Annotated in this window: 222 protein-coding genes, 4 tRNA genes, 1 other RNA gene and 2 pseudogenes (1 of these 229 running past the window's edge); 113 read left to right on the forward strand and 116 right to left on the reverse strand. The window is 63.2% G+C overall.

Annotated elements, in window-relative coordinates; all coding sequences use genetic code 11:
* Window positions 1–160 precede the first annotated feature (160 nt).
* Together ILT44_RS00005 and ILT44_RS00010 are read right to left on the reverse strand one after the other, a co-directional pair.
* Window positions 161–781 (reverse strand): flavodoxin family protein, encoded by a 621-nt coding sequence (locus ILT44_RS00005; RefSeq protein WP_204237498.1) that lies wholly within the window; start codon window positions 779–781, stop codon window positions 161–163.
* Window positions 782–840: 59 nt separating this feature from the next.
* Entirely contained in the window at window positions 841–1680 is an 840-nt protein-coding gene (locus tag ILT44_RS00010) for an SDR family oxidoreductase (protein ID WP_204237499.1), read from the reverse strand.
* A 94-nt stretch (window positions 1681–1774) separates the two neighbouring features.
* Between ILT44_RS00010 and ILT44_RS00015 the strand changes: the two genes are divergently transcribed.
* The 5 genes and pseudogenes from ILT44_RS00015 (at window position 1775) to ILT44_RS00035 (ending at window position 5045) form a co-directional block, all read left to right on the forward strand.
* Complete coding sequence (locus ILT44_RS00015) at window positions 1775–2668, forward strand: LysR family transcriptional regulator (protein WP_204237500.1); 894 nt, start codon at window positions 1775–1777, stop codon at window positions 2666–2668.
* A gap of 177 nt (window positions 2669–2845) precedes the next feature.
* The gene (locus tag ILT44_RS00020) at window positions 2846–3898 is read left to right on the forward strand and encodes an alpha/beta hydrolase (RefSeq protein ID WP_204237501.1); all 1053 of its coding nucleotides are present in this window, start codon (window positions 2846–2848) and stop codon (window positions 3896–3898) included.
* A 50-nt stretch (window positions 3899–3948) separates the two neighbouring features.
* Window positions 3949–4173, forward strand: coding sequence for a hypothetical protein (locus ILT44_RS00025; protein WP_204237502.1), 225 nt, complete (start codon window positions 3949–3951; stop codon window positions 4171–4173).
* A 171-nt stretch (window positions 4174–4344) separates the two neighbouring features.
* Window positions 4345–4488, forward strand: a pseudogene (locus ILT44_RS30650) (cytochrome P460 family protein); the annotation flags it as partial.
* A 5-nt stretch (window positions 4489–4493) separates the two neighbouring features.
* Window positions 4494–5045 (forward strand): DUF4405 domain-containing protein, encoded by a 552-nt coding sequence (locus ILT44_RS00035; protein ID WP_204237503.1) that lies wholly within the window; start codon window positions 4494–4496, stop codon window positions 5043–5045.
* A gap of 405 nt (window positions 5046–5450) precedes the next feature.
* Here ILT44_RS00035 and ILT44_RS00040 read toward each other — a convergent pair.
* A tRNA-Ser gene (locus tag ILT44_RS00040) sits at window positions 5451–5540 on the reverse strand.
* Between the two features lie 209 nt (window positions 5541–5749).
* On the opposite strand from ILT44_RS00040, the gene ILT44_RS00045 reads away from it, so the two are divergent.
* Window positions 5750–6070 carry a hypothetical protein gene (locus tag ILT44_RS00045; protein ID WP_204237504.1) on the forward strand — a complete coding sequence of 107 codons (321 nt, stop codon included), beginning with the start codon at window positions 5750–5752 and terminating at the stop codon, window positions 6068–6070.
* A gap of 82 nt (window positions 6071–6152) precedes the next feature.
* Complete coding sequence (gene msrA, locus ILT44_RS00050) at window positions 6153–6812, forward strand: peptide-methionine (S)-S-oxide reductase MsrA (RefSeq protein ID WP_204237505.1); 660 nt, start codon at window positions 6153–6155, stop codon at window positions 6810–6812.
* An 81-nt stretch (window positions 6813–6893) separates the two neighbouring features.
* On the opposite strand, the gene mepA is transcribed toward msrA, so the two are convergent.
* Window positions 6894–7805 carry a penicillin-insensitive murein endopeptidase gene (gene mepA, locus ILT44_RS00055; protein WP_204237506.1) on the reverse strand — a complete coding sequence of 304 codons (912 nt, stop codon included), beginning with the start codon at window positions 7803–7805 and terminating at the stop codon, window positions 6894–6896.
* A 108-nt stretch (window positions 7806–7913) separates the two neighbouring features.
* Window positions 7914–9074 carry an SDR family oxidoreductase gene (locus ILT44_RS00060; RefSeq protein ID WP_204237507.1) on the reverse strand — a complete coding sequence of 387 codons (1161 nt, stop codon included), beginning with the start codon at window positions 9072–9074 and terminating at the stop codon, window positions 7914–7916.
* A gap of 202 nt (window positions 9075–9276) precedes the next feature.
* Here ILT44_RS00060 and ILT44_RS00065 point away from each other — a divergent pair, with 202 nt between their 5' ends.
* The 5 genes from ILT44_RS00065 (at window position 9277) to ILT44_RS00085 (ending at window position 13467) form a co-directional block, all read left to right on the forward strand.
* Entirely contained in the window at window positions 9277–9687 is a 411-nt protein-coding gene (locus ILT44_RS00065; RefSeq protein ID WP_204237508.1) for a PRC-barrel domain-containing protein, read from the forward strand.
* A gap of 246 nt (window positions 9688–9933) precedes the next feature.
* On the forward strand, window positions 9934–10782 hold the full coding sequence (locus tag ILT44_RS00070) for a hypothetical protein (RefSeq protein ID WP_204237509.1): 849 nt from the start codon (window positions 9934–9936) through the stop codon (window positions 10780–10782).
* A 364-nt stretch (window positions 10783–11146) separates the two neighbouring features.
* Window positions 11147–12112: a DMT family transporter gene (locus ILT44_RS00075; protein WP_204237510.1), complete on the forward strand. Its 966-nt coding sequence runs from the start codon at window positions 11147–11149 to the stop codon at window positions 12110–12112.
* Window positions 12109–13200: an ATP-dependent DNA helicase gene (locus tag ILT44_RS00080; protein ID WP_204237511.1), complete on the forward strand. Its 1092-nt coding sequence runs from the start codon at window positions 12109–12111 to the stop codon at window positions 13198–13200. Before ILT44_RS00075 ends, ILT44_RS00080 begins: the two co-directional genes overlap by 4 nt.
* Before the next feature lie 93 nt (window positions 13201–13293).
* Complete coding sequence (locus tag ILT44_RS00085; RefSeq protein ID WP_201861801.1) at window positions 13294–13467, forward strand: DUF1328 domain-containing protein; 174 nt, start codon at window positions 13294–13296, stop codon at window positions 13465–13467.
* A 57-nt stretch (window positions 13468–13524) separates the two neighbouring features.
* Here the strand turns inward: ILT44_RS00085 and ILT44_RS00090 are convergent, their stop codons facing one another.
* The gene (locus ILT44_RS00090; RefSeq protein ID WP_204237512.1) at window positions 13525–14358 is read right to left on the reverse strand and encodes a lytic murein transglycosylase; all 834 of its coding nucleotides are present in this window, start codon (window positions 14356–14358) and stop codon (window positions 13525–13527) included.
* A gap of 140 nt (window positions 14359–14498) precedes the next feature.
* Between ILT44_RS00090 and ILT44_RS00095 the strand changes: the two genes are divergently transcribed.
* From ILT44_RS00095 to ILT44_RS00105, 3 genes are all read left to right on the forward strand, one after another.
* Entirely contained in the window at window positions 14499–15119 is a 621-nt protein-coding gene (locus ILT44_RS00095) for a hypothetical protein (RefSeq protein ID WP_204237513.1), read from the forward strand.
* 98 nt (window positions 15120–15217) lie between these two features.
* Window positions 15218–15643, forward strand: a complete 426-nt coding sequence (gene arsC, locus ILT44_RS00100) for an arsenate reductase (glutaredoxin) (RefSeq protein WP_204237514.1) — start codon at window positions 15218–15220, stop codon at window positions 15641–15643.
* 68 nt (window positions 15644–15711) lie between these two features.
* Complete coding sequence (locus tag ILT44_RS00105) at window positions 15712–16491, forward strand: SDR family oxidoreductase (RefSeq protein ID WP_204237515.1); 780 nt, start codon at window positions 15712–15714, stop codon at window positions 16489–16491.
* A gap of 105 nt (window positions 16492–16596) precedes the next feature.
* On the opposite strand, the gene ILT44_RS00110 is transcribed toward ILT44_RS00105, so the two are convergent.
* The 5 genes from ILT44_RS00110 to ILT44_RS00130 form a co-directional block, all read right to left on the reverse strand.
* Window positions 16597–17832 (reverse strand): MFS transporter, encoded by a 1236-nt coding sequence (locus ILT44_RS00110; protein WP_204237516.1) that lies wholly within the window; start codon window positions 17830–17832, stop codon window positions 16597–16599.
* A 217-nt stretch (window positions 17833–18049) separates the two neighbouring features.
* Window positions 18050–18955 (reverse strand): LysR family transcriptional regulator, encoded by a 906-nt coding sequence (locus ILT44_RS00115; protein WP_204237517.1) that lies wholly within the window; start codon window positions 18953–18955, stop codon window positions 18050–18052.
* A 429-nt stretch (window positions 18956–19384) separates the two neighbouring features.
* A complete protein-coding gene (gene lepA, locus ILT44_RS00120; protein WP_204237518.1) occupies window positions 19385–21190 on the reverse strand; it encodes a translation elongation factor 4 in 1806 nt (601 codons plus the stop codon).
* A gap of 48 nt (window positions 21191–21238) precedes the next feature.
* Window positions 21239–21526 carry a hypothetical protein gene (locus tag ILT44_RS00125; RefSeq protein WP_204237519.1) on the reverse strand — a complete coding sequence of 96 codons (288 nt, stop codon included), beginning with the start codon at window positions 21524–21526 and terminating at the stop codon, window positions 21239–21241.
* Between the two features lie 3 nt (window positions 21527–21529).
* The gene (locus ILT44_RS00130; protein ID WP_204237520.1) at window positions 21530–21931 is read right to left on the reverse strand and encodes a hypothetical protein; all 402 of its coding nucleotides are present in this window, start codon (window positions 21929–21931) and stop codon (window positions 21530–21532) included.
* 336 nt (window positions 21932–22267) lie between these two features.
* On the opposite strand from ILT44_RS00130, the gene ILT44_RS00135 reads away from it, so the two are divergent.
* Complete coding sequence (locus tag ILT44_RS00135) at window positions 22268–23386, forward strand: hypothetical protein (protein ID WP_204237521.1); 1119 nt, start codon at window positions 22268–22270, stop codon at window positions 23384–23386.
* 2 nt (window positions 23387–23388) lie between these two features.
* The gene (locus ILT44_RS00140; RefSeq protein ID WP_204237522.1) at window positions 23389–23931 is read left to right on the forward strand and encodes a c-type cytochrome; all 543 of its coding nucleotides are present in this window, start codon (window positions 23389–23391) and stop codon (window positions 23929–23931) included.
* Between the two features lie 78 nt (window positions 23932–24009).
* On the opposite strand, the gene hrcA is transcribed toward ILT44_RS00140, so the two are convergent.
* Complete coding sequence (gene hrcA / locus ILT44_RS00145; protein ID WP_204237523.1) at window positions 24010–25101, reverse strand: heat-inducible transcriptional repressor HrcA; 1092 nt, start codon at window positions 25099–25101, stop codon at window positions 24010–24012.
* 151 nt (window positions 25102–25252) lie between these two features.
* Between hrcA and rph the strand changes: the two genes are divergently transcribed.
* On the forward strand, window positions 25253–25966 hold the full coding sequence (rph, locus tag ILT44_RS00150) for a ribonuclease PH (protein ID WP_204237524.1): 714 nt from the start codon (window positions 25253–25255) through the stop codon (window positions 25964–25966).
* Entirely contained in the window at window positions 25963–26604 is a 642-nt protein-coding gene (gene rdgB, locus ILT44_RS00155; RefSeq protein WP_204237525.1) for an RdgB/HAM1 family non-canonical purine NTP pyrophosphatase, read from the forward strand. Before rph ends, rdgB begins: the two co-directional genes overlap by 4 nt.
* Before the next feature lie 152 nt (window positions 26605–26756).
* Here rdgB and ILT44_RS00160 read toward each other — a convergent pair whose 3' ends face one another.
* Complete coding sequence (locus ILT44_RS00160) at window positions 26757–27224, reverse strand: DUF2852 domain-containing protein (protein WP_204237526.1); 468 nt, start codon at window positions 27222–27224, stop codon at window positions 26757–26759.
* Between the two features lie 92 nt (window positions 27225–27316).
* On the reverse strand, window positions 27317–27970 hold the full coding sequence (locus ILT44_RS00165) for a TetR/AcrR family transcriptional regulator (RefSeq protein ID WP_204237527.1): 654 nt from the start codon (window positions 27968–27970) through the stop codon (window positions 27317–27319).
* Between the two features lie 171 nt (window positions 27971–28141).
* On the opposite strand from ILT44_RS00165, the gene hemW reads away from it, so the two are divergent.
* Complete coding sequence (gene hemW, locus ILT44_RS00170; RefSeq protein ID WP_204237528.1) at window positions 28142–29302, forward strand: radical SAM family heme chaperone HemW; 1161 nt, start codon at window positions 28142–28144, stop codon at window positions 29300–29302.
* A gap of 235 nt (window positions 29303–29537) precedes the next feature.
* Here the strand turns inward: hemW and gshB are convergent, their stop codons facing one another.
* Entirely contained in the window at window positions 29538–30482 is a 945-nt protein-coding gene (gshB, locus tag ILT44_RS00175; protein WP_204237529.1) for a glutathione synthase, read from the reverse strand.
* A gap of 162 nt (window positions 30483–30644) precedes the next feature.
* Between gshB and ILT44_RS00180 the strand changes: the two genes are divergently transcribed.
* The gene (locus ILT44_RS00180) at window positions 30645–31526 is read left to right on the forward strand and encodes a lipid kinase (RefSeq protein WP_204237530.1); all 882 of its coding nucleotides are present in this window, start codon (window positions 30645–30647) and stop codon (window positions 31524–31526) included.
* Here the strand turns inward: ILT44_RS00180 and ILT44_RS00185 are convergent.
* On the reverse strand, window positions 31523–31732 hold the full coding sequence (locus ILT44_RS00185) for a YjiS-like domain-containing protein (protein WP_204237531.1): 210 nt from the start codon (window positions 31730–31732) through the stop codon (window positions 31523–31525). The genes ILT44_RS00180 and ILT44_RS00185 overlap by 4 nt on opposite strands.
* 104 nt (window positions 31733–31836) lie before the next feature.
* Between ILT44_RS00185 and ILT44_RS00190 the strand changes: the two genes are divergently transcribed.
* The gene (locus tag ILT44_RS00190) at window positions 31837–32709 is read left to right on the forward strand and encodes a LysR substrate-binding domain-containing protein (protein ID WP_204237532.1); all 873 of its coding nucleotides are present in this window, start codon (window positions 31837–31839) and stop codon (window positions 32707–32709) included.
* 120 nt (window positions 32710–32829) lie between these two features.
* Here the strand turns inward: ILT44_RS00190 and ILT44_RS00195 are convergent, their stop codons facing one another.
* Window positions 32830–33216, reverse strand: coding sequence for a YraN family protein (locus tag ILT44_RS00195; RefSeq protein WP_239467813.1), 387 nt, complete (start codon window positions 33214–33216; stop codon window positions 32830–32832).
* A 53-nt stretch (window positions 33217–33269) separates the two neighbouring features.
* Window positions 33270–34208, reverse strand: coding sequence for a 16S rRNA (cytidine(1402)-2'-O)-methyltransferase (rsmI, locus tag ILT44_RS00200; protein WP_239467802.1), 939 nt, complete (start codon window positions 34206–34208; stop codon window positions 33270–33272).
* A 147-nt stretch (window positions 34209–34355) separates the two neighbouring features.
* On the opposite strand from rsmI, the gene ILT44_RS00205 reads away from it, so the two are divergent.
* Window positions 34356–35627 carry a penicillin-binding protein activator gene (locus ILT44_RS00205; protein ID WP_204237534.1) on the forward strand — a complete coding sequence of 424 codons (1272 nt, stop codon included), beginning with the start codon at window positions 34356–34358 and terminating at the stop codon, window positions 35625–35627.
* 284 nt (window positions 35628–35911) lie between these two features.
* On the opposite strand, the gene ILT44_RS00210 is transcribed toward ILT44_RS00205, so the two are convergent.
* The 4 genes from ILT44_RS00210 to ILT44_RS00225 form a co-directional block, all read right to left on the reverse strand.
* The gene (locus ILT44_RS00210) at window positions 35912–36421 is read right to left on the reverse strand and encodes an OsmC family protein (RefSeq protein WP_204237535.1); all 510 of its coding nucleotides are present in this window, start codon (window positions 36419–36421) and stop codon (window positions 35912–35914) included.
* A gap of 20 nt (window positions 36422–36441) precedes the next feature.
* Entirely contained in the window at window positions 36442–37230 is a 789-nt protein-coding gene (locus tag ILT44_RS00215; RefSeq protein ID WP_204237536.1) for an ABC transporter ATP-binding protein, read from the reverse strand.
* Window positions 37231–37429: 199 nt separating this feature from the next.
* The gene (locus ILT44_RS00220) at window positions 37430–38284 is read right to left on the reverse strand and encodes an ABC transporter permease (protein ID WP_204237537.1); all 855 of its coding nucleotides are present in this window, start codon (window positions 38282–38284) and stop codon (window positions 37430–37432) included.
* Window positions 38285–38307: 23 nt separating this feature from the next.
* Complete coding sequence (locus tag ILT44_RS00225; protein ID WP_204237538.1) at window positions 38308–39276, reverse strand: aliphatic sulfonate ABC transporter substrate-binding protein; 969 nt, start codon at window positions 39274–39276, stop codon at window positions 38308–38310.
* 252 nt (window positions 39277–39528) lie between these two features.
* Between ILT44_RS00225 and ILT44_RS00230 the strand changes: the two genes are divergently transcribed.
* Together ILT44_RS00230 and grpE are read left to right on the forward strand one after the other, a co-directional pair.
* A complete protein-coding gene (locus tag ILT44_RS00230; protein WP_204237539.1) occupies window positions 39529–42279 on the forward strand; it encodes a [protein-PII] uridylyltransferase in 2751 nt (916 codons plus the stop codon).
* A gap of 67 nt (window positions 42280–42346) precedes the next feature.
* Complete coding sequence (grpE, locus tag ILT44_RS00235; RefSeq protein ID WP_204237540.1) at window positions 42347–42985, forward strand: nucleotide exchange factor GrpE; 639 nt, start codon at window positions 42347–42349, stop codon at window positions 42983–42985.
* 173 nt (window positions 42986–43158) lie between these two features.
* Here the strand turns inward: grpE and ILT44_RS00240 are convergent, their stop codons facing one another.
* From ILT44_RS00240 to ILT44_RS00310, 15 genes are all read right to left on the reverse strand, one after another.
* Window positions 43159–44097 (reverse strand): hypothetical protein, encoded by a 939-nt coding sequence (locus ILT44_RS00240; RefSeq protein WP_204237541.1) that lies wholly within the window; start codon window positions 44095–44097, stop codon window positions 43159–43161.
* 47 nt (window positions 44098–44144) lie between these two features.
* Window positions 44145–44765: an alpha-ketoglutarate-dependent dioxygenase AlkB family protein gene (locus ILT44_RS00245; protein WP_204237542.1), complete on the reverse strand. Its 621-nt coding sequence runs from the start codon at window positions 44763–44765 to the stop codon at window positions 44145–44147.
* 240 nt (window positions 44766–45005) lie between these two features.
* Entirely contained in the window at window positions 45006–45626 is a 621-nt protein-coding gene (locus ILT44_RS00250) for a 2,3-bisphosphoglycerate-dependent phosphoglycerate mutase (protein ID WP_204237543.1), read from the reverse strand.
* 39 nt (window positions 45627–45665) lie between these two features.
* Window positions 45666–46472, reverse strand: a complete 807-nt coding sequence (gene dapB / locus ILT44_RS00255; RefSeq protein WP_239467816.1) for a 4-hydroxy-tetrahydrodipicolinate reductase — start codon at window positions 46470–46472, stop codon at window positions 45666–45668.
* Between the two features lie 227 nt (window positions 46473–46699).
* Window positions 46700–47002, reverse strand: coding sequence for a DUF1330 domain-containing protein (locus tag ILT44_RS00260; protein ID WP_204237545.1), 303 nt, complete (start codon window positions 47000–47002; stop codon window positions 46700–46702).
* 3 nt (window positions 47003–47005) lie between these two features.
* Window positions 47006–47293: a DUF1330 domain-containing protein gene (locus tag ILT44_RS00265; RefSeq protein ID WP_204237546.1), complete on the reverse strand. Its 288-nt coding sequence runs from the start codon at window positions 47291–47293 to the stop codon at window positions 47006–47008.
* 69 nt (window positions 47294–47362) lie between these two features.
* On the reverse strand, window positions 47363–48091 hold the full coding sequence (gene pyrF / locus ILT44_RS00270) for an orotidine-5'-phosphate decarboxylase (RefSeq protein ID WP_204237547.1): 729 nt from the start codon (window positions 48089–48091) through the stop codon (window positions 47363–47365).
* Window positions 48092–48099: 8 nt separating this feature from the next.
* The gene (locus ILT44_RS00275; RefSeq protein ID WP_204237548.1) at window positions 48100–48723 is read right to left on the reverse strand and encodes a class I SAM-dependent methyltransferase; all 624 of its coding nucleotides are present in this window, start codon (window positions 48721–48723) and stop codon (window positions 48100–48102) included.
* 67 nt (window positions 48724–48790) lie between these two features.
* A complete protein-coding gene (dnaJ, locus tag ILT44_RS00280) occupies window positions 48791–49939 on the reverse strand; it encodes a molecular chaperone DnaJ (protein ID WP_204237549.1) in 1149 nt (382 codons plus the stop codon).
* Between the two features lie 208 nt (window positions 49940–50147).
* A complete protein-coding gene (dnaK, locus tag ILT44_RS00285) occupies window positions 50148–52067 on the reverse strand; it encodes a molecular chaperone DnaK (RefSeq protein WP_204237550.1) in 1920 nt (639 codons plus the stop codon).
* A 240-nt stretch (window positions 52068–52307) separates the two neighbouring features.
* Window positions 52308–52559 carry a DUF6894 family protein gene (locus ILT44_RS00290; RefSeq protein WP_204237551.1) on the reverse strand — a complete coding sequence of 84 codons (252 nt, stop codon included), beginning with the start codon at window positions 52557–52559 and terminating at the stop codon, window positions 52308–52310.
* A 217-nt stretch (window positions 52560–52776) separates the two neighbouring features.
* Window positions 52777–53034: a hypothetical protein gene (locus ILT44_RS00295; protein ID WP_204237552.1), complete on the reverse strand. Its 258-nt coding sequence runs from the start codon at window positions 53032–53034 to the stop codon at window positions 52777–52779.
* 109 nt (window positions 53035–53143) lie between these two features.
* The gene (locus ILT44_RS00300; RefSeq protein WP_204237553.1) at window positions 53144–54052 is read right to left on the reverse strand and encodes a bifunctional helix-turn-helix domain-containing protein/methylated-DNA--[protein]-cysteine S-methyltransferase; all 909 of its coding nucleotides are present in this window, start codon (window positions 54050–54052) and stop codon (window positions 53144–53146) included.
* Between the two features lie 111 nt (window positions 54053–54163).
* A complete protein-coding gene (locus ILT44_RS00305; protein WP_204237554.1) occupies window positions 54164–54448 on the reverse strand; it encodes a hypothetical protein in 285 nt (94 codons plus the stop codon).
* 1121 nt (window positions 54449–55569) lie between these two features.
* Window positions 55570–56049, reverse strand: coding sequence for a DUF2244 domain-containing protein (locus tag ILT44_RS00310; protein ID WP_204237555.1), 480 nt, complete (start codon window positions 56047–56049; stop codon window positions 55570–55572).
* Window positions 56050–56099: 50 nt separating this feature from the next.
* On the opposite strand from ILT44_RS00310, the gene nth reads away from it, so the two are divergent.
* Entirely contained in the window at window positions 56100–56843 is a 744-nt protein-coding gene (gene nth, locus ILT44_RS00315) for an endonuclease III (protein WP_239467804.1), read from the forward strand.
* Here nth and ILT44_RS00320 read toward each other — a convergent pair.
* Both ILT44_RS00320 and ILT44_RS00325 read right to left on the reverse strand, forming a co-directional pair.
* Window positions 56840–57103: a hypothetical protein gene (locus ILT44_RS00320; protein WP_204237556.1), complete on the reverse strand. Its 264-nt coding sequence runs from the start codon at window positions 57101–57103 to the stop codon at window positions 56840–56842. The genes nth and ILT44_RS00320 overlap by 4 nt on opposite strands.
* 3 nt (window positions 57104–57106) lie before the next feature.
* Window positions 57107–57904: an undecaprenyl-diphosphate phosphatase gene (locus tag ILT44_RS00325; protein WP_204237557.1), complete on the reverse strand. Its 798-nt coding sequence runs from the start codon at window positions 57902–57904 to the stop codon at window positions 57107–57109.
* 178 nt (window positions 57905–58082) lie between these two features.
* Between ILT44_RS00325 and ILT44_RS00330 the strand changes: the two genes are divergently transcribed.
* Both ILT44_RS00330 and queG read left to right on the forward strand, forming a co-directional pair.
* Window positions 58083–58775, forward strand: coding sequence for a glutathione S-transferase family protein (locus ILT44_RS00330; protein ID WP_204237558.1), 693 nt, complete (start codon window positions 58083–58085; stop codon window positions 58773–58775).
* Entirely contained in the window at window positions 58673–59914 is a 1242-nt protein-coding gene (gene queG / locus ILT44_RS00335) for a tRNA epoxyqueuosine(34) reductase QueG (protein ID WP_204237559.1), read from the forward strand. Before ILT44_RS00330 ends, queG begins: the two co-directional genes overlap by 103 nt.
* A 5-nt stretch (window positions 59915–59919) precedes the next feature.
* Here queG and olsB read toward each other — a convergent pair whose 3' ends face one another.
* Together olsB and ILT44_RS00345 are read right to left on the reverse strand one after the other, a co-directional pair.
* Window positions 59920–60852, reverse strand: coding sequence for a l-ornithine N(alpha)-acyltransferase (gene olsB, locus ILT44_RS00340; RefSeq protein WP_204237560.1), 933 nt, complete (start codon window positions 60850–60852; stop codon window positions 59920–59922).
* A gap of 179 nt (window positions 60853–61031) precedes the next feature.
* Window positions 61032–62570 (reverse strand): YifB family Mg chelatase-like AAA ATPase, encoded by a 1539-nt coding sequence (locus ILT44_RS00345; RefSeq protein WP_204237561.1) that lies wholly within the window; start codon window positions 62568–62570, stop codon window positions 61032–61034.
* A gap of 368 nt (window positions 62571–62938) precedes the next feature.
* Here ILT44_RS00345 and ILT44_RS00350 point away from each other — a divergent pair, with 368 nt between their 5' ends.
* Window positions 62939–63391, forward strand: coding sequence for a response regulator (locus ILT44_RS00350; RefSeq protein WP_204237562.1), 453 nt, complete (start codon window positions 62939–62941; stop codon window positions 63389–63391).
* A gap of 8 nt (window positions 63392–63399) precedes the next feature.
* Here the strand turns inward: ILT44_RS00350 and mutS are convergent, their stop codons facing one another.
* On the reverse strand, window positions 63400–66126 hold the full coding sequence (gene mutS / locus ILT44_RS00355; protein WP_204237563.1) for a DNA mismatch repair protein MutS: 2727 nt from the start codon (window positions 66124–66126) through the stop codon (window positions 63400–63402).
* A gap of 149 nt (window positions 66127–66275) precedes the next feature.
* Between mutS and ILT44_RS00360 the strand changes: the two genes are divergently transcribed.
* The 3 genes from ILT44_RS00360 (at window position 66276) to hrpB (ending at window position 72109) form a co-directional block, all read left to right on the forward strand.
* Complete coding sequence (locus ILT44_RS00360) at window positions 66276–68567, forward strand: NADP-dependent malic enzyme (protein ID WP_204237564.1); 2292 nt, start codon at window positions 66276–66278, stop codon at window positions 68565–68567.
* Window positions 68568–68757: 190 nt separating this feature from the next.
* Window positions 68758–69369: an HAD family hydrolase gene (locus ILT44_RS00365; RefSeq protein WP_204237565.1), complete on the forward strand. Its 612-nt coding sequence runs from the start codon at window positions 68758–68760 to the stop codon at window positions 69367–69369.
* Between the two features lie 274 nt (window positions 69370–69643).
* Window positions 69644–72109 carry an ATP-dependent helicase HrpB gene (gene hrpB, locus ILT44_RS00370; protein ID WP_204237566.1) on the forward strand — a complete coding sequence of 822 codons (2466 nt, stop codon included), beginning with the start codon at window positions 69644–69646 and terminating at the stop codon, window positions 72107–72109.
* Here the strand turns inward: hrpB and ILT44_RS00375 are convergent.
* The 5 genes from ILT44_RS00375 to aroA form a co-directional block, all read right to left on the reverse strand.
* Entirely contained in the window at window positions 72106–72483 is a 378-nt protein-coding gene (locus tag ILT44_RS00375) for a methylglyoxal synthase (RefSeq protein WP_239467805.1), read from the reverse strand. The two genes, hrpB and ILT44_RS00375, sit on opposite strands and share 4 nt — an antisense overlap.
* Window positions 72484–72495: 12 nt before the next feature.
* The gene (locus tag ILT44_RS00380) at window positions 72496–73299 is read right to left on the reverse strand and encodes a DUF1194 domain-containing protein (protein WP_204237567.1); all 804 of its coding nucleotides are present in this window, start codon (window positions 73297–73299) and stop codon (window positions 72496–72498) included.
* A gap of 223 nt (window positions 73300–73522) precedes the next feature.
* Complete coding sequence (locus ILT44_RS00385) at window positions 73523–74347, reverse strand: SDR family oxidoreductase (RefSeq protein ID WP_204237568.1); 825 nt, start codon at window positions 74345–74347, stop codon at window positions 73523–73525.
* A 341-nt stretch (window positions 74348–74688) separates the two neighbouring features.
* Window positions 74689–75330, reverse strand: a complete 642-nt coding sequence (gene cmk / locus ILT44_RS00390) for a (d)CMP kinase (RefSeq protein WP_204237569.1) — start codon at window positions 75328–75330, stop codon at window positions 74689–74691.
* A gap of 7 nt (window positions 75331–75337) precedes the next feature.
* Complete coding sequence (aroA, locus tag ILT44_RS00395; protein WP_204237570.1) at window positions 75338–76687, reverse strand: 3-phosphoshikimate 1-carboxyvinyltransferase; 1350 nt, start codon at window positions 76685–76687, stop codon at window positions 75338–75340.
* A 177-nt stretch (window positions 76688–76864) separates the two neighbouring features.
* Between aroA and ILT44_RS00400 the strand changes: the two genes are divergently transcribed.
* From ILT44_RS00400 to ILT44_RS00410, 3 genes are all read left to right on the forward strand, one after another.
* Window positions 76865–77251, forward strand: coding sequence for a TIGR02300 family protein (locus ILT44_RS00400; RefSeq protein ID WP_204237571.1), 387 nt, complete (start codon window positions 76865–76867; stop codon window positions 77249–77251).
* Between the two features lie 80 nt (window positions 77252–77331).
* Window positions 77332–77407: transfer RNA gene (locus ILT44_RS00405), tRNA-Ala, on the forward strand.
* A 299-nt stretch (window positions 77408–77706) separates the two neighbouring features.
* On the forward strand, window positions 77707–79908 hold the full coding sequence (locus tag ILT44_RS00410) for a malate synthase G (RefSeq protein WP_204237572.1): 2202 nt from the start codon (window positions 77707–77709) through the stop codon (window positions 79906–79908).
* Between the two features lie 179 nt (window positions 79909–80087).
* Here ILT44_RS00410 and ILT44_RS00415 read toward each other — a convergent pair whose 3' ends face one another.
* On the reverse strand, window positions 80088–81113 hold the full coding sequence (locus ILT44_RS00415; protein ID WP_204237573.1) for a 5-oxoprolinase subunit C family protein: 1026 nt from the start codon (window positions 81111–81113) through the stop codon (window positions 80088–80090).
* Window positions 81110–81829: a 5-oxoprolinase subunit PxpB gene (gene pxpB, locus ILT44_RS00420; protein WP_307826264.1), complete on the reverse strand. Its 720-nt coding sequence runs from the start codon at window positions 81827–81829 to the stop codon at window positions 81110–81112. The genes ILT44_RS00415 and pxpB overlap by 4 nt, the downstream gene beginning before the upstream one ends.
* Window positions 81830–82052: 223 nt before the next feature.
* Between pxpB and ILT44_RS00425 the strand changes: the two genes are divergently transcribed.
* On the forward strand, window positions 82053–82838 hold the full coding sequence (locus ILT44_RS00425) for a 3-hydroxybutyrate dehydrogenase (RefSeq protein ID WP_204237575.1): 786 nt from the start codon (window positions 82053–82055) through the stop codon (window positions 82836–82838).
* Between the two features lie 163 nt (window positions 82839–83001).
* Here the strand turns inward: ILT44_RS00425 and pip are convergent, their stop codons facing one another.
* Window positions 83002–83946, reverse strand: coding sequence for a prolyl aminopeptidase (gene pip, locus ILT44_RS00430; RefSeq protein WP_204237576.1), 945 nt, complete (start codon window positions 83944–83946; stop codon window positions 83002–83004).
* 170 nt (window positions 83947–84116) lie between these two features.
* Between pip and ILT44_RS00435 the strand changes: the two genes are divergently transcribed.
* The 4 genes from ILT44_RS00435 to ILT44_RS00450 all read left to right on the forward strand — a co-directional run bounded on the left by ILT44_RS00435 (window position 84117) and on the right by ILT44_RS00450 (window position 88056).
* Window positions 84117–85190 carry an extracellular solute-binding protein gene (locus ILT44_RS00435; RefSeq protein ID WP_204237577.1) on the forward strand — a complete coding sequence of 358 codons (1074 nt, stop codon included), beginning with the start codon at window positions 84117–84119 and terminating at the stop codon, window positions 85188–85190.
* 73 nt (window positions 85191–85263) lie between these two features.
* A complete protein-coding gene (locus ILT44_RS00440; protein ID WP_204237578.1) occupies window positions 85264–86346 on the forward strand; it encodes an ABC transporter ATP-binding protein in 1083 nt (360 codons plus the stop codon).
* Complete coding sequence (locus tag ILT44_RS00445) at window positions 86343–87212, forward strand: ABC transporter permease (protein ID WP_204237579.1); 870 nt, start codon at window positions 86343–86345, stop codon at window positions 87210–87212. The genes ILT44_RS00440 and ILT44_RS00445 overlap by 4 nt, the downstream gene beginning before the upstream one ends.
* 4 nt (window positions 87213–87216) lie before the next feature.
* Window positions 87217–88056 (forward strand): ABC transporter permease, encoded by an 840-nt coding sequence (locus ILT44_RS00450; RefSeq protein ID WP_204237580.1) that lies wholly within the window; start codon window positions 87217–87219, stop codon window positions 88054–88056.
* A gap of 171 nt (window positions 88057–88227) precedes the next feature.
* Here the strand turns inward: ILT44_RS00450 and ILT44_RS00455 are convergent, their stop codons facing one another.
* The 6 genes from ILT44_RS00455 to ILT44_RS00480 are packed head-to-tail and all read right to left on the reverse strand — an operon-like array spanning window position 88228 to window position 94554.
* The gene (locus tag ILT44_RS00455) at window positions 88228–89295 is read right to left on the reverse strand and encodes a dipeptidase (protein ID WP_204237581.1); all 1068 of its coding nucleotides are present in this window, start codon (window positions 89293–89295) and stop codon (window positions 88228–88230) included.
* Between the two features lie 36 nt (window positions 89296–89331).
* Window positions 89332–90111 (reverse strand): ABC transporter ATP-binding protein, encoded by a 780-nt coding sequence (locus ILT44_RS00460; RefSeq protein WP_204237582.1) that lies wholly within the window; start codon window positions 90109–90111, stop codon window positions 89332–89334.
* A gap of 16 nt (window positions 90112–90127) precedes the next feature.
* Entirely contained in the window at window positions 90128–90964 is an 837-nt protein-coding gene (locus ILT44_RS00465; RefSeq protein ID WP_204237583.1) for an ABC transporter ATP-binding protein, read from the reverse strand.
* A complete protein-coding gene (locus ILT44_RS00470) occupies window positions 90961–91893 on the reverse strand; it encodes an ABC transporter permease (protein WP_204237584.1) in 933 nt (310 codons plus the stop codon). The genes ILT44_RS00465 and ILT44_RS00470 overlap by 4 nt, the downstream gene beginning before the upstream one ends.
* Window positions 91893–92951: an ABC transporter permease gene (locus ILT44_RS00475; RefSeq protein WP_204237585.1), complete on the reverse strand. Its 1059-nt coding sequence runs from the start codon at window positions 92949–92951 to the stop codon at window positions 91893–91895. Before ILT44_RS00475 ends, ILT44_RS00470 begins: the two co-directional genes overlap by 1 nt.
* A gap of 7 nt (window positions 92952–92958) precedes the next feature.
* A complete protein-coding gene (locus ILT44_RS00480) occupies window positions 92959–94554 on the reverse strand; it encodes an ABC transporter substrate-binding protein (RefSeq protein ID WP_372441092.1) in 1596 nt (531 codons plus the stop codon).
* A gap of 214 nt (window positions 94555–94768) precedes the next feature.
* Here ILT44_RS00480 and argH point away from each other — a divergent pair, with 214 nt between their 5' ends.
* The 3 genes from argH (at window position 94769) to ILT44_RS00495 (ending at window position 97073) form a co-directional block, all read left to right on the forward strand.
* Entirely contained in the window at window positions 94769–96169 is a 1401-nt protein-coding gene (gene argH, locus ILT44_RS00485) for an argininosuccinate lyase (protein ID WP_372441093.1), read from the forward strand.
* Between the two features lie 176 nt (window positions 96170–96345).
* Entirely contained in the window at window positions 96346–96780 is a 435-nt protein-coding gene (locus tag ILT44_RS00490) for an Hsp20 family protein (protein WP_204237587.1), read from the forward strand.
* A gap of 26 nt (window positions 96781–96806) precedes the next feature.
* Entirely contained in the window at window positions 96807–97073 is a 267-nt protein-coding gene (locus ILT44_RS00495; RefSeq protein WP_204237588.1) for a BQ00720 family protein, read from the forward strand.
* 22 nt (window positions 97074–97095) lie between these two features.
* Here the strand turns inward: ILT44_RS00495 and ILT44_RS00500 are convergent, their stop codons facing one another.
* Window positions 97096–97851, reverse strand: coding sequence for an alpha/beta hydrolase (locus ILT44_RS00500; RefSeq protein WP_204237589.1), 756 nt, complete (start codon window positions 97849–97851; stop codon window positions 97096–97098).
* A gap of 113 nt (window positions 97852–97964) precedes the next feature.
* Between ILT44_RS00500 and ILT44_RS00505 the strand changes: the two genes are divergently transcribed.
* The 6 genes from ILT44_RS00505 (at window position 97965) to pheT (ending at window position 104362) form a co-directional block, all read left to right on the forward strand.
* Window positions 97965–99179 carry a glycosyltransferase family 4 protein gene (locus ILT44_RS00505; protein WP_204237590.1) on the forward strand — a complete coding sequence of 405 codons (1215 nt, stop codon included), beginning with the start codon at window positions 97965–97967 and terminating at the stop codon, window positions 99177–99179.
* 136 nt (window positions 99180–99315) lie between these two features.
* On the forward strand, window positions 99316–99837 hold the full coding sequence (gene infC / locus ILT44_RS00510; RefSeq protein ID WP_239467806.1) for a translation initiation factor IF-3: 522 nt from the start codon (window positions 99316–99318) through the stop codon (window positions 99835–99837).
* Window positions 99838–100037: 200 nt separating this feature from the next.
* Window positions 100038–100238, forward strand: a complete 201-nt coding sequence (rpmI, locus tag ILT44_RS00515; RefSeq protein ID WP_204237592.1) for a 50S ribosomal protein L35 — start codon at window positions 100038–100040, stop codon at window positions 100236–100238.
* A gap of 42 nt (window positions 100239–100280) precedes the next feature.
* A complete protein-coding gene (gene rplT / locus ILT44_RS00520; RefSeq protein ID WP_204237593.1) occupies window positions 100281–100649 on the forward strand; it encodes a 50S ribosomal protein L20 in 369 nt (122 codons plus the stop codon).
* A gap of 194 nt (window positions 100650–100843) precedes the next feature.
* Window positions 100844–101926 carry a phenylalanine--tRNA ligase subunit alpha gene (gene pheS / locus ILT44_RS00525; protein ID WP_204237594.1) on the forward strand — a complete coding sequence of 361 codons (1083 nt, stop codon included), beginning with the start codon at window positions 100844–100846 and terminating at the stop codon, window positions 101924–101926.
* A gap of 12 nt (window positions 101927–101938) precedes the next feature.
* Window positions 101939–104362: a phenylalanine--tRNA ligase subunit beta gene (gene pheT / locus ILT44_RS00530; protein WP_204237595.1), complete on the forward strand. Its 2424-nt coding sequence runs from the start codon at window positions 101939–101941 to the stop codon at window positions 104360–104362.
* A gap of 139 nt (window positions 104363–104501) precedes the next feature.
* Here the strand turns inward: pheT and ILT44_RS00535 are convergent, their stop codons facing one another.
* Complete coding sequence (locus ILT44_RS00535; protein WP_204237596.1) at window positions 104502–105278, reverse strand: HesA/MoeB/ThiF family protein; 777 nt, start codon at window positions 105276–105278, stop codon at window positions 104502–104504.
* A 354-nt stretch (window positions 105279–105632) separates the two neighbouring features.
* On the opposite strand from ILT44_RS00535, the gene ILT44_RS00540 reads away from it, so the two are divergent.
* The 11 genes from ILT44_RS00540 (at window position 105633) to ILT44_RS00590 (ending at window position 115480) form a co-directional block, all read left to right on the forward strand.
* Window positions 105633–106637 (forward strand): BMP family lipoprotein, encoded by a 1005-nt coding sequence (locus ILT44_RS00540; RefSeq protein ID WP_204237597.1) that lies wholly within the window; start codon window positions 105633–105635, stop codon window positions 106635–106637.
* Window positions 106638–106765: 128 nt separating this feature from the next.
* Window positions 106766–108289: an ABC transporter ATP-binding protein gene (locus ILT44_RS00545; protein WP_204237598.1), complete on the forward strand. Its 1524-nt coding sequence runs from the start codon at window positions 106766–106768 to the stop codon at window positions 108287–108289.
* Complete coding sequence (locus tag ILT44_RS00550; protein WP_204237599.1) at window positions 108289–108723, forward strand: VOC family protein; 435 nt, start codon at window positions 108289–108291, stop codon at window positions 108721–108723. The genes ILT44_RS00545 and ILT44_RS00550 overlap by 1 nt, the downstream gene beginning before the upstream one ends.
* Window positions 108720–109823, forward strand: coding sequence for an ABC transporter permease (locus ILT44_RS00555; protein WP_204237600.1), 1104 nt, complete (start codon window positions 108720–108722; stop codon window positions 109821–109823). Before ILT44_RS00550 ends, ILT44_RS00555 begins: the two co-directional genes overlap by 4 nt.
* A 4-nt stretch (window positions 109824–109827) precedes the next feature.
* The gene (locus tag ILT44_RS00560; RefSeq protein ID WP_204237601.1) at window positions 109828–110733 is read left to right on the forward strand and encodes an ABC transporter permease; all 906 of its coding nucleotides are present in this window, start codon (window positions 109828–109830) and stop codon (window positions 110731–110733) included.
* 2 nt (window positions 110734–110735) lie between these two features.
* On the forward strand, window positions 110736–111140 hold the full coding sequence (gene cdd / locus ILT44_RS00565; protein ID WP_204237602.1) for a cytidine deaminase: 405 nt from the start codon (window positions 110736–110738) through the stop codon (window positions 111138–111140).
* A 58-nt stretch (window positions 111141–111198) separates the two neighbouring features.
* Window positions 111199–112020: a purine-nucleoside phosphorylase gene (locus ILT44_RS00570; protein ID WP_239467807.1), complete on the forward strand. Its 822-nt coding sequence runs from the start codon at window positions 111199–111201 to the stop codon at window positions 112018–112020.
* Window positions 112013–112774 (forward strand): deoxyribose-phosphate aldolase, encoded by a 762-nt coding sequence (gene deoC, locus ILT44_RS00575; protein WP_204237604.1) that lies wholly within the window; start codon window positions 112013–112015, stop codon window positions 112772–112774. The genes ILT44_RS00570 and deoC overlap by 8 nt, the downstream gene beginning before the upstream one ends.
* Window position 112775: 1 nt before the next feature.
* Window positions 112776–114098, forward strand: a complete 1323-nt coding sequence (gene deoA / locus ILT44_RS00580; protein ID WP_204237605.1) for a thymidine phosphorylase — start codon at window positions 112776–112778, stop codon at window positions 114096–114098.
* The gene (locus ILT44_RS00585; RefSeq protein ID WP_204237606.1) at window positions 114095–115036 is read left to right on the forward strand and encodes a 2-hydroxyacid dehydrogenase; all 942 of its coding nucleotides are present in this window, start codon (window positions 114095–114097) and stop codon (window positions 115034–115036) included. The genes deoA and ILT44_RS00585 overlap by 4 nt, the downstream gene beginning before the upstream one ends.
* Window positions 115037–115063: 27 nt before the next feature.
* On the forward strand, window positions 115064–115480 hold the full coding sequence (locus ILT44_RS00590; RefSeq protein ID WP_204237607.1) for a GFA family protein: 417 nt from the start codon (window positions 115064–115066) through the stop codon (window positions 115478–115480).
* Window positions 115481–115495: 15 nt separating this feature from the next.
* Here ILT44_RS00590 and ILT44_RS00595 read toward each other — a convergent pair whose 3' ends face one another.
* The 17 genes from ILT44_RS00595 to ILT44_RS00675 all read right to left on the reverse strand — a co-directional run bounded on the left by ILT44_RS00595 (window position 115496) and on the right by ILT44_RS00675 (window position 134908).
* The gene (locus ILT44_RS00595) at window positions 115496–116344 is read right to left on the reverse strand and encodes a C40 family peptidase (RefSeq protein WP_204237608.1); all 849 of its coding nucleotides are present in this window, start codon (window positions 116342–116344) and stop codon (window positions 115496–115498) included.
* Between the two features lie 62 nt (window positions 116345–116406).
* Window positions 116407–117789 carry a leucyl aminopeptidase family protein gene (locus ILT44_RS00600; RefSeq protein ID WP_204237609.1) on the reverse strand — a complete coding sequence of 461 codons (1383 nt, stop codon included), beginning with the start codon at window positions 117787–117789 and terminating at the stop codon, window positions 116407–116409.
* Window positions 117790–118201: 412 nt separating this feature from the next.
* Complete coding sequence (locus ILT44_RS00605; RefSeq protein ID WP_204237610.1) at window positions 118202–119104, reverse strand: 2-dehydro-3-deoxygalactonokinase; 903 nt, start codon at window positions 119102–119104, stop codon at window positions 118202–118204.
* A gap of 47 nt (window positions 119105–119151) precedes the next feature.
* The gene (upp, locus tag ILT44_RS00610) at window positions 119152–119781 is read right to left on the reverse strand and encodes a uracil phosphoribosyltransferase (protein WP_199049671.1); all 630 of its coding nucleotides are present in this window, start codon (window positions 119779–119781) and stop codon (window positions 119152–119154) included.
* Window positions 119782–119817: 36 nt separating this feature from the next.
* Window positions 119818–121071: a URC4/urg3 family protein gene (locus ILT44_RS00615; RefSeq protein WP_204237611.1), complete on the reverse strand. Its 1254-nt coding sequence runs from the start codon at window positions 121069–121071 to the stop codon at window positions 119818–119820.
* A 145-nt stretch (window positions 121072–121216) separates the two neighbouring features.
* Window positions 121217–122479, reverse strand: a complete 1263-nt coding sequence (locus ILT44_RS00620; RefSeq protein WP_204237612.1) for a GTP cyclohydrolase II — start codon at window positions 122477–122479, stop codon at window positions 121217–121219.
* A gap of 342 nt (window positions 122480–122821) precedes the next feature.
* Complete coding sequence (locus ILT44_RS00625; RefSeq protein ID WP_204237613.1) at window positions 122822–124042, reverse strand: phosphopentomutase; 1221 nt, start codon at window positions 124040–124042, stop codon at window positions 122822–122824.
* Window positions 124043–124110: 68 nt separating this feature from the next.
* Window positions 124111–125091 (reverse strand): cation diffusion facilitator family transporter, encoded by a 981-nt coding sequence (locus ILT44_RS00630; protein ID WP_204237614.1) that lies wholly within the window; start codon window positions 125089–125091, stop codon window positions 124111–124113.
* An 18-nt stretch (window positions 125092–125109) separates the two neighbouring features.
* Complete coding sequence (locus ILT44_RS00635) at window positions 125110–126738, reverse strand: ABC transporter ATP-binding protein (RefSeq protein ID WP_204237615.1); 1629 nt, start codon at window positions 126736–126738, stop codon at window positions 125110–125112.
* 2 nt (window positions 126739–126740) lie between these two features.
* Window positions 126741–127169 carry a type II toxin-antitoxin system VapC family toxin gene (locus ILT44_RS00640; RefSeq protein WP_204237616.1) on the reverse strand — a complete coding sequence of 143 codons (429 nt, stop codon included), beginning with the start codon at window positions 127167–127169 and terminating at the stop codon, window positions 126741–126743.
* Between the two features lie 5 nt (window positions 127170–127174).
* Window positions 127175–127405 carry a hypothetical protein gene (locus tag ILT44_RS00645; RefSeq protein ID WP_204237617.1) on the reverse strand — a complete coding sequence of 77 codons (231 nt, stop codon included), beginning with the start codon at window positions 127403–127405 and terminating at the stop codon, window positions 127175–127177.
* Window positions 127406–127435: 30 nt separating this feature from the next.
* Complete coding sequence (locus ILT44_RS00650) at window positions 127436–128599, reverse strand: ABC transporter permease (protein ID WP_239467809.1); 1164 nt, start codon at window positions 128597–128599, stop codon at window positions 127436–127438.
* Window positions 128600–128869: 270 nt separating this feature from the next.
* A complete protein-coding gene (locus ILT44_RS00655; protein ID WP_204237618.1) occupies window positions 128870–129985 on the reverse strand; it encodes a microcin C ABC transporter permease YejB in 1116 nt (371 codons plus the stop codon).
* Window positions 129985–130353, reverse strand: coding sequence for a DUF4260 family protein (locus ILT44_RS00660; RefSeq protein WP_204237619.1), 369 nt, complete (start codon window positions 130351–130353; stop codon window positions 129985–129987). Before ILT44_RS00660 ends, ILT44_RS00655 begins: the two co-directional genes overlap by 1 nt.
* 39 nt (window positions 130354–130392) lie before the next feature.
* A complete protein-coding gene (locus ILT44_RS00665; protein WP_204237620.1) occupies window positions 130393–132276 on the reverse strand; it encodes an extracellular solute-binding protein in 1884 nt (627 codons plus the stop codon).
* Entirely contained in the window at window positions 132273–134141 is a 1869-nt protein-coding gene (locus ILT44_RS00670) for an extracellular solute-binding protein (RefSeq protein ID WP_204237621.1), read from the reverse strand. The genes ILT44_RS00665 and ILT44_RS00670 overlap by 4 nt, the downstream gene beginning before the upstream one ends.
* A gap of 152 nt (window positions 134142–134293) precedes the next feature.
* On the reverse strand, window positions 134294–134908 hold the full coding sequence (locus ILT44_RS00675) for a c-type cytochrome (protein ID WP_204237622.1): 615 nt from the start codon (window positions 134906–134908) through the stop codon (window positions 134294–134296).
* A gap of 286 nt (window positions 134909–135194) precedes the next feature.
* On the opposite strand from ILT44_RS00675, the gene ILT44_RS00680 reads away from it, so the two are divergent.
* The 3 genes from ILT44_RS00680 to ILT44_RS00690 are packed head-to-tail and all read left to right on the forward strand — an operon-like array spanning window position 135195 to window position 137407.
* The gene (locus tag ILT44_RS00680; RefSeq protein ID WP_204237623.1) at window positions 135195–135983 is read left to right on the forward strand and encodes a 3-deoxy-manno-octulosonate cytidylyltransferase; all 789 of its coding nucleotides are present in this window, start codon (window positions 135195–135197) and stop codon (window positions 135981–135983) included.
* A gap of 39 nt (window positions 135984–136022) precedes the next feature.
* Window positions 136023–136877: a prephenate dehydratase gene (locus tag ILT44_RS00685; RefSeq protein ID WP_204237624.1), complete on the forward strand. Its 855-nt coding sequence runs from the start codon at window positions 136023–136025 to the stop codon at window positions 136875–136877.
* Entirely contained in the window at window positions 136874–137407 is a 534-nt protein-coding gene (locus tag ILT44_RS00690; RefSeq protein WP_204237625.1) for a GNAT family N-acetyltransferase, read from the forward strand. Before ILT44_RS00685 ends, ILT44_RS00690 begins: the two co-directional genes overlap by 4 nt.
* A 797-nt stretch (window positions 137408–138204) precedes the next feature.
* Here ILT44_RS00690 and nudC read toward each other — a convergent pair.
* Both nudC and ILT44_RS00700 read right to left on the reverse strand, forming a co-directional pair.
* On the reverse strand, window positions 138205–139107 hold the full coding sequence (gene nudC, locus ILT44_RS00695) for an NAD(+) diphosphatase (protein ID WP_204237626.1): 903 nt from the start codon (window positions 139105–139107) through the stop codon (window positions 138205–138207).
* Window positions 139108–139111: 4 nt separating this feature from the next.
* The gene (locus ILT44_RS00700) at window positions 139112–139522 is read right to left on the reverse strand and encodes an HIT domain-containing protein (protein WP_204237627.1); all 411 of its coding nucleotides are present in this window, start codon (window positions 139520–139522) and stop codon (window positions 139112–139114) included.
* Window positions 139523–139731: 209 nt separating this feature from the next.
* On the opposite strand from ILT44_RS00700, the gene ffs reads away from it, so the two are divergent.
* The 4 genes from ffs (at window position 139732) to recR (ending at window position 142696) form a co-directional block, all read left to right on the forward strand.
* An RNA gene (gene ffs, locus ILT44_RS00705) (signal recognition particle sRNA small type) lies at window positions 139732–139828 on the forward strand.
* 28 nt (window positions 139829–139856) lie between these two features.
* Window positions 139857–141671: a DNA polymerase III subunit gamma/tau gene (locus tag ILT44_RS00710; protein ID WP_204237628.1), complete on the forward strand. Its 1815-nt coding sequence runs from the start codon at window positions 139857–139859 to the stop codon at window positions 141669–141671.
* A 15-nt stretch (window positions 141672–141686) separates the two neighbouring features.
* Window positions 141687–142007, forward strand: coding sequence for a YbaB/EbfC family nucleoid-associated protein (locus ILT44_RS00715; RefSeq protein ID WP_204237629.1), 321 nt, complete (start codon window positions 141687–141689; stop codon window positions 142005–142007).
* 83 nt (window positions 142008–142090) lie between these two features.
* Window positions 142091–142696 carry a recombination mediator RecR gene (recR, locus tag ILT44_RS00720; protein ID WP_204237630.1) on the forward strand — a complete coding sequence of 202 codons (606 nt, stop codon included), beginning with the start codon at window positions 142091–142093 and terminating at the stop codon, window positions 142694–142696.
* Window positions 142697–142754: 58 nt separating this feature from the next.
* Here recR and ILT44_RS00725 read toward each other — a convergent pair whose 3' ends face one another.
* Both ILT44_RS00725 and ILT44_RS00730 read right to left on the reverse strand, forming a co-directional pair.
* On the reverse strand, window positions 142755–143258 hold the full coding sequence (locus tag ILT44_RS00725) for a YciE/YciF ferroxidase family protein (protein WP_204237631.1): 504 nt from the start codon (window positions 143256–143258) through the stop codon (window positions 142755–142757).
* Window positions 143259–143362: 104 nt separating this feature from the next.
* Complete coding sequence (locus ILT44_RS00730; RefSeq protein WP_204237632.1) at window positions 143363–144550, reverse strand: DNA recombination protein RmuC; 1188 nt, start codon at window positions 144548–144550, stop codon at window positions 143363–143365.
* Between the two features lie 198 nt (window positions 144551–144748).
* Here ILT44_RS00730 and def point away from each other — a divergent pair, with 198 nt between their 5' ends.
* Genes def through truA form a run of 4 tightly spaced genes read left to right on the forward strand, consistent with a single transcriptional unit; the run spans window position 144749 to window position 147452 of the window.
* Window positions 144749–145267, forward strand: coding sequence for a peptide deformylase (gene def / locus ILT44_RS00735; protein WP_204237633.1), 519 nt, complete (start codon window positions 144749–144751; stop codon window positions 145265–145267).
* Window positions 145264–146196, forward strand: coding sequence for a methionyl-tRNA formyltransferase (gene fmt, locus ILT44_RS00740; RefSeq protein ID WP_204237634.1), 933 nt, complete (start codon window positions 145264–145266; stop codon window positions 146194–146196). Before def ends, fmt begins: the two co-directional genes overlap by 4 nt.
* A gap of 9 nt (window positions 146197–146205) precedes the next feature.
* Window positions 146206–146700 (forward strand): GNAT family N-acetyltransferase, encoded by a 495-nt coding sequence (locus ILT44_RS00745; RefSeq protein ID WP_204237635.1) that lies wholly within the window; start codon window positions 146206–146208, stop codon window positions 146698–146700.
* Window positions 146701–146702: 2 nt separating this feature from the next.
* On the forward strand, window positions 146703–147452 hold the full coding sequence (gene truA, locus ILT44_RS00750) for a tRNA pseudouridine(38-40) synthase TruA (RefSeq protein ID WP_204237636.1): 750 nt from the start codon (window positions 146703–146705) through the stop codon (window positions 147450–147452).
* On the opposite strand, the gene ILT44_RS00755 is transcribed toward truA, so the two are convergent.
* The 12 genes from ILT44_RS00755 to rpmH all read right to left on the reverse strand — a co-directional run bounded on the left by ILT44_RS00755 (window position 147444) and on the right by rpmH (window position 158575).
* Window positions 147444–148034, reverse strand: a complete 591-nt coding sequence (locus ILT44_RS00755; RefSeq protein WP_204237637.1) for a hypothetical protein — start codon at window positions 148032–148034, stop codon at window positions 147444–147446. The two genes, truA and ILT44_RS00755, sit on opposite strands and share 9 nt — an antisense overlap.
* 104 nt (window positions 148035–148138) lie before the next feature.
* Entirely contained in the window at window positions 148139–149302 is a 1164-nt protein-coding gene (dapE, locus tag ILT44_RS00760) for a succinyl-diaminopimelate desuccinylase (protein ID WP_204237638.1), read from the reverse strand.
* 4 nt (window positions 149303–149306) lie between these two features.
* Window positions 149307–150152, reverse strand: coding sequence for a 2,3,4,5-tetrahydropyridine-2,6-dicarboxylate N-succinyltransferase (gene dapD, locus ILT44_RS00765; RefSeq protein WP_204237639.1), 846 nt, complete (start codon window positions 150150–150152; stop codon window positions 149307–149309).
* A gap of 82 nt (window positions 150153–150234) precedes the next feature.
* Window positions 150235–150969 carry a pyrimidine 5'-nucleotidase gene (locus ILT44_RS00770; RefSeq protein ID WP_204237640.1) on the reverse strand — a complete coding sequence of 245 codons (735 nt, stop codon included), beginning with the start codon at window positions 150967–150969 and terminating at the stop codon, window positions 150235–150237.
* An 83-nt stretch (window positions 150970–151052) separates the two neighbouring features.
* The gene (gene argB, locus ILT44_RS00775; RefSeq protein ID WP_204237641.1) at window positions 151053–151958 is read right to left on the reverse strand and encodes an acetylglutamate kinase; all 906 of its coding nucleotides are present in this window, start codon (window positions 151956–151958) and stop codon (window positions 151053–151055) included.
* A 166-nt stretch (window positions 151959–152124) separates the two neighbouring features.
* Window positions 152125–153216 (reverse strand): calcium-binding protein, encoded by a 1092-nt coding sequence (locus ILT44_RS00780; protein ID WP_204237642.1) that lies wholly within the window; start codon window positions 153214–153216, stop codon window positions 152125–152127.
* A gap of 146 nt (window positions 153217–153362) precedes the next feature.
* Window positions 153363–153728: a DUF423 domain-containing protein gene (locus tag ILT44_RS00785; RefSeq protein ID WP_204237643.1), complete on the reverse strand. Its 366-nt coding sequence runs from the start codon at window positions 153726–153728 to the stop codon at window positions 153363–153365.
* Window positions 153725–154390 carry a ribosome biogenesis GTP-binding protein YihA/YsxC gene (yihA, locus tag ILT44_RS00790; protein WP_204237644.1) on the reverse strand — a complete coding sequence of 222 codons (666 nt, stop codon included), beginning with the start codon at window positions 154388–154390 and terminating at the stop codon, window positions 153725–153727. Before yihA ends, ILT44_RS00785 begins: the two co-directional genes overlap by 4 nt.
* Window positions 154391–154464: 74 nt before the next feature.
* Window positions 154465–156006, reverse strand: coding sequence for a CYTH and CHAD domain-containing protein (locus ILT44_RS00795; protein WP_204237645.1), 1542 nt, complete (start codon window positions 156004–156006; stop codon window positions 154465–154467).
* Window positions 156007–156140: 134 nt separating this feature from the next.
* Window positions 156141–158000: a membrane protein insertase YidC gene (gene yidC / locus ILT44_RS00800; protein WP_204237646.1), complete on the reverse strand. Its 1860-nt coding sequence runs from the start codon at window positions 157998–158000 to the stop codon at window positions 156141–156143.
* Window positions 157993–158421, reverse strand: coding sequence for a ribonuclease P protein component (gene rnpA, locus ILT44_RS00805; protein WP_204237647.1), 429 nt, complete (start codon window positions 158419–158421; stop codon window positions 157993–157995). The genes yidC and rnpA overlap by 8 nt, the downstream gene beginning before the upstream one ends.
* A 19-nt stretch (window positions 158422–158440) precedes the next feature.
* Window positions 158441–158575, reverse strand: coding sequence for a 50S ribosomal protein L34 (rpmH, locus tag ILT44_RS00810; protein ID WP_027314822.1), 135 nt, complete (start codon window positions 158573–158575; stop codon window positions 158441–158443).
* Between the two features lie 266 nt (window positions 158576–158841).
* On the opposite strand from rpmH, the gene ILT44_RS00815 reads away from it, so the two are divergent.
* The 4 genes from ILT44_RS00815 (at window position 158842) to ILT44_RS00830 (ending at window position 162716) form a co-directional block, all read left to right on the forward strand.
* Window positions 158842–159636 (forward strand): TVP38/TMEM64 family protein, encoded by a 795-nt coding sequence (locus tag ILT44_RS00815; protein WP_204237648.1) that lies wholly within the window; start codon window positions 158842–158844, stop codon window positions 159634–159636.
* Window positions 159636–161093 carry a dihydrolipoyl dehydrogenase family protein gene (locus ILT44_RS00820; RefSeq protein ID WP_204237649.1) on the forward strand — a complete coding sequence of 486 codons (1458 nt, stop codon included), beginning with the start codon at window positions 159636–159638 and terminating at the stop codon, window positions 161091–161093. The genes ILT44_RS00815 and ILT44_RS00820 overlap by 1 nt, the downstream gene beginning before the upstream one ends.
* A gap of 5 nt (window positions 161094–161098) precedes the next feature.
* Complete coding sequence (locus ILT44_RS00825; protein WP_204237650.1) at window positions 161099–162535, forward strand: sensor histidine kinase; 1437 nt, start codon at window positions 161099–161101, stop codon at window positions 162533–162535.
* A gap of 104 nt (window positions 162536–162639) precedes the next feature.
* Window positions 162640–162716 (forward strand) — tRNA-Arg (locus tag ILT44_RS00830).
* A gap of 85 nt (window positions 162717–162801) precedes the next feature.
* Here the strand turns inward: ILT44_RS00830 and ILT44_RS00835 are convergent.
* Window positions 162802–162969, reverse strand: coding sequence for a hypothetical protein (locus ILT44_RS00835; RefSeq protein ID WP_204237651.1), 168 nt, complete (start codon window positions 162967–162969; stop codon window positions 162802–162804).
* Between the two features lie 147 nt (window positions 162970–163116).
* Between ILT44_RS00835 and ILT44_RS00840 the strand changes: the two genes are divergently transcribed.
* The gene (locus ILT44_RS00840; RefSeq protein WP_204237652.1) at window positions 163117–163383 is read left to right on the forward strand and encodes a GlsB/YeaQ/YmgE family stress response membrane protein; all 267 of its coding nucleotides are present in this window, start codon (window positions 163117–163119) and stop codon (window positions 163381–163383) included.
* A gap of 57 nt (window positions 163384–163440) precedes the next feature.
* Here ILT44_RS00840 and ILT44_RS00845 read toward each other — a convergent pair whose 3' ends face one another.
* Window positions 163441–163692 carry a YgaP-like transmembrane domain gene (locus ILT44_RS00845; RefSeq protein WP_239467828.1) on the reverse strand — a complete coding sequence of 84 codons (252 nt, stop codon included), beginning with the start codon at window positions 163690–163692 and terminating at the stop codon, window positions 163441–163443.
* A gap of 149 nt (window positions 163693–163841) precedes the next feature.
* Between ILT44_RS00845 and ILT44_RS00850 the strand changes: the two genes are divergently transcribed.
* The gene (locus tag ILT44_RS00850; protein ID WP_204237654.1) at window positions 163842–164336 is read left to right on the forward strand and encodes a YciE/YciF ferroxidase family protein; all 495 of its coding nucleotides are present in this window, start codon (window positions 163842–163844) and stop codon (window positions 164334–164336) included.
* 80 nt (window positions 164337–164416) lie between these two features.
* On the opposite strand, the gene ILT44_RS00855 is transcribed toward ILT44_RS00850, so the two are convergent.
* The 3 genes from ILT44_RS00855 to ILT44_RS00865 all read right to left on the reverse strand — a co-directional run bounded on the left by ILT44_RS00855 (window position 164417) and on the right by ILT44_RS00865 (window position 166117).
* A complete protein-coding gene (locus ILT44_RS00855) occupies window positions 164417–164665 on the reverse strand; it encodes a hypothetical protein (RefSeq protein ID WP_204237655.1) in 249 nt (82 codons plus the stop codon).
* Complete coding sequence (locus ILT44_RS00860) at window positions 164652–165293, reverse strand: acyl-homoserine-lactone synthase (protein WP_204237656.1); 642 nt, start codon at window positions 165291–165293, stop codon at window positions 164652–164654. Before ILT44_RS00860 ends, ILT44_RS00855 begins: the two co-directional genes overlap by 14 nt.
* An 86-nt stretch (window positions 165294–165379) precedes the next feature.
* Window positions 165380–166117 carry a LuxR family transcriptional regulator gene (locus ILT44_RS00865; RefSeq protein ID WP_204237657.1) on the reverse strand — a complete coding sequence of 246 codons (738 nt, stop codon included), beginning with the start codon at window positions 166115–166117 and terminating at the stop codon, window positions 165380–165382.
* Window positions 166118–166252: 135 nt separating this feature from the next.
* Between ILT44_RS00865 and ILT44_RS00870 the strand changes: the two genes are divergently transcribed.
* The 9 genes from ILT44_RS00870 (at window position 166253) to ILT44_RS00910 (ending at window position 171749) form a co-directional block, all read left to right on the forward strand.
* Window positions 166253–166636 carry a helix-turn-helix domain-containing protein gene (locus ILT44_RS00870; protein WP_239467810.1) on the forward strand — a complete coding sequence of 128 codons (384 nt, stop codon included), beginning with the start codon at window positions 166253–166255 and terminating at the stop codon, window positions 166634–166636.
* A gap of 101 nt (window positions 166637–166737) precedes the next feature.
* A complete protein-coding gene (locus ILT44_RS00875) occupies window positions 166738–167277 on the forward strand; it encodes a hypothetical protein (protein ID WP_204237659.1) in 540 nt (179 codons plus the stop codon).
* Window positions 167274–167681 carry a phage holin family protein gene (locus ILT44_RS00880; protein WP_204237660.1) on the forward strand — a complete coding sequence of 136 codons (408 nt, stop codon included), beginning with the start codon at window positions 167274–167276 and terminating at the stop codon, window positions 167679–167681. The genes ILT44_RS00875 and ILT44_RS00880 overlap by 4 nt, the downstream gene beginning before the upstream one ends.
* A complete protein-coding gene (locus ILT44_RS00885) occupies window positions 167678–168100 on the forward strand; it encodes a DUF3618 domain-containing protein (protein ID WP_204237661.1) in 423 nt (140 codons plus the stop codon). Before ILT44_RS00880 ends, ILT44_RS00885 begins: the two co-directional genes overlap by 4 nt.
* 21 nt (window positions 168101–168121) lie before the next feature.
* Window positions 168122–168865, forward strand: coding sequence for a hypothetical protein (locus ILT44_RS00890; protein ID WP_204237662.1), 744 nt, complete (start codon window positions 168122–168124; stop codon window positions 168863–168865).
* A 396-nt stretch (window positions 168866–169261) separates the two neighbouring features.
* Window positions 169262–169615, forward strand: a complete 354-nt coding sequence (locus tag ILT44_RS00895; protein ID WP_204237663.1) for a response regulator — start codon at window positions 169262–169264, stop codon at window positions 169613–169615.
* A 51-nt stretch (window positions 169616–169666) separates the two neighbouring features.
* Window positions 169667–170707, forward strand: a complete 1041-nt coding sequence (locus ILT44_RS00900; RefSeq protein ID WP_204237664.1) for an apurinic/apyrimidinic endonuclease family protein — start codon at window positions 169667–169669, stop codon at window positions 170705–170707.
* Between the two features lie 82 nt (window positions 170708–170789).
* Complete coding sequence (locus ILT44_RS00905) at window positions 170790–171242, forward strand: response regulator (protein ID WP_204237665.1); 453 nt, start codon at window positions 170790–170792, stop codon at window positions 171240–171242.
* Between the two features lie 183 nt (window positions 171243–171425).
* Entirely contained in the window at window positions 171426–171749 is a 324-nt protein-coding gene (locus ILT44_RS00910; RefSeq protein ID WP_204237666.1) for an SWIB/MDM2 domain-containing protein, read from the forward strand.
* Window positions 171750–171770: 21 nt separating this feature from the next.
* Here the strand turns inward: ILT44_RS00910 and ILT44_RS00915 are convergent, their stop codons facing one another.
* Window positions 171771–172322, reverse strand: a complete 552-nt coding sequence (locus tag ILT44_RS00915; RefSeq protein WP_204237667.1) for a hypothetical protein — start codon at window positions 172320–172322, stop codon at window positions 171771–171773.
* Between the two features lie 175 nt (window positions 172323–172497).
* Here ILT44_RS00915 and ILT44_RS00920 point away from each other — a divergent pair, with 175 nt between their 5' ends.
* Window positions 172498–173361, forward strand: coding sequence for a D-amino-acid transaminase (locus tag ILT44_RS00920; protein WP_204237668.1), 864 nt, complete (start codon window positions 172498–172500; stop codon window positions 173359–173361).
* Between the two features lie 53 nt (window positions 173362–173414).
* Entirely contained in the window at window positions 173415–173759 is a 345-nt protein-coding gene (locus ILT44_RS00925; RefSeq protein ID WP_204237669.1) for a hypothetical protein, read from the forward strand.
* Between the two features lie 16 nt (window positions 173760–173775).
* On the opposite strand, the gene ILT44_RS00930 is transcribed toward ILT44_RS00925, so the two are convergent.
* The 3 genes from ILT44_RS00930 to ILT44_RS00940 form a co-directional block, all read right to left on the reverse strand.
* Entirely contained in the window at window positions 173776–174768 is a 993-nt protein-coding gene (locus ILT44_RS00930; protein ID WP_204237670.1) for a coiled-coil domain-containing protein, read from the reverse strand.
* Window positions 174769–174938: 170 nt separating this feature from the next.
* Complete coding sequence (locus ILT44_RS00935; RefSeq protein WP_204237671.1) at window positions 174939–175541, reverse strand: DUF1134 domain-containing protein; 603 nt, start codon at window positions 175539–175541, stop codon at window positions 174939–174941.
* A gap of 191 nt (window positions 175542–175732) precedes the next feature.
* Entirely contained in the window at window positions 175733–176566 is an 834-nt protein-coding gene (locus ILT44_RS00940) for a 3'(2'),5'-bisphosphate nucleotidase CysQ family protein (RefSeq protein WP_204237672.1), read from the reverse strand.
* Between the two features lie 172 nt (window positions 176567–176738).
* On the opposite strand from ILT44_RS00940, the gene chpT reads away from it, so the two are divergent.
* Window positions 176739–177380 carry a histidine phosphotransferase ChpT gene (gene chpT, locus ILT44_RS00945; protein WP_204237673.1) on the forward strand — a complete coding sequence of 214 codons (642 nt, stop codon included), beginning with the start codon at window positions 176739–176741 and terminating at the stop codon, window positions 177378–177380.
* 84 nt (window positions 177381–177464) lie between these two features.
* Here chpT and ctrA read toward each other — a convergent pair whose 3' ends face one another.
* On the reverse strand, window positions 177465–178166 hold the full coding sequence (ctrA, locus tag ILT44_RS00950) for a response regulator transcription factor CtrA (RefSeq protein WP_204237674.1): 702 nt from the start codon (window positions 178164–178166) through the stop codon (window positions 177465–177467).
* A 518-nt stretch (window positions 178167–178684) separates the two neighbouring features.
* Between ctrA and ILT44_RS00955 the strand changes: the two genes are divergently transcribed.
* Window positions 178685–179074, forward strand: a complete 390-nt coding sequence (locus tag ILT44_RS00955; RefSeq protein ID WP_204237675.1) for a flagellar export protein FliJ — start codon at window positions 178685–178687, stop codon at window positions 179072–179074.
* 51 nt (window positions 179075–179125) lie between these two features.
* On the opposite strand, the gene ILT44_RS00960 is transcribed toward ILT44_RS00955, so the two are convergent.
* On the reverse strand, window positions 179126–179746 hold the full coding sequence (locus ILT44_RS00960) for a GNAT family N-acetyltransferase (RefSeq protein WP_204237676.1): 621 nt from the start codon (window positions 179744–179746) through the stop codon (window positions 179126–179128).
* 173 nt (window positions 179747–179919) lie between these two features.
* Here ILT44_RS00960 and ILT44_RS00965 point away from each other — a divergent pair, with 173 nt between their 5' ends.
* Both ILT44_RS00965 and ILT44_RS00970 read left to right on the forward strand, forming a co-directional pair.
* Window positions 179920–180933, forward strand: coding sequence for a lysylphosphatidylglycerol synthase domain-containing protein (locus ILT44_RS00965; protein WP_204237677.1), 1014 nt, complete (start codon window positions 179920–179922; stop codon window positions 180931–180933).
* The gene (locus tag ILT44_RS00970; protein ID WP_204237678.1) at window positions 180930–181757 is read left to right on the forward strand and encodes a class I SAM-dependent methyltransferase; all 828 of its coding nucleotides are present in this window, start codon (window positions 180930–180932) and stop codon (window positions 181755–181757) included. Before ILT44_RS00965 ends, ILT44_RS00970 begins: the two co-directional genes overlap by 4 nt.
* A 106-nt stretch (window positions 181758–181863) precedes the next feature.
* Here the strand turns inward: ILT44_RS00970 and ILT44_RS30655 are convergent.
* Both ILT44_RS30655 and sciP read right to left on the reverse strand, forming a co-directional pair.
* Window positions 181864–182067 (reverse strand): annotated as a pseudogene (locus tag ILT44_RS30655) (helix-turn-helix domain-containing protein); the annotation flags it as partial.
* Between the two features lie 259 nt (window positions 182068–182326).
* The gene (gene sciP / locus ILT44_RS00980; RefSeq protein ID WP_036356763.1) at window positions 182327–182602 is read right to left on the reverse strand and encodes a CtrA inhibitor SciP; all 276 of its coding nucleotides are present in this window, start codon (window positions 182600–182602) and stop codon (window positions 182327–182329) included.
* Between the two features lie 339 nt (window positions 182603–182941).
* On the opposite strand from sciP, the gene mnmA reads away from it, so the two are divergent.
* From mnmA to ILT44_RS01015, 7 genes are all read left to right on the forward strand, one after another.
* Window positions 182942–184096, forward strand: coding sequence for a tRNA 2-thiouridine(34) synthase MnmA (mnmA, locus tag ILT44_RS00985; protein WP_204237679.1), 1155 nt, complete (start codon window positions 182942–182944; stop codon window positions 184094–184096).
* 22 nt (window positions 184097–184118) lie between these two features.
* Window positions 184119–184760: a class I SAM-dependent methyltransferase gene (locus tag ILT44_RS00990; RefSeq protein ID WP_204237680.1), complete on the forward strand. Its 642-nt coding sequence runs from the start codon at window positions 184119–184121 to the stop codon at window positions 184758–184760.
* A 117-nt stretch (window positions 184761–184877) separates the two neighbouring features.
* Window positions 184878–185096 (forward strand): hypothetical protein, encoded by a 219-nt coding sequence (locus tag ILT44_RS00995; protein ID WP_204237681.1) that lies wholly within the window; start codon window positions 184878–184880, stop codon window positions 185094–185096.
* A gap of 197 nt (window positions 185097–185293) precedes the next feature.
* A tRNA-Met gene (locus ILT44_RS01000) sits at window positions 185294–185370 on the forward strand.
* A gap of 448 nt (window positions 185371–185818) precedes the next feature.
* Window positions 185819–186490 carry an HXXEE domain-containing protein gene (locus ILT44_RS01005; RefSeq protein ID WP_204237682.1) on the forward strand — a complete coding sequence of 224 codons (672 nt, stop codon included), beginning with the start codon at window positions 185819–185821 and terminating at the stop codon, window positions 186488–186490.
* A gap of 639 nt (window positions 186491–187129) precedes the next feature.
* Window positions 187130–187969, forward strand: a complete 840-nt coding sequence (locus ILT44_RS01010) for a hypothetical protein (RefSeq protein ID WP_204237683.1) — start codon at window positions 187130–187132, stop codon at window positions 187967–187969.
* Between the two features lie 245 nt (window positions 187970–188214).
* Window positions 188215–188607: a RidA family protein gene (locus ILT44_RS01015; protein WP_204237684.1), complete on the forward strand. Its 393-nt coding sequence runs from the start codon at window positions 188215–188217 to the stop codon at window positions 188605–188607.
* Window positions 188608–188673: 66 nt separating this feature from the next.
* On the opposite strand, the gene ILT44_RS01020 is transcribed toward ILT44_RS01015, so the two are convergent.
* Window positions 188674–190158, reverse strand: a complete 1485-nt coding sequence (locus tag ILT44_RS01020; protein WP_204237685.1) for a sensor domain-containing diguanylate cyclase — start codon at window positions 190156–190158, stop codon at window positions 188674–188676.
* A 301-nt stretch (window positions 190159–190459) separates the two neighbouring features.
* On the opposite strand from ILT44_RS01020, the gene ILT44_RS01025 reads away from it, so the two are divergent.
* Window positions 190460–190648, forward strand: coding sequence for a hypothetical protein (locus ILT44_RS01025; RefSeq protein ID WP_204237686.1), 189 nt, complete (start codon window positions 190460–190462; stop codon window positions 190646–190648).
* A gap of 61 nt (window positions 190649–190709) precedes the next feature.
* Here the strand turns inward: ILT44_RS01025 and ILT44_RS01030 are convergent, their stop codons facing one another.
* The 3 genes from ILT44_RS01030 to ILT44_RS01040 all read right to left on the reverse strand — a co-directional run bounded on the left by ILT44_RS01030 (window position 190710) and on the right by ILT44_RS01040 (window position 193350).
* A complete protein-coding gene (locus ILT44_RS01030; protein WP_204237687.1) occupies window positions 190710–191444 on the reverse strand; it encodes a TerC family protein in 735 nt (244 codons plus the stop codon).
* A gap of 990 nt (window positions 191445–192434) precedes the next feature.
* Window positions 192435–193064: a 3'-5' exonuclease gene (locus tag ILT44_RS01035; RefSeq protein WP_204237688.1), complete on the reverse strand. Its 630-nt coding sequence runs from the start codon at window positions 193062–193064 to the stop codon at window positions 192435–192437.
* Between the two features lie 16 nt (window positions 193065–193080).
* The gene (locus ILT44_RS01040; protein ID WP_204237689.1) at window positions 193081–193350 is read right to left on the reverse strand and encodes a hypothetical protein; all 270 of its coding nucleotides are present in this window, start codon (window positions 193348–193350) and stop codon (window positions 193081–193083) included.
* A gap of 261 nt (window positions 193351–193611) precedes the next feature.
* On the opposite strand from ILT44_RS01040, the gene ILT44_RS01045 reads away from it, so the two are divergent.
* Window positions 193612–193992: a rhodanese-like domain-containing protein gene (locus ILT44_RS01045; protein ID WP_204237690.1), complete on the forward strand. Its 381-nt coding sequence runs from the start codon at window positions 193612–193614 to the stop codon at window positions 193990–193992.
* 72 nt (window positions 193993–194064) lie between these two features.
* Here ILT44_RS01045 and ILT44_RS01050 read toward each other — a convergent pair whose 3' ends face one another.
* Entirely contained in the window at window positions 194065–194565 is a 501-nt protein-coding gene (locus tag ILT44_RS01050; protein WP_204237691.1) for a lytic transglycosylase domain-containing protein, read from the reverse strand.
* A gap of 198 nt (window positions 194566–194763) precedes the next feature.
* Entirely contained in the window at window positions 194764–195978 is a 1215-nt protein-coding gene (locus tag ILT44_RS01055; protein ID WP_204237692.1) for a polysaccharide lyase family 7 protein, read from the reverse strand.
* Window positions 195979–196684: 706 nt separating this feature from the next.
* Between ILT44_RS01055 and ILT44_RS01060 the strand changes: the two genes are divergently transcribed.
* The 11 genes from ILT44_RS01060 to ILT44_RS01110 all read left to right on the forward strand — a co-directional run bounded on the left by ILT44_RS01060 (window position 196685) and on the right by ILT44_RS01110 (window position 216949).
* The gene (locus ILT44_RS01060) at window positions 196685–198121 is read left to right on the forward strand and encodes a nucleotide sugar dehydrogenase (RefSeq protein WP_204237693.1); all 1437 of its coding nucleotides are present in this window, start codon (window positions 196685–196687) and stop codon (window positions 198119–198121) included.
* Window positions 198042–199628 carry a glycosyltransferase gene (locus tag ILT44_RS01065; RefSeq protein ID WP_204237694.1) on the forward strand — a complete coding sequence of 529 codons (1587 nt, stop codon included), beginning with the start codon at window positions 198042–198044 and terminating at the stop codon, window positions 199626–199628. Before ILT44_RS01060 ends, ILT44_RS01065 begins: the two co-directional genes overlap by 80 nt.
* A 30-nt stretch (window positions 199629–199658) precedes the next feature.
* The gene (locus tag ILT44_RS01070; protein ID WP_204237695.1) at window positions 199659–200864 is read left to right on the forward strand and encodes a PilZ domain-containing protein; all 1206 of its coding nucleotides are present in this window, start codon (window positions 199659–199661) and stop codon (window positions 200862–200864) included.
* Window positions 200865–200917: 53 nt separating this feature from the next.
* Window positions 200918–202336 (forward strand): mannose-1-phosphate guanylyltransferase/mannose-6-phosphate isomerase, encoded by a 1419-nt coding sequence (locus tag ILT44_RS01075; RefSeq protein ID WP_204237696.1) that lies wholly within the window; start codon window positions 200918–200920, stop codon window positions 202334–202336.
* Entirely contained in the window at window positions 202314–206045 is a 3732-nt protein-coding gene (locus ILT44_RS01080) for a right-handed parallel beta-helix repeat-containing protein (protein WP_204237697.1), read from the forward strand. Before ILT44_RS01075 ends, ILT44_RS01080 begins: the two co-directional genes overlap by 23 nt.
* 7 nt (window positions 206046–206052) lie before the next feature.
* Window positions 206053–207150, forward strand: a complete 1098-nt coding sequence (locus tag ILT44_RS01085) for an alginate lyase family protein (RefSeq protein ID WP_204237698.1) — start codon at window positions 206053–206055, stop codon at window positions 207148–207150.
* On the forward strand, window positions 207150–210077 hold the full coding sequence (locus ILT44_RS01090; protein ID WP_204237699.1) for a tetratricopeptide repeat protein: 2928 nt from the start codon (window positions 207150–207152) through the stop codon (window positions 210075–210077). Before ILT44_RS01085 ends, ILT44_RS01090 begins: the two co-directional genes overlap by 1 nt.
* A gap of 116 nt (window positions 210078–210193) precedes the next feature.
* Window positions 210194–213007 carry a tetratricopeptide repeat protein gene (locus tag ILT44_RS01095; RefSeq protein ID WP_204237700.1) on the forward strand — a complete coding sequence of 938 codons (2814 nt, stop codon included), beginning with the start codon at window positions 210194–210196 and terminating at the stop codon, window positions 213005–213007.
* Window positions 213008–213052: 45 nt separating this feature from the next.
* Window positions 213053–214399, forward strand: coding sequence for a tetratricopeptide repeat protein (locus ILT44_RS01100; protein ID WP_204237701.1), 1347 nt, complete (start codon window positions 213053–213055; stop codon window positions 214397–214399).
* Window positions 214400–214853: 454 nt separating this feature from the next.
* Complete coding sequence (locus ILT44_RS01105; RefSeq protein WP_204237702.1) at window positions 214854–215600, forward strand: LuxR C-terminal-related transcriptional regulator; 747 nt, start codon at window positions 214854–214856, stop codon at window positions 215598–215600.
* 635 nt (window positions 215601–216235) lie between these two features.
* The gene (locus ILT44_RS01110) at window positions 216236–216949 is read left to right on the forward strand and encodes a LuxR C-terminal-related transcriptional regulator (RefSeq protein WP_204237703.1); all 714 of its coding nucleotides are present in this window, start codon (window positions 216236–216238) and stop codon (window positions 216947–216949) included.
* Between the two features lie 82 nt (window positions 216950–217031).
* On the opposite strand, the gene ILT44_RS01115 is transcribed toward ILT44_RS01110, so the two are convergent.
* The 6 genes from ILT44_RS01115 to ILT44_RS01140 all read right to left on the reverse strand — a co-directional run bounded on the left by ILT44_RS01115 (window position 217032) and on the right by ILT44_RS01140 (window position 223407).
* Complete coding sequence (locus ILT44_RS01115) at window positions 217032–218672, reverse strand: GMC family oxidoreductase (protein WP_204237704.1); 1641 nt, start codon at window positions 218670–218672, stop codon at window positions 217032–217034.
* A gap of 70 nt (window positions 218673–218742) precedes the next feature.
* Window positions 218743–219717, reverse strand: coding sequence for a branched-chain amino acid ABC transporter permease (locus ILT44_RS01120; protein ID WP_204237705.1), 975 nt, complete (start codon window positions 219715–219717; stop codon window positions 218743–218745).
* A gap of 4 nt (window positions 219718–219721) precedes the next feature.
* Entirely contained in the window at window positions 219722–220609 is an 888-nt protein-coding gene (locus ILT44_RS01125; protein WP_204237706.1) for a branched-chain amino acid ABC transporter permease, read from the reverse strand.
* 6 nt (window positions 220610–220615) lie between these two features.
* Window positions 220616–221323, reverse strand: a complete 708-nt coding sequence (locus tag ILT44_RS01130; RefSeq protein ID WP_204237707.1) for an ABC transporter ATP-binding protein — start codon at window positions 221321–221323, stop codon at window positions 220616–220618.
* Entirely contained in the window at window positions 221316–222074 is a 759-nt protein-coding gene (locus tag ILT44_RS01135) for an ABC transporter ATP-binding protein (protein WP_204237708.1), read from the reverse strand. Before ILT44_RS01135 ends, ILT44_RS01130 begins: the two co-directional genes overlap by 8 nt.
* A 124-nt stretch (window positions 222075–222198) precedes the next feature.
* On the reverse strand, window positions 222199–223407 hold the full coding sequence (locus ILT44_RS01140; RefSeq protein WP_204237709.1) for an ABC transporter substrate-binding protein: 1209 nt from the start codon (window positions 223405–223407) through the stop codon (window positions 222199–222201).
* Window positions 223408–223701: 294 nt separating this feature from the next.
* Here ILT44_RS01140 and ILT44_RS01145 point away from each other — a divergent pair, with 294 nt between their 5' ends.
* Window positions 223702–224918, forward strand: the 5' portion of a protein-coding gene (locus ILT44_RS01145; RefSeq protein ID WP_204237710.1) for a glycerate kinase type-2 family protein. The gene runs 37 nt beyond the window's last position; 1217 of the gene's 1254 nt are visible here — the first part of the coding sequence; it begins with the start codon at window positions 223702–223704; its stop codon lies beyond the right edge, outside the window.

A 224918-nucleotide genomic window follows, 5' to 3' on the forward strand; every position in this document is an offset into this window, starting at 1 on the left:
AACGAAACGCTTCATCGCGACCTCCGCTGATCCGCATCAGCTTAGCCGATGAACACGTTTCCACACAGGCTGGACCCTGAGGGGACAATAGCGCGTGTCGTGTTAGATAGTTTAAGACCGCAAACCGTCGGGTTAGAGCTTCCGGGAGCGGCAGGCTGCGTTACTCGAGATGCGGTATTCTTGCGCGAGCCTCAGCCAGCAGATCCCCTCGGCTCTTCTGCCAGTAGACGCGGCCGCGGCGTAGGAAAAGGTGGTGGATGAGGCGACCCCCACGTGCCTCGACACGCCTTGCGAACGCATCGATCTCCGTTTGCTCGAACCGGCTGTTGCCGGTCGTGACGAGCACGATTTCCTTGCCCGTAAGGTCAGTCTGCTCGACGTAAGACCAAAGCGGCGTCGCCGGACGGAACATCCAGGTCGGTGACACCAGAAAGAGACGGCGAACCGAAACGAGATCGATGGGTTCAACCTCGATACGCGGCAGCTCTCCCGCGTTCGCATCAGAGACGGCCTTTCCCTGACCCGAGAAGTCTAGAGGATAGTCTGCCGAGATGCGAGCGATCGGCGCATTGAACGAGCGCGCGACCTCCCGGGCGACGGCCTCGGAATGGCCGGAGCGTGAGTAGTAGGCCACCGCAGTCGCCCGGTTCGGCTCGCCCACCGGCGCGTAGGCCTCGCTCGCGACGTAGGTCCGGTCCTTCACCGCCATCAAGGCGAAGGCGGCGATCCCAAGGACTGCCATGGTCAGGGCCAGGAGCAGTATGGATTTCCTGGTGCTCACGTCAGTCCCCCATGCGTATTCGGGCTTCGGGTCAGCCGAAGATACGGGTCAGACGACCGCTAGGCGTCGTCGAAAGCCAGCGAAGCCGACAGCGCGCGATGCGCATCGATCTGCCCCTGGATCGCTGTCAGGTTGGCCTCGACACCCGCCATGGCATCGGCCCCCGCCACGAAGCGCAGAGGAAGCTCTCCCGAGTCCGACAGGGTCACCAGTGCAGCGGCCAGCTTGGCCGGGTCACCGCCCTGCTGGCCGTTCATGCCCTTCCAGGCCGCAATCGTCTGCGCCGTGCGGCCGGCATAATCCTCGATCGAAAGCTCCGGCCATATCGTCGAAGCACCCTCCACCAAGAGTTCGGTGCGGAAGAACCCCGGCTCGACCGACATCGTGGCGATGCCATAGGGCGCCACGTCGAAGCGCAGCGACTCCATCCAGCCTTCGAGCGCGAACTTCGATGCCGCGTAGGCGATCACGAATTCCTGCCCGATCAGGCCCGCGGTCGACGTGATTGTGATCACCTGACCGCTGCGCTGCTTCCGCAAGACTGGAAGGATGGCGCGGGTCACGTTCAGCGGCCCGAAGAAGTTCGTCTCCATTTGTGCCCGGAACTGTCTGGCGCTGATCTCTTCGAAGTATCCGGCATGGAAGTTGCCCGCATTGTTCACGAGAACGTCGATGCGGCCGAACCGATCGACCGCGGCCTTCGCGGCGGTGAGCGCGGCCTCCGGGTCGGTGATATCCAGGGCGACGGTCAGCAGGTTGTCGTGCGCGCCTACGGCCTGGAGCACCCGGTCCGCATTGCGTCCGGTCGCCACGACAGAGTGTCCTGCGGCCAAGGCCTTCCGGGCGATATCGATGCCCAGCCCCCGGCTGGCACCTGTGATGAACCAGACCTTGCTCATGTCAGTCTCCCATTTCCGAGCCCTGCATCTACCGCGTCCGGGAATCCGCGATTAGATGGTATTATCTGCATGGACTTAGAAAACGGATTTCTGAATGCGCCGGGACAACGTGAACGATCTCACGGCCTTCATCGCGGTCGCCCGCGAGCAGAGCTTCACCAAGGCGGCGGCGCAGCTTGGGGTATCCCAGTCCGCGCTCAGCTACACGATCCGGACGCTGGAGGCCCGCCTGGGGCTGCGCCTCCTCACCCGCACGACCCGGAGCGTTTCCCTGACGGAGGCCGGCGAGCGCTTGCTTCGCACCATCGGGCCCCACTTCGACGAGATCGAGAGCGAGATCGCCGCCCTCAGCGAAATGCGCGACAAGCCCGCCGGGACGATCCGCATCACCACCGTCGAGCACGCCGCCGAGACCATTCTCTGGCCGACCCTTGCCCCTCTCCTGGCCGAGTATCCCGACATCAACGTCGAGATCATCAGTGATTACGGTCTCAAGGACATCGTCGCAGACCGCTACGACGCAGGCGTGCGGCTGGGCGAGCAGGTCGACAAGGACATGATCTCCCTGCGGATCAGCGCCGACCTGCGCATGGCGGTGGTGGGCGCTCCCTCCTATTTCGAAGGCCGTGCCAAACCTGACGTCCCGCAGGACCTGCTCGAGCACAGTTGCATCAAGCTCCGCTTGCCGACCCACGGTGCATTCTATGCCTGGGAGTTCCAGAAGGACGGTCAGGAGCTCAAGGTGCGGATCCAGGGACGGACCGCCTTCAACAACGTCGGGATGATGCGCCAGGCCGCGCTCGGCGGCTTTGGACTGGCTTACCTTCCCGAGGATCAGGTGGACACGGCGATCGGAGAGGGGAAGCTGATCCGGGTGCTTTCGGACTGGTGCCCGCCGCGCCCTGCGTACCACCTCTACTATCCCAGCCGCCGGCAGCACTCGCCGGCCTTCGCGCTCGTGATCGAGGCGCTTCGCTATCGCGGATAGGCGCATCTGCCCTCGAGAGGAATGGTCCCTCCGACCGGATCGCCTCCCATTCAGAAAACAGCCTTCTAAGCCCATGCTAATCATACGGGCTAATCTCTGAATGTCCGAGCGACTAGCTTTGGTTGGTCACAGGCGCACTGGCGGCTGGGCCTCACCGAAGCATGAAGGGACGACACCATGAGCAAGATCACTGGGCTGAGCCGCCGCCAAATCCTCCTGAGCAGTTCCATCGTCTCCGTCGGCTTTCTGCTGGCTGGGGCCGCCTCCGCCGCCCTAGTTTCCGCACCTCAGAGCGCCGTCATCAGCGCGCAGGCTGGAGACGTCACCGTCAGCAATGTGGAGTTCAAGAAGAACGACATCACCTTGGCCGGGAACGTCTACTATCCCAAGGGTTTCAATCGGAGCCAGAAGTACGCGGCCATCGTGGTTGTCCATCCCGGTGGTGGCGTCAAGGAGCAGACGGCCGGGCTCTACGCACGGAAACTGGCTGAGGAAGGCTTCGTCACCCTGGCCTTCGACTCGGCGCATCAGGGCGCCAGCGGCGGCTTGCCCCGCTTCGTCGATGATCCGATGAGGCGCGTCGGGGACATCTACAGCGCCGTCGACTACCTGGTCTCGCTACCCTACGTGGATGCGGAGCGCATCGGTGCCCTTGGTGTCTGCGCCGGGAGCGGCACGACCGTGAAGGCGGCCATGACTGAGCGCCGCATCAAGGCGCTCGGGACGGTAAGCGCGGTCGACGTCGGTGCGGCCACTCGCAAGGGATGGGATGGCAAGGCGCCGGAATCCGCTCTGATCGAGACGCTCGAGGCCGTTGCCAAGCAGCGCTCAGTCGAGGCTGCGGGAGCCGCGCCGGTCTACGTGAACTACGTTCCCAAGATCGGTGACACGACAGCCCCGCGCGACCTCCAGGAAGCCGCCGACTACTATCTGACGCCGCGCGGCCAGCACCCCAACTCGACCAACCAGATGCTGATGACCAGCATCAGCACCCTGGCGTCGTTCACCGGGTTCGAGGGGGCTGACACCTTCCTGACGCAGCCGCTCCTGATGGTCACCGGGAGCGAGGCAGGCTCGCTGTGGCACAGCCAAGAACTTCACGCCAAGGCCGCCTCGAAGGCCAAGGAACTCTTCATCGTCGACGGTGCCACGCATATGGATCTCTACGATGGCGACGGTTCGTCCGTCGCAGCCCGGAAGCTGGCACCCTTCTTCAAGAGCAACCTCTAGTCCCCGCTGCTCCGAACGGAAGCCCTAGCCGGCCTCGACGGAGGTCGGCCATGGCAATCGCTCACCGTTTCCCGCGCAAGGCTCAAGCCTTGCGGCTGCCACAGAGGCTCCTCATGATCCCCATGCTCCGGATCTTTCCACTCGCGATCACGCTTGCCCTGCTGACCCTGTTGACGTTGGGAGCGAAGGTTCAGGCTCAAACCAATCGGGTCAGGTTTCCAGCCAACTTCGACCAGATGGTGATGTACGGCGACTACAGGCGCGGCACCGGCTGAGAGCTGGCCTATGCCCTCAGAGAAACCATCGATATCGCGAAGGCCGGCCAGCCATTGCCACCAGGCACTCGGCTTGTGCTGGAGATTTACGACAACGGCGCCCTGACTGGCTACTTCGTCATGGAAAAGGGTATCGATTGAGGCCTCGACTTTGCCGCCGAGCAGCGCACCGGCGACTGGCACTTCCAGCAGTTCGGCACCGACAAACAGGTTCGGCGGACTGCCATCGCCACACGCTGCCAATCCTGCCATCAGTCTCAGGCTGCGAACGACTACATGTTCACGATCGACAGGATGCGGGCCTACATCCCGTGAGACCCTTGTTCCTGTTCCGCCTGTTTCTCGATTTCATGGCAGCCTGTTTGTTGCTGGCTGCTCTCGCCTATGACTGGCTCGGCAATGTAGCCCATGAGGTCATCGGCACGGTGATGTTCCTGCTGCTGATCGCTCACGGTATCTTTAATCGCCGATGGTACGGCACGATTGTGAAGGGCTGGCGCGAGCCTCGTAGGGCTGTTTCCAAGACGATCACTCTTTCCCTTCTGATGACCATGCTGGCTCTCGTCGTGACCAGCGTGATCATCTTCCAAGCGGTCTTCAGCTTCCTGCCTTTGACGAGCACCCCGACCTCGCGCCAGATCCATACCTTGGTGGCTTACCTGGTCCTGCTCGCCGTCGGGGCGCATCTTGGGCTGCATTGGTCGATGATCATGGGTAACGTGCGCAGATGGTCCGGTGTTACGGGCAGCAGCAAACCTCGCACCTTTGTTTTACGTGCCGCGGCCGCAGTGATCGCTGCTTACGGAATTCACAGTCTGAATGTCCTGAATGTCGGGTCGAGGCTGTTCATGCGGATGACGTTGGAATTCTGAGACTTCGACACCAGCCTTCTTCCTGCATCACGTCGCCATCGTGGGACTGTGCGCACTGCTTTCGTACTGCCTCGTCAAGTTGCTTCCCAAGGCATAGTCGAACCTCGGTGCGGGGCTGGAAACGTCTCTTAATGGCACATTTCGGACTTTGGCCAATATTCCGCTATCGAGTGGTACGCAGTCATTGGTCCAATCGATCACACCCGCACCTGCCTCTTACGCCACTACCGAACTGGGTAGTTTTAGGGCAGAGAAAAGGAGCAAAATTGGAGCCCTGAAGGCCTCATTCGACTCCGAATAAGGACGCCTCAAAGAATAGTTATCCCGGAATTGTCTAAAGAATACCGCGACTTGCCAATATTGGCCCTGGGGACAAAAATTATGTAATATCAGAGACTTAGATAATGGCGGAGGGAGCGGGATTCGAACCCGCGATACGGTTTCCCGTATACACACTTTCCAGGCGTGCGCCTTCAACCACTCGGCCACCCCTCCAGCATGAGCCTTGTGCGGCTCAAGAACCCTGGCCTGCCGATGGGGGCAGGCTGGTCAGGTTCTTCCGCTTGCGTCTGCGGAGCGCCCGTGTATCGCCAAACCAGGGCAAATAGCAAGACCGAACTTGTGACAAATCATACGGAATCGTCTTTGCCATTGCGACAAAAGGTACTAGATAATTCCCCCTCTGTTTGTAGAGGGGCCCTCCCGTGAAGTTCCTAGCGCGTACCCTTGGCCTCCTGCTGATCGCAGCGGGATTTGTTGGACTTGTGATCGATGGAACACGGTCCATCGTCAACAATGCTGTTTCGTTCGCATCGGTCGGAAAAGTGAGCGGCACCATTTTCCCCGGCGGCATGGCCGGACTCGAGGGAAGCATCGCGCAGCGCGGCTATCCCTGGCTGTGGGATCCGATCGCAACTTACGTTCTCCAGTTGCCCGCCTCGGTGACCGGGTTCATCATCGGGGCCTTCCTGCTGTGGCTGGGCCAGAAGCCCCTGGAGCCCATCGGCTATCTGGCAGGCCGCTGAGCCTTCACGGCAAGGTGACAAGCCGCCCCTCCCGCAGGAACGGGGCCGTGACTACATAAGCGGGATCACGCGAGGGATCCCCATGTTCAGCTTCCGCAAACGTCTCGACCTGCCGACCGCCGCCGAGGCCCTTCCCGGAAGGGCTGCCCCCATTCCCACGGCCGAACGGCACTTCATCAACGGCCGCCCGTTGCAGCCGCCTTATCCTGATGGCATGGAAAAAGCCTTGTTCGGCCTCGGCTGCTTCTGGGGCGCCGAGCGCAAGTTCTGGCAGATGGGCGAGGGCATCTGGATCACCGCGGCCGGCTATGCGGCCGGCATCACGCCGAACCCGACCTACGAGGAGGTCTGCTCCGGCCTCACGGGCCACAACGAGGTCGTGCTGGTGGTCTTCGATCCGAAGGTGATCCCCTTTGAGGCCCTGCTGAAGACGTTCTGGGAGAACCACGACCCGACGCAGGGGATGCGCCAGGGCAACGATGCCGGCACTCAGTACCGCTCCGGGATCTACGTGTTTGACGAGGAGCAGCGCAGGGCTGCCGAAGCGTCGAAGGCTGCCTATGCCCAGGCGCTCGCTTCCAAAGGCTACGGGCCGATCACGACCGAGATCCTGGATGCAGGACCGTTCTACTTCGCTGAGGATTACCACCAGCAATACCTAGCCAAGAATCCGAACGGCTATTGCGGCCTTGGCGGCACCGGCGTGTCCTGCGCCATCGGCGTCGGCGTGGCGGCGGAATAAGCCCAGCATCGCTCACAACCGTCTGACAGCGGCTCGCATGCACAGCCATGCGGGCCGCTTCTGCTTGGGTATCCAGACTGCTCAGGGCGCTTCGAGAACGCCGCGGCACTCGGCCGGCAACTGCGCCATGGTCAGCGGCGGGCGGGGCTTGCCGGGCTTCGGATGCAGCATCTGCGGCGTGAACCAGGCCGCGAGCTCCGATCCGCAGCCGTCGCCGCCTGGGGGAGGGTCCTGATCCGAGCAGGTCGCATCATTCGCAGGGCAGGCGAGGCGGATGTGGAAATGATAGTTGTGGCCCCATGTCGGCCGCACCTTGCTCAGCCAGCTGCGATCCGCTCCGGACTCGCGGCAAAGCGCTTTCTTGATTGCCGGATTCACGAAGATGCGCGCCACGCTCCTCTCCTGCGCGGCAGCGCGGATGAGGGCGGTGTGCCCGGGCGTCCACCGTGCGGGATCGATGTCGAGCCAGTCGTCGCGCACCATGTTGGTGGCCGACATCTCCTCCCGCTCGGCCCGCGACAGGCGTCGGTTGGGCATGGGGGTCAGCCAGATGTCCGCATCCAGGCCGATCTGGTGCGAGGCGTGGCCCGTGATCATGGGCCCGCCGCGCGGCTGCGAGATGTCGCCCACAAGAAGCCCCGGCCAGCCATTGATGGAAGGAAGCTGCGTTGCGAAACGCTGCAGGAAGCCGATCAGCTGAGGGTGGCCCCAGTTGCGGTTGCGCGACAGGCGCATGACCTGCCAGTTCTCGCCATCGACCGGGATCGCCGCCGCCCCTGAAACGCAGCCGCGGGCATAGCCGCCGATGGAGCGCGAGCGACGATCGGCCGGAGTGGCGCGGCGTCCGAACAGCTCCTTCGCGGCCAGCTTCGGATCGTTCGGATTGGCGAGCGGCGGCAGTGGCTTCGGGTCGAGAGTGCCTTTGTCCTGAGCGGCGGCAGAGCCGCTGACGACCAGGGCGAGGATGATGGCGAGGGATCGAATCGGATTCATGCGGAGAGGCTAACCTGCATCCTTCCGCTGTGAAACGTGTCGGCCACAGCCATCTTGTCGCTCTCAAAAAGAAGGGCCGGGGGTGCGCCCCGGCCTTGCGTGATCAAGTCAGTGCCTTGGCTGTGGCCGACCCTCGTAGGGACCCCGCTGGCTTACATGCCCAGGACCGAAAGTACGCTTGTCGTGACCGTTGCCGGCGCGCCTCATGGTGGGCTGGTAGCGCGGGGTTGGGCGCTTGACCTGACGCCGGCGCTGGCCGCCCGTCAGGGGCGGCATGAACAGCGCCGCGATGCCGGCCGCGACACCGGCCAGGATGGCCGCCGTGACGAAGGGGTGAAGCTGGGCCTCGAGCAGCATGCTCGTCTTGCGCGGCTCGCCAGGCAGAGACGAATACATGTCGCCGTCCTGGCGAGCCCGATAGAGGTTGTCGCGCATGCCGGGACGTTCCGGCTGATCCGTCGTCTGCGAGCCGTAGCCTGTCCATTCCATGGCCTTGTCCAAGAGGCGCGGGGCCACCTTGCCCATGGCGCCGATGACCCAGCCGCCGAAGCCGACGGTGATCTCGCGCCGCTGGTGCTCGGCCGCAAACATGATCGCCTTTCCGACGAGGTGCGGATCGTAGGCCGGAGGTGGAACGGCGTTCCCGCGGTCGAGGTAGTTGCGGGCATGCTCGACGTAAGGGGTATCGATCGAGGAAGGCTTGATGAGCGTCACCGCGACCGCTGCGCCCTGGTTTTCCAGCTCCATGCGCAGGCCATCGGTGAAGGCCTTCACCGCGTGCTTCGAGGCGGAATACTGCGTCTGGAGGATCATGGTCCGCTCAGAGAGGACGCTGCCGACATTGATGATGGTGCCGCCGCGATGGCGCATGTGCTCCGCCGCGATCATGGAGCCATTGACGACGCCCCAGTAATTGACGTCGAAGAGCTGCCGCTGATCGTCCATGGGGATCTCGGTGAGATTGCCGTAAAGCGCGACGGCGGCATCGTTCACCCAGGTGTCGAAGCCTCCGAAGGTGTCGATGGCTGTCCGCGCTACGCGCTCCAGCTCCTCCCGCTTGCTCACATCCGCAGCCACCGCAACGGCCCGGGTGCGGCCGCGGCTCAGCTCATCGGCGATCTTGCGCAAGGCATCCTCGTTACGGGCGACAAGAACGAGGCCTCTGGCGCCACGCTCGGCGAACAGGTGGGCTGTTGCAAGTCCGATGCCGCTGGATGCGCCGGTGATGACGATCACCTGTTCCTCGACCGGCTTCTGGCGAACCGCCATGGCACTCTCCTTCGTATCCTCACGTTTCGAAAACGTTGATCAACGTGAGGACGGGAAGGGGGTTCCTACGGCAGCGCTTCGGCAGGCGTCCAAAGCCTTGGAGATCAAAGCCTTTGGCGATTCCGGAGAAGCGGCGCCGAATCGGAACCGGGTTTTCAACCCGAGCGTTGCCTTAGGATCTCACACATGAAGGAGCGAGATGATGCAGACAACGGCACAGAGTGGCGATGTTCGCGAAACCCACAGCCTGATCGCCAGCGACAAGGTCGAGGGGACGCCGGTCCGCCGCTCGGACGGTGAGAAGATCGGTACGATCGAGCGCGTGATGATCGAGAAGCGATCCGGCAAGGTGACCTATGCGGTCATGAGCTTTGGAGGCTTCATGGGGCTTGGCGAGGAATACTACACGCTTCCCTGGGGTGTCCTGAAGTACAATACCGAACTCGATGCCTACGAGCTGAACCTGACCGAGGATCAGCTGCGCGGGGCCCCGCGCCGCAGCGCGGAAGGGCACGATGCCTCCTACGATCGCGAGTGGGAGGAGCATGTCCACCGCTACTACAATGCCACCCCCTACTGGGGGGCCAGCGATCCCATGAGCACAGGCCGCTAGCGCATCGTGCGGAAAAGTGGACCCGGTTTTCCCGCAAAGAGCGATGCGTTCATCAAGGAAGGGAGCATCGGATCGACCCCAAAAGCGGACACCACTTTTAGGTCCGATGCTCAAACCCGGGCTCCACAGCTCCGAACAAAAAATCGCCCGGCTTTCACCGGGCGATTTTTTTTATGTGCAGGCGCCGAAGATAGGAAGACCTATCCCGGCGCGTGCGGGTCTTAACGCCTCGACTTCGAGGGGCTCTTGCGCGAGCTCGAAGAACGGGAGCCGGACGAACGCTTGGCAACCGTACCCGACTTCTTCGTGGAAGAGGTCCGGCTCGAAGCAGCGGCGGCGCGCTTGGGCGACGACTTGGACGCGCTGCGGGACTTGGACGCCGAGCTCCGGGAAGACGACTTCACTGCGCCGCGGCTGGAGCTGCGGGATGCAGTCTTCTTGGCCGAGGAGCGGGACGCGCCGGAACGTGCCGACGACGAACGCGACGAGGACTTCCGGGCCGCCGAACCAGTCGACTTTGCGGAGGTCTTCTTTGCAGTGGTCTTCTTGGCCACCGACTTCTTGGCAGTGGTCTTCTTCGCTGCCGTCTTCCTGGCGGTGGTCTTCTTGGCGCCGGACTTCGCAGACGACTTGGCCGAGGTCTTCTTGGCGGTCGTCTTCTTGGCAGTGGTCTTCTTGGCAGTGGTCTTCTTGGCGCCGGACTTGGCCGAAGACTTCGCGGCCGACCTGGAGGTCGACTTCGCTGCAGTCTTCTTGGTGCCGGCCTTCTTGGTCGCCGAGCTCTTCGAGCCTGATTTCTTGGCGCTCGACGAGCCGCTGCGAGAGCTGCTCTTCTTCGCGGTCTTCTTGGTGCTGGTCGCACCGGTGTCACCCGTGAACAGCATCGTCAGCGGGTTTGACTTTGTATCTGTCGGCATAGCCGCCTCCTTCAAGGGCCTTCGCGTGCAACCGTCACGCTTGCAAGGCAACGTCGTTATACCAAGGGGGTTCCGAATAACGGAAAGTGTAGACAGTAGAACGCGCACTTTTTCTGTGGATATGTCGACCAACGCCACTCTCTTCACTTGCGGGCGCAAGACTCAATATCGGGTGTGAGATGAGACATTTAGAGTCTCTTCTTGAGACAGCTCCATCTGCATATGATCGTTGGTGATCAGTTCTAGCCACTTTGAAAATGTTTTTGAAATCAATCTCTTAACGCGAGTTGAAAGTTGATCTTCAGCACTGTGCGAGTATTCGGACGTCTTCAAGAACGTTCAACATCGCAAGGAAAACCTCTCCACTCAGAGAGGGCAAGATGGGACTTTCATGAGTGCGAAAGTGCAGTCCTGGCAGACTCGAAAAAAATCTGCCTTCTGACGCACCATGCAGGATGCGAGCGGCTCCACGAGGCAAGAATCACGCACGATGACTCGGCATGTGGGACGTTGGGCACATGAACGCAGGAGGTTCGTTGCTCATGCGCGGCTTGGTCGCTGCAGGCTTCGTGTCGATGAAGGCTTCACGCCAGGGAAGCGGCAGGGTAAGCGGAAGGGGCATTCACATCGTCCGGTCCGTCGTGCCCCATCGCAGCATCCTTGCCGTCGTCCTCTGGATGAGCGGTGCGCTTCTCGCCTTCTCCGCAACCGCCATCGCGGTGCGTGCGCTCGCGCCTACCTTCTCGATCTTCGAGATGCTGGCCGTCCGCAATGCCGCCGGCGTCCTGATCCTGCTCTTCCTCGCGCTCCTCAAGCCGGAGCTCAGACCCGGCTTGAAACCGCGGCGCTTCGGCCTGCATCTCACGCGCAACGTCCTGCACTTTGCAGCTACGGATGGGTGGGCCTTCGGACTCACGCTGCTGCCGCTCGCGACCGTCTTCGCGCTCGAATTCACCACGCCCGCCTGGGTGGCGCTGCTGGCGATTCCGCTGCTCAAGGAGACGATGACGAGAGGGCGCCTGGTCGCCGTGATCCTCGGCTTCATCGGCATTCTCGTGATCCTGAGACCAGGGCTGGAAACCTTGCAGCCAGCCAGTTTCCTGATGCTGGGAGTCGCTTTCAGCTTCGCTCTCGTGGCCATCATGACCAAGCGCCTCACGATGACCGAGAGCACCTTTTCCATCCTGTTCTTCATGAACCTCCTGCAACTGCCCATGAATCTTGCGGGCGTGAGGCGGGCCTTCTGGCTCGTGGTGCAGCCGGCCCACGTTCTGCCCTTCCTCGGCATCTGCCTCGGAGGTCTCCTTTCGCATTACTGCCTGACCAACGCCTACCGCCGGGGCGATGCGACCATGGTCGTGCCCTTGGACTTCATGCGCATCCCGCTCATCGCCTTCGTCGGATGGCAGTTCTATGGCGAGCCGCTCGATCCTTATGTCTTCCTCGGCTGCCTCTGCATCATCGTCGGCCTTCTCTACTCCCTGCACCGCGAGGCACGATCCGCATGACCTGGTCGCCGCAACAGGACGCCGCCCTGAAGGCGGTCGCCGAGTGGCTGCGCCGCGGCGATCGTCCGGTGTTTCGCTTGTTCGGCTATGCCGGCACCGGCAAGACGACTCTCGCCAAGCACATCGCCGAGCACGTGGATGGTGAGGTGGCCTTCGGCGCCTATACGGGCAAGGCCGCGCTCGTGCTGCGCACGAAGGGCTGCACGGACGCCTCCACCATCCATTCCATGATCTACCGCTCGCGGGAATCGGACGAGAACGGTCCGCAATTCGTTATCAACCGCCAGAGCCCGGCATCCAAGGCCGATCTCATCGTCATCGACGAATGCTCGATGGTGGACGAGGAGCTGGGGCGCGATCTCCTGTCCTTCGGTCAACCGGTTCTCGTGCTGGGCGATCCGGCGCAGCTGCCGCCGGTCAAGGGGGGAGGATTCTTCACGGATGGCGAACCCGACGTGATGCTGACCGAGGTGCATCGTCAGGCCAAGGACAATCCGATCATTCATCTGTCGATGCAGGTTCGGGAAGGCGGGCGTCTCGAGGCCGGCACCTATGGCGAGAGCCGCATCATCCGCCGCCGCGAGATCGATGCCGCTGCCGTCATGGCGGCCGATCAGGTGCTGGTCGGCCTCAACAAGACGCGGCGCCTCTACAACACGCGCCTGCGCGAGTTGAACGGCTACCGCGATCCCATGCCGGCGGCGGGCGAGAAGCTCGTCTGCCTGCGCAACGACAAGACCAAGGGGCTGCTCAACGGCGGCACCTGGGCCATCCAGGCCCTGCGCGGCATCCGCAACGATTTCATCCGCATGGATGTGCTGCCCGATGACGATGCCCGCCGCCGATCCGTGGAGGTGGCCGTGCACAAGGCCTTCTTCGAAGGAACGGAGGAGGAGGTGCCGTTCGTGCTGCGCAAGGAGTCGGACGAGTTCACCTACGGCTATGCGCTGACCGTGCACAAGGCTCAAGGATCGCAATGGGACGACCTCGTTCTCTTCGACGAATCCTATGCCTTCCGCGAGCACCGCAGCCGCTGGCTTTACACCGCCCTGACCCGAGCGGCCGAGAAGATCACTGTCGTGATTTAGGAAGATGCCATCCTGCTCCGAGGGCCATCGGGAACTCGATCAAGCTTGGGTGCTTATGCCTGTAGCTGGACAGTAAGCAACGAGGGTGCCGACATGCTCAAATGGGCTCTGATCTTTCTCGTGGTCTCCCTCGTGGCGGGAGCCCTGGGCTTCACGGGTATCGCCTCCGGCGCCCGCAGCATCGCCAAGGTCCTGTTCGGCATCTTCCTGCTGATCTTCGTGATCTTCATTCTGCTGGCCTGGGGAGCGGGCGAGCTGATCTTCTAGCCCACAGCTGATGGATCAGAGAAAAAGGCGGGCCGGGAGCCCGCTATTTTCAGGATATCACTGGGTCGCGAAGGCCGAGGTGTCTTCGCCTGCGAGCTTCTTCGCATAATAGGCGATCGTCTTCGAATAGACCTGCGACTTGTTCCAGGCCCGGATGGCCTCGAAATTCGGCGAGCCCGGCTCCCAATCGGCGCCTTTCACCCAGCCATGGCCTTTCAGGTAATTGGCGGTTGAGGCCAGCACGTCCGCCGGGCTGCGCAGGAGATCGGCGCGTCCGTCACCGTCGAAATCGATGGCGTATTTGACATAGTTCGAAGGCATGAACTGGGTCTGCCCCATCTCACCGGCCCAGGCGCCGCGCATCTCTGCCGGCGAAAGATCGCCCTTGTCGACAATGCGCAGGGCATCGAAAAGATGGGCCTTGAAGAAATCGGAGCGTCGGCAATCATAGGCGAGCGTCGCGACCGAGCGAATGACCGGCAGATTGCCGCGCACCGCGCCGAAATCGGTCTCGAGCCCCCAGATCGCCACCAGCACCGGGCCCGGCACGCCGAAGCGCTGCTCGATGCGAGAGAGCGTTCCCGCATGCCGCTGCAACATGTTGGCGCCGCCCCTGAGGCGGGATTGAGACACCATGCGGCCCGCGAACTGCTCGAAACTCTGCTTGAAAACGCCCTGGCCACGATCTTTCTTGATCACGCTCTGGTCGAAGGTGATGCCGGACAGACCCTGCCTGACAGCATCCGCCGAGATGCCCTGCGACACTGCCTCCTGACCGATCTCGTCGAGCCACTTCTCGAACCCTGCCGGGTCACGGCAGGTCGCAGCCGTAGCCTGGCCTGCCGCGAGCAGAGTGGCCGCGACGATGGAGGCGCGTATGAAAGCCTGCATAAAGTCTCTCCAGAGTTCATTTCTTCCTGAGCGAGTTAGGGCCCATCTCCGGCAACTCAAGGTCACGAGAGCTTAAGGCAACCGGTGCAGTTCCGGCGCGTTGCTATGACAGAAGAGTCCGTTCCGGCGGGAGAGTTAAGGTGCACAGCGTCAGATCGTGGGGGATATGGGCAGGCAAAGCCGTCATTCTGGGTTTGTTGACCGCTGCCTCCCATGCGCAGGCCGCCAATGACCCGCTCGCGGCTTCCCCGATGAGCGAGCCCGTTCAGGCGCGGTTCGATCCGGTCACGCGGCAGACCGTCGTCACCGGCGCAACCCCGTCGGATGGTTGCTTCTCCTTCTCTCTTCCGAATGAATGGCACCTATCCGCGGAGGGATTGACGTCCGCTCTCTCCGATGTGCGGGTCGCCGTCGGCCTTCGCTCCGCCCAGGAGCTTCGCAGCATGCCGCAGCCTGATCTCGTCAGCCGCGATGCGGCTTTTCTGCAGCGGGACTACGAGGAGATGCTCGGGCGTCCTGCACAGTCGGTGTCCCTGACATCCAGCGCAGGCGCGACGCGGTGGTCCGCGACCTGGATCGATGCCAATCTGCCAACCGCCTCGAAAGCCATGACGGTCGAGACCCTGATCGTTCCTCTTTCCAGCCAATGGGTGCTCGAACTGTCCCTCACCGGCATCGAGTCCCGGGAAGCCTCCGATGCTCTCACCCGGCAGCTCCTCGCACGATTGAAGCTGCATGGTGGGGCCTCCTGCCAGCGCTGAGGCTTCGCCGCGGCTTCCAAAAGACTTTTCGATTACATGCCGATCCTGCAAGTTGACCGGCAGAGAGCCGACTTCGCTCGCAAGGCAGGGGACAAGCCATGGACGTGATCATCTACCACAATCCCCAATGCGGGACCTCCCGCAACACCCTGGGCCTGATCCGCAATGCAGGGATCGAGCCGCACATCATCGAATATCTCAAGTGTCCGCCGACGCGGCTGCTCCTGCGCCAGCTGATCGCGCGCATGGGGGTGAGCGTCCGCGACGTCATCCGTGAGAAGGGAACGCCGTTCCAGGAGCTCGGATTGGATGATCCATCCGTCAGTGACGACCGGCTGCTCAATGCGATGATGGAGCATCCGATCCTGATCGAGCGGCCCATCGTGGTCACGCCGATAGGCGTCAGGTTGTGCCGCCCATCGGAGACCGTCCTCGACATCCTGCCACCGCAGCAGGGTGAGTTCGCCAAGGAGGACGGCGAGCCGGTGATCGATGCTTTAGGGCGGCGCGTCGGCATCGCCTGACAATCCGGGAACAAGCCGATGCTCGTCCGGTTCAGGGACAGGGCGACCCTATCACCGGAGGAAAGGCAATGGAGCTTCAAGGCAAGGTCGCGCTCGTGACGGGCGCGGGGTCAGGCATCGGCAAGGCTGCAGCGCTGTGCTTCGCCCGCGAGGGTGCCATGGTCGGCGTGCTGAGCCACACTGAAGACGAGATCCGCAAAACGGCCGAAGAGATCGAGCGCGCCGGCGGCAAGGCCATTCCGCTCGTCGCCGACGTCGCCGACGACGGCCAGATGAGGAAGGCTGTGGCCGACCTCGTGCAGGCCTATGGCAGGCTCGACATCGTCTTCGCCAATGCAGGCATCAACGGCGTCTGGGCTCCCATCGACGAGCTGAAGCCGGAGGAGTGGGATCGCACCATCAACACGAACCTGCGCGGCACCTACCTGACGATCCATCATGGCGTGCCGCACCTCAAGAAGGCGGGAGGTTCCATCGTCATCACAGCCTCGATCAACGGCACGCGCACCTTCACGAGCGCGGGCGCGACGGCCTATTCCGCTACCAAGGCTGCGCAGGTGGCGATGGCGCAGATGCTGGCGGTGGAGCTCGCCAAGCACAAGATCCGTGTGAACGTGGTCTGTCCCGGCAAGATCGGCACCGAGATCATGGAGAACACCGAGAAGCGCGATACGGAGGAGGCGGAGGTTCCGGCGGAATATCCGGCCGGGCCGATCCCGCTCACCGGCAAGGAGCCGGGGACGAGCGAGGAGGTGGCGGAACTCGTGCTCTTCCTGGCGTCCGACAGGGCGCGGCACATCACCGGCACGCCGGTCTGGATCGACGGCGCCCAATCGCTCGTCATGTAGGCCTAGAGCATTTTTCGGCGAAGTGGATCCGGTTCGCCGTCAAGAAATGCGGCAAGCCAAAGAAGAGAGATGATTCCACGCAAGCGGAAACAGCTCTAAATGCGCTCAGGACGCCTCCAGCCGTGTGCCCACGGGGATCGTCGGCTCTGGAACGAAGGTCTCCTTTTCCTCCGTTGGAAGCGAAGCGCGCTGCAGGCTGCGATAGGCGCCCCAGATCGCCATCAGAGCCTGGGCGACGATGACCACATAGAGCAGGCCCAGGCGTCCGAACTGCGTCATCGCCATGCCGGCGATCACGGGACCGATCGTGGCACCGACGCCCAACAGGATCAGCAAACCGCCCGCCGCGGCGACGAACTCGCCGGGCCTGACCATGTCGTTCACATGCGCGGTCACGATGCTGTAGGTGGGGATGACGCTGCCGCCGAAAATGGTCACGTAGACGAAGACGAGCCAGACCGGCACCGTGGGCGACACGAAGTGGATGAGCGCGAGCAGGATCGCCGCCGCCATGGCAGCCGTGCCGACGATCACATGGCGGCGGTCCATTCGGTCGGAGAGCCAGCCCAGAGGCCATGTGGTGAGAAAGCCGCCGAGCGTGCCGCAGGTCATGAAGAGCGCGATTTCCGCCGTGTCCAATCCGCGCTCCTGCGCCCAGATCGGCCCGAGTGCAAAGAACGAGCTCGTGGTGATGCCGCACAGCACCGCTGCCACCACGCCGAAGGGCGATTGCCGGTAGAGCTGCATCAGGTTGATCTTCGTATCGCTCACCGCGTGAACCGGCGCGCTCGCCCGCGACAGGGCCGGAGGCACCAAGGCAAGCGAGATCAGGATGGCGACGAAGCAGAACAGCTTGTAGCCATAGGGATCGCCCGTGGGCAGCAGCATCTGCCCGCCGATCCCGGCGACGAGACCGGTCATCCCGTAGACGCTGAGGACCTGCCCGCGCGTCTGTGCGCTGACGGAAGCGTTGAGCCAGCTCTCAACCACGATGAACAGGCCCGCGAAGCAGAAACCGGTCAGCCCGCGGGCCGCAATCCATACGGCCGGACTGATCACGAGGAGATGCAGCAGCGCGGTCGATGCAGCCACGGCCGCCAGCGCTGCGAAAGTACGCGTGTGCCCAACCTGCTGGATCACGCGCCCGGCATAGAGCGAGCCGAGGACGATGCCGGCCCAGAACGCGGCGCCCACGGCGCCGATCTGCGTCGGGGTGAACTGCTCGATGCTACCGCGCACGCTGAGCAGCGTGCCCTGCAGGGTGTTGCCGACCTGCATGAGCGCATAGCCGAGGAGAAGGGCGAACAGGGTTGGCAGGGTGGTCCGCAGGGACGACGTCATGGGCTCTCCTGTGAAGCGAGATCCTGTGGCTCGGATGTGCGGTATGCAGGGGGATGGCCTCATTCTGCAGACCTGCCTAAGCCCGCAGCAAGGACACTATGCTGAAAGCAACAGTCGATGAAGGACTTCAGGGCCCGTGTCTGTTTGAACTCTGGAAGCGGGATGCAGTTCCGGTGCAGTGCAGCAGAGGGGCCACAGGTTCAGCCGGTTGCGGTCATCACGCCCAGGGATCCTCGACTTCGCCCGGGTTCAGGCTTTTGGCCAGTACATTGATGAAGGCCTTCACCTTCGTCGGCACGAACCGTCGATGCGGGTGGAGGACATAAACCTCGAGAGAACCGACATGGTGATCCGGAAACAGTGAGATCAGCTTGCCCTCGCGCAGATCTTGGCCGCAAACGAAGGTCGGAAGCCAGGTGATGCCAGCGCCCGCCCGTGCGGCCAGAATGAGGGGCTCGGCCCTCGTGGAGACGAGCTTGTTGTTGATCCTGATCTTCTTTGTTTCGTCCGCCTTTTGGAACGTCCACTCATCGGAAGCGGAAGGCATGCCATAGGAAAGGCATGGATGCTCGGCAAGCATCTGAGGATCCTTGAGAGGCCCATGCCGGTCAATATAACTGGGGCTTGCGACGATATGAGCCCGCGATATGGCGATGCGGCGGCCGACCAGGCTGGAGTCGAGAGACGCCGAGATGCGGATAGCAACGTCGTAGCCTTCCTCGACCACGTTCACGAACCGGTTTGAGAAATCGAGACTGAGATTAACCTCGGGATAAAGTTTGAGAAACTCGGCCGTCATTTGGCCGAGATAGGGGCTGAACTCGTTCGGAGCAGTAACCCTGAGAGGGCCGCGCGGGGTTGTTACACCAGCACTCGCTTCGCTTTCCGCAGCCTCGAAATCGCTCAATAAGGCGAGGCATCGCTCAAAATAGGCTTGCCCCACCTCGGTTGGGCGCACTTTGCGTGTTGTGCGATGGAGCAGCAACGCCCCGATCCTCTTCTCGAGGTGTGCCACATGCTTCGTCACCATGGCGGGTGAGATATCCAGATTGCGGGCTGCCGCAGCAAAGCTTCCGAACTCCACGATACGCACGAAGGCGCGCATGCTATCCAGGGTATTCATTCCTGCTCCCTTATTATTTACTGCTAGTGTGGAATGAATTTACCGGAAGCACAATTCTCGTATGAGGGTTCCCTAAGGTAGTTTGGGATGCAGAGGGGAAATTTCCCTAAAAATTAACGAGAATTTGGGGCTCAGACAAAACAATGAAGAGCAAGATCGCGGCTGCAGCAAACCCGATTGTTAACCAGCAGTCCTATTTGCCGAATTGGCGTGAAATGTTGGAAGCTCTCCCTGTGCGGTCCACTCCCCGCCGTAAAAGACAGCGTGTCATTGATTTCGTTTTGTCTGTGCTCGCGCGGGAATTACCTCAACACTGACGGTTCTAAGAAGCTAAACTGCTATGAAGGCGCAGGAGGGGGCGGACCTGCCGAACGGGGTTCCTGTGCCTCCTTCTCCTTTAAAAAAGGAAAGAGGGCCGAAAGGCCCTCCTCAACTATCCATCTTCAGCGCCGCGATGAAGGCTTCCTGCGGGATGTCGACCTTGCCGAACTGGCGCATCCGCTTCTTGCCTTCCTTCTGCTTGTCGAGCAGCTTGCGCTTGCGCGAGGCGTCGCCGCCGTAGCACTTGGCGGTCACGTCCTTGCGCAGCGCCCGGATGGTTTCGCGGGCGATGATCTTGCCGCCGATGGCCGCCTGGACCGGGATCTGGAACATGTGCGGCGGGATCAGCTCCTTGAGCTTCTCGCACATGGCGCGCCCCCGGCCTTCGGCGCGGTCGCGGTGCACCAGCATGGAGAGCGCATCCACCGGCTCGGCGTTGACGAGCACCGACATCTTCACGAGGTCGCCCTCGCGATAGTCGGAGATGTGATAGTCGAAGGACGCGTAGCCCTTCGAGATCGACTTCAGGCGGTCGTAGAAGTCGAACACCACCTCGTTGAGCGGCAGGTCGTAGACCACCATGGCGCGCTTGCCGACATAGTTCAGGTCGATCTGGATGCCGCGCCGCTCCTGGCACAGCTTGAGCACGGAGCCGAGATAATCGTCCGGGGTGAGGATCGTGGCGCGGATCCACGGCTCCTCGATGGTTTCGATCTTCATCACGTCCGGCATGTCGGCCGGGTTGTGCAGCTCGATGGTCGAGCCGTCGCGCAGCTTCAGGTGATAGACCACGGAAGGCGCGGTGGAGATCAGGTCGAGGTTGAACTCGCGCTCCAGGCGCTCCTGGATGATCTCGAGGTGCAGGAGGCCGAGGAAGCCGCAGCGGAAGCCGAAGCCGAGCGCCGCCGAGGTCTCCATCTCGTAGGAGAAGCTCGCGTCGTTGAGGCGAAGCTTGCCCATGGCGGCGCGCAGGTTCTCGAACTCGGCCGCATCCACCGGGAAGAGGCCGCAGAACACCACCGGCTGCACGGGCTTGAAGCCCGGAAGCGCTTGTGCCGTGGGTTTGCGCTCGTCGGTGATGGTGTCGCCGACGCGGGTGTCGGCCACTTCCTTGATCGAGGCGGTGAAGAAGCCGACCTCGCCCGGTCCGAGCTGCGCCATTTCCTGCATCTTCGGCGAGAAGACGCCGACGCGGTCGAGGCTGTAGGACGCGCCCGTGCCCATCATCTTGATGGTCGAGCCCTTCTTCATGGATCCATCGATGATGCGGACCAGAACCACGACGCCGAGATAGGCGTCGTACCAGGAATCGACGAGGAGCGCTTTCAGCGGCGCGTCGGGGTCGCCCTTGGGCGGCGGCAGCTTGGTGACGATGGCCTCGAGCACGCCTTCGATGTTGATGCCGGTCTTGGCCGAGATCGGTACGGCCTCCGAGGCGTCGATGCCGATCACCTCCTCGATCTGCTCCTTGATCCTGTCCGGATCGGCGGCGGGCAGGTCGATCTTGTTGAGGACCGGAACGATCTCGTGATTGGCGTCGATGGCCTGATAGACGTTGGCCAGCGTCTGCGCCTCCACGCCCTGGGACGCGTCGACCACCAGGAGCGAGCCCTCGCAGGCGGCAAGCGAACGCGAGACCTCGTAGGCGAAGTCCACGTGGCCGGGGGTGTCCATCAGGTTCAGGATATAGGTCTTGCCGTCCTGGGCCTTGTATTCCAGGCGCACGGTCTGCGCCTTGATGGTGATGCCGCGCTCGCGCTCGATATCCATGCTGTCGAGCACCTGCTCCGTCATCTCGCGGGCGGTCAGCGCCCCCGTGGTCTGGATCAGGCGGTCGGCCAGCGTCGACTTGCCGTGGTCGATATGGGCCACGATGGAGAAGTTGCGGATATTGTCGAAGGTGCGAGCGGTCATAATTCTGCAAATGTAGGAATGGTCAGGCCGCAATAGCAGGGTGGCCCCCTAAAGCCAAGGGAGGCCGGTGTCGCGTGCCGCTCCCGATGGAGCCAAGCCGCTCCCACGGCGCAGCATCGGCAGGCCGCGCTCCATGTTCCTGAAGTTTTCAAGGTTCCTGAAGCCTTTGACGGAGCCGGAGGCGGCAATGACCGAACCCTCCGCGGTTTCAGGCAACGTGGGCCTCTGTGCTCCGGCCGCCCTGAGCTTCACCGGATCCATTGGCTGGGCCTCGGCTGACGGAAAGGGCGCGACAGGCGCAGGATCGAGAGCCCGCGCCTGTCGCTGGGACGACAACGATCAGCGGGCGCACTCGACCGGAACGCGCTGCTCAGTCCCGGGAACGAGAACGGTCCGGCACGGAACACCGTTGAACATGCGGATCTCATGCGGCGCGGCCGTGGGGAAGGCGGAGTTCGGGGTGCCCGAGACAGGCGCTCCTGCGGGAGAGCCAACGAGAACGCTGCCGGTCGTCGTCGGATCCATTCCGACCATACCGGCCGAGGTGGCGCACTGAATCGGGATGCGCTGGTTGTTTTCACGGTCGAGAATGGTGCGGCAGGGCACGCCGTTGATCATCTGAACTTCGTGCGGAGCAGCGTAGGGGAACGGCGAATTCGGCGTCCCGCTCGTCTGCGCCTGCGCCAAGCCGATGGTGCCGAGCGCGGCGACGGTGCTGGCCATGATCGTAAAGGTCTTCACGGAAACCTCCTATGTCGGTGGAAACATGGGCCGCTTTCCACGGTCCGGAGGCTTAACGCCAAGAGAGGCGATAATTTCCTACCCCGATGCGCCTAACGTGAAATGTTAGGAAATGAGACCCGGCCTATGGGCGGACAGCCTCGATTCAGGTCGACGAATGCAGAGCCCGTGCCTGCACTCCTTCTTTTGCTGTCATGCTACCGAGATCCGAGACATCGGAAGGACCACTCCCGAAGAGTTTTAGGTGCATGACATCCAGGTGCGTAGGATCACAGCGGCCCAAGGAGAACAGGCGTATCGATCAGCATGCGCTCATCCTGGAGAAGGAAGACGTGCATGGCCAAGGTTATCGCCATCGCGGAACGGGTGAGATCCAGTCGGAGACATCGCTCCATCGTCGTTGGAGCGATGCTTGTCCTGGGCTTTGGCGTGCTCACGAGCGTGTCAGCCGTCCCGCAACCTGCAACCGACAATCCTCCGCCGACGCTGCAGGATACAGGCCTCTATGCCGATTTCGACACGTTGCAGGTCAATCCCGGACATCTCGCTTTCGCTCCCCAATACCCGCTGTGGAGCGACGGAGCGACGAAGCGCCGGTGGATCTCGCTGCCGGCCGGTGCGGCCATTGACGGCTCCGACCCGGATGCCTGGGTCTTCCCGATCGGCACGCGTTTCTGGAAGGAGTTTTCCTTCAACGGCCAGAAGGTCGAGACACGCTATCTTGAGCGCAAGGCGGATGGTCAATGGCTTTATGCGGCCTATGCCTGGAACGCGGATGGCCGTGAGGCGCAGCTGGTTCCGGCAAAAGGCAAACGTGGTGCCTATCCGCTCGCGGGCGGCCGGTCGCATACGATCCCAGGCGTGACCGATTGCAAGGCGTGCCACCAGGGAGGCCTCTCCGAGGTCCTGGGGTTCAGCACGCTTCAGCTGTCGCCGGAGCGGGACCCTCGCGCGGTGCACGCCGAGCTTCGGCCCGAACCGGGCATCGATCTGCGCGCCCTTGTCGACCGGGGGCTTCTTGTCGGGCTGCCCCAAAACCTCCTGGATGATCCGCCCCGGATCATGGCCGCGACCGCAACGGAGCGCGCCGCGCTCGGCTACATGCACGGCAATTGCGGGCACTGCCACAACGACCGCGGTTCGCTGCAGAACATCGGATTGGTTCTGCGCCAAGATGTCGGGAGCGCGGATCAGCCAGCTGTCGCCAGCACTGTCGGACAGCCGGTGAAGAAACCGGCTCCTGGCCAATCGCCCGATGCCGTGCTGCGGGTCGAGCCGGGCCACGCTGATCGCAGCGGTCTGACGCAGCGGGTCTCGTCGCGCTATCCCGCCTTGCAGATGCCGCCGCTCGGAACCGAGCTTGTCGACGATGAGGCCGTGGCTCTGCTCTACCGCTGGATCGCGGAAAAAGGTGCTTCCGCTCAGCAAGCGCACCTGGATCGAGAAGGGAGATAGCCATGCGTCGTGCTTTGCCGTTGATGTCGATGATTGCCCTGCTGGTGCCCGGCGCCGTGCTCGCTCAGGACGCCGCGGGCGCGCCGGTAAAGCGCGGCGAGTATCTGGTCTCGATTGCGGGTTGCCACGATTGCCATACGCCCTGGATGATGGGCTCTGCCGGTCCGGAGCCCGACATGAAGCGGGCGTTGTCAGGCCACCCGCAGGATCTGACGATTACTGCGCCGGCCAGTGTCTCTCCGCCTTGGAGCGGCGCCATGACTCCAACCTCGACAGGTTGGTCGGGTCCCTGGGGCGTGAGTTTCTCGGCCAATCTCACGCCGGACCCGGAGACAGGCGTGCTGCGGGATTTCACCGAGCAGCAATTCATTCAGACCATGCGCACGGGGCGCCACCAAGGCCAGGGTCGGCAGATCCTGCCGCCGATGCCGTGGCCGGCTTATGGAAAGATGACGGATGACGACCTGAAAGCGGTCTTTGCCTATCTTCGCCAAGTTCCTCCCGTGAAGAACAAGGTGCCCGATCCGCTGCCGCCGAAGCCGTGATGCCCGGGCAAGGCTCCAGCGCATCGTGCGGACAAGTGGTTCCGGTTTTCACTGGCGTGGCCCTTTGGGTCCGATGCTCTAGCGGCCCTTCTCCAAGATGCGCGAGATCACCTTGGCGGTGTAGTCGACCATCGGCACGATGCGGGCATAGTTGAGACGCGTCGGCCCGATGACGCCCAGCACGCCGACGATCTTCTGGCTGCCGTCCCGGAAGGGCGCGGCGATCATCGAGGAGCCGGAGAGCGAGAAAAGCTTGTTCTCCGAGCCGATGAAGATGCGCACCCCTTCGCCCCCCTCGGCGCGGCTCAAGAGTTCGATCACGTCGGTCTGCGTCTCAAGGTCGGAGAAGAGCAGACGGATGCGCTCCAGGTCTTCCGCCGCCTTGAGGTCGTCGAGGAGGTTCGCTTGGCCGCGCACGATGAGCTGGCGTGAATCGGCCGGTCCCACGGTGGTGGCGAGCCCCGCCTCTACGAGCCGGGCCGTCAACGTATCGAGCTCGCGCTCCATGTCGCCCCGGCGGGTTTCGATCTCGCGCTTGATATCGCCGATCGTCTTGCCCTGGATGCGGGCGTTGAGAAAATTACCGGCCTCCACCAGGGCTCCGGCGGGCAAGCCTGCGGGCAGGTCGAGGATACGGTTTTCCACCGAGCCATCCTCGGAGACGAGCACCACCAGGGCGCGGGTCGGATCGAGGCGCACGAATTCGATATGCTTGAGCTGCGCATTGGATTTGGAGGTCACCACCACGCCGGCGCCGCGTGAGACGCCGGAGAGCAGGGCCGAGGCTTCGGCGAGCGCCGTTTCCAGGGTGTGGCCGGAGGCGGCGGCCCGCATCTGTGCCTCGATGCGCGCCCGCTCGTCGGAGGTGACGTCGCCGATCTCCATCATGGCGTCGACGAAAAAGCGCAGGCCCGTCTCGGTCGGCAGGCGCCCGGCGCTGGTATGCGGCGCGAAGATCAGGCCTGCCGCCTCCAGATCCGCCATCACGTTGCGGATCGAGGCCGGCGAGAGCGTCATCGGCAGGATGCGCGAGAGATGGCGCGAGCCCACGGGCTCGCCCGTGATGAGGTAGCTCTCGACGATCTGGCGAAAGATCTCGCGGGAACGGTCGTTCAGCTCCGCGATGGCGCGGGTTTCCGACAGTAGGGAAAAGGGACCGGTTGCATGCATCCGACGGGTTCTACGCTCTTTCGACACTTCCATCCTTAGGATGAGCATTATGTGCGGGTCCGGGGGCTCTTAGGCAAGGCTTGACCCTTGCGCAAAGCGCCGGGGCGCTTCAAACAGGCGTGGAATCACGAGCCCTGAGGAGAAACCCGCCATGCGTCCGTCCAACCGCGCCCCCGACGAACTGCGTCCCGTCACCCTGGAGCGCGGCGTCGCGCGCTATGCGGAAGGCTCCTGCCTCGTCTCCTTCGGCAACACGAAGGTGATTTGCACCGCCTCGCTGGAGGAGAAGGGCCCACCGTGGCTGCGCGGCACAGGCAAGGGCTGGGTGACGGCGGAATATTCCATGCTGCCCCGCGCCACCCATGAGCGCACCCGCCGCGAGGTGAATTCCGGCAAGCCCTCCGGCCGCACCCAGGAGATCCAGCGCCTCATCGGCCGGTCGCTTCGCGCCGTCGTCAACCTGCCCGCCATCGGCGAGCGCCAGATCGTGGTCGATTGCGACGTGATCCAGGCCGATGGCGGCACCCGCACCGCCTCCATCACCGGCGCCTGGGTGGCCCTGCACGACTGCTTCGCCTGGATGCAGAGCCGCTCGATCATCTCGATCAACCCCCTGCGCGAGCCCGTCGCCGCCATCTCCTGCGGCATCTACAAGGGCAAACCGGTGCTCGATCTCGATTACGCGGAGGATTCCGCCGCCGAGACGGATTCCAATTTCGTGATCACGGGCTCCGGCGGCATCGTCGAGGTCCAGGGAACGGCCGAGGGCAAGCCCTTCTCGGAGGAGGAGTTCCTGAATCTGTTGCGCCTTGCCAAGGCCGGCGTAGCCCAGCTCGTGGACCTGCAGAAGAAGGCTGTGGCATGAGCCTGCATCGTGCCCTTGCCGGCAAGGTCGTCATTGCCACCCACAATGCGGGCAAGCTGCGCGAGATGCAGGAGCTGCTTGCACCCTTCGGCATCGAGGCCGTCTCGGCGGGTGAGCTCGGCCTGCCCGTGCCCGAAGAGACAGGACACATGTTCGCCGAGAATGCCGCCATCAAGGCCCATGCGGCCGCCAAGGCCACAGGCCTGCCGGCGCTCTCCGACGATTCGGGGCTCTGCGTTCATGCGCTCGACGGCGCGCCCGGCCTTTTCACCGCCGATTGGGCGGGGCCGAAGCGGGATTTCCATGCCGCCATGGAGCGAGTGATGCGTGAGCTGGGGAAGCGGGAAGCGACGGACCGCCGGGCCCACTTCGTCTCCGCCCTGGTCATCGCCTGGCCCGACGGGCACGAAGAGCTGTTCGAAGGCCGCGTCTTCGGCGAGGTCGTCTGGCCGCCGCGCGGCGAGAAGGGCTTCGGCTACGATCCCATGTTCCAGCCGGATGGTTTTACCGAGACCTTCGGCGAGATTTCGTCCGAGGAGAAGCACGGCATCGACTGGTCGAAGCCGCAGCCCTCAGGCCTGTCTCACCGGGCGAGGGCCTTCGTGAAGCTGGCGGCGAGGTGCCTGCACAGGATCTAACACCCACATCGTCATGCCCGCACTTGTTGCGGGCATCCACGTTTTAATACCGCTATAGACGTGGATGGCCGGGACAAGCCCGGCCATGACGGCAATACAATTTTATAAGAAAGAGCGCCCTTTCGGGCGCTCCCCTTAGCCGACGAGGCTAATTAGACGCTCGTCGGGCCGTTGCCGCGGCGCTTGGCCATGTAGGCGTCGAACTCCTCGCGGTCCTTGGCCCGCTTCAGCTCCTCGACGAAGTTGCGGAAGTCGCGGGCTTCCTCGTCGAGCTTGCGGCGCTCTTCCTCGAGGCGCTCGATCTCGCTGCGGCGATACTCGTCGAAAGCCGCATTGCCGGTGCTGGCAAAGCCGCCAGGGCCGCGGGAGCGGAAGAGGTCATCCTTGGCACGGCCGAAGGTTTCGTTCAGGAAGGCCTTGGCCTCGTCGTATTTCGGATATCCACACATTTTCCACACCAGATAGGCCAGCGCGAGCGGCCAGACGAAGATGAAGCCCAGAATGATGCCGGCGATCTCCAAACCGCGGCCGGGCTTGCGCCCGCAGCGGCGGTTGGTCCGGTTTTCCCACGGCCCCGCATGAGGGCCCGCGTTCCAGGCGGCGGAGGCAGAATCTGACATCGAAAGGGTCCTATGTTAATGCTAACAACATTAACATGCGGATCGATTTCGGCCCTTTCAAGGGATCCTGCATGAAAAATCGGATGAAGGTTTTAAGCCTTGCCCTTCAAGGCGCCATGGACGAGAGCGAGGACCCCGGCGCGCAGAAGCTCGTACTTGTCCGGCAGACCGGGGCCTTTAGGGAGCTGGCCTGCAGCATCCAGGGTGGCGATGCCATGGGAGAGAGCCCAGACCTCGATGGCGATGAACCGGGCGTCGACGGTCTGGAAGCCTTCCGGGAAGGTATCGGCGAGAGCCTTGACCAGGAAATCGAAGGCGTTGCCGGAGGGCTTGCCCCCGCTTTCCACAGCCTTGGCCCAGAATGGTGCACAGGCCTCGCCCTCAGCAGGCTTGGCCGAGAACATGGCGGTATAGAAGCCGGGCTCCTGCTCCGCGAAGGCGAGATAGGCCTCGCCCATGCGGGTGAAGCGCTCCAGCGCCGTGCCCTCGCTTTGCAGCGCCCTGCCGAGCCGTTTGGCCAGTTCGTCGTAGCCGCGAAAGGCCACCTCCGCCACTAGCGCATCGCGGCCCCGGAAATGGCGGTAGAGCGCCGCCGGGGTCACGCCCACGAGCTTGGCCGCATCGGCGAGGGTGAACCCACCGATTCCCCGCTCGGCAATGAAGCGCTGCGCCGCTTCGATCAGCGCCTCCTTCAGATTGCCGTGGTGGTAGCCCTGCCGGTCGAACGGGCCGCGCCAATGCCGCATGATGGGTTCCTGGTTCCTTGCCGATCATCCTAAGGCTCCGATGCTGCGGAAGCCAGAACGGAACGGCTCATAGAGTGAACAACATTGTGGGCGAAGAGGTTCAGAACGAACTTTTCGCGATGTGGCAAAGGTGCCGGTGACGTTTTGTGGAAGACCTGCCATATACGGCCCATGATCGATCATCCGACGCGCGATGTGGGCTTTGGGGTCTATGTCCATTGGCCCTTCTGCGCCTCCAAATGCCCCTATTGCGACTTCAACAGCCATGTCCGCCACCAGCCGGTGGATCAGGAGCGGTTTCTCGCAGCCTTCCGCCGGGAGATCTCCCACACGGCGGCGCGCATTCCCGGCCGCACGGTCACGAGCGTGTTCTTCGGCGGCGGCACGCCCTCGCTCATGAAGCCTCAGACCGTGGGCGCGATCCTCGATGCCATCGGCGGCACCTGGGCCATCGATCCCAACGCCGAGGTGACGCTCGAGGCCAACCCCACCAGCGTCGAGGCGGAGCGCTTCCGCGGCTATCGTCATGCCGGCATCAACCGGGTGTCGCTCGGCGTGCAGGCACTGAACGACTCCGATCTCAAGCGCCTCGGGCGCATGCATTCCGTCGACGAAGCCTTGGGCGCAGTGAAGATCGCCGCCTCAATCTTCGACCGCTATTCTTTCGACCTCATCTATGCTCGGCCGGGCCAGACACCGAAGGATTGGGGCGCGGAGCTGGAGCAGGCGATCTCCCATGCAGTGGAGCACCTGTCGCTCTACCAGCTCACGATCGAGCCAGGCACCTGGTTTCAGCGTCTCTACGATGCGGGCAAGATCACAGTGCCGGACGAGGAGACGGGCCGGGCGCTCTACGACATCACCCAGGAAGTGTGCGAGAAGCACGGCCTTCCCGCCTACGAGATCTCGAACCACGCGCGGCCCGGCGCGGAATCGCAGCACAACCTGCTCTACTGGCGCTACGGCGAATATGCCGGCATCGGCCCCGGCGCCCATGGGCGTCTGGTGACAGGCAATGCGCGGCTCGCGACCGCGACGGAGAAGCACCCCGAGACGTGGCTGGAGCTGGTCGAGCGCGAAGGCCATGGCGTGATCGACGAGGAGGTTCTCACCTCCGAGGCCGAAGGCGACGAGTTCCTGCTCATGGGCCTGCGCCTCAAGGAGGGCGTCGATCCGCGCCGCTTCGAGGCGTTCACCGGCAAGACGCTCAATCAAAGGCGCGTGCGGAACCTGGAAGAGGAAGGCCTGATCCAGGTGGACGGTTCGCGCCTCGCCGTGACGCCGAAAGGCTTTCCGGTGCTCAATGCGGTGATTGCGGAACTGGCGGCTTAAAACACACGCTGTCATCCCGGACGGCGAAGCCGATCCGGGATCGCGACGAGGGTGGCTCCCTTCACCTCTCCCAATGGGAGAGGTCGCGCCGTAGGCGCGGGTGAGGGATGCGCCTTTCCGGATAAACCTGTAACCCCTCACCCCAACCCTCTCCCTCAGGGAGAGGGAGAACCCGAGCCATATCCTGCACGCGATCCCGGATCGTCGCTGCACTTCGTCCGGGATGACGCCTCGGTTACCGCCTCACCTTGCCCTCGATCACATCCCACACCGTCACCGCGAGATCCGGTCCGCCGAGGCGCTTGATGGCGCGGATGCCCGTAGGGGCCGTCACGTTGATCTCGGTGAGGTTGCCGTCAATCACGTCGATGCCGACGAGGACGAGGCCCATGCGCTTGAGATCCGGGCCGATGGTCTCGCAAATCTCGCGTTCGCGGGGCGTGAGGTCGGTTGGCTTCGCAGCCCCGCCGCGCACCATGTTGGAGCGGATGTCGTTGGCCGCGGGCACGCGGTTGATCGCGCCTGCCGCCTCGCCGTCGATGAGGATGATGCGCTTGTCGCCTTCCGTGATCTTGGGCAGGAAGCGCTGGATCACCCAGGGCTCGCGGAACAGGTTGGCGAAGAGGTCGTAGAGCGAACCGAAATTCGGATCCTCCCGCCCGACCTTGAACACGCTCGCGCCGCCGTGCCCGTAGAGCGGCTTCATCACCACGTCGCCGTGCTCGCGGCGGAACTCCTCGATCTCCTGCTTGTCGCGGGAGATCAGTGTCGGCGGCATCAGGTGGGGAAAATGGGTGACGAAGATCTTTTCCGGCGCGTTGCGCACATGGGTCGGATCGTTGACCACGAGGGTCTTCGGATGGATGCGCTCCAGGAAATGGGTGGCGGTGATGTAGGCAAGGTCGAAGGGCGGATCCTGTCTCATCAGCACCGCATCGACCGTCGAGAGGTCGACACGTTCGGGTGTTCCCAAGGTGAAGTGGTCGCCCTCCACGTCGCGCGCCTCGATGGGCTCGGCCATGGCGATGACCGCACCGTCCCTCAGGGAGAGGCGGTCCGGCGTGTAGTGCAGGACCCGATGCCCCCGCCGCTGGGCCTCGAGCAGCAGCGCAAAGCCCGTATCGCCTGCGATCTTGATGCTGCGGATGTGATCCATCTGGAACGCAACAGTGAGGGTCATGCGTCAAGCCTCCTTGGAAGCAGGGTTATTGGGCCTAAAATGCGGGATGGCAACTCTTCATCGCGGGGCCGGTGAACGAAAACGGGAGAGGCGGGTTATCCGACAGCCCGGCTTCGGCCTCGGCCCTTGCAGATCCCCTCAAGCTTTTCCATGTAATCGAGTATGCCCCGCCGCGCCCTTTTGATCGTCAATGCCAAGAGCCGCAGCGGCGCCGCCCAGCGCGATATCGCCGTCGAGCGGCTGAAGGATCACGGCATCGAGCCCGTGCATGTGGATTGCGGCCGCCGGGAGGACCTGTCGCCGCTCATCGTTCAGCACGCGAAAGATGTGGATTGCGCCGTCGTCGGCGGAGGAGACGGCACGCTCAACGCGGCAGCCTTCGGCGTCATCGAGACCGGGCTGCCGCTCGGCATCCTGCCGCTCGGCACGGCCAACGATCTCGCGCGGACCCTCGACATCCCTTCCGATCTCGACAGCGCCGCCCAGATCATTGCCGATGGCCATACCCGCAAGATCGATCTCGGCATCGTCAATGGCGAGCCGTTCTTCAACGTCGCGAGCCTCGGGCTCTCGGCGGAACTGGCGCAGAAGCTGACGCGGGACATCAAGCGCCGCTGGGGGCGCCTCGGCTACGCCATGGTGGCCCTGAATGTTCTGATGCACGCGAAACCCTTCCGGGCGACGATCTACAGCGAGAACGAGACGGTGCGCGTGCGCACGCTGCAGATCGCCGTCGGCAACGGCCGCTTCTACGGGGGCGGCAATGCGGTCGAGCAGGACGCTGCCATCGACGACCGCCATCTCGATCTCTACAGCCTGGAATTGGAGCGGGCCTGGAAGCTCGCTCTCATGGCGCGCTCCTTCCGGCATGGCCGGCACGGTGCCTGGAACGAGGTGCGGGCGGTGCGGGCTAAGGAGTTCGACATCCGCACCCGCAAGCCGAGGCCCATCAATGCGGATGGCGAGATCGTGACCCAGACGCCGGCTCACTTCTCCATCAGGCCCGCAGCCGTGACCGTGCTGGCACCCAAGACGGAAGATTAATGCCGGCCGCACCGGATGGTGTCTTCCATGTTCCCCGGGGTGAGGCCGATATCGTGCAGCATCGCATCGTCGAGGGAATTGACCTCGCGCCGGGCGCGCCGGATCTCGATTTCCCGCCTGAGCGATGCGAAGAGGCTCCTGATGAATGAGGGCTTCGCGGCCGTCTGCTCGAAGGTCCAATCGCAGGTGGTGGAACGGGCTGTCATGGCTGTCTCCTCAAGTTCGATGAGACAATGATGCGCCGACCTCTTGCATAAATAAAACGAATGTTCATTATATCAAGAATAACGAATTCTTATTGAGGTCGGCCATGGCCCGGAATCTCGATGTCAGCCTGCTCAGGGCGTTTGTGGCGGTGGTGGATGCAGGCGGCATGACGGCCGCGACAGGCGTCCTCAACCTGACTCAAGCGGCGGTAAGCCAGCAGATCAAGCGGCTCGAGGAGACGCTCGGCGAGGAGCTCGTCACCCGCGACCGGCGCGGCATCCGGCTCACGGCTGCGGGCGAGCGCCTGTTCGGACGGGCGAAGCGGCTCTTGGCCCTCAACGACGAGATCTGGACCGAGATGACCACCCCGGAATTCGAGGGCGAGGTAAGGCTCGGCATCCCGAGCGACATCATCACCACCTATCTGCCGACCTTCCTGAAGGACTTCGCACGGCTTTACCCACGCGTGCAGATCTCGCTCAACAGCGGCTCCAGCGCGTCGTTGCGCGCGAAGCTCTACGACGGCAAGGTCGATGTGGTTCTTGCCACCGAGATGAATTGCGACTCCGATGGCGAGAACCTCGTCATGGACCGCCTCGTCTGGGTCGGAGCGCGCGGCGGCGATGCGGCGCGGCAGCGCCCTCTGCCGGTTTCCATCGGCTGCTCCGACTGCGCCTTCCGCGCCCCGATTCGCGAGGTGCTGCAGAGAGCCGCCATTGAGTGGCGCTCGGTCTCGGAAGTGACGAACACCTCGGCGCAGGTGGCGACGGTGGCGGCCGACATTGCCGTGATGGCCTGGATGGCATCGACCGTTCCGAACGGATTGGAAGTGCTCGGGCCTGAATCCGGCCTGCCGCCGCTGCCGCCCTTCATGGTCAACCTCTACCTGCCGCGCGACGGCGGCAATCATGTCGTGCAGGAGCTGGCGCGGCATATCCGCGAGGCGGTGGCGGATCGGCATCGGCTGGCGGCTTAGATCGCATCACACCTTAGCGTCATGCCCGGGCTTGTCCCGGGCATCCACGTCTTCATGCTGTGGTGGTTTAAAGACGTGGATGGCCGCAACAAGTGCGGCCATGACGGGAAACTTTGCCTCTCACCGTATCTCCAGCTCGAACGCGCTCACGATATGCCGCGGCCATCGCTTCGGCGCGATAAACACCGCATCCGCACGCCATATCTTATCCGCCGCCCAATCGTTGCGCGTGAGCCAGGTGCGCACGGCCCGCGAGAAGCGCTGGCGCTTGCGAGCGGTGATCGCGGATAATGCATCGTCCATGAGCCCGCGCGCCTTCACCTCCACAAACGCGATGGTGTCGCCGCGTACAACGATCAGATCGATCTCGCCGCCCGATGCCGCATAGCGGCGCGAGAGCGGGCGATAGCCTTTCATCACGAGAAACAGCAGCGCGATCCATTCCGCCCGATGGCCGCGCAGGAAGGTCGCTTCGCGGCGTGCTAATGATTTTTCGTCCTGTCGCATTTCCTTGCGCAAAACCGCATACACTTTTGCGGGGAAATGCTTGAAGGCGCTCTTCATTCGCCCTTCTTCGCTAACGTCAGCGCGCGTGCATAGACCTCGCGCTTGGGCATATCGAGTTCCGCCGCCACCAGCGCTGCGGCATCCTTGATCGAGTGGTTCTTCAGCGCCGCTTCCAGCCTGCCGTCGAGCGCCGCATCGGCTTCCGCCGCGTGCATCGCTTTCGTGGCTTCGCCGATCAGTACCACGATCTCGCCCTTGGGCGGTCCTTCCTCGGCGAATTGCCTGGCGAGCTCGGGCAGGGTGCCGCGCCGGATCGTCTCGAACAGCTTGGTCAGCTCCCGCGCCACCACGGCCTGCCGCTCGCCCAGCACCTCGGCGGCATCTGCCAGCATCTCGGGCAGACGGTGCGGACCCTCGAAGAGCATGAGAGTGCCGGGAATGGTGCCGATCTCGGCAAGCCTTGTACGGCGCGCGGCGCTTTTGGGCGGCAGAAAACCCTCGAAGAAGAAACGGTCCGTCGGCAGGCCCGACGCCACGAGGGCGGTGAGAACGGCGGAGGGGCCGGGGATCGGGGTCACCGGCAACCCTTCCTCGATCGCCGCCTGAACGAGCTTGTAGCCGGGGTCCGACACCAGCGGCGTACCGGCATCGGAGACCAAGGCGAGGGCCTGTCCCTCCCTGACCCGATGAACCATGCGCTCGCGCACGGCATCGTTGGAATGCTCGTGATAGGCGACCAGCGGCGTGGTGATGCCGTAATGGGCGAGCAGCGTCTTCGTCACCCGCGTGTCCTCGGCCAGGATCGCGTCCGCAGCGGCCAGCACGCTGAGCGCGCGGAATGATACGTCCTGCAGGTTTCCGATAGGGGTCGCGACCACGTACAGGCCGGGCGACAGGGGCTTGGCCTCGGCGGCAAGGCCGAAGGCGGTGAAGGTGGCGGCCCGCTCGTTGGGCTCGCGGCGTCTGGTGCGGTTGTCGATTCTCTGGGTCATGAGATGGTCACTCTCGCATGAAGGGACACCTTCATGAAAGCCGGGTCGTCAAGCCTGAATCATGCATTGGAAACAATGTTTACTTTTTGCTGGCACGCTTCTCTTGGTGGCAAAAGCTGTTTCCCAAGGGGGGTGGAGATGGCACGCGTGTCGTTTCATAAGGCCTGCGGCTTTTCGAGCCGAACGGCTCTGCTCGTTCTTGTGGCCGGATCGCTGGTCCTGTCCGGATGCGTCGGCTCGGGCAGCCTGACGCCGCCGCGCAAGGTCGCCCGGCCACAGCCCGCTGCCGCTGAACCGGCCTATGCGGCCGGGGTTATGCCGCCGAGCGCTCCGATGCCGGATCCCGTGCCCCGGCAACCGGGCGGTACGATTCTCGGGACCGGCCCCGTCAAGGTCGCCCTGGTCCTGCCCATGAGCGCTGCGGGGCAGGGGGCGGTGGTGGCGCAGAGCATGCATAACGCCGCCGAAATGGCCCTCGGCGAATTCCAGGGCTCGGACATCACCCTGCTTGTGAAGGATGACCGTGGCACTCCCGAGGGAGCTCAGGCCGCCGCGCAGCAGGCGCTTGCGGAGGGGGCCGAACTCATCATCGGCCCGCTCTTCGCAGGCTCCGTGCAAGCTGCGGGGCAGGTGGCGCGCGAGCGGGGCAAATCCGTCATCGGCTTCTCGTCCGATGCGAGCGTCGCCACCCGCGGCGTCTATCTCCTGAGCTTCCTCGTGCAGGAGGAGGTCGACCGCATCGTCGCCTTCGCCGCTGCCCAAGGCCGTCGCTCCCTTGCGGCCATGATCCCGGAGACCGCCTATGGCCGCGTGGCCGAAGCGCGGCTGCAGCAGGCCGCTGCCCGGCAAGGCATCCGCATCGCCGCTCTCGAGTATTATCCGGCCGGACAGCCGCAGGTGGCCGTGCAGCGCCTGTCCCGGGTGATCGGCGGCCCCGCGCCCCAGGCCGATGCGCTGTTCATCCCCGACAACGGCGACGGCCTTCCCGCCGTCGCCCAGGCGCTGCAGATGGCGGGCTTCGACCCCATGCGGGTCAAGCCGCTCGGCACCGGCGTGTGGAACGAACCGCGCGTGCTCGCCCTTCCGGCCCTGCAGGGCGGCTGGTTCGCGGCGCCCGACAACCGCGGCTTCGAGGCCTTCGCCGAGCGCTACCGCGCGCGCTTCAACACCGATCCGATCCGGCTTGCGACCCTGTCCTACGATGCGGTGACCCTCGCGGCGGCGCTGGCGCGGATGCAGGGCGCGCAGGGCTTCAATGACGGGATGCTCACCAACCCGGCGGGCTTCGCCGGGGCCGACGGCGTGTTCCGCTTCAACCCCGACGGCACCAACGCCCGCGCCCTGACCGTGCAGGAGATCCGGGGCGGTGCCACTGTCGCGATCAGCGGCGCACCGCGAACATTGGTGGCTGGGAACTGACACCATTCTGCTACTGCTGCCTTTAGCCGGATCACGACGAGAAAAGCCGTCCTCCGTCCCTCATCCTAAGGAGCGCGCTCTTCCCTCCCCCTTGCGGGGAGGGATGAAGGGTGGGGGGCGTAAAGTCAGTCCATCGTTCTCGATTCAGAAGACCCAACGACGATACAGCGCCTGACTGGATGAGGCCGTCACCCGGTCGGACCACCCCCACCCCTTACCCCTCCCCGCAAGGGGGAGGGGAGATTGCCGGTCCGCCGCAATGAGGACGGTGCGAAGTAGCAATCCTACTTACGCGTCAGCGTCGCGCTCAGCTCAGGCTTGTTGTTGAGGCTTTGGAAGACGACGCAGTAACGCTCGGTGAGCTTGAGCAGCTGGTCGATCTTCTCCTGCGGCGCATCCGTGTCGACCTCGAAGGAGAGGCGAATGCTCCTGAAGCCCACGGGGGCGGTCTTGTCGACGCCGAGGGTGCCGCGGAAATCAAGGTCGCCTTCCGCCTTCACGGCACCGTGGCGCAGGTCGATCTCGAGCGCGGTCGCCACGGCCTTCAGCGTCACGCCCGCGCAGGCGACGAGCGCCTCGAGCAGCATGTCGCCGGAACACAGTTCCGCACCGGAGCCGCCTGAGGCCGGGTGAAGGCCCGCAACCGCGAGCGCACGGCCGGTCTCGACCTTGCACGCGATGTGCTGGTCGTCGAGGGTGCCCTGAGCCTTCAAGGTGATGACGGCGGCGTTCGGGTCGCTGCGGTATTGATCCTTCAACGGCGCCTGGAGGGCGCGAAGGGCGGTCGCATCCATGATGGTGTCCTTAAGGTGTGTTACCACCACAGCGCAGCGGCCTGACGGTCGCGTTCGCGCTGTGGCTGGGCTTGCGGAGCTTTGAGGGAATGGTCCAGGGCCGTCAAGACGCGGCGCACGGAGGTCTCGAAGGGAAGGCCCGTCCTGTCGCGCGGCCGCGAGAGCGTCAGGGGCAGCTCGTCGAAGATGCGGCCGGGCTTGGGCTGCATGACGACGGCGCGATCCGCGAGCGTCACCGCCTCCTGCACGTCGTGCGTGACGAGCACCACGGTCGGGCGCGTCTCCTCCCATAGGCCCAAGAGATGCTCGTGCAGGCTTGCGCGGGTGAAGGCGTCGAGCGCCGAGAACGGCTCGTCGAGGAGCAGCACTTTCGGGTTGGTCACGAAGGCGCGCGCGATCGACACGCGCTGCTGCTGCCCGCCCGAGAGATCGCGCGGCCAGCGGTCCGCGTGCTCGACGAGGCTGACCTTTTCGAGCGCATGCGCGACGCGCGCCTTCTTCTGGGCGGCGCTCAACCCATCGAGACCGAAGGCGATGTTGTCGGAAACCGACAGCCAGGGCAGCAGGCGCGGCTCCTGGAACACGATGCCCACAGCCGGATGCGGCCCTGAAAGCACTTCGTCGTCGAGGCGGATCCGGCCGGCGCTTTCCCGGTCGAGGCCGGCGATGAGGCGCAGCAGCGTGGTCTTGCCGCAACCGGAGCCGCCGATCAGCGAGACGATCTCGCCCTCGTGCACGGTGAGATTTATGTCGGAGAGCGCCCGCGTGCCGTCGGCATAGGTTTTTGAGAGATGTTCGAGGCTCAGCACGAAGCGTTGCTCCTGTCTTGGTCGACACCGGTACTGTCATTCCGGGGCGGCCATAGGCCGAGCCCGGAATCCATAACCGCTAACGAAGCAGAATAAGGAGCCATGTAAGCCGAAATGCTTTTCCTTGTAGCCTTGTGTTTATGGATTCCGGGCTCCGCTGCGCGGCCCCGGAATGACAGTGAGGAGCAGGAATTGATCATCACAGCCTCTCCCGCACGGTGTCCTGCCAGCGCACGAGCGGCTTGGTGGCTGCAACGAGCAGGCTGTCGGCCGTCTTGCCAAGCAGTGCGAAGGCGATGATGGCGGCGAGGATCTGGTCGGGCTTGCCCATCTGCTGACCGTCGACGAGGAGGTAGCCCAGGCCCTCGGATGCGCCCATAAACTCGGCAGCGACCACGAACATGAAGCCGAGTCCCAGACCCGACCGCAGCGCGATCACGGCCTCAGGCAGCACTGCCGGCAGCAGGATGCGTCGCGCGAGCTGAATGCGCGAAAGGCGGAACACGTGGCCGACCTCCACGAGCTTGCGGTCGACGGAGAGGATCGCGCCCGCGATGCCGAGATAGACGGGAAAGAACACGCCCACCGCAATGAGCGCCACTTTCGATGCCTCGAAGATGCCGAGCCAGAGAATGAACAGCGGCACCCAGGCGATGGAGGGGATGGCACGCAGGGCCTGCAGCGTGGGATCGAGCAGTTGCCGGATGGTCCGGTTCGCTCCCGACATCGCACCGAGCACGATGCCGGCTGCAGCCCCGATGACGAAGCCGACGAGAACGCGCCAGAGCGTCATCCAGGTATGCGCCCACAACTCGCCGGTCTGGGCCAAGCCCCAGAGCGTCGCGATGATGCGGCTCGGGGGCGGAACGAGGCGCCCCTGCGCGAGGCCAGATTTGACGGCGGCCTCCCAGAGAAGCGCAATGGCGATGGGCAAGAAAAAACCGAGAAGGATGCGCCAGTCGAAGGCGCGTCGCTTCTCGGTGGAGGCAGGGGCCGCGAGAGCGGCGGCACCCTCATGGGAGGACCAGGCTTGGCTTGCAGCTTTGCCTGTCACGGCGCTCTCCCGTGATGAACTCATCAGCGCTGCGCGGTGGCGAAGCGGCGGTCGATCAGGGAATCGACGGCGGCGCGCACGTTGGTCTCAGGGGTGATGACGCCGGCCTGCTGCAGGGCGAGACCTGCGGCGAGGATGGTGTCGACCTGAGCCTGACCGATGGACGAGTGCGTCAGCTCCGTGCGCTCGAGCTGGCGCTCGATGACCGCGTCGGACAGCTTGGTGTAGGTCACGAGGATCTTCTTCAGCTCGGCCGGATTGGCGAGAGCGTATTTGCGGGCTTCCTCATAGGCCTTGAGCACGCGCTCCACGAGAGCAGGGCTCTCCTTGGCGAAGGCTTCGGAGACGTTGAGCACGCCCCAGGTGTTGGCGCCGGCGTTGCGGTAGAAGAGCTGGGCACCGCTTTCCACTTCGGCTGCGGCCATCAGCGGGTCCAGGCCGGCCCAGGCATCCACGTCGCCGCGCTCGAGGGCGGTGCGGCCATCCGGATGTTGGAGCAGGACGAGCTTCACGTCCTTCTCGGTGAGCTTGGCCTCCTGCAGAGCGCGCACCAGGAAGATGTGCGGATCGGTGCCGCGGGTCACGGCCACGCGCTTGCCCTTCAGGTCCTCGACCTTGGCGATGCCCGTATCCTTGCGGGTGACGAGCGCCGTCCATTCGGGGCGGGAATAGACATAGATCGACTTGATCGGGTTGCCGTTGATCTTGCCGATCAGCGCGGCGGCGCCGGCGGTGGAGCCGAAATCGATCGAGCCGGCATTGAGGAATTCGAGCGCCTTGTTGGAGCCGAGCGACTGCACCCAGCGGACGCCGATATTGTCCTTCGCCAGTTCCTTCTCCAGGAAGCCCTTCTCCTTCAGGAGCAGGCTCACCGGGTTGTAGGTGGCGAAGTCAATGCGGATTTCCTTCACCTGGGCCACGGCGGCACCGGTGAAGGAGGCGAGGCCGGTCGCAAGCGAAGCGGCGAGGAGAAGGCGGCGGGTCAGGCTCATCGTGTCATTCCCATGTTTGGCGCATGGGAGCATCGTTGGAGGCGCCCGGCGCTTTAGCTGCACTTGTTTCGCGCCCGCAATCTGCATGCTCAAATCGGCGCGTGTCCGTTTTTTAGGAAGGTTTGTTTGTTATGTCAAACAATATCTCTTATAAAGAACATAGTATTCGTTCTGCCGGATAATGCCAGTCCGCCCGTGGGCGAAGCCTCTATGAGGTGGTAAGGCAGGCGGCTCCTCGTATACGGTTGTTCCATGCCAGCCCACAGCCCCCAGAGCCTCCTGAAAAGCCTCGGCAGCCAAACGATCCGGGATGCGGCGGACCTGCGCGCCAGGCTCGTTCCTGCGCTGAAGACTTTTCTCGACGAGGGACGGGCCGAGGCGGAGGCAAATCTTCTGGAGAGCCAGAACGGCCTCGCCTGCGCCCGCTATCTCTGCGAGCAGATGGACCAGGTGGTGCGCATCGTCCACGATGCCGTGGCCCGGCACCTCTACCCCGCGGCCAATCCGTCCGCCGGCGAGCGCCTCGCCGTGGCGGCGACCGGCGGCTACGGGCGCGGGACCCTGGCGCCGGGCTCAGACGTCGATCTCCTGTTCCTGCTGCCCTACAAGCAGACCGCCTGGAGCGAGAGCGTCGTCGAAGCGATGCTCTACATGCTGTGGGACCTGAAGCTGAAAGTCGGGCATGCGACCCGCTCGGTGGAGGAGTGCCTGCGCGAGGCCCATGCGGACATGACGATCCGCACCTCGCTCCTCGAAGCCCGCTTCCTCTTCGGCGACCGGGATCTCTTCGAGGATCTGGAGAAACGCTTCGACAAGGAAGTCGTCGCGACCTCGGCGCCGGCCTTCGTCGATGCCAAGCTGAAGGAGCGCGACGCACGCGTCGCCAAGGCCGGCGCCTCGCGCTATCTTGTCGAGCCCAACGTGAAGGACGGCAAGGGAGGCCTGCGCGACCTCAACACGCTCTTCTGGATCGCCAAATACGTCTACCGGGTGAAGGAGCCCAAGGAGCTGGTGACGGCAGGCCTCTTCACGCAGGAGGAATTCAACCTGTTCGCGCGCTGCGAGGAGTTCCTGTGGCGGGTGCGCTGCCACATGCATTTCGCCACCGGCCGAGCCGAGGAGCGGCTGACCTTCGACCTGCAGCGGACCATCGCCGAGCGCATAGGCGTTGCACCCCGTGGCGGGTTGTCGGCGGTCGAGCGCTTCATGAAGGCGTATTTCCTCATCGCCAAGGATGTCGGCGATCTGACCGCCATCGTCTGTGCGGAGCTCGAAGCGCGTCAGACGAAGCGGCGCCCCATGCTGGACCGGATGTTCGGCCGCTTCCGTCGCCAGCGCGGCGGCGCCCTGGTGGGTGACGGCTTCGTCATCGACAACAACCGTCTCAACGTCGAGAACGAGGACGTATTCGAGCACGATCCCGTCAACCTGATCCGCCTGTTCTGGCTCGCCGACCGGCACAACCTTGCGGTCCATCCCGATGCAAAGCGTCTGGCGACACGCTCGCTCAAGCTGATCGCGCCGAGCCTGCGCAACGATCCGGAAGCCAACAAGCTCTTTCTCGAGATCATCACGTCGAAGAATGCGCCCGAGATCGTGCTGCGTCATATGAACGAGGCCGGCGTGCTCGGCCGCTTCGTTCCGGATTTCGGACGCATCGTAGCGATGATGCAGTTCAATATGTATCACCACTATACGGTGGACGAGCACCTCATCCGCTCGGTCGGCGTGCTCACCGAGATCGAAGCCGGCCATCTCGGCGACGAGCATCCGCTCGCCAACCAGATCTTTCCGACCATCCGCAACCGCCGTGCGCTCTACGTGGCCGTCTTCCTGCACGACATCGCCAAGGGACGGCCCGAGGATCACTCGACCGCAGGCGCCGCGATCGCCCGCAAGCTCGGACCCCGTTTCGGCCTCACCGATGCGGAGACCGACACGGTATCCTGGCTCGTCGAGCATCATCTTCTGATGTCGAACACCGCGCAGAGCCGCGATCTCTCGGATCCTGCCACCATCAAGAGCTTTGCGGAGGTGGTGCAGACCATGGAGCGCCTGAAGCTCCTGCTCGTGCTCACCATCGCCGACATCAAGGCCGTGGGTCCGGGCACCTGGACCGGCTGGAAGGGCCAGCTCCTGCGCAACCTCTACCAGGAAACGGAGGTTTTTCTCGGCGGCGGCGCGGTGGACCTCGCCCGCTCCGAGCGGGTGCGCATGGTGCAGGAGCAGCTGCGCGCCGAGCTGCCCGACTGGCCGGACGCGGAATTCGAGGCCTATGCCGCGCGCCATACGCCGGCGTACTGGCTCAAGACCGACGAGACCCGGCGCGCGAAGCAGGCGCGCTTCCTGCAGCAATCCGACCGGGCCGGGCGTACGGTCACCACCGCCTACGAGACGGACCAGTTCCGCGACGTGACGGAGTTCACGGTCCTTTCGCCGGACCACCCGCGCCTGCTCGCCATCATCACCGGGGCCTGTGCTGCGGCGGGCGGCAACATTGTCGATGCGCAGATCTTCACCACCACGGACGGCATGGCGCTCGACACCATCGTCCTCTCCCGTGCCTTCGACCGGGATGAGGACGAGCTGCGCCGTGCCGAGCGGGTCGCCAAGGCCATCGAGCGGGCGCTGAAAGGGGAGGTGAAGATCGCCGACCTCGTGGACGGCAAGCGCCCGGCGAAGGAGCGTTCCAAGGCCTTCCACGTGCCGCCCGAGGTGACGATCGACAATTCCCTGTCGAACCGCCAGACGGTGATCGAGGTCTCGGGCCTGGACCGACCGGGCCTGCTCTACGACCTGACCACTGCCCTCGGGAAGCTCAACCTCAACATCGCCTCGGCCCATATCGTCACCTTCGGCGAGAAGGCCGTGGACGTGTTCTACGTGACGGACCTGACGGGCACGAAGATCACCCATGCGGGCCGCCAGGCCACCATCCGCCGGGCCCTGCTGGACGTCTTCAAGACGGAGGAAACCGAGTCTCTCCAGCGGCGCAGCGCTTGATTTGTGGCGTCGGGGACCTGATATGTGCCCCGAACCCTTCTCCTTATCCACCTTTAGCTGATCGATCATGAATCCGAACGACACGGAAAACCAGAACGCGGCCCCGCAGACCGAGCCCGCCCACGACGCTGTCAATCAGGACACCGTCAACCAGGCCTCGTCTGCGCCAGAGGCCGACCCGATCGCCGTTCTCGAGGCCGAGAAGGCGGATCTGAAGGACAAGCTCCTGCGCCTGATGGCCGATATGGAGAACTTGCGGCGCCGCACTGCCCGCGAAATCACGGATGCCCGAACCTATGCGGTGACGAACTTCGCCCGCGACATGCTCAATGTGGCCGACAACGTGCGCCGCGCCATCGAGAGCGTGCCGGAGGAGGCGAGCAAGACCGCCGAGGGCGCCTTCAGAGGCCTCCTCGACGGCATCGACCTCACCGAGCGCGACCTGCTCAAGACCCTCGAGCGCCACGGGGTCAAGAAGCTCGATCCGCAGGGCCAGAAGTTCGATCCGAACCTACACCAGGCCATGTTCGAGATCCCCAATCCGGAGGTGCCGAGCGGCACGGTCCTACAGGTGGTCCAGTCCGGTTATGTCATCGGCGACCGCGTCCTGCGCCCGGCCCTGGTCGGCGTGTCCAAGGGTGGCCCGAAGGCTGCCGCCAACGGTAACGGTGCCGAGACGGCGGATAACCCATCCGCGTCTTCATAAGAGGCCAAGCTCTACGCCTGTGCCCTCCCCCTTGCGGGGAGGGGGGCGTAAAGTCAGGACGCTGCCTCTGGTGAGGGAGACCCTGCACGACTACAGCATTCGATCGAGGATCTTTCACCCGGGAAGCGGATGCCGGCCCGCCGTCCGGCAACGGCGGCAGGCGGGAAACCCCGTCAGGGATTCATCTCGACACCGTCGATCAGGCCCCGGAACCGCCGCAGGTTGTCGTCCCGCTGTTCGGCCCGGGTCAGGCCGACCATGCGCACGTAGCGGTTCGGCTCGAAGCGGATGGTCTGCATGACGATGACCGGCTGGCCCGATTCCGCCTCCACCGCCTTGGCGACGATCTCGTGCCAGTCCTGCCCCTTGAAGCGGAAGGCCTCCGAGCGCTCGATCTTGATGTCCTTGAGGATCTGGTTCGAGTTGAGCGCGGCGCGGGCGAACTGGTTGCGCTGGTCGCCGGCAGGGGGCGCGGCATTGAGGGACGAGGCCACAATGACGATCGGCTGCTCCACCGCCTTGATCATGTCCTTGGGTCCGTCCGTGAACAGGACCGAATTGCCCGACATGACCCGGACCGGGCGGAAACCCGCCTTGTCCCCGAGCCGGAAGGGCAGGGCGGAGATCTGCTCCTCGAGGGAAACCGGGCCGCGGAGGGCGACCGTCTTCAGAGCCTCGCGCATCTGCGCTTCGCTGTAGCCGTCTTCCCCGCCGCGAACCTGGGCGATGATGAGGCCCGCCATGTCCTCGCCCTTGACCGCCATCACCCATTTGCGGCCCTGCACGGGGCCAGCCATGGTGCCGCCGATCAGCACGCCGGTCTTGGCGCCCAGGGTCAGTGTCTCGCGGGAGGTCTCGTCCAGACCCTGGCGCTTCAGGGCATCCTTCGTGAAGCCCTTGAGCAGCTGCTCATAGGCGGCGGCCGGCATCTCCACGAAATTGATGGCGGCGGCCTTCTCCTCGTTCTCGAAACCACTGAACCGCCGCGAGACCATCATGTCCGCAGGCGGAACGATGCCGATCCGGGAGGCTGGCGGAAAGACGGGCTCGGCCGCGAAGGCGGCCTGGGCCGACAGGATGAGGCCTAAGGCAGCGGCTGCGAAAGCTTTCATGGATGCGCCCCTCCAGAGGTGCTTGCAGGTGATCTGTCCCGTCGACGCTAAAGCGCCTTATCAACCTTGCGCAAGGTGAGATTGAGCCGCCCGCCCTGCGGCAGCAGGTCCGAGCTACCCGCATTCAGCCGGTCGATGCCATGATAGATCAGCCGCGCAGGACCGCCGAACACGATCGCGTCACCGGATCGGAGCCTGATCGATTTCGTCGGATCCCTGCGCTCCAGGCCGCCATAGCGGAACAGCGCCGTGTCGCCCAGCGACAGGGAGACCACGGGCGCCTCGAACTCCTTCTCGTCCTTGTCCTGATGCATCCCCATGCGGGCGCTCTGTTCGTAGAAGTTGATCAGGCAGGCATCGGGCGGATGCGGGTAGAAGCTCAATTCCTCCCAGGCGCGCAGGACCTGTTCCGGCATGGCCGGCCAGGGCTTGCCGGTCTCGGGATGGGTGGGCTGGTAGCGGTAGCCGTCGACGTCCGACACCCAGCCCAGCCGCCCGCAATTGGTCATGCGCACCGAGAACGGCTTGCCCGTGCGCGGCATGCGCGGCGTGAAGAGAGGAGCTTGCATCGTGATCTCGCGCAGCGATTGGAGCAGGCGCTCCTGCGCGGGGCGGTCGAGATAGTCGGGGTAGTAGACGAGGCCGGGGCTGAGGGTGATGGGGGACATGGTACGATTCTGAAAGATGCCACGGCTTGCGTCATCCCCGGACTTGTTCCGGGGATCCACGTCTTTTTCCAACGCTGTGGTTCTAGAGCATATTTCGGCGAAGTGGATCCGGTTCGCCGTCAAAATATGCGGCGAGCCAAAGAAGAGAGATGATTCCACGTCAGTGGAAACAGCTCTAAAAACGTGGATGGCCGGGACAAGCCCGGCCATGACGTGTGGGGAACGAGATTGAAACCTCCCTTACCCCTCCAGCACCTCTTTGCTGGCCACCGTCGTGTCCTCGTTGAGCTTGTAGACGAGCGGGATGCCCGTCGCGAGCTCGAGGCTCGGGATCGTCTCGGAGGTGAGGCCGTCGAGCACCATCACGAGGGCGCGCAGGGAATTGCCGTGGGCGGCCACCAGCACGCGCTCGCCGCGCATGACGCGGGGCAGGATCTCGCGGATGTAGTAGGGCAGCACGCGGGCCACCGTGTCCTTCAGGCTCTCGCCGCCGGGCGGGGGCACGTCGTAGGAGCGACGCCAGAGATGAACCTGCTCCTCGCCCCAGCGGGCGCGGGCATCGTCCTTGTTGAGGCCTGCCAGATCGCCGTAATCGCGCTCGTTCAGGGCGAGGTTCGCAATGGTCTTGAGATCCGGCTGGCTGATCTCTTCCAGGATCAGCTTGCAGGTGCGCTGGGCGCGCGACAGATCGGATGTGAAGGCGACGTCGAACTGCACCCCCATCTCCTTCAGGCGACGGCCCGCGTTGCGCGCCTCCTCGATGCCGAGATCGGTTAGGCCCGGATCCTTCCAGCCGGTGAACAGGTTCTTGAGGTTCCACTCGCTCTGGCCGTGGCGGGCAAGCACAAGAAGGCGATCCATATCGTAGCGTCTCCGATGTCGGTGCGATGTAAGCGGGTTTTAGAGCTGATCGAGGCCAAGGACATGGGCCATGGTGTAAAGCCCAGGCTTCTTGTCGAATCCCCAGAGCGCGGCCCTCACGGCGCCGCGGGCGAAGATGCTGCGATCCTCGGCCCGGTGCGACAGCTCCAGGCGCTCGCCGGCTCCGGCGAAGATCACCGAATGCTCGCCGACGACCGTGCCGCCCCGAAGGGTCGCGAAACCGATATCGCCCGCATTGCGTGCGCCGGTATGTCCGTCGCGGCTGCGCACGGAGCGATCCTTGAGGGATACCTTCCGTCCTTCCGCCGCGGCCTCGCCGAGAAGCAGGGCCGTGCCGGAGGGCGCGTCCACCTTCATGCGGTGGTGCATCTCGAGGATCTCAATGTCGAAGTCTTCACCCAGCGTCGCCGCGACCTTGCGCACGAGGCCGGCGAGCAGGTTGACGCCGAGCGACATGTTGCCGGACTGGACGATGCGCGCATGACGCGCAGCCGCCTCCAGCTTGGTGAAGTCGGCTTCTGCCAAGCCGGTGGTGCCGATCACATGGACGATGCGCGCCTGGGCCGCGAGCGCCGCGAACGCGACAGTTCCGGCAGGCGCCGTGAAGTCGAGAACGCCGTCGGCCTGGGCGAAGACGGGCAGGGGATCGTCGGTCACGTCCACGTCGAGAAGCCCGATACCGGCCAGCAGCCCGGCATCGTGCCCGAGAGCAGGCGAGCCTTCCCGCTCGATGGCGCCGACGAGGGTGCAGCCCTCGGTTTCGGCCACGGTTTTGATGAGCATGCGCCCCATGCGTCCGGCGGCACCCACCACGACAAGTCGCATCTCGCTCATGACCATTCTCCTGTTGTCACGGGGTCAGGGTATAGCGGCTTGGGGGATGGCTGAGAAGCGTGGAGGTTGCCTTAACCCTCCCCCCTTTGCGGGGGAGGGTGGCGAACGAAGTGAGCCGGAAGAGGGGGCGTTCTTCGATTGAGCGCGGCCCCTCTCCCGACCCTCGCTCACGCGAGGGCCACCCTCCCCCACTGAGGGGAGAGGGCGAGTGGCGCACTTCACCCCGGCTGCGGGCCCTCATAGGCTTCGATGATGATGATGTCGGCCACCGCATGGCCGTCGCGCTCGGCCTTCGCGGCCTGGTATTCCGGCGAATCCCAGCACGCCAAGGCGGCCTCGTAGGAGGGGAATTCGATCACCACGTTGCGCGACCGAGCCTCGCCCTCGGCGACCCGGTAAGTGCCGCCGCGCACCAGGAAGCGGGCGCCGTACTTGGCGAAAGGCACGGCATTGGCCTTCACGTAGTTCTGGTAGGCGTCGGGATTCGAGACATCGACGCGGCCGATCCAGTAGCCTTTCATCGCTTACGCTCCTTCCACCAGAACGAACTCGGCGATGCAGGCGCCCTCGCGCTTGGCCTTGGCCGCCTGATATTCCGGCGAATGATAATAGGTCCTGGCCTGCTCCACCGAGTCGAATTCGATCACCACGTTGCGGGCGCGCGCCTCGCCCTCGAGCGCCTCGTAGGCGCCGCCGCGCACCAAGGGGCGGCCGCCATACTGGCGGATCGCCTCCGTCGCGCCCTTGGCGTACTCGGCGTAAGCCTCGGGATTCGTGACGGTGACGCGGGCAATGACATAGCCTTTGGGCATCAGGCGCTCCTCTTCGTTATGGGATGTGGCAGCGGAAGGCGGCAAGGTCCGAGCGTCAGGATCTGGTCGTCAAGCCGCCGATTGGGCGATTTCGCGCACGATCGCTTCCGCCGCGGCGCGCGGATCGGCTGCCTTCACGATGGGGCGGGCGACCACGAGGTGGTTGGCGCCGAGGCGGATGCCCTCCGTCGGCGTGACGATGCGCTTCTGGTCGCCCGCGTCCGTTCCGGCCGGGCGGATGCCGGGGGTGACGATGAGGCAATCGGGACCGACGATGGATCGCACGCGCTCGGCCTCCGTCGCGGCGCAGACGATGCCGTCGACGCCGAGATCGCGGGCCTGCCCCGCGCGGCGGGCGACAAGCTCCGCAGCCGATATGGACGCGTAGCCCGCCTCGACGAGGTCGTTGTCGTCGTAAGACGTGAGCACGGTCACGGCGAGGATCTTCAGGTCCGTGCCCGCCTTGCCGGCCATCGCCGCGCGCATGGTCTGCGGGTAGGCGTGGACCGTGAGGAACGTGGCGCCGAGCTTTGCCACCGAGCGCACGCCTTCCTCCACCGTGTTGCCGATGTCGTGGAGCTTGAGATCGAGAAAGACCTTCTTGCACTGTCCGATCAGCTCGCGGGCGAAGTCGAAGCCGCCGGCATAGGCCAGCTGATAGCCGATCTTGTAGAAGGTGCCGGCCTCGCCGATGCGCCCGACGAGGGCGCGCGCCTCCTCGACGCTGGCGACGTCGAGTCCGATGATGAGCTTGTCGCGGATGTCTCCTGCGGGGATGGGGTTCGTCGGAAGAGACATCGCGGCGCTCATGGATGATGGACCCTGTTGTAGACCCACACGCGGGCCGGGGGCAGGTTGCGCCAGATCCGGTTGGAGGCTCTGGCCCTGTAGGCTTGCGAGCGCGCCGGGATCGGCGGCACCACCGCATAGGTGAACTGGATGAAGGGCCCGTTGGGGTGCATCAGCTCCTGCGCGACCTCGAGAAGCTCCAGGCGCTGGTCCATGGGCTTGGTGAAGAGCGGCAGGCTCGACACGGTGGCCGCTGCCGGCTCCTCGAGGATACCGGAGAGCGTCTCCTTGAGATCGTAGGCATCGCCCTGGATGATCGTCGCCTTGGGGAAGCGGCGCTTCAGCAGCTGGCAGAATTCGGGGTTGTATTCGATGAGGACCAGCCGGTCCTGCGCCACGCCGCGCCGGATCAGGGCATCGGTCACCGGGCCGGTGCCGGGGCCGAGCTCGACGACAGGCCCGGGAATGCGCGGATCCACATAGGCCGCCATGGTTCTGGCCAGGATCTTGCCGGACGGGGTGACCGCCCCCATGACGAGCGGTCGTTCGAGCCAGGAGCGCAGGAAGCGCGCCTCGTCCTGGAAACGATCTTTCTTGAGAGGGAACTTCCGGGCCGTTGGCCGTTGAAACGACTGAAGCACTGGCAGAGAACCCCTCAACTGGCGGATCGCCGTGTTTGTTTAGAACCCAATGAAAACGACCGTCAAGTTAAGTTGATCCGCCCAACCCATCCAGAAACTCGCGGAATCGCGAGAAAAAGCCCGAGCTCTCCGGGTGATTTTCCTTGGAGCACTCCTGGTCGAACTCCATCAGGAGCTCGCGCTGGCGCTTGGTGAGCTTCTGCGGAGTTTCCACAACAACCTGAATGTAGAGGTCGCCCACATCGCGCGAGCGCAGCACCGGCATGCCCTTGCCGCGCAGGCGGAACTGCTTGCCGGTCTGGGTGCCCTCGGGCACCTTCACGAGCGTCTCGGAGCCCCCGAGCGTCGGCACGCTGAACTCGCCCCCCAGCGCCGCCGTCACCATGGAGATCGGCACGCGGCAGAACAGGTCCGCGCCGTCGCGCTGGAAGAACGGGTGCGGTTTCAGGGACAGGAAGATGTAGAGATCGCCCGCAGGCCCGCCGCGCAGGCCCGCCTCGCCCTCGCCGGCAAGGCGGATGCGCGTGCCGTCCTCGACACCGGCCGGAATGTTCACGGAGAGAGTGCGCTCGCGGGTAACCCGGCCGGCGCCGCCGCAGGAGGCACAAGGATCGTCGATGACCTCGCCGCGCCCATGGCAGTTCGGGCAGGTGCGCTCGATGGAGAAGAAGCCTTGCGTCGCCCGCACCCGGCCGGCGCCGCCGCAGGTGGGGCAGGCCTTGGGCTTGGAGCCCGGCTTCGCGCCGCTCCCCGAGCAGGCCTCGCAGGTCACGGAGGTCGGGATCTTCAGCTCGGCATTCTTGCCGTGGAAAGCCTCGTCGAGGGTGATCTCGAGGTTGTAGCGCATGTCGGCGCCGCGCTCGCGTCCGCCTGTGCCGCGCCCGCGTCCGCCGCCCCGTCCGGTGGCATCGCCGAAGAAGTTCTCGAAGATGTCCGACATGAAGTCGGAGAAATCGCCGTTGAAGCCGGCGCCGGCGCCACCGCCGCCATTGGCGAAGGCCGCATGGCCGTAACGGTCGTAGGCCGCGCGCTTCTGCCCGTCGGAGAGGGTTTGGTAGGCCTCGTTGATTTCCTTGAACTTGACCTCGGCCTCGTGATCGCCGGGGTTGCGGTCCGGATGATACTGCATCGCGAGCTTGCGGAAGGCGGATTTCATCTCCGCTTCGCTGGCCGTCTTCACGACGCCGAGAACCTCGTAGTAATCGCGCTTGGACATGTCAGGCGCCCCTCGGAGCGGTCGGCCGCTCCGTCATGCTCGTTGGCCGCCATGCATGCGCTGCACAGGGAAAGGCTCCGAAAGCCCTTGCCGGAACATCGCGAAAAGCGGTCGGTTGATCGGTCATTTTTGATTCAAGCCCATTCATGAAAACGGCACCCGGACATGAAGCCGGGTGCCGATTTTCCTCAATGTGCGCTCATGGCTTTTAAGCGCGCTTCTTCTTGTCGCCTTCGTCGACTTCCTGGAAGTCGGCGTCGATGACGTCGTCCTTCTGGGCAGCCTCGCCTTCAGGCTGCTGCTCGCCGCCTTCCGCAGCGCCGGCCTGAGCCGCATACATGGCCTCGCCGAGCTTCATGGACGCCTGCATCAGGTCCGTGGTGCGGGCCTTGATGACCTCGGAGTCCTCGCCGGCAAGCGCCTGACGCAGGGCGTCGATGGCGGTCGTGATGCCCTGCCTGTCGGACTCGGACACCTTGTCGCCGTACTCGGCCACGGACTTCTCTGTGGCGTGGATCAGGCTCTCGCCCTGGTTCCTCGCCTCGACGAGCTCGCGGCGCTTCTTGTCTTCCTCGGCGTGAGCCTCGGCGTCCTTGACCATCTTGTCGATGTCGGCATCCGACAGACCGCCGGAGGCCTGGATGCGGATCTGGTGCTCCTTGGCCGTAGCCTTGTCCTTCGCCGTGACGTTCACGATGCCGTTCGCGTCGATGTCGAAGGTCACCTCGATCTGCGGCACGCCGCGGGGTGCGGGCGGAATGCCCACGAGGTCGAACTGGCCGAGCAGCTTGTTGTCCGCCGCCATTTCGCGCTCGCCCTGGAAGACGCGGATGGTGACCGCATTCTGGTTGTCTTCCGCGGTGGAGAACACCTGGCTCTTCTTCGTCGGGATCGTCGTGTTGCGGTCGATCAGACGGGTGAACACGCCGCCCAGCGTCTCGATGCCGAGCGAGAGCGGGGTCACGTCGAGGAGCAGAACGTCCTTCACGTCGCCCTGGAGCACGCCGGCCTGGATGGCCGCGCCGATGGCCACGACCTCATCCGGGTTGACGCCCTTGTGGGGCTCCTTGCCGAAGAAGTTTTTGACGACTTCCTGGATCTTCGGCATGCGGGTCATGCCGCCGACGAGAACCACCTCGTCGATGTCGCCCGGCGAGATGCCGGCGTCCTTGAGCGCCTTGCGGCAGGGCTCGATGGTCTTCTGCACGAGGTCGTCCACGAGCTGCTCGAACTTGGCGCGCGAGAGCTTGAGGGCGAGGTGCTTCGGGCCGGAGGCGTCCGCCGTGATGTAGGGCAGGTTGATCTCGGTCTGAGACGCGGAGGACAGCTCGATCTTGGCCTTCTCGGCCGCTTCCTTCAGGCGCTGCAGGGCGAGCTTGTCCTTGGTCAGGTCGATGCCCTGCTCCTTCTTGAACTCGGCCGCCAGGTACTCGACGAGGCGCATGTCGAAGTCCTCGCCGCCGAGGAAGGTGTCGCCGTTCGTGGACTTCACCTCGAACACACCGTCGCCGATCTCGAGCACGGACACGTCGAAGGTGCCGCCGCCCAGATCATAGACCGCGATCATGCCGGTCTGCTTCTTGTCCAGGCCATAGGCCAGGGCCGCAGCGGTGGGCTCGTTGATGATGCGCAGGACCTCAAGACCGGCGATCTTGCCGGCGTCCTTGGTGGCCTGACGCTGGGCGTCGTTGAAATAGGCCGGAACCGTGATCACGGCCTGGGTGACCGGCTGCCCGAGATAGGACTCGGCCGTCTCCTTCATCTTCTGAAGGGTGAAGGCGGAGATCTGCGAGGGCGACATGGTCTTGCCGTCGGCCTCGACCCAGGCGTCGTTGTTGCCGCCCTTCACGATGTGATAGGGGACGAGGCCCATGTCCTTCTTGGTCATGGGGTCGTCGAAGGTGCGGCCGATCAGGCGCTTGATGGCGAAGAAGGTGCGCGACGGGTTCGTGACCGCCTGGCGCTTGGCCGGCTGGCCGACGAGGCGCTCGCCTTCGTCCGTGAAGGCCACGATGGACGGGGTCGTCCGGGCGCCTTCCGCGTTTTCGATGACTTTGGGCGTCGTGCCTTCCATGACAGCGACGCAGGAATTGGTGGTGCCGAGGTCGATACCAATGACCTTACCCATGGCGGGATCCCTCACTTTCAAGCAGACCGCCGGGCCCTAAAAGCAGCCCGGCCCATGGCTTAATGTTGATGACGAAAGGACAGGACCGTCTCACGCCGAGCCGAGCCCTGTTCTGGCGCTGATATAAGAAGGGGTTTTGAGCGCTGCAAGACGATCGTGACGGCTAGATTGGCTCAATTCATCGCAGCCGGGCCCTGTTGCATTCCTGCAATAAGGGCGGCGAGGCCGGATCTGCGGCCTTCAGGCGGGTTGGCTCTCGGGGACGATCTCGATGATCAGGGTGAGGGCCGCCCGCAGGACCACCTGCCCGGCCTCGTCCCTGACGCTGACGATGAAGGTGTTCTGATCGTTGCTGGGAATGGCATCCCTTGCCAGATCGGGCAGCGCCCTCTGGGCCTCGGCTTTCGCCATGTCGAGGCTGTCCAGGTCGATCCCCTCGGGGTCGGGGACGAAGCGGCTCCCATCGTAGGTGTCGAAGAAATAGCGAGGCATCGGAAATTTCTACCGAATGAGGGCCGAAGATTCCGAGGATAGGGCAATTTGCCCGCCGTTCCATCAGAAAACGTGAGCCAAGCTTGAGAATTCAGTCATTGAGTAGGCGGGCGATTGTTTTCGGGTCATCCCGGCCGATCCAGCCTGCCATCTCCCGATGCACGGCCCGTCTGGCCTTGGAGACGCCTCTCACGCGCCGGTTCAGGCCTTGCCCCATTCAGCCCGGCACGCCGGTCGACCAGCCCATGATCGGCAGGAGCTGGTCGCGCTTGAACCGTTCTGCGCGCTCTCGCTCCATGGCCTCGATCTGCCCGGCCGTCGGCTCGCAGTCGCCGTCGTTGTCCTTGAACGTCACCGGGACATCGTCCAGGGCGTCCGGTGCCGGCGTCTTGGAAGCGGGGTCGTGCCCGCCAAGGACGTTGAAGAGCGGCCAATGCGCGATGTGGTGCCAGAGCCTCTGGATCGGTGCGCCCATGGCAGCCTCCTCTCCTCCGAGAGCATGCTCTCGGAGGAGAGGATAGCACAGGCAAGTCCAATCTCTAAGTTAGCGAGTTGATCGGTCTCGCCTGTGGCGAGCGAGATCTCTACGCTTCGCTTCCGTTCAAGCCCCGCCCGGCCTCCCACCCGAGGATGGCCTGCTTGCGGGTGAGCCCCCAATGATAGCCGGTGAGCGCGCCGGAGCGGCCGAGCACCCGGTGGCAGGGGACCACGAAGGAGATCGGGTTCTTGCCGACCGCCGCGCCGACCGCCCGGGCTGCGGCGGGCTTGCCGATATGACGGGCGATGTCGGAATAGGTGGTAGCCCGGTCTCTGGGGATGCGCAGCAGGGTCTGCCAGACCCGGACCTCGAAATCGGTTCCGATGAGGACCACCCGCAGGGGCTGCTCCGCCTGCCATTGCGACGGGTTGAAGATGCGCTTCGCCAGCGGAGCCGTGGCGGCCTCATCCTCCACGTATTGCGCCTTCGGCCAGCGCCGGGTCATGTCGGCGAGCGCCGCCTTCCGGTCGCCGTCGTCCACGAAGCCGAGGCCTGCGAGGCCTCTTTCGGTGGCGATCAGGATCGCCTCGCCGAAGGGGGAGGGGTGGAAGCCGAAGCGCATGGTCAGCCCCGAGCCGCCCGTCTTGTAGTCGCCCGGCGTCATGGCCTCGTGGGTCACGAACAGGTCGTGCAGCCGGGCCGGTCCCGAGAGGCCGAGCTCGTAGGTGGCGTCGAGCACGCTGGCCGAATCCGCCAGCAGCGCCTTGGCGTTGTCGAGGGTGATCGCCTGCAGGAAAGCCTTGGGGCTCAATCCCGACCAGCGCCGGAAGAGATGGTGCACATGGGTGGTGGAGAGCCCCACATGGTCGGCGATGGTCTCGAGCGAGGGCTGCTCGCGCCAGCGCTCGGAGATGAACGCGATGATCCGGCGCACCCGCTCGTAGTCGGAATGGGGCTCGTCCGGCACGGTGAAGGCTGCCGGTTCGATGGTGATGTCGCGCAAGGTATCGAGCATGGGAATGATCCTTATTGGCGACCATCCTAGCGATCCGGTGGGAGAGCGACACCCGATTTCTGTGGCGCTTCCCCCGTCATCTCCATGCCTTCGCTACATGCTGGGCCTTCGCTACATGCTGGCGAGAATGCCGGCTGCTTGTGCCAGAGACACGAACATCTTCCGAGCATGCTCGATCGTGGCGTGATCAGGATGCTCATGAGCGCATGCCAGGGCCGCAGCGGCAATAAGCCAGATGCCGGGGCTGCGGGCACGAAGCTCGGCGAGCTGCCTGATGCCGTACCATCGCATCACGGCCAGCGCCTTCGTGAGATCCTTGATCGGATACTGCCGCTTCCCCCCGTCTGCGGCTTCGATTGTGATGACGACGGGCGAACTAAAGGAATGTCGATTCATAAACGAGTTCCAAGATGAAAGCTGGGGCAGAACGGCTCATTCGCCGGCCGCTACTGAAGATCTGCCGACCAGAGAGCGAAAAGATTCGGCCGCCTCCAGAGGAGAAAGTGATCCTGCGTCGCCAGACCCAGGCTCCTGTCTTTCTCTCGGCGTGCGAGTTCTGCTTCAATGTCCTGAAGCTCACGCTCCAGCCGACGGATAAGGCGGCTGGACGAAGGCTTGGGTGCGTATTTCCTAGTTTTCATCGGAGCACTCAGGATAGGCGTTTCCCGTCAGCATTCCGCGAATGCGTGACAGTTCATCGACTGCGATCTGGCCCCGGATAGTGTTTATTTATTTATAATATTGCAGACTTATACTGGACTAGTGACGTATCGTCAGTCGGGAAGCCGACATATCATCAAGATTTCTTAACCTATGTTAGCTTGTTGTCGTGCAAGTCGTTCAGATTGTTCACGGCCTTCACCGCTTCGCTATGGTCCGCTATTGGGACGCCGATTCCCGCTACGCTTCCTTCCGGGAATGACACCCTCACTGTCATTCCGGGCTCCGAAGGCGAGTCGGGGTTCGCTGCAGGACAGAGCGCGGCTTTCCCCTCCCCCCTCTGCGGGGAGGGTGGCGAACGAAAGTGAGCCGGGAGAGGGGCTGTGCGTGACGTCTGACGGCCCCTCTCCCGACCCTCGCTGACGCGAGGGCCACCCTCTCCCGCACAGGGGAGAGGGCAGGCGCACGTGTTCTCATTTTGTTCTTGACAAGGTTCCTAAGCTCGGCTATATCGTTGTCTTAGATCTGGTCCTGTCGAGGGGCGCGCTCGCGAGGCGTCGCAGTGCGGGAGCAGACACGGTCTCGCAGGCTTGCCTCGCACGCAGTCTGGCGAGAGGCCCAGGCTGTGTGCCGGTGGTCGGAATCGGTTCAAGGCCCCCGTCGAGCAGACGGACCCCGCCTTAAACGGTCACCGGGCTGGCACCGCCTGTCCGCCTAAAGAAACCGTGCGCGAAGAGGCATCTCGGCTCTTCCATCTCACACCATCCATCATCGAGCCGGGCTGCCCGTCGCGCCACCCTCGATCACCCATCAGGCTCGCAGCGCAACGCTGCGGGCCCCAAGGCGCTGGCTTCGTCTCAATAGCCCCGCTTCACGTCCGCCAGGGCGCGGCCCAGCGCCTCGGCCAGGGTCTCCCGCTCCGGCGGGGAGAGGTCGCGGGCGATGACCACGTGCTCGTTGCGGGAGGTGAGCGCCAGTTGCTGCATGCCGTATTCGTCGTCGACCTCCCGGTCGAGGCGGGTCCAGAGCGGGTTGAACTGCCAGTCCTTCACCTCGCCCTTCGGGCTGACTTTTCGGAACAGAAGCCGGATCGGGGTCAACTCGACGAGTTCGAAGGCATCGCCCTGCCGGTAGCTGACGCGGAATGCGATGTAGAGGCCGAGGAAGTCGAGCCCGAAGAAGCCGGCCACGGGCCAGAAGCCCATGACGATGAAGGGCACGCTCGCCACCAGGGAGGTGATGCAGACCAGCACCATCACGACCTTGAACCCTTGGGGGCTCAGGGAGCGGTGCGGGCGGATGACGGCCGAGAACACCGGCTGTTCGAACCGGTCCATGCCGTCAAATGTCGCCTTGCTGCCTGCCATAGCCCAGTTATAACGCAGAAATGTCCGATCTGAAGCAGCCCTCCCGCCGCATTTCGAAGCCGAAACCCAAGCCTGCCATCCCGGCGAAAGCCGTGGGCAGGGCCGTGCGGGCCCGCATGCCGAAGCGGGTCGACCGGGCGACCATGGTCGAGATCTTCCGGCGCCTGCACGCGGCCAATCCCGAACCCAAAGGCGAGCTCGATTACACGAACCCCTACACGCTGCTGGTCGCCGTGACGCTCTCGGCCCAGGCGACCGACGTGGGCGTCAACAAGGCGACCCGCGCCCTGTTCGCCGTTGCCGACACGCCCGAGAGGATGCTCGACCTCGGGGAAGAGGGCCTGCGCCAGCACATCAGGACGCTCAACTTCTTCAACACCAAGGCGAAGAACGTCATCGCCATGGCCAGGCGCCTCGTGGAGGAGTTCGGCGGCGAGGTGCCCAATTCCGTCGCGATTCTGGAGACCCTGCCGGGGGTCGGCCGCAAGACCGCAAGCGTCGTGGTCAACATCGCCTTCGGCGATCCGAGGGTTGCAGTCGACACGCATATCTACCGCGTCACCAACCGCCTGCCGCTCGCGATCACCAAGACGCCGCTCGACACGCAAATCGCGCTCGAACAGCTGATCCCGGACGAGTACCGGCTCCATGCCCATCACTGGCTCATCCTGCACGGCCGCTACATCTGCAAGGCGCGCAAGCCCGAATGCTGGCGCTGCCCGGTCAACGACCTGTGCCGCTATCCGGACAAGACGATTCCTTAAATCGGAACTCCCGCGGGCCTGAGGCATCGGGGTGCGCTGGGGGTGCAGGCGATGCCCGGCGTCGAGCAGGCCAGTCCTTCCGGAACGCGGCGGCAGACGACGCAGCCGTCGGTCCATTCGGCGCAGGACGGGCCCGGAGCCGAGCCCTGCGCCGGAGCCTGAGGCTCCAGGCCTGCTCCTGCAATGATGGCGAATGTTACAACCAGCAATGCGATGGCGATGGAGATGACGACCGCAAGGGCTTCGTCGCGCGGGGGCATGGATCAGCCGTAGACGATCAGGCCCGCGAGACCTGCGGCCCCGACGAGGATGCGCCAATAGGCGAAGGGCGTGAAGCCGTGGCGGGAGACGTAGTCGAGCAGCAGCTTCACCACGAGCAGCGCGGCGATGAAAGCGGAGAGGAATCCTGCGACGATGATCGCGGCGTCGTTGGCGGAGAGGAACTTGTAGTTCTTCAGCAGGTCATAGACGAAGGCTCCGGCCATGGTGGGCATGGCCAGAAAGAACGAGAATTCCGCCGCCGCACGTTTTGACGCGCCCATCAGCATGGCGCCGACGATTGTGGCGCCGGAGCGCGACACGCCGGGGATCATCGCCACGCATTGGATGAGCCCGATCTTGAGGTACATCGACAGGGTAAACCGTGTCGCGTCGGTTTTTGTCACCTCAAGCGGTATCCGGTCGATGGCGAGCAGCACGAAGCCGCCGACAATCAGGGTGACGCACACGATCCAGGGATCGAAGAGCACCTCCTTGATGAAGCCGTGCAGAACCGCGCCGATCAGCGCCGCGGGCAGGAAGGCGACCAGCACGCCGATGACGAAGTGGCGCGCCATCGGGTCGTGCGGCAGGGCCTTTGCGATCGACCAGAGCTTGTTGAAGTAGAGCGAGAGGATCGCCAGGATCGCGCCGAGCTGGATCAGGACCTCGAAGGTCTTGCCGGTCGACTCGAAGCCGAGGAAGTGGCCCACGAGGAGCAGATGGCCCGTGGAGGAGACGGGAAGAAACTCCGTCAACCCTTCGATGAGGCCGAGAAGGAGCGCCTCGATGATTTGCGACATCGTTGAAAATCCTGAAGACGGCGCCAGATGCGGGAGCGATCCTAAGTCTGTCAAGCAAGGTTTGCGCTGCCGGCGTTATCCTTTTGCGCAGGGAGCATGAGATTCACCATTATTCCTTACCAACCCTTAACGAAGCACGGCCTTATTCTCGCCGCCTGTTTCGCTCTCTCATAGATTCATGGCCACCCTGCATTCTTATCCCTTTTGCCCGCAGTCGCGGTTCGCGCGTCTCATTTTCGCAGAGCTCGGCCTTGAGCCGGATGTGGTCGAGGAGAAGCCGTGGGACCGCCGCGTCCCGTATCTCGAAATCAATCCGGCCGGTAATCTGCCGCTGTTCCTCGACGACAACGGTCTCGCGGTGCCCGGTCCCATGGGCGTTGCCGAATATATGGACGAGACCCGGGGCGAGGATCTGCGGGACCGGCGCTTCCTGCCGAGGGATCTGGCGCAGCGGGTCGAGGTCCGCCGCCTGCTCGACTGGTTCCTGATGAAGTTTCACGGCGAGGTGTCTGACTACCTTGCCACAGAAAAGATCTATAAGCGGTTCATGCCCAGCGATCTGGGGGGCGGTCCGCCGGACATGGGCGCGATTCGCGCCGCCCAGACCAATGTGCGATATCATCTCAAATATATCGGTTTTCTGATTTCCAAGCGGAATTGGCTGGCCGGCGACCAGATGACCTATGCGGATCTGGCGGCGGCGGCCCATCTGTCGGTGGTGGATTATCTCGGCGACGTGCCATGGAACGAGGACGAGACAGCGAAGCTTTGGTACGCCAGGATCAAGTCCCGGCCGTCCTTTCGCGCGCTCCTGGCGGACCGGGTGCCGGGCATGGCGCCGGCGGACCACTACGACAACCTGGATTTCTAGACCACGCGCTCAAGCGGGCCTTCATCGAGCGCGCCAAGGCGCTCGGCTTCGACACGATCCGCATCGCCCGGCCGGGTGCGATCCCGCTCGCGCCGGAACGGCTCAAGGCCTGGCTGGATGCCGGCCACCACGGCTCGATGGAATGGATGGCGGATACAGCGGAGCGCCGCGCCGATCCCCGCACCCTCTGGCCGGAAGTGCGCAGCCTCATCCTGCTCGGGCTCAATTACGGTCCGACCGACAACCCTCTCGCGGAACTCGCGCAGAAGGATCGCGGTTACATCTCGGTCTATGCCCGCAACCGCGACTACCATGACGTGATCAAGGGCAAGCTGAAGGAGGCCGCAGGCTTCCTCGCCTCCAAAGCCTCCTCCGACGTGAAGGTCTTCGTCGACACGGCCCCGGTCATGGAAAAGCCGCTGGCGGAGGCGGCCGGCCTCGGCTGGCAGGGCAAGCACACGGTCATCGTGTCGCGCGACTTCGGCAACTGGCTTTTTCTTGGCGCCATCTTCACCACGGCGGAGCTGCCCGCCGACGAACCGGAGCACGATCATTGCGGCTCCTGCCGCCGCTGCCTCGACATCTGCCCGACGAACGCTTTTCCCGCGCCCTATCAGCTCGATGCGCGCCGCTGCATCTCGTATCTCACCATCGAGCACAAGGGGCACATTCCGGAAGAGCTGCGCCCCGGCATCGGCAGCCGCATCTTCGGCTGCGACGACTGCCTGGCGGTCTGCCCCTGGAACAAGTTCGCTCAGGCTGGGCGCGAGGCGCGTCTCATGCAGCGGGAGGACCTCGCCGCTCTGCCGCTGGCGGATCTCGCCCGCCTCGACGACCCGAGCTTCCGCGCCCGCTTTGCCGGCACCCCTGTCAAGCGCACCGGACGAGAGCGGTTCATCCGCAATGTGCTCATCGCGATCGGCAACTCGGGCGACGCGAGCCTTGCCCAAGAGGCAGAGCATCTGCTCGATGATGCCTCGCCGCTGGTGCGTGCCATGGCGGTCTGGGCGCTCGGGCGCTTGCTGCTGCCCGACGCAATAGTGCGTCATGCTGCCGAGCGGCTGGATCAGGAAATCGATCCGGATGTGCGCGAGGAATGGCACCGGGCGATGGCGGCACGAGTCGAGGCCGTAGCCTGACCAGCTCAGGCGGCGTGGCGGTTTGCGGCCGGACCGAAATGGTCGATGTAGCGCGGGTTGATCGCCGAGACGGGCAGGACGACCAGCACATCCGTGGTGCCGAACTGACGGTCGATCACCGCTCCCGTGCCGAAGGTGGCGCCGAGGCGCAGGTAGCCCTTGATCAGGGGCGGCAGAGCGCGGAGGGCGGCCTTCGGATCGACAGCCGCCTTGGGCAGCAGATCCATGGCCGTGAAGCGTCCCGGCAGGGCGCGGGCCTGCCACTCGGCCGGCGCGGCGGCGTAATGGTGCAGGAAGCTCAAGGGAAGCGCCAGCTCGCGCGGATCCGTGCCTTCCAGGCTGGCGCAGCCCATCATCACGTCGATGCGGTGATGGAGCACATAGGTCCAGATCCCGTGCCACAAAAGCTCGACCGTGCGCTTGTTGCGGTAGGGCTTGAGCACGCAGGAGCGGCCGAGCTCAAGGAAGCGCAAGTTGGGATGAGCCTTCAGCAGGGGCGCGATATCGTATTCGCCCCGGGTGTAGAACCCGCCATGGCGCTCGGCCAAGTCCTGGCGCAGCAGGCGGTAGGTGCCCACCACCTTCGGCTTGGCGGGCCGGAAGGGCTTTCGCTTCACGTCATGGTCAAGCACGAGGAGATGGTCGCAGATGGCGTCGTAGGCATCGACGTCGCGGCGCGAGATCAGAGCCGCGCCTCTGGGGGCCGCCGACATTTCCCCGTAGAAGACCTTGAAACGCAGCCGTTGGGCACGCCGGATCTCCTTGGCGGTAGTGGCCAAGCGCACTTCGAGGGAACCGATCCGGCCGAGCACGGGATCGAGCTCACTGTGATCGCGGACGATCCTGTCGGTGCGAGGAATGAGCTTGCTCAGGCCGTCGGGGCGAGAACCCATCGAAGCGGAAGGAGGCGCCGCCTCGATCAAGGGAGAAATACGCATCGCTGCCTCAAACGCTCCTGTCTCCAAAGCCGGGCTAGGGTTGGCACCAGCTGGCTTTCGCCATGGACATAAAACCCGTTCCGAACTGTTTTGTGACAGAAATCATGAATGGGCCGGTGGGACAATGTCAGGCCGGTCGAAGCTGCAGCAAGCTTGCGCGAAAGGATCCCCAACCCCGGTCAAGCCGCGGCCGGCCGCCGGTCCGCATGGGCACGATAGGAGAGGGCCTCGGCCACGTGGATGCGGCGGACCCGCTCCTCGCCGTCGAGATCGGCCAGCGTCCGGCCGACCTTCAGCACCCGGTGGAAGCCGCGGGCGGAGAGGCGCATGGCATTGGCCGCATCGCGGATGAGGGACAGGCCTTCCGGATCGGGCTGCGACACCTCCTCCAGCAGCGCCGGAGGGCAGGCGGCATTGGTGGTGATGCCGTCGAGCTTCAGGGCCGCATAGCGTTTCGCCTGCCGCTCCCGCGCCTGTGCCACCCGGGCCGCGACTTGCGCCGAGCCCTCGGCCGGAGCCGGCAGGATCAGGTCGGCTGCGGTCACCGCCGGAACGTCGATGGAAAGATCGATGCGGTCGAGGAGCGGTCCCGAAAGGCGAGCCTGATACTGCGCGATGCAGCGCTCGTTCGGCTGGCGGCGGCAGACATAGCCGGGCTCGGTGGCCTGCCCGCAGCGGCATGGATTCATGGCGGCGACGAGCTGGAAGCGTGCAGGATAGGTGACGCGGTGGTTGGCCCGGGCGATCAGGATCTCGCCCGCTTCCAGCGGCTGTCTCAAGGAATCCAGCACCTGCGGCTGGAACTCCGGCAGCTCGTCGAGAAAGAGCACGCCATGATGGGCGAGCGAGGCCTCGCCGGGCCGGGCGTTGAGGCCGCCGCCCACGAGCGCTGCCATGGAGGCCGAATGATGCGGTGCCCGGAACGGGCGGCGGCTGGACAGGGCGCCATCCGCCAGGAGGCCGGCCACCGACTGGATCATCGAAACCTCGAGCAGCTCCCGCGGCGAGAGCGGCGGCAGGATGGAGGGGAGACGCTGGGCCAGCATGGACTTGCCGGTTCCCGGAGGGCCGTTCATCAGCAGGTTATGCGCGCCGGCTGCCGCGATCTCCAGGGTCCGCTTGGCGCTTTCCTGCCCCTTGATGTCCTTGAGGTCGGCCAGCATGGCGGAGGCGGGCATGATGGCAGGCTCGGGCCGCGCCAGCACCTGCGTGCCCTTGAAGTGATTCGCGAGCTGGATCAGGGAGCGCGGCGCCAAGATCTCGATGTCGCTGCCGGCCCAGGCGGCTTCCGAACCGCATGCCTCGGGGCAGATCAGCCCGTGCTCGCGCTCGTAGGCCGCCATGGCCGCGGGAAGGACGCCTGCGACTGTGGTGATCGATCCGTCGAGCGCCAGCTCGCCCAGCACCGTGAAGCCGGCCAATGCATCCGCCGGAATGGCGCCGATGGCTCCCATGACACACAATGCGATGGGCAGGTCGTAGTGGCTGCCCTCCTTCGGCAGGTCGGCCGGCGCGAGATTGACCGTGATCCGCTTGGCCGGCAGAGCAAGGCCGGAGGCGATGAGGGCGGAGCGAACCCGCTCGCGGGACTCCGCCACGGCCTTGTCGGGCAGGCCCACGATGGTGAACGCTACCGCGCCGGCGGAAATCTGCACCTGCACATCGACAGCACGCGCTTCGATTCCCTCGAACGCAACCGTGGAAACGCGCGTAACCATCCAACAAACCTCCCGCAGAGGCCCGATGTTAGCGCGGCCATACGAAACGCGATAGTGTTTCGAATTCTTCCGCGAAGAAGATCCTAACCGGGTGCGGAACTCTGCTCCCGGATCGACGTTGAGTCCCACTGCACCGGGGAAACTCACAAGGTGACTGCACGCCGATGCGCCTATTCCGGGAAAGGCGACTCATGGCACAGGGCAATTTCGTTTCGTTGATGCCATGGACCTTGCGCCTTCTCCGTCCTGCTTCCTTTCAGAGACCATGATGCCGATCCAACGATTGAACAGCCGCTTGACTTGGTCCGAAACGAAGCCAGGTAAACGCGTAGAGATTGCAGCGCCCGGCGACGCGCAGGAGACGAAGTTTGAGTAGCGAGAAGCCTTTGCGCATCCTCATCGTCGAGGATGAGATCCTGATCGCCCTCGAACTCGAAAGCCTGCTCCAGGATCTGGGGCATGATGTCGTGGGCATCGCATCCTCGTCCGGTGATGCCCTTGCCCTCGGCCGAGACCTCAAGCCCGATCTCGCCTTTGTCGACATACACTTGGCGGATGGCCCGACCGGTGTCGACGTGGCCCGCAAGCTCGCCTTCGAGGATCAGGTCACGGTGCTGTTCATGACGGCGAATGCCAAGCGCATCCCGGAGGATTTCGCGGGTGCCTGGGGCGTGATCGCCAAGCCCTATACGGAACGGGGCGTCCGTGAGGCCCTGGCCTATGTCATGGCCGGCCAGCCCCGCCAGTCGCAGGAGGCGCGCACGGTGACTTTCGTCCCTTTCGGCGCTGCGAACCGTCAGCGTAGTTCCCAGATGTCCTGACCGTACGTCTATTTCTGCGCCTTGAGGCGGTAGAGGGCGTCGAGCGCCTCCCGCGGCGTCATCTGGTCGGGATCCAGGGCGTCGAGGGCCTCGCGCAGGGCATCCTGCTTCGGTGCCGCAGGAGGCTCGTTGCGGACGGGAACGGCAAAGAGCGGCAGGTCGTCCAGAAGCGCACGCTTGGGCGCCTCCCGATCCGATCTCTCCAGCTCACTGAGAATTGTCTTCGCCCGTTGGACGACCGGCGCCGGAAGGCCGGCGAGACGCGCCACCTGAAGGCCGTAGGAGCGGTCGGCGGCTCCGGGCACGACCTCGTGCAGGAACACCACCTCACCGCTCCATTCGGTGACCTTCAGGGTCGCATTGGAGATGCGCGGCATCCGTTCGGCGAGCGCCGTCAATTCATGGAAGTGGGTTGCAAAGAGCGCCCGGCACCGGTTCGTCTCGTGCAGATGCTCGATCGCAGCCCAGGCGATGGACAGGCCATCGAAGGTGGCTGTGCCGCGGCCGATCTCGTCGAGGATGACGAGCGAACGGGCGGTGGCCTGATTGAGGATGGCGGCCGTTTCCACCATTTCGACCATGAACGTGCTCCGTCCCCGCGCCAGATCGTCGGCCGCGCCCACCCGGGAGAAGAGCCGGTCGACGATGCCGATATGCGCCTCCTTCGCCGGAACGTAGGAGCCCATCTGAGCCAGCACGACGATCAGGGCGTTCTGGCGCAGATAGGTGGACTTGCCGCCCATGTTCGGGCCGGTGATCAGCAGGATATGACCCGCATCCTTGCCTGAGAGATCCGAATCGTTGGCGATGAACGGAACACCTTCGCGCTTGAGCGCTGCCTCGACCACGGGATGGCGGCCGCCCTTGACCCTGAAAGCAAGGCTTGTGTCGACGACGGGCCGCGTCCAGTCGAGGCGCATGGCGAGGTCGGCCAGCGCCGCCGTCACGTCGATGACGGCGATCGATTCCGCAGCCGCCGCTATCTCGGCCGTGAGATCGAGCAGCGCCTGCACCATGTCGTCAAACTGGGCGAGCTCGATCTTCAGCGCCCTGTCGGCGGCCGAGGCGATCTTCGACTCGAGTTCCCCGAGTTCCATGGTGGAGAAGCGCATCGCCCCTGCCATGGTCTGGCGATGGACGAAGATATCCTTCCAGGGTTCCCTCAAGAGGTCCTCGCCCATGTTCTGCGGTACCTCCACGAAGTAGCCGATCATGTGGTTGTGCTTGACGCGAAGCGTCCGGCAGCCGGTCTCGGTGGCGTAGCGCGCCTGGAGGGCCGCGATGAAGCGGCGCGAATCCTGCTGCAGCTCGCGCAGCTCGTCGAGGTTCGGGTCGAAGCCCGCACGGATGAAGCCGCCGTCGCGCTTGAGCAGGGGCAGGTCGTCGGCGAGCGCCGCAGCCAACCTGTCGGCCACCTCCGTGCGCAGGCGCTGGAGCACCTGCGCGGCCTCCGCCAATTCCGTCGGCAGATTGGGTGTGATGGCAAGCTCGAGTCCGAGTTCGCGCGCCGCGAACAGGCCGTCGCGCACGCAGGCCAGATCCCGCGGACCGCCACGCCCGAGGCTGAGCCGCGAGAGGGCGCGGGCGAGATCCGGCGAGCGCTTGAGGATGCGCCGCAGCCGATCGCGCAGGTCGCCGTTCTCGACGAGGGCCGTCACCGAATCCTGCCGGTCGCGGATGAGCCCCGGATGGGTGAGGGGACCGGCGAGCCGCTCGGCGAGCAGCCGCGCGCCGCCGGGCGTCACGGTGCAGTCGATGGTGGCGAGCAGGCTCCCTGTCCGTTCGCCGGACAGGGTTCGGGTCAGTTCCAGGTTGGCGCGGGTCGCCGCGTCGATGGCCAGCGCCGCGCCGGCCGTGTCGCGGGAGGGCGGGTTCAGCACCGGGCGGCTGTCGATCTGGGTCTTCTCGACATAGAACAGCGCGCTGCCCGCTGCCGTAATCTCGGCCGGGCTGAAAACACCGAAGGCATCGAGGGTTGCGACGCCAAAGTAACCTTTGAGCCGCCGCTCGGCGGAGGCAGGATCGAGCCCTTCGCGGGAGAGCGGCGTGATGGAGGCGCGCGTCTCCTGCCAGAAGCCCCTCAGCTCCGGATCGTCGTGGATTACGTCCGGCACCAGGATCTCGCGCGGCTCGAAGCGGGCGATCTCGGCCGGGAGGCCGGTGCCGTCCGTCTCGCTCACCACGAAATGGCCTGTGGATATGTCGAGGGCCGCCAGGCCGTAGCACCATTGCGTGTCGGAGGCCCGGCGGCGGGCGATGGCGAGCAGGTAATTGGCCCGGCCGGGCTCCAGCAGGCGCTCCTCGGTGATCGTGCCGGGGGTAACGAGGCGCACCACGTCGCGGCGAACGACCGATTTCGCGCCGCGCTTCTTCGCCTCCGCCGGATCCTCGGTCTGCTCGCAGACAGCCACCCGGTGGCCCAGGCCGATCAAGCGCTGGAGGTAGTCGTCGGCCCGCTCCACGGGCACGCCGCACATGGGAATGTCCTGACCCTGGTGCTTGCCGCGCTTGGTCAGCACGATGCCGAGCGCCTGGCTCGCGATCTCCGCGTCCTCGAAGAACAGCTCGTAGAAGTCCCCCATGCGGTAGAACAGCAGGCTGTCCGGGTTGGCGGCCTTAATCTCGATGAACTGCGCCATCATGGGCGTGACCCGGCTGTCCTGGACGGGCTTGGCGGCTCCGCTGGCGCTGGCTTCGAGATTTTCAGAGGGCTGGTAGGCGGCTTGGGATGACATCCGACCTGTTTAGCAAAGCCCGGAGCCCCTTTCACCCGTATCATGGGGTCCGAAGGGCGGATGTGGACAAGTCTTGAGGAAGGCGCCTCCTATGTCTTAAGGTCGCATCCCCCTTAGGAAACGCCCTGCATCACAAGAATCGGATCCCCATGACCGACGATCAGCGCCCGACCCGCAGCAAACGCCCCACCTTCACAGACCAGGAGGCGCTGCAATTCCACGCCCAAGGACGCCCCGGCAAGCTCGAGGTGGTTCCGACCAAGCCCATGGCGACCCAGCGCGACCTGTCGCTGGCCTATTCGCCGGGCGTCGCGGTTCCGGTGCTCGCCATCGCCGAGAACCCGTCGCTCGCCTTCGACTACACCACCCGCTCCAACATGGTGGCGGTGATCTCGAACGGCACGGCGATTCTCGGTCTCGGCAATCTCGGGGCACTCGCCTCCAAGCCGGTGATGGAGGGCAAGTCGGTGCTCTTCAAGCGCTTCGCGGACGTGGATTCCATCGATCTCGAGGTCGACACCGAGGATGCGGACGCCTTCATCAACAGCGTGCGCTATCTCGGACCCTCCTTCGGGGGCATCAACCTGGAAGACATCAAGGCGCCGGAATGCTTCATCATCGAGCAGCGCCTGCGGGAACTCATGGACATCCCGGTCTTCCATGACGACCAGCACGGCACGGCCATCATCGCGGCCGCGGGGCTCATCAATGCCCTGCATCTCACCGACCGGGACATGGCGGAGACCAGGCTTGTGGTGAACGGCGCGGGCGCCGCCGGCATCGCCTGCACCGAGCTTCTGAAAGCCATGGGCTTTGCGCCCAACAACGTCATCCTCTGCGACACCAAGGGCGTGATCTACAAGGGCCGCACCGAGGGCATGAACCAGTGGAAGTCCGCTCATGCGGCCGACACCGATGCCCGCACACTCGCGGATGCCCTCAACGGTGCGGATGCGGTGTTCGGCCTCTCGGCCAAGGGCGCGTTCACGGACGAGATGATCCGCTCCATGGCCCCCAATCCCATCATCTTCGCCATGGCCAATCCCGATCCGGAAATCACCCCGGAAGAGGTGGCGCGCATCCGCGACGACGTGATCATCGCCACCGGCCGCTCCGATTACCCGAACCAGGTCAACAACGTCCTGGGCTTTCCCTACATCTTTCGCGGCGCCCTCGACGTCCAGGCGACCACGATCAACATGGAGATGAAGATCGCCGCCGCCCAGGCGCTGGCGGAGCTCGCCCGCGAGGATGTGCCGGACGAGGTGGCGGCGGCTTATCAGGGCACGCGTCCGCGCTTCGGGCGCGAATACATCATCCCCGTGCCCTTCGATCCGCGCCTGATCCATACGATTCCGATGGCGGTGGCGAAGGCTGCCATGGACACCGACGTGGCGCGCCGCCCGATCGTCGACATGCGCTCCTACAAGGCGCAATTGTCCGCCCGGCGCGATCCGGTGGCCGGCACGCTCAACCGCATCTTCGAGCGTGTGCGCAAGTTCCCCAAGCGCGTGGTCTTCGCCGAGGGCGAGGAGGAGCAGGTGATCCGCGCCGCGCTGTCCTTCGTCAATCAGGGGCTCGGCAAGGCGATCCTCGTCGGGCGCGAGGACCGCATCCACGAAACGGCCGTACAGGCTGGCATCGAGCTCGAAGGCCGCGAAGGCATCGAGATCCACAACGCGCGCCTGTCCAACCGCAATGCGACCTACGCGCAGTTCCTCTACGAGCGCCTGCAGCGCAAGGGCTATCTGTTCCGCGACTGCCAGCGCATGATCAACCAGGACCGCAACCATTTCGCCGCTTCCATGGTGGCGCTTGGCGATGCGGACGCCATGGTAACGGGCGCGACGCGCAACTACTCGACGGCACTGACCGACGTGCGGCATGTGATCGACGCCAAGCCCGGGCACCGGGTCATCGGCGTGTCGCTCTGCCTTGCCCGTGGACGCACGGTGCTGGTGGCGGATACGGCCATTCACGAGATGCCGAACGCGCAGGAGCTGGCCGAGATCGCCATCGAATCCGCAGGCGTGGCGCGCCGCCTCGGCTACGAGCCGCGCGTGGCGCTCCTCTCCTTCTCGACCTTCGGCCACCCGAAGGCGGAGCGTGCCGAGAAGATCCAGGAGGCGGTGAAGATCCTCGACGGCATGCGCGTCGATTTCGAGTACGACGGCGAGATGGCGGCGGATGTGGCGCTCAACCGCGATGTCATGGCGCAGTATCCGTTCAGCCGCCTGACGGAGCCTGCGAACGTGCTCGTCATGCCGGCGTTCCACTCGGCTTCCATCTCCACCAAGATGCTGCAGGAACTGGGCGGCGCGATGGTGCTGGGCCCGCTCGTCGTCGGTCTCGACAAGCCGGTGCAGATCGTCTCCCTCGGCGCCACCGACAACGACATCGTCAACATGGCGGCGCTCGCGGCCTACAATATCGGCGGATAAGGACCCTCGGCGGCTCCCTCCATACTTCGTCATGGAGGGAGCTTCCTGCAGCCGAGTTCCATCCCCGATTCATGGTTGAGCCCGTCCAGTTACCCGGATTTCGGCGACAGCCTGCCAGTCTTGAGAGTGGTTTGCCCGCTGCTGGAAAGCTAGACATGCTGGAAGAGAGCTGAAGGAAAGTGTATTGACTATGGGGCAGCCTACCACCGTCGTGTTCGATATCGGAAACGTTCTGCTGCGCTGGGACCCGCGAAATCTCTATCGCCGCGTCTTCGACGATGAGGCGCAGATGGAGTGGTTCCTCGGCAATGTCTGCACGCCTGACTGGAACTTGGAGCAGGACCGGGGGCGCGACTGGGACGAGGCGGTGGCGCTCTTGGTCAAGGATCACCCGAAGCACGAGCCGCACATCCGCGCCTTCCACGAACGCTGGAGCGAGACCGTCTCCGGCGTGTTCGAGGACCACGTGGCGCTTCTGCTCCGCCTGCGCGAGGAGGGCGTGCCGAATTACTGCATCACGAATTTTTCCGGCCCCAAGTTCGTGCTGGCGAAAGAGCGCTTTCCGTTCCTCGCCGGCTTCGACGGCGTCATCGTCTCCGGCGACGAGCGCTTGCTGAAGCCCGATCCCGCCATCTATCACCTTCTGCTCGACCGCTACGGGCTCGTGCCCGAGGATTGCGTCTTCATCGACGATTCCAAGCCCAATGTGGAGGCGGCCCGTGACGTGGGCATGCATGCGATCCACTGCGTCGAGCCTATCGATCTGGCGGCCGAGCTGCGGCGGTATGGGTTTCCGGTATAGCCACAACCCCACGTCATCACCGGCCTTGTGCCGGTGATCTCGATGGATTGAGGCGCTGCGTTGCACATGATCGGGATGGCCGGGACAAGCCCGGCCATGACATGAGAGGGTGTCATCCTCGGCGGTGGGGGCCGGGAAGGGGATCCACGATCAGGCTCAGCGCTCTGGATGCCCTTCCTCTCCGCCGACGCTCCGACCGGGAATGACACCCGGAGACGTGAATGCGTGATCAACCCACACTTGCCCTCTCAGCCCACTTGAGCCATCAGGCGGCATGCGCGCTTTCGACACCTCCCTACCCATCGATGCCGTCCTCGACGAATTGACGGCGAGCCTGCGCGCGCGCCCTAACGCCGTGCTCGTCGCGCCTCCAGGGGCCGGCAAGACCACGCGCGTGCCGCTGGTGCTGCTCGACGAATCGTGGGTGAACGGGGGCAAGATCATCGTGCTGGAGCCGCGCCGCCTCGCGGCCCGCGCAGCGGCGGCGCGCATGGCGCAGACGCTCGGCGAAGCGGTGGGCGAGACGGTGGGACTTCGCGTACGCCTCGGCTCCAAGGTGAGCCGGAAGACGCGGATCGAGGTCGTGACCGAGGGCGTCTTCGCCCGCATGATCCTCGACGATCCGGCGCTTGAGGGCGTCGCCGCGGTTCTCTTCGACGAGTTTCACGAGCGTTCCCTGGATGCGGATCTCGGCCTCGCCCTGGCGCTCGATGCGCAGGGAGGCCTGCGCGAGGACCTTCGTCTCCTCGTCATGTCCGCGACCCTTGACGGGGCGCGGGTGGCCAAACTCCTGAGCGAGGCGCCCGTCGTCGAATCCGAAGGCCGCGCCTATGCGGTCGAGACGCGTTATCTCGGGCGCGATCCCAACCGGCGCATCGATGAGCAGGTGGCGGACGCGGTCACGCGCGCCTTGCGGGCCGAGACGGGTTCGATCCTGGTGTTCCTGCCGGGGCAGGGGGAGATCCGCCGGGTCGAGACCTTTTTGCGCGAACGGATCGCCGATCCCGCCGTCGATATCGCACCGCTTTACGGCGCGTTGGAGCGCGGCGAGCAGGATCTCGCGGTGAGCCCCGCCAAGCCCGGGCGCCGCAAGGTGGTGCTCGCCACTTCCATCGCCGAGACCTCGCTCACCATCGAGGGCGTGCGCGTCGTCATCGATTCGGGGCTCGCCCGCGTGCCGGTCTACGAGCCGAATATCGGCCTCACGCGCCTGGAGACGGTGCGCGTCTCCCGTGCCGCCGCCGATCAGCGCCGGGGCCGTGCGGGCCGCACCGAGCCCGGCGTGTGCTACCGCCTCTGGGAGGAGGCCGCGACCGGGGCGCTGGAACCCTTCGGCCGGCCGGAAATTCTGTCGGCGGATCTCGCGCCCCTCCTGCTCGATTGCGCCGCCTGGGGCGTCACCGATCCGACCGCGCTCGCCTTCCTCGATCCGCCGCCCGCACCGGCGGTGAAGGAGGCGAGGGTGCTGCTGCGGCAGCTCGGCGCCTTGGATGACGAAGGGCGCATCACGGATGTCGGCCGGCGCCTGCGCGACCTGCCGCTGCCGCCGCGGCTTGCGCGCATGGTGCTGCTCGCCGGCGAGACCGGGCAGGCGCGGGATGCTGCGGATGTCGCCGCCGTTCTTGTCGAGCGCGGCCTCGGCGGCGATGCGGTCGATCTGTCCGATCGCGTCGAGCGCTTCCGCCGCGACCGCTCCAAGCGCGCGGAGGACATGCGGCGCATGGCGGAGGGTTGGGCGAAAGGAAGCAAGGTCTCAGGGAAGGGCGAGCCGCGCTCGATCGGAGCGCTCCTCACACTCGCCTATCCCGACCGCCTCGCCAAGGCCCGCGGCAAGCCCGGGGATTACGTCATGGCCAATGGACGCGGCGCATCGCTTGAAGCCCACGAGCGCTTGGCCAAGGAGCCTTATCTTGCCGTCGCCGAAATCGCCGGCGGCGCGGCCTCGGCGCGCATTCTGGCGGCCGCCGCGATCTCGCTTGAAGAGATCGACATCCTGTTTGCCGATTCCATCGAGCAGCGCGAGGAGGTCGCCTTCGACCGGCAGGCGCGGGCCCTGCGGGCGCGCGGCGTCCGGCGCCTAGGCGCATTGATGCTGAACGAGCGGCCTCTGAAGGTTCCACAGACGGAGGCGGCGGCGCGGGCGCTCGCCGAAGGTCTCGTTTCGCTGGGTCTCGATGCATTGCCCTGGTCGAAGGCGCTGGCCCAGTGGCGGGAACGCGTGATGTTTTTGCGCAAGGCCGAGGGCGAGGAATGGCCGGAACTCTCCGACGAAGCTTTGATGCGCACGGCCGATGAATGGCTGGCGCCGCCTCTCGTCGGCAAAAGCAGCCTCGGCGAAATCGGCCCCGATCTGTTGAGCGATGCCCTGCGCGGTCTCCTGCCCTGGAACCTGCAGCGGCGTCTCGATACGGAGGCCCCCACCCACGTCGAGGTGCCGACCGGATCGCAGATCCCGGTCGATTACGGCGCCGAAGAGGGGCCTGCCCTCGCCGTGCGAGTGCAGGAGCTGTTCGGCCTCGACAAGCATCCGACCATCGCGGCCGGGCGCGTGCCGCTCATCCTGCACCTGCTCTCGCCTGCACAGCGCCCGATCCAGATCACCCGCGACCTGCCGGGGTTCTGGCGCGGCTCCTGGACGGCAGTGCGGGCCGATATGCGCGGGCAATATCCGAAGCATCCCTGGCCGGAGGATCCACTCACAGCGCCGCCGACACGGCGTGCGAAGCCGCGCGGGAGCTAGTCTCGGTACGACTCGATCAATCGCCCCGCCGTGGCTCGATTGAGGGCCATCGGAATGTCGTAGACGAGGGCAAGGCGCATCAGCGCCTTCACGTCGACGTCGTGCGGATGGGGCGAGAGCGGATCGACGAAGAAGAACAGCGCATTGATTCGTCCCTCCGCGATCATTGCGCCGATCTGCTGATCGCCGCCGAGCGGCCCGCTCTTGAGCCGCGTGACGGACAGCGACGGGCAGCGTTCCATGACGCGGGCGCCGGTCGTGCCCGTGGCGAAGAGGGTGAAAGGGCGGAGGTCGTTCTCGTACAGGGCCGCAAAGGCGGCCATGTCGTCCTTCTTGGCGTCGTGGGCCACGAGCGCCAGCGTCAGTTGCTTCATGGGAGGGACAGCTCAGTTGCTCCAGCGGTCACGCCACTGCATCTCGCCGGCCATGCAGTTGGTGCGCGGAATGGTCTGGATGCGCTTGATCAGGGGCTGCTCGGGCATGAGGTTGGCAACTTCCAGCAGGATCTTGGTCTTGATCGCCTCGATGAACTGGTCGCGCTCCCGCACCGGAACGGTGAACGAACCCTGACCGCCGATCACGCACTCCTTGTAATAGATGTCGAGGTCCGGGATGTCGAGGTAGCCGGGCTGGCGCAGCATGATCGGCAGCCCGTTGATGGTGATGCCCTTCTCCAGCGCCGCATCGCGGGCCTCGATCACGAGCCTGCCCTGGTTGTTCGGGCCGTCGCCGGACACGTCGATCACCCGCCGGGTCGCGCTGACACCGCTCTCCTCCAGGAGTTTCACGCTGAAATCGATCGCGCTGGAGATCGAGGTCCGCTGGGCGCGCCTGAGCGGCGTCGAGGCGATCCTGTCCGCAAAGGCCATCAGGCTCTCGGAATTGTCGAGGACCGTCCAGGGAATGATCACCTTCTGATCCGGCGACCCCGCCCACTCCATGTAGGTCACGGCGATCCGGCCCAGCATCCCGCCGCGGATCGCGTCATGGACGAGCTTGGAGCGGAAGGCCTGGGCGAAGCCCTCCCGCTGCAGGGCCTGTTCGTCCGTGTCCATGGAAAAGGAGATGTCCACCGCGACCACGAGAGCGAGGTCGACTTCGGTTTCGGTCTGGGCCTGAGCCGGAAGGGCGAGAAGGGCCCATAGGCAGACCAGTCCTGCGGCAAGGCGGGTGAAGCCGGTACGAACCATCGGAGTCTCCTGTACGGGAGCCGTCTTGGTTGGGAAAGTGTGCCAGTTTCTGAAACTAAGGCAAGGCTGCCCATGGACCAGAGGGTACCCGAAGCATGGCAATTATGAGGTTTGTATCCCTAAGCCTTGCATATTTTGAAACGAACCGCCTTTCCGATGGCCTGAGCGGATTCCTGTGCAGGGAACATACGCGACGGCTAACCGGCTGAAATCCTTCGTATCTTCACTTGGGAGCGAGTTCACCGAACCAGTAGGCTGCCGTGACCCCGCCATCCATGAGGAAGTCGCTGCCGGTGATGAATGCGCCGTCAGGGCCCATGAGGAGGGCGCCGACGGTGCCGACCTCGTCCGGAGTGCCGGCTCGTCCAGCCGCGGACAACTCTATCATCCGACGATAACCAGGGCCACGCGGTCCCTCCAGTTCATCTTTCGCGAGCGGCGTGATGATGATCCCGGGGCTGATTGTGTTGACCCGGGCGCCGCGCTTGCCCCAGCGAACGGCTTCAGCCATCACCCGCAACGAGTTCCCCCGCTTCGAAAGCTGGTAGGCCTGAAGGGGATCCTTGACCTGCTCAGGCTGAAGCATCGGCAGCTTGAGCAAGTCCTCGGTGAGCGTCGTTGCGAGGGCCGCGTTCTGCTCGGTCGAAAGCGGCGGCAGGCGATGCCCGGACTGGGAGGCGATCACGACTCCAGCGCCACCGGGCGCGATCACGTTGCCGAATTCCTCCAGCACGAGTGCAGTTCCGTAGAGGTCGACCTTGAGGATCGTTTCCGGCGAGGCCTGGGTCGGCGACACGCCGGCGGCATGAATAACGCCGGAGACCTCGCCGAGGGCAGCGGCCGCCTCAGCGAGAGCGTGAACCGAGGCGCGCGATGACACATCGACTGTCGCGGTACTCACGGTGAACCCGGCCTCTCTCAGGGTTTTCGCCGCCGCCTCGGCGTTTTCCTGGCGCAGGTCGGCCAGCAGGACATGCTTGCCTGCACTGACCCGCCGCGCAATGGCTTGGCCAATCGATCCGGCTCCGATCACAACGATCACATTCATCCTGTCGATCCCCTTCTATGGTCCAACGCTTGCACCGAACGGGCCACTCATCGGCCAATCGCTCCTTGCGGGGAGATACCTAAGACGCTTGCTCCCTTGCGATTAGGGGGCAAGTTTTGCATGCACCTATATCGGGAGCTCATGAATGCGACGCCTACAGTCACAATGAAGCTTGCCCTGCGCGGGTGTTCCATAAAAGAAATGACAATGATCGTTGTCATTCCGGCAAGCGGAGCGAGGGAATGGGATCCAACCCTCATGCACCGCGCGATCAGGCCAAGGGCATTGAGGGACGATAATCAACGATCAAGCTGGCGGGTCAGACACTCAAAATGAGAGAGTTACTCACCGGCTCTTGAGAAGCGCTTGTCCTCGACGATCTTGAGGGCCGCCTGGAAGGCAGCATCGGCATCCAGATGCGTCGTATCGAGGGTGACGGCGTCGGCGGCGGCCTTGAGCGGAGCGGTGCTCCGGCTCATATCGCGCTCGTCCCGGCGGCGGATGTCGTCCAGAATCGCCTCGTATTGCGCCTGCTCGCCCCGCTTGATGAGTTCGAGATGCCGACGGCGGGCGCGTTCCTCGGGAGCGGCGGTGATGAAGAGCTTCACGTCCGCATCCGGGCAGACCACGGTGCCGATATCCCGTCCGTCGAGCACGGCACCCGGCCCCTTCGCGCCGAACTGGCGCTGGAAGGCGAGGAGTGCATCCCGGACCGGCTGGTAGGCGGAGACCACGGAGGCGGCCTCGCCCATGGCTGCGCCCCGCAGGCGGGAATCGTCTTCCAGGTGCGAGACATCCAGGTTCCGCGCCACTTCAGCCGCCGCATCCAGGTCGGACAGGGGGAGGTTGCGATCCATGAGGACGCGGGCGACCGCCCGGTAGAGCAGCCCGGTATCCAGATGGGCGAAGCCGTAATGCTCGGCGAGGCGCTTGCCCAGGGTCCCCTTGCCGGAAGCCGCAGGGCCGTCGATGGCGATGATCATGGGCGGCTCAATCCTGGATCGTGGCGCCGAGTTCCCGCATGAGCGGGATGAACGAGGGGAAGCTCGTGGCGATCATGGCGCCGTCATCGACCGTCATCGGGTCGGCGGTCGCCAAGCCCATGACCAGGAACGCCATGGCGATGCGGTGGTCGAGATGGGTCGCCACCGGATGGCCTCCGCCGCGAACCTTGCCGCCGGAGCCGTGGACGATGAGGTCGTCGCCCTGGATCTCGTGCTCGACGCCGGCCTCCGCGAGGCCTGCCGCCACGGCCGCCAGACGATCGGATTCCTTCACGCGCAACTCATGGAGACCCTGCATCCGGGTCGTGCCTTGAGCAAAGGAGGCGGCAACCGCCAGGATCGGGTATTCGTCGATCATGGCCGGAGCCCGGGCGTGCGGGACGGTGACGCCATGTAGCTTGCTGTGGCGCACGCGCAGATCCGCGACCGTCTCGCCACCCTCGTCCCGCTCGTTGAGGCGCTCGATGGCAGCGCCCATCTCGATCAGCGTGGTGATGAGGCCGGTGCGCAGCGGGTTCATCATCACACCCTCAAGGATCACGTCCGAACCGGGAGTGATCAGCGCCGCCACCAGGGGGAAGGCGGCGGAGGAGGGGTCGGTCGGCACGACGATGTCGGTGCCGCGCAGTTCGGGCTGGCCCTGCAGGGTGATGGCGCGTCCATCGGCGCCATGGAGGGCAACCTCCACGTTCGCCCCGAAATGGCGCAGCATCCGCTCCGTATGGTCGCGGGTCGCCTCGCGCTCGATCACGGTGGTCCTGCCCGGCGAGTTGAGTCCGGCGAGCAGGATCGCCGACTTGATCTGGGCCGAGGCGGCGGGGGTCTCGTAGGTGATGGGAAGAGTCTCGCGGGGGCCGCGCAGGGTCAGCGGCACCCGTCCGCCCTCGGCCTCGCTCACTACGGTCACGCCCATCCTGGCGAGAGGATCGAGGATGCGGCGCATCGGGCGCTTCCTCAAGGAGGCGTCGCCGTCGAAGGTCGAGGTGATCGGGTGGCTGCCCGCCACCCCCATCATCAGGCGCGAGCCGGTGCCCGCATTGCCGAAATCGAGAATGTCCTTCGGCTCGGTCAGCCCGCCGATGCCGACGCCGACGATCCGCCAGCGGCCCGGCGCCTCGCGGGTGATGGTGGCGCCGAGCGCCCGGCAGGCCTCGGCCGTGCGCAGCACGTCATCGCCCTCGAGCAGGCCCTCGACCCGGGTTTCGCCGATGGAGAGGAGCCCGAAGATCATGGAGCGATGGGAGATCGACTTGTCGCCCGGAACGCGGATGCGCCCCCTCAGGGGCATTCCGGCCCTGCTGGCGACCGGGGACGGCGTTCCGTGCGCGTGCGACATCGTGTGGGTTCCTTGACCTTCTCGTCAGGGCGGGCTCCTAACACGGTGTTTTCCCGCCGTCACGCGCAAGCTGGGTCAAGCTCGGCCCTTGCGGCTGCAATTTCCTATTTGACAAGCCATGCCCTGCCGACTAACGGAGCCTTCCCAACCATTCACACGTATTTAAGGCAATCACCCGTGGCCAAACCGGAACTCGGCTTGAAGCGCCAGTGCATGAGCTGCGGCGCGAAATTCTACGATCTCAACAAGGACCCGGCTGTCTGCCCGAAATGCGGCACCGTGTTCCAGGCGACGGCCCTGACCCGCGTGGCTGCTCCCGTGGCCGCCCGTGCCGCTGCCGTGGCCGACGACGAGGAGACCGAGCTCGAGGCGGCCGGACCGGAGATGGTCTCCCTCGATGAGGTCGAGGCCGACGAGAACGAGAAGGACATCCCGGTCGACGACGACATCGACGTGGCCGACGACGTTGCCGATGACGACACCTTCCTCGAGGACGAGGAGGAGGGCGACGACGATGTGTCCGACCTGATCGACAGCGATCTGGAAGACGACGAAGAGGCTTGAACCTCGGACCGGAGGCGACTATAGAGACGCCTCTGCTTTGACAGAGAAAGCTGCGGTGCCCCAAACACCGCAGGCCAAATGGGGCTGTAGCTCAGTTGGGAGAGCGCTTGAATGGCATTCAAGAGGTCAGCGGTTCGATCCCGCTCAGCTCCACCAAACCTTCAAGAAGCCGCCTCAGGCGGCTTTTTTGTTGGCGAGAGCATCGGACCCAAAAGTGGAAGGCACTTTGGGATCTTGTCCGATGCTCCATTTTAAGATGGCGTATCGCTGTTGCGGAAAACCGAGGCCAGTTTTCACTAGCGTGGCCCTTCGGGTCGCTGACGCGGCGCTCCGGGTCCGCACGATGCGTTCTTTCGTCCGCCCTTCGTCTCATGGAAAGGGCACTCATCTTCATTTTTAGTCTCTCCGCGTTATAGGTAAGGCCAGGATCTTCAAATCCACCGAAAGCGGGAACGATGACGCGCACCCAGACGAACGGCCTCCAGGTTGCTCCGGTTCTTCATGAATTCATCGAGCGGGAGGCGCTGGCCTATACCGGCGTATCTGCGGATGCCTTCTGGAAAGGCCTCAGCGGCCTCGTGCGGGCCTTCGCGCCCCGCGACCGCGAGCTGCTGGCCGTCAGGGACAAGATCCAGGCGCAGATCGACGAATATCACCGCGCCCGAAAAGGCCAGGCCTTCGATCAGGCCGGCTACGAGCAGTTCCTGCGCGATATCGGCTATGTGCTGCCGGAGCCCGAGGATTTTGCGGTCAGGACGCAGAACGTGGACGACGAGATCGCCCGCATCGCCGGTCCCCAGCTCGTGGTGCCGGTCTCCAATGCCCGCTATGCGCTCAATGCGGCCAATGCCCGCTGGGGCAGCCTCTACGATGCCCTCTACGGCACCGATGCCATTCCCGAGGAGGGCGGCGCCACGCGCTCGGGCGGCTACAACAAGGCCCGCGGCGCGAAAGTGGTGGCCCGCGCCCGCGAGTTTCTCGACCAGGCGGCGCCCCTGGCGGGCGGCAGCCACAGGGATGCAGCCTCTTACGCCATTCAGGGCGGCGCCCTCATCGTCAAGCTTCAGGACGGCACCGAGTCGGGGCTTTCCGATCCGGCCCAGCTCGTCGGCTACCAGGGCGAGGCGTCCGCGCCTTCGGCCGTGCTCCTGCGCCACAACAACCTGCATCTCGACATCCGGATCGACCGCTCGCACCCGATCGGCGCCGAGGATCCGGCCGGCATCGCCGACGTGGTCATGGAATCGGCCGTCTCCACCATCATGGACCTGGAGGACTCGGTCGCGGCCGTCGATGCCGACGACAAGGTGGAGGTCTACCGTACCTGGCTCGGGCTGATGCGGGGCGATCTTGTCGAGAGCTTCGAGAAGGGCGGACGCATTGTCGAGCGTCGCCTCAATCCGGACCGGGTCTATACGAGCGTGAACGGCGGCGAGGTGCGCCTGCACGGACGCAGCCTCATGCTGGTGCGCAATGTGGGCCATCACATGTTCACCGATGCGGTGCTGGACGAGTCGGGCCAGGAGATCCCGGAGACCATCCTCGATGCGGCCGTCACCGCTCTCATCGCGATCCACGACGTGAAGGGGCAGGGCGAGATCCGCAACAGCCGCGCAGGCTCGGTCTATATCGTGAAGCCCAAGATGCACGGGCCCGACGAGGTGGCGTTTGCCAACGATCTGTTCGAGGCTGTCGAGGACATGCTGGGCTTGTCGCACAACACTCTCAAGATGGGCATCATGGACGAGGAGCGGCGCACCTCCGTCAACCTCAAGGCCTGCATCCGGGCGGCAAGCGAGCGCATCGTGTTCATCAACACGGGCTTCCTGGACCGCACCGGCGACGAGATCCACACCTCCATGGAAGCCGGTCCCATGATCCGCAAGAACGACATGAAGTCGACCGCATGGATCAAGGCCTACGAGGACAACAATGTGGATGTCGGCATGCTCTGCGGCCTGCCCGGCAAGGCGCAGATCGGCAAGGGCATGTGGGCTGCGCCCGACAAGATGGCCGACATGCTCGCGCAGAAGATCGGCCACCCGCAGGCCGGCGCCAGCACCGCCTGGGTGCCGTCGCCGGCCGCCGCGACGCTGCATGCGCTGCACTACCATCATGTGAACGTGCCGGCGCGCCAGGAGGAGCTGAAGCAGCGCCCGCGCGCCAAGCTCTCGGACATCCTGACCATTCCGGTGTCGCAGTCCAACTGGGCGCCGGATGCGGTGCAGCAGGAGCTCGACAACAACTGCCAGGGCATCCTCGGTTATGTGGTGCGCTGGATCGACCAGGGCGTCGGCTGCTCCAAGGTGCCGGACATCCACGATGTCGGGCTCATGGAAGACCGTGCGACCCTGCGCATTTCGAGCCAGCATCTCGCCAACTGGCTGCGCCACGGCGTCGTCACGGAGGATCAGGTGATGCAGACCCTGCGCCGCATGGCGGAGGTCGTGGACCGGCAGAATGCCGGCGATCCGCTCTATCGCCCGATGGCGCCGGGCTTCGACGGGCCCGCCTTCCAGGCCGCCTGCGATCTCGTCTTCAAGGGTGTGGAGCAGCCCAACGGCTACACCGAATACGTGCTGCACGCCCGCCGCCGCGAGGCGAAGGCTGCGGGTGCGCCCGACCGCATCGACGAGAGCGGCGTCAGGACGACGTGAGAGGCTGGTTCGAAAAGGCTTCCAACTCCATACCCTCATCCTGAGGAGCAGGCGTAGTCTGCGTCTCGAAGGAGGTTCCAGAGAACACTGAAACCTCCTTCGAGACGGCGCTGCGCGCCTCCTCAGGATGAGGTGGGAGATTTACGAGCTAGCCTTCGAAGAGAGATAAGGCGCTCCTGTCATTCGTGTTGAGCGGGAGAGAGCGCGTCGACCGTGCCGCCGATGAGGTTGCGGCTCAACAGATGCTCCGTCGTCAGGGCGTAGCGCACGGGCGTGAGATGCGTCGGCAGCGCAGCGATCCAATCCTTCATCAGGCGCGCCGCCGCCACGGCCTCGTCCCGCCCCACGGCCTTGAAGCGCACGCCAGCGCCGGACCGCATCTGGGCGAAACGGGCAAGGTCGGCGCTGATCACGGTGGCGATCTTCGGATAGCCGCCCGCCGTCTGCCTGTCGCGCATCAGCACGATGGGCTGGCCGCTGCCCGGCACCTGGATATGGCCGTCGACGATTCCATCCGACACGATGTTGAAGCCCTTGGCGTGCTCGAGCTTGGGGCCTGTGAGCTGAAAACCCATCCGGTCGGCCTGGGGGCTGATGGTGAATTCGCTGTCCAGGAACAGGCGCAAGGCTTCCGGCGTGAAGTAATCGTCCTGCGGCCCCAGCATGACGCGGAGAGGGCCGGTCTCCTCAAGGATGTCGGCATTCAGCTGCATCGGCTCGCCCCCTTGAGCCTCGGGCCGGCAGGGCAGGCGGTTGCCGGCCTGGAGCGGCGCGCCTTTCAGGCCTCCGAGGCGGGAGCGCAGATGGAACGAGAGGCTCCCCAGCTGCGGCTCGACCGCAAAGCCTCCGGCCACTGCCAGATAGGCGAAAGTGCCGGTGCGAGGATGCCCCACCTCCAGGGTCTGGCCCTCCTTCAGAACAAAAGACGTCAGGGGCGCGACCGGTGTTCCGTCGACGCTTGCGGAGCAGCCCGCGCCGGCGATGGCGAGGTGCAGGTCGCCGCCCTCCGCTGTGAAGGCGCCGCCGAGATTGACGAACTCGATGGCCGCGGTCTCCAGAGGGTTGCCGACGAGAGCATTCGCCATGGCAAGAGCCCGTCGATCCATCGCGCCGGAGGGCGAGACGCCGAAGCCCTGGTAGCCGAGACGACCGCGATCCTGCAGGGCGGTCATGGGGCCGCAGGATTTGACCGTGAGATCAATCATGGGCGCACCTCCTCGGCCACCGGCTCGCCGGCCATCACGGCCTTCTCCATCGCCTCCCAGCGCGAGGCATCGACGGGCTCGAAGACGATCTCATCGCCGGCCGCGAACAGGAAGACCGGATCGCGCTCCGGCACGTAGGGCCGCACGGGCGTCAGGCCGAGATTGTGCCAGCCGCTCGGCATGTCCATGGGGGCGATGCCGGCCTGCTCGCCGCCGATCATGATCGTGCCGGCTGGGATTTTTGCCCGCGGATGGAGCCTGCGCGACGTGGCGATCCTCTTGTCGAGGCCGCCGAGATAGGTAAAGCCCGGCAGGAAGCCGATCATGTAGATGCGGTAGACCGCCGACGCATGGATGTCGACCACCTGGGCAGGCGTCAGGCCATGGATCTCCGCCACCTCCTCCAGGTCGCTGCCGTATTCGCCACCATAGACGACCGGCACGCGCCAGCGCCGCCCCACCGCATTGCGGGGCGCGAGATCCTTCGTTTCCGCGGTGAGGAGCCTGAGCAGGGCGTCGTAATCGGTCGCTGCCGGATCGAACTGAATCGTCAGAGAACGATAGGTCGGCACGGTCTCGACCAGGCCCGCCGGCGCATGGGCGCGGACGATGTCGTCGAGGGCGAGAACCATGCCGTTGATGTCCGGGTCGATCGTGCTTCCGAACTCGACGGTCAGGGCACTGTCGCCGCAGGGAAGAATTCTCGGTGTCTGCACCACGCCCCCATCGCATTGCTGAACGGCATCCGATCCATCTCATATCGGGGCGGTCCAGACAACGGTCGGGTTGGGGCAATGGACATGCGCCCGGCACATGGGCGAGCCAGCGCAGAGCACCTGTCGCCCATGCTCCTTTTTGCTAGGCTCACTCCCACATTGCGCTTCGTGCTATGGCACGTCCCATCTGATGCCTGTCATCCAGGCCCCTGCGGAGTAGACCATGACTTTGACATCCAAGACAGCCGTCGTCACCGGCTCGACCAGCGGCATCGGCCTCGCCATCGCCCGCGCTCTGGCCAAGGAAGGCGCCAACATCGTTCTGAATGGCCTCGGCGATGCGGCTGAGATCGAGAAAACCCGCGTCGGCATTGAGAGCGAGTTCGGCGTCAAGGCCGTCTATTCGCCGGCCAACATGCTGAAAAGCGACGAGATCGAGGAGATGGTGCGGCTGGGCGAACGGACCTTCGGCAGCGTCGACATCCTCGTCAACAATGCCGGCATCCAGTTCGTCTCGCCGGTGGAGGATTTCCCGGTCGAGAAATGGGACCAGATCATCGCCATCAACCTGTCCTCCGCCTTCCATGCCATCCGTGCCGCCGTGCCCGGCATGAAGGCGCGCGGATGGGGGCGCATCATCAACACGGCCTCGGCCCATTCGCTCGTGGCCTCGCCCTTCAAGTCGGCCTATGTGGCCGCCAAGCACGGCATTGCAGGCCTCACCAAGACGGTGGCTCTGGAAGTCGCAACGCATGGCATCACCGTGAACTGCATCAGCCCCGGCTATGTCTGGACGCCCCTTGTCGAGAAGCAGATTCCCGACACCATGAAGGCGCGTGGGCTGACCAAGGAACAGGTCATCAACGACGTGCTTCTGGAGGCCCAGCCCACCAAGCAATTCGTGACCGTCGATCAGGTGGCGGCGCTGGCCGTGTTCCTGTGCTCGGATGCGGCGAGCCAGATGTCCGGCGCCAACCTGTCGATGGATGGCGGCTGGACGGCGAAGTAAGGGAAGAGCTTGAGCCAATCCACCACCCTCATCCTGAGGAGGTCACGAAGTGACCGTCTCGAAGGATCTTCCAGTGCTCTCTTGAACCTCCTTCGAGACGCAGCTTCGCTGCTCCTCAGGATGAGGACTGAGTTTTGTGAGAGGCCGAATGTGTCGCGAGGGATCACTCCCTCGCAAACGCATCCGTCGCTTCGATCAGATGATGCGTGATGCCGGGCTCGCTCACCGCGTGGCCCGCATCGGGCACCATGATGAACTGCGTTTCGGGCCAGGCCTTGTGCAGGTCCCAGGCGGTCTTCGGCGGCGTGGCGACGTCGTAGCGGCCCTGAATGATCACGCCCGGAATGCCTTTCAGGCGATGGGCGTTGCGGATGAGCTGCCCCTCCTCGAACCAGCCCTCGTTGACGAAGTAATGGTTCTCGATCCGGGCGAAGGCGATCGCGTAGTGCTCGTCCCCGAACTGGTCGCTGTAGCCCTGGTTGTGCAGGAGGGTGATCGTCTCGCCCTCCCACAGACTCCAGGCGCGTGCAGCCTTGGCCTGGACGGCCGGATCCGGGTCGATCAGGCGCTTGCGATAGGCTGCCATGAGATCGCCGCGCTCCGCTTCAGGGATCGGGGCGAGGAAGCCCTCCCACTTGTCGGGGAAGATCCAGGAGGCGCCCTCCTGATAATACCAGAGCAATTCGGAACGGCGTAAAGTAAAGATCCCGCGCAGAACGAGTTCGGTCACGCGCTCGGGATGCGTTTCGGCATAGGCGAGCGCGAGCGTCGAGCCCCAGGAGCCGCCGAACACCATCCACTTGTCCACACCGATCATCTCGCGCAGGCGCTCGATATCGGCCACCAGATGCCACGTGGTGTTGGCCTCAAGGCTGGCATAGGGGGTGGACCGCCCACATCCGCGCTGGTCGAACAGCAGGATGCGATACTTTTCCGGATCGAAAAGTTGCCGCTGGGTCGGCGTACAGCCGCCGCCCGGACCGCCATGGAGGAAAACCACGGGTTTGCCGTCCGGATTGCCGCACAATTCCCAATAAACGCGGTGCCCGTCGCCCACATCGAGCATGCCGTGATCGTAGGGTTCTATTTCGGGGTAGAAGGTGCGCATCGTAAGGGCTCCAGCCGGGCTAAGCGTACCCATAGCGAGAGAAAAAGTCCTTGTCAGCCTGCGGCCTCGATTCGTGAGCCGGCTTAAAACCACTGGCGCGTCGTGCAACTGTCATATAGTTTTGCAACTGGGGAACATGGGTAAAAGCCCAACCACACTGGAGGACGAGGATGTTGACGAAACGCGCTGGCCTGAAGCTGGCTACGGCTCTTGCCGCTCTTATGGTCGTCGGATCGGCTGAGGCCGCCGAGAAGCTGCGGCTCCTGACCTGGGCCGATTACGTTCCGAAGGACGTGATGGAGCAGTTCACTAAGGAGACCGGCATCGAGGTCGAGGTCACGCTCTCCAACAACGAGGAGATGATCTCGAAGCTCCGCGCGACGCAGGGCGCCGGCTTCGATCTGGTTCAACCGAGCCAGGACCGCATCGCTGGCCCACAGGCGGAGTTCGGCATCTACAAGCCGCTCGACATGTCCAAGATCAAGTCCGACCAGTTCATCGCCTCCATGCTGGAAGCGACCAAGAAGAACACCACCGTGGACGGCAAGGTCTATGGCGTTCCGCACATCTGGGGCACGGACGGTCTCATCGTGAACACGAAGGCGGCTCCGAAGGTCGCCGACTACAACGACCTCTGCGATCAGGCTCTCGCCGGCAAGACCAGCTTCCGCTCCAAGCGTCCGGCCCTCATCGCCTTCGCCTTCGCCAACGGCATGGATCCCTTCGCCTCCTATGGCGACGCCAAGGCCTACACGGCCATGATGGAGAAGGTCGGCGCCAAGCTCGCCGAGTGCAAGAAGACCGTGAAATTCTTCTGGGACGGCAAGGACCAGTTGCTCAACGCCCTGCGCTCCGGCGAAGTGGTGGCCGCCATGGCCTGGGATACGGGCGGCTGGAAGCTGAATTCCGAGAACGCCGACATCAAGTTCATCGCGCCGAAGTCGGGCGCGCTGGGTTGGGTCGACACCTTCGCGATCCCCGCCAAGGGCCGCAACGACGACGCTGCCTACAAGTGGATCAACTTCAACATGAAGCCTGAGATCGCCGCGAAGGTCGCTGCGACCGCCGGCAACTTCACGGCCTCGAACGGCGCCGACAAACTCATGCAGGGCAAGCTGAAGGACCAGTTCGCCGAGAGCTTCCCGAAAGCCGCCATCGACAACATCAAGTGGTATCCGGCCGTGCCGGCCGGCATCGAGGAGATCGAGGGCAAGATCCTCGACCGTCTGAAGGCCGGTTCGTAAGCCTCCATTCGATTGCCAACATCCCCCGGCTTGTCCGGGGGATGCCTGTTTCTATGCTTGTTCCGGCAGCGTTATGGCACATTCAACCGACCTTGATATCGTCAACGTCACCAAGCGCTTCGGTGCTCATGCCGCCGTCGATGACGTGAGCTTCAGCGTCGCTCCCGGCGAGTTCTTCTCGATCCTCGGTCCCTCAGGGTGCGGCAAGACCACTCTGATGCGCATGATCGCGGGATTCGAGCATCCGACCTCCGGCGACATCCGCATCCGCGGGAAATCGATGATCGGCGTTCCTGCCAACAAGCGCCCGGTCAACATGGTGTTCCAGAGCCTCGCGCTCTTTCCGATGATGAGCGTCGGCGAGAATGTCGCTTACGGGCTCACCTGCCGCGGCGTGTCCCGCGCGGAAGCCGAGGAACGTGCTCACCGCATGCTGGAGCGCGTCGGCCTCAAAGGGTTCGGAGAGCGCCGCGTGACGGCGCTTTCGGGCGGTCAGCGCCAGCGCGTGGCGATCGCCCGCTGCCTCGTGCTCGAGCCCACCCTCGTGCTGCTCGACGAGCCGCTCGGCGCACTCGATCTGAAGCTGCGCGAGCATATGAAGATCGAGCTCAAGCAGCTGCAGGGCACGTTCAACACCACCTTCGTGTACATCACGCACGACCAGTCCGAGGCGCTCGTCATGTCCGACCGGATCGCCGTGATGAACCAGGGGAAGTTCGAGCAGGTGGGAAGCCCGCGCGAACTCTATCACAACCCGGCGACACCGTTCGTTGCGAGCTTCGTCGGCGAGACGAACCGCTGGCAGGGTGAGGCGGCGTCCGCCTCGAACGGCGCCATTTCGGTGCGCCTGCCATCCGGTGCCGTGGTGCAGGGGCAGGGCCGGGCTGGCCAAGGCGCGCTCGCCTTCGTGCGTCCCGAGGCTGTGGCGCTGGCGCAGGATTCCGGGGCGCTGGGCAATCTGCCCAACCGCTTCGAAGGCCGCGTCTCGGCCGTGCTGTTCGACGGCGCCGCTTCGAGCCTCCTGATCGACACGGTTGGCTTCGAGCAGCCGGTGCGCGCCGTGCTGCCGCAAGTTGGCCCGCTTGCCGGCATCGAGGTCGGCGCGCCGGTCCATGTGGGCTGGACGGCCGATGCGATGAAGGTCTTCGCCGCATGACCATGAGACCGGCGCAGCGCCTCGCGCTTTTCCTGCTGCTCGCGCCCGCCATCCTGTGGCTCGGGCTTCTCATCGTGCTGCCGCATGTGGAGATCCTGATCCTCTCCTTCAGCGAACGGGTGGCGCCGCGGGTCTACGCCTTCGGCGTCGGCAACTATCTGGAGTTCTTCACCGAGCCGCTCTACTGGCGCACCTTCGCGCGTACGGCTTTCATGTCGATCCTCGTGACGGCGCTCACCCTCGTGCTCGCCTTTCCCATTGCGCTCTACATCGCCCGCGTGGCGCAGGGACGGCTCAAGGCGATGCTGCTTCTCCTGTGCCTGCTGCCGTTCTGGGTGTCGGAGCTCGTGCGCACGCTCGGCTGGATGATGCTGCTGCGCGAGACGGGCGTGATCTCGTACGCGCTGCGCTCGGTCGGCCTCGCTAATCAGCCGGTGGAGCTTCTCTACAACGACGGTGCGGTGATCCTCGGTCTCGTCTATGGCGGTCTGCTCTTCATGATCGTGCCGCTCGCCAACGCGCTCGAGAGCCTGGAGCCTGCGGTGGTCGAAGCCGGATACGATCTCGGCGGCAGCCGCTGGACGGTGCTGCGCCGGATCGTCATCCCCCATGCCATGCCGGGCATCGTGGCAGGCTGCATCATCGTATTCATGCTCACCGTCGGCAATTTCGCGACCCCGGTGCTGCTCGGCGGCAAGAACGGGCTGTGGTTCACCGAGCAGATCTACGCGCAGTTCATCACCCGCTTCAACTGGCCTCAAGGCGCGGCCTTCGGCATGCTGCTCCTGCTGCTATCCTCGGCAATCGTGTGGCTGGGCCTGCGCCTGACGGGCCAGAGCCTCGGCACCACCCTGAAGCAGGCCTGACGCCATGAACCGTCCGTCCCTCGCCTGGAAGCTCTACATCGCGGCGTTCTACCTCTTTCTGTTCGCCCCGCTGATGATCGTGGCGATCTTCGCCTTCAATGCGAGCCCGTTCCCGTCACCGCCGTGGCGGGGCTTCGCGCTCGAGTGGTTCACCGGGTCGGGCACCGTCTTCGGCAAGCCGGGCGTGCTGGTGGATCCGATCTGGTTGAGCAGCATCGGCAACAGCTTCAAGGTCGCCATTCCGGTGGCGCTGCTCGCCGTGCTTCTCGGCACCGTGAACGCCTGGGTGCTGGAACGCGCCGAGTTCCGCGGCAAGACGTTTCTTGCGATGATGATGCTCTGGCCCCTCGTCATCCCCGGCGTGGTTCTCGGCATCTCGATCCTGGCCTTCTTCTCACGGCTGGCGAACGGGCTTGAGGACTGGCTTCAGACCGATCTCGATTTCCTGCGCCCGGGCCTGGGACTCGTGGTGCTCGGTCAGCTCTCCTTCATCCTGACCATCACGACTCTCATCATCGCCGCGCGCCTGCGCAAGTTCGACCGCTCGCTGGAGGAGGCTGCCTTCGACCTCGGCGCCACCCGCATGCGGGTGCTGCGCACGGTCACGCTGCCTTTTCTGTGGCCTGCGCTCATCGGCGCCGGTCTCGTGGCACTGCTGATGTCGTTCGAGAACTTCAATACGACGCTAATGCTGGTGGGCTCCGAGGCGCCGCTGCCGATCACCATGTACGGCCAGATGCGCGAAGGCGCGTCGCCCGCGATCAATGCCGTGAGCTTGCTGCTGATGCTCGGCGTCGGCGGCATCGCCGGTGTGTTTGCGCTGACGTCGAAGGCGGAGCGGTAAGTTAACCCTCCACGTCATCACCGGCCTTGTATCGGTGATCCCGATCGCTGAAGCGCCGCGCTTTTCCTAATAGAGATGGCCGGGACGAGCCCGGCCATGACGTGAAGGATGCCATCCCGGACGGCGAAGCCGAGCCGGGATGACCAAAGAGAGATGTTCGGACCAAAAGTCTCACCCTCCCCAGGTGCGCTCCAGAACGTTCATCCAGTTCTCGTAGCAGAGCTTGCGTAGGGTCGCCTCGTCGTAGCCGTGGCGGCGCATGGCGTCGACGAGGCGGGGCAGGCCGGTGACGTCGCCGATCTCCGCCGGAATCGTCGCGCCGTCGAAGTCGGAGCCGAGGCCGACGCCGTCCACGCCCACATGCTCGATGAGATGATCCATGTGGCGGATCATCTCCTCCAGCGGCGTATCTTCGTTGCGCATGCCGTCGGGGCGAATGAAAGAGGTGGCGAAGTTCACGCCCACCATGCCGCGGCTCTCGCGGATGGCGCCGAGCTGCTTGTCCGTGAGGTTGCGCGAGTGCTTGCAGATCTCCCAGGCATTGGAATGCGTGGCGACGAGCGGCGCATCGGAGAGCCGCGCCACGTCCCAGAAGCCCTTCTCGTTCAGATGCGAGAGATCGATCATGATCTTGAGGCGGTTGCAGGCACGTACCAGCTCGATGCCCCGATCCGTCAGGCCGGGTCCCGTGTCGGGCGTCGAGGGATAGCGGAACGGCACGCCATGGCCGAAGATGTTGGGCCGGCTCCAGACCGGACCGATGGAGCGCAGGCCGCTCTCGTAGAGCACATCCAGCATGTAGAGATCGGGGTCGATGCCCTCGGCGCCCTCGATGTGGAGAATCGCCGCGAGCTTTCCCGTGTCGATGCAGTGGCGGATATCGGCCGCATTGCGGCAGATCTTCACCTCGCCGTTCGAAGCGCGCTCGATCCGGATCAGGAGGGCGGCCATGTGCGCGGTCACCTGCTGGCTCGTCGGAAGCGCGAGCTGAGAGGGGAGCGGCACGTCGTAGTGCGAATGAGTCATGAGCTCATCCACATCGATGCCCAGGCTCTCAGAGGGCACGTAGACGGCGAAGAAGCCGCCGACGAAGCCGCCCTGCTTCATGCGCGGCCAATCGAGATGGCCGATATTGTCGCCTTCCAGAAAGGCCTGCTCGGGCTGGATCTTGCCGCGCATCAGGCGCAGCAGCACGTCGTTGTGACCGTCGAAAACAGGCATCAAAGAAGAGTGGGGCATCTTTTCACATCAAAAGGTTGGACGTCGGAAGGACTGTCAACCGGCCAGAGCCTGGGCCGGTTGCGAGGCAACGCGCGTGAAGCCCTGGCTCGCCTGGATCAGGGCCTGAGTGTAGCCGTTCGAGGCTGCGCCCGAGCGCAGCGACTCCGCCAAGGTTTCCTCGACCGCCTCGCCGTTGCGCATGACGAGAAGGCGCTCGCACAGATGGGCGACGACGGCGAGGTCGTGACTCACCAGGATGTAGGTCAATCCTAAGCGCCGGCGCAGGTCGTCGAGCAGGTTGAGGATTTCCGCCTGCACGGAGGCGTCGAGCGCCGAGGTCGGCTCGTCGAGGAGCAGCACTTTCGGGCGCAGGATCAGCGCGCGGGCGATCGCGATGCGCTGGCGCTGGCCGCCCGAGAGCTGGTGCGGATAGCGGAAGCGGAAGGACGGGCCGAGACCCACTTCGCGCAGGGCCTGCAGGATGCGCGCCTCGGCATCCTTCTCGCCGTGGATGGCGAGCGGCTCGGACAAGGTGCGGTCGACCGTATGGCGCGGATGCAGCGAGGCGTAAGGGTCCTGGAAGACCATCTGCACCGTGCGGTAGAACGCCTTGCCGCGCGGCGTGGTGACTGCCTGTCCATCGACGAGCACGCGGCCGTCCGAAATCGGCGCAAGCCCGCAGATGGCGCGCAGCACCGTGGACTTGCCGGAGCCCGACTCGCCCACGAGTCCATAGGCCGCGCCGGGCTCCACGTGGAAGCTCACGTTCTTGACGGCATCGACCCGGAGGCGGCCCGTGCCGTAGACGACATTGAGGTTTTGAATATCGAGCATGGTTCCTGCACCCAGCTTACAAGGCCCACGAAGGGTCGCGGTTCAGGGTGGGGAGCGGACGCACGTCGTCCGCCAAAGTCGGCAGGCAGCGCATCAGCCCCTGGGTATAGGGATGCTGCGCCTCCCGTAGATTCTTCGCTTCCAGCTCCTCGACCACGCGGCCCGCATACATCACCAGCACGCGGTCGCAGAAGGACGAGACGAGCTTCAGGTCATGCGAGATGAAGATCAGCCCCATGCCGCGCTCGGTGACGAGCTCATCGAGAATGCGCAGCACCTCCATCGAGACGGTCACGTCCAGTGCCGAGGTTGGTTCGTCGGCGATGAGCATGTCGGGATCGGTGACCAGCATCATGGCGATCATGGCGCGCTGTCCCATGCCGCCGGAGACCTCGTGCGGGTAGAGCGAGAACACGCGGCCGGGATCGCGCATCTTCACCGCTTCGAGCATGGCGAGCGCCTTGTCGCGCGCCTCGTTGCGGCTGGCCTTCGCATGGGCCTGGTAGGCCTCGATGATCTGCTCGCCGATGGTCATGACCGGATTCAGCGAATATTTCGGATCCTGCATCACCATGCTGATGCGCCCGCCGCGCAAGGTGCGCAGCGTGCGCTTCGAGGCGGTGAGCAGGTCGATCCCGTCGAAGGCGAGGCGCTTGGCCGTCACCTCGCCCGGGGGCGGCGTGAGGCCGAGGATGGCGCGGCCCGTCTGCGACTTGCCGGAGCCCGACTCGCCCACGATCCCGAGGCGCTCGCGGCCGAGCTGGAACGACACGCCACGCACCGCTTCCACAATGCCGGTGCGCAGGTGGAAGCGGACGCGCAGATCTTCGACGTCGAGAAGCGGCGTGGTCATTTGGCGGCCTTCGGATCGAGAACGTCGCGCAGGCCGTCGCCGAGCAGGTTGAAGCCGAGGCTCACCACGAAGATGGCGATGCCCGGCATGGCGGCGACCCACCATTGATCGATGAGGTAGTTGCGGCCCGTGGCAACCATCGCGCCCCATTCCGGCGTCGGCGGCTGTGCGCCGAGGCCGAGGAAGCCGAGGCCGGCTGCGGTCAGGATGATGCCGGCCATGTCGAGCGTTACGCGCACGATGAGCGAGGAGAGGCAGAGCGGCACCACATGGCCCAGGATGATGCGCGGCGTCGACGCGCCCTGGAGCTTCACCGCCGCGATGAAGTCGCTGTTGCGGATCATCAGGGTCTCGGCGCGCGCGATGCGGGCGTAAGGCGGCCAGGAGGTGATGGCGATCGCGATGACCGCGTTCTCGATGCCGGGGCCCAAGGCCGCCACGAAGGCGAGCGCCAGGATCAGGCGCGGGAAGGCCAGGAAGATGTCGGTGGTCCGCATCAGGACCGTATCGACCCAGCCGCCGAGATAGCCGGAGACGGTGCCGACCAGGAGCCCGATGGGCGTCGCGATCAGGGCCACCAGCACGATGACGAAGAGGGTGATGCGCGAGCCGTAGATGATGCGCGAGAAGATGTCCCGCGCCTGATCGTCCGTGCCCAGCCAGAAGGTCGCGCTCGGCGGCAGCAGGCGCTGCGTGCGCAGATCGCCGCCCGCCACAGGCGAGTAGGGTGCGATCACATCGGCGAAGATCGCGACGAGGACCAGCAGCACGACGACGCTGAGGCCCACCACGGCGAGCGGGTTCCGGGTGAAGGCCCGCCAGCCGAGATAGAAGCGGCCGAGACGGGCCTGCCAGCGGGAGTTCGGCTCTGCGGAGAGAAGCCAGGCCCGGAGGCTTGACGGTTGTTCAGCAAGAGGGGCGCCGGCCATCAGCGGGTCCTCGGATCGAGCAGGCGGTAGAGCAGGTCGGAGACGAGATTGAGCAGCACGAAGACGGCCCCGATCACGAGGGTTCCGCCGAGCACCGCGTTCATGTCAGCGTTCTGCAGGGAATTGGTGATGTACTGGCCCAGGCCAGGCCACGCGAAGACCGTCTCGGTGAGCACCGAGCCTTCGAGCAGGTTGGCATAGGAGAGGGCAATCACCGTGATGAGGGGAACCGCCGCATTGCGCAGGGCGTGGCGCCAGATCACGCGCATCTCGGACAGGCCCTTCACTCGCGCCGCGATCACATATTCCTGCGCCAGTTCGTTGAGCATGAACGAGCGCGTCATGCGGCTGATATAGGCGAGCGAGAAATAGCCGAGGAGGCAGGCAGGCAGGATCACGTGCGAGACCGCATCCCAGAATGCGTCCCATTGCCCCTGCATGGCGGTGTCGAGAAGCACGATGCCCGTGAAGGGCGTGTAGAGATAGGAATAGGTTACGTCGATACGGCCCGGTCCCGCCACCCAGCCGAGCTTGGCGTAGAACAGCAGGAGACCCATGAGGCCGAGCCAGAAGATCGGCACCGAATAGCCGACGAGGCCGAGGACGCGCACGAACTGGTCGATCAGCGTGCCGCGCTTCACGGCGGCGAGAACGCCGAGCGGAATGCCGATGATGACGCCGATCAGCGTGCCGAGCGTCGCGAGCTCCAGCGTGGCAGGAAACACATTGGCGATGTCCGTCATCACCGGGTTCGTGGTGAGAACGGAATTGCCGAAATCGCCGGTGGCGGCCTTCTTCACGTAGATGACGAACTGCTCGATCAGCGGACGGTCGAGGCCGAGTTCCGTCCTGACGCGCTCGTAGACATGGGCCGGAGCGCGGTCGCCGACGATGGCGATGACCGGATCGATCGGCACGACGCGGCCGATGAAGAAGGTGACGGCGACGAGCCCGAGGAGGGTCGTCATCAGGACGATGACGAACTGGGCGAGTTTCTTAAGGAAGGAGCGGAGGGCACTGCCGTGCCCTCCGCCCCCGTTCATGACTGCTGAGACCATCGAGATGTCAGTTCTTCTTTGCCTGAGACACGTCGTTGTCGCTGAAGGACGGGCCGAGGACGAAGTTGTCCACGTTCTTGCGCACGGCCGCAACTTCCGTCTGCTGCAGGAAGATCACGAACGGGCCGTCGTCGAGAACCGACTTCTGCAGCTCTTTGTACATCTGAGCGCGCTTCTCGGCGTCACGCTCCATCACGGCAGCGCGAGTCTTGGCAGTCAGCGGGCCCGGATCCCAGGCATTGCGCCAGGCGAGGGGCTTCGCCTTCGCATTGTCCGAGTTGTCGTCGTTGGCAGCAAAGGTATCGGCATTGGAGTTCGGGTCCTGATAGTCCGAGCCCCAGTTTCCGATATAGATGTCGTGCTGGCGGGCGCGGTACTTGGTCAGGGCCTGCTTCGAATCCATCGGGAGGATCTCAAGCTTGATGCCGGCCTGCGCGAAGGTCTGCTGCATCGCCTGGGCGACGCCGGTGATCTCGGCGGTGGAGCGGGTGTCCATCGTGACCGAGAAGCCGTCCTTCAGACCAGCCTTGGCAAGGAGTTCCTTCGCCTTGGCGACGTCGAGCTTGTAGGGGTTGGAGGTCTCGGCGCCGAGATAGCCCTTGGGCAGGAAGTTCTGGTGAACGTCGCCCTTGTTCTTCATGATCGTGTCGGCGATCGCCTGGTAGTCGATGAGGTACTTCAGGGCCTGGCGAACCTCGGGCTTGGCCAGGTTCGGGTTCTTCTGGTTCAGGCCGAGATAGTAGACCGTTCCCTTCGGGCCGCTCTGGATCTTGATGTCCGGGTTCTTGGACACCGCGGCGATCTCTTCCGGATTGAGGCTGCGGGCCACGTCGATGTCGCCCTTCTCGAGCAGCAGGCGCTGGCTCGCGGTCTCCTTGATATGGCGGAAGATCACGCGGGCGAGCGGGGTCTTCTTCTCGTAATTCGGGTTGCGCTCGAGGACGAGGACCTCGTTGGCCTTCCAGTCGCGCATGATGTACGGGCCGGAGCCGGCATACTTGGTCTTCAGCCAGTTATAGCCGTAGTCGCCGTCCTTCTCGTTCTGGACCAGCAGCTTCTTGTCGACGATCGAGGCGACGGAGTTGCCGAGGCAGTAGAGAACCAGGGTCGGCGCATAGGCCTTGTCGACCTCGAAGGTCATCTCAAGCGGGCCGGTCTGCTTGACCTTGTCCTTCACGTTGTCCTTCGTCAGGCCGAACTGGCCCAGGATGAACGCCGGGGACTTGTCGAGGGCCACGGCGCGGTGGATCGAATACACCACGTCCTCGGCGCTGAGCGGGTTGCCGGAGGCGAACTTCTTGTTCGGCTTGATCTTGAACGTGAAGGTCTTGCCGTCCGGGGAGACGGTCCAGGACTCGGCGACCTGTCCGGAGATCTTGGACACGTCCTTGATGTCGTAGGTGATCAGGCGCTCATAGGTGTTGCCGATGATCTCGGACGCGCTGAACTCGAACACCTCGGCCGGATCCAGCGAGATGATGTCGTCGCTCTGCCAGGCCTGGACGAGGGTGTCGGCTGGCGTAGCTGCCTGTACGGCAGCGAAAGAGGTTGCCATGGTCGCCACCATGGCAGCAGATAGGAGAAATTTCGGAAGTCGCTTCATTTGGCCATTCCCTTACAGCGCTCGGAGCGCTTTTGTTGCGCCAGTATGAATGCAAATCACACAAGCGATGTCGAGTCTAGCAACTGGTTTTAAACTGGCAAACGTTGTGCAGTCTTTAGTTCAGCCTGCCTATGAGTGGTGCATCGAACCGGGTTGGCCTCAGGGGGCAAACTGTGGCAAAGGCTGCCCGACCCTCTTGATCGGATGAAGCACAGTGTCTGAAGAAGCCAAAAAACCGGGTGCCAACACCATGTGGGGCGGGCGGTTCTCGTCCTCGCCCAGCGCGCTCATGGAGGCCATCAACGCCTCCATCGACTTCGACAAGCGTCTGGCCTCCCAGGACATCCAGGGCTCCATCGCCCACAGCGCCATGCTCGCCAAGCAGGGCATCATCGCCGAGAGCGATCGGGATGCCATCCACCAGGGGCTCCAGCGGGTGCTGGGCGAGATCGAGTCCGGCTCCTTCACCTTCTCCACCGCGCTCGAAGACATCCACATGAACGTGGAAAGCAGGCTTCGCGAGATCGTCGGCGATCCGGCGGCCCGCCTCCACACCGCCCGCAGCCGCAACGACCAGGTCGCCACGGACGCCCGCCTCTGGGTGCGCGAGGCCCACGACCGAGCGGACGAGCAGCTCACCAGCCTGATCAAGGCGCTCCTCGACAAGGCCGAGGCCCATGCCGCCACCGTGATGCCGGGCTTCACCCATCTCCAGAGCGCCCAGCCGGTGACCTTCGGGCATCACCTCATGGCCTATGTGGAGATGTTCGGCCGCGACCGCGGCCGCATCCGCGATTCCCGCAGGCGCCTGAACGAGTGTCCTCTTGGGGCCGGCGCGCTCGCCGGCACGTCCTTCCCGATCGACCGGCACATGACGGCGAAGGCGATGGGCTTCGACGGCCCGACCCGCAATTCGCTGGACACCGTCTCGGATCGGGACAGCCTTTTGGAGTTCATGGCAGCGGCTTCCATCAGCGCCGTGCATCTGTCGCGGCTGGCGGAAGAAATCATCATCTGGATGTCGGCCCCCTTCGGCTTCGTGCGCCTGCCCGACCGCTGGACCACCGGCTCCAGCATGATGCCGCAGAAGCGCAACCCGGACGCCGCCGAACTGGTGCGCGGCAAGACCGGGCGCGTCATCGGCTCCCTCCTCTCGCTGCTCACCGTCATGAAGGGCCTGCCGCTCGCTTATTCCAAGGACATGCAGGAGGACAAGGAGCAGGTCTTCGATGCGGCCGATACCATCGAGATCGTGCTTGCCGCCACGACGGGCATGATCCGGGACCTGGAGCCGGTGCCGGAGCGCATGGCGGCGGTGGCCGGGGCCGGCTTCTCCACGGCGACGGACTTGGCCGACTGGCTCGTGCGCAGCCTCAACATCCCCTTCCGGGATGCCCACCACATCACCGGGCGGATCGTCTCCGAAGCGGAAAACCGGGGCTGCTCCCTGGAGGAGTTGCCGCTGGACGCCATGCAGGCCGTCGAGCCCAAGATCCACAAGGGCATCTACGACGTGCTCGGCGTCGAGAACTCCGTCCGGTCGCGGACGAGCTTCGGCGGAACGTCTCCCGTCCAGGTGGCCGAGCAGATCGCCTGGTGGCGGGAGCGGGTCTAGGCCGAAACGGCGCGTTTACCTTGGCGCGGACCCCAGGCGGAGCGGCTTTGCAGGGGTCTTGATAGGGCGGGGCGCCGTATCCATATTGCTGACAGCGGCTCGGTTTCGAGCCACTTGAGTGCCGCATCAGCGGGCTCAACAACCAACCGAAGTGCCTCTAACCTTGGGCTTCGAATATGTCGCGTCAGTCGCCCTTCGGGCATCCGTTTCTGTTAGGCTTCGATGAGATCGAGCAGGCGCTCGATCGGGTCGCCAAGGCAGCAGGGGACGGCTACCCGCCCTACAATATCGAGCGTCTGGCTCGTACCGAGCACGCCCCCGAGCGCCTCCGCATCACCCTGGCCGTTGCCGGTTTCACCCGGGACCAGCTGGAGGTGACCCTGGAGGAGAGCCAACTCGTCATCCGGGGGCGCCAGTCCGACGACAAGACAAGGCACTTCCTACATCGCGGCATTGCCGCCCGTCAGTTCCAACGCACCTTCCTCCTCGTCGATGGCATGGAGGTCATGGGTGCGGATTTGTCCAACGGCCTTCTGTCGATCGATCTCGTCCGGCCCGAGCCGGAGCGGATCATCCGCAAGATCGACATCAGCGCCCCGGACAATGTGTGACGGCATCGTTCGATAAGGAGATGTCCATGAACTTCGAGATCAAGAACCACCACGAGCCGGTTATCGACGTGTCGGAGCTAGCCGCCCTGGGTCTTGGCCAGATGGCCTATGTGAAGCCGCTGGAATCCGATGAGGTCGCCCGGCTGTTCCCCCAGGCTCCCAAGCTCCAGCCCGGCATGCGCCTCTTCGCGCTCCTGTCCGCCAGCGGCGAGCCCATCCTGCTGACCGACAACCACGACGCCGCCGTGGCCAATGCCTGGGCACACGACCTGACGACGGTGAGTCTCCACTAAGGCTCACCGCCTCACTACTTCCCTATGCGATTGCCGCGACGGCCGCGATCAGCCGCTCGATATCCTCCGGCCGGGAGAGCCGATGGTCGCCGTCCTTGATCAGAGTCAGCGATACGCTGTCTCCCGGCAGGTGCTCAACGAGTTCCAGCGCATGGCTCCAGGGCACATCCGGATCCTCCATCCCCTGCAGGATATGGACCGGGCAGCCGGTCTGGATCGGCCCGTCGAGGAGGAGGTGGTTGCGTCCGTCCTCGATCAGCTTCCAAGTGATCGGGTAGGGATCCTCCGAGTAGGCGGAAGGGCGGTGATAGACGCCAGTCTCCTGAACGCTCTGCCTCAGATCCTCGGGAAAACGTCCCCACATCAGCCGCTCGGTCATGTCCACGGCCGGAGCGACGAGCACCATTCCTGCGGGGGCGAGATCCGGCCGCTTCTCCATGAGATGGCGCACGGCCAGAAGGCCGATCCAGCCACCCATGGACGAGCCGACGAGGATCGGACGCTCACGGACGAACCCTTCGATCACGGCGAGCGCATCCTCCAGCCAGCGGGAGATCGTGCCCTCCTCGAAGACGCCGCCCGACTCGCCGTGACCGCTGTAGTCGAAGCGCACGAAGGCGCGGCCTGACCGTTCCGCCCATTCGTCGAGTGCGGTCGCCTTGGTCGCCCGCATGTCGGACTTGAAGCCGCCGAGCCAGACTACAGGCGGGCCCTTGCCCTCCCGGGCGAGAACGGCGATGGGGCGGGCATCCTGGCCGACCGTGACGCTTTGCGGCATGGTTAACTCATCCTCAACTGCTTTGAAGCAAGCGTTCATAGACGATTCTTTTGGACGATTCTTTTGAGAAGGCTCTGACTTCCGTGAGTTTTTCATCGCGACCCGGCGGAGGGATGGCATTTCCGTCCTCGCACGTGCACCCGCTGGCGGGCAGGACCATTCTCCAAATCGTCCCCGAACTGGAGGCGGGCGGGGCGGAACGCACCACCGTCGATATCGCCGAGGGGCTGGTCCATGCCGGCGCCCGCGCCCTGGTGGCCACGGAAGGCGGCCGGCTGGTGGGCGAGCTCCAGACTAAGGGTGGCATCTGGATTCCCTTTCCGGCGGCTTCGAAGAACCCGTTTTCCATGCTCCTCAATGTGCGCAAGCTCGCCCGGATCTGCCATGACGAGCGGGTTTCGCTCGTCCATGCCCGCTCCCGGGCCCCGGCCTGGGTGGGTCTGGGCGCCGCACGCTCCCTCAATATTCCGTTCGTGACGACCTATCACGGCAGCTATTCCGGCCGCTCCTCGGTGAAGGTCCTCTACAACTCGGTGATGGCCAGGGGTGATGCGGTCATCGCCAACTCCCGCTACACGGGTGAGCTGATCCGCTCCGTCTATCCCCAGTCCGGCGAGCGCATCCGCGTGCTCCACCGGGGGACTGACTTTTCGGTTTTCTCTCCCCATGCGGTGGCGCCGGAGCGCATCGAGGCCCTGCGCAAGGCCTGGGAGGTGGCGCCACACGAGCGGGTCGTGCTGCTCGCCGCCCGCCTGACCGGCTGGAAGGGCCAGAAGGTGCTGATCGAAGCGGCCGCCAAGCTGCGGGACGCCGGTCTCACCGACGTCGCCTATATCCTTGCCGGTGATCCGCAGGGGCGGGACTCCTACGTGAAGGACCTCGACGCCATGATCGAGGCCAAAAAGCTGAAAGGCATCGTGCGGCGGGTCGGTCATTGCACCGACATGCCGGCGGCCTTCCTCGCGGCTTCCGTCGTCACGGTGCCGTCCACCGAGCCCGAGGCTTTCGGCCGCTCGGCCGTGGAGGCGCAGGCCATGGGAACGCCGGTGGTCGTCTCCGATCTCGGCGCCGTGCCCGAGACAGTCTTGTCCCCGCCGGCCGTCCCGCCGCATGAGCGCACGGGCTGGCGCATTCCGGCCGGCAATGCGGACGCGCTGGCCGAGGCGGTCGGTGCCGCGCTCAGCCTTGGGGCCAGCGCGAGAATCGCTTTGAGCGCCAGGGCCCGAGCCCATGTGGAGCGCCATTTCTCGCTCGAGCGCATGGTATCGGGCACTCTGGATGTCTATTCCGCCCTCCTGGAGGGTCGTTTTACCCATAGAACAAGTTGACTTCCCGCGCGTTTGCGCGAAATGTCGAATCATTCGCGGCAAGGCTGAGCATGCACAGCAGGGATCCCTTGGGATCTCCGATCCCCAGCCTAGCCCTCAACAGGAGATACGAGCCATTCGCAGACCAATGAGAGCCATGCCGGTGCCGCAGAAGGACGGACCGCGCGCCAACCGAGACATTCGCGGTGTTCGCGAAGTGCAGCTGATCGACGATACGGGGCAGAACCGAGGCGTGATGGCCTTCTTCGACGCCCTGAAGGTTGCCGAAGAGGCAGGCCTCGATCTCGTGGAGATCTCGCCGAACGCCACCCCTCCCGTCTGCAAGATCCTCGATTACGGCAAATTCCGCTTTCTCGAGCAGAAGAAGGCCGCCGAGGCCCGCAAGAAGCAGAAGACGGTCGAGGTCAAGGAAATCAAGCTGCGTCCCGGCATCGACGACCACGATTACGAGGTCAAGATGAAGGCGATGAAGGGCTTTTTCGAGGAAGGCAACAAGGTGAAGATCACCCTGCGCTTCCGCGGCCGCGAAATGGCGCACCAGTCGCTCGGGTTGAAGGTTCTGGACCGGGTCAAGGCCGATGTGGGCGATCTCGCCAAGGTCGAGATGGAGCCGAACTTCGAGGGCCGTCAGGTCGTCATGGTCCTGGCGCCGCGCTAAGAGGCTCCTCCAATGGAGAAATTCATGGCCACCAGCACCCTGGTGGCCATTGCTTTTGGGGCCGCCTTCTGTCATAAGGCCGCCTTCATCGAACCGCCCGGCTGTTAGGGCTGCCGTGGCGGTTCGTTTTGCTCAATGCAGCAATGAAAAGGCCGAAGGGCGGCTTTGCCGCTTTAGAGGCCTGTCCAAAGGAGAGCCAAATGCCCAAGCTGAAGACGAAGTCGGGCGCGAAAAAGCGCTTCAAGATCACTGGCACCGGCAAGGTCGTTTACGCCCAGGCCGGCAAGCGCCACGGGATGATCAAGCGGACCAACAAGCAGATCCGCAACCTGCGCGGCACCACGACCATGTTCGAGGGCGACGCGTACAACGTGAAGAAGTTCTTCCTGCCGAACGGCTAAGGCGGTTCTTCCCACATCCCGGATTTTGAAGGAGTTTTTTAAATGGCCCGCGTCAAACGTGGCGTAACGTCCCACGCCAAGCACAAGAAGGTCCTGAAAGCCGCCAAAGGCTTCTACGGCCGTCGCAAGAATACCATCCGCATCGCCAAGCAGGCGGTCGACAAGAGCATGCAATATGCTTATCGCGACCGTAAGAACAAGAAGCGCACCTTCCGCGCTCTCTGGATCCAGCGCCTCAACGCCGCTGTCCGCCTGCACGACATGACCTATTCCCGATTTATCGACGGTCTCGGCAAGGCTGGGATCGAGGTCGATCGCAAGGTCCTGTCCGAGATGGCCATCCACGAGCCGGCGGCCTTCGCCGCTTACGTGGAGCGCGCCAAGGCCGCCCTGCCGCAGCAGGCAGCCTAAGTCGGATAGACTTGAGCTCCGGTGCGGCTGGCCTTCAGCCGCACCGCCTTATTCCCCCCTTCTCCGAGACCATCCGCGCTGACGGCTGAATCGAGCTGTCGGCAGCCATTTCGCGGCTCGGAAGACTTGACGGTTCCCGCGCCGCGCCTCACTCAAGGCGCCTGTATTTGGCGCTTGCATCTGGCCAGGGACCGATGAACGATCTCAACCAACTCGAACGTGACCTGCTCTCCCAGGTCGAAGCCGCCGGCGACGAGGCGGCTCTGGAATCCGTGCGCGTTTCCGCGCTCGGCAAGAAGGGCTCGGTCTCTGACCTCCTGAAGACCCTCGGCGCCATGACGCCCGACGAGCGGAAGGAACGCGGACCGCTCATCAACGGCCTGCGCGACAAGGTGCAGGGCGCGATTGCGACCAGGAAGGAAACGCTCGCGGAAGCAGCGCTCGAAGCCCGTCTCTCCGCCGAGCGCATCGACGTGACGCTCCCCGTGCCGGAGGCGCCCGAATCCCGCGGCCGCATCCACCCGATCAGCCAGGTGATCGAGGAGCTGACGGCGATCTTCGCCGATATGGGCTTCTCCGTGGCCGAGGGACCGGATATCGAGACGGATTATCTCAACTTCACGGCGCTGAACTTCCCCGAGGGCCATCCCGCCCGCGAGATGCACGACACCTTCTTCCTCGCCCCCGACGGGAAGGGCAAGCGCAAGGTGCTGCGCACGCACACCTCGCCGGTCCAGATCCGCACGATGACGTCGCAGAAGCCACCGATCCGCGTGATCATTCCGGGCCGGACCTACCGTCATGATTCCGACCAGACCCACACGCCGATGTTCCACCAAGTGGAGGGCCTCGTCATCGACAAGCAGGCCAACATCGCGCACATGAAGTGGGTGCTGGAGGAGTTCTGCAAGGCCTTCTTCGAGGTCGAGCAGGTGAAGATGCGGTTCCGCCCGTCCTTCTTCCCCTTCACCGAGCCCTCGGCCGAGGTCGACATCCAGTGCTCGCGCAAAGGCGGCGAGATCCGCTTCGGCGAGGGCACGGACTGGCTCGAGATTCTCGGCTGCGGCATGGTCCATCCGAACGTGCTGCGCAATTGCGGGCTCGATCCGGACGAGTACCAGGGCTTCGCCTGGGGCATGGGCATCGACCGCATCGCCATGCTGAAATACGGCATGCCGGACCTGCGCCCCTTCTTCGAGGCCGATGTGCGCTGGCTGAACCATTACGGCTTCCGCCCGCTCGACATTCCGAGCCTCGTCAGTGGATTGACTTCCTAAAGGAGAGTACCAATGAAATTCACCCTCTCCTGGCTGAAGGATCATCTCGACACCACAGCCTCCTTCGACGAAATTGTCGAGACGCTCACCCGCATCGGCCTCGAGGTCGAAGGGGTCGAGGACAAAGCGAAGGCGCTGGCGCCGTACAAGGTCGCCTATGTGATCTCCGCCGTGCAGCACCCCAATGCCGATCGCCTGCGCGTGTGCATGGTCGATACGGGCGAGGGCGACCCGATCCAGGTCGTGTGCGGCGCGCCCAACGCCCGCACCGGCATGAAGAGCGTGTTCGCGCCGCCCGGCACCTACATCCCGGGCAAGAACATCACGCTCGGCGTCGGCACCATCCGCGGCGTCGAGAGCGCGGGCATGCTGTGCTCAGGCTCGGAACTCGAGATCTCCGACGATCACGATGGCATCATCGATCTGCCGGCGGATGCGCCGGTGGGGCAACCCTATGCGACCTATGCCGGCCTCGACGATCCGGTGATCGAGATCAACCTCACGCCGAACCGTCCGGACTGCACCTCGATCCACGGCATCGCCCGCGATCTCGCAGCCGCCGGGCTCGGCACGCTCAAGGGCGATGCCGTTGCCCCTGTTCAGGGCAAGGGCGACTGCCCGGTCTCGGTGACGCTCGATCTCGCGCCTGGCGACGAGAAGCTCTGCCCGGCATTCGCATTGCGCCTCGTGCGCGGCGTGAGGAACGGCCCGTCGCCGGAATGGATGCAGCGCCGGCTGCTCTCCATAGGCCTTCGCCCGATCAACGCGCTCGTCGACATCACCAACTACATCACCTTCGACCGCGGCCGTCCGCTTCACGTGTTCGACCTGAAGAAGGTGAAGGGCAACCTCACCGTCCGCCGGGCGAAGGAGGGCGAGGAGGTGCTGGCCCTCGACGGGCGCACCTACAAGCTCGATCCCGGCACCGTGGTCATCGCCGACGAGAGCGGTGTCGAATCCATTGCCGGCATCATGGGCGGCGAGCATTCCGGATCGGACGAGACCACCACGGACGTGCTGATCGAATCCGCGCTCTGGGATCCGCTCAACATCGCGCAGTCGGGCCGCAGGCTCGGGATTATCACCGATGCGCGCTACCGCTTCGAGCGCGGCGTCGATCCGGCCTTCACCGTGCCGGGTCTCGATCTCGCCACGCAGATGGTGGTCGACCTCTGCGGCGGTGAGCCGACGCAGGCCGTGGTCGCCGGCAGGGTGCCGGAGGAACGTCGCGTCATCGCGTTCCCCTGGTCCGAGGTTCCGCGCCTGTCCGGTCTCGACGTGCCGCCTGCGGAAGCCGAGGCGACCCTGAGGAAGCTGGGCTTCGCCATTCAAGGCTCGGGCGAGCGTGTCAGCATCACGCCTCCCTCCTGGCGGCCCGATGTCGAAGGCAAGGCCGACCTCGTCGAGGAGGTCATCCGCATTGCCGGCCTCGACCGCATCGAATCCACACCCCTGCCGCGGCTGGAAGCTGCGGTGGCGAAGCCCATTCTGACCCTGATCCAGAAGCGCACCCGGCTCGCCCGCCGTTCGCTGGCCGTCCGCGGACTGGTCGAGGCCGTCACGTGGTCCTTCATCGCGAAAAGCGAGGCGGAGCTGTTCGGCGGCGGCGATGCGCGGCTGGCGCTTGCCAATCCGATTACGTCCGAACTGTCCGACATGCGTCCAAGCCTGCTGCCGGGCCTTCTCAAGGCGGCGCAGCGGAATGCGGATCGTGGGTTCGGTGACGTGGCCCTCTTCGAGGTCGGCCAGACCTTCGCGTCGGACGAGCCGGAAGGTCAGTCCACCAAGGCGGCCGCCGTCCGTCGCGGCACGGCGCGGGCTGAGGGCGTGGGCCGTCACTGGAACGGCGGGGCTCAGGTCGTCGATGCCTTCGACGCCAAGGCGGATGTGCTGGCGCTGCTCGCAGCGCTCGGTATCCCGGCCGGCGGACTCCAGATCGTCGCCGGCGGCCCAGCCTGGTTCCATCCCGGTCGTTCGGGCACCCTGCAGTTCGGGCCGAAGAACGTGGTCGGCGCCTTCGGCGAGGTTCACCCGAAGGTGTTGAAGGCCCTCGACCTGAAGGGTCCGCTGGTCGCCTTCGAGCTCAACCTCGACGCGCTCCCGCCGCCCAAGGCGAAGCCGACCAAGATGAAGCCGAAGCTGAACCTGCCCGACTTCCAGCCGCTCACCCGCGACTTCGCCTTCGTGGTCGGCCGCGACGTGGCCTCCGGCGACATCGTGAAGGCGGCACAAGCGGCCGAACGCCAGCTGATCGTGGGCGTCGACGTGTTCGACATCTATGAGGGCACCGGCATCGACCCGGACAAGAAGTCGGTCGCCATCGCCGTCACGCTGCAGCCGACCGAGAAGACGCTCACCGACGTGGAGATCGAGGCGGTATCCGCCAAGATCGTCGGCGAAGTGTCGAAGAAGACCGGCGCGGTGCTCCGGGGATAAGACGCATAACCCTCCCCCTTTGCGGGGGAGGGTGGCGAACAGAGTGAGCCGGGAGAGGGGGCGTCATCGGTCTCGCACCGCCCCTCTCCCGACCCTCGCTGACGCGAGGGCCACCCTCTCCCGCAAACGGGAGAGGGTTTTAGCGCGGCGTTCCGCTCAACGGATTTCCCTCATCCCACCCGTAGCGGAACATGTCGAAGCGCATGGAGCGCGCATCGACCATCAGAAGACGCCCGACGAGGCTCTCGCCGAAGCCGACGATCTCCCGGATCACCTCCATCGCCATCAGGCTCCCCATGACGCCGGCGAGCGCCCCGAGGACTCCGGCCTCGGCGCAGGTCGGGATCGCGCCCGACGGAGGCGGGGAGGGAAAGAGGCAGCGATAGGTGGGGTTCGGCCGGCCGTCCGGGCCGGTCTCATGGGCCCGGATCGTGGTGAGCGAGGCGTCGAACTGCCCGAGCGCCGCCGTCACCAGGGGCCTCTTCTCGAGGAAGCAGGCATCCGAGACCGCATAGCGGGTCACGAAGTTGTCCGAGCCGTCGGCGACGATGTCGTAGCCGCGGATCAGCTCCCGTGCATTCTCGGGCGTCAGGCGGATGGGGTGGGTCTCGACCGTCACGTGGGGATTGAGCCGTCCGATGGCATCGGTGGCGCTTTCCACCTTAGGGCGCCCGATATCGGGGGTCCCGTGGATCACCTGCCGCTGGAGGTTCGAGAGGCTTACCGTATCGTCGTCCGCGATGCCGATGGTGCCGATCCCGGCAGCGGCCAGATACTGGATCAGGGGCGCGCCCAGGCCCCCGGCGCCGATCACGAGAACGCGAGCGCGTTTAAGCTTCTGTTGCCCCGGTCCTCCCACGTCCCGGAGAACGAGGTGGCGGGCATAGCGATCGATTTCATCCGGTGTCAGGGACATGCTGCGACCTTACGGGAATGGCGCCCGCTATCAACCATTCCGTCGGCATCCGACCCAAAAGCGGGAGGCCCTTTTGGGATCCATCGGATGCTTCGATTTGGGGTAGAGCTGTTTCCACTGACATGGACTCATCTCTCTTCTTTGGCTTGCCGCATTTTTTGACGGCGAACCGGATCCACTTCGCCGAAAAATGCTCTAACGCATCGTTCTTTCAAAAAACCGGGGCCACTTTTCCACGATGCGTTAAGGAAATAACATGCCGTCTTGACAGAGGCCTTGGCGTCGTGACCCTTGCCGTGCCATCGTCATGGGGCAACCGGCAAACAAGCCGGCGTCTAACAGGGAACAAAGCCGATGACAGTCACCAAGTTCGGCCTCGCGCTCGCGGGGCTCGCCTTTTCCGCCTCCTTCGCCTTCGCTCAGGCTCCGGCCTTCAAGCCCGCCGTCGTCTACGATCTGGGCGGCAAGTTCGACAAGTCCTTCAACGAGGGCGTCCACACGGGCGCCGAGAAGTTCAAGAAGGACACCGGAACCGACTACCGCGATTTCGAGCCGCAGAACGACGCCCAGCGCGAGCAGGCCCTGCGCCGCTTCGCCCGCGACGGCTTCTCGCCGATCCTGGCCGTAGGCTTCTCCCAGGAGACCGCGCTGAAAAAGGTCGCCGAGGAATTCCCGAAGACCCAGTTCGCCATCATCGACGCCGTGGTCGAGAAGCCGAACGTGCAGTCCGTCGTGTTCAAGGAGCATGAGGGTTCGTTCCTGGTCGGCCTCCTGGCGGCCCAGGCTTCGAAGACCAACAAGGTCGGTTTCGTGGGCGGAATGGACATCCCGCTCATCCGCAAGTTCGCCTGCGGCTACGTCCAGGGCGTGAAGCACGCCAAGAAGGACGCCGAGGTGTTCCAGAACATGACCGGCACCACCGGCGCGGCCTGGAATGATCCGGTGAAGGGCGGCGAGCTCGCCAAGGGACAGATCGATCGCGGTGCGGACGTGGTCTACCATGCGGCCGGCGGCACCGGCGTGGGCGTGCTGCGCGCGGCCGCGGATGCTGGCAAGCTCGGCATCGGCGTCGACTCGAACCAGAACGGCATGCATCCCGGCAAGATCCTGACCTCCATGGTCAAGCGCGTGGATGTCGCCACCTACAACGCCTTCGACCAGGCCAAGAAGGGCACCTTCAAGGCCGGCGTCTCGGTGCTCGGCCTCAAGGAGGACGGCGTGGCCTGGGCGCTCGACGACAACAACAAGTCGCTCGTGACCGCCGACATGAAGGCCGCTGCCGACAAGGCCGCCGCCGATATCAAGTCCGGCACCATCAAGGTCCACGACTACATGTCGGACTCCAAGTGCCCGATGTAATCTGACGCATCGATCCGGCCGCAGGCTCCTCGAGGGAGGGCCTGCGGCCGTTTCCATTTTTAGATCGTTACGTTTTCCGATAAGATCCCGTCCGTTTTTCCCTTTGCCGGGCAACCACCTTGAGGCCGATGTCCCCCGCCATCCAACTCATCGCCATCAACAAGAGCTTCGGCGCCGTTCACGCCAATAGGCACGTGAACCTTTCCGTTGAGCGCGGCACGATCCATGGCATCGTCGGGGAGAACGGCGCCGGCAAGTCGACGCTGATGTCGATCCTGTACGGCTTCTACGAGGCCGATTCCGGCGAGATCCAGGTCAACGGCCAGCCCATCGCCATCCGCTCTCCCAACGATGCGATCCAGGCCGGCATCGGCATGGTGCACCAGCACTTCATGCTGGTGGAACCGTTGAGCGTTGTCGAGAACGTGATGCTCGGCGCCGAGGGCGGCGCCATGCTGCGGGTGGGCGAGGCCATGGTACGCGCGGAGCTCGCGCGCCTCGCCAAGGATTACGGCCTCGAGATCGACGTGGATGCCACCGTCGGCGATCTCTCCGTCGGCCTGCAGCAGCGGGTCGAGATTTTGAAGGCGCTCTATCGCGGTGCCGATATCCTCATCCTCGATGAGCCCACCGCCGTGCTCACGCCCCCGGAGGCCGATGCGTTGTTCGGCCTGCTCCGGTCACTGAAGGAGCAGGGCAAGACCGTCATCCTCATCACGCACAAGCTGCGCGAGATCATGGCGATCACGGATCGTGTGTCGGTCATGCGCCGCGGCGAAATGGTGGCGACCCTCGAGACCGCCAACACCTCGCCGCCGGAACTGGCCGAGCTGATGGTGGGGCGGCGCGTGCTCCTGCGTGTCGAGAAGGCCGAGAAGATTCCCGGCGCGCCGCTGCTGGAGGTCGACAACCTGTCCGTCATCGATGCGCGCGGCGTGCTGCGCGTCGCCAACGCCTCCTTCACCGTCCGTGCGGGCGAGATCGTCGGCATCGCAGGCGTGGCCGGCAACGGCCAGAGCGAATTGCTGGAGGCCATTGCCGGCATGCGCCATCCGGCGCTGGGCTCGATCCGGCTCGAGGGCCAGACCATCCATTCGAGCGAGCACAATCCGCACCGCATGCGCCAGCTCGGCCTGCTCCACGTGCCGGAGGACCGGCTGCGCATGGGGCTCGTGCCGGCCTTCCCGGCCTTCGAGAGCGCCATCCTCGGCTTCAGCGACGAGCCGCATCTCGGGCGCGGCCCCATTCTCGATCATGACCGCCTGATCGCGGATCTTGCGAAGAAGATGGAGCAATACGATGTGCGCCCGCCCGCACCGCGGCTGAAGTCGTCGAAGTTTTCCGGCGGCAATCAGCAGAAGATCGTGCTGGCGCGCGAGATCGAACGTAATCCGAGGGTGCTCCTCGTCGGCCAGCCGACCCGCGGCGTCGACATCGGCGCCATCGAGTTCATCCACCGCCGCCTGATCAGCTTGCGCGATGCGGGCGTTGCGATCCTGCTCGTCTCGGTGGAGCTCGACGAGATCATGAATCTCTCCGACCGCATTCTTACCATGTGCGGCGGCAGGATCACGGGCGAGCGCAGGGCCTCCGAAACCAACGAACAGGATCTCGGCCTGCTCATGGCCGGTGTCACCGATGAGGCCGCCTGATGCAACCGCGACTGACTCTTGTCACCCTCGGCGTCGCGGATCTCGCAAAGTCCCGCGCCTTCTACGAGGCCTGGGGCTGGAAAGCCTCTTCCGCCAGCCAGCCCAGCGTCGCCTTCTATCAGGCCAACGGCTTGGTGCTTGCTCTCTGGGGGCGTGCCGACCTTGCCGAGGATGCAGGCGTCGAGGACAGGCCCACGGGCTTTTCGGCCATTTCGCTCGCCTACAATGCGCACTCGAAAGAGGAGGCCGACGAGGTTTATGCCCTGGCCGTGAAGGCCGGCGCGCGTCCTCTCAAGCCGCTGCATGACGTTTTCTGGGGCGGCTATTCAGGTTACTTCGCCGATCCCAACGGGCATCTCTGGGAAGTGGCCTGGAACCCGTCATTCCCTCTCGATGAACAAGGCCACATGTTCCTGCCGGATTCTCAAACGTGAGCGCTCCTCTCGACCTGCCGAAATGGGCCGACACGGTTCTCGTTCCCGCCATCTCCGTGGTGGCGGCCTTTCTGGTCGCCGGCCTCGTGGTGCTCGCCATCGGCGAAAACCCGCTGACCGCGACGCGCTACCTGCTGCAGGGCAGCCTCGGCACGGGGGAGGGGCTCGGCTTCACCCTGTTCTACATGACGGATTTCATCTTCGTCGGCTTGGCCGTTGCGGTCGCCTACCATGCGGGGCTCTTCAACATCGGCGGCGAGGGACAGGCGACGCTCGCAGGCCTCGGCATCGCGCTCGTGCTCAATAATCTCACCTTCCTGCCGGGCTTCCTACTCATTCCGCTCGGCATTCTGGGTGCGGCGGCCTTCGGTGCCGCCTGGGCGGCGGTGCCAGGCTATCTGCAGGCCAAGCGCGGCAGCCACATCGTCATCACCACGATCATGTTCAACTGGCTCGCCAGCGTGCTGATCGTCTATCTCCTCGTGAACGTGCTGCGCGAGCCGCAATCCATGAACCCGGAGACGCGCGCCTTCCCGGATCAGTCGCATATTCCGTTCATGCACGATGTCCTTGCCGCATTCGGCGTCGAAATCCCGGCGTCGCAGCTCAATCTCACGCTGGTGCTTGCGCTCGCCGCGTCCTATTTCGTCTGGCTTCTCATCTATCGCTCGCGCCTCGGCTATGCGATCCGCGTCGTCGGGTCGAACCCGACGGCTGCGGTCTATGCGGGCATCTCGCCGGCCCGCATCATCGTCATCGCCATGGTGCTGTCGGGCGCGCTGGCGGGCGGCCTCGCGGTGAACGAGCTCATGGGCTACCAGCACCGCCTGCTGCTCGAGTTCACCTCCGGCTACGGCTTTGTCGGCATTGCGGTGGCGCTCATGGGCCGCGCGCATCCGGTGGGCATCATCCTGGCCTCGCTCCTGTTCGGCATCCTCTACCAGGGCGGCGCCGAACTCGCCTTCGAGCAGCCGGCCATCACCCGCGACATGGTCGTGGTGATCGGCGGCATCATCATCCTGTTCGCGGGCGCGCTCGACGGGTTGTTCCGTCGCTTCGTGGCGCATCTGTTCACGCGTCAAAAGCTGGCGAGGGCGTGAGACCATGGATCTCGGCATTCTCGTCACGATTTTCGACTCGGCCCTGCGGCTCTCGATTCCGCTGCTCGCCGCCTGCCTTGCCGGCCTCTGGTCCGAGCGCTCCGGCGTGGTGGATATCGGCCTCGAGGGCAAGATGCTGGTGGCAGCTTTCGCCGGCGCCGCCGGCGCCTATGCGTTCGGGTCCGCCTGGGCCGGCCTTCTCGTCGGCATCGTAGCCTCGGTGGCCATCGGGCTCGTTCACGGCTTTGCCTCCATCAGCCAGCGCGGCAATCAGATCGTCTCCGGCGTTGCCATCAACATGCTGGCCGCGGGCCTCACCGCCATCGTCGGCAATGCCTGGTACGGGCAGGGCGGGCGCACGCCGCCGCTGGAGGGCGATCAGCGCTTCGGCAGCGTGCTCTTCGGCCATTCGGCTCTCGTCTACATGGTCCTACTCGCGGTGCCGGTCACCTGGTTCGTGCTCGGCCGCACGCGCTTCGGCCTTCGTCTGCGGGCTGTGGGAGAGAATCCGGCTGCCGTCGACACGGCCGGCATTTCGGTGACGGGCCTGCGCTACACCGCCGTCATCATCGCGGGCGTTCTGTGCGGGCTTGCCGGCGCCTATCTCTCCATCGGGCAGGCGGCGGGCTTCCTGCCCAACATGACGGCGGGCCGCGGCTTCATCGCGCTTGCCGCGCTCATCTTCGCCAAATGGCGGGCGTGGCCGGCGCTCGGCGCCTGCTTCCTGTTCGGACTGCTCGATGCCAGCGCCAATCAGCTGCAGGGCCTGTCGCTGCCGGGAATCGGCGAGGTGCCGGTGCAGGCGATCCAGGCGCTGCCCTACCTCATGACGGTCATCCTGCTCGCCGGCGTCATCGGCAAGGCGATCCCGCCCCGCGCCGCCGGCCTGCCCTATGTGAAGGAGCGCTGAGCATGGCATCGCTGGACACCCTGTTCGAGGCGGCCAAAGCGATCCAGGCCAAGGCCTATGCGCCCTATTCCCGCTTCAAGGTCGGCGCTGCGCTTGCGACCGCCGACGGTCAGGTCTTCACCGGCTGCAACGTGGAGAATGCCGCCTATCCGGTGGGCTCCTGCGCGGAGGCCGGCGCCATCGCGGCGATGATCGCGGGCGGTGGAAACCGCATTGCGCAGATCGTCGTGATGGGCGAGGGCGAGCACCTCGTCACGCCCTGCGGCGGCTGCCGCCAGCGCATCCGCGAGTTCGCCGCGCCCGATACGCCGATTCACACTGCAGGCCCCGAGGGCATCCGGAAGAGCTTTACCCTGGATGAACTGTTGCCCTTCTCCTTCGGGCCCGACAATTTGACGGGCCGGTAGAACGGCTCGGAACCTCATTGCTTGATGAAAGGAAGGCCTGCGGTTCAGGCCTGTAACGATGACGATGCAGCAGATGATTCAGGAAGCGGCCGAGTTCGTACGCAGCCGCGGCTTCGACGGCCATTTCGATGCGGCCTTCGTGCTCGGCACGGGACTTGGGCCGCTGGTCGACGAGGTGAGCGACGCGGCGAGCCTCGCCTATTCCGACATTCCGCATTTCCCGAGAAGCGGCGTCTCCGGCCATGCGGGCAGGCTCGTGGCTGGCACACTCGAAGGCAAGCGCGTTCTCCTGTTCCAGGGCCGCGCGCACTACTACGAGACAGGCGATGCGGGCGCGATGCGCTTGCCCGTGGCCTTCGTGAAGGAACTCGGCGTTCCAATCCTCGTCGCCACCAACGCGGCCGGTTCCGTGCGACCGGACATCCGGCCCGGAAGCCTCGTGGCGATCAATGATCACCTCAACCTGTCGGGCGCCAACCCGCTGCTGCGCGATCATACGGAAGGCCGTTTCGTCTCGCTCACGGGCGCCTATGACGAGGCCCTGCGTCAGACCCTGCAGCGTGCTGCCAAGAAGACCGGCATCGAGCTGGCTGAGGGCGTCTATGCCTGGCTCTCAGGCCCGAGCTTCGAGACACCGGCCGAGATCAGGATGGTGCAGATCCTCGGCGGCGATCTCGTCGGCATGTCGACCGTGCCGGAAGTGATCCTCGCGCGCTATTACGGCTTGAGGGTTGCCGCCATTTCCGTCGTCACCAATCTCGCGGCCGGCATCGAAGGTGCTTCGCCGTCGCATCAGGAGACGAAGGACACGGCGGCGGAAGCCTCCGAAAAATTCAAGCGTCTCATCCGATCCTTCGTTGCGGAGCTGTCCCATGTCTGATGCGGAAATTGCCGTGCGCGCGCTGCGCAGCCTCGATCTCACCGACCTGACGGATACCTGCAGCGATCAGGCCATCGATGCGCTCTGCAAGAAGGCGCTGGATCCGCGCGGGCCGGTCGCGGCCGTGTGCGTGTGGCCGCAATTCGTGAAACGTGCGCAGGACAACCTCAAAGGGTCATCGGTGCGCATCGCGACGGTCGTCAATTTCCCCGCCGGCGGAGAGGATGTGAGCCGCGTTGCGGATGACACGCAGGAAGCGCTCTCCGACGGCGCCAACGAGATCGATCTCGTGCTGCCCTATGGCGCCCTGCGCCGCGGCGATCCCGCAGTCGCGCGGGAGATGGTGGAAGCCGTGCGCGAAATGGTCGATCAGGAACGCCTGCTGAAGGTGATCCTCGAGACCGGCGAGCTGAAGGATCCGAAGCTCATCGAGACCGCAAGCCGCATCGCCATCGATGCGGGTGCTGATTTCATCAAGACCTCGACGGGCAAGACGCCTGTTTCTGCGAGCCCGGAGGCGGCCGAGATCATGCTCAACGCCATCAAGGCCTCGGGCAAGCCTGTCGGCCTCAAGCCTTCGGGCGGCATCCGCACATTGGCCGATGCGAGGATCTATCTCGATCTTGCCGACCGCATCATGGGGGAGGGCTGGGCGACGCCACGGACCTTCCGCATTGGTGCCAGCAGCGTCTATGACACGCTGATTGCGGCGCTCGAAGGACGCGACGGCGCGGCGGCCAGCGGAGCCTACTGACATGAGCCTTCTTCCGCAGGAAATCATCCGCCGCAAGCGTGACGGCGGCGCGCTCGATGCCGAACATATCGAGCAATTCATCGAAGGGCTGACCGCAGGCCGCGTGACTGAGGGCCAGGCTGCCTCCTTCGCCATGGCGATCTTCTTCCAGGGCCTCACCGTGCCGGAGCGCGTGGCGCTCACCCGCGCCATGATGAATTCGGGCACGGTTCTGACCTGGGATCTGCCTGGTCCCGTGCTCGACAAGCACTCGACGGGCGGCGTCGGCGACACGGTCAGCCTCGCGCTCGGGCCGGCCGTCGCAGCCTGCGGCGGCTATGTGCCGATGATCTCCGGGCGCGGCCTCGGCCACACGGGCGGCACCCTCGACAAGTTCGATTCCATTCCGGGCTATGTCACGCAGCCCGATCTCGACACGTTCCGCCGTGTCACGCGCGAGGTCGGCTGCGCCATCATCGGCCAGACGGCGGATCTCGCGCCGGCCGACAAGCGCCTCTACGCCATCCGCGACGTGACGGCCACGGTGGAGTCGATCGATCTCATCACCGCCTCCATCCTGTCGAAGAAGCTGTCGGCCGGGCTGCAGGGTCTGGTGATGGATGTGAAGTTCGGCTCCGGCGCCTTCATGGACAACGCCAAGGATGCGCGAAAGCTCGCCGAGAGCCTCGTGCTCGTGGCCAATGGCGCGGGACTGCCCACGAGCGCGCTGCTCACCGACATGAACGAGCCGTTGGCGTCTGCTGCCGGCAACGCGGTCGAGATGGCCTATGCGGTCGAATACCTGACGGGTCGCCGCCGCGAGAAGCGCTTCCATGAGGTGACCGTGGAGCTTTCCGCCGAGATGCTGCTGCTCGGCAAGCTTGCTGCCGGTATTGAGGATGCGCGTGCGAAGATCGAGCAGGCGATATCCTCAGGCAAGGCGGCGGAGGTCTTCCAGCGCATGGTCTCCGCGCTCGGTGGCCCGGCCGATGTCCTGGACAATCATAGAAAGCACTTGCAGGCCGCACCCGTGATCAAGCCCGTTCATGCGGAGCGCTCCGGCATCGTGCAGAAGGTCGCCACGCGCGATGTGGGCGTTGCCGTCGTCGCGCTGGGCGGCGGCCGCACGCGTCCGCAGGATCGGATCGACCATGCCGTCGGTCTCACCTATCTTGCAGCCATCGGCGAGACGGTCGATGCCTCGCGTCCGCTCGCCATCGTGCATGCGCGCAGCGAGGCCGCAGCCGAAGCGGCCGCGCGGGCCGTGCGCGCTGCCTATCATATCGGGAACGCACGGGCCGGTTCAGGCCCGAGCATTCTCGAGCGGATCGGAGCCAAGGCATGAGCCTTCTCGTCGCCGTCACCTGGGAAACGCAGCCCTGGTTGGAGCGCTTCAGGCGGCTCCTGCCCGATCGCGACATCGTCGTGCTGGGCGAGGACTTCGACAGAAACGCCGTCCACTACGTGGCGACCTGGGGGCCGAAACCGGGAAGCCTCTCAGGTCTTCCCAATCTCAAAGCGATCTTCTCTCTCGGTGCGGGAGTCGATCATCTGATGAGCTATCCCGATCTGCCGGACGTACCCATCGTCCGCGTCGCGCAGGACGATCTCACCCATCGCATGAGCGAGTACATGGTGCTGCACTGCCTCATGTACCTGCGCGATCAGCGCCGCTTCGACGCGGATCAGAAAGCGAAACGCTGGAAGCCGGAACGCGCGCCGCCGATCGCAGGCGAGGTGCGCGTCGGCATCATGGGCTTCGGCGTGCTGGGGCAGGATTCCGCCCGCAAGCTTAAAGTTATGGGCTTCGACGTCGCCGGCTGGAGCCGTACTGCGAAGGATGTGGAAGGCTTCGAGGTCTATGCCGGCGAGGAGGGGCTGGCGCCGTTCCTGAACCGCACGGACATCCTCATCGCCCTCATGCCGCTTACGCCCGACACGCAGGGCATCCTCAACCGCTCCCTGTTCGAGAAGCTCGCCCGCGACGGCAGGCTCGGCGGTCCGATTCTGATCAACGCGGGAAGGGGCAAGCTGCAGGTGGAGGCCGACATCCTCGCCTGTCTCGGCGACGGCACCTTGAAGGCTGCGACCCTCGACGTGTTCGAAACCGAGCCGCTGCCGGAGGACTCGCCGCTCTGGACGCACCCGCAGGTTACCGTCACGCCGCACAACTCCGCAACCAGCGAGCCCGAGGCGACGGCGCGCTACATCGCGCAGCAGATCCGCCGCCACGAGGCGGGCGAGTCGTTTGAGGCCGTGGCGGATCGGAGACGGGGATACTGAGACGCGATCTTATGAGGGGATCTGTCGATGCTGAAAGGCTCATGTGCCTGCGGGCAAGTCCGCTACGAGATCAAAGGCCAACTCTCCGGTCCTATCACGTACTGCCATTGCTGGCGGTGCCGGAAACACTCAGGATCGAGCTTCGGGACAACCGCAGGCTTGGATGCCGCCGCGCTTACCTTTGTCGCCGGTGAGGATTTGTTGCGCAGTTGGCAATCAAGCCCGGGTGTACAACGCTTCTTCGCCGGCTGTTGCGGCTCGCCTCTCTATAAGTCTGACGAGGCGCATCCGGATGTGCTCGGGTTCAGGCTCGGCACCCTCGACTCCGATCCATCCATGAAGGCCGACATGCATTACCATGTCGGCTCCAAGGCTCCCTGGGTCGAGATTACGGATGCATTGCCTCAGAACACCGAAGGCGTTCCCTTTGGTGAACGCGATTGATGATACCCTAGCTGCTTACAGACGCTTGATTGTACTGATCGGACCATAACTCCCCAGACGGATCCGCTCTTCGGCCACCGCAAGCGGCTCGATCATCACGGTCATGCTGTGGCCGGTGGCGTGGATGAAGTTCGTCTCGTCCATCATCAGTCCCACATGGCCCCTCCAGAACACGAGATCGCCGCGCCGGAGGCCGCTGAGGTCCGATGTCACCTCGACCGGCGTGCCGAGCTCGCGCTCCTGCATGTCGCTGTCGCGGGGAGCCTTGATGCCGGCAGCCGTCAGCGCAGTCTGCGCCAGGCCCGAGCAATCGATGCCGAGGCTCGTCTTGCCGCCCCAGAGATAGGGCGTGTGCAGGAAGCGCTCGGCCACGCCGACATAATCCGTATCGAACGCATTGAGCTCGTTCAGATGCGCGGCGAAGACCCAGCCGCCGGTGGCGAGGCGCGCGTAGTCGCCTTCAGTCTCCGTGACGGCGACCTTGGAGTTCAGGGTCAGGTAGCTCTGGTAGGGCAGCTTCAGGTTCGGCCCCGGATACACGAAGGTGCGGACCGCGCAGACCTTGTGGGTTGGCTCCGGTCCGGCCTCGCTCAGTGCCTCGCCCGGCAGGTAGCCGACATAGCCGTCCTCGTGGAGCTGCACCCAGGCCCAGCCCTCGTGCTCGTCATAGACGGTCACGCTTTCTCCGAAGATGGCCTGGGTATCGACAGGCGCTTCGCGGGAGGGGTGCCGATGCAGAGGCGAGAAGGTCGTGATGAGGCGCTTGACCGTGCCTGAGGTGAACCGCTCGGCCTGGACCTGTCCACGCAGGCGCTCATCGGCAAGGTCCGTACGAACGGGCGTGATGCGGCGGTCGAAACTCATCGGGGCAGCTCCTGAACGATCATGCTGTCTTCTACTCTCTTCGAGGCTTTGCCGCCACCCGGTCAAGCACCGTAGCGCTCCTTCAGGAGGGCGTACATGAGGCGCGCGGCCTGGACCTCGCCGCCCTCAGGGCGGCCCGGCTTGGTGGAGTTGTTCCAGGCGAAGATGTCGAAATGCACATGCGCCTTCGCGGCCTCCACGAAGCGGCGCAGGAACAGGGCCGCCGTGATCGAGCCGCCCATGGGCCCGCCGGTGTTGTTCATGTCGGCGAACTTGGAATCGAGTTGGGCTTGGTAGGGATACCAGAGCGGCAGGCGCCAGACGGGATCGTTCACGCCTAAGCCATGACGGGCGATGTCGGCGGCGAGCGCGTCGTCATCGGTGTAGAAGGGCGGCAGCTCGGGACCGAGCGCCACGCGGGCAGCACCCGTGAGCGTCGCGAAATCGACGATGAGATCGGGGCTTTCCTCATCGGCCAGCGCCAGGGCATCGGCCAGGATGAGCCGGCCTTCCGCATCGGTGTTGCCGATCTCGACCGAGATGCCCTTGCGGCTCGGCAGGATGTCGCCGGGGCGGAAGGCGTTGCTGGAGATCGAGTTCTCGACCGCCGGAATCAGCACGCGCAGGCGCACCGGCAGCTTCGCGCCCATGATCATGTCCGCGAGCGCCAGCGTCGCCGCAGCCCCACCCATATCCTTGCGCATGAGCAGCATGGAGGAGGCGGGCTTGATGTCGAGGCCGCCGGTGTCGAAGGCGACGCCCTTGCCGACGAGCGTGACGCGCGGCGCATCCGCCCTGCCCCAGGTGAAGTCGATAAGGCGCGGCGGCGTGATGGAGGCGCGGCCCACCGCATGGATCATCGGAAAATTCTGCGTCAGCAGGTCGTCGCCGACGATGCTGGTGAAGGAGGCGCCATGGCGGTCCGCCAGGATGCGCGCAGCCGCCTCGATGCCGTCGGGCCCGAGATCGCTGGTGGGCGTGTTGACGAGGTCACGGCTTGCCACGACCGCATTCGCGATGCGGGCCACATCCTCCGCATCGACGCCGTTCGGCACGACGAGGCGCACGGCTTTCTCGCGGCGCTTGCGGTAGCGGCTGAAGCCGTAGGCGCCAAGCAGCCAGGCGAGGGTGGCGAGCGTCGGGTCCGGCGCGTCGGTCTCGAAGCGATAGACGCCCTCGGGCAGCAGGGTGGGGAGCTTTCCGACGAGGAACGGGTCGTCTTGCTTGGCGTCGTTTCCGTTGAGTCCGAACGCGACGCCCAGGATGCTCCCGTCCGCATCCGGCAGCAGGCAATGGCTCCCCGCCTTGCCTTCGAACCCTTGAGCCTTCGCGAAGACCTGAGCCATCGGCGACAGGCTTCCGGCGATCTCGGGCCAGGTCTGCCCGGTCACGAGCCAGATGGGCTTCGAGATTTCATTCGCAGGGGCGAGGAGGGGATGGGGCATGGATGGGAACCTGACAATGGAAACAGCAGGGAGCCGTTTTAAGGGCTTAAGCCGGATGTGTCATCCCAGACGGAGCTTCAGCGGCGATCCGGGATCGCGAGCAGGGTAAAGCGCGTGTTTCCCTCCCCCTTGCGGGGAGGGGCAGGGTGGGGGTGGTGCGACTGGGTGAGCGTTAGTCGAATGAGGCGCCTCTTCACCTCTCCTTGAGGGAGAGGTCGCGCCGGAGGCGCGGGTGAGGGGTTAGTGTCGTTTCCGGATAGGCCTGTAGCCCCTCACCCCAACCCTCTCCCTCAGAGAGAGGGAGACGACAGTCGCAGCCTTTGCGCTTCATGGATCAGGCGCCGCGCTCTGACTTTGCGACCCCCACCCTTCATCCCTCCCCGCAAGGGGGAGGGAAGTGGAGCTGCAAACGTCACCCCAGCGCATGCTGGCGCACGATCCGCGCGAGGCCCGAGATCAGGGCTTGCTGCGTGTCCCTGATCTCGGCCTTGATGCCGTGGCGCTTGAGCGCGTGGACGTAGAGGTCGGCGCGTTCCGGCGCGGCCAGGATGGTGACGGAGGCGGGGCGGCCGAACTGCGACAGCGCCCCGTTGATCTCGTCACCGGTGAGCAGACCCGACAGGTAGGGAGCAAGCAGGCTGCTGGGCATGCGGTTGGAAACGACGGCTGCGCGCGCGCTGAACAGGAGGTGCAGCAGGCCGACGCGAGCCTCGCCGGAATTGCGCTCGGCGGCCTCGAGACCGAGATCGAAGCCCTTCGGATCCTCGGGCTGGGTGGCCGGACGCCCGATCATGGAATGCTCGCGCAGCAGCGCGTACATCTCGCCGGTCATGTAGGTGGCGAAGCGCTCGATGCGCCCGTTCCGCATCAGGATCCACTTGGGATGCGTGCCGGCCGAGCAGATCAAGCCATCCGCGACGCCCGCGCCCATCACCAGCGTTTCCTCGCCGCGCATCACGTCCGCGGCTCCGGGAGCAGGCTCGCAGAACAGGCCCGGAATGATGTAGCCCTTACGGCCGTTCTCAAGATCCACCGGCACGAGCGCCTGCGCGATTTCCGCAGGCCCAGCCGGGCAGGAGGCGTAAGGCGCCTCGACCCACCCTTCGCGGCTGCCTACCATGCCGACGAGCAGCACAGGGGCGTCGGGCTCGGCCTGAAGCCAGGGGCCGCATTGGCGCAGGAACACCTCGCGATGCTGGCCTTTTTGCAGGGCCGAGACGCCCTCGTTCGACGAGACCTGATCGAGAACCGTTTCGTTCTCGATCAGATAGCTGCGAAAGCGGGTCGTTCCCCAGTCGGCGACGATGAAGCGCAAGGCCGTGCTCCCTGTTGAATGACGCGAGGGATTAAGTCGCGTGAACTCTAGCGCGTTCCGTACATGCGGTCGCCGGCGTCGCCCAAGCCCGGCACGATATAGCCGTGGTCGTTCAGGCGCTCGTCGATGGCGGCCGTCCAGATATGCACGTCCGGGTGGGCGCTGCGCAGCCGCTCGATGCCCTCGGGCGCCGCCAGCAGGCAGACGAAGCGCAGATCCTTCGCGCCGCGCTCCTTCAGGCGCTCGATGGCCGCCACGGCCGAGTTGGCCGTCGCCAGCATCGGGTCGAGCACCAGCACCATGCGGTCCGCGAGGTCGGACGGAGCCTTGAAGTAGTACTCGACGGCCTGGAGCGATTCCGGATCGCGATAGAGGCCGATATGCGCCACGCGGGCTGCCGGAACGAGGGTGAGCATGCCGTCGAGAAAGCCGACGCCGGCACGTAGGATGGGAGCGAGGACCAGCTTCTTGCCGGCAATCTGCGCGCCTTCCATGGTGGTCATCGGCGTCTCGATCTCGATGCGCTCCATGGGCAGGTCGCGGGTCACCTCATAGCAGAGCAGCATGCCGATCTCGTTGAGGAGCTGACGGAAGCCCTTCGTCGAACGCTGCTTGTCCCGCATCAGGGTCAGCTTGTGCTGAACCAGCGGATGATCGACCACCGTGACGCCCTGCATGCTTGTCCCCTCTTGGATTGTCGTCTGCTGATTCATTTAGAACACTGTCCCGTCACTGATCACGCTGAGAGGCGGCGAGCCGTCGCCGCGCTTCTCCTTCGCCAGTCTCCGCCCCGTCGCCCAGGTGCCGCCTTCGAGCGCCTTGGCCAGGGGAAAGTCCCCTGCGGCGAATCCTAGCTTCGCCCGGATCGGTTCGGCAATGCGGTCGAGGAGGGCGACCGTCAAGGCCCGCCATTCCACCACGATCCCGGAATCCACTGCATGGGCGCGGGTCGCGTCGCCCGCATCCTTGAGGGCGATCACGCCGCTGTCGAGGAAAAGGCCGCCGTTGCGGTATTCAGGCAGGCCCGTGAGCCCGTCGATCTCGATCACGGTGAAGCCCGCCCATTCCAGCGGCTCGATGAGCGAGTAGGAGAGCCACTGGGAGAGCTTGTGGAACGGGATGAGCCCCTTCGTGGCATCCGGCGCCTCGACCAGGGGGTGGCGCCAGGTATCGCCGAGGTCGACGCCGCCCAAGCTGATTCGGCCGGGCCAGATGGGACCCAGATAGGTGAGGAGCGCTTCCAGGATCGACGTCGCCCTGATGCTGTCGTTCTCGGCGGTTGCGGCAATGACGTCGAAGAGGCCGCCGGGACGGGGATCGTCAGCCTGCCCGAAGATGTCCGGGTTCGTCGCGACAACGCGGCCGAGCCGGTTGAGGAGCGCGGCCCGGCCCTCGAGGCCGACGAGCGGATTGTCGCCCGAGACCTGGAAGCCGGCGGCGAGGTCCTCGGCGGTGAGGGTCATCAGCACGTCCGCATCGACGCGGAACGGATCTTCGGGCCTGCTGGAAAAGGCGCCGCTCACGAACATGTCGAAGCTTGCCACCGCAAGCCCTTCGGAGCGGATATAGGTCTCGCCGGTGCGGCCTTCCTCGTAGCGCCATTGCGCGCCTGCGCCCGCATCGAGCAGGACCGAGACGATGGCGAGGTCGAAGGCGGAGCGCGCCATGTCGGCGGCTTTTTCCCAAGGCGCGCCGTGCATCACCGCATCCCACCGATCGTGACCACCGGCGGCGAAGTGGCGCCAGCGGGCGTGGAACGGAATGTCGAGGGAAGGATAGGCCTGCCGGATCGTCGCCACCACCTCGTCGGCGCAGGCGTCGAGCCGGCCGAGGTCGACCGTGAAATGCTGGAGACGGCCTGCGAGACCCGCCTGCAGAAGCTGATGCGACCGCTCCCGCACCGCAGCGGCGGAGAGAAGGCTGCGGGCGGCTTTCGTTTCGGAAGACAGGTCAGGCTGGTCGGTCACTCAGGGCTCCGATGATCTCCGGCTTAGGATGCGATAGCACAAACTCTTGGCAACACAGCATCCCCGGGCAGGACGGCTTGACGGCAAGGTTAAAAACGAAGCGGGCACCGGCGGCAAGCCGGCACCCGCCTCATGGTTCGTGGCTTCAGAAGCGCTCGAGATCGCGGCCCTTCACCTGGGTCAGCTCGGATGCGTCCGGAGCGCCTTCCGGCGTGTAGTAGCCGGCGGCCTTCTTCGCCTCGATCTCAACTTGAGCATCCGGCGGCACCAGATCGGCCGGGATCGGCACGCGCTCCACCACCTCGATGCCGGAGCCGGCGATGGCGTCGTACTTCATGTTGGACATGGACATGAGCCGGTCGATGCGGCGGATGCCGAGCCAATGCAGCACGTCGGGCATGAGCTGCTGGAAGCGCGCATCCTGCACGCCCGCGACGCATTCCGTGCGCTCGAAATAGGTGGCTGCCGAGTCGCCGCCCTCCTGCCGCTTGCGCGCGTTGTAGACGAGGAACTTGGTGACCTCGCCGAGCGCGCGGCCCTCCTTGCGGTTATAGGCGATGACGCCGACGCCGCCACCTTGAGCTTCCTTCACGCATTCCTCGATGCCGTGCACGAGATAGGGCCGGCAGGTGCAGATGTCGGAGCCGAACACGTCGGAGCCGTTGCACTCGTCGTGGACGCGGCAGGCGATGCGGGTCCTCGGATCGCTCAGGCGCGACACGTCGCCCACCACATAGACGGTGATGTTGCCGATGGGCGGCAGGAACACGCTCATGTCGGGCCGCGTGACGAGTTCCGGGAACATGCCGCCGGTCTGCTCGAACAGGGTGCGCCGCAGTTCGCCCTCCGAGCAGCCGAAGCGCTCGGCGATGCCGGGCAGGTGCCACACGGGATCGACGGCGATCTTGGTGACCGAAATGTCGCCCGACTCATGCAGGAACCCGCCATCGGCATGCAAGCGCTTTGCGCCCATGGCCGCGACGATCTCCGCCATGTTGAGGCGCGCCTTGGTCACGGCGATGCTGGGGCGAATGTCGACGCCGCTGGCGATGTCGTCCCGGAACGCCTCTCCGACCAGATGGCCCCAAGGGTCGAGGGAGACGATCTTGCCCGGCTCGAACCATTGCGGATACGGGCCGATGTCGGCGGTCGGGTGGGTGTTGTGAAGATCGGGCCGGGCCAGGGGGTTGAGCGCCCGGGCGGAGATGGCGAGCGCCCGATAGAGGGAATAGGAGCCCCCATGGGCGCCGATCACGTTGCGGTCGGCCGGATTGGTGACGGTGCCGATGATCGGCCCGCGCTCCTTGGGGTCTTTCGCTCCCCACTTGATCGGATGTCTGATAGTGCCTGTGTTCGGCTCCGGGTGGGATGTGAGCCGGATATGGGTCGAGCGGTTGGGCGAGCTCATGAACAATCTTCCACGCAAGAACGGGAAGACTCCCTCAACAGATCGTCGGAGAGCCTCCATACGATCTTTGGAAGACTGATCCAAAGTTGCGAGGCCGTCAATGGGATGGGCAAAGGGTGCGGCGGCTTGGCCGAGAGGGCAGCGCTGAACCGGCTGCATAGATCGCGGGTCTCCCTCTCCCTGAGGGAGAGGGTTGGGGTGAGGGGTTACAGGTTCATCCGGACAGACCTGTAACCCCTCACCCGCGCCTGAAGGCGCGACCTCTCCCACAAGGAGAGGTGAAGGGTACCATTCTCGTCCTGCGATCCCGGGTTCTGCTGCGCAGGCCTGGATTACGCGATCTTAGAGCCAGGGCGTTCCCTTGCCCGGATTTCGAATCCCGAGATGCGCCAGCACGCTGGCTCCGATATCGGCGAAGCTCTCCCGTCGCCCGATGGAGCCTGGCGTCAAGCCGGGGCCGAAGCCCAGGATCGGCGCGTGCTCGCGGGTATGGTCGGAACCGCGCCAGGAGGGGTCGTTGCCGTGGTCGGCGGTGATAATGACGAGGTCGCCGTCTTTCAGGGCGGCTTCGATCTCCGGGATGCGCCGGTCAAAAGCCTCGAGCGCGGCCGCATAGCCTGGGATATCGCGGCGGTGGCCGAACTCGCTGTCGAAATCGACGAGATTGGCGAAGATGAAGCCGCCGTCGGGCAGATCCCTCAACGCGTCGATAGCAGCCGACAGGCAGGCGTCGTTGCCGTTGGGCTTGATCTCCCTGCCCGTGCTGCGATGGGCGAAGATGTCGCCGATCTTGCCGACGGTGACAACGGAGCGGCCAACCTTCGTCAGTGTGTCGAGAATGGTGTCCGAGGGCGGAGGCGTGGCGAAATCCTTGCGGTTGCCGGTGCGCTTGAATCCGGTCTCGGGCGTGCCGAGGAAGGGGCGGGCGATCACGCGGCCGATGTTGTAGGCGTCGCAGATCTCCCGCCCGATGCGGCACAGCTCGTAGAGCCGCTCGAGCCCGAAGCTCTCCTCGTGCGCCGCGATCTGCAGCACGCTGTCGACGGAGGTGTAGACGATGGGTTGGCCCGTGCGCATGTGCTCCGCGCCGTATTCGTCGATGACGGCAGTGCCGGAAGCATGCTTGTTGCCGAGGATGCCGGGCAGGTTGCCGCGCGCGATGAGGGCTGCGGTCAGCTCTTCAGGAAAGGTCGGGATCGTGTTGGGGAAATAACCCCAGTCGAAGGCGACGGGGACGCCGGCGATCTCCCAATGGCCCGAGGGGGTGTCCTTGCCCTTGGAGGTCTCGACGCCGTAGCCCCATGAGCCTTTCAGCGCGCCCCGGGGCGCGAGGTTCGGCGGCAGGCGGCCCGTCGAAGCCTCGCAGGCCAACCCTAAGCCGAGCGCCGCCATGTGCGGCAGATGGAGCGGCCCCTGGCGCAGGCCGGCCTGATCGCCGCGCCCCTCGGCGCAGGCCTCGGCGATATGACCGACCGTGTCGGCGCCGACATCGCCATAGACGTCGGCATCCTCCGCCCCGCCGATACCGACGGAATCAAGCACGATGAGAAGAGCGCGAGGCATTCAGTGAAGTCCTTCAACCCACGAGGATCACGACTGATACGGCATAGCGGCAAAAGATGCGATGGTCCTTAGTGATGGTGGTGCCCCTCATGGATGTGGCCCTCGTGGGGATGCTCGTCATGGTCCAGGGGGCATTCCGGGCCGTGCCTGTCGGATCCATGCCTGTGGATCTCGATCTGCAGGGTCGAATGACGGATGCCGAAGTGGTCCTTCAGCTCCTGCTGCGCTTTCGTCAGGAAGCCGTCGCCTGGATGCCCGTCCGGCATCACGAGATGGGCCGTCAGCGCCGTCTCGGTCGTGCTCACGGCCCAGACATGCAGGTGATGAACGCCCGTGACGCCGGGCATCCGCTCGAGGGCTTGTCTCACCTCGGGAACCGCGATGTCGCGCGGCACGCCATGCAGGGACAGGGTCAGGGACTGCCTGAGCAATCCCCAGGTCCCCCAGACGATGACCGCGGCAATGACGAGGCTCAAGATCGGGTCGATCCAGGTCGCGCCGGTCCACAGGATGGCGAGACCGCCGAGAACCACGCCGAGAGACACGGCCGCATCGGCCACCATGTGAAGGAAGGCGCCGCGGATGTTGAGATCGTGCTGGCCGCCCATGAACAGGAAAGCCGTGAAGCCGTTCACGATAATGCCGATGCCAGCCACGATCATCATGGCGCCGGCGGCAACCGGCGCAGGCTCGATCAGGCGAGAGATGGATTCCCACACGATGCCGCCCACCGCCACCAGCAGAAGCAGCGCGTTGAAAAGCGCCGCGAGAATGGAGCTGGATCGAAGCCCGTAGGTGAAGCGTTCGCTCGCGCCGCGTCTGGCGAGCAGCGCCGCGCCCCAGGCGATGGCAAGGCCGAGAACATCGCTTAAGTTGTGGCCGGCATCCGAAAGCAGGGCCATGGAACCGGCCCAGAAGCCATAGCCGGCCTCGATGAGGACGAAGCCCAGGTTCAGGATGATGCCGATGGCGAAGGCGCGGCCATGCCCGGCCTCCGGGGCATGGGAATGTCCGTGATGATGACCGGCCGAGTGGTGATGCGGATGCATGATCGGAAAAGCTGTATCTCATTCCCGGACGGTGTTCGAAGCCGCCGTTTCGAGGTTGAAGGCGGCGGCAAAGAGCGCCTTGGTGTAATCGGTCCGAGGCGCGGCGAAGATGCTCTCGGCCGATCCTTCCTCGACGATCTGGCCGTTCTGCATCACTACCACGTGGTTGGCGAGCGCCCGCACGACCTTCAAATCGTGGCTGATGAACATATAGGCGAGGTTGCGCCGCTTTTGGAGATCGCGCAGCAGTTCCACGATCTGCGCCTGCACGGACATGTCGAGGGCCGAGGTCGGCTCGTCGAGCATGATGAACTGAGGCTCCAGCGCCATGGCGCGGGCAATGGCGATGCGCTGGCGCTGCCCGCCGGAGAACTCGTGCGGATAGCGGTCCATGGTGGCGGGGTCGAGCCCCACATCGTCGAGGGCCCTGGCCACCACGTCGCGGCGCTGGGCATAGGAGAGTTCCTTGTCCTGGACGAGCAGGCCTTCCTCGACGATCTCCGCGATCGACATGCGCGGCGAGAGGGAGCCGTAAGGGTCCTGGAACACCACCTGCAGGTTCTTGCGCATCGGACGGATGTCATTGGCGCGCATGCCGTCGATGCGGTTGCCGAGGAAGACGATGGGTCCTTCCGACTGCACGAGGCGCAGGATGGCCAGGCCCAGCGTGGTCTTGCCCGAGCCCGACTCGCCCACGACCCCGACCGTCTCGCCCCGGCGCACGCGCACGGAGACCCCGTCGACCGCCTTCACATGGCCGACGGTCTTCTGGAAGAAGCCGCGCTTGATCGGAAACCAGACCTTGATCGGGCCGGCTTCCACAATGACCGGCGAATCGTGTGCGACGGGATTGGCACGGCCCTTCGGCTCCGCCGCCAGCAGGCGTTGCGTGTAAGGGTGCTGCGGGTTGCCGAAAACGTCTTCGACCGTTCCGTGCTCGACGATCTTGCCCTTGAACATGACGCAGACGCGATCGGCGATCTTGCGCACGATGCCGAGGTCATGCGTGATGAAGAGCATCGACATGTTGAGCCTGCTCTTCAGCTCGGCCAGGAGCTTCAGGATCTGCGCCTGCACCGTCACGTCGAGCGCCGTGGTCGGCTCGTCGGCGATGAAGAGATCGGGCTCGTTGGCAAGCGCCATGGCGATCATCACGCGCTGGCGCTGGCCGCCCGAGAGCTGATGCGGGTAGGCGCCGAGCCTCGACTCCGCCTCGCGGATGCCGACGAGCTGCAGGAGATCCAGCGTGCGGGTGCGGGCCTCGCGGTCATTGAGGCCCCGGTGCAGCTTCAGGATCTCGCCGACCTGCCGCTCGATGGTGTGAAGCGGATTGAGCGAGGTCATCGGCTCCTGGAACACCATGGTGATGTCGTCGCCGCGCACCTTGCGCATCTCGTTCTCGTCCGCGGCGATCAGGTCCCTGCCCTTGAACAGGACGCGGCCGGAAGGGTGATGCGCGGACGGGTAGGGGAGAAGCTTGAGGACCGACAGCGCCGTGACGGATTTGCCCGAACCGGACTCGCCCACCAGCGCCACGGTCTCGCCCGGCATCACGTCGAAGGAGACGCGGTCGACCGCCAGCACGTCGCCTTCGCCTTGGCGGAACGCGACGGAAAGATCCTGAACGGAGAGGAGGGGTTTGGTCATGGCTACCTGTCGAGGTCGCGGATGTGATCCAGATCGATCTGCGTCAGGCTGCGTGGCAGCCTCAAGCGCTGATCGGAGGACAATAAGATGCTGCAATCGGCCAGGAGAGCGGTCGCTATGTGGATGGCATCGGCTCCCTTGTTGCCGAGAGCCGCGCGAATTTCGGCACTCCGGCGCAGGATCGCGCGATCGATCGGCCGGACCTCCAGACCGGAACCGCCCGCAAGAAACCCCTCATAGATTTCGACCAATCTCGCATCGCCGTCCTTGAGCAGGCCGACGAGGACCTCGGCCAGTGTCAGCTCGCTGGTCACCAATCGCAGCTGGCCGGCAGCCGCCTGCTCGAACACATGCAGCAAACCGTCATCTTCGCTCTCGACGAAACGGATGATCGCATTGGTATCGAGATAAGCGGCCTTGACGCTCTCCACCTTCGTTATTCCCACTCGTCCCGCAGTGAGCGAATGCGCCGGACGGCTTCCGTAGCGGATGTGTTGCGCTCCTTGGCTGCGCCGAAGAAGCGCATGAATTCTCTCCTCGGATCAGGGCGGGCAGCCTCATCGTCCTGCTCGATCACCAGGGTTACGGGCTTCGACGGATCGAGCAGCTCCCGTAGATCCTCCGGCAGCTTGTCGACCGGGTAATGCTCTCTGACGATCTTGTTCATGGGATACCTCGGGCAAACACTACCATAGGCTCATCGGAACGTCTTCCGCGGGTCGAAGGCATCGCGCACCGCTTCGCCGACGAAGATGAGAAGGCTGAGCATCAGGGCGATCACGAAGAAGCCGGCCAACCCGAGCCATGGGGCCTGAAGGTTCGATTTTCCCTGCGCAAGCAACTCGCCGAGGGAGGGCGAGCCCGGCGGCAGGCCGAAGCCGAGGAAGTCGAGCGAGGTCAGCGTCGTGATCGAGCCGTTGATGATGAACGGCATGAAGGTGAGCGTGGCCACCATGGCGTTCGGCAACAGGTGCTTGAACATGATGGTGGCGTTGGACAGGCCCAGCGCTCGCGCTGCACGCACATATTCGAAGTTGCGCGCGCGCAGGAACTCCGCGCGCACCACGCCCACCAGCGACACCCAGGAGAAGAGCAGCAGGATGCCGAGCAGCACGAAGAAGCTCGGCGTGATCACCGCCGAGATGATGATGAGCAGGTAGAGGGAGGGAATGGCGGTCCAGATCTCGATGAAGCGCTGGAACAGGAGATCCGTCCAGCCGCCGTAATAGCCCTGCACGGCGCCTGCCAGCACGCCGATGATGGAGGAGATGCCGGCGAGGGTGAGGCCGAACAGCACCGAGATGCGAAAGCCGTAGATCAGGCGCGCGACCACGTCGCGGCCCTGATCGTCGGTGCCGAGCCAGTTCCACTCGATGTCGTTGCAGCCCGTGCCGCCGTTGCGCTCGGCAATGGGGCGGCACTGCTCGTCGGTGAGCATCCAGGTCGGCGGCGCGGGAGCGGGAACGGGGAGGTCGAGGTTGTGCGTGTTGTAGGAGAAGCGGACGGGCGCCCAGAGCAGCCATCCGTTGTCCTGGATCTCCTTGGCGATGACCGGATCGCGATAATCCGTGACCGCCAGGAAGCCGCCGAACTTCTCCTCCGGGTAGTCCACGAAGGCCGGATAGAGCAGTTCGCCCTTGTAGGAGGCGAGGATCGGCTTGTCGTTGGCGATGAGCTCCGCGAACAGGCTGAGGACGAACAGGACCAGGAAGATCCAGAACGACCAGTAGCCGCGCCGGTTCGCCTTGAAGTTCTCCATCCGCCGCCGGTTCAGCGGCGAGAGCTTGATGAAGCCCTGGCGGGGGAGGGGAGGCGCGACCGGCGAGGAGGCCGGGGAGACGACGGGAACGTTCTCGTTCATTGCGCTGTCCCCACGATGAACGCAGCACAAGCGGGTCGCAGCAAGCCCTCTCCCCCCTTGTGGGGGAGAGATGGAGAGGGGGGTACCCACGGGCCGAACGGGTGTACCGATCGGGGCGTTGGCGCCGTACCCCCCTCTCCATCTCTCCCCCACAAGGGGGGAGGGGAAAGAGGTGATGAGTTCTGCAAGGGCAGAGTCTGATCTTGGCCTCCCTTCCTCTCCACTTTGCTCCGGCCGGGAATGACACTGAGGTTTAACCGAAATGCCATCTCACGCCTCCCGGGTCTCGAAGTCGATCCGCGGATCGATCCAGGTATAGGTGAGATCGGACACGAGGTTCACCGCGAGGCCCACCAGCGAGAAGATGTAGAGATTGGCGAAGACCACGGGGTAGTCGCGGTTCACGATCGACTCGAAGGAAAGAAGCCCCAGGCCGTCGAGGGAGAAGATCGTCTCGATGAGGAGCGCGCCGGCGAAGAACGCGCCGATGAAGGCTCCAGGGAACCCCGCGATGACGATCAGCATCGCATTGCGGAACACGTGGCCGTAAAGAACCTGTCGCTCCGAAAGACCTTTCATGCGCGCGGTGAGCACGTATTGCTTGCGGATCTCGTCGAGGAAGGAGTTCTTCGTCAGCAGGGTCGATGTGGCGAAGGCGCCGAGCGCCATGGCGGTGATGGGCAGAACCAGATGCCAGAAGTAATCCGCGATCTGCCTGTACCAGGGCATGAAAGCCCAGTTCTCGGAGGTCAGGCCGCGTAAGGGGAAGACCTGCCAGAACGAGCCGCCGGCAAAGAGCACGATGAGCAGGATCGCGAACAGGAAGCCCGGGATCGCATAGCCGATGATGACCACGGCCGAGGTCCAGATGTCGAAGGAGGATCCGTCCCGCACCGCCTTCTTGATGCCGAGCGGAATCGAGATGGCATAGGAGAGCAGCGTCATCCAGAGGCCGAGGCTGATCGAGACCGGCAGCTTCTCCTTGATCAGCTCGAGAACGGATATGTCGCGAAAATAGCTCTTGCCGAAATCGAAGCGCGCATAGTCCCAGATCATCTTCAGGAAGCGCTCATGGGCCGGCTTGTCGAAACCGAATTGCGTTTCGAGCTGCTTGATGAACTGCGGGTCGAGCCCCTGCGCGCCGCGATAGCGCGACGAGGAGGCGTCTCCCGCTCCTCCGCCGCCGGGAGCTTGGCCTCCGCCCGAGAAATCGCCTCCGCCACCCGAGATGCGCGACGAGGCTCCGGAATCCTGCCCCTGCAACTGCGCGATGATGCGCTCCACCGGGCCGCCGGGGGCGAACTGCACGAGAACGAAGGAGATGAGCATGATCCCCAAAATGGTGGGGATCATGAGGAGGACGCGGCGCGCGATATAGGCCAGCATCAAGCGCCTGCCGCTTGCCGGCCGATGCGGCCGAGATGGGTGTCGTTGAAGCCGGACGTGTATTTCAAGCCGTATCCCAACATGCGGTCAAATCCGATATGCGCCGCCCAGATCGCGGCGATCCCGAGCAGCATAGAGTGATCGAGGAAAAGACCAAGCCCTGCCAGGATCGCAGGGCCGAGGGTGGTGTGAAGGGCGTTGTAGGCCGCGGCTCCCGCCCTGGCGCCGGCCCAGTAGGCCGCAAAGCTGAGGTCGGGCGTGAGGAAGAGAAGAGCGTAGAGCCACCAGGAGGCGCCGGCATAGGCGAAGGCCCATGTGGCCAGGATGAAGAGAGCCAAGCCCTCAAGGCGCAGAAGCAGACGGGGCATGTCCGCCTCGTTTCGTGTCACAGCAGCTTTGTCCAAGCCTTATCCTCGCCCGATCCGTTTCGCCTTCTCGGCATCATGCCACCAGGTCCAGGGCGCTCCCGAGCTGAAGCGCGGTTTCGTCTCGGGGCGCGAGAACTGGTCCCAATAGGCGAGCCATTCGCTGGCCCTGTACCACATGGGCACCCAATAATGGCCCGAACGGAGAACCCGGTCCAGGGCACGGCAGGCGGTGTTGAGCTCCTCGCGCGTCCTCGCGTTCCCGATCGTCCCGATCAGCGCATCGACGACGGGGTCGTCGATGCCGGCGATGTTCTGCGAACCCGGCTGCTTGCCGGATTCCGAGCCGTAGATGACCCGCAGGCTGTCGCCCGGGGTCGGCGATCCGCTCAGGTTACGGCTCGCCATGTCGAATTCGTAGGCGTCCATGCGGGCCCGGTACTGGGCGGCATCCACGATGCGCGAAAAGGCATCGATCCCGAGCCGCTTCAGGTTGGCTTGGAACGGCTGGGTATGCGGCTGGAGCGAGGGCTGGAAGTCGAGGAACTCGATCCGGAACGGCTGGCCGTTCGGGAGCTTGAGCCCACCGCCCTCGCGCTTGCAGCCGGCCTCGCGCAGGAGCTCGTCCGCACGGCGCAGGAGGCGCCGGTCCTGACCCGAGACGTCGGAGACGGGCGGCACGGGCGGCTCCGCGAAGACGGATGCGGGAAGCTTGTCGCGGAACGGTTCGAGGAGCGCGAGTTCTTCCGGAGAAGGCTTGCCGACAGCCTTCATGTCGCTGTTCTCGAAGAACGAGGTCGTTCGCTTGAACAGGCCGAACATGATGTTGGCGTTCGTCCATTCGAAATCGAAGGCCAGGCCGATGGCCTCCCGGATGCGCGGATCCTTGAAGGCCTCGCGCCGGGTGTTGAAGTACCAGCCCTGGATGGTGGACGGAGCGTCGTTCGAGATCTCCTCCTTCTTCACGCGGCCTTCGCGCATGGCCGGGAAATCGTAGCCCGTCGACCAGATGCGCGACGTGTATTCCTCGTTGTAGGTCAGCGTGCCGTTCTTGAAGGCCTCGAAGGCAACCGTCCGGTCGCGGAAATACTCGTAGCGGATGCGGTCGAAGTTGTTCAGGCCGACATTCACCGGCAGGTCCCGGCCCCAGTAGTCCGGCACGCGCTCGAATTCGATGAAGCGGCCCTGCTCGAAATGACCCACCTTGTAGGGGCCGGATCCGAGCGGCGCCTCCAGGGTCGAAGCATTGAAATCCTTTCCCCGCCAGTACTGCTCGGACAGGATCGGCAGCCCTGCAATGACGAGATGAAGGTCGCGGCTGCGCTGAGGGCTCAGCTGGACACGCAGGATCTCGTCGGATTCCGCTTCGGCCGAGGCCATCTGCGTGAGCAACTGGCTGAAGAGCGGGTGTCCCTTGGTCTTCAGAATGTTGAAGGAAAAGGCCGCGTCCCTCGCCGTCAGCCTCGCACCGTCATGGAAGCGTGCTTCGGGGCGCAGAACGAAGCGGTAGGTCAGCTTGTCCTCGGACACGCGCACGCTCTTCGCCACGAGCCCGTAGAGTGCGTCGGGCTCATCGCCCAGGACGCCGATCCTTTCGCCCGATGCCGTCATCAGACTGTCGAAGGTCAGGCTCATTCCGGCTGCGCCATCGCCCTTCAGCACGAAGATGTTGAGGGTGTTGAAGGTGTCGAAGTTCTGGTTGCCGATGGTCTGTTTGATCTGGACCGCAAGCGTGCCGCCTTTCGGCGCATTCGGATTGACGAAGTCGAAATGCTTGAAATCGGGCTTGTATTTCAGGTCGCCGAAGCTCGAGAGGCCATGCGTTTCGGTCTCTGCTTCTTGGGCGAAACTCATGCGCGGCAGAGCGGACAGGGCAGCCGTCGCCGCTCCGGCCTTCAGGATCCCGCGACGGCTCAAGCGCGTCATCGCGGCGCTCCGGTCTTGGCGGCCTTGGCCTGATCGTACCACCAGATTGTCGGGAACGCGGCCCCGCCGTAGCGCGGCATCGTCTCCGGATGGCTGTAGCGGTCCCAGCGCGCCGTGCGCTGCTTGCCGTAGGTCCATTGCGGGACGACATAATTGTGCGCGAGCAGGACGCGATCGAGGGCCTTCGTCGCGGCAACGAGTTCTTCGCGGTCCTTGGCGTAGATGATTTTATCGATCAGCGTGTCGACGGCGGGATCGGCAATCCCGGCAAGATTGCGGGAGCCCTCGCGTTTGGCCGCCTGGGAGCCCCAGTATTCGCGCTGCTCGTTGCCGGGAGACAGGGACTGCCCCCAGCCGCTGGTGATGGCGTCGAAGTCGAAGGCGCGCACCCGGTTCACGTACTGGACCTCGTCCACGGTCCGGACTGCCACCTCGATGCCAAGACGTTCGAGGGATTGCTTGTAGGGCAGGAGGTAGCGCTCGTCGTTCGGGCTGTCGGCGAGGAATTCGATGCTGAGAGGCTCGCCGCGGGCATTGACCCGGCGCCTGTCCTTGACCTCCCAGCCCGCCTCCCGCAGGAGCCGATCGGCCTCGCGCAGGTTGTTGCGGATCGCATCGGGCGTGTCGGCGACGGGGTTCTTGTACGCTGTCGTGAAGACCTCCGGAGGAACCTTGTCGCGGACGGTCTCGAGGATCGCGAGTTCCTGGCCCTGCGGCAAGCCGGACGAGGCGATGTCGAGACCGTGGAAGTAGCTCGCAGTGCGCTCGTATTGTCCGGAAAAGATCGTCTTGTTGATCTCCTCGAATGGGAAGGCCAGATTCAGGGCCCGCCGCACGCGCGGATCCTTGAACTTGTCGCGCCTGAGATTGAGCACGAAGGCCTGCATCACGCCGCTGGCGCGCTGGGGAAATTCCTCCAGGATGACGCGGCCTTCCTGGCGGGCCGGAAAGTTGTAGCCGGTCGCCCAGTTGCGGGCGCTGTTCTCGGTCCGGAAATCGATGCGGTCGCCCTTGAAGGCTTCGAGCAGAACCGTCACGTCGCGGTAATATTCATACCGGATCTCGTCGAAATTGTTCTGTCCCACATTCACGTTGATGGTCTGGCCCCAATAATCCTTCACGCGCTCGTAAGCAGCGTTGCGGCCGGCCTCGAAGCTTTTGAGACGGTACGGGCCTGAGCCCAGCGGCGGCTCGAGGGTCGTCTGCGTGATGTCGCGCTTGCGTCCGTCGGGCGCCGTGCCTTCCCACCAGTGCTTCGGCAGGACGGTCAGCTGCCCCATGATCTGCGGAAGCTCGCGGTTGCCCTTCTCGTCGAAGGTGAACTTCACCTCGCGCTCGCCCAGCTTCTCGGCCTTCGCGACGTTGGCGTAGTAGAAGGCGTAAGTGGGGCTGTTGGTCTTGAGCGCCTCGAAGGAGAAGATCACGTCGTCCACGGTCACCGGCTGACCGTCGTGCCAGCGGGCCTCCGGGCGCAGGCGGAAGGTGACGGAGGAAAAATCCTCAGGATACGAGAACGCCTCAGCCAGGAGGCCGTAGGATGCGCTCGGCTCGTCGAGGGCGGAGGTGGTGAGGGTCTCGTAGATCAGATTGAGGCCCTGTTCGGGCGCGCCCTTCACGCCGGCCACCACGATGTTGAAGCTGTCGAAGGTGCCCTGCGCGCCGAGCCGCACGAGCCCGCCCTTGGGGGCGTCGGGGTTCACATATTCGAAATGCTTGAAGCCTTGGGGATACTTCGCCTCCCCAAGCAGAGCCGCGCCGTGCCGCCATGGGGCTTCCTTGGAGGCTTCCTTGGAGGCTTCCTGGGCTGCGAGGGGGCTGAGGGCGAGGCAGGCGGCCAGGAAGCTCGGCAGAAGATTACGGATCACAAGGCGTCTCCTGAAAGGTGAGGCGTCTATCGTTAGCTACATTTTTGGGCGCGGCGGGACGAGCGCAAGGGACAACGCGTGAAAGGACAGGCGGCACAAAAGAAAAAGCCGGGCTCTCAAGCCCGGCTTTAGGAATGCGAAAGTGATGCGCCTTACTGGGCCGCAGGAGCGGCAGGAGCCCCTCCAGCGGCAGGCGCCGCAGGAGCGGGAGCATTGGCCGGAGCCGCGGCGGATGCCTCGGGAAGCGGAGGGGCACTGGGGGAGACCGACTTCAGATAGGCGATGATATCTGCCCGCTCCTTGGCCTGGGCGATGCCGGCGAAGGCCATGATGGTGCCGGGAACGGCTTGCTTGGGGTTCTGGATGAAGGCGTTAAGCGCCTCGTAATTCCACTCCCCGCCTTTGCCCTTGAGAGCTCCTGAATAGTTGAAGCCGGCATGCGAGGCGACAGGACGTCCGGCAACGCCATGAAGATTCGGGCCGACCTTGTTGGCTCCGCCCTCCTCGAAGGTGTGGCAGGAGGCGCACTTCTTGGCTGCGGCCTGACCCTTGGCGACATCGGCGCTGGCCAGAAGAACCGGAAGCGGCTCGGCCGGAGCGGCAGAACCCGCACCAGCGGTGGCGCCTTCCTCGGGCGCCGGGAGATCATAACCGGGAATGGCGGGCTTATGGGGAGAAAACAGGCCGCCGGCGATGACGTTGACGCCGACCACGAAGAGAAGCGAGCCGAAAACGGCGCCCGCGATCTTATTGGTCTCGATATTCATGGGTTAGGCTCTCCTCGCCTTCGAACAAGCGGCGAAACCAGCACAGCAGAATGGATCCGCGGACGGGTGCCCGCGTCGGGGCGTTGCTTAGCCGTTGTCATGGGGGTTTGACAATGGGGTTTCCGGGAGTTTTCGCCGTTCTCGTGGTCGCAGTTCGGGGTTGCAACGAATTCGGGCGGCTCAGGGTCCCTGGCAAGGTCCCTGGATAGAGTGCCGCACGCACTCATGACAAACAGGATCCGCCTTGCTAAGGACGCTCAAGCCCTCCGCCCTTGAAGATCGCGCCATGTCCGACCCCCTCGTCCTCATCCCGGCCCGCCTGGCTGCCCTACGCCTGCCCAACAAGCCTCTGGCTGAGATCGCGGGCGAGCCCATGATCGTCCATGTGTGGCGCCGGGCCGTGGAGGCGGGGATCGGGCCGGTGGCGGTTGCCACCGATGCACAGGAAATCGCCGAAGCGGTCGCGAGGGCCGGCGGACAGGCCGTCATGACCCGCTCCGACCATGCCTCCGGCTCGGACCGCATTTTCGAGGCTGTGGAAAAGCTCGATCCGGAGGGGCGTCACGATGTGGTCGTGAACGTGCAGGGCGACCTGCCGACCATCGATCCGGCGGCCATCGCCGCCTCCATCGCTCCGCTCTCGGACGGCGACGTCGATCTGGCGACTCTCGTCGCCGTCATCCAACGGGAGGAGGAGAGGACCAATCCCAACGTGGTGAAGATGGTGGGAAGCCAGGTCTCTCCGGGGCGTTTCCGCGCCCTCTACTTCACCCGTGCGACGGCTCCTTATGGCGACGGTCCGCTCTATCATCACATCGGCCTCTATGCCTACCGGCGCAAGGCGCTGCAGCGTTTCGTCGGACTGAAGCCGTCACCCCTGGAGCTTCGCGAAAAGCTGGAGCAGTTGCGGGCGCTCGAGGCCGGTATGCGCATCGATGCCGTCCTCGTCGATGACGTGCCGCTGGGCGTCGATACCCCTCACGATCTGGAAAGGGCGCGCGAGATCATCGCGGCCAGGGCATCGGACCCTAAAGTGGCTTCCACTTTTCACTCACGTGGCCCTTCGGGTCGCTGACGCGGCCCTCTGGGTCCGCGCGATGCGCAGGAGAACATCATGACCAAGCTGATTTCGTTCCAAGGCGAGCTGGGCGCCAATTCGCACACCGCCTGCTCGGAAGCGCGGCCCGATTGGGAGGCTCTGCCCTGCCCGACCTTCGAGGATGCCTTCGCGGCGGTGAACGAGGGTCCGGCGGAGCTGGCCATGATCCCGATCGAGAACTCGATTGCGGGCCGCGTGGCCGACATCCACCATCTGCTGCCGACCTCGGGGCTTCACATCGTCGGCGAGCACTTCCTGCCGATCCATTTCCATCTCATGGCCATCCCCGAGGCCGATCTCGGCGCCATCAAGGACGTCTACAGCCACGTCCATGCGCTGGGGCAATGCCGCAAGATCATCCGCAAGCTCGGGCTCAAGGCCCACGTGGCCGGCGACACCGCCGGCTCCGCCCGCGAGGTGTCCGAGTGGAAGGACCCGACCCGCGCATCGCTTTCACCCCGCATGGCGGCCGACATCTACGGCCTGAAGATCCTGGCGGAGAACGTGGAGGACGAGGCGCATAACACCACCCGCTTCGTCATCCTGTCCAAGAAAGCGCAATGGGCCCCCGCCGGAAACGGCCCGACGGTCACGTCCTTCGTGTTCCGCGTCCGCAACCTGCCGGCCGCGCTCTACAAGGCGCTCGGGGGCTTTGCGACCAACGGCATCAACATGACGAAGCTCGAGAGCTACATGCTCGAGGGCGAGTTCCTGGCGACGCAGTTCTACGCCGAGGTCGATGGCCATCCGGAGGACGCCAACCTCAAGCGGGCCCTGGAGGAGCTGGAATTCTTCTCCCGCGAGCTGCGCATCCTCGGCGTCTATCCGGCCGATCCGTTCCGGGAGAAGATCCGGGAAGCGGCGGAGTGACCATCCGCATCCGCGAGGGCTGGGAGGCGGACATCGAGGGCATCGCCAAGGTCCACGTCCAGGGCTGGCGGGAATCCTACAGGGATTTCCTCGCGCCGGAGGCACTCGCGGGCCTCTCCGTCGAGGAGCGGATGGAGTTATGGCAAAGAGCTCTGGCTGAGCTGGAGCCTCGGGCCAAGCTTCTCGTGGCTGAAGCCGATGACGGCGAGATCGTCGGATTCATTCGAGGCGGGCCGATCCGCGGCAAGGCAGCCGAGCTTCTCGGGGCCAAGGCTGAGATCTTCGCGATCTACCTGCTCGACAAGGTCAAACGTCACGGCATCGGCTGCAGGCTCATGGCCAGCGTCTTCGAACACCTCGCTGCCCAAGGGTTTCGCACGGTCGGCCTGTGGGTGCTGACCGACAACCTGTCCGCACGCCGCTTCTATGAGGCGCTCGGCGGTCAGGCGGGACCTGAGCAGTCCTTCGATCTGCGCGGGCAGATGGTCGCCGAGATCGCGTATCGGTTCGAGCTGGCCCGGCAGGCTTGAGTTTGCGAAGACGCTTGTCATCCCGGATGCCGAGAGTGAGCCGGGATCGGCTGCAGGACAGGGTGCGGGCATTCCCTCCCCCCTGTGCGGGGAGGGTGGCGAACGAAAGTGAGCCGGGAGAGGGGGCGTCATCGGTCTCGCACCGCCCCTCTCCCGACCCTCGCTGACGCGAGGGCCACCCTCTCCCGCACAGGGGAGAGGGCAGGTGGCGCGTTCTCACTTTGTTCTTGACAGTTGTCCTAAGCTGGGCTATATCATTCCCTATCCCCGCCCTCGAGGGGCGCGCTCGCGAGGCGTCGCAAGAGTGGGGCAGGGAGCGGTCCCGCCGCAGGTCTCGCACGCCTGTGATCGCGGGTGGCCGATCCTGGCTTGATCCAGGTCCGCTGAAACAAACCGCGCGTGACGAGCAGTCCGGCTCTCACTTTCCAATCACACCATCGAGCCGGGCTGCCCGACGCGCCACCCTCGATCTCAACCCAAGGCTCGCAGCTCACGCTGCGGGCCCCAAGGCGCTGGCTCTTTGACAGACACATCCGTCATCCCGGACGAAGCGCAGCGCAGATCCGGGATCGCGGGACGAGGAGAGCACTGTCATCCCGGGGCTGCACAGCAGAGCCCGGGATCCATAACCGCTGACAGTGCAGAACAAGGCGAGGCAGCCGTCGCGGGTTCTCGATGACGGTCGTGGTTATGGATCCCCGCCTGCGCGGGGATGACAGCGTCGAGGCTCAAGCGCCATCTTTGTCGAGCGATCCCGGATCGGCTTCGCCGTCCAGGATGACTCTCTCTAATCTCGCTTATTCCTTCACCCACTCCTGGATGAGGTGGTTCGCAATCGCGATGGGGGCAGGCGCCAAGTATTGCTCGTGGATGCCCTCCAGCATGCGCCTCACGTCGTCCTTCGTGAACCAGCGGGCGTCCTCCAGCTCCTCGCCGTCGAAGGCGATGTCCTCCGTGAGGGCCTCTCCGATGCAGCCGATCATGATGTTCGATGGGAAAGGCCAGGGCTGGGACGCGAGATACCGCACGGCGCCCACCCTGATCCCGGCCTCCTCGAAGGTCTCCCGCCGCACCGCGTCCTCGATAGTCTCGCCCGGCTCCAGGAAGCCCGCGAGGCAGGAATACATCTTCTCCGGAAAGCGCGGCTGGCGGCCCATCAGGCACCTTTCGCCGCGGGTCACCAGCATGATCACCACCGGGTCCGTGCGCGGGAAATGCTGGGCGCTGCAGGAGGCGCAGTCGCGACGGAAGCCGGCCTGGGCGGGCTGCGTCGGCGCGCCGCAATTGGCGCAGAAGCGGTGGCGCCGATGCCAGTCGAGCAGGGACTTGGCCATGGCGAGCATCCCGAGTTCCTCGGCTGGCACGAGGCCCCGCATCGCAATCGAGCGCAGGTCCACGGCCGCGAAGGCCGGATCGTCCTGGAACAGCTCCGCCGCCTCGGCTGCGGCCAGGGTTGCCACCACCGGGCGATCCTCGAGGGTCCCGAGAAACACCTGCTCCTGATGATCGGGAAGGCGCGTCAGAACCGAGGCGGGCAGAAGGCTGGTTCCCGGCTCCCCAGCCTGCAGGATGGGAAGGTCTCCCGCCAGGATCACCATGGCGGTCCAGGGATTGGCCAGGGCGTTGGTGATCGCCTCCGGGTCCCTCTCCGCGCTGTGGCGGACGAGCGGATTCGAAATGTAGCCGATGGGACGGTTCATGGGTTCAGGCTGCCGCGAAAAGAGTGGCGGCGCGCTCGATCAGGGCGCTGGCCGCATGAGGAGGATAGGGGGTGCGGGTGCCGTGTCCCCAGACGGGACCGGGCCAGGCCGGATCGGAACGAAAGCGCCCGACCACGTGGACATGAAGCTGCGTCACGATGTTGCCCAGCGCCCCCACATTCACCTTGTCGGGCTTGGAGAGCTCCAGCATGACCTTGGTGGCGATGCGGATCTCCTGCATCAGTTGGGCGGATTGGTCGTCCGAGAGGTCCGTCAGTTCGCTGATCCCCGCGATGCGCGGCACCAGCACGAACCAGGGGAAACGTGCGTCGTTCAGGAGCAGGACCGAGGAGAGGGCGAGGTCGCCGACGGGGATCGTGTCGGCGTCGAGCCGGGAATCGAGCTGGAATGTCATGGGGCTATGTAACCGAGCCTGCGGCACCGTGTCAGCCTTCGTGAGCTGTCATCCCGGACGAAGCGAAGCGGAGATCCGGGATCGCAAGCCGGATAAGGCACCATTCTCATCCGGCGATCCCGGGTTCTGCCGACGCAGCCCCGTGATGACAGCCTTTGGATAACTGTTTCCAACTTGCGTTTCCGGACCGATACCCTCATATAGCCGATGGGAGGTTGGCGAGGGACGTCTCACTCGCCAACCGGGTCAGGTCCGGAAGGAAGCAGCCCTAACGAGACCGAACGGGTCTTCGTCCAGCCTCCCACCTTAAAGATTTTCCAAAGCCTTGCAGTCGATGGACGATACCACAGCCGGCACGCCCCTGAACGACGAGCCGGCCCTGCCTGGCTTCCCCGCCATGCCCGCATCCGCTGCGCCGGCCTCGCCCTATCGCGTTCTTGCCCGAAAATACCGCCCCAAGACCTTCGACGACCTGATCGGTCAGGAGGCGATGGTCCGCACCCTCTCGAACGCCTTCGAGACCGGGCGCATTCCGCAGGCCTGGATGCTCACCGGCGTCCGCGGCGTCGGCAAGACCACCACCGCCCGCATCCTGGCCCGCGGCCTCAACTACCAGAAGGCCGACGGCTCTGGCGCTCCGACCATCCACATGCCGGAACTGGGCGTTCACTGCCAGGCGATCATGGAATCGCGGCATGTGGACGTGCTCGAGATGGACGCTGCCTCCCATACGGGCATCGACGACGTCCGCCAGATCATCGACGGCATCCGCTATTCGCCCGTGGCGGCCCGTTACAAGGTCTACATCATCGACGAGGTCCACATGCTCTCGGAGAAGGCGTTCAACGCCTTCCTGAAGACGCTGGAGGAGCCGCCGCCGCACGCGAAGTTCATCTTCGCCACCACCGAAATCCGGAAAGTGCCAGTCACGATCCTGTCCCGCTGCCAGCGCTTCGATCTGCGCCGGATCGAGGCGGACAAGCTCGTGGCCCATCTGAGCCGCATCTGCCAATCGGAGGGCGTGAAGGCCGACGCGGAAGCGCTCGCGGCCATCGCCCGCGCGGCGGAAGGCTCGGCGCGCGATTCCCTGTCGCTGATGGACCAGGCCATCGCCCACGGCGCCGGCGTGGTCACGCCCGACACCGTGCGCGACATGCTGGGGCTCGCCGACCGCACCCAGGTCATCGACCTGTTCGAAGCCGTCATGCGCGGCGACGTGCCGGCGGCCTTCGCGGGCTTGCGCTCGCAATACGATGCCGGCGCCGATCCGGGCGTGATCCTCTCCGATCTCGCCGCCTTCTCGCATATCGTCACCCGCCTCAAGCTGATCCCGGAGGCGGCGAGAGATCCCGCTCTCTCCGAGATCGAGCGCACCCGCGGCACGGACTATGCCGGGAAGCTTTCAGTGCGGACTTTGTCCCGCGCCTGGCAAATTCTCCTCAAGGGCATTCCCGAGGTTCAGGCCTCGAACCGCCCCATCGCGGCGGCCGAGATGGTGCTCGTGCGCCTCGCCTACGCGGCCGACCTGCCGACGCCGGACGAGGCCCTGCGCGCCTTGAAGGACGGCGCATCGCTGCCCGAAGGCGGCCCGGCGCCCTCCCGGCCCTCCGGTCCCGCCATCTCCGGCACCATGGCGCTGGCGACCTCGCAGGCCCAGCCGCAGCTGCGCCCTCAAGTCCCGCAAGCAGAGCCGACCATGCGCCTGCGCCGGTTCGAGGACGTGGTGGCGCTTGCCGGAGAGAAGCGCGAGATCGTGCTGAAGGCGCAGCTCGAACGGGATGTGCGCCTCGTGCGCTTCGAGGAGGGGCGCATCGAGCTCAGCCTCACCGAGACCGGCAGCCGCACCATCGCTAACGATCTCACCCGTGCGCTCCAGCAATGGACCGGCGAGCGCTGGATGGTCGCGCTCTCCTCCGAGGAGGGGCAGCAGACCCTGCACGAGAAGGCGGTCGCCGCCGAGCGCGAGCGCAGGGAGGGGGCAGCCAACCATCCGCTCGTGCAGGCGGTGCTCTCGAAATTTCCCGGCGCGCAGATCGTGAACGTGATCGAGCGTTCCGAGAAGGCCGGCGAGGACGCCGAAACCGAGATCCTCGGCGAAGAGGATGCGGCCGCGGCCCACGAGACCGAGGAAGACGACGATCTGTTTTAACCGAAGGACGCGGTCATGAAGGACATCATGGGACTGATGAAGCAGGCTCAGGCGATGCAGCAGAAGCTGCAGGACGCCCAGGCCGAGCTCGACACTCTCGAGGTCGACGGCACGTCCGGCGGCGGCGTCGTATCCGTGAAGGTGACCGGCAAGGGAAGCCTCAAGTCGATCAGCATCGACCCATCGCTCATGAACCCGGACGAGAAGGAGATCCTCGAGGATCTCATCGTGGCTGCCATGAACGACGCGCGCGGCAAGGCGGAGCGCGCCGCTCAGGAGCGTATGGAGAGCCTGACAAAGGGCCTTCCGCTGCCGCCCGGCCTGAAGCTGTTCTGAGCAGAGCATCGCGCGAAGAAGTGGAAAAAGTGGATGCCGGTTCTTCGCATCAAGCGATGCGATCAAAGCAAAAGAGAACTTGAATGGCCCAGCACGTTGCCGGTCCCGAGATCGAGCGCCTGATCCAATTGCTGGCCCGCCTGCCGGGTCTGGGCCCGCGCTCGGCGCGCCGCGCCGCGCTGCATCTCATCAAGAAGCGCGAGACGCTGCTCAACCCGTTGAGCGACGCCATGCGCATCGCCAACGAGCGCATCGTCGTGTGCTCGTCCTGCGGCAATGTCGATACGCAGGATCCCTGCACGATCTGCCGGGACGCCAAGCGCGATCCCTCCATCCTCGTGGTGGTCGAGGACGTGTCCGATCTCTGGGCGCTGGAGCGCTCCGGCGCGGTCAACGCCCGGTACCATGTGCTCGGCGGCGTCCTCTCGCCCCTCGACGGCGTGCGTCCCGAGCACCTCAACCTGGAGCGCCTGGTGGCGCGCGCCTCCGAAGCCGGGGTCGGTGAAATCATCCTGGCGCTCAACGCCACGGTGGATGGGCAGACCACGGCCCACTACATCACCGAGCTTCTCGCGCATCTGCCGATCAAGGTGACCAAACTCGCCCACGGCGTGCCGGTCGGCGGCGAGCTCGATTATCTCGACGAGGGCACACTCTCCGCCGCAATCCGGCAGCGCACGTCTTTCTAAGCTCATCCTACAAAAATGGCCCCCTTTCGGAGGCCATTCCCGTTCGAGAACGAAGAGCTTATGCAGCTTTCGTGTTGATCTTGCTCTCGGCGATCCGATTGAGCTTCTGATCCGTGGCTTTCTCCTGATCCAGGATCTGGTGCAGGACGCCGGCGCAGTCGTCGCGGCCGAGCTGCTTGGCCCAGGCGACAAGGGTGCCGTAGCGGGTGATCTCGTAGTGCTCCACGGCCTGAGCGGCGGCGAGCAGGGCAGCGTCGAGGACCTGAGGATCGGCGATCTCGCCCGAAATCTCCTGTGCCTCGTCGATGATGCCATCGATAGCCGGGCAGGTCACGCCCTTCGGATCGTGCCCGTGCATCCGGAACACCTGCTCGACCATCTGGATCTGCTGCTGGGTTTCGCCGAGATGCGTTTGGAAAGCCTGCTTCAGCTGCGGATCGGTGACCTGTTCGATCATCTCCGGCAGCGCCTTCGTGATCTGCTGTTCGGCGTAGTAGATATCCTGCAGGGTGTGGATGAAGAGGTCATCCAACGACTTGATGTCCTTCGACAAAAGGCCCATAGCGCAATCCTTCCCAAGTTCTGAGACATGCCAGCATGCGAGCGCCATCATTCGCTTGGCGCATCGTGCAGCTTGGGGAGAACGTTGCGGGTGAAAGGCGGTTCCTAATCCACGGCTCGAAGATTGCGGCCCTGAAGACGCAGGAGTTCGGCCCGGGCCTCAGCCTCGCCTTCATCGAACTCGAGGGATTCGATCCTCTCGCCGCGCTTCACGATCTTGTCAGCTGATACCCTGATCTGGGACACGTCGTCCTGAGCCTGCCGGAAGTGAGCGTCGAGCTTCGCCACGCGGGAATCGAGCCGCTCCACGTCTTCCAGGAGCTTCTGCACCTCGATCTGGATCACCCGCGCCTCCTCGCGGATGCGGGCATCCCGCACAAGGGCCTGCATCACCTGTATGGCAAGCGTCAGGAGGGACGGCGAGACGATGACGATGCGGGCGCGATGGGCCTTCTGGACCACGTCGTCGAAATGCTCGGCGAGATCGGCGTAGATCGACTCCGCCGGCACGAACAGCATGGCGATGTCCTGGGTCTCGCCGGGGATCAGGTACTTCTCCGCGATGTCCTTCACATGGACGAGCATATCGTTGCGGACTCGTGCAGCCGCACGGCTGCGCGCCTCGTCCCCCTTGGACTCGCGGAACAGGGTGAAGCCCTCCAGCGGGAACTTGGCGTCGATCACGAGACCGCGCTCGTCGCCCGGCAGGCGCACGAGGCAATCGGGTCTCGTGCGGTTGGAAAGGGTGGCCTGAAACTCGAAGGCGCTGGGCGGGAGCCCGTCGCGGATGATCGCCTCCATTCGCCCCTGCCCATAGGCGCCGCGGGTCTGCTTGTTGGAAAGAATGTCTTTCAGCCCGACGATTTCGCCGGTGAGGTTCGTCAGGTTCTGCTGCGCGGCATCGATGACGGCGAGCCGCTCGTTGAGCTTGGACAGGTTCTCGGACTGGTGCCGCGTGGAAGCCTCCAGCCCTTGGCCGACCCGGTGCTGCAGCCCGTCGATCCGCTCCGAGATCATGCGCACGAAATCGCTCTGACGGGAGCCGAACACCTCGGCGATGGTCCGCATCCGGCCCGTCATCTCGGACTGGATGCGGGTGAGCTCCGCCACCTTTTCGTCCATCTCCCGCGCCCGCTCTTCGGCGATCATCGCTTCAAGGGTCCGTTCCCGGCGGGTCCGCAGGAGCAGCACGGTGACGAGGAGCAGGAGGGCGACGCTGACGCCTGCCATCCCCAGGACGATCTGCCCCCAGGTCAGGGAGGTCTTGCCGAGGATCAGGACGACGTCGTTCATGGAGGCCAAGGTTCCGGTTGACGGATGCATCCGAACACAAGTGCCTCGTGCGGAAAAGTGGATTCCGCTTTTCCGCGGAAACGATGCACTCATGAATGATAGGCATCGGAATAGCCCCGAAAGTGGACCCACTTTTGGGTCCGATGCCGGAGACGAACGATTTGACCATTCTGGCCCAAGCGCTTATCTCCCGCGATCATGACCATAAGACCCCTTGTCATCCTTCCTGATTCCAAGCTTCGCCTGGTTTCCGAGCCCGTTAAGGACATCACGAGCGAGATCCGCAGGCTTGCGGACGACATGCTGGAAACCATGTACGACGCCCCCGGCGTCGGCCTTGCCGCCATCCAGATCGGCGTGCCGGTCCGCATGGTGACCATGGACGTGTCGAAATCCGAGGAGGAGCATCAGCCGATGGTGCTCATCAATCCCGAGATCCTCTGGGCCTCGGAGGAGAAGCGGGTTTACGAGGAAGGCTGCCTGTCGATCCCCGAATATTACGAGGAGGTCGAGCGCCCGGACCGGGTGCGCTTCCGCTACATGAACCTGCAGGGGGAGAGTGTCGAGCAGGATGCGGACGGGCTGCTGGCCACCTGCGTCCAGCACGAGATCGATCACCTGAACGGGGTCCTGTTCATCGACTACCTGTCGAAGCTCAAGCGCGATCGGGTCACGACCAAGTTCAAGAAGGCAGCCAAGCGCGAGGCCGGCGCATGAGCCTTCGCGTCGTCTTCATGGGCACGCCCGATTTCGCGGTGCCCACCCTCTCCGAAATCGTCGGCCAGGGTCACGAGGTGGTGGCCGTCTACACCCGCCCGCCGGCCGCCGCCGGCCGCGGCATGGAGCTGAAGCCCTCTCCAGTCCACACCATGGCGGACCGGTTCGGGATTCCTGTGTTCACGCCCAAGACCTTGCGCACGGACGAGGCTGCGGAGATTTTCCGCAGCCATGGGGCCGATGTGGCGGTGGTCGTGGCCTACGGCATGCTGCTCCCGAAGGCGATCCTCGATGCGCCGGAACTCGGCTGCCTCAATCTGCATGCCTCCCTGCTCCCCCGCTGGCGCGGCGCGGCCCCGATCCAGCGCGCCATCATGGCAGGGGACAACCAGACCGGCATTGCCGTCATGAAGATGGAGGAGGGGCTCGACACCGGCCCTGTCGCCATGGTCGAGCGGGTGGCGGTCACGCCCGCCATGAATGCGGGCGAATTGCACGACAAGCTGATGGTCCTCGGTGCCGATCTCATGGTGCGGGCGCTTGCGGCCTTGTCCCGTGGAGGCTTGAGCTTCACGCCCCAGCCCGAGATGGGCGTGACCTATGCCCATAAGCTCAAGAACGAGGATGGCCTGATCGACTGGTCGAGGCCGGCGCAGGCCGTCCACGATCACATCCGCGGGCTCTCGCCCTTTCCGGGAGCCTACTTCGTCGCCGATTTCGGCAAGGGTCAGGAACGGGTGAAGGTGCTGCGTGCGACCCTGGGGAAAGGCGAAGCTTCCCCAGGGACACTGCTTGATATTAATGGTATAATATCTTGTGGCGACGGGGCTGTCCGTCTCATCCAGGTTCAACGAGCCGGCAAAGGCCCCGTAGCCTTCGAGGAATTCCTGCGCGGCGTGAGGCTCGGTCCGGGCGCCCGCTTCGGGTGAGGGCCACCTATGACGATCCATCTGAAGGATTCCGCAGACTGGCAGGCGATCTATGCGATCTATGTGGAAGCCTTCGGACAATCGGCGGAGGCCGATCTGGTGCGGAATATGCAGAATGACGGCGATCTGCTCCTCTCCCTGACCGCCTATAACGATCAACCGGCAGGGCACATCGCCTATTCCCATCTGAGGCTGCACGAGATTCCCTCCATCAAGGCCTGCGTGCTGGCTCCGCTGGCAGTGGTCCCCTCCTTCCGGCAGCAGGGCATCGGGGCACAGCTTGTGCGGCACAGCCTGGAACGGCTCAGGAACGGCGGGTACGATCTGGTCGTCGTCCTTGGAGAGCCGCATTATTACGGCCGCTTCGGGTTTGATCCGAAGCTGGCGGAGAAGCTGAAAACCCCGTATGACGGGCCTTATCTCCAGGCCCTTGCGCTTTCCGATCAGGGGAAAGGCGCCCATGGCCCGGTCTCCTATGCCCGGGCCTTTGCAGAACTGAATTAAACATGCCTCGCTACAAGCTTGTCGTCGAGTATGACGGCACGCCGTTCACCGGGTGGCAGCATCAAACGAACGGCCTCTCCGTGCAGCAGGCGGTGGAGGATGCGATTGCGCGCTTTACCGGGACACCCGTGCGCATCCACTGCGCCGGCCGCACCGATTCAGGCGTTCATGCCACCCATCAGGTCGTGCATGTGGATCTGGAGAAGGAGTGGCGGCCGGATACGGTGCGGGATGCCACCAACTCCCACCTGAGGCCTGCACCCGTGGCGATTCTCTCGGCGCGGATCGTGCCCGACACCTTCAACGCCCGCCTTTCGGCTGTGAAGAGGCACTACGTCTACCGCATCCTCAACCGGCGGGCGCCCCCGACCCTTGAGGCGAGCCGGGTCTGGCACGTGGCGTGGACGCTTGATGCGGAAGTGATGCACGAGGCTGCGAAAATGCTGATCGGACGGCACGACTTCACCACGTTCCGGGCCGCCGAATGTCAGGCCAACAGCCCGATCCGCACCCTCGACCGGCTCGACGTCGAGCGGATCGGCGACGAGATCCGCCTCTATGCGTCCGCCCGCTCGTTCCTGCACCATCAGGTTCGCTCGATGACGGGCACGCTGGAGCGAGCGGGCGCCGGGCGCTGGTCGGTGGAGGATGTGCGGGCGGCCCTCGAAGCGCAGGACCGTAAGCGCTGCGGCCCCATGGCTCCGCCGACAGGCCTCTACCTGATTGGCGTCGATTATCCGGAGCTATCCTAGAAGCCCCCGCATCGCGCCGGCCACGAAGGAATTGAGCACGATGCCGAGCACGACGACGCCCAACGCCGGCAGGCTTGAGAGGCCCAGCGTCGACTTGGTGGCGAACCATTGCAGCCGGACGATGATGATGGCGAAGGCGAGGCTGAAAAGGCTGGCGAGCGCAGGCGGTGCCCACCCCAGTAGTACGAGCATGGCCGGCACGGAGAGCATCAGCATGCCGATGACGGAGATCCAGTTCGTCACGATCACGAAGGGCACATAGGCTTTCTCGAGACGAAACCAGCGCGCAACACAGATCATGGCCAATGGCAAGGCTACGAAGCCCGCCACATGACCCAATGCGACGACCAAATCGATCCAGAGATTGTCCAAGAGAGACCGGTCTGGTTGAAGCAGTCCGAGACGCAGGCGCTCGAAGGCGAGGGACACCACATAGGCCGGAAGGGTCAGCCAGAGCGCCGTGAAGGAGCGCCAGAAGCCTCGCTCGCTCATGTCGAAGGACTTCAATCCTTCCGCCCTGCTGTTGAGCAGGTCGAGGGTTCCCTTGAACGAGCGATTGACCTCATCCGCCGTGACGATCATGAGCAGCCTCAACGTGGGAGACACTTGATCACGATGAATGGACGGACGCGCCAAAACGTTCCGCTCATTTTCCGACTTTAGTCTAAATATTCAGGCTTCGGCTCTCAGGGTGACGCGGTGAAATAGGCGTCCAGCACCTTGCGGTAAATCCCTGTCAAGCGACCCAAATCGGCAACCGGAACCCGCTCGTCGATCTGGTGCATGGTCTGACCCACGAGGCCGAACTCGACCACCGGGCAATACTTCACAATGAAGCGAGCGTCTGAGGTGCCGCCCGTGGTGGAAAGCTTCGGCTGCCAGCTGGTCTCGGCCTTGATGGCATCGGCGATGAAACCCACGAACGCGTTCGGCGGCGTCAGGAAGGCGACCGCATTGGTGGGGTCCATCGTGAGGGTGTAGCGCACCGTGTTGCCGGCGGCCTCGCGCAGGCGACGCTCGATCTCCTCCTCTAGGCTTTGGGGCGTCCAGAGATCGTTGAAGCGGATGTTGAAGGTCGCCCGCGCCTCTGCCGGGATGACGTTGGAGGCCGGGTTGCCCACGTCGACACTCGTCACCTCCAGGTTCGAAGCGTCGAAGTGCTCCGTGCCGTGATCGAGCGGTTCGCTCAGGAGACCTGAGAGCAGGCGCATCATGCCGGGGATCGGATTATCAGCCAGATGCGGATAGGCCACATGCCCCTGCTTGCCTTCGACGGTAATCCGGCCCGTGAGCGAGCCGCGTCGGCCTATCTTGATCATGTCGCCGAGCTGGTTTGGGTTGGTCGGCTCACCCAGGATGCAGTGGTCGAAGCGCTCGCCGCGGTCCTTGGCCCATTCGAGGAGCTTGACCGTCCCATTGATGGCCGGCCCCTCCTCGTCTCCCGTGATGAGGAAGCCGATGGAGCCTTTGAAGTCCGGGTTTGCACGGATGAAGTCGAGCGCCGCCGCCATCATGCAGGCGATGCCGCCCTTCATGTCGACGGCGCCGCGCCCGTAGAGCTCGCCGCCATGGATCTCGCCGCTGAACGGATCGTGCGCCCAGCGGCTCGCATCGCCCGGCGGCACCACATCGGTGTGACCGGCAAACAGCAGGTGGGGCTCGCTCTTGCCGTAGCGGGCATAGAGGTTTTCCACGTCCGGTGTGCCGGGCTCGGAAAAGACCGGGCGGTGCACCTCGAACCCCGCCTCCTTCAGTACGCCCTCGATGAAGGCGAGCGCTCCGCCCTCCTCCGGCGTCACGGAGGGGCAGCGCAGGAGGGACTGGGCGAGGAGGAGGGGGGAGGAGGTCATCGGATCAATCGCGGAGCAGCTCGTTGATGCCGGTCTTCGCCCGCGTCTGGGCATCGACGCGCTTCACGATGACGGCGCAGTAGAGGGACGGGCCGGGCGAGCCGTCCGGCAGGGGCTTGCCGGGAAGCGTGCCGGGTACGACCACCGAGTAGGGCGGCACGCGACCGACGAAGACCTCGCCGGTGTTGCGATCGATGATCTTGGTAGAGGCCGAGATGAAGACTCCCATGGAGAGCACCGAACCCTCACCGACCACGACGCCCTCCACGACTTCGGAGCGGGCGCCGATGAAGCAATTGTCCTCGATGATGGTGGGATTGGCCTGGAGCGGCTCCAGAACGCCGCCGATGCCGACGCCGCCGGAGAGGTGAACGTTCTTGCCGATCTGGGCGCAGGAGCCGACCGTCGCCCAGGTATCGACCATGGTGTTCTCATCCACATAGGCGCCGAGATTGACGAAAGACGGCATCAGCACCACGCCGGAAGCGATATAGGCGCCGCGGCGCACGGTGCAGTTCGGCACGGCACGGAACCCCGCCTGCCTGAACTCGGCCTCGGACCAGCTGTCGAACTTGGAGGGAACCTTGTCCCACCACACGGCCTCGCCGGGGCCGCCTTTGATGATGCCCATGTCATTCAGGCGGAAGGACAGGAGCACGGCCTTCTTCAGCCACTGATGCACCTGCCACTCGCCGCCAGCCATTTTCTCGGCGACGCGCGCCCTGCCGGAATCGAGAAGGCTCATGGCCTGCTCCACAGCCTCGCGCACGGCTCCTGTCGTGGAGGCGTTCACATTGGCCCGGTCCTCCCAGGCGGCATCGATCGTTTGGGCGAGATCAGTGGTGGACATCGGCAACTCGGGGCAAGGGTTTCGCTGCCGCCTGATTAGCAATGGCGCCTCAACCTGTCACCTGATCTATGGCGAAGCCAGCTTACTTCTTCGAGGGCAGTGCGTAGGCCCGCAGGAAATCCGCCAGATCGTTCGTGATGTAGTCGATGTCCGGCGTCCTGATTGCCTCCTGCTCGAAGCTTTCCCGGAAGGGGTCGAGGGTCTTCGGCACGATCAGGGTCGTCGTCATGCCGAGCTCGTGTGGGACGGTCAGGTTCTTGGCGATGTCCTCGAACATGGCCGAGCGGGAGGGCTCCACCCCGTGCTTCTCAAGGAAGATCTCGTAGGCGCGCCGGTCGGGCTTGGGCACGAAGTTGGAGGCGGCAATGTCGAACACGTCCTCGAAATGGTCGAGGATGCCGATCTTCCTCGCCACGTTCTCCGCGTGCTTGCGTGAACCGTTGGTGAGAATGAGCTTGCGCCCGGGAAGCCGCTCGATCGCCTCACCTAGGCTGTGGTTCAGCTCGATGTCGGTGTGGTCGATGTCGTGGGCGAAGTCGAGGAAATCATGCGGATCGATGTTGTACTCGTCGATCAGCGCCTTAAGGGTCGTGCCGTATTTGTGATAGAAATACTTCTGCAGCGCCTGCGCCGACAGCCCATCGAGCCCGAACAGCTCAGTGATGTAGAGGGTGATGCGCTGGTCGATCTGTGGCCAGACCCGCGAGGTGTGCGGATAGAGCGTATTGTCCAGGTCGAAGACCCACGTCTCCACGTGCGAGAAGGGACGGGATTCGGGGGAGGACAGGTGGCTCTCGATGGCTGGCTTGGCGTTCATGGATCCCGAAGACGACAATGGGGCCGTGCGGCCCCACTGATGGAAATATAAGCGTTCTCTGCCGCTTCGGAAAGGGTGAAGTCCTAGCCCCTGCGGATCAGGGTACCGGCGCCGTGATCGGTGAACAGCTCCAGCAGCACCGCATGGGGCACCTTGCCGTCGAGGATGACGACGGCCTCCACGCCCCTTTCCAGGGCATAGATGCAGGTCTCGATCTTCGGGATCATGCCGTCGGTGATGGTGCCGTCGGCGATCAGGCGGCGGCAATCCTCGATGGTCATTTCCGGAATGAGATTCTTGTTCTTGTCGAGAACGCCCGGAACGTCGGTCAGCAGGAGGAGGCGCTTTGCCGTCAGGGCGCCGGCGATGGCACCGGCAAAGGTGTCCGCGTTGACGTTGTAGGTCTGGCCGTCCTGGCCGATCGCGACGGGCGCAAGGACCGGGATCAGCTCGGCCTGCAGCACCTGGTCCAGAACCTCCCGGTTCACGTGCTCGGGCTCGCCGACGAAGCCCAGGTCCACCACCTTCTCGATGTTGGAATCAGGGTCGACGGCCGTGCGGGTGACCTTGCGGGCGGTGACCATGTTGCCGTCCTTGCCCGACAGGCCGACGGCCTTTCCGCCTTCGGCGCCGATCCAGCCGACGATCTGCTTGTTGATCGAGCCCGCGAGCACCATCTCGACCACCTCGACGGTGGCGGCATCCGTGACGCGAAGCCCACCCTTGAACTCGGACTTGATGCCGAGCTTCTCGAGCATCTTCCCGATCTGAGGCCCTCCGCCATGGACGACCACGGGCTTGATGCCTGCCTGTTCGAGGAGAACCACGTCCTCGGCGAAATCCTCGGCCGCCGCCCGGTCGCCCATGGCATGGCCGCCGTACTTGATCACGACCATCTGCTGGTCGTAGCGCTGCATGTGCGGCAGAGCCTGCACAAGCACCTCGGCCTGCACATGGACGTCGGGAAGGGGCGTGGACGGATCGGACATGGGCAGCTCCGGCGCGGTCATCGGGATCAAACGGCCTGCCTTCTAGCCCAGGTCAGATGTTATGGAAACCGCTATGATGCCTATGGCGCCGCACAAGATCGACGGTTCGCTTGAGAACCAGAGTATTGGATAGAGTGAAAGGGCCGCCCAAGGCGGCCCTAGCCAGTTACATGACGAAGAAGTCTTGGGCCGTCATCTTCAGATTTTTGTCGAGGTCAGCGAACTTGACGGCTTTGCGAGAACCTGAACCGTCCGCATCGTAATAGAGGTCACCGGCCTTCTTGTCGTAGATGATCCGATCATCCTTGTCGTGCGCCTTCGAGCCAGTCCAGAAAGCCCCCTTCTTGAGCTCGCCTTTCTTGGCAACCTTGGAGAAGATGGACTTGGAGAGGCCGATCGTATCGCTCTTCACCTCGAAATCGTCCAGGTCGTTCGGCTTCTTGGCATTCAGCTTGTCATCGATGACGAAGAATTCACCATCTTCCAGGATGGCGTATTTGCCTGAAGAGTAGTTGGCGAAGTGGATGACTTCGATGTTCTTGAGCTTGCCGAAGTCAACGACACCAAGATCTTGAACGTGGAACATGAGGAAGGCTGTATCCTTCCCGCCATCAGCAGCTTCCACGACGGTGCTGTTGATGCTGTCGATGTAGTACATATCATCGCCCGAGCCGCCCTCCAGCGTATCGGTTCCACCGACATCGTAAAGTCTGTCGTCGCCGCCGAGGCCCCTCAAATGGTTGTTGCCGGCATTGCCAGTCACCTCGTTGTCCAAGGCATTGCCTGTTCCGTTGAGGCTTTCGTAGCTCTCGGCGCTACCGTATCCGGAGCCGGTGAGCTGCAATTTTTCAACGTGATCAGGCAGCACATAGCTGATTTTCGAAACGACGAAATCGCTGCCATTGTTATCTGCTTCGACGACGAGGTCGCCTGCGTCATCCACGCGGTAGGAGTCATTCCCATCTCCACCGATCAGCAGGTCTGCCCCGATACCTCCGTCTAAGTAGTCGTCGCCATCTCGTCCCTCGAGTGTATCGGCGCCGGCGCCTCCGTTTAGGTCGTTAACCAATGTGCTGCCAATGATACGGTTAGCGCTTTCATTGCCCATGACGTGAACATTATAGACAGTACTGTTTGGATCACGACTTGCAGCTAGCAATTCTTGAAAAGAGGTAAAGTACTTTATGTTCTGGTATTCCGGAACTGAGTAATTCATCTCGGTTGAGGTTAGCTGATACAAACCCTGTAGGAACCACATTGTCTTCTCCTTGGAAACGAGCAGCGTTATGATACCAATTCTATGATAAGTTACAACATTTCATAAATAACAGAATGTCGCACACACTTGCTCGTTTGCTGCCTCTGTCTCTAAGAGAGCCGTTAAGTTATATTATGGATTGTTTTCTATGGGCGGGTGAAGACGCTCGATAGCCCCACCAGCAGCCACCCTGCCATTAGGAGAATTCCGCCTGCAGGCGCTGCCCTTGGAAACAGCGCCACGCCCGAGAACACCCGGCGGGAAAGATCGCCGCAGAACAGGACGAGCCCCAGCACCAGCACATAGCCAGCGACCTGCGCCAGCATCGGGTTTACAGCACCTGCAGCGATCAGACCAACGAGAGCCAGCAGGGCAGGGGCATGAAAGAGCAGGAATTGGGCCGCCGTGGTCAGGTTGCCGCCCGTGACATGGGCCGCGGCGGCGGAGAGGCCGACGCCGAGGAGGCCCGACAGGGAGGCGAGAACGATCAGGACCCTGAGGCCGAGGCTCATCCCGCGCCTCTCTCGCTCAGGAGCCTGGCGACCCCGGCCCGCAGTTCCGGAATGCCGAGACCGGAGCGGCTCGAGGTGGCGAGGATCTCCGGGAAGGCGGCTGCGCGCTTCTCGATCTTCTGCAGGGTGTCGGCCATGCGCTTGTCGAGCTCGCCCGGCTTCAGCTCGTCCGCCTTGGTCAGCACGATCTGATAGGAGACCGCTGCCGTGCCGAGGGTCTCCAGCACCGCCTCGTCCACGGGCTTGATGCCGTGGCGGGCATCGATCAGCACATAGACGCGGGCCAGGCTCGCCCGGCCGCGCAGGTAATCGTGGATCAGCTGCGTCCAGGCCTCGACCTTCTGCTTCTCGACGGCGGCATAGCCGTAGCCGGGCATGTCGACGAGGTGGAAGCGGTCGTTGATGGTGAAGAAGTTGAGCTGCTGCGTGCGGCCCGGCGTGTGCGACGTGCGCGCCAGCGTATTGCGCCCGGTGAGCGCGTTGACAAGGCTCGACTTGCCCACGTTGGAGCGCCCGCCAAAGGCAATCTCCACCTTGCTCATGGGCGGCAGGTTCTTGAGGGAGTTGGCGGCCCAGATGAAATCGGCCTCTCCTGCAAAGAGCTTGCGGCCGATCTCGATGAAGGGATCGATGTCCTGGTTTGGGGGGCTTGTTTCGGTCATGGGGCTCTTATCGGCGCTCGAACGGCTTTCTTCAAGGCTCCCGGCCGATTTCCTCCCGGCAGGCTCGGGACGGGTCAGTGCCAGAAGGGATCGGCCTTGGCGAGCTTGGCAAGGCCGGCCTCGCTTTTGTCGAGGAGCTTTTCCTTTTGCCGTTCCATGCGCCTGGGCGAAACCTCGGGGAGATACAGGGCAAGGGAGCCGCCGACGGCGAGATCATTCAAGGTCCCGAGCCGTTCCTGCAGATCCTCCAGGATGCCCAAGAACTTCTTGCGACGCTTGCGCGCTTTCTCCGAGCGAAAGAGCGAGCCGAAGAACTCGGTGCCGTAGCGCAGCTTCTTGATGCGGATCCGCAGTTCGTGGCGCTCGTCGTCGCCGACGTCCCGCAGATGCTTTGCCATCTTGCGGGTGCGCTTGAAGCGGCGCGAGAGCTCGGCTGCTGCAAAATCCCGGGCAGGGCGCTGCCGGGCCGACCTGTGCCCCTCGTCGTCGGACGTCATCCAGGCGCCGGCCTCGATCCAGGCGGCCGTCTGCAGGACCACGTCCATGAAGCGGCGGGATTCGAGAGCTTCCAGCAGATCCTCATAGGCTTGTGCCCGACGGCGCTCGATCTCGTCCATGTGCGACGGATCGGCTTCGGGCCCATCCATGGAGCGCAGCCGCTCCATGAAGACGTCGCGGTCCCTCGCCGTACCCAGCGCCTCCCCGGCCCAGCGAAGGTTGTCCCGGATCTCGGCGCTCTCCGGATCGGTCAACAGCTGGTTCTTGAACAGGGAAATGGCGGCTCTCAGGCGGCGCAGGCCCACGCGCATCTGGTGCAGGGCGTCAGGAGCCTGCGTGAGGCGCACCAGGGCTTCATTCTGCACTACTTGGGCGAGGCACGATTGGGCAATGATCCGGAAGGCCTCGGCGCAGGTCGCATCCTTCGATAGGGCGATCTTCCCGGCCCGAACGGGGCGAAGGGTTTCCTCGTCGAGGAGGCGGTAGCCGCGTTCGGATTTCGCCACCGTCGAGAGCCGCAGGGGAGCCGCCTCGCTCAGGCGGCGGGCAAGGGTGAAGAGGGCGCCGGCGCGGCCCTGGCGCAGTTCGAGCTCGATTTCCGAGAAGGTGACGGCCTTGTCCCCGTTGGAAGCCTTGGCCCGGTCGAGGGCCACCTCGATCACGGCACCGTCGAACTCGGCCTCGAAGGCCTGCCGATCCGTTTCGACCGTGAAGGCTGGCTTGAGGTCCGCCCGCAGGGTCTCGTCCGCGATGAGTTTCTCGAGCGGGGTGCCGGCTGCGGCGGACAGGTCGAGTTCGCCATCGACGGGCGTTTCCCACTCCCCGCGATCCATGGCGATGCCCTTGTGGGGACCTTCTGCCTTGATGGTCTGGATGTCTTTTCCATTCCGGCGGCGGATGCGCAGGCTGATGCCCTCGCGATGCAGGGCATGGTCATCGGTGTCGAAATAGACCGCATGGAGCTGTCCGCTCTGCTTGAGGAGCGGACGCGCCTTGTCGAGGAGGGGATGTGCGAGCAGATCCTCGGCCGCGCCGGAGGCGAGTTCCAGCTTCAGCTCGATTTCACGGGGTGCGTCCGATCCCGGGTCCTGCTTCGCTGTTTCCTCGGAAGCGCTCATTGTCCGTCACCGCATGGCATCGACGATTGATATAGATGCGTGACGATTGGAAGAAATGGCGGCGCTCTCGCCATCATCAAACGAAAATCCCCGGGACGATGCCCGGGGATGATCACATTTCAGTCCGTGGCCGTTCAGCCCTTGGCGGTGCTGGTCTTACGGCTGAAGGTCTTGCGCAGGTTGTCCCATAACTCGATCTTCACGCCGTTCTTGCGCATGATGAAGGCCTGCTGGGTGACCGAGAGCAGGTTGTTCCAGGCCCAGTAGATCACGAGGCCGGCCGGGAAGGAGCCCAGCATGAAGGTGAAGATCACCGGCATCCAGGCGAAGACCTGCTTCTGGACCGGGTCTGGCGGCTCCGGGTTCATCTTCATCTGCAGCCACATGGTGATGCCCATGAGGAGCGGCCACACGCCGAGCATGAGGAAGTGACCGATCACCGGCACCGCACCAGGGTTGTAGGGCAGCAGGCCGAACAGGTTGAAGACCGAGGTCGGATCGGGTGCTGCGAGGTCGCGGATCCAGCCGAAGAAGGGCGCGTGGCGCATTTCGATGGTGACGAAGAGCACCTTGTAGAGCGCGAAGAACACCGGGATCTGGATCAGCACCGGCCAGCAGCCGGCGACCGGATTGATCTTCTCCTTGCGGTACAGCTCCATCAGCGCCTGCTGCTGCTTCATCTTGTCGTCGGCATAGCGCTCGCGGATCGAGGTCATCTCCGGCTGCACCGCCTTCATCTTCGCCATGGAGGCGTAGGACTTGTTGGCGAGCGGGAAGAACAGGATCTTCAGAAGCACCGTGACGAGCAGGATCGCGATGCCGAAATTGCCGAACAGGTGGAAGAAGAAGTCGAGCACCTTAAACAGCGGCTTGGTGATGAAGTAGAACCAGCCCCAGTCGATCAGGAGATCGAAGTTCTTGATGCCAAGCGCGTCATGATAGGCATCGACGGTCGCAACCTCCTTGGCACCTGCGAAGAGGCGCTGGGTCACTTCCGTGGTGGCGCCGGGCTGGAGTGCCTGCGCCGTGCCGAGCATGTTGGCCTGATAGATCTGGCCCGTCGGGCCCTGGCGCATGGTAAAGGAACCTTGGTAAGGCTGCGTCTGATCGGGGATGACGGCGGCAGCCCAGTACTTGTCGGTGATGCCGACAAAGCCGCCGCTCACATCGTCCCACACTTCGCCCACGGCGTTCTGACCGGCGGGAACCGGCTCTTCCTTGGCGATGGCGTCGTAGGTGTATTCCTGCAGGCCCTTGTCGCCGAGAACACCGATCAGGCCTTCATGCAGCACGTAATAGCCAAGCGTCGTCGGCCTGCCATGGCGGGAGACGAGGCCGTAGGGGTGCAGGGTCACGGGCGTGGAGCCGCGGTTCTCAACGGCATTCTTCACGGTGAACATGGACTTGTCGTCCACGGAGATCGTGCGCCGGAAGATGAGACCCTGGCCGTTGTCCCAGCTGAGCGTCACCGGAGTGGACGCGGTCAGCGTCGCTTGATCGGCGGTCCAGACCGTCTCGGCAGTCGGCAGTGCGCCATTCTGCGCTCCGACCCAGCCGAAATCGGCATAATAAGGGTTTTGGGTCCCGGCGGGCGAAAGCAGCACGATGTTCGGGCTGCGCGGATCGACGGTCTCGCGGTAATTCTTGAGCGATACGTCATCGATGCGGCCGCCGCGCAGGTTGATCGAGCCGGCGATGGCGGGGGTGTTGATGGCCACGCGCGGCGAGCGGGCGAGCGCCGCCTCGCGGGTTTCGACGGCAGGCGCCACAGGGGTGCTGGGCACGGTTCCCGGTACCGTGGGAGCGGCGCCGCCGGCCTGGCTCGGGCTGGCGGGCGGATTCGGCGCGTTGGGATTGACCTGCGTGGATTGATGTTGCTGAGCGGCTTGGCGCTGCTTTTCAGCCTCTGGAGCCGCAAAGAAGTACTGCCAGCCTAGCAGAACCGCCATCGACAGCACGATGGCGATGATGAGGTTTTTGTTGTCATCACGCATGGGAATGTCCGCGACGCTCGCCGTTGGAGGGAGGTGAGGAAGAACGCTCTGCGGGAGAAGCGTTTTTCGGCTTGGTGACCGCCCGCAGTGCGCGTCGAAGATCGTCGATGAGCACGTCGAAATCGGCTGAGAGGATGTCTCGCCGTCCAATGACGACAACATCCGCATCGATGGTTAGGTAGTCCTGGCCTGCCGTGGGGATGGCGGCCCGGAGCCGGCGCTTGATCCGGTTGCGCTCGGTGGCGTGGCCGACCCGCTTCGTGACCGTAAGGCCGAAGCGCAGGCCGAGACCGGAACCTTCGCGCAAGCGGGCTTGAACCGTCATCCTCTCGGTATGAAAGCGGCGGCCGGAGGCCGCCGCGACGAAGTCAGGTCTTTTCGTCAGACGCCCGAGGCTTGACGCTGCGCGGGGTTCGCGCATCGGGCGGTCCTAAGGCTGCTTACGCCGACAGGCGCTTGCGGCCATGGGCGCGGCGAGCGGCAATGACCTTGCGGCCACCCTTGGTCGCCATGCGCGCACGGAAGCCGTGGCGGCGCTTGCGAACCAGCTTGCTCGGTTGATACGTCCTCTTCACGGCACTTCTCCGGTCGAATGGGGCAGCGGTGCTCGAAGGCTCGCGCCCGTCTGGTTGGGATGGGGTTTCCCCGAAACTGTTTCGAAAAAACGATCAGCGCCCAAGAAGAGCGCTGTCAGCTTGCGGGCTTATGACGGAATGGTAGGGCAAAGTCAACGCCGCTCTGGGCCCGATGCGGCAATCGGGCCTCGCCTCACCAAGCTGTGACGGGCCCATAGGCTTGACCTTGCCAGACGCTACATACCACACCGGTTCCAGGAGGACACGTGGCCGAGACGCAGCTGAAACACGACCGCCCGGGGGGAGGGCGCCGCTTCTGGCGCATGGTGCCTCTGGCGCTCGTCCTGTTGGGGATCGGAGCCGTCTTCGCAACGGGCGCCCACCGCTCCCTCACCTTCGATACGTTCATCCGCTACCAAGCCTGGCTGCAGGAGCTCGTTGCCGCCCGAAGCCTGGCCATGCTGGGGCTGTACGGCCTGATCTATGTGGCGGCCGTGACCCTCTCTCTTCCGGCCTCCGCCTTCCTGACAGCCATCGGGGGCTATCTGTTCGGCTGGCCTCTCGGAGGCATCACGGCCAACCTTGCCGCAACGCTCGGGGCTGCCAACATCTTCCTGATTGCCCGGACCTCCCTGGGGCGGCCGCTCCTGCAGCGGGCTGGCTCCCACATCCAGAATCTTGCGGAGGGCTTCAGAAAGCAGTCGTTCCTCTATCTTCTCTCCCTGCGCCTGATTCCTGTCGTGCCGTTCTGGCTGACAAATCTGGCCGCAGCCTTCTTCGGCATGCGCCTGAAGCCCTTCGTGCTGGCGACCCAGCTCGGCATGCTGCCGGCCTCCTTCGCCTTCGCCCTCGCCGGATCAGGCCTCGACGAGGTGATCGCCAGGCACGAGCGGCTGCGTGCCGATTGCCTGGCCGCTGGGCGGAGCAACTGCACGGTCGATTTCAGCGCCAAGAGCCTCTTGACGCCCGAGCTGATGGTGGCTCTCGCTATCCTGGGAATTCTGGCCTTGGTTCCGATCGCGCTCAGGTATTGGCGCAGTCGCGCCATTGGAAAGGGCTGATGGTGGGGCAGACGGATAACGGGGCCCAAAAGGTTCTTGAGCCGGATTTCTGCGTCATCGGCGCAGGATCGGCCGGCCTGTCGGTCGCCTCCATCGCAGCCTCTCTAGGGGCCGCCGTGGTGCTGGTCGAGAAGGACGCGATGGGCGGAGACTGCCTCAATGTGGGCTGTGTGCCGTCTAAGGCGCTGATCGCGGCAGCGCTTCGCGCCGGGAACATGCTCGAAGCTGAGCATTTCGGGATCGGAGGAGCCGAACCTGTCGTCGACTTTGCCAAGCTCCATGCGCATGTGCAGGGGACCATTGCCGCAATAGCCCCGATGGATTCCATTGCCCGCTACCGGGCCATGGGGGTGACGGTGATCCAGGCCGAGGCTCGGTTCACAAGCGAAAACACCGTCATGGCGGGAGAACGGACCATCCGGGCCCGTCGCTTCGTCATCGCGACCGGCTCCCGGCCCTCGGTTCCACCGATTCAGGGGCTTGATCAGGTCTCCTACCTCACCAACGAAACCATCTTCGATCTATCTGAGAAGCCCGCGCATCTCGTCGTGATCGGCGGCGGAGCCATAGGCGTCGAGATCGCCCAGGCCTATCGGCTCCTGGGGGTGATGGTGACGATTCTGGAGGCCGGGAAGGACCTTCTGGCACAGGAGGATCCCGAAATGGCAGGGGTCGTCGGGCACGCGCTACGATCGGACGGCGTTTCCGTCAGGATCGGGGTGACCATCGACCGGGTCGCGCAGACTGAAGGAGGAGGCATCAGCCTCTTCCTTAACGGCGGTGAGAGGATCGACGGGAGCCATCTGCTCGTGGCGACAGGCCGCAAGCCCATCGTGGATGGTTTGGGCCTTGAGAATGCCGGGATCGAGACCGACGCGTCCGGCATCCGGGTCGACCGCGGGCTGAGGACCTCCAATCGGCGCGTTTACGCTATCGGCGACTGTGCCGGCGGCTCCGGCGCCGGAGCCCGGTTCACCCATGTGGCGAATCATCATGCGGGCCTCGTGATCCGCAACGCCCTCTTCCGGCTGCCCATCCGCGTCGGGCAGGCACCTGTCCCCCGGGTCACCTACACGGCGCCCGAGCTCGCCTCCGTCGGCCTGACGGAGGCGCAGGCGAGGGAGGAGCATGGCGCCATCCGCATCCTGCGCTGGGCCTTTGCCGACAACGACAGGGCACGCACGGAAAGGCGAACCGAAGGACACGTGAAGGCCGTCGTCACCCCGCGGGGCAGGATCCTGGGCTGCTCCATCGCCGGTGCCCATGCGGGCGAGCTGATCATGCCGTGGGTTCTGGCCATGAGCCGCGGCTTGAAGGTTTCCGATTTGGCAGGGTTGGTCTATCCCTACCCCACTTTCTCCGAAGTGACGAAGAGCACGGCGGTGGAGTTTCTGAGGCCCTCGGCTCAGAATCCTTGGTTGCGGCGGCTGATCTCCCTGGTCCGCCGCTTGGGATGACGTGAATGAGTCGCGAGCAGACCACACTTGCGGGACGGATCCTGAGCCAGTTCGGGCTCTCCGCGCGCTTGCTCCTGCTCACGGTGCTGTTCGTGATGATTGCGGAGGTGCTCATTTATGTGCCTTCCGTCGCCAATTTCCGCCTCACATGGCTCAACGATCGTCTGGCCGCCGCGCAGATTGCCGCCATGGTGCTCGACGCCGCTCCCGAGGAGACCCTGTCGGAAGAGCTCGAGATGCGCCTGCTTCAGGGCGTGGGCGCGCGCGCCATCGCCCTGAGAGGCAGCGGACGCCGGAGCCTCCTGGCGGCGGGCGACGTGCCGCCCGAGGTGAGCAAGACCGTCGATCTGCGGGACGCGAAATGGGTGGTCTTGGTTCAGGACGCCTTCGATACCTTGCTCAATCCGGCCGACAAGCCGATCCGTGTCATCGGTTCGGGCATGGGTGTCGACTTCGTCGAGATGATTCTCGACCAGCGGCCCCTGCGCCATGCGATGATCGAGTTTTCGCGCAACATCCTGTTCCTGTCGCTCTTCATCTCCATCATCACGGCCAGCCTGGTCTATCTCACCCTGCAATGGGTGATCGTACGTCCTGTCCGGCGCCTCACGGGCAATATTGCGGAATTCTCCAGCAATCCTGAGGATGCCTCCCGGGTTATCCAACCGACGGATCGCGGCGACGAGATCGGTCTCGCCGAGCAGGCCCTGGCCCGCATGGAGACGACCCTGGCCGACGAGCTGCGCCAGAAGCGGCGCCTCGCGCAGCTCGGCCTTGCCGTGAGCAAGATCAATCACGAGCTTCGCAACATGCTCACGACGGCCCAGCTCCTCACGGATCGGCTCGATCATGTCAGCGACGGATCCGTGCAGCGCATCGCGCCCAGGCTGGTCAGTACTCTCGACCGGGCCATCGCCTTCTGCGAGACGACACTGGCCTATGGCCGGGCGACCGAGCCTCTGCCGCAGCGACGGCTCATTCCCCTGGCGCCCGTCATCGACGAGCTGTCGAACCTGACGGACCTTGCGCCCGAGGTCGGCATTGCCTTCCAGGCAGAGGTTCCCGAGAACCTGATGATCGACGCGGATCCGGAGCAGCTCTCGCGGGTGCTGGTGAACGTGGTCCGTAACGCGGTCCAGGCCCTGAGCCTGACCGGCTCCCCCGAGGGCAAGCCATGCATCCATGTCTCCGCTCGCCGGGAGGGCGGCACGGTCGTGATTTTGATCAAGGACAATGGCCCGGGAATCCCTGAGCAGGCCAAGGCCCATCTGTTCACGCCTTTTCAGGGGTCGGCTCAGAAGGGTGGGACAGGGCTCGGCCTCCCGATCGCCGCAGAGCTCGTCGGGCTCCATGGGGGAACGATCACCCTCGACGAGGGGGAGGGCAGAACCTGCTTCAAGATCACGATTCCGGACCGGCTGTCCGCGGCAGAGGCAAACTGAGGCTTTCGGCAAAACTTCCGCACAAGAGGCTTGCCAACCGCACCGGATCCCTTTATGTCACCGGCCTCGGTCAACGTTGCTTTCCGCAGCGATCTGCCGATCGGGCGCCCGTAGCTCAGCTGGATAGAGCACCAGACTACGAATCTGGGGGTCAGAGGTTCGAATCCTTTCGGGCGCGCCATTCCTTCCCATGACATCGCTGCGAAGACACTGAAGGTTCGAAGACGCCTCGCCGCGCTCTGAAACCTCAATGGCCATTCAGGGCTTCAGACTTCCGCAGTCGGGGTGATGCCTAGATCGTCCAGCTTGGCCCGCACCTCCGTCACCGACCGTTTCAGCTTCAGGCTGATCACGGAGACCGGGACCCCCTCTCTTGCGAGAGCCAGAAGGGCCTGGACGGATTCGTAGTTCCAATGGCCTGCGGAAGAGTTCATGGCGGTTGCTTCCCTCTGCACGAGTTTCAAGCGTCGCCTTCAAGTGAGGCGAGATCATGAAAAATCCCGCTTAGGAAAAGCATCCACCGCAACCTTAGCTGAAGATGCGCGTTCCTCTGTGGAGGCAACACAGATAGGGACCATCTCATGAGCATCATCTGGACCATCATCATCGGCTTTGTGGCAGGTCTGATCGCCAAGTGGATCATGCCCGGCCGGAACGAGCCGTCGGGCTTCATCATGACGACCATCCTCGGAATCGTGGGTGCGGTCATCGCCACCTATCTCGGACAGGCTCTGGGCTGGTACCGGGCGGATGAAGGGGCGGGCTTCATCGGTGCCATTGTCGGCGCGGTCGTCGTTCTCTTCATTTATGGCCTGATCGCCGGACGCCGCTCGACCTCATCGTACTGAGCATTCCAAAGCCGATCTTGAGTTGAGGGCCACAGGGATCACTGTGGCCCTTCCTATTTAACCGCGGTGAGCGAGGCGAGCGCTCTCCTGGGAGCCCATCAGGGCCGCTTTGACTGGGCACTGACCTACATAACCGCGCCACGCCAGATATGATCCGCCTGCGAGCGCCAGGATGTTCAGGAGCGGATTGGGGCGGGGCTTGGCGGCCGCGGCCGCCAAGCCCAACCCGGCCAGCATGTAGAGGCTGCGCTCCGCCGTGCTGAGGTTGGGCTCTCCGTTCATCAGCGATCCGGCCCTGGCGGATATCATGTTTGCCACTTCAGTTCTCCTTGATTTGCCTGGGCCGAACGCGACCCGAAGCGGTGTTGTTCCGTGCCAAGTCCACAAGCGAATAACAGGCGAGGAACCTCCAAGCTTGGCCCTCGTTGAGTCCACGCTTCAACCAAGGAGTTGTCACGATGTCCGCCAAGGAAAAGACTTTGAACGACCTGTTCCTTCACACGCTGAAGGACGTCTTCTATGCCGAGAAGCAGATCCTGAAGGCGCTTCCGAAAATGGCAAAGGCCGCCGAGTCGGAGGAGCTTAAGCAGGCTTTCGAAACCCACCGTGAAGAAACCCAGGGCCAGATCGAGCGGCTGGAGCAGGTCTTCGGAATGCTCGGCAAGCCGGCTCGCGGCGTGCAGTGCGAGGCCATCAACGGCATCATCGAGGAAGGCAAGGAAGTCATGGAAGACTTCGCCGAGAGCGTGGCTCTCGATGCCGGCATTCTGGCCGCTGCCCAAGCTGTCGAGCATTATGAGATCACCCGCTACGGCTCCCTGAAGACATGGGCCGAGGAACTGGGCATGCGCGATGCCGCCAAGCTCCTCGATCAGAACCTTCAGGAGGAGAAGAAGACCGACCAGCTTCTGACCCAGCTCGCCGAGGCTCGCGTCAACACCAAGGCTGCTTAAGCTGATCCGAAAACGGCAAAGACCCTCGCGCCGCCGGGCGGCGCGAGGGTCTTCTTTTGAGCCTCCGGGGGCAAGAAGGCTCAGTGATGATGGGTTCGGCCGGGTTCCACATCCGTATCCAGGATCAGGCGCATCGAGCCCGACGGGGAGATCTCCAGCGCGGCTCTCAAGGTGGCCGGGTACTCGACCAGGTGCATGAAAGCCAGGAGCCTCAGCCGCACGATCGGAGGAAAGTGGGAGAGACAGACCCCAAGGGTGCGGGTTGCCACCTCGATCATTTCCTCCTGCACGAAGGAGGCGACCGGCGGATTCTCGTCAGGCAGCGACATGGGGCACCCGATCCAGAATAGGGGAAACATCTTCATGACGCACAAGGCTGAAGTTGCGCAGGCCGGCAAGGCCGCGAACCTGATCCAAGCTTTCTTGTGAAATCTTGATCGAAGCAGCAATGCAAGGCTGTCCTTCGATTATGGTCGGCAGCCCTAGGGGGCGGACCTGGAAGCCCACCTGCTGCCAACGGGGCAGCCACCACATTTCGACGACCGCAGTGAGCTCCGTTACACCTTCCTCAAGGCAAAATTGTTGAATGGCAGCAAGAAGCCGACAATCCGTACGCCCCATCCTCCTTTCCTTGACCACAAAATAGCGGGTCCACTCATAAATAGTGTGCGCTCTTGGAAGACCTCGCTGAGCCATGTGACCGAAGACTTCGCTCAACATATGGGGCAGAAGAGTTGGATAAAGGCGTTGGCCTCCAACAACCCGATCCTGGTCTATGGCAAGCAAATAAACGGCGTTTTGATTATCATAGGCGTCAACTTCCCGTCCATCAGGCTGGTGTAGATTGCGCCAGCCTCGCTCATCAACGAAGACATTGTGTCTGAGTCGGAAGTATTCCTCTAAGCTTTCTTTGTAAGAATGCTGATTTTCGGCGGTGATAACATGGATCTGTGTCATCGTATGCTGTCCCCCATCTTTATCTATGCAGGGGTTTTCGCGCATCCAGACATGAAAGGATATTGTAGGAATTTACAGGTAGCTCATCATAATCCTATGAGCTTGTACTGAAGGGCCCGCGCTACGGCTTGTGTTTTGTTCACGGCCTCAAGCTTCTGGCAGGCACTGACGATATGAGCCGTCACCGTACGTTCAGTGATGCCAAGAATTTCTCCTGTGTCGGCTGCAGATTTCCCGGCAGCAGCCCATACCAGAGCCTCGCGCTCCCGAGGCGTGAGCAGGCCGGAACCAACGTATGGTCTAGGCTTAAGCAATTGGCGCGCCCGCTCGAAGGCATACATGGCCATCAAATGCAGGGCCGGCTTTGTCCGGGGGGAGAGATCTAGATCTATGCCGCTCATAGAAAAGCAGGCCTCATAGCCGTTGATCCCATGGATCGGTAGGCAAAAACCCTGCTTCATCCGGAAATCTGTTGCCCGGTCCATGATCTCGGCAGCCTTTGGCTCTGTGTCACGGTTGTAAGGAGCTTCAGACCATTCGAAGGGTTGAGCTGTGGTCCTGCAGAGCCGAATGATCGGATCTGACCTAACGTAATCTTCCTTGGCGTAAATATCGTACCAGCCCTTAGGCCATTTTTTCAGCAGGACGACGTGTTCGAATCTTTCCTTCGGATTAGGAAGGCCTGTGATGATGAAATTTTCAAAGCCGAAGAGCGTGAATGATTTCGCCACGGCATCCACAACATCCTCTGGTGTGGCCAAATGATCTAATCCATCGATGAAATCAAAGGCTTCTGTTGCATAGTCAAGGCTGCGGCCGCTCACGCGCATCTCCTTAAGTAAGTTTCAACTTTAAGGACAGGTGGGGTATGATACTACCAAAAGTTATATATTTGATATAGATAATGTTACAAATTTGACATAGACAATAGAGAGCTACGGCAAAGGCAGGAGTGGTGCTTGCAGAAGTCGCCAAATCAGATTGACAAGCACATTGGCAGCCGGGTGAGAGCCAGACGGATCATGCTAGGGATGAGCCAGGAGAAGCTGGCGGATGCCCTTGGGCTCACCTTTCAGCAGGTTCAGAAATATGAGAAGGGGGTCAATCGCATTGGCGCCAGCCGCCTGCTTCATATCGCCAGCATCCTCGATGTCAGCATCGAGTTCTTCTTTGAGGGCCTTCCTGGAATGCGGGCAGGCGGGTTCTCCGGTGACAGTCTTGTCGCCGAATTCCTGACCCGGTCGGAAAGCGACCGGCTGGTGCGCGGCTTCCTGCGTCTGAAGGACGAGGAAGCCCGCAGAAAGGTTGCCGACCTCGTCGACTGGCTCGCCTCCGTCAGCTAGGGCTGTGAACCGACAGGACCTCCAAGGTGTTGGCTTTGGGAGAGGTTCGGAACCTGCCGCGCTTCTAGTGGTTACTCCCTCGCGATTGAGAGAGGTTGGCCATGGGCGTGGGACAGCAAAACACCAACAGGCAGCAGGACAACGGCAATGAGGATTGGGATGCGCTGAAGGGCGATGTCGGCGATATCGCAGGCGCAGCCGTAGAGCGCAGCCGCTATTTCATTGATTCCGCCCGCGAGCAGGCGACGGATTATGTCGACCGCCGCAAGGACGACATCGCGCAGTCGGTGGCCGACTTTGCCACGACCCTGCGGGAATCCACCCATTCCTTCGACGAGCGGCCCAACATTCGTGCCGTTGTCGATACGGCCGCCGAAGGGCTGGAGCAGCTGGCGGATTCGATCCGGGACCGTAGCTTCGCGGACTTCTTCAACGAGTTCGAGGATGTGGTGCGCCGCCGGCCGGCGGCCGTGGCCGCTGTCTCTGTGGCAGTCGGCTTCCTTGCCGCGCGCTTCATCAAGAGCACGGCCGAGGATCTGCGCTATGACAGCATGAGCGCTGGCTCGGCTCAGCGCAGCCAGGGTCGTGCACGGCAACAGGGGCAGCAGGGGCAGCGCTCAGGCGCCAGGGCCAGTGCGTGACGGAGGCTGCCATGCAGGGCAACGGCAATCAAACCATTCAGGGTCTCGTCGGTGAGGCGCTGCGGGAATCGACAGATCTTGCGCAGAAGGAATTCACCCTCTTCAAGACCGAGATTTCCCAGAACATGCGGACCCTCTTCATGGGGCTTGCCATGGTGGTCGCGGCGGCGGTCTTCGCGATCGCAGCCGTGATGCTGCTCACCGAGGCGCTGGTGGAGTGGCTGGCGACCGTCGTGAATTCGGAAGCTCTCGCCGCGCTCATCGTCGGCGGGATTATGGCCGTGATAGCCATCGGCCTCGGGCTGTGGGGACGCAATGCCATGACGGCATCGTCGCTGACGCCGCAGAGGACCATGCGCTCGCTCAAGCGCGATGCGGAAGTCCTGTCTGAGAGAGGTGCATGATGACGTCGCAAGATCTGCAGGAACTGGAGAGGGACATCGAGCGCAGCCGCGCTCAACTCGACAACACCATCGATCGCCTCCAGGACAAGATGACTGTCTCAGGGGTTGTCGACGACGTGCTCGGGACGGCGCGCAACGGCCAATATGGGCCGCTCTACGATCGCGTTCTGGATACGGTCAGGCGCAACCCCGTGCCGGTGATGTTGATCGCGATGGGCATCGGTCTTCTCGCTTATCGCCTCGGACGTCCGACCCGTCCTCTGCGTCCGGCTCCGCTGATCGCAGCCGATGGGGATCTGATCACGGAGGAGCACCTGCTGATGGAGGCGGAGGATCCCCGTCTCTATGGGGCAGAGGCCGCTCACCAGTCTGCGACGGACACCATGTTCGAGCGCCCCGGCATGAATTCCCGCTATTGATGAACAGAACAGGAGCTTTTCATGGCTAATACCAGAAACGATACCGGCAAGCCGGAAGCGGACAAGCAGAGCGGCACCGAAAGTGGCGCCGGCAAGGTTTCCGCAGGCACCTCCGTCGGCAACATCGGCGAGGCTCCCATGCCTCATGCGCACGACCAGAAATCCGCCCAGGGCGCTAACAAGACGGGCGCCGGCACGACGACGGGCGGCGGTCAGTCTGCGGGTCAATCCAAGGCTTCGTCGACGGGTCAGTCCTCCGGACAATCCTCGCAGCATGCGCAGGACCAGGGCGGCACGATGGGCAAGGCTCAGCAGGCTGCCGATCAGGTTCGCCAGAAGGCGGAGGACGTGTATGAGGACGCCTCCGAATGGGCTCGCGATACCTATGATCGCGCCTCCGACTGGGCGTCCAGCGCTTATTCGCAGCAGCGTCGGCGCGCAGGCCAGATGGGCGGCCGCTCCGCACGGGCCTTCGGCAATGCTCGCGGCGGCGTTCAGAGCTACGTATCCGAGAATCCCATGGTGGTAGGCTTGGTCGGACTGGCCGCAGGCCTGTTGCTGGGTGCTCTTCTGCCGCGCACCCGCCGTGAGAACGAGATGTTCGGCGAGTGGGCGGACGAGGTCCGCAACCAAGGACTCCGCTATGCTCGTGAGGCCGCTGACCGGGGCCGCGAATATGTGGAAGAGACGTTCAGTGGTGACGACACCCAATTCAGCCGCCATGAAAGCGAATTCGGCGGCCGGCCTGACGCCAACCGCCATTAACCCAGATTTGTAGAGGATATAGAAAAGGCACTGGTTTCCACCGGTGCCTTTTTTGTGGCTTCGCAGAAGTTGCCGAGATGCTCAACACTTCTGCAGAAACAACAACGGCCACGGCAAGATGATGCGCGTACATCCGGCGTCATCATCTCGGCATGACCGTTTCTGGTCGGGACTGATGCCGCCAGGGTAGACTTGAGATGGGATTGAGGTTCACGACTTACAAGGGATTGTCGCTCTTTCTTAACCCTATTCCCTTAAATTCCTTCGCAGCGCTGGATCCTAGAGGAACAGGGCGCCAACGAGTTTGTTGGCTCTGGACAAGGCCAAAATTTCCTATGCCGAATGGTTCTGCGCGAAAGGCGGTCCTGTTCAGGGATCAGGTGATGGAGTTGGGGCATGCGTATTCTGATCCTCGAAGACGATCCGGCAATTGCCTTTGATCTGCAGGCTATCCTTGAGGCCGAAGGACATGAGGTCATCGATTCCATCAGCTCGCTTGCGGAAGCCTACCAGCATCTCGATGACGTGTTTGACTGCGCCTTGCTCGATATCGATGTGATTGGCGGCAAGAGCTTCGGTGTGGCTGAAACCCTCATGAGGCGTCACATCCCCTTCGTCTTCGTATCGGCTTCCACGCCATCCGACCTTCCCCAAACCTTGCAACAGGTGGCCTTCGTCGCGAAACCTTTCGAAGAGAGGGTCCTGCTCAAGACCGTTGAGCGCGCTGTTCCAAGTCTTCTTCCTTGTTGAGGAGCCATAAGCGGAGGAACCTGTTCCCGCCCGGTGACTTCATCACCCATCATGCAAGACTTTCGATTCGGCTTCTGCTGCAAATACATTCCCGAAGACGGCTCGGCTGAGACCGCGCGGAAGATGAACACGTCGACGGTGACGATGTCCTATCTCGGCCGTCTGGAGCCTAAGGCCGCTTATGACAAGCTCGCCTCTGTCGTTGCGCATAATCTGGAAGTGTTCCGGCTTCAGATCGAGCACGTAGCCCGGCGCCCCAAGATCGAGCGCCTGCATCGCTTGTCCAGCGATCTGCTGCCTGGCTATACCCATTCAAGCTGTCAGGAACTCTATCGCGACTCCGATCTGCGCCACCTGATCGAGACCAGGCTTGCACAGGCAGGACAGCTCGCCCGAGCCAAGGATGTGCGTCTCAGCATGCATCCTGGCCAGTTCTGCGTGATTGCCTCCGCCAATCTCTCTGCCGCTGCCAATGGGTTGGCTGAATTCGAGTATCATGCAGAAGTGATGGTCCTCATGGGCTATGGCGAAGGCTGGCATCCGCACGGAGCCCACATCAACATCCATGGAGGCGCGAAGGCTCTGGGTGCGGAGGGGATCCGAAGCGGTCTTGCGCACCTGTCGAAGCCTGCGCGCAATCTGATCACGATCGAGAACGACGAAGTCAGCTTCGGTCTTGACGATCTCCTGCCTCTAGCGGACGACGTGCCTCTCGTTCTCGATCTTCATCACCACTGGATTATGAGCCAGGGCGAGTACATCGAGCCGGATGATCCCAGGATTGCGCGCATCATCGAGTCGTGGCGCGATGTAAGGCCGGTGAGTCATGTGAGCATATCCCGCGAAGACCTCCTACCGGATTGGGATATCCAAGCTCTTCCCGATTTCAAAGCGCTCGTGGCATCGGGAATCAAGCCGAAGGATCTGCGCGCTCACTCGGACCTCATGTGGAACAAGGCCGTCAACGATCTGGTGATGCGACATCTCTCTTGGTCCGACTTCGAGATCGAAGCAAAGTTGAAGAACATTGCAACCGAAGGCCTGGCGCATTACGTGGAGATGAGACAGACCACGGAGCTGGAAACGGGATAAAGTTTCAAAAGAGCCTGGGCCTGCATGGAACCAAAAGATTATGTCCTCGTTGTTGAGGATTGTGTCACGAGTCGTTGCATTGATGTATTCCGCCCAGTCCACCATTCTCCTGGTTGAAGATGAGCCTTTGATCCGCCTCTTCATTTCCGATCTTCTCGAAGACATCGGATTCAAGGTTGTCGAAGCTGCTAACGGGGCAGAGGCGCTGGAGATTCTTGAATCTGGCCTGGAGGTCAACGTTCTTCTGACCGATGTGGACATGCCTGTCGGATGCAACGGCTTCGAGCTCGCTCACCGTGTGCATCTCTCCTGGCCGGAAACTGAGATTTTGATCATGTCGGGGCGGCAATGGCCTTCGGAAGGGGATCTTCCCCCCGGAGCGGCCTTCCTGGCGAAACCTTGTCCCAACGATGCGATCGTCTCGCATGTGGTCTCCGCAGCGGAGCGCACGAAACGCGACTCTCATGTTGCTCAAACCACACGGACGTCCGTAGAGCGTGATGCCAAGATCCTGCCGTTTCCGAAAACAGCCTAAATTCCTGAACTCGATCTTGCTGACGGCGTTGAGCGGACATAAGCTCTGCCGGAATTGACCTTCATCAGGGGCCGGGGGCTGGACATCCTCTCCGGAAGATCCGATCGAAGGTTGGTCATTGAGCTTTTCGGGCCTGGTTCAGGGCTGTCGATGAGCTTTCCCATACCATTCCCGGAGGAATACATGCCAACCAAGACGACTGACGCAAAAGCCGGTACGAAGAAGGCTGCTGCCAAGCCTGCCGCCAAGAAGGCTGCCGGCTCCAAGCCCAATGCGCTGCAGCAGCCCTTGCAGCCGTCAAAGGAGCTGGCTGTGATCGTTGGCTCTAATCCGCTGCCGCGCGGCGAGGTTGTGAGCAAGATGTGGGAATACATCAAGAAGAACAACCTGCAGAACCCCGAGAACAAGCGCGAGATCCTGGCTGACGACAAGCTTCAGCCGATCTTCGGCAAGCCGAAGGTGACAATGTTCGAGATGAACAAGCATCTGGCCCAGCACCTCAAATAAGCACGCTGCCGTTCAGGCCCGTCAGGAATCCTGCCGCCACCGATCGAGCGGCAGGATATCCGGCCGGTGCCCCGGAGGCTTCTTCCACGGGTCTACGGCCCATTCGGCTCCCGTCCTCTTCTCGGCGATCACTGCCGTAAAATGCGGGTAGCGACCATCAAAGAAAAATCCGCGCGACTCCGGATGCTCCACCATATGATGGGTGAGCAGCCCCTGATCCTGCAGGATCAGGAGCAGGCTTGTCGTGTTCGCGGTCTCGTCCAGGCAATCCATCTGGCCATGAACGCCCGACATCTGAGGCGGCGAGCCCGGAACGTCGGGTTTGCCCCCGAAGGATGCCGCGATATAGGCTGTGTAGGATCGAACCACCTCGGCCAGTGCCCGCCTCTCCGCATCAGGCGAGCCCTGGGCGGCCCTTAGAGACGCGACTGCGCGGCTCAGCCATGCTCCATCCACCGAAATTGCCAGCCGCCGCGCACATCCATAACCGTGACAGGCGATGATGCGGCTTCCGGCGGGTTGGACATAGCCCTGCTCCTTGAACCAGTTCTCGGCCTCCTGGGGCCCGGCCATGACCGGTGCACTCATGAACAGGAACGGCAGAGCTTTCAAAATGAGAAGTGGCGCTAGTCTCATGATGGAGGTACCTATCGCTGAAGCTTGAGGTGCCCTTGGCCATATAGATCGCGCGGCTCAGCTGCCCATAGGTTAAGCTTGGTTGAGACGAGTTACGACTTTCGAGGTTTCCATGTCCCGCATTGTCTTCCTGAACGGTTCCTTCCTGCCGATTGACGAGGCCAAAGTGCCGTTCATGGATCGTGGCTTCCTGTTCGGGGATGGTGTCTATGAAGGCATCGGGGTGCTCGACGGCCGGCTGATCGACAACGAGGCCCATCTCGAGCGTCTGGAGCGCTCCCTTGCCGAGGTGCGCATCCTCAACCCCTATACGCGAACCGAGTGGACTGCCCTCGAGGAGGAGATCGTCCGTCGCAACGGCATGACGGAAGGCTTCATCTACTTCCAGGTCACCCGCGGGGTGGCGGAGCGGGATTTCTTCTTTCCCGACAACGCAAAGCCCACGGTGGCCATGTTCACCCAGGCCAAGTCCATCGCCCATGCTCCGGCAGCCCGGGCGGGCATCGCCGTGATTACCGTGCCCGATCAGCGTTGGGCCCGGCGGGACATCAAGTCGATCAATCTGCTCGCCCAGGTTCTCGCCAAGCAGGCGGCGAAGGAAGCCGGAGCCCAGGAGGCCTGGATGGTGGAGGATGGCTTCGTGACCGAGGGCGGCTCGTCGAGCGCCTTCATCGTCACGAAGAAGGGCAGCATCGTCGTGCGTCCTCTGTCCAACGCCATCCTGCCGGGGATCACCCGCATGTCCCTCCTGCGCTTGTCGGAGGAGGTCGGGATTGCCCTTGAGGAGCGGCAGTTCACGGTCGAGGAGGCCTATGACGCCGCCGAGGCGTTCCTGACCAGCGCCTCGAACTTCGTCCTGCCCGTGGTTTCCATCGACGGCCGTCCCGTTGCGGATGGGAAGCCGGGCCCGATCACGAAGCGGCTGCGCGAGCTTTACCTGACCATGGCCAGCGCCCCGGCTCTTGCCGCCGAGTAGCGCTGCCGGAACCCCCTTGTGGGTCGTCCGTTGCCTTTTCAAAGGAGCGACCCATGAAGCGTGTGCTGGTCTTATCGACGATCCTGGCAGGCTGCCTCGGGACGGCTGCCCTGGCGCAGAACCCGCAAGTTCTGCAGCAGCAAGCCCCGAACATGCCTGCGCCGAACCAGATGCCAGCCGAGAAAGTCGAGCCTGACAGCAACCTTTCCGGCAGCAATGGTCCATCCGAGACGGGATCAACCAAGACCTTGAGCGAGAAGCTGGAGCAGACCGACGGCGTGATCCGGCCGCCGGAGACCGCAACGCCGGATATCACCGTGCCGGCGCCCGTGCCCAACCCCGGCACGACACCTGTCATCCGCCCGCCAGGCAGCAGCCAGGGGGTCGATCCGAAATAGCGCCCAAAGGCAGAGACTACTTCCCAACCGAGCGACGCCGCTTGCCCTCACGGGATCTGTTGTTCTCGCGAGGCTTGTCATTGGACGAAGCATCGCCGCCGCTCTTCATGATTTGAACAGCCACTTCGGAGATCTGACGGCGCAGCTCGTCGTTCTGGCCTCCGGAAACCTCCAGGCCCGCAAGCCGCTCCTGAGCCTCGTCGCGCTCCGCTTCGATCTCGCGGATGCGCTGTTCGAGGATCAGGCCGCGCTCCTGCTCGGCGGCAATGCCCTTGGCGAGTTCCGCCAGGCGCAGGCGCTCGTCTGACAGCTCGCTGTGCCGCTCGTTCAGCGCCCGCTCGAAGTCGTTGCCCCGGGCCGTCTGGGTCATGAGACGGGTTTCGAGGTCCGAGATGGTGATCCGCTTCGTATCCAGATCGCTCAGGGCCGAGGTGAGCCGGCGGTCCGTATCGGCAAGTTCCACCTCCAGACGGGCAAGCTTCTCCTCCGCGTGAAGGAACTCCGTCTTTGTCTTGGAGCGCTCGTGCTGAGTGAGTTCCAGTTCCATACGGGTGTTGGACAACTCGTTCAGGGTCGCACGGTGAGCGTTCTCGAGGGCGGTCAGGGTTTCGCGCGTGCTCGCGAGGAAGGTCCTCGTCTGGGCGAGATCCTCATCCGTGGCTGCCAGCCGGGTCTGGGCATGGGCCAGGTTCACTTCGAGCTGGGTTACCGTCTGGTTGCGCTCGGCCAGGGTGCTCTCGAGAGCTTCGATCCGAATGGCCCGCCTGCCCATCTCCTCCATGCTCTCACGCTTGTAGGCCAGCGCTGCTTCCGCCTTGCGCTCGATCCTCCGCTGGAGAACGGCGAATTCCGCCCGCAGGTGGTCCTTCTCCGCCGTCAATTCAGAGATCGACATCGGAAAGAGCGCCTCGGCCCTGCGACGGGCGAGACGCTCCGCGCGCGCATTGATGGCCGGAATGATGAGGAGCGCGATGAGGGAGGCTGCGACGAACCCCAACGCAAAAATCATGATTGTTTCGATCACGCGGACGCCAACTCCAAGGTGCTTGACCGGTAACGCTCAAGCACCTTGCCTTGTGCCTGCGCAGCTTTCCAGAGCTGATGCTCCAGACGAGCCGTTGTAGCGCATCCGAGCCCGGTTTCCACTGGCAGGATGGCAACTCGCGCCTGGGAACGGTCCTAGAAAGGATTCCAGGTCGGCTCCGAGGTGAACTTCAGGTACCCGATATTGACTCCGAGACGCGCTCCGACGCCGGCCCGGATCGGCACCACGATCATCTCGTCCGCTGCTACGGCCGTCACGCCGAAGCCGCCGATGAAATAAGCCGATCCGTCCATGCCGACGAAGCGCTTATAGAGCGCATCCGTGAAAGGCATGTTGTAGACCAACATCATGGTGCGGGCGCCATCGCCGCCCACATCGAAGCCGAGGGAAGGGCCCTGCCAGAAAATGCGGCGATCCCCGGCATTGCGGGTGAAGAGCTTGCCCTCGCCGTAGCGAAGGCCGCCGAAGAAGGCGCCGGAGGCTTCCTGGCCCAGGATGTAGCCATTGGGTTCGCCCCAGCGGCGGATCGCCTCCTGGAGCGCGAGGGCAAGGCCGCGGGAGGCCGAGCCGAAGAACTGGTGGCCCGACTCGACCAGTTCGTTGGAATTGAAGGATTCCGGATTGCCGGGATTGCCAGCATAGGCGCGTTGGACGGTTTGGGCCGAGGCCTGCAGGGGCAGGGCGCTGATCAGGGCGGCAAAAGCCGCTGCCGCAAGAAACGTGGACCGGGAGCGCATGGGCTATCTCCTCGCATGAGACAGGGGACAATCCGGCCCAGGAGGGCCGAAAGGCTGCTATCGAGGTCCGAACCTTAAGGTCATCAACCCTAACAATCTCTGTACGTCATGACCTTTCGAGAGGCTGGCGTGGGTTTCGAGGCGAAATCGTCCGAGCGCCGGCAGGGGTATTCGAGAGTGGGGGAGCGGTTTCAGGCGGCAGAGGCCGATACGGGCAGATCCAGCCTCGGCGCGAGGGCGGTGTCCCCGATGGCTGCGAAAGGACCGTTCCGGTAGCCCTTTTCCTCGTGTCCATAGGTGAGGGGTGTTCCGCCAGGCCCGACCACGCTGCCCCCGGCACAGGTGAGGATATGGTCGCCCGCCGCCGTGTCCCATTCCATGGTCGGGCCGCAGCGCACGTAGATGTCGGCCTCGCCGGAGGCAATGAGGCAGAATTTCAAGGCCGACGACGTCATGCGTCGCGTACCGATCGACAGGACCGAGAGGCAGGCTTCCGTGGCGATGTCGCCGTGCCGGCGGCTCACCAGCGCGACGAGATCCTGCTCGGGCGCCGGACGCACCTTCGCCTCGCGCCAATCGAAATCCGTCCCGCCGCTATTAGGCAGAGCACTCGTGCGGGCCCGCTCGCCGGCGATCCAAATTGACCCCATGGCCGGCGCGGCCACCACGGCTGCCATGGGCCGGTCTCCACGGATCAGGGCGATGTTGACGCTGTATTCGCCGGTGCCGTGGATGAAGTCGCCTGTGCCGTCCAGGGGATCGACCAGGAAGAAATACTCGTCTGTCTGAGCCGTGCTGGAGGTTTCCTCCGCGACCACCGGAACGCCCCCCCAGGCCTCGCTCAGGCGCTGGATAATGAGTCGCTCCGCCGCCAGATCGGCGGCCGTCGTCGGGCTTCCATCATCCTTGATGCGCTTGTCGATCAGCGCGTTTTCCATGCCGCGCAGGACCCGTCCTGCCTCCCAGGCGATGTGGGCGAGCTTCAGGGCGATCTCGTCGGGGTTCTGTCCATCGAAGCGCATCATGGATTTGTGCCTGTTCCCTCGCGGGCTGTCGATGTCTTTTTGCCCGCTTTTCAAAGAACTCGGAGCCGGGTATCCCGGTTCACGTTCTCTTTCCTGTTTGGCTGTATTCATGCCCGTCGAAATCCCGATTTCATGAATGTACAGCTGACTTTACGGTGCCTCCGGAGCCCTCATGGCCACGATCTCCCTCGATTCGCTCGACCTCGCCGCTCTCCTCTGCTCACGCGTCTGCCATGACGTGATCTCGCCGGTGGGTGCGATCGTCAATGGGCTGGAGGTTCTTGAGGACGACAGCGACGCCTCCATGCGCGACTTCGCGCTCGACCTGATTCAGAAGAGCGCCAGGCAGGCCTCGGCCCGTCTGCAGTTCGCCCGGCTCGCCTTCGGCGCGGCAGGCTCCGCCGGCGCCTCCATCGATCTCGGTGATGCCGAGCAGGTGGCCCGCGGGCTTTTCCTCGACGACAAGATCACCTTCTCCTGGTCCGCTCCCCGGCTCCTGTTCCCGAAGAACAGGGTGAAGCTCCTCCTCAATCTGATCATGATCGCCACCACCGCCATTCCGCGCGGCGGTTCGATTGCGGTGAGCGTCACGGGCGATGCGGAGGCCTGTGCCTTCACGATCGTGTCGAAGGGGCTGAATGCACGCATTCCCGCACATTCAGAAGCTCTGCTTGCCGGAAATTCCGATTCCGGCACGGTCGATGCCCATGGCATCCAGATCTTCTATGCCGGCATGGTGGCCCGCGCCTCGAACATGAGCGTCGCCTTCAGCATCGAGGGCGACGAGGTGACGATCCGGTCTGCCACTGTCTAAGGGCAGTTGAAGATCCCTTCTTCGGATGCTCAATAAAAAAGCCCGGCACTTGGCCGGGCTTCGTCGTTTCTGCCGTCGAGGGCGTTAGATCGCGATGCGCACATCCGCCTCGCTGGGCTCGCGCAGCACATAGCCGCGGCCCCAGACGGTCTCGATGTAGTTGCGGCCCTGCGAGGCATTGGCGAGCTTCTTGCGCAGTTTGCAGATGAAGACGTCGATGATCTTCAGCTCCGGCTCGTCCATGCCGCCATAGAGGTGGTTGAGGAACATCTCCTTGGTGAGGGTGGTGCCCTTGCGCAGGGAGAGAAGCTCCAGCATCTGGTATTCCTTGCCGGTCAGGTGCACCCGGGCGCCGCCGACCTCGACCGTCTTGGTGTCGAGATTGACGATCAGGTCGCCGGTGGTGATGACCGACTGGGCATGACCCTTCGAGCGGCGGACGATCGCATGGATGCGGGCCACCATCTCGTCCTTGTGGAACGGCTTGGTGAGATAATCGTCGGCGCCGAAGCCGAGACCCTTCACCTTGTCCTCGATGCCGGCCATGCCGGAGAGAATCAGGATCGGCGTCTTCACCTTCGCGACCCGGAGAGTCCGCAGCACCTCGTAGCCCGACATGTCGGGGAGGTTCAGGTCGAGAAGGATGATGTCGTAATCGTAGAGTTTGCCGAGGTCGATGCCCTCTTCTCCGAGATCCGTCGTGTAAATGTTGAAGTTCTCGGACTTCAGCATCAATTCGATGCTTTGCGCTGTCGCGCTGTCGTCTTCGATCAGAAGTACGCGCATGTTCAATCCCCAGCCCCTGCCCTTGAGCTTTGGAACAGCGGAAGGCTGTCCATCCACCACCGGGCCTGGGGCGGATGCTCTTTTGAACTGATTCGAAACGCTAGTACGGAATGGTTAACAAACCCTGATTCTGGGACGCAAGCGCTTAACGAACTTGACAGGCGGATCATCCGCCGAAGGCCGCTAACCTGTGGATTCTGGGTAACCATAGGGAACCGCCTTAGAACATCCCAAAAGCTTGCCGCCCAAGCGTTTCAGCCCTGCCTCGGGGATGGCTCCGAGGGAACCGCGCCCGTGACTGAGCCAGTGTTAACGAAATCGGTAAACGAATGGTTTACGAGGTCCGAAACACGCAAATTTGACGAAAGACTTCGCGCAGGGGATTGAGATCACAGGAATTTTTTGTCGCGACCGGTAAGGAAAGGTCAACCTCCATCGGCGATGGTGTCGCATGTCTGGCGGATAACTGAGCGATCCGTGAGGCGAAATGAAACAGCGACGTGTGGAGTTGAATCAAGATGAAGTCGCGGGACACGCTCATCCGCCTCAAGCGTTTTCAGGTCGACGAGAAGCGTCGACGTGTGGCGCAGATCGAGATGATGATCGCCGAGTTCGACCGCATGGCGGCCGACCTTGATCGGGAAATCGCAGCGGAAGAGCAGAAGGCCGGCATCGCCGACCCCAACCACTTTGCCTACCCAACCTACGCGCGCGCTGCGGCTCAGCGGCGGGACAACCTGCGCCTCTCGGCTCAGAACCTGCACATCCAGCTCGACGATGCGAAGGCCGAACTCGGAGAGGCGTTCGAGGAGTTGAAACGGGCCGAGAGCCTCGAGGACCGCGAACGCTCCCTCGACGCGGCGATCGGCCAGATCGGGCAGGGCCGCGCGGTGCGCGCGACGGCCTGAACGACACTGCAGGCGAATTCGAAAGGGCGTGCCCGCTCGGGCGCGCCCTTTTTATATTGGCGACAACACCGGAATGTGGGGTGCCGCCTCGCGAGGAAGAAATCCGAGTAGCCGCGGATCGTCCGCCACCTCGATGGCACGCCGATAGGGCGTGAAGCCCGCGCGGATGTAAAAGGCGAGAGCGCCGGGCGAGTCGAGCGTGCAGGTATGGACGAAGAAGCGCCGGATCGGCCTGGCAAAGGCCCGGCGGATCGCCTCGTGCATCAGGAAGAGTCCCGCCCCCTGTCCGATGAAGCCCGGAACGAGCCCGAGAAAGGCGAGTTCGACCTCATCCCCGGCACGGAAATCGAGTTCGAGCAGGCCCACGTCGGTGGTTCCATCCTGAAGGGCATAGACCTCCACCTTCGGATCATCGAGGATCTGAGCGAGCTCTTCATCCGCCATCACCGCCCGGCTGAACCAGAGCCAGGGCTCCCCAACCTTACGGAACAACGACCGGTAGCGCGGGCGGTCCTGATCGATGCGCTGGAGGATCCAGCCCTCCGGATGCCGGATCAAAGGCAGGGCCGGCGCTTCGCGCATCTCGAGATAGGTGACGATTGTTGCGATCTTGTCCGGGGACAGATCGGTATAGCCGGTGAGATTGAGAGCCACTGCCGGTTCATTCGCCATGGGCCGCTGCCTTCTGAAGTCTCCAAGTTCGAGGCTGCTTGATAAAGCGATTGTCCCCCAACGTCACGCTTCTCGCCTTGGACCTTATGTCATGTGGCTGCGGGCCATTATCCCCTTGCAGACCAAAGGGATTGTGGGCACAGAAGAGGCAATGAGGGAGGTCTGCCGGCTCGATGAAGAACGTGCGTGAGTTCATTTGGCCCGTGATCGGGCTGCTGGCAGTCATCGTTTCCGGCTGGCTTCTCTATCGCGAACTTCGCGGCATGTCGTTGGATGACGTCTGGGACAGTCTGACAGCCGTTCCGTCTCACCGCTATGCCCTGGCCGGTCTTTCGACCCTTGTCGCCTATGCGGCTCTCGCCTGGTACGACCGGATCGCGCTGCTGCATCTCGGCGTGCATCACATCTCCTGGCTGTTCGTGTCCGTGACGTCGTTCACGACCTATGCCCTTTCCCACAATATCGGCGCTTCGGTCTTCTCCGGCGCCGTCGTGCGTTACCGGGCCTATACCTCGAAGGGGCTGGGGGCGCCGCAGATCGCCGTGCTGGTGGCCCTTTGCTCCTTCACCTTCGGGCTGGGCACCATCCTGCTCGGCGGCATCGTCCTGGTGGCCGATCCGACCCTGCTGCACCGGCTCGAGGAGCTTTTGCCATCGATGCTGACCAATCCGGCCACGGCCCGGACTGTCGGGCTGCTGCTGCTCGCCTTCGTCGCGCTCTATGTGGCCGGCTCAGTCCTGCACCTGCCGCCGCTCGTCATCCGCAAGGCCAAGCTCGAATATCCGCGTCCGGCCATCATGGTGCGCCAGCTGATCGCGGCGCCGCTCGAGCTCCTGGGCGCTGCCGGCATCATCTATTTCGTGCTCCCCGCGCATCTCGAGCCCAGTTTCATCATCGTTCTCGCCGTATTCCTGGCTTCTTTCTCGGCGGCCCTGGTGAGCCATGCCCCCGGCGGCCTGGGGGTGTTCGAGCTCGTTTTCCTCACTGCCATGCCCGATATCCCCAAGGCTGATGTGCTGGCGGCCTTGATCATCTTCCGCCTGTTCTATCTCCTGATCCCCTTCGGCCTCTCGCTCGTTGTGGTCCTGATGTTCGAGAGAGCGCGTCTGGCGCAGGCCTGGCGCGGCCGGATGGTCACCGCCGATGGCTCCGTGCCGCCGCCGCCTCTCTCCTCCTCCGATCAATGACTGTCTTCTGGCGCAGGTTGCGCTTCGGTCTGGCGACGCTCCTCGGCATCAGGCCTCTCGGCTTCTTCATTCCCTATCGCTATGCGGGCAGCATCGAGCCGCTGGGCTACCCGGCGCTGCAGCCCGTGTTCGAAGCGGCGCAGTCTCAGTTCTCAAGCGTGCTGGAGAGCATCGAAAGCCATAGCGCCGATCTAAAAGCCATTCTGGACGGCAAGAGCCCGGCGCGTTTCGATCAAAGCTGGTTCCCACGCCTCGATGCAGCTGCGGCCTATGCCATCGTTCGCCGGGAGAGACCGCAGAGAATCGTGGAGATCGGCTCCGGCCATTCGACCCGCTTCATGGCTCAGGCCGTGCAGGATGGCGAACTTTCCACCCGCATCACCTGCATCGATCCCGAGCCTCGAGCGACCTTGAACAGGCTCGATGTCGAGCACAGGCAGGCTCTCCTGCGGGATGCCGATCCCGCCGTGTTCGAGGCCCTGGTGCCGGGCGACATCCTCTTCATCGATTCCAGCCATATCGCCATGCCGGGTACCGATGTGGACCGTCTCTTCCTGGATGTGCTGCCGCGTCTTGCCAGCGGAACGCTGATTCACATCCATGACATCACCCTGCCTGATCGCTATCCCGAAGTCTGGGCTTGGCGCGGCTACAATGAGCAATTGCTGGTCGGCACGCTTGTGCAGGGGAGGGGTTACGAACTCGTCTTTGCCAGCCATCATGTCGTGAAGGAGCATCGGGAGGCTCTCTCCCGAGGGATCCTCGCCGAGCTGCCGCTGGTTCCCGACGCCCACGAAACCAGCCTCTGGCTTCGGAAACTCTAGAGCTGTTTCCACTGACGTGGAATCATTTCTCTTCTTTGGCTTGCCGCATATTTTGACGGCGAACCGGATCCACTTCGCCGAAATATGCTCTAGCGGGCGGCAATCGTCAGACGACCGCAGCCGGCCTTTGTCCCGGCTCCGGCACGGCGAAGCCCGCTTCCATGTACTCGTTGAGCTTGTTGCGCAGGGTCCGGATCGAAATGCCGAGGATCCTCGCCGCATGGGTCCGGTTGCCGAAGCAATGGGCAAGAGTGCCGAGGATCAGATGCCGCTCCACATCGGCGATGGTCCGACCGACCAGGATGCGCCCCAGGTTTTCGACGATTTGCTCCTGTTCGGCAGGAAAGGATGGAGCGATCCTTGCATCGGAAAAGCCTTGCTGTACCAACAGATCCTGGGTGCCGAGCACGATGAGATCCTGCCTTAAGGGAAGTGATTCAGGAGTTTATGCTCATTCTATGGTTAGGAAGCTCTTAACGGCTGAGCTTTGGCGGGAAAAATCAGCGGAGATCATGAAAAAGGCGCTGGCTCGGGTGAGCAGCGCCTCATCATAGAGCTTGCCGGCGTGCTTATTGCCGGTATTGCTGGATGCGCGTGGTGCGCAGGCCTGCCAAGCCATGCTGATCGATGGACAGCTGCCAGCTGAGGAACTCCTCGGTGGTCAGAGTGTAGCGCTGGCAGGCTTCTTCGAGGCTTAGGAGACCGCCGCGGACGGCAGCGACGACTTCGGCCTTGCGACGGATGACCCAGCGGCGGGTGCTGGTGGGAGGAAGGTCGGCAATCGTCAGGGGACTGCCATCGGGCCCAATGACATACTTGACCCTTGGGCGGTGGGGTTCGGTCATGATACGCTCACACAAAAATTCAACGACCTCAGTGGCTCGAACCTACGCGACGGGACTTAATGTTTTCCTAAGCCCTGTCAGGCGGTTATCGAGAGTGCCTAAGCTTAGCCATAAACGTTAACGTTGGCTTATTTCGGCGCACTTTCCCTTTAAGAATTGTGGCGCAAGAGCATCGGGCCCAAAAGTGGACTTGCACTTTTGGGATCCAGCCGATGCTTCTTCTGTATGCTGGCGCATCGTCGGGCGCGGAAAACCGGGTCCACTTTTCCACACGATGCGCTATAGAAGGGCTTTGGCCCCTCCCGTGCGCCGCCTTGAACGGCGCCTCTGGACGGAAACATGCTCAACTCACTCGACCTGCCTACCGAACCCTCGAAGACCCGCGTCGTGGTGGCGATGTCGGGCGGCGTGGATTCCTCCGTGGTCGCAGCCCTGCTCAAGCGCGAGGGCTATGACGTCATCGGAATCACGCTCCAGCTCTACGATCATGGCGCCGCCGCTCACCGCAAGGGCGCCTGCTGCGCCGGCCAGGACATCTACGATGCCCGCCGGGTGGCGGAGGCCATCGGCATTCCCCATTACGTGCTCGATTACGAGGCCCGCTTCCGCGAGGCCGTGATCGACCGCTTCACCCAGAGCTATCTGGAGGGCGAGACGCCGATCCCCTGCGTCGAGTGCAACCGCTCCATCAAGTTCCGCGATCTCCTGGAGACCGCCAGGGAGCTCGGCGCCGACGTCCTGGCCACCGGTCATTACGTGGCAAGCCGTGCCCTGCCGGACGGACGCCGCGCCCTTCACAGGGCCGCCGATCCGGACCGGGACCAGAGCTATTTCCTCTATGCCACCACGCCGGAGCAGCTCGACCTGCTGCGCTTTCCCCTCGGTGAGCTGCCCAAGGAGCAGACCCGCGAGCTGGCGCGGGAATTCGGGCTGACCGTGGCGGAGAAGGCTGACAGCCAGGATATCTGCTTCGTCACGCAGGGGCGCTACAGCGACGTGATCGAGCGCCTGAAGCCCGGCGCCGTTCAGGGCGGCGAGATCGTCCATGTCGATGGCCGGGTGCTCGGGCGCCACGAGGGCATCATCCACTACACGGTAGGTCAGCGAAAGGGCCTGGGCCTTTCCGTCGGCGAGCCGCTCTACGTGGTCCGTCTCGAGGCCAAGGAGGCCCGCGTGGTGGTCGGCCCCCGCGAGGCTCTGGCCACCCGGCTGATCCGCGTGACCGACGTGAACTGGCTCGGCGACGTGCCGCTCGACTCTTTACGCGAGGAGGGCATGGAGGTGGCCGTGCGCGTCCGCTCCACCCGCGAGCCGCGTCCCGCCACCTTACGATCCACAGGAACCAGCACTATTGTCGAGCTGTTATCGGCGGAAGATGGGGTGTCTCCCGGCCAAGCTTGTGTCATCTATGAGAGCGATGCGCCCCGGGCACGGATCCTTGGCGGGGGCACCATAGCTCGCACAATCGCCGAAACCGCGCCCGCCGCGGCCTGAGGCCTCGACCGAAGGAATCTATATGACGGATGGAGCGACCACCGTCCTGATGCGCAAGGCTTATGCGCGTTGGGCGCCGATCTACGACCTCGTCTATGACAAGCTGACGGAGCCGGCCGCGCGCGCCGCCGTGAACGCTGCTGTCGCCTGCGGTCCAAAGATTCTCGAGGCCGGCGTCGGGACGGGCTTGTCCCTCGGCTATTATCCGAAGCACGCCGAGGTCTATGGAGTCGATCTGTCGGAGGACATGCTCCGCCGGGCGCAGGACAAGGTCGAGAAGAAAGGCCTTTCCCATGTGAAAAGCCTGCAGGTGATGGATGTCACCCACCTCGGCTTTCCGGACGGGACTTTCGACGCGGTGACGGCGCAGTTCATCATCACCCTCGTGCCCGAACCCGAGAAGGCTTTGGACGAGTTCATGCGTGTGCTCAAGCCTGGCGGGGAGATCGTGCTGGCCAATCATTGGGGGCAGCCCTCGGGGCCTATCGCGACTCTGGAGGAGATGGCTTCTCCCTTGGCCAAGGCGATCGGCTGGAGCTCGGCCTTCAAGGCCGCTCGGGTCGAGGATTGGGCACGCCGGACGGGGCGCATGGAGGTTGTGGAACTCAGGTCCCTGTTCCCGAGCGGCTTCTTCAAGCTGATGAGAATCAAGAAGCTATCCTAGGACATTAGGCACAAGCGGATGAGCTGATGGCCGATCCCTCTGTGCCAAGAGGTGACTTTCGCGTTCCAAGCCCTATCTCCAAAGGAGGGGCGTCTCCAGACCACGAAAGCACTTCCTATGCGTCTTTTCATGTTCACCTCCCAGGCCAAGGACGATCTTCATGCCTTTGCAGGAGATGAATCCGGCACGAAGCTCCCGTCCAAATATGCTCCATGGGGCCTGACCGGCACGCTGAACTCCCGTGAGGCTCCGCCGCACAAGTTCTCCCGCAAGACCATTGAACAGGCAGTCTCGTCCGAGGGCTTCCAACTCTGGCGCATGAAGCCCAAGGGCTGATCGAGTCATCGACTATTCGCTCAGGTTCGGATTCTCAAGGGAATCGCCCCACAGCTTGGCGCCACTCTCCGTTTGAGGCAGCGTGATCGGCCGGACCGCCACAAATCCGCAGTTTGACCGCCCGTCTTTCTTGACACTGGGGGGCAACCTTCCCTATATCGCGCTTGCCTGATGCGGGGTCCGCCCCCGCTGCCTGGGGCGGAGTAGCTCAGTTGGTCAGAGCAGAGGAATCATAATCCTTGTGTCGGGGGTTCAAATCCCTCCTCCGCTACCATCAATCGGTTAAGTAATTGAAACTGAAGGCAAATTATATATTTTAGCCTCCTTTTTGGTAGCGCCTCCGCAAAAAAAGCTCAGTGACTTCTGTAGCTGAACAGCATCCAGTTGATGTTTGGCAGGCTCCGCACTCATTCGCAGCCAAAGCTATGTGGTGGATCTCTGCTACTGCTACTAAGTAGCTTGTTCAGGCCACGTTGGCCGAGCAGACATTTGCGTGGATTGCGAGCGTCTGCTTATTACCCGAAGCGGACTCCCGTCCAAACGATCGACCAGTTGCAAGCAATGTTAATCTTACGCAACGCCGTTGAGTTTAGTTTTGCGGGAGTCAAGTTGTAACCAGTGAGCTTTTCAGTACGCTCAGCGCCATCTCGTGTCGGGGGGCGATGCAAACAAATTGGTTCTACACGGTTTGGCCGTTCATCGGGTTGGGTGGAGCGATCCCGATGGTCGCCATCCTGCTGACGGCCGACACATTCCGTGGCAACACCGCGATATCGCGATGGCGTGATGTAGTGTGGCTGGGGTGGCTCGCCACACCGCTCTATCTGGTGCATCAGTTCGAGGAATACAGCCTGCCGGTGCTCGGCTTCGATTACTCAATCCAGGAAATGATTTGCAAGAACTTGGGTTTTCCGCCGTATCCGGACTGCCCGATTCCCCTGTCGTTCTACCCGGTGGTGAACATCGCTCTCATGTGGTTTGGGGCGCCGCTGGCGGCGTACCTTGGCAGGCGCAACGTCCTCATCGGCCTCAGCTTCTGGGGATTGATCTTTGCCAACGGACTTCTGCACACCGTGGGGGGCGTCGCGCAGGGCGCTTACAACACCGGCGTATGGAGCAGCGTCATCTTGTTTGTTCCGTTGTCCCTCTGGGTCGTTTATGCCTGCGCGATTCGCGGACCATACAGCGGCAAGGTCGTGGGCGTGGCGTTCGCCACCGGAGCCGTCACTCATGTCTTGCTTTTCGTCGGCTACGGATTTTTCAAGTCCGGGGTGATCGGCAATGCGGGCCTGCTGGTCTATGCCGCCGTGATCGGTTTCACGCCAATCATCTTGGCGGCTCTTGCGAGCCGGTTCTTCAAGCCGGAGTTGTTGCGGCCAGCTCAGATGCAATAGGACGAGAGGACGAGCGAGGCGAAATGCGTGAGAGAAAATTCACAATAGGGGTATTGTCCGCTTCTGGCACAAAGCTGAAGTTGCCTGAAATCTCAGTTTTAGCCAAAAGAACATAGGCGGAACTCAAGGGTCGAAGAGTGGGCGGATTGACGGTAGCGGACCTCCGCTAACATTAGACCGCCCCTGCGGGAATGGCGTTCCGCCGATCAATTTTGCCAAGCTGCCATTGATGTCAATCGAGACTTGGCCTGCGGCTGTGGCGGGGTGAACGACGATAGTATCAACCAATTCACGCGCCGAGGCTTTCGAGAGTTCGCTTCCTTCGGTTGAGCCTTCCGCGATCGCTATCCCAAGGCGCTTCACTGCCTCGAGATAGCGATCGATAGCACGGGGGTGGAGCGTGACAACCTTCGGCGGATCATCGAGGCTATTCAGCTCCTCCCGGAACCAACATTTGCACCAATTGTAAACGTCTGTCGGCGGCTCGCGTATCTCTGCCGCAAACCGTCGTGCCGTCCTGTGATCCGTAGACAACAGGCCCCGACTTTGCGCAGGGGAGGCAGCCTGCCGTCTATCGCCCTGAACGGAACTCTGCTTGACTTGTTGTGGGCGGGCTGGGGAGTTCGGATGGAGCACCTCATGACTGGACAATGCACGCCCTGCGGGCTGTTGGGATTGTGGCTGGCACTCGCCATATCAGTGGGCTTCGGAAGTTCTTTCGCCTTTGCCCAGGAGCAGCACGAGGCAAGCACGAGCGATCTCGCCAAGGCGGCGCAGAACCCCATTGCCGATATGATCAGCGTGCCGTTCCAGAACAACTTCAACTTCCACGTCGGCCCGCACAATCAGCTTCAGGACATCCTCAACATCCAGCCCGTCATCCCGATCTCGCTGGACCGGGACTGGAACCTGATCACGCGCTGGATCACGCCGGTGATCTCGCAACCGCCCCTGACCGTGACGGGCGACCGCGAGTTCGGTCTCGGGGACATCAATCCGAGCTTCTTCTTCTCGCCTAAGCAGCCGACGCACGGCATCATCTGGGGCATCGGTCCGACCTTCGTGTTCCCGACCGGCACCGACAAGACGCTCACACAGGGCAAGTATTCGATCGGTCCGACCTTTGTTGCCCTGACAATCCAAGGCCCCTGGGTGCTCGGCGTGCTCGTCAACAATGTCTGGTCCTTCGCGGGCAAGAGCAACCGCAGCCCCGTCAACCAGATGTTGTTGCAGCCTTTCGTGAACTACAACCTGCCCGGCGGCTGGTACTTGACGTCGTCGCCCATCATCACCGCCGACTGGGAAGCCAGCCATGGCGACCGCTGGACTGTGCCAATCGGTGGCGGCTTCGGGCGGGTGTTCAAGATCGGCAAGCAGCCGATCAATGCGCAGCTCGCGGCCTACTACAACGTCGCAAGGCCTAGCGGGGGCTCTGACTGGCAGCTCAGAACCCAGGTGCAGCTTCTGTTCCCGAAATAGGCGCAGTCGATGGGACAAACCCTTCTGAACAGGTCCCGTTCAATCATGAGGCTGTAGAACCGCGCCACCCGCCGCTTCAGGTGAATCCGATGCAACACCAACTGGCGCGATTATCGGCAGGGGCAGCGGTTCACGAGCCGATGGCTCGCCCAGTGAGGGAAATCCGTCGTCCTTGAACCTGAATGTCGGACTGGTGCAACTGTTTGCATACGATACAGTGGCAGCATGCAAGGGGAGGACCAGGCATGTCCAAGGAAGTCGTCGAAGTCCCAGTTCTGTCTGAAGGCGTGCGCCGGGTAGGCGTTCCGCTGTCCATGGTGACGAGGGCGAACGGTTTCGTCTTCGTCTCGGGAACGCCGCCGTTCAATCTCGAGACGGGCGGCTTCGTGAAGGGCGATATCGAGGTGCAGACCGAGGCGTCCCTGCGGGCGCTTCAGCATTGCCTCGAGAGTGCGGGAACCTCCCTCGACAAGGTGGTGATGGTGCGGATCTATGCCGCCAATGCCGGGTTCTATGCCGCCATCAACCGTGTATATGCCCGCTTCTTCCCCGAGAATCCTCCTTCGCGAACCTTCGTGCCAGTCGCATCCTGGCCCATGGAGTTCGACATCGAGATCGAGTGCATCGCGGTCGCTTGAGACGTCGGATGGCACTGGGCAAGGGAGATGGAGTGAGGTCGCCTTTCATTCCCTGAAGAGTCAGGGTCAGGCTGCCTGATGTGAGCGGATGCTCTCGCCGGGGCTGCGGACGCAATTACGGCCCGCTGCCTTGGCAAGATAGAGCGCTTGGTCCGCCGCCTCGAGGAGAGTGTTCCTCTCGCCACCGCGGGGTGCCCGCTCAGAAGCGGCACCGATGCTCACCGTGACACATTGATAAGGGCTTCCCTCATGCACGAGGGCCATGGCGCTGATGGTCTGTCGAATCCTGTCGGCGATCATCAGGGCGCCCGCCAGATCCGTCTCGGGCAGGATGATGGCGAACTCTTCGCCGCCGTAGCGGGCTGCGATGTCCCGTGGTCGGCGGATGCTGCCGTCGAGCGTGCCGGCGATCGCGCGCAGCACTTCATCGCCGCGTCCGTGCCCGTAGCGGTCATTGAAGCTCTTGAAGTAATCGGCGTCGATGTAGAGCAGCGACAGGGTGGAGCCTGAACGGATCGCTTGGCGCCATTCGCGCTCGAAAGTCTCACGGAAGGCACGACGGTTCGGAAGGCCTGTCAGGTCATCCGTTCGCGCGATGCGTCTGAGCTTGGTCTCGGCTCTCGTGCGGCGTTTAAGTTCGCGCTGGAAGAGAAATGTCAATCCGACGACTGCGCAGCACAGCACCAGCGTCACAAGGCTGAGAACAAGGGCTTTCCTTTCCCAAGCGGAGAAAACCTCCTCCACCGACAGTGCAACGGTAAGAACCATCGGATATCTGTCCAGCCGCTCGAAGGAGATGATGCGGTGCACCCCATCGATCGGAGAGACCGAATCGAAGGTCCCCGACTTCTCGCGCAGGAGTCGCTGGACATGAGGCGAACCACCAAGGTTCTGGTCGATCTGGCTTTCGTCGTAGGGGTAGCGTGTCAGGAGGACGCCGTCGCTGCGGAAGAGGTTGATGGCCCCTAGCGGGCCAAGACTCAGGTTCTGGAAGCGTTGATTGATCGTGCTCAGGGCAATCGAACCCATAGCCACTCCGGCGAAGGCGCCATCGGGATCGGAAAGGCGTCGACTGATCCCGATGCTGAGATCGCCGTGAGGTGCTTTACTGCGGTAGGGGCGGCTCACATGGAGCCCAAGGTGGTTATTCTCCTTATGGACCTTGAAGTACTCGCGGTCGGAGACGTTGAGCGAACGTGAGGCAATGATCGGCCCCGCATCGGCGATCAGGTCGCCATTCTTGTCCAGGAGCAGCAAGCTCCCCATGAAGGATGCCGAAACCGCCCTGTCGAAGAGCATCCTGTACTGAAGGTCAGGCGAAAGCTTATGAAACCCGCGATGGCGAAGACCCTCGATCGCTCCCTTGAGAGAGAGGTCCAGGAGTTCGATATTGTTCTCGAGATCACGGGTGATGGTGGTCAGCATATTATGGGAAGACCTTTCAGCCTCCTGCCAGGTGCCAAGTCGATCCATCCAGAGCGTGTGGGCTGAAATCCCAAGGATTCCAAGTGCAATCACGCCTGCGATCAGGTGCAAATAAACTTCTGACAACAGACGCTTCATCGGTCGTACAACGATCTGATCTGAATTTATTCTATAAGCAAGGTGACGAGGGCAGGCCAACAGAATTGTTGCCAGCAAGGCGGTATCAATTAGTCTCCTATGAAGACTCGATTTGTCTTGGAATGGAACATTGTAGCTTATTATCTGAGTAGATGCAGGTTTTCATTATAACATATAATCCACTTGGCCCGATTTTGGGTTTATTTTACTTCCTTCGTCATAAAGAGGAATCCGTGCAAGAGAAGGAGAGGGTATGTTCGGCCCCTCACACTCCCACAAGATTTGGCGGATGATGAGTGCTTTGATCGACGCACGCCCGGAATGGGCCGACAAGAACACATTTGAGGCTGACCGTGAGAAGATGCTTCGGTATGGGACATCCATCGGCATCAGCTTGGAGGAGCTTTTCAGGATGACGGATTCGGACGCGATCCTGAGCCTCTGGACGGCCGCTGAAGCAGCACAGCTTGAGGATTGACAGGCCTGCGAGGAAAGGATCGAGCACGGAAGTTCAATCGCCGCGCCCGATCTTCTTTGGATTATTGCGCCCTCTTGGCCCGGCGCGAGAGCATATTCAAGATCTCGATCAGAGCCGAAAAAGCCATTGCTGCATAGATATAGCCCTTGGGCACGTGAGCACCGAAGCCTTCCGCGATCAAGACCATGCCGATCATGAGTAGGAAGCCGAGAGCGAGCATGACCACTGTCGGATTTTTCTGAATGAAACGTGCCAGAAGATCAGCCGCCAGCAACATGACGGTTACAGCGGTGACAACAGCGATCACCATGATCGGCACATGATCCGTCATTCCGACTGCTGTGATGATGCTGTCGATCGAGAACACGAGATCCAGCAGCAGGATCTGCACGATCGCCGATGCAAAGCTTATTTGAGCCTTGCGACCTTCGAACAGGTCGGAACCTGGATCAGGATCCATATTGTGGTGGATCTCTTTGGTCGCCTTCCAGACCAGGAACAGACCGCCTGCGATCAGGATGAGATCGCGCCACGAAAAGCCATGGTCAAAGGCCGTAAACAGGGGATCGGTCAATCGAACGATGATAGCGATCGTCCCGAGCAGGGCGAGACGAAGCACCAAGGCCAACCCAATGCCGATTTTGCGGGCCTTGGCCTGCTGATGAGCAGGCAGCTTGTTGGTCAGGATCGAGATGAAGATGAGATTGTCGATTCCGAGCACCACCTCCATAACAACAAGGGTCGCTAACGCCACCCAGGCAGTCGGATCCGTCGCCAATGTCAAAATCTGGTCCATTTAGCCTTGCTCACAATTGGGATCTCTTATTTCGGTTACTGCACAGCTTGCGCAAGGGCTGAGCCTCTTTTTCTTGGCTTTCCGGCATCACAACCGTCTGGTTTTTTAAGCAAGAGGTCGATGTCGTGGGGCTCGCGCTTCGGCCCCAGCCCATCGGCCGCACATCGTGCTTGCCGTGCAAGCTAGGCTTTGAAATAAAATAATATTAATCTTCAATGACTTAGCCCTATTTGAGCTTCTCGGCGCTGAGCCAGTGGAACCGGGAATGGCGGCAGAAGCGTTCCTTCATGAGAAGAATGGAGTTGAGTCATGGTAGGATCAGCAGGGCATTGGCTGTTGATGGCTTCACTAATGGGAGTCTTGGGGACTCCAATTCCCGTGTTGGCTCAAGCTGGGCGCACTTGGATCGATCCGCCGGCAGAGAGTGGTACGAAAGCCCCAGGGCCGGCCCCTGCTCCTGCAGTGCAGCAGCCACAGACCTCTTCCCCTGCTACTGCGCCGTCTCCGGCTCAGCTTTCTTCGAGCCCGGCACCACCGCAAGTTCTCAAGGATAAGGAAAGCGCGGAGGCGCCGGCCCCTTCCGTGGCATCACCACGGAAGGAGGAAGCAAGCGCGCAGGTCAAGGAGAAGTCATCGGAGGAAGGCAAAATCCGCCGATCATCGCAGCAAGTACGCAATGCGACACGCAGTCAAAGGCGGAATGAGCAGGCTGCGCGAAGATACGAGCCCCGTGTTGAGGTGTCACAGGCCCGTCCGCCTCGCAATAGCCTTGAGCGGCGTGCGCGGATAACGCGTTATGGATCAGTTCAAGAGGGAGTTGATGCAGGTCTAGAAGTGATGAGATTGCGGACGATCGAACTCCCTGATGGTCGACGTATCAACGTTCTGACCCGTCCCAATCAGGACATCGCATCTCAACTGCCGGACGGTTACTGAATCTAAGAGATCTATTGGGCGGTCTGTGGGGTCTGTTCAAGCGAAGTTTAACTCCTACGTGGCAGGCCGGCTCAGCCCCTCATTGAATCCAGGCGCCTGAGCGGCAGCACTCCCCAGGTGTCCTGCGATCTCTTGAACACGGTGACGGATATCCAGCCAAAGTCGTTGCTCGCGTCGAGCATCTGCGAGAGCGCGGTGCTCAGCAGGGCCGAGTTGATCATCCTCTCTCTGGGCTTGAGCGAGGACGTCCTTCAAAATTCCATCATGCAGCTCTGCTGGGACGCCCGCATTATGCAAGATCCCATGCACCACCTGCCGATGTGCCGCTTCTGTATCCTCAAGGCGCAGGGCATGCCGCGGCAGACCAGCCGTGCGAAGCAGCCGACTCAACCATTTCCCATCCCACGAAGGTGCTGTTGCGTAGAGGCTATGCCCTGCCAGAGCGGACACCATTTGCTGTGCAACCGCCGATACTGCGATTCCTTCCAATTCCAGCCGAGCCCGCGAGATTCCGTGGATGGTCTCCGCCTTTGCATCCCAATCGGTCCAAGATGGGTCGGGCCGGATGAGATAGCTCTCCTCCTTACCATTTGCGAGAACCCAGGCGACCTCGATGGGATGGCCGTTCTTGCCCAGGGAAGAGGCTTCAAAATCGAGAAATGCGATCTTTGGCCATTCAAGCATTGCAGACCCTCTCACGTCATGCGTCAGACCTTGAAGACTGCTCTTCCTTTAATAGCGAGCGAACAGCCACCAGCAGGGCGTCATCGGACATAGTTTTCTCCCAATCCCCAGGAAGCTCGAGGCGCACTGACTTTGCTCCTCCCGACGGCGTGCAGACCACATGAACGTGATCTTCTGCACCGTCCACCCGCGCCGCATCAGTCTTCTCCGGATCATTGCCAAGTCCTGCAAAGGCCTGAATGCAAGACCATGCGATGCCTTCGGAATCTGTTACCTCGCGTGACATGTCATGATCCTCTTGAGGATTGTGGAATGGTGTTGGCCCAAGCCTGGGCGGAGTATTCCAATCAAAACGTAAAACTGCTCTCGTCCGGAACTCGACTGCTCTGGGATCGCTAAAGCGCTTTGGCCTTCATCAACGCGCCAGACAGCATCAAGGCTCCACTGCCCGCTTCATCGGCTTTGAGCCTGATCCTTCTTGACACATGAAGCCGGTGGGCGGAGCCTCTTGCCGCTGCCACATAGCAGGCTCTGTATGGAGAGAACCATGGCTAGAAACGTGAAGGATCTGCTGGCTGAAGCAAATTCCTCAGTCCCCAGGCTGTCCCCCAGCGAAGCAGCCGAGAAGATGCGTGCGGGCGAGGTTCTTGTCGTGGATGTGCGGGATCCAACGGAGGTCCAGCAAACCGGTAAGCTCAAAGGAGCGATCAATGTCTCTCGGGGCATGCTGGAGTTTCGTGCCGACCCCGAGAGCCAGTATCACAATCCAATGTTCCAGAAGGATAGACCGGTTCTCCTGCACTGCGCCTCGGGCGGACGTTCAGCGTTGGCAGGGAAGACCCTGCAGGACATGGGCTATACCGCAGTGTTCAACATCGGAGGGTTCAAGGACTTGGCGGAGGCAGGGATCGATACGGAGCCTGCATGACATTGAGACGCCCACGCAGCCTGTGCAGATGCTCAACCTAATCGAGGCTGAGCATCTGTTCGTCCGGCGAATTCAGCGGGCAGTGGCCGACGTGAATGCTGCGGAGGGCAAAGCCGCTGCAGGCGGCGTGATCGAGCCGGTGGAGACAGGATCGTCGATCGCCGTCCTTAGCGCATGAAGCAGGCCTTTGCGCTTCGCTTCATAGTAATAGCCGCTGGCATATAGAGCCACTGCGCGATCGGCGTTGCCACCTGAAACTTTATACGCATTGGCAAGATAGGGAACCGCATAGGTCAGATTGGTATTGGCATCGAGCAATCCCGATGGACTTCCTCGATATCCCATGCCGCGAGCTGTCGCATAGCGGATTTGCATCAATCCCAAATTGCCTCGGCTTGATGCCTGCGGATTATAACCACTTTCTCGTTTGATGACCCGATGGACCAACGCTTCAGGGACGCTGTGCGCCTTGGCGTGCTGTGCGACCAATGAATTGATCAAAGGTTGCTCCGATGCAGCGGCTGGCAAGGAGCAGGCGAGCACTGCACAGGCAAGATGAAGACGAGAGATCATGCATGTCCCCTTGGTTGAGGACATTTCTCGGTATCAATCGTGGCAATAGGACGTCAGCTTGGCCGTAAGATTTCCTGCGCGAGTGTAATTGAGTTGCGTTTAGAGTGCACGAAATCGATTGCTAGCTCTTTCGGATAAGTGCCGACTGCTAAGAGGAGCGGAAGTCTTCTCCAGTCCGTGATGTCAGGAGAGTACTTCTTATATGATGAGGAAGTCGGCTGCAGTTATCTTCAGATCTGCATCTATTTTGACGAACTGGACGGCACGTGTCCTGCCGGATCCATCAGCGTCGTAGAAGAGGCCGCCTGTCTTGTCGTTATAGATGATCCGATCCTGTGCATCCAAAGCCTTCGGGCCGATGACCAGACTTTCCGGTGCGAGTTTTCCGTATTTGAGCTTCGTGAAAACACTATCGTTGAGGCGGATCGTGTCGTCCCTGACGTTGAAGTCGAGAATGACGTCGATGTTGTTGGCCCCAAGTCTTGTATCGAACGTGAAAGTATCCTGGCCCGATGAGCCGACGAGCACGTCGTTGCCGCCTTTGCCCCAGAGCAAATCGTTGCCGCCTTTACCCTCCACCCTATCATTGGCATTGGAGCCGGTCAGCTTGTCGCCCTCATTTGTCCCAGAATAGGTTTTCGATGTGGAAGGGAGAGAAGGTGATTTCGACATTGGCTGAGGCGTCGCATCGATATGGCTGAACTTCAGGGCATAAAAGGAGGCCTGTCCATAGCCGATTCCTTGCGTCTCGTTGACTCCTAGGTAGGTGCCAGCCTTGAAGTATAGGGCATCGCTCTTCCAAGCCTGATGGATCGTATCTGCGGCCGTGTATGTCTGCCCATCGGCATAGACCGTCACTTTTACACGATTGGACGTGACGTCGATGGTGTAGGTAAATTTTTCATTCAGAGAAACATCGGGTTTGGCACCAGCGCTGTTGCTCGGCATGAACTTTGTCTCTCTGCCAGTGCTCCCTGCCATATCGTTCTCGAAATATAAGGCTCCCTTATCCCAATAAAGGCGGGCAAGTTCGTCATCCTTTCCATGAACCTGCCCGACGATCATGCGCCCCTTTGCTCCGTTGAAGAGCGTCGGAACTTGGTCGATCTCTAAGGTGGCTTTCATGAAGCCACCCTGCCGGATCGTCCATGCTGCCCGCTCGGAGCCGTTCATCTCGCGCAATTCAGAGCGTGCATACCGGGAACCAGCTGTTGTTGCTCCTTCGACGGGAGCTTTGAACACCATGGCTCCATCGAAGCCTGTGTAGAAATAATCGCGATGCTGGTACCCGCTGAGATTTTTCACCTCGCTGGCTGTGCCGAAGAATGTGCCATTTCGATCTATCGGAAGAGTAATCTTCCAATGGATCAGACTAAAATTCTTGCTTGGAGTAACTGATGCTCGCGAAGTCAATGTCTGGTGCCCCGAAATATGTCGAGCCGTTCTCCGGCTATATTTTCAGTCGTTAGAGTTGTTCGCTTTTTATCTGGTTATAATCAGAACAAATAAACTATGTTGTTCGAAGGGTTTCCACTCCTCCGCGAAAGCCTTGGAGGTGCAGAATTCTGTCTTAGCTGCGCGGCAGGCGTCAACTTTTCTTGGAGCGCATGGTAAAGACAGCATTTCTGAACAATGGCCGTTCAATCGCGAGGCTTAAGCCCAGTACGAGGTAAACCGGAAGCGTGACATAGAAGGGGTGGTGAAGACTGATTCTCTCCCATCCGAAGGGGGTAAGATAATATAACGTAAAAAATTCACGTTGGGAGCTTTTCATTGAAAGTCTTCCATTGCGCTTTGTCCAGCGCCCAGCAGGTTCGTCACACCTGTACCTGTGGTGGAGCATCCATTTCAGTAACAGCCTAGGACCGGCATAGCGAATATTTCAAAGAAGAACCTCGCAAAGCCGCTCCCCCAGTTGGTGCTGTCGGTCCGAGAGTATCTCAAAATTCTATCGGGCTTGTTGGTCTAATCCATGTGAAAATTGGCGTTCATAAGAATAAGCTTAGTATAGATTGAGCAAAATCTCTGAGTGCAGTGCAGCAAAAATAATCAAGTGGGTGTATGCACTCTTATGAGTTAAGTAGGGCCGTTGATAGGAGTAGTTCTTTTCTTAACCCATATGAGGTATCTCTCCAGCCAGAATAGTGAAGAGCTTTTGAGTCAAGCAGTAGTATTTATTGGGCTGTACCCGGCGCGCCAAGCATTTAGCGCCTTAATTCCACTGTCGGTCAGCAGGAACAGCCTAATGCAAATTAGTGTATTCGGGATTGGCTACGTCGGAGCGGTTTCGGCAGCGTGCCTCACAAATGATGGTCACCACGTTATTGCGGTCGATCCAAACCCTCAGAAAGTCGGTCCACTCAATGAAGGCATCAGCCCGATCGTCGAACCAGGCCTCGGCGAGCTGATTCAAAGCGGAGTCCGTAGCAAGCGCCTCGTGGCTACAAGCGATGTGCGTGAAGCTATCCAGGGCTCGGATTTATCTTTTGTCTGTGTCGGAACGCCCTCCCGTTCGAACGGCTCTCTTGACACGGCTTATGTCAGTGCCGCTGCCGAAGAGATTGGTGCAGCGATCCGGGAGAAGAATTCCTTCCATTCCGTTGTGATGCGGTCCACGATATTGCCTGGAACCATGGAGAGCATTGTTCTACCTGCTCTCGAGCGTGCCTCAGGGCGTCAAGCTGGCGTAGGATTCGGTGTTGCCTATTACCCTGAGTTCCTGCGTGAGAGCACCGCCATTAGCGATTACTATGATCCCGGCGCGATCATTTTCGGACGCCACGATCAGGCGACGGTAGACCGTCTGATCGAACTTCATAAGATCTTCAAGGTCGAGCCTAGGATCGTCTCCATCCGAACTGCCGAAGCCGTGAAGTATACCAACAATGCTTGGCATGCTCTTAAGATCAGCTTCGCCAATGAAATTGGTAACATCTGCAAGGAAGCCGGCATTGACGGTCATGCGGTGCTGGATGTTTTGTGCGCCGACACGCGTCTCAACATTTCCAAAGCATATCTCAAACCCGGCTTTGCCTTCGGCGGCTCTTGTCTGCCCAAGGATCTTCGTGCTCTGCGATTTGCGGCCCGAAAGCTGGATGTGCCAACCCCCATTCTCGATGCCACGATGGCGGCCAACGAGGAGCAGTTGCGGCGTGCCTACTCCATGATCGCTGCAACCGGCAAGCGGCGAATCGGGATCATCGGTTTGAGCTTCAAGCCGGAGACGGACGACTTGCGTGAGAGCCCGCTGGTTGACTTGGCGGAGCGTCTGTATGGCCGAGGATACGATATCCGAATCTATGATCCGAACATTCAAGTCTCGAAGCTGACAGGGGCGAACCTCCAGTTCGTGAAAGCGCATCTCCCGCATCTGACATCGTTTCTGACAGCTGACATCAATGAAGTCGTCGATCATGCCGAGGTCTTCGTTCTCGGCAATCGTGAGGAGGCCAAGCGAATCCTTCACGTCGTACAGGATGATCGCCCTCTCATTGATCTCGTCCGCATCGATCCAACAAGGTGTTCAGGTGACGTCTATCAGGGAATCTGCTGGTAACGGCAGCGTCCGTCTCTCGGAGACAGTAGGGGCGCATATACTCTACGTGGTTGCCGTAGCAGCTTTGGCTGCTGCGCTTCCACTAGAGGCCTATGGCTCCGTCGGCACCGGTATAATCGGCGCCGTCGGAATTCTGGCCATGTGGCGTTACGGATGGGGTCTGCTGCACTTCGTTCGAGCACTGGTGTTCCGCAAAATGATTTTTCCAAGACAGCGGAAGGCTGCCGATGCGGCAATCAGGCTGGATCCTCCTCATGCATATCTGCTTGTGACAACCTTTCGCATCGACAGCATTGTCACCACGCGTGTCTACCGGGCTGCTTTCGAAGCTGCATTAGCAGCGCCAGGGAAGGCCACCATCGTAGCGTCCATCGTAGAGACAGGCGACCAGCGCCTGATCAAGAGCTTGTTCCAGAGGATCTGTGGCGACCAGGACAAGGTCAACTTGGTGATCGTGAGAATTGCCGGAACCGGTAAGCGAGACGCTCTTGCCTATGGGTTCAGAGCCGTCGCGCGGCAGGCCCCGGCGCCCGACGATGTTGTCGCCGTTATTGACGGCGATAGCATCGTTCCTCGGGATCTCGTGTGGAAGTGTGCCGGCTTCTTCCGGCTCGATCCGGCAGTCGGTGCTCTGACGACTGATGAAACGAGCGAAGTGCGTGGCGCCCGCATATTTCAGGAGTGGTACGCTCTGCGCTTTGCTCAGCGGCATACGCTCATGTCATCTGTAGGCCTGTCGGAGCGAGTTTTGACGCTGACAGGGCGCATGTCGATGTTCCGGGCGAATATCATCTGCAGTCCGGAATTCATACGTCAGGTTGAGCTGGATTATGTCGATCACTGGCGCTTGGGCCGTTTCAAGTTCCTGACCGGGGACGATAAGTCGAGCTGGTTCTGGCTGCTCCGGAATGGATACAAGATGCTCTACGTTCCGGATGTCGTCGTTCTGACCGTGGAGGATCCTCCATCGGAAAATTTCATATCGGCAGCTGCTATGCTGATGGTGCGGTGGTTCGGAAACATGCTGCGGACGAACTCCAGGGCTGTTGCCCTTGGCCCCTGGAAAATCGGCTTGTTCACCTGGTGGGCAATTCTCGACCAGAGAATGTCAATGTGGACGTCGCTGGTCGGTTTCGCTGTCGCCCTTCTCGCTGCAATCTTCATCAGTGGCTATGCTCTCCTGCTTTATGCACTCTGGATTCTGGCATCCCGGTATGTCTTGACCTTGTCTCTCTTGGCTGCCCGACCAAGGGTGTCGGTCTTCTATCCGTTCCTCCTCTACTTCAATCAGATCTTCGGATCGCTCATTAAGGTTCATGTCACATTCCGTCTGGATCGCCAGAAATGGACTCGGCAGAAGACGACATCTGGGAATGTGGCGAAGCGCCCCTTGATCGCAAGCAACTTCATGTCTGCCTACATGCATGGTCTTGCGCTCACCGCTTTCCTGACGGTCTTGGCATGGAGCATGGACGTGCTGCCAACGCCGATGCACATCCTTCCTTAAAGACAGCGATGCCGCTTGGAGAATATCTTTATGACGAAGATCACGCACGAAGCCGAGGTTCAAAGGCAGCATCCACGATATCGCCTTCCTGTGAAGTGCATTCATAACGGAATGCAGCTTGCTGTCGTCGACGTTTCGGTCGGAGGAATCGGTCTGCGCACAGGATCGCTCGACGTCAAGGCTGGAAATGTTCTCGATCTCACCCTTGCCTTTCCATTCAGTGGCTATGAGCTCACTCTGCCCATCAATGCGGAGGTGCGCTACGTTGCTGAGGAACACAACAGGATTGGTCTTCGATTTGTCGACGTCTCTCCTCGCCAGCATAGTCTCCTGCGGTTCATGCTTGATGCCTACTTATCTGGAGAAGTGGTAGAAGCCGGCGACGTTCTGGATGTTGTTTCCCGTCGCAATGAGGGCAAGACCCGCGAGGTTCCTCCGAAGCCGCAGCCTCAAGGTTTTGCAGCCAAATTGGCCCACCATGGGCGCAGCGTTGCAGGTTATGTTGGCATCGGCGCGGTGACATTGCTTCTTGTCGGTTTCATAGGGGCAAGTCTTTTCGAGCGCCTCTATCTCGTTCCGGGCCAGGCGGCCCAGATCACGGCTGATCTGGTCACAGTTCCTGCTCCGTCCAATGGCCAACTCACCTTCGTTGCTGCCGGTAATGAGGTGAAGGCTGGAGAGCCGCTCCTTACGATCCAGGGATCCCAGGGCAGCAGCATCGTCATCGACAGCCCGTGCTCCTGCGTGGTTCAGGCTCGCTACAGCCGGACTGCCAACTTCGTCAGGGAAGGGATGCCGATCCTTACCTTACGTGAGAAATCAAGTACTCTCTACATTACTGCGAGCGTTCCGAACGATCAGGTCCTTCGTTTTTATAAAGGGGCGAGCGCTGTCATCGAATATGCCGACGGCACGCGGGTAAAGGAAACCAATATAGAACGCCTGCCATCCTTCGAAGACCATGCAGCGGCAGGGCGGTTCATCGTCAAACTCGCGCCTGGCCGTGAACTGGGCGCATCGACAATTGGGCAACCTGTATCTGTAGTCTTCAATACATTTTCTGGGTCTTCGATCGGTTCAGCTGTCAGTAAACTGCAAACAGCTGCAAGCTGGGCAGGAAACAGGATTGCAGCTATCTTCAACAAGGGTAGCGAAGTGGCCAATGCACCAAAAAGGGCCAAAGAGCCTCAAACCGATAACGGGAGGCGCCTTGCCGGGCTCGGGTCTGGGGAATGACTGAGCCCAGGTCATCATATTGAGGACCTCACTTGGATTTTTGGAGATCAACAATGGACAATATCATCCCGGTTTTGATGTGCGGTGGATCAGGCACCCGTCTATGGCCGGTTTCCCGCTCAAGTGAGCCGAAGCAGTTTCATGCCCTCTCAGGCAACGAGAGCTTGTTCCAGCAGACGGTTCAACGCTTCCGTACGGAGCAGTACGCAGAGCCCCTTATCGTCGTGAATACCAGTCATCGCGACCTTGCCTTGCGCGAGTTCGGACAACTTCATACGGGATCGGCGCGCCTCTTGGTCGAGCCTTGCGTCCGCAGTACCGGGCCTGCAATTGCCGCAGCCGCGGCTCTGATTGCGGAGGAGGATCCGGACCGGCTGATGCTGGTCGCTCCAAGCGATCATGTGATCGAACAGACGGAGGTGTTCTCTCAGGCAGTCTCGCAAGCGGCAACAGCCGCTCGTTTAGGACAGATCGTTCTCTTCGGTATTCGTCCGACCCACCCTGAAACTGGCTTCGGGTACATCGAGGTCGGTGAGGCCTTCGATGGCGCTAGCTTCAAGGTCGCTGGATTCGTGGAGAAGCCCAAGCGAACCGTTGCGGAGACACTGGTTGCCGACGGACGCCACCTCTGGAACAGTGGGATCTTCATGTTCACCGCACGGACGATCCTGGAGGAACTCGAGCGCTATGCGCCTGATGTCTTGGCCTGCGCCCGCCGTGCACTCTCTTTGGCCCAGCGTGGTAATGACACTATCCGCCTTGCGGCCGATTTCGATACAGCTCCGGTAATCTCGATCGACTATGCCGTCATGGAAAGAAGCGATCGCCTCGTCTGCATCCCCGTATCCCCTGAATGGCGTGACCTTGGCTCATGGTCCGCCCTATGGGACGTAGGAAGCAAGGATGGAAACGGAAATGTTTCGCGCGGAGACACGCTCCTTCAAGACGTGCGCAACAGCTATGTTCATGGCAACTCCAGGCTCATTGCCGTCATGGGCGTTGAGAAGGTGGTTGTGATCGATACTGCCGACGCTGTTCTTGTGAGCTCTCTCGACCAAGCACAGAATGTGGGACGGCTGGCGGCTGAACTGGCGGCAGCGAAGCGCCAGGAGGCCAGCCTCCACAAGAAGGTGCGGCGTCCATGGGGCTCGTACGAATCCCTTCGGGTCGGTGAGACCTTCCAGGTGAAGCACATCATCGTCGATGTAGCAGGACGCCTATCCCTGCAGTATCACCATCACCGCTCCGAGCACTGGACAGTCGTTTCCGGCACGGCTCGCGTCACCGTTGGCGAAAGAGTTTTTGTGATGAAGGCGAATGAGTCCGTCTACATCCCCAAAGGTGACGTTCACAGGTTGGAGAATATCGGCGACGATGAGCTTCACCTGATCGAGGTGCAGTGCGGCACATATCTGGGCGAGGACGACATTGTGCGCCTGGAGGATCAGTATGACCGCATCGTCACGATCTGACGGTCGACTTCGTTTGCGGATTGCCTCTCTTCTTCTTTCCATGGCGCTGGTTTCCAGCGCCATGGCACAAGACAGCAATGAAGTGGCGCGCCTTGCAGAGGAAGCACGACAAGCCTTCCTGTCCGCGGAGCAGAACGGGGCCGGGCCACGGCAGAAGGTTGGATTTTACCAAGTCGCGCGGGCACGCGTTAAGCTACTCGAAAAGTTTGCCGGTCAGGACAATGCCGCTTTGGCGGAGTTGCGTGACGGCGCGCGCTCCGAGCTTAAGCGGCTTGCCGACGACGGGTTGAGCCATGACATGCTTGGCTCCTTCCTCCTGCAAGCCTCGCTCGGGGATGTCACAGGCACCGCGCCCGGTGCTGATCGCGTCGAAATCGGAATCTCGCTGCATCAGATTGCCAGCGAACAAAGGTTGCCAGCTTATCGGGCCGCGGCTTTCATTGATCTCGCCCTTGCTTATGCAAAGATCGGCGCTCAGGACCGTGCCTTGAGGTATGCGACCCTTGCGATCGAGGCAGGCGGGCAGATCTCGGAACCGGGGCCACGAGCCGGAGCCTACAAGGCGGCTGCCCGCCTTGCTGCGGGCCTTGGTCCATCGGGCCTGGATTTGGCAGATCGTGCTATTATCATGATTCCACAAGCGCGTGACCGGGCCTATGCTAGGCATGAGCTGGCACGGGCTCAGATCAAGGGAACTGCTTGGGAGAAGGCACCCGATGCCAAATTAGGGCTGGAGGCAAAGCGGCGGCTTGAGGCAGGTGATATCGTCGGGAGTCTCTCGATGGCTCTTGCTCTGCTGGATAGCAAGGAACGGGAGAAGTTCCTCATCGACCTCCTGGAGGCTTCTAACTCCCGCCAGGATCCGCGAATCGCTCTTCTTGCAGCTCAGGGAATCGTCGATCAGGGCCGTCAGGAAAAGGCCATCGGCGCGATCGTCAAAGCCTATGCCGATCGAGGTGGGCCGCTTCAGGCCTCCGAAATTCTCAATACAATGCAGGACAGTCCAGGCAAGGCTTCCATCCAGCTCAACCTTTCCGCCGCGCTGAAGCAGGCCGGCTATGACCGCATGGCCGATCAGCTCCTCACTGCAGCGCTTGGATACATTGATACGCTGAACGACGTGCACCGACGCACCCTTCTGCCTGATGTGGTGCAGACATTGACACGATCCGAACGCTTGGACGATGCACTGCGCTTTGCAGCGCGACTTGAAACCGGTGTGGAAGTCTCGTCTGCATTGAGTGATCTCGCTATAAGTCTGGCGGATCGGAGCCGGTTGGCTGACGCCGAATCCTTGCTGCCGCGCATCGGATCCAAGGATCATCGTTCACACGCGCTGAGCGGCATTGCACGTGCCAGGGCAAAGGCAGGCGACATCGCCGGCGCCATGCAGCTCATTCCTGAGCTTGTAGGTGCGAAGGATGTCGGGCGTGCTCTATCGGCGGTTGCTCTCGCGCAATCCATAGCCGGAAACCTTGACCAAGCCATCTTGCTCGCTGGCCGCATCGAGGATGTAGAATACCGGCTTCAGGCTTATTCAGAGCTCTCACAACAAGCCGCGCGCAAGAACAACATCGCACTAAAAGACCTCGCTTTGAACGAAGCCATTAAAATCGCAGAGATGCAGGAGGGCGGCTCGCGCGACAAGACGCTTCTGACAATTATCCGATCCCTGGCTGATGACAAGCTTCGGGCAGATGAACTTACTCAGCGCATTCACGATGATCGCATCCGTAACCGTGCGAAGGACTTCGTTACTGCGACTGAAATAAGGGCGCTGGTGGATCGAAGAAAACATGGAGAAATTCCCGACGTTTTGCTGAAGCGCGGCATCGACAGGGTTATGCATGATGAAGATAAGGCAGAACTTGCGCTTGAGCTTGCGGCTCTGCCCGATGGCGGCATTTATGCTGTGGACCTAGTCCGTTCGATCCAGGATGATCGATCACGCGGGGCGGCCTTTCGGCGTTTGGCCGGATTCCGAGCCAATGTCCTCGGAGCGCCTCTGAACGAAGAGCCCGGAGTGGACGCAGCGGAAGATGTAGAGGTCGTAGCGTCGGTTTCCGAGGAGCCTATGGAGACGGTTCAGGAGATACAGACCCGGCGAGGCTTCACACTGATCACTGCAGACGCCAAAAAGCCGGCGAAAACGAGTGCTCAGATGCCTCAAAACCTCCTAACTGCTGGAGGGGTTCGGGCCGGCACGCCATGGCCGGGCGGAGCTGTCGTCGGAAGCACCTTCGCCAATCAGAATCCTTACATTGCGAAGTTCTTCGAGGACGACGAGGATGGAGCCACGCGTCTCGAGCAGGCGATCCGTCACCAGGGACTGCCTTCACCCAGAGTGATTGTCGTTCAAAGCGGCGTGGCGACATTAGGGATGGTTGCGCGCCAGTTGCAAGGCACTGACGCGAGAGACCTCATCGGGTACGATGCAGGTGTCGTAACGGTGCGGGCTCCCATCCTTGTGGCTCCGGGAGCAACTCTTGTTCTTTCGCGCCTCGATAGCCCGGTTTACCGGCTGAGCGCGAATGCAGGTGCTTTTATCGTCAATGCCGGCAATGTCCGTATCGTGGATGCGGAGATTGTTGGATATGAAGAGAAGTCGGGCCAACCGCTCTGGACAGGCAGCGGAGAGACCCCAGCGTTCCGCCCGTTCCTTCTGACCTGGGGCGATGGACGCATGGACGTTGCATCCTCCGTTCTCAGTGCCCTCGGTTATGATAATGCCAAATCCCTTGGCTTGAGCTTCTCATCAGGGCCGGAGCGAGTAGCGGAACTGCGGGATCAGGAGCGCCCGGTGGGCATCGTCGTCGATAACGTATTCCGCAACTCGTATTATGGGGTTCACTCCTATGATGCGCAGCGCATCCAAGTTATTGGCAACGAGTTCCGCGATAGCATCGTCTATGCCGTGGATGCGCACGATCGTACAAGTGAGATCACCATCGCCTTCAATGCAATCTATGGAACGATGCTTCGGCATGGCATCACGGTCTCGCGCGACGTCAGTGACAGCCGGATCGTAGGAAACATCTCGTTTGATAATGCCGGTTCGGGAATTGTGCTCGACCGCAACAGCACGAACAATGTGATTCATGCGAACAGCTCGTTCCGGAATGCGCAAGACGGAGTAACTGTCTTTGAGAGTTCCTGCAACGTTTTGACCAATAATTATCTCGCGAGCAACAGGCGGGACGGTTTGAAGGTGCGCAACAGCTTCGATGTGGGAGCCTATGCCAACCGGATCGAGGCCAACGCGAATTCGGGCGTCAGCGCCTACATTGCCAATGTTCTGGCGGGCAAGACTGGGGAAGGTCAACCTGCGGATTCTGGCTACGCTCCCGTGACCAGCCTCTCCCTGAAGCACAACCGCTTCTCAACGAACGGCGTTGGCATCAACACCCAGGGTGTTTCAGGGTTGGCGATGTTCTCCAACCGTTTCGTGAAGCAATCCCGTCGCCTCCTTGGCGGCGATATTCGGGGGCTGGAAGGCCAGGTTCTGCGCCTTACCTCTCACTCCGATGTTCTCTTCGCAAGCACCTGCCGCCCTGCAAAGCCTGTTTCATCCTGCAGGTTGCGGGATCAGGGGCTCTTTGAGGGAGACACCGAACTTCAGGTCTTCAGCGCTCAAGGAACATCGAACTGCACCGATGTCAGTGGTAGTGTCCAGCACAGAGCATTCTCCAGCAGCTCTCAAGGCACATAGGGGCAGCATGAAAAACGTCCTCATCGTCCTTCTGCTGAACGTCCTGACAATCGGACCGTCTTTTGCTCAGGCCAAGGGACAGGGACTCTTCGATGTTGAGCTTCGGCGGACTTCGCTCGGGCAACCGGCTTTCACAGGTGCCAGGGCGGCATGTCTGGCGATCCCGCGGGATCCTTCCTGGAGCAGCCTCAAGCCCGTCGACAGCCTCAAGGCAACCGAAGGCTACGGCACAGACGGAACCGCGAACGACTATGCCTGGGCTGTGATGGTGCTCACCGGCCGGGCTCTCGCGGGGGATGCAGCTTCGGAAGCGTCCCTGCGCGACCTGATGCTCTCCTGGGCAAAAGCAAAGGCCTTCGAGAATACCCAAGTGGAGCATGACGCCCATTATGCCTTGAAACGGGTCCTGCTGCCGACAGTCGTAGCTTATTCTGTCCTGCAGAGAGGATTGGACGAGGGGCAGCGGCGGACTCTCCTCGGCTGGATCGATCCGCTGGTACGTAAGGTCGATCAGGTCTTCGAGGGGGTCGTCGACCGCAATAACCATCGCTATCTGGCCGACAGCGTCCTCATGACATGGGGAGCCACCATCGGTGACGATACCCTCTATGCGAAAGGGCTTGATCGCTACCGCGCCGCCCTTGCGGAGGCTCGGCCCGATGGAAGCCTTGCTCTGGAGACAAGACGGGGAGCGAGGGCTCTCTGGTACATGCGCCAATCCTTGGCCAGCCTGACCGTGCTGGCGGAGGTCGCCGCCACTCGCGGCACTGACCTTTATAGCCTGCGTGTCGGCGACACCAACTATGACCGTGTCCTGTCATATCTTCTGAATGGCATTGCGGAGCCCAATATCGTCATGGCCTATGCCTCGGAGAATTATATCCCCGGTGGAGAGGCGGACTTCCGCCGCCAGGATCTGGGATTCATGACGAAGCGCAGCCATGGGCGGCACTACATGGCCTGGGTTGAGCCTTTGGTGGCACGGGAGCGCACGGGTCTTGCGACGAAAAGGCTGAAGGCATTGTTCGTGCGCAATCTTCGCTCGGACCGGCCGCTGATCGATGAGTTCATCGGCGGCAATGCTACATGCTTCTGGGGGCGCTGATGGTCAGATCCAATTCCCTGCTTGCCAGCACCCTTGCCTTGCTCGCAATCATGTCGTCTCCATCGGTCCGGGCACAGGCTCCTGAGAATGGCGATCCGGCTGCTCGCTATCGAACGACGATGGAGAAGGTGGAAGAGCTGAAGCAGCGAAAGGATCCTGCCGCACTCATCGAGCAGGCGCAGTTGCTGCAGGATGGGATCCCTGTTAGCGAATCCAACCCGCTGAAAGTTCCTCGTTACGATGAGGCGGAGCGTCTTTACGATCAGGCTCTCGCAATTCCGGGAGTGCACTGGCCCTCGGCAGCCGTACGGCGAGCGAAGCTGATGCTGGCGCGTGACAAGGAACGGAGCTCTATCGAGAAGGCGGCGGACCTGCTGCGCCGTGCCGCAGCGATGCAGAACCATGAGGCTGCCTTCATTCTGGCTGGGCTGATGGAAGCCGGCATTAACGGAAAGCGCGACATTGAAGGAGCCAGGAACCTCTATCAAATCGCCCTGCGTTCCGAACACGGCCCGGCGGGTCTGGCTCTCGCCCGGCTCGAGGCCGATCCAGCCAAGGCGAATGTATTCGCAACCCAAGGGCTGCGGCTTCTCTTCCAGGCCGCGAGGCAAGGTTCTGCCGAAGCGGCGAGGACACTGGCCGATCATTATCGCACAACGAGCGATGGAGCGGAGCGTCTGAGTGCTGCGATCGAGTGGTATCAGCGCGCCGTCGAGATTGGCGACACGGAGGCTGCCTTGCGCTTGGGCCGTCTTCGGCTTGATCCGAAGTCTCCCTTGCGCCAGCCGCAGGAAGCCCGGAATGCCTTGGAGAAGGCGGCACAGCGCGGGTCCGTCGAGGCTGCCATGATCCTCGCGGAGGATCCATACAACGGTGCTGTGCTCGGTCTTGAGGGCCGCGTTGCCGAACTCTGGCTTAATCGTGCCATTGAAACGAAGGCTCCGCGCGCGCTCGTCCTTGCAGCGGAAATTCGGAGCCAGTATGGCGATGAGGGCCGCGCGGCTGCCAGGAGCCTCCTCGCCGAGGCGCTGCAGCGTGTCGACGACGATACAACGGCTCTTCTGGCGTTGGGCCGTCATGTTCGCGATGGTGTTCTGGTCGATCGCGATGTTCCCCTCGCGCTGAAGCTTTTCGACAGAGCGTCGGTCGGTGACAACACGACAGCGTTTTACGAGTTTGCGCGCACAGCGCTGCTCTATCAGGATGCCGCAGGCGGCATGCTCAAGACGGCCATTGCACGCCTGAGAAGTGCAGCGGAGCGCGGTCATGTAAAAGCGGCCGTCGCCATGGGAGACGCCCTGCTGCGTGGCAGCGGGATCCCTGAATCGCAGACTGATGCCATGGAGTGGTATCGGAAAGCGGCTGATAGCGGATCGCCTGTCGCCTATATTCGTCTGGGAGACGTCTATTCCAGCCGCTTCTCAGGGACGGAAGCACCGCGCGCCTTGGAATGGTACCGCAAGGCCGCGGAGGCCAACAGTGCCATAGCCATGGTCAGGCTCGGCAAGATGTTCAACGAAGGAAGAGGAGTGCCGCAGGATCAGGCGCTTGCCGCAACATGGTTCAGCCGCGCGGCAGCAGCCGGCAGCGGTGCGGCCATGGTCGAGCTGAGCGCTCTCTACTCCCGTGCCGGAGGACCAGGACATTTCAACTTGGCTCGGGATGCGCTGGAGAAGGCGATCCGCGCCGGCGACATGCGGGCACCTATTGCCTTGGCGAAGCTCTATCTCGTCCGTGGTGAGCGCTCCTTCGCCGAGATGACGCTCCGGCGGGCTGCAGAGGGCGGCAGCGCGGAGGCCGCACTGAATCTGGCCGAGCTCTACCTTTCAGATCAGGCAACGGCGGAGCAGCAGAGCGCCGCCCGTCGATGGCTTGCCTTTGCCGAAAAGGTCATGGCCAAGGACGAGGATCAGGCCAGCCGAATTGCATTGATGTACTTGCGGCTGCCTGATCCGGGTTCCATTGAGCACGGCTCCTCTGCGCTGGAAGGCTTGGTCCGGAAGAACAATCCGGAAGCCATGACGCTCCTGGCGACGGCACTCCTGCAGGGGACGGGCATCAAGCGAGATTCGGTGCGTGCAGAAGCCCTGTTCCGACGCGCCATTCAACTTGGACATGATGGGGCACGCTTCATCCTTGCCAAAGCCTATCGCGACGGCGATGGAGTCCCTCACGATCCGGCCCGGGCCTTTGCGCTGTATCGGGAGATCTATAGCGAAGAGCCGGGCGATACGAAGGTTCAGATCGCCTTGGGCGATGCTTACGCTCGCGGCGACGGAATCGCTCAGGATCGACGCCTCGCTGCAGACTTCTACACCCAGGCCGCACGCCAGGGCGATCCTGATGGGCAGATTCGTCTTGGAACCGCCTATCTTTATGGCGCGGGAGTGGAACGCGACAGCCAGAAGTCCGAGCAGTGGCTTTCCCGAGCAGGTGAAGCCGGAATGCTCGAGGCAAAGGTTCAACTCGGCAGCGCCAAGCTTTCGGGTCTGGCGGCAACGATCGATCCGGAGGGAGCCTTCGCTTCCTACCTGCGTGCAGCGGAGGCCGGCTCCCAGCCGGCGATGATCGAGGTGGCACGTGCCCTGATGAAAGGCTTCGGCACTCTTGCCGATCCGGCTCTGGCAAAAATGTGGTTGGAGCGGGCCGCTGGGCTCGGTTCGCCGGATGCGATGTTCGAGCTCTTCCGCCTTAACGAGATCGGGACAAAACCAAATGCCCGCGAGGCTGAGCGGTGGCTCAGGCAGGCTGCGCAAAGTGGCCATCCCGGTGCAATGTACCGCCTCGCCATCCGCTATCAGCGGGGAGCATCCGATCAGGACAAAGCATCCGCGCGAGAGTGGCTTGAGAAGGCTGCGCAGGCGGGGCATGCGCAGGCTGCCAAGACGCTTCGGAAGCAGGTCACTCCGGTCGCAGAGCCAGGTTGAAGGGTAAGAACGAGATGATGGGCGTGAGGCCACGGATGTCGGGACAGGTCAACGCAGAACGGAGTTCACCAATGGCGATCCTCATCCGCTCTGCCGGGATACAGCCGAGAGAAGCGATGCTGAGATCGGCAGCAACGCTCTGCGTCATGGCCTTGGTAGGGCTCATGACTCCTATCGCCTTTGCCGATGCTCAAGTCCTGCCGCCTCGATCCTTGGCTCCCAACTCGGATTTCAGCAGGATCTGCCCACCGGCTCCCAAGCCCTTCCTCACGCGGGATTGGAGCAAATGGGACAAGTCCCAGCCAGTGATCGATCCCGAGGAAATGTACGATGCGGCCCTTGCTTACGCGGAGGGGTCTTCCACCATCAACCGGGATCCTGTTGCAGCAAAGCGTCTGCTCGAAGACCTAGCCGACAGAGCCTGGATCGGACGGGGAAGGGCGCACTTTCGCCTGGGCAAGTTGCTTCTGGATCCAGTTGCAGGACCTGTCGATCCCGAGCGTGCAGCCACACATCTTGCGACTGCTGGATCCATGCTGAACATGGATGCGTCCGTTCTGCTGGCCGAACTGCATGAGCAGGGCCGGATCAGGGGCGCCAATCTGGCAGAGGCCGAGCGCCTTCTCCGTGCCGCATCGACGTCAGGCCATGTCGATGGCCTGATAAAGTTGGCCCAGCTGCAGCGCAGTGGACGTCTCGGTCAGGTTTCGCAGACTGCAACTGCTGATCTCGTCAATCTCGCGCTCCAGACGCTCTACGGCGAATTGAGCCGTGGCAAATGCTCCGCGCTTTATCGGATCGGCCTCATTCTAAGTGACGACAGTCTCGTTCCCGGCGGCATCCAGGAGGCTATGAGATGGTTCGAGGCAGCGGCACGTCAGGGTGATACCAAGGCAGATCTGGCTTTGGCTGAGATCTACCTGCAGGAACGTGTCAAGGCAGATCCCGAAATCTTCATCCGCCATCTTGAGCATGCTGCGCAGGGTGGGGAGCCCCGTGCAATGAGCCTGCTGGGCGAGCGTCTCATGCTGGGGGACCGCGCACCCAAGGATGTTCCCAGGGCGATCGTCTGGCTGGAGAAGGCTGGGCTGAATGCCGATTCTGAAGCCTATAAGCTCCTCGCACGGCATTATCGCGGCGAATTCGGAGCCGCGCAGGACCTGCCTAAAGCTCTGGATGCTCTGACGAAGGCCAGCAAGCTGCCGGGACACAGCACGAGTATTCTTGTCGGGCTCGCGCGGCTCCATGCGATCGGAGTGAATGGCAAGCCCGATGTCGAGGCGGCTTTGACCTTCTATCGCCGTGCTGCCGATCGGGGCGAGATCGGAGCCCTCACGGATATGGCAAAACTTCTGTTGAGCTATCCGCAAGCGAACCGCTCCGAGAATCCCCTGCGACTGCTCAAGGAAGCTGCTGATCGCAGTCATCCCGAAGCGATGGGTGTCCTCGCTGATCTCTATGCATGCAGCACGCTCGTCGCTCCCGATGCTGCTCAAGCCAGGGCTTGGCTGGATCGGGCCGCCGAGAGCGGGCATGTCCGCAGCATCCTTGTCCTAGCATCCCAAAGCGGCTCCGACGCAGCCGTAGCTCAGAAGAGTGCAGTTGCTCTTCAGCGAGCCGCAGAGCGGGGCGATCGTGAAAGCATGGTACTTCTCTCTCAAGCCTATCGCTCAGGACAGGGTGTGAAGCAGGATGATCGAGCCGCCGATCACTGGCGCGATGCTGCTCTTGCTCCGGGCGAGGGGCGATCGCGTGCACTGCTTCTTTTGGCACGCAGAACACTAAACGGCGATGGCGTAGCCCGGGACGAAGTCGCCGCGAAGACTTTTCTTGAGCAGTCGGTGCAAGAAGGTGAAGTATTCTCCCAGTTGGAGCTTGGACGTCTCCTGATCACGCAGCGTGAGCAGAGTGCTGAGATGCAGCGGGGGTTACAATTCCTCCAAGGAGCTGCCGCCGCAGGAAATGCCGCAGCCATGCTGGCTTTGGCCGACGCTCCAGGGGATCTGCTGCGATCCACGGGCAAGACCGCCCAGGAGTGGAGGAGGGCGGCTGCGGAGGCTGGCAGCGCCCGAGCCGCCATTTCACTTGCATCGGTTGAAAAAAACGAGGGGGACGCGGCGCGATGGCTTTCGCGCGCAGAGGCCCTGCAGGTCTGTACGACCAAGGATATGGTAGACTTGGCCCAGGCCTACCATAAAGGGTCGGGAGCTGCCCAATCCGAGCGTGCGCGCTACTGGATGGGCAGAGCCCTCAATAGCATTGAGGCTGGTTCTAAGGATCCTGCGGCACTCTTCCAAATTGGCCGTGCCATGATCGAGGGGGTTGGTGGAGCCACCAACTCGGAGAAGGCTCTCGGCTACATCAAGCTTGCTGCCGATGCAGGGCGGGTTGATGCGATGCGCTACTTGGGACGCGGCTACGTTTCAGGGCAGGTGGGCGAGCGCAGCACCCAGGCTGCTATCGAGTGGCTGTCCAAAGCCCTGCGCAGCAGGGATGGCAGTGTTGCCGCCGATCTGTCGCGCCTTGCCGCGTTGCCTAATGGAGAGGGAGCTGAGGCCATCGCGGTTCTGAAGGAGGGTGCGGAAAGCGGTCTTGCTCCGGCGATGCGAGAGTATGGGCGCAGCCTGCAGCTCGGGCTGGGCGTATCCGCGCAGCCGGATGTCGGTGCCTCATGGCTGCGCAAGGCTGCGGAGGCGGGTGATACGTTGGCCATGAAGGAACTCTCACGCGCCTATGCATCGGGCTACGGCGTGGAGCTGTCCGCCCGCGACAGCACGGAATGGCTGCAACGTGCCGCAAAGGCTGGCGACGCCGAGGCCATGTACGGTCTCAGCCTTGCCATGACCCTTGGCTTCGGAACGGATGTAGATGCCGGTGCTGCTCAGGAATGGCTGAAGACGGCTGAGGGAGCGACCCGAAAGCGGGACTGAGCCGGAGCAGATGATAGCGTCATACTAGGTGCGTAGGAGAGACAAATGTTCAAAACAACCCAAATCGTGCTCCTGAGCTGTCTATTGACGAGCGTTGCACCAGCCGTGATGGCGGCGCCGAATGCGGGAGGGCGAGCGCAGCCGGTTTCCCCTCAGGCTGCAACGCCCATGCCGCCTACGCAAGTGCAGCTTCGCGCCATGTCTACGTTGCGCCTCCTTAAACTCGGGCAGAAGGCGTTGAGCGCGGAGATGGATACGCAGGATTTCGTAACTGGATTGGATGCCGTCAAGATTGCGTCGTCACGCGGTGACCGCGAGGCGACCCGCCTTATGGCCAAGATCATGGCCCGCCATCAGATCATCTTGGGAGCCGATGATCGCGCCAAGCTCGAGCGCAGGTTTAGGTTCGAGGCTCTGCGAGGTGCATCAAGCTCCGTTCTCGCCGTCGCCAACATGTACGACCGTGGCGACGGCGTCCCGGTCGATACGAAAAAGGCTGTAGAATGGTATTTGTGGGCTGCGCGGGTTGGCCATGAACGCGCCATGGCTCATGCCGCCTACGCCTATGGCACGGGTCGCGGACTGGAACGCAACGAGACTACTGCCTTGAAGTGGCTTGAAGGGGTGAACGAGGGGCGCCAGAGAAGCACGTTGCTGGAGATCGGTTGGGCTCTCGTCCTGGGTACGGAGGGCTCACAGGACATGCCAGCTGCCCTACGTTTCTTCGAACGCGCGGCACAGATCCAGCCCAGCACCGTCTATCAGGTCGCTCTTGATCTTGAGCGAGGAACACGTGGTGTCCAGGACCGTGAAGCGGCAGGACGCCTCATCCGCGTCGCGGCCGAGCGTGGCGACAGTGCCGCAGCCACTCATCTTGCCAGTTCCCTTGCAAGCAGCAGCAACGTGGAGGATCAGAGGCGGGCAGTGCAGTTGTACGGCCTTGCAGCCGAGGACAAGACCAATGTCGTTGCTGGACAAAGCCTCTCGCGCCTTCTTGCCCTGAGGCCGTCTGGCGATCTCGTCGCCGACATTGTCGCGGCTTTGGAAAAAGCCGCCGCGGCCGGCAATGGTCAGGCCCTCATCGGCCTTGCCTACGCCCATGCGGAAGGTATCGGCGTCAATCCTTCTCCTGAAAAGGCGGCTGCTCTGCTGCAGAAAGCTGCTGAGTCCGGATTTCCTGAAGCGAAGTATAGGTTAGGGCTCATGTACAAATCCGGCATGGGTGTCAGCGCTGATCTCAACAAGGCGATTGAACTCTTCAGCAGTGCGCAGGCCAGCGGTTATCCTCTGGCAGCCGTGGCGCTCAGCTCAATGACAGCGCCTTCTACGACTGGCTCCGTCGATGACGGTGCCAAAGCTTCAAGCGAAGTGAAGGAGAACATTGTTAAATGAGGTGAGCCTGATCGGGGGAGGAGGCTTTCCATTGCTGCTGTCGAGCAAGTGAATGGAAGTCCTACGCTCACCATCTTCGAGCGTGAACGTTGAAGTTCGTGAGAGCCAGCTTATAGGCCCGTCCATACCTGGCGAGCTGGGTCTGATGGCGTGATGGCAATCTTATCAATTGTAAACGGAATGCTTTGAAAGATATATTATAATGAACATTTGCGGCTCCAGTGATTAGTTTGCAATACACATGATTCCAAATGGAATAACCCTTTTTGTAGCCTCGCTTTGATAATGTCGTGACGAAGGAATGTTAGCACATCATAAGGTTGTAGCCGCAATCTCGTTGATAAAATGCCTTTTTATACCTCCTAAGCATAGTTGCTTACCTCTTTATCAGGGATGGCTAGCAAACCGTTAATTCGTACAATTAGAGGTAACCTCTGCGGAAAAGGCGCCTCGCATGTCAAACCTCCTGCCAGTCACCACCATCTTGGGCTGCAAGAACTCCATGCTTCGCGAAGGCTTGAAGCACATTCTCTCAAGTACGCGCTTCAAATTGCATCCGGAGGGCCTGACGCGCGGGGAAGTCGCGCTGGATTACGAAGCTTCAGGTTTGCCGCTTCTCTTCATCCTTGATGCAAATCTTTACCCGCCAAGTTTGGCGGAAGCGGTAGGGGCTTTAAAGGAGCAATACCCCTATGCACGAGTTGTCGTGTTATCCGACCATTTCGATTTGGATGATATGAGATCGTCATTCCAATTCGGAGCGGATGGATATTGTCTTGCCACAACGGGATGTGAGGCCCTGATCAAATATCTTGATCTTGTCATGCTGGGCGAGGTTGTTTTCCCGTCGGCGGCATTTCTCAGTGCTATTTCAAACAGCAAGCGGCATATGGAAACTTGGGACGATACGCAACCCATCGCCGTGGCTGCCGCCCCTGTATCCTCCTCTCTTGATAGTCAGGATTCTCCGATCCGGACACTCTCGACCAGAGAGGCGGAGATTCTTCAGTGCTTGATGCAAGGCTCTCCCAATAAGGTGATTGCGCGCAAACTCGATGTTGCTGAGGCAACAGTCAAAGTCCACATCAAGGCTATCCTCCGCAAGATCCGGGTTGCCAATCGAACACAGGCAGCCATGTGGGCTGTCAATCATCTCGCCGCAGGCGGGTCTGACGCATCGCTGCTGCCTTTAGGGAGATAAGGTTACGGCGCATAGTCTTTGCTGATCGGTCGCCGTTGAGCGCAGGAACAGCGAAACACTCACGTCCGCCGCCAGTCGAGCAGGTCGCCTCTAAGTCTTGTTTCATGGGGAGTGCTGCTTCTTCGTAGAGAAAGCTGCCTTCCGCAAGGAAGTGACCGGACTCGTTGAGAGCATGATGTGTCTCGGACACGTCTGTCATAGACCTATGGGAGAGCGGGACCTGTCATCATGATGGTCCTAAGGAAGTCTCCAGCCCCACTTATCATTAGCCGGCGCAACCGTTCATCTTAGCATGTGGGCGGGTATGCATTCGTAATATATTGGCCGAAATGTTACTTGGCATCAGGTAGAATCCATCGGCTCCCTTTAGTAAATGTTATTACATAAGTTAACCTTATACCTTTTGATGAACAATTGTTAAAATGTTTTGAATGGGTATTGATTGCCCCTAATAAGATTATAAGCTAAATAACTTAAGGGAAATTTTACTTTTGCCACACCGAATCAAGACCAGAAAGGCATCTGCGATGCGGAACACCTACGATCTTGATAGCCTTCCAAATCCAGGTGCCTCATCGGCCAAGGACGTCGCATACTCCAGGTATATGGAGCTGGCGCGCTCGGTTGAGCCCGCTTTGGTAGAGCATGCCGCTGCCCGACCCGTCAGGACCCTCCTTGTCGAGCCGAATGCCCTGCTAAGAGAGGGGCTGAGACGGATCCTGTCCGAGACGACCTATGCTCCTTCAGTTGCCGTGGGGACCATCGACGAAGTCGCCTCTCATTTTGCTCCCGAGAGTGGCACTGTCATCCTGGTGGTCGATACAAGCCGCGATCATGAGGGAGTCTGCCGCCAGACGAAGCTGCTGAAAGAGCAGAATCCCAATGCGAAGGTGGTCATGTTGGTCGAGCATTACGACCTGAGCCAGGTTCTCACGGCGTTCCGCTCGGGTGCGGATGCATACCTCAAGAAATCCATATCCTACGAGGTGCTCGTCAAGTCTCTGGATCTCGTCCTCTTGGGCGAGGCCATCTTCCCCGGCGCGATCCTCGACCTTCTGCGTGATCAGGAGGCCCATGCCGAGCAGAGCAAGCAGGCATCAGCTCCGGCAGGGACTCAAGAGCTGAGCCCTCCTGCAAAGGGCTTGTCCGTCCGCGAGACGGTGATCCTGCGCTGCCTGATGGATGGCGACTCCAACAAGATCATTGCGCGTAAGTTCGACATAACGGAAGCGACCGTGAAGGTCCACGTCAAGGCCATTTTGCGGAAGATCCAAGCCAAGAACCGGACCCAGGCGGCGATCTGGGCTGCGAGCCACCTGTCTGCGAGCCGGGGGGCAACCGTCAGCTGAGAATGGCTGCTCGAAAGAGCGTTCAAGGGAGCCTATGGCTCCCTTTTCTTTTTGAGTGACCAGTCCGCGGGCCTCCGAAGGTTTAAGCCGAACGGAGCGCCGTGATCGGGCTTTGCGACTGATCCTCAAGGATCATGGAAGCTCCCTTGTCGGCAATCATCAGCGTGGGTGAGTTGGTGTTGCCGCTCGTGATTGCCGGCATGATCGATGCATCGATCACCCGAAGGCCCTCGATGCCACGCACCTTCAGGCGCTCATCCGTCACGGCCATAGGATCGCTGTCGATGCCCATTTTGGCCGTGCCCACGGGATGGAAGATCGTGGTGCCAATGTCGCGCGCGCCATTCAGCAGTTCATCGTCGGAGTTAATCTGTGCGCCGGGCTTGTATTCCTCGGGACGGTATTTCTGGAGCGCAGGCATGGCAACGATGCGCCTGACGAGGCGCAAGGCATCCACGGCCACCCTCTGGTCCTCTTCCGTTGAAAGGTAGTTCGGGCGAATGAAAGGCGGCTCTCCTGCCTTGCCGCTTCGGACCCGGACCGTTCCTCGGCTGGTGGGCCGCAGGTTGCATACGCTGGCCGTAAAAGCAGGGAAGGGGTGCGGATCCTCGCCGAACTTGTCGAGCGAGAGGGGTTGGATGTGGAACTGGAGGTTCGGGGTGGCATAATCCGGCGAGGAGCGCGTGAACGCTCCCAGCTGGGATGGCGCCATGGTAAGCGGCCCTTTGCGGAAAAGAGCATATTCAAGAGCCATCTGCCCTTTCTTGAAGAGCGACCGATACTCCTCGTTCAGTGTTCGCACGCCGCTGACCTTGTAAATGGGACGCAGCTGGAGATGGTCCTGCAGGTTCTCGCCGACACCCGGCAGGTGATGAGTCACCTCGATCCCATGCTCCTGCAGGACGGCGCCGTTGCCGATCCCGGACAGCTGAAGGAGCTGTGGCGAGGCAATGGCGCCCGCCGACAGGACGACCTCCTTGCGGGCCAGGATCCGTCGCAGATTGCCGTTCTGCAGGATCTCCACGCCGATGGCGCGCCTGCCCTCGAAGAGAATGCGGGTGGCATGGGCATGGGTCTCGACCTTCAGATTGGGGCGCGACAGAGCCGGTCTGAGAAAGCCGCGGGCGGCCGACCAGCGGCGTCCGTTCTTCTGGTTGACGTGGAAATACGAAATGCCTTCGTTGCTGCCTGTGTTGAAGTCGCTCACGCGGGGAATGCCGGCTTCGACAGCGGCCTCGATGAAGGAATCGAGGATCTCCCACCGCATGCGGGGCTCTTCGACGCGCCATTCACCGCCAGCGCCGTGGTGCTCGCCCGCTCCTAGGTAATGGTCCACGTGCTGGCGGAAGATCGGTCTCACGTCGTCCCACCCCCAGCCTGCAAGGCCCATCTGCCGCCAATTGTCGTAATCCTCGCGCTGACCGCGCATGTAGATCATGGCATTGATGGCCGAGCAGCCGCCCAGGACCTTGCCGCGGGGATAGTTCAGGATGCGACCGTTCAGACCGGCCTCGGCCTCCGTCTTGAACATCCAGTCTGCACGCGGATTGCCGATGGCGAAGAGGTAGCCGACCGGGATGTGGAACCAGATCCAGTTGTCCTTGCCGCCGGCTTCGAGAAGGCAGACCGAGTTGTGGGGATCCTTAGACAGACGGTTGGCGAGAACGCAGCCAGCCGAACCGGCGCCGATAATGACATAATCGAATGTTTCGCTGTCCGACATGGTGCGGCTCGATCAAATGAGCCGGCGCTTGTGGCAGAAAGCGCCGGCAGGGTTCCCGATGCCCCTTAAGTTACGCAGCGCTCTTGGACTTGCGCCTCGTGAATTCCAGGATCTCCCCGACGATACCCCGGCGGAAGAGCAGCACGCAGATGACGAAGATGATGCCGATCAGCACCAGCACAGGGAAATCCGAGGCTGCGAGATAGTTCTGCAAGGCGATGACCAGGCCCGCGCCGACGATGGGGCCGATCAGCGTGCCGATGCCGCCGAGAAGCGTCATCAGAATGACCTCGCCCGACATCTGCCATTGCACGTCCGTCAGCGTTGCGAACTGGAAGACGATCGCTTTCGTGCCCCCGGCCAGTCCCGCCAGCGCGGCCGACATGACGAAGGCGCCGAGCTTGTAGCGGTCCACCCGGTAGCCCAGCGAGACCGCACGTTTCTCGTTCTCGCGGATCGCCTTCAGGATATTGCCGAAAGGCGAATGCACGATGCGCCAAATGGCGAAGAAGCCGAACAGGAAGATCGCCAGCGTGACGTAGTACATCGCCAGGGGCTGGTTCAGATCGAGAATGCCGAGCAGATACCCGCGCGGCACGCCCTGGATACCGTCCTCGCCATGGGTGAAGGGCACCTGCAGGCAGATGAAGGCGAACATCTGCGACAGGGCCAGGGTGATCATGGCGAAGTAGATGCCCTGGCGGCGAATGGCCACGAATCCGATCACGAGGCCCATGGCGGCAGCGCCTGCGACGCCGAGCAGGATGGCGGACAGGGGCTCCCACCCCCACACCTTGGCGGCATGGGCCGTGAAATAAGCTGCGCCGCCGAAGAAGGCGGCATGGCCGAAGGAGAGCAGGCCGACATAGCCGATGAGCAGGTTGAATGCGCAGGCAAAGAGCGCAAAGCACAAAACGCTCATCAGCATGACAGGATAGAAGAAGAACGGAGCTGCCAGCAGCGCCGCGATGGCAATCGCGCCCAGCACCATGGAGGAGGTGCGCAGCTTCGGCTGTTCCGCGAGATATTGGGTTCCGACAGCCATGATATCACTCCTCCTGCCCGAAGAGACCCGCCGGCCTGACGAGCAGAACGATGGCCATTATCACGAATATAACGATGCTGGACGCTTCCGGATAGAACACTTTGGTGAGACCTTCGAGAACGCCGAGCATATAGCCCGTGACGATGGCGCCCAGGATCGAGCCCATGCCGCCCACGACCACGACGGCGAAGACGATGATGATGAGGTTCGAGCCCATCAGCGGGCTGACCTGGTAGATCGGCGCTGCCAGCACGCCGGCGAACGCCGCGAGCGCAGCGCCAAGGCCATAGGTGAGGGTCAGGAGCAGCGGCACGTTCACGCCGAACGCCTGGACCAGCGTCGCATTTTCGGTCGCAGCGCGAAGGTAGGCGCCGAGCTGCGTCTTCTCGATCAGAAGCCAGGTGCCGAGGCAGACGACAAGGGAGGCGATAACCACCCAGCCGCGGTAGATCGGCATGAACATGAAGCCAAGATTGACGGCTCCCGTCAGCTGGGATGGCGCGGCATAAGGTTGGCCGGCCGCACCGAACCAGTAGCGGAATGCCCCTTCGAGGATGAGGGCGAGACCGAAGGTCAGAAGGAGGCCATAAAGCGGGTCGATGCCGTAGAGGCGGCTGAGCATGAACCGCTCGATCACGACGGCGATCGCACCCACGATCAGGGGCGCGAGGATGAGGGCCGGCCAGTAGCCGATGCCTGCATAGTTCAGGATCAGGTAGGCGGCAAACGCACCCAGCATGTACTGCGCGCCGTGGGCGAAGTTGATCACCCGCAACAAGCCGAAGATCACGGCCAGCCCAAGGCTCAGCATGGCATAGAAGGAGCCGTTGATCAGGCCGATCAGGATCTGCCCGTAGAGGGCAGGGGCGGGAACGCCGAAAATCGTACTCATGATGCTCTAGACCCCAAGAACTTCGTGCAGTTCGTCCATGCGTGCATCAAGCTCGTGCCCGGGGAACGAGTTCACCATACGCCCATCCTCCATGAGGTAGAAGCGGTCGGCCACTTTCTTCGCGAAGCGGAAGTTCTGCTCCACCAGCAGGATCGTCATGCCGCGCTTCTTCAGCGCCACCAGAACGTCGCCGATGCGCTGCACGATCACGGGAGCCAGGCCCTCCGTCGGCTCGTCGAGAAGGATGATCTTCGCGCCCGTGCGGAGCACGCGGGCAATGGCGAGCATCTGCTGCTCACCGCCCGAGAGCTTCGTCCCCTGGCTCGACCGACGCTCGTAGAGATTCGGGAAGAGGGTGTAGATTTCCTCCACGCTCATGCCTCCCTCCGACACGGTCGGCGGCAGCATCAGGTTCTCGGAGACGTTCAGGCTCGCGAAGATGCCCCGCTCCTCCGGCACATAGCCGATTCCGGCTTGAGCGACCTTGTGCAGCGGAAGCCTCAGGAGATCCTCGCCGCGCAGGCGGATGACGCCCTCGCGGCGGCGCAGAATTCCCATGATCGAGCGCAGGGTCGTGGTCTTGCCTGCACCATTGCGGCCCAGCAGCGTGACGGTTTCGCCTTCATGGATGTCGAGATCGACACCGTGCAGGACGTGACTCTCGCCGTACCAGGCGTTGAGCCCGCGGACTTCGAGAAGGGGAGCGCTACTCATGCTCGGTTCCCATATAAGCTTCACGCACTCGGGGATCCTGGCTGACTTTATCGTAGGTCCCGTCGGAAAGGATTTCGCCGCGCGCTAGAACGGTGACGCGGTCGCAGAGGTCAGCGACGACGTTCAGGTTGTGCTCGACCATCAGCACGGTGCGATTCTTGGCGATGCGCCGGATCAGGTCTGAGATGCGACCGATATCCTCGTGACCCATGCCGGCCATGGGCTCGTCGAGAAGCAGCATGGCCGGATCGAGCGCCAGCGTCGTGGCGATCTCGAGGGCCCGCTTGCGGCCGTAGGACAATTCGGTGGCCGGTAGATCCGCATAGGCCGAGAGGTTCACTGCGTCGATCAACTCCATTGCCCGCTGGTCGAGCACGGACAGGGCACCCGACGGGCGCCAGAACTGAGTCGCGAGGCCCGACGGCCGCTGCAAGGCGACACGGACATTGTCGAGAACAGTGAGATGCGGAAACACCGCCGAAATCTGGAAGGAGCGCACAAGACCGAGGCGGGCGACTTCGGCGGGCTTCAGCCCGGTGATGTCGGCGCCCTTGAACGTGATCTGACCGCGGGTCGGGGTGAGAAATTTCGTAAGAAGGTTGAAAACCGTCGTCTTGCCGGCGCCATTGGGGCCGATCAGGGCATGGATCGTGCCCTCATTGACGGAAAGCGTCACATCCTTCACGGCCAGGAAGCCACGGAACTCCATCGTCAGTCCGGTGGCGCTTAGAATGGGTTGCGTACTGACCATAGGGTTCGGCCGATACTCTCTTGTTGGGGCGACAGCTGGACCGGGATCATGTTCCATGCCTGCTACCACCGGACAGCAATAGAGGTGGGGCAGCATGCGCGCTGCCCCACCTCGTTCAAAATACTTACTGAGTGACTTGGCAGCCGCTGTCGGCGGTCTTCATGTAGGCCGAGTCGCCAGGGATCTTGGCAAGCTGCTTGTACATGTCCCATTCGCTCTTGCTCTCCTCAGGCTTCTTCACCTGGAAGAGGTACATGTCGTAGACCATACGACCGTTCGGCAGCACCTTGCCGTTCTTGGCGAAGATGTCCTGAACCGGCATTTCGTGCAGGAGCTTGGCGACAGGCTCGGTCGAATCCGTGCCGGCCTTCTCGACGGCCTTCAGGTACTGCGTCACCGCAGAGTAGGTGCCCACATGGATCATGTTCGGCATGCGGCCGGTTTTCTCCTGGAACTTCTTCGCGAAGGCGCGGTTCTCATCGCTCTGATCCCAGTACCAGCCCTCGGTGAGGGTCAGGCCCTGCGCCGCCTTGAGACCCAGGCCCTTCACCTCGGCCAGCGTGAAGAGGAGTGCCGCAAGGCGTGTGCCGCCCTGGGTGATGCCGAACTCGGCCGCCTGCTTGATGGCGTTGGCGGTATCGAGGCCCGCATTGGCCATGCCGATGACGTTTGCGCCGGAGCTCTGCGCTTGGAGCAGGAACGACGAGTAGTCGGCGGCTGCCAGCGGATGGCGGACGGCGCCGACCACCTGGCCGCCCTTCGACTTCACGAACTTCGAGGTCTGATCCTCGAGGGAGTAGCCGAAGGCGTAGTCCGCAGTCAGGAAGAACCACTTGTTGCCGCCGTTCTCCACCAGCGCACCGCCGGTGCCGACTGCGAGCGCGTGGGTATCATAGGCCCAGTGGAAGCCGTAGGGCGAGCATTGCTTGCCGGTGAGATCGGTCGTGGCCGCACCGGTCGTCATGGTGATTTTCTTCTTGTCCTTGGACAGGCCCTGGACCGCCAGAGCCACCGAGGAGGTCGTCAGCTCCATGATCGCATCGACCTTGTCCGTGTCATACCACTGGCGGGCGACACTGGCCGCCACGTCGGGCTTGTTCTGGTGGTCGGCGCTCACGATCTCGACCGGAACACCCAGAACCTTGCCGCCGTAATCCTGGACCGCCATGCGGGCTGCTTCCACGGAAGACTTGCCGCCGAAGTCGGCATAGACGCCGGACTGGTCGTTGAGGATGCCGATCTTGACCACACCGTCGGAGGCCTGCTGCGCATAGGCCGAAGAGGCCAGAGCCGTGCAGCTGAGGGCGAACAGAAGCTTATTGAGAACGCGCATCGCTTTCCTTCCCTTTATTCTTAAGGCAGATTGGTCTGCCTTTGCTGGATCCGCATCCTCAAGGCATGCGGGCGATGGCCAGAAAGGTACAGACACTTTGGCCCCGATCAATGCAAGGAGCGGTCATCCTTAAGTCGCAGAGGCCTTTGATTTTCTACCTTAATTCCAGGCCTTGAGCATGGCAGTGTCAGAAACGTGATTCCGCACCTGCCGTAACTCCAGCTCCGGCCAAGCTTTCTCCTCTCAAAGGCCCGGCAGGCATCACGGTTGGCATTTCTGACGTAAAGTGGCGCCATGGCGAACGATTATGAAATCCTCCACACCTTGTTCGAATCTGCTCTTGGCGCGGCGCTGCCCGATGGCAAGTTCGATGGCCGCCTGCCTCCCAAACCGAAAGGGCGCACCATCGTCCTTGGGGCGGGCAAGGCTTCGGCCCGCATGGCGGCCGCCTTCGAAGAGGCTTGGACCCGCGAAGGCGGGGCCTGCGAGGGGCTTGTGGTGACGCGCTACGGGCATGCGGTGCCGACCCGAAGAATTCATATCGTGGAGGCTGCCCATCCGGTTCCTGACGAAGCGGGCCTGGAGGCGGCCAGGCGGATCCTCGCCCTGGCGCACGAAGCGGGCCCGGACGATCTCGTCGTCTGCCTGATGTCGGGCGGAGCCTCTGCGCTCCTGTCGCTCCCGGCCGAAGGCGTGACGCTGGCCAACAAGCAGGCGCTGAACCGAGCCCTGCTGAAATCCGGGGCGCCCATCGGCGAGATGAATCTGGTGCGCAAGTCGCTCTCGGCCATCAAGGGGGGCAGGCTCGCGGCAGCTGTGGGCGATGCGCAACTCGTTACCTACCTGATCTCGGACGTGCCGGGCGACGATCCGGCGAGCATCGGGTCGGGCCCGACGATTCCTGAACGGATCGACCCGGAGGTCGCCGTCGGCATCCTGCGCAGGTATGGCATCGATGTGCCGGAGGCGATCCTGCAAGTCATCCGATCGAATTCCGTCACCGAGCCTGTGAACGGTGGCGTCGTCCACATGCTGGCGACACCCAAGATGGCGCTCGATTGCGCGGCCGCCAAAGCGCGCGAACTGGGATTCAACGCCCTCGTTCTGGGCGATGCTCTTGAAGGAGAGGCGCGAGAAGTCGGACGTGTCATGGCCGGCATCGCGCATTCGGCGATGATGCATGGGGAGCCTGCACAGGCGCCTTGCGTCCTGCTGTCTGGCGGGGAAACCACTGTGACAGTCCGCGGCGAAGGGCGCGGTGGGCGCAACGCCGAGTTCCTGTTGTCCCTTGCCCTGTCCTTGAAAGGCCAAAGCAAAATCTCCGCCATCGCCTGTGACACCGACGGCATCGACGGCTCGGAAGACAATGCAGGCGCTTGGTTCGATGGCACTCTGTTCGAAAGCGCTCGTGTGAAGGGCATCGATCTTGCCGCTCATCTGGAGGCAAACGATGCCTACACGGCGTTCGCACAGCTCGACAGGCTCGTCGTCACCGGGCCGACGCTGACCAA

The organism is Microvirga arvi (assembly GCF_016892765.1).
Lineage (GTDB): Bacteria > Pseudomonadota > Alphaproteobacteria > Rhizobiales > Beijerinckiaceae > Microvirga > Microvirga arvi.

Coding starts and splice junctions, on each gene's coding strand:
- ILT44_RS00010 (WP_204237499.1), bottom strand. CDS start 1,680: ATGAGCAAGGTCTGGTTCATCACAGGTGCCAGCCGGGGGCTGGGCATC.
- ILT44_RS00015 (WP_204237500.1), top strand. CDS start 1,775: ATGCGCCGGGACAACGTGAACGATCTCACGGCCTTCATCGCGGTCGCC.
- ILT44_RS00020 (WP_204237501.1), top strand. CDS start 2,846: ATGAGCAAGATCACTGGGCTGAGCCGCCGCCAAATCCTCCTGAGCAGT.
- ILT44_RS00025 (WP_204237502.1), top strand. CDS start 3,949: ATGGCAATCGCTCACCGTTTCCCGCGCAAGGCTCAAGCCTTGCGGCTG.
- msrA (WP_204237505.1), top strand. CDS start 6,153: ATGTTCAGCTTCCGCAAACGTCTCGACCTGCCGACCGCCGCCGAGGCC.
- mepA (WP_204237506.1), bottom strand. CDS start 7,805: ATGAATCCGATTCGATCCCTCGCCATCATCCTCGCCCTGGTCGTCAGC.
- ILT44_RS00060 (WP_204237507.1), bottom strand. CDS start 9,074: ATGGCGGTTCGCCAGAAGCCGGTCGAGGAACAGGTGATCGTCATCACC.
- ILT44_RS00065 (WP_204237508.1), top strand. CDS start 9,277: ATGCAGACAACGGCACAGAGTGGCGATGTTCGCGAAACCCACAGCCTG.
- ILT44_RS00075 (WP_204237510.1), top strand. CDS start 11,147: ATGCGCGGCTTGGTCGCTGCAGGCTTCGTGTCGATGAAGGCTTCACGC.
- ILT44_RS00080 (WP_204237511.1), top strand. CDS start 12,109: ATGACCTGGTCGCCGCAACAGGACGCCGCCCTGAAGGCGGTCGCCGAG.
- ILT44_RS00085 (WP_201861801.1), top strand. CDS start 13,294: ATGCTCAAATGGGCTCTGATCTTTCTCGTGGTCTCCCTCGTGGCGGGA.
- ILT44_RS00090 (WP_204237512.1), bottom strand. CDS start 14,358: ATGCAGGCTTTCATACGCGCCTCCATCGTCGCGGCCACTCTGCTCGCG.
- arsC (WP_204237514.1), top strand. CDS start 15,218: ATGGACGTGATCATCTACCACAATCCCCAATGCGGGACCTCCCGCAAC.
- ILT44_RS00105 (WP_204237515.1), top strand. CDS start 15,712: ATGGAGCTTCAAGGCAAGGTCGCGCTCGTGACGGGCGCGGGGTCAGGC.
- ILT44_RS00110 (WP_204237516.1), bottom strand. CDS start 17,832: ATGACGTCGTCCCTGCGGACCACCCTGCCAACCCTGTTCGCCCTTCTC.
- ILT44_RS00115 (WP_204237517.1), bottom strand. CDS start 18,955: ATGAATACCCTGGATAGCATGCGCGCCTTCGTGCGTATCGTGGAGTTC.
- lepA (WP_204237518.1), bottom strand. CDS start 21,190: ATGACCGCTCGCACCTTCGACAATATCCGCAACTTCTCCATCGTGGCC.
- ILT44_RS00135 (WP_204237521.1), top strand. CDS start 22,268: ATGGCCAAGGTTATCGCCATCGCGGAACGGGTGAGATCCAGTCGGAGA.
- ILT44_RS00140 (WP_204237522.1), top strand. CDS start 23,389: ATGCGTCGTGCTTTGCCGTTGATGTCGATGATTGCCCTGCTGGTGCCC.
- hrcA (WP_204237523.1), bottom strand. CDS start 25,101: ATGCATGCAACCGGTCCCTTTTCCCTACTGTCGGAAACCCGCGCCATC.
- rph (WP_204237524.1), top strand. CDS start 25,253: ATGCGTCCGTCCAACCGCGCCCCCGACGAACTGCGTCCCGTCACCCTG.
- rdgB (WP_204237525.1), top strand. CDS start 25,963: ATGAGCCTGCATCGTGCCCTTGCCGGCAAGGTCGTCATTGCCACCCAC.
- ILT44_RS00160 (WP_204237526.1), bottom strand. CDS start 27,224: ATGTCAGATTCTGCCTCCGCCGCCTGGAACGCGGGCCCTCATGCGGGG.
- ILT44_RS00165 (WP_204237527.1), bottom strand. CDS start 27,970: ATGCGGCATTGGCGCGGCCCGTTCGACCGGCAGGGCTACCACCACGGC.
- hemW (WP_204237528.1), top strand. CDS start 28,142: ATGATCGATCATCCGACGCGCGATGTGGGCTTTGGGGTCTATGTCCAT.
- gshB (WP_204237529.1), bottom strand. CDS start 30,482: ATGACCCTCACTGTTGCGTTCCAGATGGATCACATCCGCAGCATCAAG.
- ILT44_RS00180 (WP_204237530.1), top strand. CDS start 30,645: ATGCCCCGCCGCGCCCTTTTGATCGTCAATGCCAAGAGCCGCAGCGGC.
- ILT44_RS00185 (WP_204237531.1), bottom strand. CDS start 31,732: ATGACAGCCCGTTCCACCACCTGCGATTGGACCTTCGAGCAGACGGCC.
- ILT44_RS00190 (WP_204237532.1), top strand. CDS start 31,837: ATGGCCCGGAATCTCGATGTCAGCCTGCTCAGGGCGTTTGTGGCGGTG.
- ILT44_RS00195 (WP_239467813.1), bottom strand. CDS start 33,216: ATGCGACAGGACGAAAAATCATTAGCACGCCGCGAAGCGACCTTCCTG.
- rsmI (WP_239467802.1), bottom strand. CDS start 34,208: ATGACCCAGAGAATCGACAACCGCACCAGACGCCGCGAGCCCAACGAG.
- ILT44_RS00210 (WP_204237535.1), bottom strand. CDS start 36,421: ATGGATGCGACCGCCCTTCGCGCCCTCCAGGCGCCGTTGAAGGATCAA.
- ILT44_RS00225 (WP_204237538.1), bottom strand. CDS start 39,276: ATGAGCCTGACCCGCCGCCTTCTCCTCGCCGCTTCGCTTGCGACCGGC.
- ILT44_RS00230 (WP_204237539.1), top strand. CDS start 39,529: ATGCCAGCCCACAGCCCCCAGAGCCTCCTGAAAAGCCTCGGCAGCCAA.
- grpE (WP_204237540.1), top strand. CDS start 42,347: ATGAATCCGAACGACACGGAAAACCAGAACGCGGCCCCGCAGACCGAG.
- ILT44_RS00240 (WP_204237541.1), bottom strand. CDS start 44,097: ATGAAAGCTTTCGCAGCCGCTGCCTTAGGCCTCATCCTGTCGGCCCAG.
- ILT44_RS00245 (WP_204237542.1), bottom strand. CDS start 44,765: ATGTCCCCCATCACCCTCAGCCCCGGCCTCGTCTACTACCCCGACTAT.
- ILT44_RS00250 (WP_204237543.1), bottom strand. CDS start 45,626: ATGGATCGCCTTCTTGTGCTTGCCCGCCACGGCCAGAGCGAGTGGAAC.
- dapB (WP_239467816.1), bottom strand. CDS start 46,472: ATGCGACTTGTCGTGGTGGGTGCCGCCGGACGCATGGGGCGCATGCTC.
- ILT44_RS00260 (WP_204237545.1), bottom strand. CDS start 47,002: ATGAAAGGCTACTGGATCGGCCGCGTCGATGTCTCGAATCCCGACGCC.
- ILT44_RS00265 (WP_204237546.1), bottom strand. CDS start 47,293: ATGCCCAAAGGCTATGTCATTGCCCGCGTCACCGTCACGAATCCCGAG.
- pyrF (WP_204237547.1), bottom strand. CDS start 48,091: ATGTCTCTTCCGACGAACCCCATCCCCGCAGGAGACATCCGCGACAAG.
- dnaJ (WP_204237549.1), bottom strand. CDS start 49,939: ATGTCCAAGCGCGATTACTACGAGGTTCTCGGCGTCGTGAAGACGGCC.
- dnaK (WP_204237550.1), bottom strand. CDS start 52,067: ATGGGTAAGGTCATTGGTATCGACCTCGGCACCACCAATTCCTGCGTC.
- ILT44_RS00290 (WP_204237551.1), bottom strand. CDS start 52,559: ATGCCTCGCTATTTCTTCGACACCTACGATGGGAGCCGCTTCGTCCCC.
- ILT44_RS00295 (WP_204237552.1), bottom strand. CDS start 53,034: ATGGGCGCACCGATCCAGAGGCTCTGGCACCACATCGCGCATTGGCCG.
- ILT44_RS00300 (WP_204237553.1), bottom strand. CDS start 54,052: ATGCTCGATACCTTGCGCGACATCACCATCGAACCGGCAGCCTTCACC.
- ILT44_RS00305 (WP_204237554.1), bottom strand. CDS start 54,448: ATGAATCGACATTCCTTTAGTTCGCCCGTCGTCATCACAATCGAAGCC.
- ILT44_RS00310 (WP_204237555.1), bottom strand. CDS start 56,049: ATGGACCGGTTCGAACAGCCGGTGTTCTCGGCCGTCATCCGCCCGCAC.
- nth (WP_239467804.1), top strand. CDS start 56,100: ATGTCCGATCTGAAGCAGCCCTCCCGCCGCATTTCGAAGCCGAAACCC.
- ILT44_RS00320 (WP_204237556.1), bottom strand. CDS start 57,103: ATGCCCCCGCGCGACGAAGCCCTTGCGGTCGTCATCTCCATCGCCATC.
- ILT44_RS00325 (WP_204237557.1), bottom strand. CDS start 57,904: ATGTCGCAAATCATCGAGGCGCTCCTTCTCGGCCTCATCGAAGGGTTG.
- ILT44_RS00330 (WP_204237558.1), top strand. CDS start 58,083: ATGGCCACCCTGCATTCTTATCCCTTTTGCCCGCAGTCGCGGTTCGCG.
- olsB (WP_204237560.1), bottom strand. CDS start 60,852: ATGCGTATTTCTCCCTTGATCGAGGCGGCGCCTCCTTCCGCTTCGATG.
- ILT44_RS00345 (WP_204237561.1), bottom strand. CDS start 62,570: ATGGTTACGCGCGTTTCCACGGTTGCGTTCGAGGGAATCGAAGCGCGT.
- mutS (WP_204237563.1), bottom strand. CDS start 66,126: ATGTCATCCCAAGCCGCCTACCAGCCCTCTGAAAATCTCGAAGCCAGC.
- ILT44_RS00360 (WP_204237564.1), top strand. CDS start 66,276: ATGACCGACGATCAGCGCCCGACCCGCAGCAAACGCCCCACCTTCACA.
- ILT44_RS00365 (WP_204237565.1), top strand. CDS start 68,758: ATGGGGCAGCCTACCACCGTCGTGTTCGATATCGGAAACGTTCTGCTG.
- hrpB (WP_204237566.1), top strand. CDS start 69,644: ATGCGCGCTTTCGACACCTCCCTACCCATCGATGCCGTCCTCGACGAA.
- ILT44_RS00375 (WP_239467805.1), bottom strand. CDS start 72,483: ATGAAGCAACTGACGCTGGCGCTCGTGGCCCACGACGCCAAGAAGGAC.
- ILT44_RS00380 (WP_204237567.1), bottom strand. CDS start 73,299: ATGGTTCGTACCGGCTTCACCCGCCTTGCCGCAGGACTGGTCTGCCTA.
- ILT44_RS00385 (WP_204237568.1), bottom strand. CDS start 74,347: ATGAATGTGATCGTTGTGATCGGAGCCGGATCGATTGGCCAAGCCATT.
- cmk (WP_204237569.1), bottom strand. CDS start 75,330: ATGATCATCGCCATCGACGGCCCTGCGGCTTCCGGCAAGGGGACCCTG.
- aroA (WP_204237570.1), bottom strand. CDS start 76,687: ATGTCGCACGCGCACGGAACGCCGTCCCCGGTCGCCAGCAGGGCCGGA.
- ILT44_RS00410 (WP_204237572.1), top strand. CDS start 77,707: ATGACGCGCACCCAGACGAACGGCCTCCAGGTTGCTCCGGTTCTTCAT.
- ILT44_RS00415 (WP_204237573.1), bottom strand. CDS start 81,113: ATGATTGATCTCACGGTCAAATCCTGCGGCCCCATGACCGCCCTGCAG.
- ILT44_RS00425 (WP_204237575.1), top strand. CDS start 82,053: ATGACTTTGACATCCAAGACAGCCGTCGTCACCGGCTCGACCAGCGGC.
- pip (WP_204237576.1), bottom strand. CDS start 83,946: ATGCGCACCTTCTACCCCGAAATAGAACCCTACGATCACGGCATGCTC.
- ILT44_RS00435 (WP_204237577.1), top strand. CDS start 84,117: ATGTTGACGAAACGCGCTGGCCTGAAGCTGGCTACGGCTCTTGCCGCT.
- ILT44_RS00440 (WP_204237578.1), top strand. CDS start 85,264: ATGGCACATTCAACCGACCTTGATATCGTCAACGTCACCAAGCGCTTC.
- ILT44_RS00445 (WP_204237579.1), top strand. CDS start 86,343: ATGACCATGAGACCGGCGCAGCGCCTCGCGCTTTTCCTGCTGCTCGCG.
- ILT44_RS00450 (WP_204237580.1), top strand. CDS start 87,217: ATGAACCGTCCGTCCCTCGCCTGGAAGCTCTACATCGCGGCGTTCTAC.
- ILT44_RS00455 (WP_204237581.1), bottom strand. CDS start 89,295: ATGCCCCACTCTTCTTTGATGCCTGTTTTCGACGGTCACAACGACGTG.
- ILT44_RS00460 (WP_204237582.1), bottom strand. CDS start 90,111: ATGCTCGATATTCAAAACCTCAATGTCGTCTACGGCACGGGCCGCCTC.
- ILT44_RS00465 (WP_204237583.1), bottom strand. CDS start 90,964: ATGACCACGCCGCTTCTCGACGTCGAAGATCTGCGCGTCCGCTTCCAC.
- ILT44_RS00470 (WP_204237584.1), bottom strand. CDS start 91,893: ATGGCCGGCGCCCCTCTTGCTGAACAACCGTCAAGCCTCCGGGCCTGG.
- ILT44_RS00475 (WP_204237585.1), bottom strand. CDS start 92,951: ATGGTCTCAGCAGTCATGAACGGGGGCGGAGGGCACGGCAGTGCCCTC.
- ILT44_RS00480 (WP_372441092.1), bottom strand. CDS start 94,554: ATGAAGCGACTTCCGAAATTTCTCCTATCTGCTGCCATGGTGGCGACC.
- ILT44_RS00490 (WP_204237587.1), top strand. CDS start 96,346: ATGTCGCGTCAGTCGCCCTTCGGGCATCCGTTTCTGTTAGGCTTCGAT.
- ILT44_RS00495 (WP_204237588.1), top strand. CDS start 96,807: ATGAACTTCGAGATCAAGAACCACCACGAGCCGGTTATCGACGTGTCG.
- ILT44_RS00500 (WP_204237589.1), bottom strand. CDS start 97,851: ATGCCGCAAAGCGTCACGGTCGGCCAGGATGCCCGCCCCATCGCCGTT.
- ILT44_RS00505 (WP_204237590.1), top strand. CDS start 97,965: ATGGCATTTCCGTCCTCGCACGTGCACCCGCTGGCGGGCAGGACCATT.
- infC (WP_239467806.1), top strand. CDS start 99,316: ATGCCGGTGCCGCAGAAGGACGGACCGCGCGCCAACCGAGACATTCGC.
- rpmI (WP_204237592.1), top strand. CDS start 100,038: ATGCCCAAGCTGAAGACGAAGTCGGGCGCGAAAAAGCGCTTCAAGATC.
- rplT (WP_204237593.1), top strand. CDS start 100,281: ATGGCCCGCGTCAAACGTGGCGTAACGTCCCACGCCAAGCACAAGAAG.
- pheS (WP_204237594.1), top strand. CDS start 100,844: ATGAACGATCTCAACCAACTCGAACGTGACCTGCTCTCCCAGGTCGAA.
- pheT (WP_204237595.1), top strand. CDS start 101,939: ATGAAATTCACCCTCTCCTGGCTGAAGGATCATCTCGACACCACAGCC.
- ILT44_RS00535 (WP_204237596.1), bottom strand. CDS start 105,278: ATGTCCCTGACACCGGATGAAATCGATCGCTATGCCCGCCACCTCGTT.
- ILT44_RS00540 (WP_204237597.1), top strand. CDS start 105,633: ATGACAGTCACCAAGTTCGGCCTCGCGCTCGCGGGGCTCGCCTTTTCC.
- ILT44_RS00545 (WP_204237598.1), top strand. CDS start 106,766: ATGTCCCCCGCCATCCAACTCATCGCCATCAACAAGAGCTTCGGCGCC.
- ILT44_RS00550 (WP_204237599.1), top strand. CDS start 108,289: ATGCAACCGCGACTGACTCTTGTCACCCTCGGCGTCGCGGATCTCGCA.
- ILT44_RS00560 (WP_204237601.1), top strand. CDS start 109,828: ATGGATCTCGGCATTCTCGTCACGATTTTCGACTCGGCCCTGCGGCTC.
- cdd (WP_204237602.1), top strand. CDS start 110,736: ATGGCATCGCTGGACACCCTGTTCGAGGCGGCCAAAGCGATCCAGGCC.
- ILT44_RS00570 (WP_239467807.1), top strand. CDS start 111,199: ATGACGATGCAGCAGATGATTCAGGAAGCGGCCGAGTTCGTACGCAGC.
- deoC (WP_204237604.1), top strand. CDS start 112,013: ATGTCTGATGCGGAAATTGCCGTGCGCGCGCTGCGCAGCCTCGATCTC.
- deoA (WP_204237605.1), top strand. CDS start 112,776: ATGAGCCTTCTTCCGCAGGAAATCATCCGCCGCAAGCGTGACGGCGGC.
- ILT44_RS00585 (WP_204237606.1), top strand. CDS start 114,095: ATGAGCCTTCTCGTCGCCGTCACCTGGGAAACGCAGCCCTGGTTGGAG.
- ILT44_RS00590 (WP_204237607.1), top strand. CDS start 115,064: ATGCTGAAAGGCTCATGTGCCTGCGGGCAAGTCCGCTACGAGATCAAA.
- ILT44_RS00595 (WP_204237608.1), bottom strand. CDS start 116,344: ATGAGTTTCGACCGCCGCATCACGCCCGTTCGTACGGACCTTGCCGAT.
- ILT44_RS00600 (WP_204237609.1), bottom strand. CDS start 117,789: ATGCCCCATCCCCTCCTCGCCCCTGCGAATGAAATCTCGAAGCCCATC.
- upp (WP_199049671.1), bottom strand. CDS start 119,781: ATGCAGGGCGTCACGGTGGTCGATCATCCGCTGGTTCAGCACAAGCTG.
- ILT44_RS00620 (WP_204237612.1), bottom strand. CDS start 122,479: ATGAGCTCGCCCAACCGCTCGACCCATATCCGGCTCACATCCCACCCG.
- ILT44_RS00625 (WP_204237613.1), bottom strand. CDS start 124,042: ATGCCTCGCGCTCTTCTCATCGTGCTTGATTCCGTCGGTATCGGCGGG.
- ILT44_RS00630 (WP_204237614.1), bottom strand. CDS start 125,091: ATGCATCCGCATCACCACTCGGCCGGTCATCATCACGGACATTCCCAT.
- ILT44_RS00635 (WP_204237615.1), bottom strand. CDS start 126,738: ATGACCAAACCCCTCCTCTCCGTTCAGGATCTTTCCGTCGCGTTCCGC.
- ILT44_RS00645 (WP_204237617.1), bottom strand. CDS start 127,405: ATGAACAAGATCGTCAGAGAGCATTACCCGGTCGACAAGCTGCCGGAG.
- ILT44_RS00650 (WP_239467809.1), bottom strand. CDS start 128,599: ATGAACGAGAACGTTCCCGTCGTCTCCCCGGCCTCCTCGCCGGTCGCG.
- ILT44_RS00655 (WP_204237618.1), bottom strand. CDS start 129,985: ATGCTGGCCTATATCGCGCGCCGCGTCCTCCTCATGATCCCCACCATT.
- ILT44_RS00660 (WP_204237619.1), bottom strand. CDS start 130,353: ATGCCCCGTCTGCTTCTGCGCCTTGAGGGCTTGGCTCTCTTCATCCTG.
- ILT44_RS00665 (WP_204237620.1), bottom strand. CDS start 132,276: ATGACGCGCTTGAGCCGTCGCGGGATCCTGAAGGCCGGAGCGGCGACG.
- ILT44_RS00675 (WP_204237622.1), bottom strand. CDS start 134,908: ATGAATATCGAGACCAATAAGATCGCGGGCGCCGTTTTCGGCTCGCTT.
- ILT44_RS00680 (WP_204237623.1), top strand. CDS start 135,195: ATGTCCGACCCCCTCGTCCTCATCCCGGCCCGCCTGGCTGCCCTACGC.
- ILT44_RS00685 (WP_204237624.1), top strand. CDS start 136,023: ATGACCAAGCTGATTTCGTTCCAAGGCGAGCTGGGCGCCAATTCGCAC.
- nudC (WP_204237626.1), bottom strand. CDS start 139,107: ATGAACCGTCCCATCGGCTACATTTCGAATCCGCTCGTCCGCCACAGC.
- ILT44_RS00700 (WP_204237627.1), bottom strand. CDS start 139,522: ATGACATTCCAGCTCGATTCCCGGCTCGACGCCGACACGATCCCCGTC.
- ILT44_RS00710 (WP_204237628.1), top strand. CDS start 139,857: ATGGACGATACCACAGCCGGCACGCCCCTGAACGACGAGCCGGCCCTG.
- ILT44_RS00715 (WP_204237629.1), top strand. CDS start 141,687: ATGAAGGACATCATGGGACTGATGAAGCAGGCTCAGGCGATGCAGCAG.
- recR (WP_204237630.1), top strand. CDS start 142,091: ATGGCCCAGCACGTTGCCGGTCCCGAGATCGAGCGCCTGATCCAATTG.
- ILT44_RS00725 (WP_204237631.1), bottom strand. CDS start 143,258: ATGGGCCTTTTGTCGAAGGACATCAAGTCGTTGGATGACCTCTTCATC.
- ILT44_RS00730 (WP_204237632.1), bottom strand. CDS start 144,550: ATGAACGACGTCGTCCTGATCCTCGGCAAGACCTCCCTGACCTGGGGG.
- def (WP_204237633.1), top strand. CDS start 144,749: ATGACCATAAGACCCCTTGTCATCCTTCCTGATTCCAAGCTTCGCCTG.
- fmt (WP_204237634.1), top strand. CDS start 145,264: ATGAGCCTTCGCGTCGTCTTCATGGGCACGCCCGATTTCGCGGTGCCC.
- ILT44_RS00745 (WP_204237635.1), top strand. CDS start 146,206: ATGACGATCCATCTGAAGGATTCCGCAGACTGGCAGGCGATCTATGCG.
- truA (WP_204237636.1), top strand. CDS start 146,703: ATGCCTCGCTACAAGCTTGTCGTCGAGTATGACGGCACGCCGTTCACC.
- ILT44_RS00755 (WP_204237637.1), bottom strand. CDS start 148,034: ATGATCGTCACGGCGGATGAGGTCAATCGCTCGTTCAAGGGAACCCTC.
- dapE (WP_204237638.1), bottom strand. CDS start 149,302: ATGACCTCCTCCCCCCTCCTCCTCGCCCAGTCCCTCCTGCGCTGCCCC.
- dapD (WP_204237639.1), bottom strand. CDS start 150,152: ATGTCCACCACTGATCTCGCCCAAACGATCGATGCCGCCTGGGAGGAC.
- ILT44_RS00770 (WP_204237640.1), bottom strand. CDS start 150,969: ATGAACGCCAAGCCAGCCATCGAGAGCCACCTGTCCTCCCCCGAATCC.
- argB (WP_204237641.1), bottom strand. CDS start 151,958: ATGTCCGATCCGTCCACGCCCCTTCCCGACGTCCATGTGCAGGCCGAG.
- ILT44_RS00780 (WP_204237642.1), bottom strand. CDS start 153,216: ATGTGGTTCCTACAGGGTTTGTATCAGCTAACCTCAACCGAGATGAAT.
- ILT44_RS00785 (WP_204237643.1), bottom strand. CDS start 153,728: ATGAGCCTCGGCCTCAGGGTCCTGATCGTTCTCGCCTCCCTGTCGGGC.
- yihA (WP_204237644.1), bottom strand. CDS start 154,390: ATGACCGAAACAAGCCCCCCAAACCAGGACATCGATCCCTTCATCGAG.
- ILT44_RS00795 (WP_204237645.1), bottom strand. CDS start 156,006: ATGAGCGCTTCCGAGGAAACAGCGAAGCAGGACCCGGGATCGGACGCA.
- yidC (WP_204237646.1), bottom strand. CDS start 158,000: ATGCGTGATGACAACAAAAACCTCATCATCGCCATCGTGCTGTCGATG.
- rnpA (WP_204237647.1), bottom strand. CDS start 158,421: ATGCGCGAACCCCGCGCAGCGTCAAGCCTCGGGCGTCTGACGAAAAGA.
- ILT44_RS00820 (WP_204237649.1), top strand. CDS start 159,636: ATGGTGGGGCAGACGGATAACGGGGCCCAAAAGGTTCTTGAGCCGGAT.
- ILT44_RS00825 (WP_204237650.1), top strand. CDS start 161,099: ATGAGTCGCGAGCAGACCACACTTGCGGGACGGATCCTGAGCCAGTTC.
- ILT44_RS00835 (WP_204237651.1), bottom strand. CDS start 162,969: ATGAACTCTTCCGCAGGCCATTGGAACTACGAATCCGTCCAGGCCCTT.
- ILT44_RS00840 (WP_204237652.1), top strand. CDS start 163,117: ATGAGCATCATCTGGACCATCATCATCGGCTTTGTGGCAGGTCTGATC.
- ILT44_RS00845 (WP_239467828.1), bottom strand. CDS start 163,692: ATGATATCCGCCAGGGCCGGATCGCTGATGAACGGAGAGCCCAACCTC.
- ILT44_RS00850 (WP_204237654.1), top strand. CDS start 163,842: ATGTCCGCCAAGGAAAAGACTTTGAACGACCTGTTCCTTCACACGCTG.
- ILT44_RS00855 (WP_204237655.1), bottom strand. CDS start 164,665: ATGTCGCTGCCTGACGAGAATCCGCCGGTCGCCTCCTTCGTGCAGGAG.
- ILT44_RS00860 (WP_204237656.1), bottom strand. CDS start 165,293: ATGACACAGATCCATGTTATCACCGCCGAAAATCAGCATTCTTACAAA.
- ILT44_RS00875 (WP_204237659.1), top strand. CDS start 166,738: ATGGGCGTGGGACAGCAAAACACCAACAGGCAGCAGGACAACGGCAAT.
- ILT44_RS00885 (WP_204237661.1), top strand. CDS start 167,678: ATGATGACGTCGCAAGATCTGCAGGAACTGGAGAGGGACATCGAGCGC.
- ILT44_RS00890 (WP_204237662.1), top strand. CDS start 168,122: ATGGCTAATACCAGAAACGATACCGGCAAGCCGGAAGCGGACAAGCAG.
- ILT44_RS00895 (WP_204237663.1), top strand. CDS start 169,262: ATGCGTATTCTGATCCTCGAAGACGATCCGGCAATTGCCTTTGATCTG.
- ILT44_RS00900 (WP_204237664.1), top strand. CDS start 169,667: ATGCAAGACTTTCGATTCGGCTTCTGCTGCAAATACATTCCCGAAGAC.
- ILT44_RS00905 (WP_204237665.1), top strand. CDS start 170,790: ATGTATTCCGCCCAGTCCACCATTCTCCTGGTTGAAGATGAGCCTTTG.
- ILT44_RS00910 (WP_204237666.1), top strand. CDS start 171,426: ATGCCAACCAAGACGACTGACGCAAAAGCCGGTACGAAGAAGGCTGCT.
- ILT44_RS00915 (WP_204237667.1), bottom strand. CDS start 172,322: ATGGCCGGGCCCCAGGAGGCCGAGAACTGGTTCAAGGAGCAGGGCTAT.
- ILT44_RS00920 (WP_204237668.1), top strand. CDS start 172,498: ATGTCCCGCATTGTCTTCCTGAACGGTTCCTTCCTGCCGATTGACGAG.
- ILT44_RS00925 (WP_204237669.1), top strand. CDS start 173,415: ATGAAGCGTGTGCTGGTCTTATCGACGATCCTGGCAGGCTGCCTCGGG.
- ILT44_RS00930 (WP_204237670.1), bottom strand. CDS start 174,768: ATGATTTTTGCGTTGGGGTTCGTCGCAGCCTCCCTCATCGCGCTCCTC.
- ILT44_RS00935 (WP_204237671.1), bottom strand. CDS start 175,541: ATGCGCTCCCGGTCCACGTTTCTTGCGGCAGCGGCTTTTGCCGCCCTG.
- ILT44_RS00940 (WP_204237672.1), bottom strand. CDS start 176,566: ATGATGCGCTTCGATGGACAGAACCCCGACGAGATCGCCCTGAAGCTC.
- chpT (WP_204237673.1), top strand. CDS start 176,739: ATGGCCACGATCTCCCTCGATTCGCTCGACCTCGCCGCTCTCCTCTGC.
- ctrA (WP_204237674.1), bottom strand. CDS start 178,166: ATGCGCGTACTTCTGATCGAAGACGACAGCGCGACAGCGCAAAGCATC.
- ILT44_RS00955 (WP_204237675.1), top strand. CDS start 178,685: ATGAAGTCGCGGGACACGCTCATCCGCCTCAAGCGTTTTCAGGTCGAC.
- ILT44_RS00960 (WP_204237676.1), bottom strand. CDS start 179,746: ATGGCGAATGAACCGGCAGTGGCTCTCAATCTCACCGGCTATACCGAT.
- ILT44_RS00965 (WP_204237677.1), top strand. CDS start 179,920: ATGAAGAACGTGCGTGAGTTCATTTGGCCCGTGATCGGGCTGCTGGCA.
- ILT44_RS00970 (WP_204237678.1), top strand. CDS start 180,930: ATGACTGTCTTCTGGCGCAGGTTGCGCTTCGGTCTGGCGACGCTCCTC.
- sciP (WP_036356763.1), bottom strand. CDS start 182,602: ATGACCGAACCCCACCGCCCAAGGGTCAAGTATGTCATTGGGCCCGAT.
- mnmA (WP_204237679.1), top strand. CDS start 182,942: ATGCTCAACTCACTCGACCTGCCTACCGAACCCTCGAAGACCCGCGTC.
- ILT44_RS00990 (WP_204237680.1), top strand. CDS start 184,119: ATGACGGATGGAGCGACCACCGTCCTGATGCGCAAGGCTTATGCGCGT.
- ILT44_RS00995 (WP_204237681.1), top strand. CDS start 184,878: ATGCGTCTTTTCATGTTCACCTCCCAGGCCAAGGACGATCTTCATGCC.
- ILT44_RS01005 (WP_204237682.1), top strand. CDS start 185,819: ATGGTCGCCATCCTGCTGACGGCCGACACATTCCGTGGCAACACCGCG.
- ILT44_RS01010 (WP_204237683.1), top strand. CDS start 187,130: ATGACTGGACAATGCACGCCCTGCGGGCTGTTGGGATTGTGGCTGGCA.
- ILT44_RS01015 (WP_204237684.1), top strand. CDS start 188,215: ATGTCCAAGGAAGTCGTCGAAGTCCCAGTTCTGTCTGAAGGCGTGCGC.
- ILT44_RS01025 (WP_204237686.1), top strand. CDS start 190,460: ATGATGAGTGCTTTGATCGACGCACGCCCGGAATGGGCCGACAAGAAC.
- ILT44_RS01030 (WP_204237687.1), bottom strand. CDS start 191,444: ATGGACCAGATTTTGACATTGGCGACGGATCCGACTGCCTGGGTGGCG.
- ILT44_RS01035 (WP_204237688.1), bottom strand. CDS start 193,064: ATGCTTGAATGGCCAAAGATCGCATTTCTCGATTTTGAAGCCTCTTCC.
- ILT44_RS01040 (WP_204237689.1), bottom strand. CDS start 193,350: ATGTCACGCGAGGTAACAGATTCCGAAGGCATCGCATGGTCTTGCATT.
- ILT44_RS01045 (WP_204237690.1), top strand. CDS start 193,612: ATGGCTAGAAACGTGAAGGATCTGCTGGCTGAAGCAAATTCCTCAGTC.
- ILT44_RS01050 (WP_204237691.1), bottom strand. CDS start 194,565: ATGATCTCTCGTCTTCATCTTGCCTGTGCAGTGCTCGCCTGCTCCTTG.
- ILT44_RS01060 (WP_204237693.1), top strand. CDS start 196,685: ATGAGGTATCTCTCCAGCCAGAATAGTGAAGAGCTTTTGAGTCAAGCA.
- ILT44_RS01065 (WP_204237694.1), top strand. CDS start 198,042: ATGATCGCCCTCTCATTGATCTCGTCCGCATCGATCCAACAAGGTGTT.
- ILT44_RS01070 (WP_204237695.1), top strand. CDS start 199,659: ATGACGAAGATCACGCACGAAGCCGAGGTTCAAAGGCAGCATCCACGA.
- ILT44_RS01075 (WP_204237696.1), top strand. CDS start 200,918: ATGGACAATATCATCCCGGTTTTGATGTGCGGTGGATCAGGCACCCGT.
- ILT44_RS01080 (WP_204237697.1), top strand. CDS start 202,314: ATGACCGCATCGTCACGATCTGACGGTCGACTTCGTTTGCGGATTGCC.
- ILT44_RS01085 (WP_204237698.1), top strand. CDS start 206,053: ATGAAAAACGTCCTCATCGTCCTTCTGCTGAACGTCCTGACAATCGGA.
- ILT44_RS01090 (WP_204237699.1), top strand. CDS start 207,150: ATGGTCAGATCCAATTCCCTGCTTGCCAGCACCCTTGCCTTGCTCGCA.
- ILT44_RS01095 (WP_204237700.1), top strand. CDS start 210,194: ATGCTGAGATCGGCAGCAACGCTCTGCGTCATGGCCTTGGTAGGGCTC.
- ILT44_RS01100 (WP_204237701.1), top strand. CDS start 213,053: ATGTTCAAAACAACCCAAATCGTGCTCCTGAGCTGTCTATTGACGAGC.
- ILT44_RS01105 (WP_204237702.1), top strand. CDS start 214,854: ATGTCAAACCTCCTGCCAGTCACCACCATCTTGGGCTGCAAGAACTCC.
- ILT44_RS01115 (WP_204237704.1), bottom strand. CDS start 218,672: ATGTCGGACAGCGAAACATTCGATTATGTCATTATCGGCGCCGGTTCG.
- ILT44_RS01120 (WP_204237705.1), bottom strand. CDS start 219,717: ATGGCTGTCGGAACCCAATATCTCGCGGAACAGCCGAAGCTGCGCACC.
- ILT44_RS01125 (WP_204237706.1), bottom strand. CDS start 220,609: ATGAGTACGATTTTCGGCGTTCCCGCCCCTGCCCTCTACGGGCAGATC.
- ILT44_RS01130 (WP_204237707.1), bottom strand. CDS start 221,323: ATGAGTAGCGCTCCCCTTCTCGAAGTCCGCGGGCTCAACGCCTGGTAC.
- ILT44_RS01135 (WP_204237708.1), bottom strand. CDS start 222,074: ATGGTCAGTACGCAACCCATTCTAAGCGCCACCGGACTGACGATGGAG.
- ILT44_RS01140 (WP_204237709.1), bottom strand. CDS start 223,407: ATGCGCGTTCTCAATAAGCTTCTGTTCGCCCTCAGCTGCACGGCTCTG.